Source organism: Alteromonas sp. RKMC-009, from assembly GCF_003584565.2.
Lineage (GTDB): Bacteria > Pseudomonadota > Gammaproteobacteria > Enterobacterales > Alteromonadaceae > Alteromonas.
Window position 1 is genome coordinate 1,268,773 of record NZ_CP031010.1, and the last position, 230,686, is coordinate 1,499,458.

Annotated in this window: 212 protein-coding genes and 1 tRNA gene (2 of these 213 running past the window's edge); 137 read left to right on the forward strand and 76 right to left on the reverse strand. The window is 48.0% G+C overall.

Annotation, left to right across the window (positions count from 1 at the left end; all coding sequences use genetic code 11):
• Together DS731_RS05455 and DS731_RS05460 are read right to left on the reverse strand one after the other, a co-directional pair.
• A protein-coding gene (locus DS731_RS05455; protein ID WP_119500373.1) for a MauE/DoxX family redox-associated membrane protein crosses the window boundary here: on the reverse strand, positions 1-320 show its 5' end (the start). It extends 412 nt beyond the left edge of the window; 320 of the gene's 732 nt are visible here — the first part of the coding sequence; the start codon lies at positions 318-320; its stop codon lies off the left edge, out of view.
• A gap of 1 nt (position 321) precedes the next feature.
• A complete protein-coding gene (locus tag DS731_RS05460; protein ID WP_119500374.1) occupies positions 322-843 on the reverse strand; it encodes a DUF305 domain-containing protein in 522 nt (173 codons plus the stop codon).
• 108 nt (positions 844-951) lie between these two features.
• On the opposite strand from DS731_RS05460, the gene DS731_RS05465 reads away from it, so the two are divergent.
• Positions 952-1,347 (forward strand): ion channel, encoded by a 396-nt coding sequence (locus DS731_RS05465; protein ID WP_119503314.1) that lies wholly within the window; start codon positions 952-954, stop codon positions 1,345-1,347.
• A gap of 505 nt (positions 1,348-1,852) precedes the next feature.
• Here the strand turns inward: DS731_RS05465 and DS731_RS05470 are convergent.
• Both DS731_RS05470 and DS731_RS05475 read right to left on the reverse strand, forming a co-directional pair.
• A protein-coding gene (locus DS731_RS05470; protein ID WP_119500375.1) for an IS3 family transposase occupies positions 1,853-3,003 on the reverse strand; the annotation gives its coding sequence in 2 pieces (ribosomal slippage) (positions 1,853-2,766 and positions 2,766-3,003; 1,152 coding nt in all).
• A gap of 1,100 nt (positions 3,004-4,103) precedes the next feature.
• Complete coding sequence (locus tag DS731_RS05475) at positions 4,104-5,009, reverse strand: LysR family transcriptional regulator (RefSeq protein WP_119500376.1); 906 nt, start codon at positions 5,007-5,009, stop codon at positions 4,104-4,106.
• Between the two features lie 102 nt (positions 5,010-5,111).
• Between DS731_RS05475 and DS731_RS05480 the strand changes: the two genes are divergently transcribed.
• From DS731_RS05480 to DS731_RS05515, 8 genes are all read left to right on the forward strand, one after another.
• Positions 5,112-6,230: a muconate/chloromuconate family cycloisomerase gene (locus tag DS731_RS05480; protein WP_119500377.1), complete on the forward strand. Its 1,119-nt coding sequence runs from the start codon at positions 5,112-5,114 to the stop codon at positions 6,228-6,230.
• An 85-nt stretch (positions 6,231-6,315) separates the two neighbouring features.
• Positions 6,316-7,257 (forward strand): catechol 1,2-dioxygenase, encoded by a 942-nt coding sequence (gene catA, locus DS731_RS05485; RefSeq protein WP_119500378.1) that lies wholly within the window; start codon positions 6,316-6,318, stop codon positions 7,255-7,257.
• 26 nt (positions 7,258-7,283) lie between these two features.
• The gene (locus DS731_RS05490; RefSeq protein WP_119500379.1) at positions 7,284-8,651 is read left to right on the forward strand and encodes a Rieske 2Fe-2S domain-containing protein; all 1,368 of its coding nucleotides are present in this window, start codon (positions 7,284-7,286) and stop codon (positions 8,649-8,651) included.
• A 12-nt stretch (positions 8,652-8,663) separates the two neighbouring features.
• Entirely contained in the window at positions 8,664-9,146 is a 483-nt protein-coding gene (benB, locus tag DS731_RS05495) for a benzoate 1,2-dioxygenase small subunit (RefSeq protein ID WP_119500380.1), read from the forward strand.
• 15 nt (positions 9,147-9,161) lie between these two features.
• Positions 9,162-10,184: a benzoate 1,2-dioxygenase electron transfer component BenC gene (benC, locus tag DS731_RS05500; protein WP_119500381.1), complete on the forward strand. Its 1,023-nt coding sequence runs from the start codon at positions 9,162-9,164 to the stop codon at positions 10,182-10,184.
• Positions 10,181-10,960, forward strand: coding sequence for a 1,6-dihydroxycyclohexa-2,4-diene-1-carboxylate dehydrogenase (locus tag DS731_RS05505; RefSeq protein ID WP_119500382.1), 780 nt, complete (start codon positions 10,181-10,183; stop codon positions 10,958-10,960). The genes benC and DS731_RS05505 overlap by 4 nt, the downstream gene beginning before the upstream one ends.
• A 184-nt stretch (positions 10,961-11,144) precedes the next feature.
• Entirely contained in the window at positions 11,145-12,347 is a 1,203-nt protein-coding gene (locus DS731_RS05510) for a benzoate/H(+) symporter BenE family transporter (RefSeq protein ID WP_119500383.1), read from the forward strand.
• 328 nt (positions 12,348-12,675) lie between these two features.
• Positions 12,676-14,526, forward strand: coding sequence for a tannase/feruloyl esterase family alpha/beta hydrolase (locus DS731_RS05515; RefSeq protein WP_202980708.1), 1,851 nt, complete (start codon positions 12,676-12,678; stop codon positions 14,524-14,526).
• Positions 14,527-14,624: 98 nt separating this feature from the next.
• Here the strand turns inward: DS731_RS05515 and DS731_RS05520 are convergent, their stop codons facing one another.
• The 11 genes from DS731_RS05520 to DS731_RS05570 all read right to left on the reverse strand — a co-directional run bounded on the left by DS731_RS05520 (position 14,625) and on the right by DS731_RS05570 (position 25,519).
• Positions 14,625-15,416 (reverse strand): IclR family transcriptional regulator, encoded by a 792-nt coding sequence (locus DS731_RS05520; protein WP_119500385.1) that lies wholly within the window; start codon positions 15,414-15,416, stop codon positions 14,625-14,627.
• Between the two features lie 106 nt (positions 15,417-15,522).
• Positions 15,523-16,236, reverse strand: a complete 714-nt coding sequence (locus DS731_RS05525) for an ABC transporter ATP-binding protein (RefSeq protein WP_119500386.1) — start codon at positions 16,234-16,236, stop codon at positions 15,523-15,525.
• A gap of 1 nt (position 16,237) precedes the next feature.
• On the reverse strand, positions 16,238-16,996 hold the full coding sequence (locus DS731_RS05530; RefSeq protein WP_119500387.1) for an ABC transporter ATP-binding protein: 759 nt from the start codon (positions 16,994-16,996) through the stop codon (positions 16,238-16,240).
• Positions 16,993-17,961 carry a branched-chain amino acid ABC transporter permease gene (locus DS731_RS05535; protein WP_119500388.1) on the reverse strand — a complete coding sequence of 323 codons (969 nt, stop codon included), beginning with the start codon at positions 17,959-17,961 and terminating at the stop codon, positions 16,993-16,995. Before DS731_RS05535 ends, DS731_RS05530 begins: the two co-directional genes overlap by 4 nt.
• A 9-nt stretch (positions 17,962-17,970) precedes the next feature.
• Entirely contained in the window at positions 17,971-18,834 is an 864-nt protein-coding gene (locus DS731_RS05540; protein ID WP_119500389.1) for a branched-chain amino acid ABC transporter permease, read from the reverse strand.
• A 52-nt stretch (positions 18,835-18,886) separates the two neighbouring features.
• The gene (locus DS731_RS05545) at positions 18,887-20,074 is read right to left on the reverse strand and encodes an ABC transporter substrate-binding protein (RefSeq protein ID WP_232373487.1); all 1,188 of its coding nucleotides are present in this window, start codon (positions 20,072-20,074) and stop codon (positions 18,887-18,889) included.
• 128 nt (positions 20,075-20,202) lie between these two features.
• Positions 20,203-21,372: a DcaP family trimeric outer membrane transporter gene (locus DS731_RS05550; RefSeq protein ID WP_119500390.1), complete on the reverse strand. Its 1,170-nt coding sequence runs from the start codon at positions 21,370-21,372 to the stop codon at positions 20,203-20,205.
• 524 nt (positions 21,373-21,896) lie between these two features.
• The gene (locus DS731_RS05555) at positions 21,897-22,679 is read right to left on the reverse strand and encodes an alpha/beta fold hydrolase (RefSeq protein ID WP_119500391.1); all 783 of its coding nucleotides are present in this window, start codon (positions 22,677-22,679) and stop codon (positions 21,897-21,899) included.
• Positions 22,679-23,887: a 3-oxoadipyl-CoA thiolase gene (gene pcaF / locus DS731_RS05560; protein ID WP_119500392.1), complete on the reverse strand. Its 1,209-nt coding sequence runs from the start codon at positions 23,885-23,887 to the stop codon at positions 22,679-22,681. The genes DS731_RS05555 and pcaF overlap by 1 nt, the downstream gene beginning before the upstream one ends.
• Positions 23,884-24,702, reverse strand: a complete 819-nt coding sequence (locus tag DS731_RS05565; protein ID WP_119500393.1) for a CoA-transferase subunit beta — start codon at positions 24,700-24,702, stop codon at positions 23,884-23,886. Before DS731_RS05565 ends, pcaF begins: the two co-directional genes overlap by 4 nt.
• Position 24,703: 1 nt before the next feature.
• On the reverse strand, positions 24,704-25,519 hold the full coding sequence (locus tag DS731_RS05570) for a CoA transferase subunit A (RefSeq protein WP_119500394.1): 816 nt from the start codon (positions 25,517-25,519) through the stop codon (positions 24,704-24,706).
• 270 nt (positions 25,520-25,789) lie between these two features.
• Here DS731_RS05570 and DS731_RS05575 point away from each other — a divergent pair, with 270 nt between their 5' ends.
• The 3 genes from DS731_RS05575 to DS731_RS05585 all read left to right on the forward strand — a co-directional run bounded on the left by DS731_RS05575 (position 25,790) and on the right by DS731_RS05585 (position 28,136).
• On the forward strand, positions 25,790-26,569 hold the full coding sequence (locus tag DS731_RS05575) for an IclR family transcriptional regulator domain-containing protein (RefSeq protein ID WP_119500395.1): 780 nt from the start codon (positions 25,790-25,792) through the stop codon (positions 26,567-26,569).
• Between the two features lie 153 nt (positions 26,570-26,722).
• Positions 26,723-27,838, forward strand: a complete 1,116-nt coding sequence (locus DS731_RS05580) for a muconate cycloisomerase family protein (protein WP_119500396.1) — start codon at positions 26,723-26,725, stop codon at positions 27,836-27,838.
• A 61-nt stretch (positions 27,839-27,899) separates the two neighbouring features.
• Entirely contained in the window at positions 27,900-28,136 is a 237-nt protein-coding gene (locus DS731_RS05585) for a muconolactone Delta-isomerase family protein (protein WP_442858451.1), read from the forward strand.
• A gap of 150 nt (positions 28,137-28,286) precedes the next feature.
• Here the strand turns inward: DS731_RS05585 and DS731_RS05590 are convergent, their stop codons facing one another.
• The 5 genes from DS731_RS05590 to DS731_RS05610 form a co-directional block, all read right to left on the reverse strand.
• Positions 28,287-29,741 carry an aldehyde dehydrogenase family protein gene (locus DS731_RS05590; protein ID WP_119500398.1) on the reverse strand — a complete coding sequence of 485 codons (1,455 nt, stop codon included), beginning with the start codon at positions 29,739-29,741 and terminating at the stop codon, positions 28,287-28,289.
• A gap of 11 nt (positions 29,742-29,752) precedes the next feature.
• Positions 29,753-31,300 carry an FAD-dependent oxidoreductase gene (locus tag DS731_RS05595; RefSeq protein ID WP_119500399.1) on the reverse strand — a complete coding sequence of 516 codons (1,548 nt, stop codon included), beginning with the start codon at positions 31,298-31,300 and terminating at the stop codon, positions 29,753-29,755.
• A gap of 18 nt (positions 31,301-31,318) precedes the next feature.
• Complete coding sequence (locus DS731_RS05600) at positions 31,319-31,867, reverse strand: gluconate 2-dehydrogenase subunit 3 family protein (protein ID WP_119500400.1); 549 nt, start codon at positions 31,865-31,867, stop codon at positions 31,319-31,321.
• 166 nt (positions 31,868-32,033) lie between these two features.
• Positions 32,034-33,938, reverse strand: a complete 1,905-nt coding sequence (locus DS731_RS05605; protein WP_161599103.1) for a sigma-54-dependent Fis family transcriptional regulator — start codon at positions 33,936-33,938, stop codon at positions 32,034-32,036.
• A gap of 181 nt (positions 33,939-34,119) precedes the next feature.
• Positions 34,120-35,010: a transporter gene (locus tag DS731_RS05610; RefSeq protein WP_119500402.1), complete on the reverse strand. Its 891-nt coding sequence runs from the start codon at positions 35,008-35,010 to the stop codon at positions 34,120-34,122.
• Between the two features lie 644 nt (positions 35,011-35,654).
• Here DS731_RS05610 and DS731_RS21875 point away from each other — a divergent pair.
• Positions 35,655-35,798, forward strand: a complete 144-nt coding sequence (locus DS731_RS21875) for a hypothetical protein (protein ID WP_161599104.1) — start codon at positions 35,655-35,657, stop codon at positions 35,796-35,798.
• 1,193 nt (positions 35,799-36,991) lie between these two features.
• Here DS731_RS21875 and DS731_RS05615 read toward each other — a convergent pair.
• Positions 36,992-37,930 (reverse strand): LysR family transcriptional regulator, encoded by a 939-nt coding sequence (locus DS731_RS05615; RefSeq protein ID WP_161599105.1) that lies wholly within the window; start codon positions 37,928-37,930, stop codon positions 36,992-36,994.
• Between the two features lie 127 nt (positions 37,931-38,057).
• Here DS731_RS05615 and DS731_RS05620 point away from each other — a divergent pair, with 127 nt between their 5' ends.
• The 8 genes from DS731_RS05620 to DS731_RS05655 all read left to right on the forward strand — a co-directional run bounded on the left by DS731_RS05620 (position 38,058) and on the right by DS731_RS05655 (position 46,092).
• Positions 38,058-39,629: a bifunctional 3-(3-hydroxy-phenyl)propionate/3-hydroxycinnamic acid hydroxylase gene (locus DS731_RS05620; RefSeq protein ID WP_119500404.1), complete on the forward strand. Its 1,572-nt coding sequence runs from the start codon at positions 38,058-38,060 to the stop codon at positions 39,627-39,629.
• Between the two features lie 15 nt (positions 39,630-39,644).
• The gene (locus tag DS731_RS05625) at positions 39,645-40,793 is read left to right on the forward strand and encodes a VOC family protein (RefSeq protein ID WP_119500405.1); all 1,149 of its coding nucleotides are present in this window, start codon (positions 39,645-39,647) and stop codon (positions 40,791-40,793) included.
• A complete protein-coding gene (locus tag DS731_RS05630; RefSeq protein ID WP_119500406.1) occupies positions 40,793-41,596 on the forward strand; it encodes an alpha/beta fold hydrolase in 804 nt (267 codons plus the stop codon). The genes DS731_RS05625 and DS731_RS05630 overlap by 1 nt, the downstream gene beginning before the upstream one ends.
• Complete coding sequence (locus DS731_RS05635; RefSeq protein WP_119500407.1) at positions 41,596-42,030, forward strand: GlcG/HbpS family heme-binding protein; 435 nt, start codon at positions 41,596-41,598, stop codon at positions 42,028-42,030. Before DS731_RS05630 ends, DS731_RS05635 begins: the two co-directional genes overlap by 1 nt.
• Positions 42,017-42,859, forward strand: a complete 843-nt coding sequence (locus tag DS731_RS05640) for a fumarylacetoacetate hydrolase family protein (RefSeq protein WP_119500408.1) — start codon at positions 42,017-42,019, stop codon at positions 42,857-42,859. Before DS731_RS05635 ends, DS731_RS05640 begins: the two co-directional genes overlap by 14 nt.
• The gene (gene gtdA, locus DS731_RS05645) at positions 42,849-43,913 is read left to right on the forward strand and encodes a gentisate 1,2-dioxygenase (protein WP_119500409.1); all 1,065 of its coding nucleotides are present in this window, start codon (positions 42,849-42,851) and stop codon (positions 43,911-43,913) included. Before DS731_RS05640 ends, gtdA begins: the two co-directional genes overlap by 11 nt.
• A gap of 7 nt (positions 43,914-43,920) precedes the next feature.
• Entirely contained in the window at positions 43,921-44,598 is a 678-nt protein-coding gene (locus DS731_RS05650) for a fumarylacetoacetate hydrolase family protein (protein WP_202980709.1), read from the forward strand.
• Between the two features lie 75 nt (positions 44,599-44,673).
• Positions 44,674-46,092, forward strand: coding sequence for an MFS transporter (locus DS731_RS05655; protein ID WP_232373488.1), 1,419 nt, complete (start codon positions 44,674-44,676; stop codon positions 46,090-46,092).
• On the opposite strand, the gene DS731_RS05660 is transcribed toward DS731_RS05655, so the two are convergent.
• Positions 46,061-46,807, reverse strand: a complete 747-nt coding sequence (locus DS731_RS05660; RefSeq protein WP_119500412.1) for a sulfite exporter TauE/SafE family protein — start codon at positions 46,805-46,807, stop codon at positions 46,061-46,063. The two genes, DS731_RS05655 and DS731_RS05660, sit on opposite strands and share 32 nt — an antisense overlap.
• Positions 46,808-46,833: 26 nt before the next feature.
• Positions 46,834-47,544, reverse strand: coding sequence for a 4-carboxy-4-hydroxy-2-oxoadipate aldolase/oxaloacetate decarboxylase (locus DS731_RS05665; RefSeq protein WP_119500413.1), 711 nt, complete (start codon positions 47,542-47,544; stop codon positions 46,834-46,836).
• A 353-nt stretch (positions 47,545-47,897) separates the two neighbouring features.
• Between DS731_RS05665 and DS731_RS05670 the strand changes: the two genes are divergently transcribed.
• The 6 genes from DS731_RS05670 (at position 47,898) to DS731_RS05695 (ending at position 55,218) form a co-directional block, all read left to right on the forward strand.
• Positions 47,898-50,123 carry a TonB-dependent receptor gene (locus DS731_RS05670; protein ID WP_119500414.1) on the forward strand — a complete coding sequence of 742 codons (2,226 nt, stop codon included), beginning with the start codon at positions 47,898-47,900 and terminating at the stop codon, positions 50,121-50,123.
• Between the two features lie 95 nt (positions 50,124-50,218).
• The gene (locus tag DS731_RS05675; RefSeq protein ID WP_161599106.1) at positions 50,219-51,565 is read left to right on the forward strand and encodes an MFS transporter; all 1,347 of its coding nucleotides are present in this window, start codon (positions 50,219-50,221) and stop codon (positions 51,563-51,565) included.
• Positions 51,562-51,939, forward strand: coding sequence for a C-glycoside deglycosidase beta subunit domain-containing protein (locus DS731_RS05680; RefSeq protein ID WP_119500416.1), 378 nt, complete (start codon positions 51,562-51,564; stop codon positions 51,937-51,939). Before DS731_RS05675 ends, DS731_RS05680 begins: the two co-directional genes overlap by 4 nt.
• A 9-nt stretch (positions 51,940-51,948) precedes the next feature.
• A complete protein-coding gene (locus tag DS731_RS05685) occupies positions 51,949-52,965 on the forward strand; it encodes a sugar phosphate isomerase/epimerase family protein (RefSeq protein WP_119500417.1) in 1,017 nt (338 codons plus the stop codon).
• Entirely contained in the window at positions 52,958-53,533 is a 576-nt protein-coding gene (locus DS731_RS05690; RefSeq protein ID WP_119500418.1) for a gluconate 2-dehydrogenase subunit 3 family protein, read from the forward strand. The genes DS731_RS05685 and DS731_RS05690 overlap by 8 nt, the downstream gene beginning before the upstream one ends.
• A complete protein-coding gene (locus DS731_RS05695) occupies positions 53,530-55,218 on the forward strand; it encodes a GMC oxidoreductase (RefSeq protein ID WP_232373489.1) in 1,689 nt (562 codons plus the stop codon). The genes DS731_RS05690 and DS731_RS05695 overlap by 4 nt, the downstream gene beginning before the upstream one ends.
• 838 nt (positions 55,219-56,056) lie before the next feature.
• Here DS731_RS05695 and DS731_RS05700 read toward each other — a convergent pair.
• The gene (locus DS731_RS05700) at positions 56,057-56,257 is read right to left on the reverse strand and encodes a helix-turn-helix domain-containing protein (RefSeq protein ID WP_119500419.1); all 201 of its coding nucleotides are present in this window, start codon (positions 56,255-56,257) and stop codon (positions 56,057-56,059) included.
• Positions 56,258-56,387: 130 nt separating this feature from the next.
• Between DS731_RS05700 and DS731_RS05705 the strand changes: the two genes are divergently transcribed.
• The 11 genes from DS731_RS05705 to DS731_RS05755 all read left to right on the forward strand — a co-directional run bounded on the left by DS731_RS05705 (position 56,388) and on the right by DS731_RS05755 (position 66,314).
• Complete coding sequence (locus DS731_RS05705; protein WP_161599107.1) at positions 56,388-57,254, forward strand: HD domain-containing protein; 867 nt, start codon at positions 56,388-56,390, stop codon at positions 57,252-57,254.
• A gap of 30 nt (positions 57,255-57,284) precedes the next feature.
• Positions 57,285-57,767, forward strand: a complete 483-nt coding sequence (locus DS731_RS05710; protein ID WP_150154245.1) for a hypothetical protein — start codon at positions 57,285-57,287, stop codon at positions 57,765-57,767.
• 1,085 nt (positions 57,768-58,852) lie between these two features.
• Complete coding sequence (locus tag DS731_RS05715) at positions 58,853-59,662, forward strand: MbnP family protein (RefSeq protein WP_161599108.1); 810 nt, start codon at positions 58,853-58,855, stop codon at positions 59,660-59,662.
• Positions 59,663-59,780: 118 nt separating this feature from the next.
• Positions 59,781-60,110, forward strand: coding sequence for a hypothetical protein (locus tag DS731_RS05720; RefSeq protein WP_119500423.1), 330 nt, complete (start codon positions 59,781-59,783; stop codon positions 60,108-60,110).
• Between the two features lie 218 nt (positions 60,111-60,328).
• Complete coding sequence (locus DS731_RS05725; RefSeq protein WP_119500424.1) at positions 60,329-60,715, forward strand: CidA/LrgA family protein; 387 nt, start codon at positions 60,329-60,331, stop codon at positions 60,713-60,715.
• A complete protein-coding gene (locus DS731_RS05730; protein ID WP_119500425.1) occupies positions 60,712-61,452 on the forward strand; it encodes an LrgB family protein in 741 nt (246 codons plus the stop codon). Before DS731_RS05725 ends, DS731_RS05730 begins: the two co-directional genes overlap by 4 nt.
• Before the next feature lie 209 nt (positions 61,453-61,661).
• Positions 61,662-62,654, forward strand: coding sequence for a response regulator (locus tag DS731_RS05735; RefSeq protein ID WP_119500426.1), 993 nt, complete (start codon positions 61,662-61,664; stop codon positions 62,652-62,654).
• Entirely contained in the window at positions 62,654-63,145 is a 492-nt protein-coding gene (locus DS731_RS05740; protein ID WP_119500427.1) for a PAS domain-containing protein, read from the forward strand. Before DS731_RS05735 ends, DS731_RS05740 begins: the two co-directional genes overlap by 1 nt.
• Before the next feature lie 108 nt (positions 63,146-63,253).
• Entirely contained in the window at positions 63,254-64,915 is a 1,662-nt protein-coding gene (locus tag DS731_RS05745) for an Lcl C-terminal domain-containing protein (RefSeq protein ID WP_232373490.1), read from the forward strand.
• Positions 64,916-64,917: 2 nt separating this feature from the next.
• Positions 64,918-65,424: an Lcl C-terminal domain-containing protein gene (locus tag DS731_RS05750; RefSeq protein WP_119500429.1), complete on the forward strand. Its 507-nt coding sequence runs from the start codon at positions 64,918-64,920 to the stop codon at positions 65,422-65,424.
• Between the two features lie 95 nt (positions 65,425-65,519).
• The gene (locus DS731_RS05755) at positions 65,520-66,314 is read left to right on the forward strand and encodes a DUF2884 family protein (RefSeq protein WP_232373491.1); all 795 of its coding nucleotides are present in this window, start codon (positions 65,520-65,522) and stop codon (positions 66,312-66,314) included.
• A gap of 4 nt (positions 66,315-66,318) precedes the next feature.
• Here DS731_RS05755 and hemW read toward each other — a convergent pair whose 3' ends face one another.
• The 6 genes from hemW to DS731_RS05785 form a co-directional block, all read right to left on the reverse strand.
• Entirely contained in the window at positions 66,319-67,458 is a 1,140-nt protein-coding gene (gene hemW / locus DS731_RS05760; RefSeq protein ID WP_119500431.1) for a radical SAM family heme chaperone HemW, read from the reverse strand.
• Positions 67,451-68,053, reverse strand: a complete 603-nt coding sequence (gene rdgB, locus DS731_RS05765) for an RdgB/HAM1 family non-canonical purine NTP pyrophosphatase (RefSeq protein ID WP_119500432.1) — start codon at positions 68,051-68,053, stop codon at positions 67,451-67,453. The genes hemW and rdgB overlap by 8 nt, the downstream gene beginning before the upstream one ends.
• Before the next feature lie 19 nt (positions 68,054-68,072).
• Positions 68,073-69,284 (reverse strand): ATP-dependent RNA helicase SrmB, encoded by a 1,212-nt coding sequence (gene srmB, locus DS731_RS05770; RefSeq protein WP_119500433.1) that lies wholly within the window; start codon positions 69,282-69,284, stop codon positions 68,073-68,075.
• A gap of 66 nt (positions 69,285-69,350) precedes the next feature.
• Positions 69,351-71,303, reverse strand: a complete 1,953-nt coding sequence (locus tag DS731_RS05775) for a RecQ family ATP-dependent DNA helicase (protein WP_119500434.1) — start codon at positions 71,301-71,303, stop codon at positions 69,351-69,353.
• Between the two features lie 269 nt (positions 71,304-71,572).
• Positions 71,573-71,788 (reverse strand): hypothetical protein, encoded by a 216-nt coding sequence (locus DS731_RS05780; RefSeq protein WP_119500435.1) that lies wholly within the window; start codon positions 71,786-71,788, stop codon positions 71,573-71,575.
• 198 nt (positions 71,789-71,986) lie between these two features.
• On the reverse strand, positions 71,987-73,078 hold the full coding sequence (locus tag DS731_RS05785) for a hypothetical protein (protein ID WP_119503317.1): 1,092 nt from the start codon (positions 73,076-73,078) through the stop codon (positions 71,987-71,989).
• 136 nt (positions 73,079-73,214) lie between these two features.
• On the opposite strand from DS731_RS05785, the gene DS731_RS05790 reads away from it, so the two are divergent.
• Both DS731_RS05790 and DS731_RS05795 read left to right on the forward strand, forming a co-directional pair.
• Positions 73,215-74,126 (forward strand): ExeA family protein, encoded by a 912-nt coding sequence (locus DS731_RS05790; protein ID WP_119500436.1) that lies wholly within the window; start codon positions 73,215-73,217, stop codon positions 74,124-74,126.
• Positions 74,119-75,246 (forward strand): general secretion pathway protein GspB, encoded by a 1,128-nt coding sequence (locus DS731_RS05795; protein WP_119500437.1) that lies wholly within the window; start codon positions 74,119-74,121, stop codon positions 75,244-75,246. Before DS731_RS05790 ends, DS731_RS05795 begins: the two co-directional genes overlap by 8 nt.
• A gap of 7 nt (positions 75,247-75,253) precedes the next feature.
• On the opposite strand, the gene DS731_RS05800 is transcribed toward DS731_RS05795, so the two are convergent.
• The 9 genes from DS731_RS05800 to mutS all read right to left on the reverse strand — a co-directional run bounded on the left by DS731_RS05800 (position 75,254) and on the right by mutS (position 87,920).
• The gene (locus tag DS731_RS05800; RefSeq protein WP_119500438.1) at positions 75,254-76,432 is read right to left on the reverse strand and encodes an HD-GYP domain-containing protein; all 1,179 of its coding nucleotides are present in this window, start codon (positions 76,430-76,432) and stop codon (positions 75,254-75,256) included.
• An 85-nt stretch (positions 76,433-76,517) separates the two neighbouring features.
• The gene (gene leuD, locus DS731_RS05805) at positions 76,518-77,120 is read right to left on the reverse strand and encodes a 3-isopropylmalate dehydratase small subunit (RefSeq protein ID WP_119500439.1); all 603 of its coding nucleotides are present in this window, start codon (positions 77,118-77,120) and stop codon (positions 76,518-76,520) included.
• A 3-nt stretch (positions 77,121-77,123) separates the two neighbouring features.
• Positions 77,124-78,524 (reverse strand): 3-isopropylmalate dehydratase large subunit, encoded by a 1,401-nt coding sequence (gene leuC, locus DS731_RS05810; protein WP_119500440.1) that lies wholly within the window; start codon positions 78,522-78,524, stop codon positions 77,124-77,126.
• 9 nt (positions 78,525-78,533) lie between these two features.
• Positions 78,534-79,631 (reverse strand): 3-isopropylmalate dehydrogenase, encoded by a 1,098-nt coding sequence (leuB, locus tag DS731_RS05815; RefSeq protein WP_119500441.1) that lies wholly within the window; start codon positions 79,629-79,631, stop codon positions 78,534-78,536.
• The gene (leuA, locus tag DS731_RS05820) at positions 79,632-81,191 is read right to left on the reverse strand and encodes a 2-isopropylmalate synthase (protein WP_119500442.1); all 1,560 of its coding nucleotides are present in this window, start codon (positions 81,189-81,191) and stop codon (positions 79,632-79,634) included.
• A gap of 268 nt (positions 81,192-81,459) precedes the next feature.
• Positions 81,460-82,119: a hypothetical protein gene (locus DS731_RS05825; protein WP_232373492.1), complete on the reverse strand. Its 660-nt coding sequence runs from the start codon at positions 82,117-82,119 to the stop codon at positions 81,460-81,462.
• Between the two features lie 78 nt (positions 82,120-82,197).
• Complete coding sequence (eno, locus tag DS731_RS05830) at positions 82,198-83,490, reverse strand: phosphopyruvate hydratase (protein ID WP_119500443.1); 1,293 nt, start codon at positions 83,488-83,490, stop codon at positions 82,198-82,200.
• A gap of 58 nt (positions 83,491-83,548) precedes the next feature.
• Entirely contained in the window at positions 83,549-85,180 is a 1,632-nt protein-coding gene (locus tag DS731_RS05835) for a CTP synthase (RefSeq protein ID WP_119500444.1), read from the reverse strand.
• A 166-nt stretch (positions 85,181-85,346) separates the two neighbouring features.
• Positions 85,347-87,920: a DNA mismatch repair protein MutS gene (gene mutS, locus DS731_RS05840; RefSeq protein ID WP_119500445.1), complete on the reverse strand. Its 2,574-nt coding sequence runs from the start codon at positions 87,918-87,920 to the stop codon at positions 85,347-85,349.
• A gap of 289 nt (positions 87,921-88,209) precedes the next feature.
• Between mutS and DS731_RS05845 the strand changes: the two genes are divergently transcribed.
• The 3 genes from DS731_RS05845 to DS731_RS05855 all read left to right on the forward strand — a co-directional run bounded on the left by DS731_RS05845 (position 88,210) and on the right by DS731_RS05855 (position 92,339).
• Entirely contained in the window at positions 88,210-88,725 is a 516-nt protein-coding gene (locus tag DS731_RS05845) for a CinA family protein (protein WP_119503319.1), read from the forward strand.
• 208 nt (positions 88,726-88,933) lie between these two features.
• A complete protein-coding gene (gene recA, locus DS731_RS05850) occupies positions 88,934-89,971 on the forward strand; it encodes a recombinase RecA (RefSeq protein WP_119500446.1) in 1,038 nt (345 codons plus the stop codon).
• Between the two features lie 379 nt (positions 89,972-90,350).
• The gene (locus DS731_RS05855) at positions 90,351-92,339 is read left to right on the forward strand and encodes a methyl-accepting chemotaxis protein (RefSeq protein WP_119500447.1); all 1,989 of its coding nucleotides are present in this window, start codon (positions 90,351-90,353) and stop codon (positions 92,337-92,339) included.
• Between the two features lie 53 nt (positions 92,340-92,392).
• On the opposite strand, the gene DS731_RS05860 is transcribed toward DS731_RS05855, so the two are convergent.
• The gene (locus DS731_RS05860; protein ID WP_119500448.1) at positions 92,393-92,701 is read right to left on the reverse strand and encodes an EscU/YscU/HrcU family type III secretion system export apparatus switch protein; all 309 of its coding nucleotides are present in this window, start codon (positions 92,699-92,701) and stop codon (positions 92,393-92,395) included.
• Positions 92,698-94,761, reverse strand: a complete 2,064-nt coding sequence (locus DS731_RS05865; protein WP_119500449.1) for a flagellar hook-length control protein FliK — start codon at positions 94,759-94,761, stop codon at positions 92,698-92,700. The genes DS731_RS05860 and DS731_RS05865 overlap by 4 nt, the downstream gene beginning before the upstream one ends.
• Before the next feature lie 141 nt (positions 94,762-94,902).
• On the opposite strand from DS731_RS05865, the gene ccmA reads away from it, so the two are divergent.
• The 10 genes from ccmA to DS731_RS05915 are packed head-to-tail and all read left to right on the forward strand — an operon-like array spanning position 94,903 to position 102,790.
• Positions 94,903-95,568, forward strand: a complete 666-nt coding sequence (gene ccmA / locus DS731_RS05870; protein ID WP_119500450.1) for a cytochrome c biogenesis heme-transporting ATPase CcmA — start codon at positions 94,903-94,905, stop codon at positions 95,566-95,568.
• Positions 95,565-96,233 carry a heme exporter protein CcmB gene (ccmB, locus tag DS731_RS05875; protein WP_119500451.1) on the forward strand — a complete coding sequence of 223 codons (669 nt, stop codon included), beginning with the start codon at positions 95,565-95,567 and terminating at the stop codon, positions 96,231-96,233. The genes ccmA and ccmB overlap by 4 nt, the downstream gene beginning before the upstream one ends.
• On the forward strand, positions 96,233-96,988 hold the full coding sequence (locus DS731_RS05880; protein ID WP_119500452.1) for a heme ABC transporter permease: 756 nt from the start codon (positions 96,233-96,235) through the stop codon (positions 96,986-96,988). The genes ccmB and DS731_RS05880 overlap by 1 nt, the downstream gene beginning before the upstream one ends.
• Complete coding sequence (ccmD, locus tag DS731_RS05885; protein ID WP_119500453.1) at positions 96,978-97,208, forward strand: heme exporter protein CcmD; 231 nt, start codon at positions 96,978-96,980, stop codon at positions 97,206-97,208. Before DS731_RS05880 ends, ccmD begins: the two co-directional genes overlap by 11 nt.
• A 1-nt stretch (position 97,209) precedes the next feature.
• The gene (gene ccmE / locus DS731_RS05890) at positions 97,210-97,680 is read left to right on the forward strand and encodes a cytochrome c maturation protein CcmE (protein ID WP_119500454.1); all 471 of its coding nucleotides are present in this window, start codon (positions 97,210-97,212) and stop codon (positions 97,678-97,680) included.
• Complete coding sequence (locus DS731_RS05895; protein ID WP_119500455.1) at positions 97,677-99,674, forward strand: heme lyase CcmF/NrfE family subunit; 1,998 nt, start codon at positions 97,677-97,679, stop codon at positions 99,672-99,674. Before ccmE ends, DS731_RS05895 begins: the two co-directional genes overlap by 4 nt.
• Positions 99,671-100,276, forward strand: a complete 606-nt coding sequence (locus DS731_RS05900) for a redoxin family protein (RefSeq protein ID WP_119500456.1) — start codon at positions 99,671-99,673, stop codon at positions 100,274-100,276. The genes DS731_RS05895 and DS731_RS05900 overlap by 4 nt, the downstream gene beginning before the upstream one ends.
• Complete coding sequence (locus DS731_RS05905) at positions 100,273-100,725, forward strand: cytochrome c-type biogenesis protein (RefSeq protein WP_119500457.1); 453 nt, start codon at positions 100,273-100,275, stop codon at positions 100,723-100,725. Before DS731_RS05900 ends, DS731_RS05905 begins: the two co-directional genes overlap by 4 nt.
• Positions 100,722-101,975 (forward strand): c-type cytochrome biogenesis protein CcmI, encoded by a 1,254-nt coding sequence (gene ccmI / locus DS731_RS05910; protein WP_119500458.1) that lies wholly within the window; start codon positions 100,722-100,724, stop codon positions 101,973-101,975. The genes DS731_RS05905 and ccmI overlap by 4 nt, the downstream gene beginning before the upstream one ends.
• On the forward strand, positions 101,972-102,790 hold the full coding sequence (locus tag DS731_RS05915) for an MlaA family lipoprotein (RefSeq protein ID WP_442858439.1): 819 nt from the start codon (positions 101,972-101,974) through the stop codon (positions 102,788-102,790). The genes ccmI and DS731_RS05915 overlap by 4 nt, the downstream gene beginning before the upstream one ends.
• Before the next feature lie 101 nt (positions 102,791-102,891).
• On the opposite strand, the gene galE is transcribed toward DS731_RS05915, so the two are convergent.
• From galE to DS731_RS05955, 8 genes are all read right to left on the reverse strand, one after another.
• The gene (gene galE / locus DS731_RS05920) at positions 102,892-103,911 is read right to left on the reverse strand and encodes a UDP-glucose 4-epimerase GalE (protein WP_119500459.1); all 1,020 of its coding nucleotides are present in this window, start codon (positions 103,909-103,911) and stop codon (positions 102,892-102,894) included.
• Positions 103,908-104,210: a DUF6170 family protein gene (locus tag DS731_RS22220; protein ID WP_119500460.1), complete on the reverse strand. Its 303-nt coding sequence runs from the start codon at positions 104,208-104,210 to the stop codon at positions 103,908-103,910. Before DS731_RS22220 ends, galE begins: the two co-directional genes overlap by 4 nt.
• 110 nt (positions 104,211-104,320) lie before the next feature.
• On the reverse strand, positions 104,321-105,802 hold the full coding sequence (locus tag DS731_RS05930; protein WP_119503321.1) for a peptide MFS transporter: 1,482 nt from the start codon (positions 105,800-105,802) through the stop codon (positions 104,321-104,323).
• A 199-nt stretch (positions 105,803-106,001) separates the two neighbouring features.
• Positions 106,002-107,108, reverse strand: coding sequence for a capsule biosynthesis protein (locus DS731_RS05935; RefSeq protein WP_119503322.1), 1,107 nt, complete (start codon positions 107,106-107,108; stop codon positions 106,002-106,004).
• 25 nt (positions 107,109-107,133) lie between these two features.
• Positions 107,134-107,784: an ABC transporter ATP-binding protein gene (locus DS731_RS05940; RefSeq protein WP_119500461.1), complete on the reverse strand. Its 651-nt coding sequence runs from the start codon at positions 107,782-107,784 to the stop codon at positions 107,134-107,136.
• Positions 107,781-108,563: an ABC transporter permease gene (locus DS731_RS05945; protein ID WP_119500462.1), complete on the reverse strand. Its 783-nt coding sequence runs from the start codon at positions 108,561-108,563 to the stop codon at positions 107,781-107,783. The genes DS731_RS05940 and DS731_RS05945 overlap by 4 nt, the downstream gene beginning before the upstream one ends.
• Positions 108,563-110,410: a polysaccharide biosynthesis/export family protein gene (locus DS731_RS05950; protein ID WP_181013654.1), complete on the reverse strand. Its 1,848-nt coding sequence runs from the start codon at positions 110,408-110,410 to the stop codon at positions 108,563-108,565. The genes DS731_RS05945 and DS731_RS05950 overlap by 1 nt, the downstream gene beginning before the upstream one ends.
• Positions 110,411-110,424: 14 nt before the next feature.
• Positions 110,425-110,778: a hypothetical protein gene (locus DS731_RS05955; protein WP_119500464.1), complete on the reverse strand. Its 354-nt coding sequence runs from the start codon at positions 110,776-110,778 to the stop codon at positions 110,425-110,427.
• Between the two features lie 552 nt (positions 110,779-111,330).
• Here DS731_RS05955 and wecA point away from each other — a divergent pair.
• From wecA to galU, 4 genes are all read left to right on the forward strand, one after another.
• Entirely contained in the window at positions 111,331-112,401 is a 1,071-nt protein-coding gene (gene wecA / locus DS731_RS05960) for a UDP-N-acetylglucosamine--undecaprenyl-phosphate N-acetylglucosaminephosphotransferase (protein ID WP_119500465.1), read from the forward strand.
• A gap of 94 nt (positions 112,402-112,495) precedes the next feature.
• On the forward strand, positions 112,496-113,386 hold the full coding sequence (locus DS731_RS05965) for a glycosyltransferase (RefSeq protein WP_332311124.1): 891 nt from the start codon (positions 112,496-112,498) through the stop codon (positions 113,384-113,386).
• A complete protein-coding gene (locus DS731_RS05970; protein WP_119500466.1) occupies positions 113,383-114,240 on the forward strand; it encodes a glycosyltransferase family 2 protein in 858 nt (285 codons plus the stop codon). The genes DS731_RS05965 and DS731_RS05970 overlap by 4 nt, the downstream gene beginning before the upstream one ends.
• 359 nt (positions 114,241-114,599) lie before the next feature.
• Positions 114,600-115,493 carry a UTP--glucose-1-phosphate uridylyltransferase GalU gene (gene galU, locus DS731_RS05975; RefSeq protein ID WP_119500467.1) on the forward strand — a complete coding sequence of 298 codons (894 nt, stop codon included), beginning with the start codon at positions 114,600-114,602 and terminating at the stop codon, positions 115,491-115,493.
• 58 nt (positions 115,494-115,551) lie between these two features.
• Here galU and DS731_RS05980 read toward each other — a convergent pair whose 3' ends face one another.
• From DS731_RS05980 to queF, 7 genes are all read right to left on the reverse strand, one after another.
• On the reverse strand, positions 115,552-115,875 hold the full coding sequence (locus tag DS731_RS05980; RefSeq protein ID WP_119500468.1) for a ComEA family DNA-binding protein: 324 nt from the start codon (positions 115,873-115,875) through the stop codon (positions 115,552-115,554).
• 169 nt (positions 115,876-116,044) lie between these two features.
• Entirely contained in the window at positions 116,045-117,052 is a 1,008-nt protein-coding gene (locus DS731_RS05985) for an isocitrate dehydrogenase (RefSeq protein ID WP_119500469.1), read from the reverse strand.
• A 218-nt stretch (positions 117,053-117,270) separates the two neighbouring features.
• Complete coding sequence (locus DS731_RS05990; RefSeq protein WP_119500470.1) at positions 117,271-118,884, reverse strand: HDOD domain-containing protein; 1,614 nt, start codon at positions 118,882-118,884, stop codon at positions 117,271-117,273.
• 10 nt (positions 118,885-118,894) lie between these two features.
• Complete coding sequence (locus DS731_RS05995) at positions 118,895-119,269, reverse strand: DUF3192 domain-containing protein (protein ID WP_119500471.1); 375 nt, start codon at positions 119,267-119,269, stop codon at positions 118,895-118,897.
• 91 nt (positions 119,270-119,360) lie between these two features.
• Positions 119,361-120,719, reverse strand: coding sequence for a nucleotide 5'-monophosphate nucleosidase PpnN (gene ppnN, locus DS731_RS06000; protein ID WP_119500472.1), 1,359 nt, complete (start codon positions 120,717-120,719; stop codon positions 119,361-119,363).
• Between the two features lie 9 nt (positions 120,720-120,728).
• The gene (locus DS731_RS06005) at positions 120,729-122,159 is read right to left on the reverse strand and encodes a GGDEF domain-containing protein (protein ID WP_161599109.1); all 1,431 of its coding nucleotides are present in this window, start codon (positions 122,157-122,159) and stop codon (positions 120,729-120,731) included.
• Between the two features lie 122 nt (positions 122,160-122,281).
• Positions 122,282-123,124, reverse strand: a complete 843-nt coding sequence (queF, locus tag DS731_RS06010; RefSeq protein ID WP_442858452.1) for an NADPH-dependent 7-cyano-7-deazaguanine reductase QueF — start codon at positions 123,122-123,124, stop codon at positions 122,282-122,284.
• A gap of 102 nt (positions 123,125-123,226) precedes the next feature.
• On the opposite strand from queF, the gene syd reads away from it, so the two are divergent.
• Positions 123,227-123,775, forward strand: coding sequence for a SecY-interacting protein (syd, locus tag DS731_RS06015; RefSeq protein ID WP_119500474.1), 549 nt, complete (start codon positions 123,227-123,229; stop codon positions 123,773-123,775).
• Positions 123,776-123,778: 3 nt separating this feature from the next.
• Here syd and DS731_RS06020 read toward each other — a convergent pair whose 3' ends face one another.
• Entirely contained in the window at positions 123,779-124,072 is a 294-nt protein-coding gene (locus DS731_RS06020) for a hypothetical protein (protein ID WP_232373494.1), read from the reverse strand.
• 207 nt (positions 124,073-124,279) lie between these two features.
• On the opposite strand from DS731_RS06020, the gene DS731_RS06025 reads away from it, so the two are divergent.
• Positions 124,280-124,639: a DUF3192 domain-containing protein gene (locus DS731_RS06025; RefSeq protein ID WP_119500475.1), complete on the forward strand. Its 360-nt coding sequence runs from the start codon at positions 124,280-124,282 to the stop codon at positions 124,637-124,639.
• Positions 124,640-124,774: 135 nt separating this feature from the next.
• Positions 124,775-125,422, forward strand: coding sequence for a GNAT family N-acetyltransferase (locus DS731_RS06030; RefSeq protein ID WP_119500476.1), 648 nt, complete (start codon positions 124,775-124,777; stop codon positions 125,420-125,422).
• 847 nt (positions 125,423-126,269) lie between these two features.
• Here DS731_RS06030 and DS731_RS06035 read toward each other — a convergent pair.
• Positions 126,270-126,572: a DUF3301 domain-containing protein gene (locus DS731_RS06035; protein ID WP_119500478.1), complete on the reverse strand. Its 303-nt coding sequence runs from the start codon at positions 126,570-126,572 to the stop codon at positions 126,270-126,272.
• A gap of 4 nt (positions 126,573-126,576) precedes the next feature.
• A complete protein-coding gene (locus DS731_RS06040) occupies positions 126,577-127,629 on the reverse strand; it encodes a DUF3549 family protein (protein WP_119503326.1) in 1,053 nt (350 codons plus the stop codon).
• 109 nt (positions 127,630-127,738) lie between these two features.
• Between DS731_RS06040 and DS731_RS22020 the strand changes: the two genes are divergently transcribed.
• The 3 genes from DS731_RS22020 to DS731_RS06050 are packed head-to-tail and all read left to right on the forward strand — an operon-like array spanning position 127,739 to position 129,270.
• Complete coding sequence (locus DS731_RS22020) at positions 127,739-128,050, forward strand: YqcC family protein (protein ID WP_181013655.1); 312 nt, start codon at positions 127,739-127,741, stop codon at positions 128,048-128,050.
• Positions 128,025-128,798, forward strand: coding sequence for a pseudouridine synthase (locus tag DS731_RS22025; protein WP_232373495.1), 774 nt, complete (start codon positions 128,025-128,027; stop codon positions 128,796-128,798). The genes DS731_RS22020 and DS731_RS22025 overlap by 26 nt, the downstream gene beginning before the upstream one ends.
• A 22-nt stretch (positions 128,799-128,820) precedes the next feature.
• Positions 128,821-129,270, forward strand: a complete 450-nt coding sequence (locus DS731_RS06050; protein ID WP_119500479.1) for a flavodoxin domain-containing protein — start codon at positions 128,821-128,823, stop codon at positions 129,268-129,270.
• A gap of 100 nt (positions 129,271-129,370) precedes the next feature.
• Here the strand turns inward: DS731_RS06050 and dapD are convergent, their stop codons facing one another.
• From dapD to map, 3 genes are all read right to left on the reverse strand, one after another.
• Positions 129,371-130,195, reverse strand: a complete 825-nt coding sequence (gene dapD, locus DS731_RS06055) for a 2,3,4,5-tetrahydropyridine-2,6-dicarboxylate N-succinyltransferase (protein ID WP_119500480.1) — start codon at positions 130,193-130,195, stop codon at positions 129,371-129,373.
• On the reverse strand, positions 130,192-132,843 hold the full coding sequence (gene glnD / locus DS731_RS06060) for a [protein-PII] uridylyltransferase (protein ID WP_119500481.1): 2,652 nt from the start codon (positions 132,841-132,843) through the stop codon (positions 130,192-130,194). The genes dapD and glnD overlap by 4 nt, the downstream gene beginning before the upstream one ends.
• 184 nt (positions 132,844-133,027) lie before the next feature.
• On the reverse strand, positions 133,028-133,822 hold the full coding sequence (map, locus tag DS731_RS06065) for a type I methionyl aminopeptidase (RefSeq protein ID WP_119500482.1): 795 nt from the start codon (positions 133,820-133,822) through the stop codon (positions 133,028-133,030).
• Positions 133,823-134,226: 404 nt separating this feature from the next.
• On the opposite strand from map, the gene rpsB reads away from it, so the two are divergent.
• The 17 genes from rpsB to tilS all read left to right on the forward strand — a co-directional run bounded on the left by rpsB (position 134,227) and on the right by tilS (position 153,792).
• On the forward strand, positions 134,227-134,958 hold the full coding sequence (gene rpsB / locus DS731_RS06070) for a 30S ribosomal protein S2 (RefSeq protein ID WP_119500484.1): 732 nt from the start codon (positions 134,227-134,229) through the stop codon (positions 134,956-134,958).
• A 128-nt stretch (positions 134,959-135,086) separates the two neighbouring features.
• Positions 135,087-135,959 carry a translation elongation factor Ts gene (gene tsf, locus DS731_RS06075; RefSeq protein ID WP_119500485.1) on the forward strand — a complete coding sequence of 291 codons (873 nt, stop codon included), beginning with the start codon at positions 135,087-135,089 and terminating at the stop codon, positions 135,957-135,959.
• Between the two features lie 193 nt (positions 135,960-136,152).
• On the forward strand, positions 136,153-136,893 hold the full coding sequence (pyrH, locus tag DS731_RS06080) for a UMP kinase (RefSeq protein ID WP_119500486.1): 741 nt from the start codon (positions 136,153-136,155) through the stop codon (positions 136,891-136,893).
• Positions 136,894-136,909: 16 nt separating this feature from the next.
• Entirely contained in the window at positions 136,910-137,467 is a 558-nt protein-coding gene (gene frr / locus DS731_RS06085; protein ID WP_119500487.1) for a ribosome recycling factor, read from the forward strand.
• A gap of 9 nt (positions 137,468-137,476) precedes the next feature.
• Positions 137,477-138,256, forward strand: a complete 780-nt coding sequence (uppS, locus tag DS731_RS06090) for a polyprenyl diphosphate synthase (RefSeq protein WP_119500488.1) — start codon at positions 137,477-137,479, stop codon at positions 138,254-138,256.
• Between the two features lie 53 nt (positions 138,257-138,309).
• Positions 138,310-139,173 carry a phosphatidate cytidylyltransferase gene (locus DS731_RS06095; RefSeq protein WP_119500489.1) on the forward strand — a complete coding sequence of 288 codons (864 nt, stop codon included), beginning with the start codon at positions 138,310-138,312 and terminating at the stop codon, positions 139,171-139,173.
• Positions 139,173-140,354 (forward strand): 1-deoxy-D-xylulose-5-phosphate reductoisomerase, encoded by a 1,182-nt coding sequence (gene ispC / locus DS731_RS06100; protein ID WP_119500490.1) that lies wholly within the window; start codon positions 139,173-139,175, stop codon positions 140,352-140,354. Before DS731_RS06095 ends, ispC begins: the two co-directional genes overlap by 1 nt.
• Complete coding sequence (gene rseP / locus DS731_RS06105) at positions 140,354-141,709, forward strand: sigma E protease regulator RseP (RefSeq protein ID WP_119500491.1); 1,356 nt, start codon at positions 140,354-140,356, stop codon at positions 141,707-141,709. Before ispC ends, rseP begins: the two co-directional genes overlap by 1 nt.
• A 57-nt stretch (positions 141,710-141,766) precedes the next feature.
• A complete protein-coding gene (gene bamA, locus DS731_RS06110) occupies positions 141,767-144,244 on the forward strand; it encodes an outer membrane protein assembly factor BamA (RefSeq protein WP_119500492.1) in 2,478 nt (825 codons plus the stop codon).
• A gap of 48 nt (positions 144,245-144,292) precedes the next feature.
• Entirely contained in the window at positions 144,293-144,808 is a 516-nt protein-coding gene (locus DS731_RS06115) for an OmpH family outer membrane protein (RefSeq protein ID WP_119500493.1), read from the forward strand.
• A 186-nt stretch (positions 144,809-144,994) separates the two neighbouring features.
• On the forward strand, positions 144,995-145,444 hold the full coding sequence (gene fabZ, locus DS731_RS06120; RefSeq protein WP_119500494.1) for a 3-hydroxyacyl-ACP dehydratase FabZ: 450 nt from the start codon (positions 144,995-144,997) through the stop codon (positions 145,442-145,444).
• A gap of 1 nt (position 145,445) precedes the next feature.
• Positions 145,446-146,216 carry an acyl-ACP--UDP-N-acetylglucosamine O-acyltransferase gene (lpxA, locus tag DS731_RS06125; protein ID WP_119500495.1) on the forward strand — a complete coding sequence of 257 codons (771 nt, stop codon included), beginning with the start codon at positions 145,446-145,448 and terminating at the stop codon, positions 146,214-146,216.
• Entirely contained in the window at positions 146,217-147,371 is a 1,155-nt protein-coding gene (gene lpxB / locus DS731_RS06130) for a lipid-A-disaccharide synthase (protein ID WP_119500496.1), read from the forward strand.
• On the forward strand, positions 147,364-147,939 hold the full coding sequence (gene rnhB, locus DS731_RS06135; protein ID WP_119500497.1) for a ribonuclease HII: 576 nt from the start codon (positions 147,364-147,366) through the stop codon (positions 147,937-147,939). The genes lpxB and rnhB overlap by 8 nt, the downstream gene beginning before the upstream one ends.
• A gap of 11 nt (positions 147,940-147,950) precedes the next feature.
• On the forward strand, positions 147,951-151,433 hold the full coding sequence (gene dnaE, locus DS731_RS06140) for a DNA polymerase III subunit alpha (RefSeq protein WP_119500498.1): 3,483 nt from the start codon (positions 147,951-147,953) through the stop codon (positions 151,431-151,433).
• A gap of 33 nt (positions 151,434-151,466) precedes the next feature.
• Positions 151,467-152,423 (forward strand): acetyl-CoA carboxylase carboxyl transferase subunit alpha, encoded by a 957-nt coding sequence (gene accA, locus DS731_RS06145; protein WP_119500499.1) that lies wholly within the window; start codon positions 151,467-151,469, stop codon positions 152,421-152,423.
• A 16-nt stretch (positions 152,424-152,439) separates the two neighbouring features.
• Complete coding sequence (gene tilS, locus DS731_RS06150) at positions 152,440-153,792, forward strand: tRNA lysidine(34) synthetase TilS (protein WP_119500500.1); 1,353 nt, start codon at positions 152,440-152,442, stop codon at positions 153,790-153,792.
• Positions 153,793-153,854: 62 nt separating this feature from the next.
• On the opposite strand, the gene DS731_RS06155 is transcribed toward tilS, so the two are convergent.
• The gene (locus tag DS731_RS06155; RefSeq protein WP_161599110.1) at positions 153,855-154,760 is read right to left on the reverse strand and encodes a GGDEF domain-containing protein; all 906 of its coding nucleotides are present in this window, start codon (positions 154,758-154,760) and stop codon (positions 153,855-153,857) included.
• A 174-nt stretch (positions 154,761-154,934) separates the two neighbouring features.
• Here DS731_RS06155 and DS731_RS06160 point away from each other — a divergent pair, with 174 nt between their 5' ends.
• Positions 154,935-156,872, forward strand: coding sequence for a monovalent cation:proton antiporter family protein (locus tag DS731_RS06160; RefSeq protein ID WP_119503327.1), 1,938 nt, complete (start codon positions 154,935-154,937; stop codon positions 156,870-156,872).
• 8 nt (positions 156,873-156,880) lie between these two features.
• Here DS731_RS06160 and DS731_RS06165 read toward each other — a convergent pair whose 3' ends face one another.
• Positions 156,881-157,114: a hypothetical protein gene (locus DS731_RS06165; RefSeq protein ID WP_119500502.1), complete on the reverse strand. Its 234-nt coding sequence runs from the start codon at positions 157,112-157,114 to the stop codon at positions 156,881-156,883.
• Positions 157,115-157,409: 295 nt separating this feature from the next.
• Between DS731_RS06165 and tadA the strand changes: the two genes are divergently transcribed.
• Positions 157,410-157,946, forward strand: coding sequence for a tRNA adenosine(34) deaminase TadA (gene tadA / locus DS731_RS06170; protein ID WP_119500503.1), 537 nt, complete (start codon positions 157,410-157,412; stop codon positions 157,944-157,946).
• A gap of 275 nt (positions 157,947-158,221) precedes the next feature.
• Here the strand turns inward: tadA and DS731_RS06175 are convergent, their stop codons facing one another.
• Complete coding sequence (locus tag DS731_RS06175) at positions 158,222-159,175, reverse strand: hypothetical protein (protein ID WP_150154249.1); 954 nt, start codon at positions 159,173-159,175, stop codon at positions 158,222-158,224.
• A gap of 214 nt (positions 159,176-159,389) precedes the next feature.
• Between DS731_RS06175 and purL the strand changes: the two genes are divergently transcribed.
• A complete protein-coding gene (purL, locus tag DS731_RS06180; RefSeq protein ID WP_119500505.1) occupies positions 159,390-163,286 on the forward strand; it encodes a phosphoribosylformylglycinamidine synthase in 3,897 nt (1,298 codons plus the stop codon).
• A 1,001-nt stretch (positions 163,287-164,287) separates the two neighbouring features.
• Here the strand turns inward: purL and smrA are convergent.
• From smrA to DS731_RS06195, 3 genes are all read right to left on the reverse strand, one after another.
• On the reverse strand, positions 164,288-164,875 hold the full coding sequence (gene smrA, locus DS731_RS06185; RefSeq protein ID WP_119500506.1) for a DNA endonuclease SmrA: 588 nt from the start codon (positions 164,873-164,875) through the stop codon (positions 164,288-164,290).
• Between the two features lie 39 nt (positions 164,876-164,914).
• Positions 164,915-164,989: transfer RNA gene (locus DS731_RS06190), tRNA-Arg, on the reverse strand.
• Positions 164,990-165,074: 85 nt separating this feature from the next.
• Positions 165,075-166,250, reverse strand: coding sequence for a flagellar assembly protein T N-terminal domain-containing protein (locus tag DS731_RS06195; RefSeq protein ID WP_161599111.1), 1,176 nt, complete (start codon positions 166,248-166,250; stop codon positions 165,075-165,077).
• Between the two features lie 234 nt (positions 166,251-166,484).
• On the opposite strand from DS731_RS06195, the gene DS731_RS06200 reads away from it, so the two are divergent.
• Positions 166,485-166,961 (forward strand): LPP20 family lipoprotein, encoded by a 477-nt coding sequence (locus DS731_RS06200; RefSeq protein WP_119500508.1) that lies wholly within the window; start codon positions 166,485-166,487, stop codon positions 166,959-166,961.
• A gap of 78 nt (positions 166,962-167,039) precedes the next feature.
• Here the strand turns inward: DS731_RS06200 and flgN are convergent, their stop codons facing one another.
• The 3 genes from flgN to flgA form a co-directional block, all read right to left on the reverse strand.
• A complete protein-coding gene (gene flgN, locus DS731_RS06205) occupies positions 167,040-167,471 on the reverse strand; it encodes a flagellar protein FlgN (RefSeq protein ID WP_119500509.1) in 432 nt (143 codons plus the stop codon).
• A gap of 10 nt (positions 167,472-167,481) precedes the next feature.
• Positions 167,482-167,817, reverse strand: a complete 336-nt coding sequence (gene flgM, locus DS731_RS06210) for a flagellar biosynthesis anti-sigma factor FlgM (RefSeq protein ID WP_119500510.1) — start codon at positions 167,815-167,817, stop codon at positions 167,482-167,484.
• A gap of 93 nt (positions 167,818-167,910) precedes the next feature.
• Entirely contained in the window at positions 167,911-168,645 is a 735-nt protein-coding gene (gene flgA, locus DS731_RS06215; RefSeq protein ID WP_232373496.1) for a flagellar basal body P-ring formation chaperone FlgA, read from the reverse strand.
• 165 nt (positions 168,646-168,810) lie between these two features.
• On the opposite strand from flgA, the gene DS731_RS06220 reads away from it, so the two are divergent.
• The 13 genes from DS731_RS06220 to flgL all read left to right on the forward strand — a co-directional run bounded on the left by DS731_RS06220 (position 168,811) and on the right by flgL (position 181,647).
• Positions 168,811-169,731: a chemotaxis protein CheV gene (locus tag DS731_RS06220; RefSeq protein WP_119500512.1), complete on the forward strand. Its 921-nt coding sequence runs from the start codon at positions 168,811-168,813 to the stop codon at positions 169,729-169,731.
• Positions 169,732-169,750: 19 nt separating this feature from the next.
• Positions 169,751-170,584, forward strand: a complete 834-nt coding sequence (locus DS731_RS06225; RefSeq protein WP_119500513.1) for a CheR family methyltransferase — start codon at positions 169,751-169,753, stop codon at positions 170,582-170,584.
• A 142-nt stretch (positions 170,585-170,726) separates the two neighbouring features.
• On the forward strand, positions 170,727-171,134 hold the full coding sequence (flgB, locus tag DS731_RS06230) for a flagellar basal body rod protein FlgB (RefSeq protein ID WP_119500514.1): 408 nt from the start codon (positions 170,727-170,729) through the stop codon (positions 171,132-171,134).
• On the forward strand, positions 171,134-171,556 hold the full coding sequence (gene flgC / locus DS731_RS06235; RefSeq protein ID WP_119500515.1) for a flagellar basal body rod protein FlgC: 423 nt from the start codon (positions 171,134-171,136) through the stop codon (positions 171,554-171,556). Before flgB ends, flgC begins: the two co-directional genes overlap by 1 nt.
• 24 nt (positions 171,557-171,580) lie before the next feature.
• Positions 171,581-172,270, forward strand: a complete 690-nt coding sequence (locus DS731_RS06240; RefSeq protein WP_119500516.1) for a flagellar hook assembly protein FlgD — start codon at positions 171,581-171,583, stop codon at positions 172,268-172,270.
• 14 nt (positions 172,271-172,284) lie between these two features.
• Entirely contained in the window at positions 172,285-173,670 is a 1,386-nt protein-coding gene (gene flgE / locus DS731_RS06245; protein WP_119500517.1) for a flagellar hook protein FlgE, read from the forward strand.
• 228 nt (positions 173,671-173,898) lie between these two features.
• Entirely contained in the window at positions 173,899-174,642 is a 744-nt protein-coding gene (gene flgF / locus DS731_RS06250; RefSeq protein WP_119500518.1) for a flagellar basal-body rod protein FlgF, read from the forward strand.
• Positions 174,643-174,689: 47 nt separating this feature from the next.
• Complete coding sequence (gene flgG / locus DS731_RS06255) at positions 174,690-175,478, forward strand: flagellar basal-body rod protein FlgG (protein ID WP_119500519.1); 789 nt, start codon at positions 174,690-174,692, stop codon at positions 175,476-175,478.
• A gap of 11 nt (positions 175,479-175,489) precedes the next feature.
• Entirely contained in the window at positions 175,490-176,170 is a 681-nt protein-coding gene (flgH, locus tag DS731_RS06260; RefSeq protein ID WP_119500520.1) for a flagellar basal body L-ring protein FlgH, read from the forward strand.
• Positions 176,171-176,179: 9 nt separating this feature from the next.
• Positions 176,180-177,292 carry a flagellar basal body P-ring protein FlgI gene (locus DS731_RS06265; RefSeq protein WP_119500521.1) on the forward strand — a complete coding sequence of 371 codons (1,113 nt, stop codon included), beginning with the start codon at positions 176,180-176,182 and terminating at the stop codon, positions 177,290-177,292.
• On the forward strand, positions 177,292-178,245 hold the full coding sequence (flgJ, locus tag DS731_RS06270; protein ID WP_442858440.1) for a flagellar assembly peptidoglycan hydrolase FlgJ: 954 nt from the start codon (positions 177,292-177,294) through the stop codon (positions 178,243-178,245). The genes DS731_RS06265 and flgJ overlap by 1 nt, the downstream gene beginning before the upstream one ends.
• A 49-nt stretch (positions 178,246-178,294) precedes the next feature.
• The gene (gene flgK / locus DS731_RS06275) at positions 178,295-180,412 is read left to right on the forward strand and encodes a flagellar hook-associated protein FlgK (RefSeq protein ID WP_119500522.1); all 2,118 of its coding nucleotides are present in this window, start codon (positions 178,295-178,297) and stop codon (positions 180,410-180,412) included.
• Positions 180,413-180,420: 8 nt separating this feature from the next.
• Positions 180,421-181,647, forward strand: a complete 1,227-nt coding sequence (gene flgL / locus DS731_RS06280) for a flagellar hook-associated protein FlgL (RefSeq protein ID WP_119500523.1) — start codon at positions 180,421-180,423, stop codon at positions 181,645-181,647.
• Here flgL and DS731_RS06285 read toward each other — a convergent pair.
• On the reverse strand, positions 181,615-182,598 hold the full coding sequence (locus DS731_RS06285; RefSeq protein WP_119500524.1) for a hypothetical protein: 984 nt from the start codon (positions 182,596-182,598) through the stop codon (positions 181,615-181,617). The genes flgL and DS731_RS06285 overlap by 33 nt on opposite strands.
• Positions 182,599-182,823: 225 nt before the next feature.
• Here DS731_RS06285 and DS731_RS06290 point away from each other — a divergent pair, with 225 nt between their 5' ends.
• Together DS731_RS06290 and DS731_RS06295 are read left to right on the forward strand one after the other, a co-directional pair.
• Complete coding sequence (locus tag DS731_RS06290; RefSeq protein ID WP_119500525.1) at positions 182,824-183,663, forward strand: flagellin N-terminal helical domain-containing protein; 840 nt, start codon at positions 182,824-182,826, stop codon at positions 183,661-183,663.
• Between the two features lie 753 nt (positions 183,664-184,416).
• Positions 184,417-185,250: a flagellin N-terminal helical domain-containing protein gene (locus DS731_RS06295; protein ID WP_119500526.1), complete on the forward strand. Its 834-nt coding sequence runs from the start codon at positions 184,417-184,419 to the stop codon at positions 185,248-185,250.
• A 200-nt stretch (positions 185,251-185,450) separates the two neighbouring features.
• Here DS731_RS06295 and DS731_RS21880 read toward each other — a convergent pair whose 3' ends face one another.
• The gene (locus DS731_RS21880) at positions 185,451-185,624 is read right to left on the reverse strand and encodes a hypothetical protein (protein WP_161599112.1); all 174 of its coding nucleotides are present in this window, start codon (positions 185,622-185,624) and stop codon (positions 185,451-185,453) included.
• Between the two features lie 421 nt (positions 185,625-186,045).
• On the opposite strand from DS731_RS21880, the gene DS731_RS06300 reads away from it, so the two are divergent.
• The 32 genes from DS731_RS06300 to DS731_RS06455 all read left to right on the forward strand — a co-directional run bounded on the left by DS731_RS06300 (position 186,046) and on the right by DS731_RS06455 (position 221,461).
• A complete protein-coding gene (locus tag DS731_RS06300; protein ID WP_119500527.1) occupies positions 186,046-186,870 on the forward strand; it encodes a flagellin N-terminal helical domain-containing protein in 825 nt (274 codons plus the stop codon).
• An 82-nt stretch (positions 186,871-186,952) separates the two neighbouring features.
• Complete coding sequence (locus tag DS731_RS06305) at positions 186,953-187,396, forward strand: flagellar protein FlaG (RefSeq protein WP_232373497.1); 444 nt, start codon at positions 186,953-186,955, stop codon at positions 187,394-187,396.
• A gap of 13 nt (positions 187,397-187,409) precedes the next feature.
• Positions 187,410-188,852 carry a flagellar filament capping protein FliD gene (fliD, locus tag DS731_RS06310; protein WP_119500529.1) on the forward strand — a complete coding sequence of 481 codons (1,443 nt, stop codon included), beginning with the start codon at positions 187,410-187,412 and terminating at the stop codon, positions 188,850-188,852.
• 16 nt (positions 188,853-188,868) lie between these two features.
• On the forward strand, positions 188,869-189,297 hold the full coding sequence (gene fliS / locus DS731_RS06315; protein WP_119500530.1) for a flagellar export chaperone FliS: 429 nt from the start codon (positions 188,869-188,871) through the stop codon (positions 189,295-189,297).
• A complete protein-coding gene (locus DS731_RS06320) occupies positions 189,294-189,605 on the forward strand; it encodes a hypothetical protein (RefSeq protein WP_119500531.1) in 312 nt (103 codons plus the stop codon). The genes fliS and DS731_RS06320 overlap by 4 nt, the downstream gene beginning before the upstream one ends.
• A gap of 68 nt (positions 189,606-189,673) precedes the next feature.
• Positions 189,674-190,672 carry a UDP-N-acetylglucosamine 4,6-dehydratase (inverting) gene (pseB, locus tag DS731_RS06325; RefSeq protein WP_119500532.1) on the forward strand — a complete coding sequence of 333 codons (999 nt, stop codon included), beginning with the start codon at positions 189,674-189,676 and terminating at the stop codon, positions 190,670-190,672.
• The gene (gene pseC / locus DS731_RS06330; protein WP_119500533.1) at positions 190,669-191,814 is read left to right on the forward strand and encodes a UDP-4-amino-4,6-dideoxy-N-acetyl-beta-L-altrosamine transaminase; all 1,146 of its coding nucleotides are present in this window, start codon (positions 190,669-190,671) and stop codon (positions 191,812-191,814) included. The genes pseB and pseC overlap by 4 nt, the downstream gene beginning before the upstream one ends.
• Positions 191,811-192,503, forward strand: a complete 693-nt coding sequence (pseF, locus tag DS731_RS06335) for a pseudaminic acid cytidylyltransferase (RefSeq protein ID WP_119500534.1) — start codon at positions 191,811-191,813, stop codon at positions 192,501-192,503. Before pseC ends, pseF begins: the two co-directional genes overlap by 4 nt.
• Before the next feature lie 4 nt (positions 192,504-192,507).
• Complete coding sequence (locus DS731_RS06340) at positions 192,508-193,479, forward strand: glycosyltransferase family 9 protein (RefSeq protein WP_232373498.1); 972 nt, start codon at positions 192,508-192,510, stop codon at positions 193,477-193,479.
• Entirely contained in the window at positions 193,472-194,527 is a 1,056-nt protein-coding gene (gene pseI, locus DS731_RS06345) for a pseudaminic acid synthase (protein WP_442858441.1), read from the forward strand. Before DS731_RS06340 ends, pseI begins: the two co-directional genes overlap by 8 nt.
• Positions 194,528-194,551: 24 nt before the next feature.
• Positions 194,552-195,580 carry a UDP-2,4-diacetamido-2,4,6-trideoxy-beta-L-altropyranose hydrolase gene (gene pseG / locus DS731_RS06350; protein ID WP_150154253.1) on the forward strand — a complete coding sequence of 343 codons (1,029 nt, stop codon included), beginning with the start codon at positions 194,552-194,554 and terminating at the stop codon, positions 195,578-195,580.
• Positions 195,577-196,152 carry a GNAT family N-acetyltransferase gene (locus tag DS731_RS06355; RefSeq protein WP_119500538.1) on the forward strand — a complete coding sequence of 192 codons (576 nt, stop codon included), beginning with the start codon at positions 195,577-195,579 and terminating at the stop codon, positions 196,150-196,152. The genes pseG and DS731_RS06355 overlap by 4 nt, the downstream gene beginning before the upstream one ends.
• A gap of 18 nt (positions 196,153-196,170) precedes the next feature.
• On the forward strand, positions 196,171-196,410 hold the full coding sequence (locus DS731_RS06360; protein WP_119500539.1) for an acyl carrier protein: 240 nt from the start codon (positions 196,171-196,173) through the stop codon (positions 196,408-196,410).
• Positions 196,394-197,161, forward strand: a complete 768-nt coding sequence (locus DS731_RS06365; RefSeq protein WP_119500540.1) for an SDR family NAD(P)-dependent oxidoreductase — start codon at positions 196,394-196,396, stop codon at positions 197,159-197,161. Before DS731_RS06360 ends, DS731_RS06365 begins: the two co-directional genes overlap by 17 nt.
• A complete protein-coding gene (locus DS731_RS06370; RefSeq protein ID WP_119500541.1) occupies positions 197,158-198,540 on the forward strand; it encodes an AMP-binding protein in 1,383 nt (460 codons plus the stop codon). The genes DS731_RS06365 and DS731_RS06370 overlap by 4 nt, the downstream gene beginning before the upstream one ends.
• On the forward strand, positions 198,527-199,636 hold the full coding sequence (locus DS731_RS06375; RefSeq protein ID WP_119500542.1) for a LuxE/PaaK family acyltransferase: 1,110 nt from the start codon (positions 198,527-198,529) through the stop codon (positions 199,634-199,636). The genes DS731_RS06370 and DS731_RS06375 overlap by 14 nt, the downstream gene beginning before the upstream one ends.
• Entirely contained in the window at positions 199,633-200,826 is a 1,194-nt protein-coding gene (locus DS731_RS06380) for an acyl-CoA reductase (RefSeq protein ID WP_119500543.1), read from the forward strand. Before DS731_RS06375 ends, DS731_RS06380 begins: the two co-directional genes overlap by 4 nt.
• Positions 200,823-201,776 (forward strand): glycosyltransferase family 2 protein, encoded by a 954-nt coding sequence (locus DS731_RS06385; RefSeq protein ID WP_119500544.1) that lies wholly within the window; start codon positions 200,823-200,825, stop codon positions 201,774-201,776. Before DS731_RS06380 ends, DS731_RS06385 begins: the two co-directional genes overlap by 4 nt.
• On the forward strand, positions 201,773-203,059 hold the full coding sequence (locus DS731_RS06390) for a glycosyltransferase family 2 protein (RefSeq protein ID WP_119500545.1): 1,287 nt from the start codon (positions 201,773-201,775) through the stop codon (positions 203,057-203,059). The genes DS731_RS06385 and DS731_RS06390 overlap by 4 nt, the downstream gene beginning before the upstream one ends.
• A 17-nt stretch (positions 203,060-203,076) precedes the next feature.
• Positions 203,077-205,371, forward strand: a complete 2,295-nt coding sequence (locus DS731_RS06395; protein ID WP_119500546.1) for an HAD family hydrolase — start codon at positions 203,077-203,079, stop codon at positions 205,369-205,371.
• Between the two features lie 182 nt (positions 205,372-205,553).
• Positions 205,554-209,144: a motility associated factor glycosyltransferase family protein gene (locus DS731_RS06400; protein ID WP_119500547.1), complete on the forward strand. Its 3,591-nt coding sequence runs from the start codon at positions 205,554-205,556 to the stop codon at positions 209,142-209,144.
• 180 nt (positions 209,145-209,324) lie between these two features.
• Entirely contained in the window at positions 209,325-211,553 is a 2,229-nt protein-coding gene (locus DS731_RS06405; protein WP_119500548.1) for a class I SAM-dependent methyltransferase, read from the forward strand.
• A gap of 22 nt (positions 211,554-211,575) precedes the next feature.
• Positions 211,576-212,838 (forward strand): hypothetical protein, encoded by a 1,263-nt coding sequence (locus DS731_RS06410; protein ID WP_119500549.1) that lies wholly within the window; start codon positions 211,576-211,578, stop codon positions 212,836-212,838.
• The gene (locus DS731_RS06415; RefSeq protein WP_119500550.1) at positions 212,835-213,770 is read left to right on the forward strand and encodes an NAD-dependent epimerase/dehydratase family protein; all 936 of its coding nucleotides are present in this window, start codon (positions 212,835-212,837) and stop codon (positions 213,768-213,770) included. Before DS731_RS06410 ends, DS731_RS06415 begins: the two co-directional genes overlap by 4 nt.
• Positions 213,767-214,342 carry an SIS domain-containing protein gene (locus tag DS731_RS06420; RefSeq protein WP_232373499.1) on the forward strand — a complete coding sequence of 192 codons (576 nt, stop codon included), beginning with the start codon at positions 213,767-213,769 and terminating at the stop codon, positions 214,340-214,342. The genes DS731_RS06415 and DS731_RS06420 overlap by 4 nt, the downstream gene beginning before the upstream one ends.
• Positions 214,335-215,324, forward strand: coding sequence for an NAD-dependent epimerase/dehydratase family protein (locus tag DS731_RS06425; protein ID WP_119500551.1), 990 nt, complete (start codon positions 214,335-214,337; stop codon positions 215,322-215,324). Before DS731_RS06420 ends, DS731_RS06425 begins: the two co-directional genes overlap by 8 nt.
• Positions 215,324-215,980, forward strand: coding sequence for a class I SAM-dependent methyltransferase (locus DS731_RS06430; RefSeq protein WP_202980711.1), 657 nt, complete (start codon positions 215,324-215,326; stop codon positions 215,978-215,980). The genes DS731_RS06425 and DS731_RS06430 overlap by 1 nt, the downstream gene beginning before the upstream one ends.
• Positions 215,977-216,936 (forward strand): thiamine pyrophosphate-dependent dehydrogenase E1 component subunit alpha, encoded by a 960-nt coding sequence (locus tag DS731_RS06435; protein WP_202980712.1) that lies wholly within the window; start codon positions 215,977-215,979, stop codon positions 216,934-216,936. The genes DS731_RS06430 and DS731_RS06435 overlap by 4 nt, the downstream gene beginning before the upstream one ends.
• Positions 216,926-217,981: an alpha-ketoacid dehydrogenase subunit beta gene (locus DS731_RS06440; RefSeq protein ID WP_119503331.1), complete on the forward strand. Its 1,056-nt coding sequence runs from the start codon at positions 216,926-216,928 to the stop codon at positions 217,979-217,981. Before DS731_RS06435 ends, DS731_RS06440 begins: the two co-directional genes overlap by 11 nt.
• Before the next feature lies 1 nt (position 217,982).
• Entirely contained in the window at positions 217,983-218,807 is an 825-nt protein-coding gene (locus DS731_RS06445) for an SDR family NAD(P)-dependent oxidoreductase (RefSeq protein ID WP_161599113.1), read from the forward strand.
• Entirely contained in the window at positions 218,804-220,594 is a 1,791-nt protein-coding gene (locus DS731_RS06450) for a thiamine pyrophosphate-binding protein (RefSeq protein ID WP_119500554.1), read from the forward strand. Before DS731_RS06445 ends, DS731_RS06450 begins: the two co-directional genes overlap by 4 nt.
• A gap of 12 nt (positions 220,595-220,606) precedes the next feature.
• Positions 220,607-221,461, forward strand: a complete 855-nt coding sequence (locus DS731_RS06455) for an FkbM family methyltransferase (protein ID WP_119500555.1) — start codon at positions 220,607-220,609, stop codon at positions 221,459-221,461.
• Here the strand turns inward: DS731_RS06455 and DS731_RS06460 are convergent.
• From DS731_RS06460 to DS731_RS06470, 3 genes are read right to left on the reverse strand one after another with little or no spacing between them, the layout of a single operon-like run.
• Positions 221,458-222,189 (reverse strand): nucleotidyltransferase family protein, encoded by a 732-nt coding sequence (locus DS731_RS06460; RefSeq protein ID WP_119500556.1) that lies wholly within the window; start codon positions 222,187-222,189, stop codon positions 221,458-221,460. The two genes, DS731_RS06455 and DS731_RS06460, sit on opposite strands and share 4 nt — an antisense overlap.
• Positions 222,186-223,676 carry a PfkB family carbohydrate kinase gene (locus tag DS731_RS06465; protein ID WP_119500557.1) on the reverse strand — a complete coding sequence of 497 codons (1,491 nt, stop codon included), beginning with the start codon at positions 223,674-223,676 and terminating at the stop codon, positions 222,186-222,188. Before DS731_RS06465 ends, DS731_RS06460 begins: the two co-directional genes overlap by 4 nt.
• The gene (locus DS731_RS06470) at positions 223,676-224,713 is read right to left on the reverse strand and encodes a zinc-binding dehydrogenase (RefSeq protein WP_119500558.1); all 1,038 of its coding nucleotides are present in this window, start codon (positions 224,711-224,713) and stop codon (positions 223,676-223,678) included. Before DS731_RS06470 ends, DS731_RS06465 begins: the two co-directional genes overlap by 1 nt.
• A 187-nt stretch (positions 224,714-224,900) precedes the next feature.
• On the opposite strand from DS731_RS06470, the gene DS731_RS06475 reads away from it, so the two are divergent.
• The 6 genes from DS731_RS06475 to fliF form a co-directional block, all read left to right on the forward strand.
• Positions 224,901-225,704, forward strand: a complete 804-nt coding sequence (locus DS731_RS06475) for a flagellin N-terminal helical domain-containing protein (protein WP_119500559.1) — start codon at positions 224,901-224,903, stop codon at positions 225,702-225,704.
• A 154-nt stretch (positions 225,705-225,858) separates the two neighbouring features.
• Positions 225,859-227,343, forward strand: a complete 1,485-nt coding sequence (locus DS731_RS06480; protein ID WP_119500560.1) for a sigma-54 dependent transcriptional regulator — start codon at positions 225,859-225,861, stop codon at positions 227,341-227,343.
• 117 nt (positions 227,344-227,460) lie between these two features.
• Positions 227,461-228,597, forward strand: coding sequence for a sensor histidine kinase (locus DS731_RS06485; RefSeq protein ID WP_119500561.1), 1,137 nt, complete (start codon positions 227,461-227,463; stop codon positions 228,595-228,597).
• Positions 228,594-229,940, forward strand: a complete 1,347-nt coding sequence (locus tag DS731_RS06490) for a sigma-54-dependent transcriptional regulator (protein WP_119500562.1) — start codon at positions 228,594-228,596, stop codon at positions 229,938-229,940. The genes DS731_RS06485 and DS731_RS06490 overlap by 4 nt, the downstream gene beginning before the upstream one ends.
• 236 nt (positions 229,941-230,176) lie before the next feature.
• Positions 230,177-230,512, forward strand: coding sequence for a flagellar hook-basal body complex protein FliE (gene fliE, locus DS731_RS06495; protein WP_119500563.1), 336 nt, complete (start codon positions 230,177-230,179; stop codon positions 230,510-230,512).
• 14 nt (positions 230,513-230,526) lie between these two features.
• Positions 230,527-230,686: the 5' end (the start) of a flagellar basal-body MS-ring/collar protein FliF gene (gene fliF / locus DS731_RS06500; protein WP_119500564.1), read on the forward strand. Its footprint extends 1,544 nt past the window's final position; the window shows 160 of its 1,704 coding nt (coding positions 1-160); it begins with the start codon at positions 230,527-230,529; its stop codon lies beyond the right edge, outside the window.

The window sequence follows — 230,686 nt, forward strand, 5'->3', positions numbered from 1 at the left end:
TGATATGCCAGTGATAGCAGGGCTGCCACAGAGAAAATAGCAATAACAGGGGTGTATGTTGTACCTGTCTGACCTGCCTCATCTTTACCGAAGTAGTCCCTGAGATCATCATAGCCTCCAATTCGTTTATCATTAATAAAAGTTTGAGGTGTCGTTTTGACGCTATGCTTTTGCTTGAATTTATCGGTTTCTTCACGAGAGGTGAGATGGTGATCCTCTATTGAGAACCCCTCACGTTCCAATAGATCTTTTGATCGTAAGCCGTAAGGACATATGTGTTCGTCAGTCACCATTCGATAAAGGATAGCTTTTTTATTCATTTTATTCTCCTTGATTCAGTCTGCCTTCGAACTCAGGAATGGGTCGCTGAGCAACATCAGATTGATTAGTTATCTTTCCGTTTACTGAAATGTCGTTAATCAGCCATTCCATCTCTTTTATCTCTTTTCGTTGCGCTCTAATAATACCATCTGCCAGTTCACGCACACGTACGTCCTCTATGCCGGCACGCTCACTGGTAAGAATGGCAATTGAATGGTGAGGAATCATTGCTTTCATGTAGTCCGTATCAGATATGGTGCTTTGTGAGCGAACAAGGTAGAGACAAGTAGCAAAAAGCACTGCTGCTAGTGAAAAAATGGCCACGTTTAGCTTTTTGTTGTTATACATGCCAAGCATAAATGCCAACATGATTATCGCCATGCCTGCACCCATATAAATTGCCATATAGGTTCGTGTTTCACTGAACCATACATGCGAAACTGCGTAAGTGTTCAAATACATCATGACAAACATCGCCATAGTTGAAGTGACGATCATTGCGACAAATTTGGTGTATTTCATATGTAATCCTTACTCAATAGAAATTTGATTTGTGTAATATCCTCTCGTCATGACGGGTAAGAGAAGCTCATATACGATAGTTCAAGATTTGTACCAATGGAGGGCGAAATGTTTACAGCAATAATTATCAGTGCGGTGACACTTTTAGTGAGTGTTTCTATACATCTCTTTAATATTTCTGTGTTAGCTGACAGGGTAATTGCGTATCACGATAGAGTCTGGTCAAAAACGCCTGTTTTGGTCTTCATTGCCATTTCCAGTCAGCTTTTACTCGCCGTTGTTTTCGCGGTTGCGTATAAAGCCGGTCTGTTTTTGGACTTGGGCGACTTTAAGCAGCCGGCAAGCTCAGGCGATATTTTCTATTTTTCGCTAACGACCATAACTACGCTCGGCCTTGGAAGTATTGAACCGACTGGGCATCTACGCATGCTTGCAGGAGTTGAATCGGCTACCGGATTTTTACTAATAAGTTGCTCAGCGTCGAAAGTATTTCAGACAATGTAAATTTATTTAAACAGAATTCACCTTCAGCTTTGACAGATGTTGAAATAAAGAGAAAAGATATGCTGTGACAGATAATCCTTAGACTTCTTGAAATGAAGTGTTGAAAGTAAAAACAACGTAATAGCTGGTTTGTGACTTTAATGCTTTATAAGGTCATGTTAATAAGCTTTTTTATAACGCAAAATATACATAGAAAACAGGTGGATAATATTATTCTTAGTCCCTATATACTCTGAGTAGACGCATCATTTTTCTTTGCAAACAGGTATCAAAGGATGTGGAAGCAGGCAGACTGGTCAAAGAAGTCTGTCTTGAATAGGGTATTTCAGATGCGACCTATTACATCTATGGAGCACCTCCGTATTGCAGTAACAATTTTAGTTTTTGATCCGATTGTCAACATCTATCCTGCATAATATGATTTTTCTGTTTGCCAAAATGGGAAGTGGACACATCCAGTGAGGAAAATCCGATTGTGATAAAAGGGTGGTAAGCCCCCAGTTTTCTAGACATCTTCAAGCTGCTGATAATACTGCTTTTCATATCTGACTGGAGACAGTCCACCATTTGTACCATGATTGCGTCTTGGATTGTAGAATCCTTCGATGTAATCAAATATATCGGCCCTTGCCTGAGCGCGTGTCGGGTATATTTTTCGTTTCACTCGATCTTTTTTAAGCAGAGAGAAGAAGCTTTCTGCAACTGCATTATCGTGACAGTTACCTTTTCTGCTCATACTTGCTTCCAGATTGTGTTCATTCAGGAAGGAACGCCAGTCTGAGGAGGTATACTGAATTCCCTGATCTGAGTGAACCAATACCTTCTGCTTGGGCCTGCGGCGCCAAACCGCCATGAGCAATGCATCAATGACCAAGTCCGCTTTTGGACTGCTCTTCATCGTCCAGCCTACTACTCGTCGCGAGAACAGGTCGATAACTACGGTAAGATATAACCAGCCTTCGTAGGTACGGATATATGTAAAATCTGTTACCCAGTAACTATCTGGCTTATCGACGATAAATTCGCGGTTCAGAGTATTTGGGGCAGCTATGTTAACTTTGCCGCCTTTGAACCCTGGATGGCGTTTGTAACCGCGCACTGCGCGGATACTGGCTTCTCGCATTATGCGGTGGACACGATTCTTACCGCATGTCTCACCGTCGCTTTTCAAATCGATAGTGATATTCCGGTAACCATAGGTACAACCGCTTTCAAGCCAGAACTGCTTGATTTTACCTAGTAATCGCTGATCTTCCTTGGCCCGGGCACTTAACGGCTCCTGGAGCCAAGCATAGAAGCCGCTGCGCTCGATATTGAGGATCTGGCACATAACTTTAACTGGATAGCGCGGGAGCCGCTCCCTTACGAACGTGTACTTTTCTTTGACTCCCCGGCAAAGTACACGGCGGCTTCCTTTAATATGTCTCGTTCCATCGTAACGCGTTTTAACTCAGCACGAAGACGACGGAGTTCTGCAGCCTGATCATCATCCTGCTTTCGTTGGCTAGCAGGTTTGTCGTAACGCTTCACCCAATCTGACAGGGACTTGTAACTGATACCTAGACGTTCAGCCACAGAGGACAAAGAATGACCTTGCTTCGTGACTTGCTCAACAGCCTGGATTTTAAATTCTTCGGGGTAGCGTTTTCCGCTCATTAGTAACACCTCATAGTTTATGTAATTATAAAGCTATAAAGTGTCTAGGGAGCTAGGGGCTTACCACACTCTTCCCCATCCTGAATAGTGTGCAACAAGTAAAATTATTTACCCAAAACTGAAAGAGAAAAAGAGCTTTTCTGAGTGCTCATTGAGCAAGCTGGAAAAAGAGATAACAACTCTTCTGGTATCGATAGTTTTCTAGCATCGAAAACTCTTCCTTGAATGCTATTTGTATCTTCAAATACTTGAAGGCAAATAAAATGAAAAATTGTGAGCAAATAATCTTAAGTTGGTGAGCTCGTTACTACATAGGAAACTAACTATTTTAATTCGTCTTAAGTGATACAAAGTTTAGAAGAGAATGGCGCTAGGAGTCACGGTTATGCCGAGCAATTTAACAAAAACATTGTGAAAAAATGTCTCGGGTAAGGTGCCTTTCCGGAGCGTTACCCCTAGAAAAAAATCGAGCGTTACCCCTAGAATTTTATTCTAGGAGTAACGGGGGGAGTTGTTCAAATTTAATAATATTCCTACTCTAGGGGTAACGCTATTTCCGTGGCCTGCAGAGGAATCGGGCCTGACTATTTGTGAAAATTCTATTTCTCAAAATTTTACGCGAATTCAGCCATAATTTGGCGCGAGTTTACTCGCACAGTTATCGTGTCAAAAATGCATGCGACAACTACACGCAGTTATTGAGACTAAAGAGCTTTTTTGCAGCTAAAGATTGCTTTTTTCTAAGGTGCAGGACAAGTGTATTTTCGCAAAGATATTTAGATAATCGTACTGTTTACGCGTAATAAACGTGGGTTCCTGCAGTCAGATTTTGTAGATGAATTTTGTGAAAAATTTCTGCATTCTGACAGTGATTTCTTCTATTATCAACTTAGTTAAAAAGCAAAGTATACGCAATCCAAAGCGCCAGAACGGCGGAGATCCTAGCCCTTCTTAACAACAATTTATTTACTCTTCCTTGCGATACAGTCGCATAAAATCTGCGTGCAATATGGGCTCAAAGAGGCTGTCCGAAACATCAATTTGGCACCCGGTTCCTTAACTAAAATTTCACTGTTTGAAACGAATAATTTAAAACGAATTCAGGGATATCTGCCCTGAATCCGGTTTTGCACCAATTCGTCCAGAATCCCCATCGCAGCTTTCATAATCTCATCTTCCGGCTCAACTCTTTTACTTAAAAAAACGGGAGAGGTGACATTGTGATCGGAAAGAGGAATAAAGCTCACATCATCCCGGTTGATGCGTTTGACCTGTTCCGGAACAAGGGTAAACCCCATCTCGGAAGCCACGAGGCTCAAAGCTGTCTGAACATCATTTACTTGTTGAGCTACTTTGATCCGTAAGCCACGGTTTGAAAAAAGTTGAAGGCATAAATTTGCAAAGTTGGGAGTATTTCCTGCGGGGTAAAGCACCATTGGTAACTTAGATAATTCTTCCAAGGAGAGCTGACTCTTTTCCATGGGGTGATTAACTGGTAGGGCTGCCACCAGTGGCTCATGGAATAATAGGGTCTGCGATACATCAGATTCCAGATTATTCATTACAACACGACCAAATCCAATGTCTATTCTACCTGCTCTGAGGGCCTCAATCTGCTCTGCAGTTTTTAACTCATGCAGTTCTATATCTGCACCAGTCATCGGTCTTAAGCGCCTGACTAATTGCGGTAATTGTCCATAAAATATCGATGGTACAAAACCAATTCTGAAGATCTGTTTCTTCCGCGAATCTATTCGCTTTGATTCGCTAATCACAATGTCCAGTTTTTCAAAAATTAGTTTCGCCTGCCTCCAAAAGTACTCCCCTGCAGGAGTCAGAGCTATTCCACGCGCTTGTCTCTCAAATAAAGTTACGCCAATTTCTTCTTCTAATTGCTTTATCTGTCGTGTTAAAGGCGGTTGCGCCATACAGAGTTTTTCCGCAGCTCTGGTGAGATTTTTTTCTTCTGCCACGGCGCAGTAATAACGTAGATGCCTGAGTTCCACCGATACCTCCTGAGTATTTCTTCGGACTAAATCAATATTGGTTGTAAATAATAAATATCTGTAAGTTGCATTTAGAAGGTAATTGGTAACACGAATTTAACAATGGCAACTATATCACAAATTAACTCATACATAGTCGATATTCCAACAATTCGACCTCACAAACTCTCGATGACCTCAATGGCTGTGCAATCGATGGTCATTGTGAGGATACGTGATTCAGAAGGAAGAGAGGGGATTGGCGAAGGTACCACTATAGGTGGTTTGGCTTACGGCGCTGAAAGCCCGGAGAGTATTAAAACCAATATCGACAGTTACATTACACCTTTGCTGAAAGGCAAGGGTACAGACAATCCTCAGGTTGTTATGCAAGACATTCACCGCGCAATACGCGGAAACAGCATTGCCAAATCAGCCATAGAAACCGCACTTCTGGATCTACTTGGCAAAACTTTGAATGTTCCTCTATCCACACTGTTAGGAGGAACTTTGCATTCCCACATTCCTTGTTTGTGGGTACTGGCTTCCGGCGATACTCAAAGAGATATTGACGAGGCGAAAACCATGATTGCAACTGGTCGTCACAATACGTTCAAACTCAAAATTGGCAATCGCAGTGTGCAGGATGACGTTGCTCATGTTGCAGCTATTAAATCTGCTCTGGGGAACGAAATTAGTATTCGCGTGGATGTGAATCAGGCTTGGACGGAATCAGATGCGAATTTGGGTATGGCTCTGTTGCAAGAGGCCGGAGTCGATATTGTTGAGCAACCTACTTCAGCCGGTCAGCTCGACAGCCTTGTGAGATTGGCAGATAAGTACCGCATCGGCGTTATGGCCGATGAGTCCATTTCAAATATCAATGATTGTTTCGAATTAGCGAAAAGGGGCTTCTCAGGTTCTGTCGCTTTAAAGATTGCTAAAGCCGGCGGACCGGTACAGGCGCTAAAAGTGGCAACCGTTTGTCAGGCTGCGGGAATCGATCTCTACGGAGGAACCTTACTTGAAGGTTCTATCGGAACTGCTGCTGCAATTCATGCCTGGTCAACACTCCCTGAACTTCAGGCTGACTCAGAGATGTTTGGTCCTCTTTTACAACGTGATGACATAGTCACAGCACCTCTAAATTATCACAACTTTGGCGTTGATGTGCCCCGGGGACCGGGTCTGGGACTGACGCTGGACGAAGATAAGTTGAAGGAATACGCCAGAAGTTACTGAAAGCTTTTGAAAGGTGGAAGTAAGCCGGGTGGCAGCTTCCCAACAAACAGGCAGAAAACCCGTTACAAATTATCGGAGAAAAAAGATGACAATCACCACCAATATCATGAATACCGACCACGTTAAAGAATTGCTCCATAAAGCAGCCGGACTCGATAAAGAAACAGGCAGTGCCCGAAATAAGCAGATTATGCATCGGCTACTTACAGACATTTATACGATGATCGAAGATCTGGACATCACACCGGAAGAATTTTGGCAAGGTGTGAACTACCTCAATGAACTGGGAGCTAACGGTGAAGCTGTATTGCTTGCACCGGGGCTCGGGTTTGATCATTTCCTGGATTTACGGGAAGACGCTAAAGATGCCCTGGCCGGTGAACTCGGCGGCACACCGCGTACTATTGAAGGTCCGTTGTATGTGGAAGGCGCGCCATTGAGTGATGGAGAGGCCAGAATGGACGATGGCCAATCACCCGGACAGGAAATGTGGCTTCACGGACAAGTGCTCGATGAAGCCGGCAACCCGCTTGCCGACGCGATTGTAGATATCTGGCACGCAGATAAGAAAGGGGGTTACTCTCACTTCGATCCTACCCAAAGTGAATTTAATCTTCGTCGCCGTATTAAGACCGATTCTGAAGGAAAGTATCGCGCGCGCAGCATTGTACCCAGCGGTTATGGTTGTCCTCCTGGAGGCTCTACGATGAAAGTGCTTGAAAGTCTTGGACGTCATGGCAACCGTCCGGCTCATATTCACTACTTTGTTTCAAAGCCTGGGTATAAACATCTCACAACTCAAATCAATCTTGCGGGTGATGAATATACGTACGATGACTTCGCCTTTGCCACAAGGGATGAATTGGTTGTTGAAGCTGTTGAAGTCACAGACAGCAAACGCATTACTGAAAAAGGTTTTAAAGACAACTACCTGGATGTGGAATTCAATATTTCATTGATGCAAACCAGTGACGACGAAAAGCAGAACAAACACGCTCGTGCTCGTGCGGCTGCGAGTCAGGCGTAACCACGAAATTTGCCAGGAGAAATAAGATGAAAGCAACTTTGTCACAACTTGAGCAAAGAGTTCGCGGTGCCGTCGAGGCAGATGAAAAAACCGGACATTATCGCTGTGATCGCAGTATTTTCACCGACACGGATCTGTTTGAACTCGAGCTAAAGCACATTTTTGAAGGTAACTGGGTGTTTCTTGCTCATGAAAGTCAGATTCCTGAGGTAGGGGATTATTTCACGACTACAATTGGGCGCCAACCAGTCGTTATTACCCGCAATAAAGATGGAGACTTGAATGCCATTCTGAATACCTGCTCGCACAGGGGGGCTACGCTTTGTCGCCGCAAACGTGGTAACAAAACTTCATTTACCTGTCCGTTTCATGGATGGACTTTTAACAATTCAGGCAAGTTACTAAAAGCCCGCGATCAAAAGAAAGGCGGTTACCCTGAGTCTTTCAATAAAGAGGGCTCTCATGATCTTAAGCATATTGCTCGTTTTGAATCATACAGAGGGTTTTTGTTCGGTAGCTTGAACAGCGATGTGTTGCCGTTAGAACAATACCTTGGCGAAACCACCAAAGTGCTGGACAACATTGTTGATCAGGATCCTGATGGTATCGAAATCTTGCGCGGAACGTCGACCTATACCTACGAAGGTAACTGGAAGCTCACCGCAGAGAATGGCGCTGATGGTTATCATGTAGGCACTGTGCACTGGAATTACTTGTCAACAATGGGACATCGCAATTACGAAGATGGCGGCACAGAAGCTGTCGATGCCAAGAGTTGGTCAGGCGAGGGCGGTTTTTATTCTTTCGAAAACGGCCACATGATGCTGTGGACGCGGGTAGCTAATCCGACAGCACGACCTGTTTACAGTCTGCTCGACGAACTTAAGGAAAAAGTCGGTGAGGCTCGTGCCGACACAATAGTTAATCAAACGCGTAATCTCTGCCTTTATCCAAATGTATACGTGATGGACCAGTTCTCAACGCAAATTCGCGTACTGCGCCCGATTTCAGTGAATAAAACAGAGATCAGTATCTATTGTTTTGCGCCGAAAAATGAATCTGCTGAAAGCCGACAAAAACGTCTCCGTCAGTATGAGGATTTCTTCAATGTTTCAGGAATGGGAACGCCTGATGATTTGGAAGAATTCCGCGGCTGTCAGCAAGGCTACGAAGCCCGTGATATGCGCTGGAACGACATGAGTAGAGGTGCAGCTCACTGGATGGAAGGACCTGACGATTACGCTAAATCTGTCGGAATGGATACCATCGCAACAGGTATCAAACCTGAGGATGAAGGGCTCTATGTACATCACCATAAACACTGGGTGGATGAAATGTTACAGGCTATTCAATTTGAGAAGGCCGCTCAAATCCCTGTTGTGCAGAAAGGTTAAGAGGTATCAATCATGACATATCAAGAGATTCAGGCATTTATTTTTCGCGAGGCCAGGTTGCTCGATGACCGGCAGTGGGACGACTGGCTGACTTGTTATCATCCTAAGTGCGAGTATTGGATGCCTGCATGGGATGATGACGACAAGCTGACAACTGATCCGACAAAAGAGATTTCGCTCATTTATTATCCGAATCGCAATGGCCTCGAAGACCGGGTTTATCGCATTAAGACAGAACGTTCAGGAGCCAGTATGCCTGAGCCGAGAACAACTCATCAGTGTGCCAATCTAGAAGTTCTCGAGCAAACCGAAGGCAAAGCTGAAATTCGCTATAACTTCAATACTCTCAGCCACAGGTATAAAGAAACTACGCGGTTCTTCGGTACTATCTTCTGCACACTGGACACGTCAGGAGAGCTGCCAGTGATCACGAGTAAGAAAATCGTACTTAACAATGACTATATCAATCAGGTCATTGATGTTTACCACCTTTAAGATGGAGTAGAAGTTATGTCTTTTAAAGTTGCGCTCAATTTTGAGGACGGGGTTACCCGCGTAATCGAATGCAATGATGGTGAAACAGTTCTCGATGCTGCTTATCGGGCTCATGTGAAACTGCCAATGGACTGCTCCGACGGTGTTTGCGGAACCTGTAAAGGTACGTGCAAGCAGGGAAAATACGATTTAGGTGATGAGTACATAGATGAAGCGCTGACAGATGACGAAGCTGCTGATGGTGTGGTTCTCACTTGTCAAATGGTGCCGGAATCAAATGTAGTCGTCAGTATTCCCGCAGCTTCATCACTCTGTTCATCCGGACCACAGAGCCTTACTGCTACTGTAGAGACTGTGCAGTCTTTATCGGAGACAACAATTGAACTTAATGTGACGTTGTCCGAACCACTGCAGTTTCTTCCTGGACAGTACGTCAATCTGGGGATTCCGGGGTCAGATGACAGCAGGGCATATTCTTTCAGCTCGGCACCGGGCGCACAAAAAGCCAGCTTTCTTATCAGAAACGTTCCCAACGGTAAGATGAGCTCATATCTTCGAGATAAGGCTGCGCCTGGTGACGAGCTCCCCCTTACCGGCCCATTAGGTAGCTTCTATTTGCGTGCAGTTGAAAGACCTGTGCTAATGCTTGCCGGAGGGACTGGTCTTGCACCTATTCTGTCGATGTTAGAGCTGATTGCAGAAGAGGGAGCTGAGAAACAGGTATTTTTACTTTACGGCGTAACAAATGTAGATGATTTGGTGAAGCTGGAAGCATTGAACGCGTTCGCAGAAAAAATGAGTAATTTCTCTTATGCAACCGTTGTGGTGAATCCGGATAGTAAGCATGAGAAATTAGGCTTTGTTACTGAACACATGAATGCGGTTCCATTTGCAATTGCAGACGCCGATACCTATTTGTGCGGACCACCTCCTATGGTCGATGCCGTAAGGCAATATTTCAAACAGGAAGCAACTGAGCCGGCAAGCTTCCATTATGAGAAATTCAATCCGAGCACCCCGAAAGAGAAAGCCGCATGAACCGGCGTTTTGAGGGGCAAGTTATAGTAGTGACTGGTGCCGGGCAGGGAATTGGTCTTCGGGTAGCAGAACGTGCATCAGAAGAGGGAGCTAAAGTCGTTTTGGTGGACCGTGCCAGTCATATTCACGAAATTGCTTCTTCGCTTGTGAAACAAGGCAAAGAAGCTATTGCAGTTGAGGCTGATCTTGAGACCTGGGAAGGGGCTGTTGGCGCTGTTGAGAATGCTAAGGCCCATTTCGGCCACATTGACAAGCTCATCAACAATGTGGGAGGTACGATCTGGGCCAAGCCTTATGAGCACTATCAACCTTCAGAGATAGAAAAAGAAGTACGCCGTTCTTTATTCCCTACACTCTGGTGTTGCAGGGCTGTACTTCCTGCTTTACTTGAAAATGGTCATGGCGCTATTGTGAATGTGTCTTCTGTCGCGACCCGCGGGGTAAACCGTGTGCCATATGCTGCTGCCAAAGGCGGCGTAAACGCACTAACTGTGGCGCTTGCATTTGAATATGCGGAGTATAACATCCGCGTAAATGCCACGGCACCGGGTGGCACTGACGCGCCGGCCAGAATCATCCCAAGGAATGAACAGCAGCAATCTGACGAAGAAGCAATCTGGTATCAGCAGATTGTTGATCAGACCAAAAATACTAGTTTCATGGGCCGTTACGGCACGTTGGATGAACAGGCTTCCGCAATTTTGTTTCTTGCGTCAGACGAAGCAAGCTACATAACTGGCACCATTTTACCGGTTGCCGGAGGAGATTGTGGCTGACATTCGTCGTATAACCCTTCAACCATTGCAAACATTCCGGTGACAGTTCTGTCACTGGAATGCTTGTTACCAGACTCAGTCTGCCACTCGCTATTACACACTATCCATTCTGCGAATTTATCGCTTCTCAAAGTAACCAGTCTTTTTGCCTTTTCTAAAATGTAACACATGAGGAATCTTCAATATGTCCGGACCTTCTAATTCTGTATTTTTTCCTCCATTGAAAGACTGGTCGCTGTCCGCTGCAGTTGCCGGTGTTTTGGCTTCTACAATGGGTTATGCGGGGCCGCTTGTTATTCTTTTTAAGGTTGCAGAAGCTGCGAATCTGAGCAATGAAGTACTGACATCCTGGATATGGGGGATGTCAATTGCCAGTGGTTTGTTGTGCGGCTGGTTCAGTTTGAGATACCGGATACCATTGCTGTTTGCCTGGAACGCGCCGGGCTCAGCATTACTGGTAACGCTTGTTCCGGGTATGGCGTGGAGTGAGGTGATTGGCGCTTACGTAATGGCTGGCGTAATTCTGTTGCTGCTTGGAATTTCCGGGGCTTTTGAAAAGTTAGTCAGACGACTACCGCTTTCAGTTGCGGCGGCCTTACTAGCAGGCATTCTTGTGCATTTTAGTCTGGATTTATTTTCGCAGATGTCCGGCTCGCCAATGCTTGGAATCACTATGTTCGTTGCCTATATTATTTTGAGGCAGCTTTTACCTCGTTATACCATTATGCTCACTGTGGCTATTGGTGTGTTGGTACTTCTGGCCACCTACGATTTATCTTTTTCAGATGTGCAATGGAAAGTATCTGTGCCTCAGTGGTACTGGCCAACATTTTCAATCACGTCTCTTTTCAGTATCGCCATACCTTTGGTGCTGGTTGCTGTAAGCGGTCAGTTCATTACTGGGATCGCTATCCTGCGACAGGACAAATATGATCCGCCGGCAAATTCTATTGTTGCCGGTAGCGGATTGTTAAGTATTTTGTTCGCTCCTACAGCCTGTCATGGCGTTAATCTTTCGGCTATCACAGCTGCAATTTGTACCGGTAAAGACGCTAACCCGGATCCGGGGAAGCGGTATTTCGGACCAGTAGTCGCAATGCTCTGGTATCTTATGTTTGGTCTGTTTAGTGCTGCTTTAGTCAGTATTATTCAATCATTTCCGGCCGCATTCATTGCGATGGTAGCTGGTATAGCACTATTAGGCGCCCTCGAAGGCTCGCTAAATGCCGCTATGAGCCAACCCACACAGCGAGAAGCGGCATTGTGTACATTTCTGGTAACAGCGTCTGATCTGTCATTGCTAGGGCTATCTTCTGCTTTTTGGGGGCTGATATTTGGTGGCGGGATCGTATTAGTTCAGAGTTTTTTACTTCGCAAAAATCAATAGGAAGGGTTTAATAATTAAGGTTCAAAGGCTCTTCTGACAACATACCTTCTAAGTATCACTTTTAACAAATATGGTATTTGTTAAGCAATTTTAGTTTCGTTATTTTTCAATGTGTAAACAATTGTTAAACAAAATAATAACTAACTTTTTACTTTGTGGTGTTTACGAGCGCTTGTCAGTGAACGTCTCTTTCAATTCAGATTGAAAGGCTAAGGCCAAATTCTGAAGTCTGACAGCAGTCCGGCCAGATTATGATGCAATTAAGACGTTGCTGTCTCAGTTAGCATTATTTTCAGGTCATAAAATGAAAAGTCAGTAGAGGCTTCATATGATTCGTACAAAGAAAAACACACAATTCCAAAAGCTTTTATTTAATCGAAATCTCATTTACGCAGCGTTGTTTATGCCAGTTGTTGCCCTGACGGGCTGCGGTGATGATGAACCTGATGATGGTGATATTGCCGAGCTCCCCTCAGAAACAGTTTTGAGTTGTGATGACAGTTTCATCACAAGCCTTGAAACAGACTCAGAAACCAGTGTCCTTCTGGTGCATGCATTTGCTCAGGGCGATGAGATAACTCTGGATGGATCCGAAACAAACATGACTGCAGCGGTAGACATGTGTCTTGTAAAGATACTGGTTGGGCCCGGGAATCCGGGTACTGATGGATTGCCTTCGACTTCACAAGGTATCGGGGTAGAAATATGGTTACCTGGTCCCCAAAACTGGAATGGCAGAATCCGGAACCTTGGCGGAGGTGGGTGGGCAGGTGGCTCACAAACATCACTTACAGAAATAGGTAACAGCCAGGCTTCTCTGGTAGCGGAACAGGGATTTGTGGTAGGAACTACTGATACTGGTCACACGGTAACAGGAACTGGCTCTTTCGCTATGGACGAAAACGGTTCTGTCAATGAGAGGTTATGGGAAGATTTTGCTGACCGCGCACTTGAAAAGCTCGCGGAAAAAACAAAAGACATAGTTAAGCAATACTATGGTAAAGAGGAAGATTATGCATATTGGGATGGTTGCTCTACTGGAGGTCGTCAGGGTTATAAGATGGCTCAGGAGCATCCTGAATATTACGATGGCTATTTAAATCAAGCTCCTGCAATTAATTGGACTCGTTTTATTACCAATGAGTTATATCCTCAGATAGTGATGCAACAGGAGCTGGGTGGTCCTATTGCTTCAGAAAAACTGGCGTTAGTTAGTGGAGCGGCGGTAAGTGCATGTGATGTTATCAACGACCAGCACTTAGGTTTCATCGTTGATCCTAACTCTTGTGCTTACAATCCCCTGAAAGATGAGGAAGTTCTGTGTGCAGGAGAAGTTGGTGATGGGGTTACCGGTATTAGTGAAAGCAGCGCATGTGTATCGGAGGCCGAGGCGGTAGCAATTAATAAAATTTGGTATGGTCAAACCGTTGACGGAACCGCACCAGATCCAGACGAAGATAATGCTGGAAATGCATTCCTCACAGCGGAACATAAACAATTGTGGTGGGGGTTAGACCGCGGTACTAATCTGGAGTATTTGTCTGGCAGTATTTTTGGCCCGTTCTCAATCTCTTCTGACCTGGTAGCGTTGGAATTGCAAGATCCAACAATTGCGACTCCGACTTTCAGGAATTCAACCGGGAATGGCGAAGATGGTTGGAAATTGCTAAGTTACGCTGACTTAGCGTATGCATATACTGAAGGTTTAGCGTTACAAAATTGGTTTGGTAATATAAATACTGATAATCCGGACTTATCTTCGGCTAAAGAGAGTGGAGCCCGGATCATCAGTTATCACGGTCTCGCGGACCAGTTAATTACCGCAGACGGATCAATAAACTATTTTAATCGTGTCGCAGATAAAATGGGAGGAATGGAAAATGTTCAGGATTTCAATCGTCTTTATTTAATACCTGGCTATGGACATTGTAGAGGCATAGGATCTGTAAACGGCACGGAAAGCCCGGAACTAAACGCCAATAATGTGCCTCTTCCGGCCCCTGAGCAATTCTTTAATCTACTTATGGATTGGGTAGAAAATGGCGTTGCTCCGCCCGATGATGTGATCCTCAGCTCAGCTGATGATAGTGTGACAATGCCCGTCTGTTCATATCCGAAAAAGGCAGTTTATAGCGGCACTGGATCTATTACAGATGCATCAAGTTACACGTGTGAATGAATCAAGCTGAGTCAAGAAACTTAAAGAACAGTCTCTGGCGGTGAGCACTCACTGCCAGAGAAACTCCCTTCATGCTACCCGATTCGCATCAGGCACTATCATATACCCGCTATTTTCCGGGTTGCTGCTTCACACGCGTTAATAACTGACTGAACATAAACACAGCTTTTAGTAACGGGCGTATCACTGCTTAAGCCGAGCAAACTTACCACTGAATTCACAGAGCCATCCAGGCTAAATATCGGAGCTGCGATCACATTGATGTCCGGTAAAAAATCCTCTTTAAAACAGCACAACCCTTCTCTTTTTATTTCATTCAGAAGGCTGTAAAACTGTTCTTTGTAAACAGGTTTTCCCATGTATCTGGGTAAGGGGGCGGGGGCGTTAAAATACGCTTCTACAAGTTCTCTTCGACGCGATAGTGGGAGGTTTGATAGGAAAATTCTTCCTGCAGCGGAATTAAAAGGTGAAAGTTCAGAGCCAAGGCGGATATTCACCGGAAGGAAGCGGCTTGAGTCCAGCCATTTGATAACCAGTGGTACATCTCCATTCCAGATGGTGATAGTTATTGTTTTATCGAGCTCCTGATGCAACCGGTCTGCATATTCGAAGGCGACCTGAACGGGGTTCAGGTTCCTTAACGCTGACATTCCTAATCGTACACTACTGAATGACAGGGTATATTTTGAATTTTCTAGCTGAGCCACATAACCTAATTTAGTGAAACTCACCAGGTACTTATGAAGTCTGCTTGGGCTCATATTAGAAAGTTCAGATAGTTTCGTTAGCGAAACCGGAGAACTGTGTTCGGCAATGAGTCTGAGAACTTCCATTCCCAACTCCAGTGAATTTATGCCTTGTCTCGCCGAGACGCCTTGTTTTTCTGACATGGCTCATTTCTATTTTTGGTTATAAAAAACCGGTCATCTATTGTGACCGGTTTGCTGAAGGGACATACTTCTATATATGTTTCGTCAGGAAAATATCACATTTTGGTCATACAGCAAGGGAGGACTCAATAAATGTCTTATTGGCAAGGAGGGCTTCAGAGTCGCCGCTAAACTTTATTTTACCCTTAACAATCAAAATGTGCTGATCGCATAATTCTTCCAGTACTTTGATATTTTTATCAACAATAATAGTAGAAACACCCGTTGCTTTAATTTTTCGTATAACGTCCCAGATTTCCTTGCGGATAAGGGGAGCAAGTCCTTCTGTCGCCTCATCAAGAATTAACAGGTCGGGGTTAGTCAGCAGAGCACGACCGATGGCCAGCATTTGTTGCTCACCACCAGATAACTGAGTACCCTTATTCGTGAGTCTTTCAGTGAGTCGTGGGAATACATCCAGCACTTGGTCATACGTCCAGTTCTCCTCGCCGCGGGAGTTTTTTCTTGCGGCCATCTGTAAGTGTTCTTTTACTGTGAGATTATGAAACATACCGCGGCCTTCAGGAACATAGGCAATATCGTTGCGCATGCGTTGCCATGTCGGTTGTGTATCGATATCCTCTCCCTTATAACGTATTGTGCCACTGCGGGGACGTACAATACCAAGTATGGACTTCAACGTAGTTGATTTACCCATACCATTCCGCCCCATGATACTTACGGTTTCACCTTTCTGAATACTGAAAGATATACCGTGCAGAATGTGGCTTTCGCCGTACAAGGTATGGATTCCATTTACTTCGAGAATATTGTTTTTCATCTCAGAATACCTCATCGTCATTACCCAGGTACGCTTCCTGGACCAGTGGGTTTGAACGGATATTATCGACGACATCTGTGATTAAGTGTTGACCATCCACCATCACTGTCATCAAATCTGACAGTTCAAAAACCGCGTCCATATCGTGCTCTACCAATACAATGCAATATCTTTGCTTCAGCTTTTTAAGCAGCTCAATAATAGTCTGAGACTCCTCATGACCCATGCCAGCCATTGGCTCATCCAATAACAAGACTTGCGGGGCTGTAGCGAGTACCATAGCAATCTCTAATTGCCTTTGTTCACCGTAACTGATGGCTCCGGCACGGGTATTTGCACGACGGCTAAGACCAGCCTGCTCAAGCGCGTCCAGCGCTATTTCTCTCACTTTCTTATCAGCCTGACGTGGTTGGAACAAGTTAAAGCACTTACCTATACGCTGCTGCGCGGCGATGCTGCAATTTTCTAAGCATGTAGCTTCCCTGAAAATATTCGTTTTCTGGAAACTACGTCCAATACCTTTGCGACAGAACTGGTAACTTTTCAGGTTGGTTATGTTCTCACCCTTATAGAGAATCACGCCTTTGGTAGCCGGGTATGTTCCGCAAAGAATATTCAGCATTGTGCTTTTCCCTGCGCCATTAGGACCGACTATGCCGTGTACTGATTTGTCATGAAACTTGATGTTAAATTCATTCAGAGCTTTAAGTCCGCCCCAATGTTTGGAGAGATTCTCCGCTTGTAAAATGCAATCGTTCATTTTCGTTTCCCCGTGACAAACTGTTCAACCAGACCCGCGATTCCACTTTTCAGTGTTAACACCATAATGATGATCAGTGACCCCATCCAGAACATCCAGTATTGCGTCATATGTTCAATGACATAATGAAGGCTCTCATAAACGAATACGCCAAGAATGGCACCAAAAATAGTACCTAGTCCGCCAAGAATGGCCATAACCAACGCAGATGCAGAAACCTCCCAGGACATCATCGTAGGATTTACAAACCCATATTGGAGCGAGAAAAGGTATCCGGCATAAGCAGCCAAAGACGATGACAAAACGTACGCAATCAGACGGAAATGAAAAATGTTGTAGCCGAGCGCCAATGCTCTGTCAGGATTTTCCTTTATTGCGTCAATAACCCTTCCGAAACGTGAATTGAGACTGATTTTACAAAACAGATAGCAATTGAACAGTGAAAGCAGGCAGAGGTAATAAAAGTGAATTTCATTATCCAGATCGAGAAAGTTCAACCCGAAAATACTGGTTTCGGGTTTCAGGTAGATAAACAGGCCGTCGAGACCACCATATTCGGTAGAGTCTGCGAAAAAGTAGAAGGTCATTTGTGCCAGTGCCAGTGTTATCATAATCATATAAATGCCACTTGTGCGAAGTACAATTAAACCCACTACAAACGCTATAACTGCACTGGCAGTCATTACATAAAAGGTATACAGCCAGAAATTAACCACTTCATATTCCGGAAGCATAATAGCGAACAGATAACCTCCCAGTCCGTAGAACATCGCGTGCCCTAAACTGATAAGACCGGTTCTGCCAACCAGATAATCCAGCGACATGACGAATATTGACAGGATGAGCATGCTGGAAATTTTGTTTACATAGAACGTGTTTTCATTGAAGAACAAGGGGATCCCAAGGGCAATGAAAAAGAACGCGAGAATGAATATTTTTTCAGCTTTGGTAGAAAATACAGACATCGGTATACCTTAACTTTTGAATAGCCCTTGTGGTTTGAAAATGAGGATAATTGCCATTAACAGATAAACTGTCATGCTCGACATCCCCGGTAACAAAACAGACGCGAAGGTATCTACGATGCCTACAAGCAAAGCTGCGACGAAGGCGCCTTTTATGGATCCCATTCCTCCGATGACAACCACTACAAAGCAGGATATTAAAACCCTTTCACCCATACCTGGCACCAGGCTGACAATTGGCGCTGATACGATTCCCGCCAGTGCAGATAAGGTAACGCCAACGGCAAATACAATGGTGAAAAGCTTGCCAATATTTACGCCCAGATTTTCCACCATTTCCCGGTTTGATTCTCCAGCCCGGATCATCATTCCAAGTTTTGTGTTATTGATGATGTAGTACATCGCAACGGCGATTGCTACACACAATACTGAGACGAATAAGCGGTAAACTGGATACTCAACAATGTCAGTTATTTGTATTGAGGAAGAGAGAAGTGATGGCACCTGAACGCCAAGAGGATCATTGCCCCAGATAAAGCTCTGTGCAGCATTAAAGATAAAAATCAGACCGACAGTTAACAGAACCTGATCCAGATGATCCCGTTTATATAAATGTACGATCAGAAAGCGCTCAATAACTATTCCGAGAATCATTGCGATAAGACATGCAATGATAACCGCAAATAAGAAGTTATCTGTTACCGTCGCGAAGTAATACACGAGGTAAGCGCCAATCATATACATTGAACCGTGGGCAAGGTTCAGTATTCCCATTACGCCAAAAACTAACGTAAGCCCGGATGCAATCAGAAACAGGAGAAGCCCGTATTGAACACCATTCAACAACTGCACCAGGAATAAAGACATATCCATACTATTACACCTTATAAAGGAAGCCCGCAGGCTTCCGTACAACGCTTGATGCTTATAATCTGCAACCGCGAGCAGGGTCACTCAGCTCGCTTGCGGCAGTTTTAACTACAACATTTTCTCCGTTTTCAACCTTTCTCAGGTAAATGTTCTGAATCGGGTTATGTGCTTTAGAAAAACGGAATGCACCACGGGGGCTGTCTATTTCCACCTTCTCCATCGCTTTGATCAGCGCATCTTTATCGCTTGTGTTACCCTTTGTAGCTTCGACAGCCTGAATTATTAATTGTCCGGCATCGTAACCCTGAACAGCGTATAAATCGGCAGGCTTGTTGTAGAGTGACTGGTAATGTTCACGGAAGGCTTTATTTTTCGGATTATCAAGCGTATCTGCATAGTGCAGCGTGGTGAGTAAACCTTCAGCAGAGTCACCTTGTGCTTCAATTGTTCCTTCCGTCAGGAATCCTGAACCGATAAGTGGAATTTTGCCTTTGAGGCCCAGAGCATCGTAATCTTTTACAAATTTGACTGAGCCGCCGCCAGCAAAGAATACGAAAACAGCATCTGGTTTAATTGAGGCTATTTCTGTCAGGTAAGACTGGAATTCTGTATTGGGAAACGGAACGTATATCTTTTTAACAACTTCGCCCCCTGCTTTCTCATAGGATTCTTCAAAAGCTTCTAAAGACTCCTTACCGAAACCATAATTCCAACTCATGGTTACGACCTTCTTATAGCCCATTTCAACCGCTTCGCTTCCCATAGGATATGCGGTCTGCCAGGATGAGAATGATGTCCGGAATACATTGGGCTGGCAAAAGGCGCCGGTCGCAGCATTGGCTCCCGCATTGGGAATAATCATGATGGAATCTTTATTTCGGATGGTTTTTATCATCCCCATAGCTACACCAGAGTGAACGGGTCCTACAATGAAATCGGCATCGTCTTTATCTGCCATTGCAGAGGTGAGTTCCGGCGCCCGCGCTGGTTTTGCTTCGGTATCACTGATCATGAATTCCACGGGACGACCGGCAATTTCATTACCATGTTCTTTCAACGCTTGTTTGAGGCCATTGGTTGCTGCTTCGCCCAGACCAGCATAAACGCCGCTATAAGGTAACATTACACCTATCTTAATCGGCTCCTCATCTGCATGGGCAGGAAAAGTAGCCATTAAAGTTGTGCCCATCATGCCTGTTGCCAACATGCACTGTTTAATAAATTTTTTATTCAGTTTCATCATTGTCTACTCGCATTTTTGAAAATTAAATTTCTGAACTTATGTAGTTATTTTTTAATTTGTAGAAATCTGGCTGATAATCTTGTCAGCTGGAGTACAAACCTGCCGGTTGGGCAGGTTCGGTAAAAAGCTTAGAAGTCGTATCTTGCTGAAACTTGTACCCGGCTCATGTCGCCGTCGAAACCGTTGACTGTTTCACGTTTGGCATAGGTATATTCAATACCAAGTGAGAGGGGAGCTGTTATGTGCTGGATGTAATTGATTCGGGTGCTGTAAACATCGTTAGTCAATGAACCCACCATGCCTTCAATCGTGTCGACATCCAGAGATGAGAAAATTATGTTTGACCGTGAACGCTCATTCCATGTATGGCGATACGCCAACGTAACGGCGGTAGCGTCAACAGCCTCAAACTTGCCTTCGGCATTAAGAAATGCACCATTTGCGGCGTTCACACCCACATATCTGCCAATACCAGAACCACTGGCAACCTGAATACGAATGTCATCACCATTACCAATGTTAATTCTTGAAGACAGCGAGAGCGAAACCCCAGTCTCGGTATAATCCTCTTCTGCAATTTCGTAAGCCAACTGGCGAACAAGACCACCGAATTTCACGTGGCCCCAGCCAGTTTTCATTGTGTAGGTAGCAATAAGATCCGGAACCGAGTTATCGTCTGTTGTAATCTGGGCTGTCTCGGTAGTACCGACAGTTGTTTCAGGATTTTCCAGAGCAATAGAAAATCCATTATTGGTATAGCGGATTTGAGGTTGACGGGTAAACGCAACGCCGTCGGTCGTTCCGATAAAGTCTACTGAATCGACCAGTGCACCGAGATCCATTATGGTTGACCATGTCTGGCCTACCAGCCAGTTACCATATTGCAGATATGCATGACGTAACCTTGGTACATATGAGTTACTTACTCTCTCGTCACCGCCAGAAGTCAGCAGAAAATCAAACTCCAGGACTCCTGTAACGCTGTTTTCGCCATCAACAGGTGTATTGGTTGTAAATCTGAAACGGGATTGTTTTGCATGAGCGTCAAATCGTCCGCCTAGATCATCATCTTCAGCGCCTGTCTGGACCAGAGAGGGAACGTAGATATCTCTCATCGGGCCAATACCTTCACCGTTTGAATAATCGCTGTACATTGCGTCGACCTTAATATAGCCATTAAATTTTACATCTGTACCAGCAATGTTGGCAGCGCTTGCCGTTTGGAGTTGAGTGAGTGCAGTAATTGTTGATACAGCGAGTAGGGTTTTGTTGAGCGTTTTTCGTTCTAAAGTGTTCATGGTTCTCTCCGTTGGAATTTGCAAAACACACGCTTTTATCTGAAACGTCCGAACAACACTGCTCACATCCTTGTTGTAAAATAAGTGTTATTTGATTGTTTCTTTATTTGGAGAAATTACGTTGAACTTTTTACATTATCCAATACTGAATGAGTCCCGTGGGATACCCTCTAAGTATCAGTGAAGGCTGATTTTAGTTTATGATGATAATGTTAAAAATGGTTTTAACTATTAAAATGCTGAAAAATATAGATTTGATTTTAGTTTGAACAGCGGCTGTTGAACTTTTACCTCCTGACAGAATGGGTGGCTTTTATTGATAATTGGTGAACCTATTTACTAAAAATAAATTTTCTGGAGGCTGCTCAGGAGAGTCAAAAAAGAGTTTTGATGCGCATCGATAAATGATCTCTACCGAAGCTGATAAAGAGATGTGCTACAGGCAGTGTTCAAAACGCCATATATTCAGATAAAAAGGGCGAACAAAATCAGGAAGCCCGCCCTTTGACTTACGGCGACTGGTTTCAGCGACAAGCGGTCGCCAAAAATTGTTTTACATGGTGCGTAAATTGTTCGGGTTGCTCCACTGAAGGAACGTGCCCCGTATCCGGCATTGCCAACAGTGGCGGATTCCCCAGGCTAAGCGATAATGTTGCCAGTAACGAAGGAGGGGTCGCCATGTCATCGCTTCCGGCAATCAATATTGTGGGGTGGTGTAGGGGAGTTAGTTCACCGATGAAGTTTCTTTCACCTATCCAGGCTGACAACAATCCGTAACTATGATCATCAACTTTCGAAAGTTCTTCTGTCCAGTGTACTACCTGGTCAGGCCGGGTTGCAGTAAAGACCTTACTGAACCAGCGGGAAACAAGCGTAGGGGCCATATTGCTAAGGCCTGATGATATTACGTCAGCTTGCCTGCGAAGCCAGCCTTCCCGGGTACCGATAACAAGACCAGTGTTCGTCAGCACAGCACTCAATAACCGGTCGCGATGATTAATAATCAATTGTTGTCCCAGCATTCCGCCAATAGATGTACCTACAAAATGGAACTGCTGGATCCCAGCCGAATCACATGCATTCAAAACAGCATCTACAATGCTGGTTTCATTAAGCGTGGTGATTTCTGATGCTACCGGTTTCGATTTTCCGTGGCCCGGCAAATCAAACCTGAGAATATGGAAACTATCCTTAAGGTGCTCAACTAAGTGATCCCATACATGCAAATTCATACCCAGGGGATGAGCGAGAACCAGGGCGGGATTATTTCTATCGCCAAGGGTTTCATAATTAAGTACTGGTGTCATTATGCCTCCGGATGTTCAATTAACATTGCAATTCCCTGGCCCACACCAATACACATAGTGCAAAGTGCGAGGCGTTTTCCCGTTTGCTGTAGTTGTACTGCTGCGGTGTGCACTAGGCGGGCGCCTGACATGCCCAGTGGATGTCCAAGGGCTATTGCCCCTCCATTCGGGTTTACTCTCGCGTCGTCATCTTTCAGACCTAACTCTCTCATACAGGCCAGTCCTTGCGAAGCGAATGCTTCATTCAATTCGATCACATCGACTTCTGCCAGAGAAATGCCGGTGCGTTGCAGGAGCTTTTGTACCGCTGCTACCGGGCCCATCCCCATTAGTGCAGGCTCAACACCCGCTGTTGCCATTGCTATAACGTTTGCAACAGGAAGTAGCCCGTGCTGTTTTACTGCCAGCTCACTGGCTATTAGCATGGCTGCAGCACCATCGTTTATGCCTGATGCATTGCCGGCAGTGACGGTCCCTCCTTCTCTGAAAGGTGCTCGCAACTTTGCCAGTGCTTCCAGTGTTGTCTGTGGTCTGAGATGCTCGTCAGTGTCAATTATAATGGGGTCGCCTTTGCGGGGGGTAAAGGTAACAGGTACAATTTCCTTTGCAAACCGGCCGGATTCCCTTGCTGCTAGTGCTTTTTGTTGAGAGCGCAAGGCAAATGCGTCCTGGTCCTGGCGGGAAATACCATATTTCTCAGCCACATTCTCAGCAGTTTCTGGCATCGTTTCAGTGCCATAGAGACTTTTAAGTGCGGGGTTAATAAAACGCCAGCCCATTGTCGTGTCTTCCAGTATTTGGCTACGGTCATATTCTGTTCCGGCTTTACCCATAACATACGGAGCACGTGACATCGACTCTACACCGCCAGCAAGAACAAGGTGAGATTCTCCGGCTCGTATTGCGCGGGAAGCCATTCCAATTGCATCCATTCCTGAGCCACATAAGCGGTTTATCGTTGTGGCAGACACTGATTGAGGTAAGCCTGACAGTAATACTGACATCCGCGCAACATTGCGGTTGTCTTCACCTGACTGGTTCGCGCACCCGAAAATTGCGTCATCTATAGCCGCAGGATCAAGGTCGCTTGCTTCTTTCACAGTTGCCCGGATAACCTGCGCGAGCAGATCATCGGGACGGATTGGAGCAAGGCCGCCGGCGTAGCGTCCAACCGCAGAACGTCGGGGGTGGCAAAGAGAGATTTTCATTGTGCATTCCCTCCAGCATGTTGTCTTGCTGTACGGGCTTTTAATTCGCGTAGCACTTTTAGCGATGCTTCATCGGGTACGGGTGTTTCATCGAGCTTTTCAGCGAATTTAATTTCCCAACCTGTGGCATCTTGTACTTGCTTTTGTGTCACTCCCGGATGAAGGCTTGTTACAACCAGTTCTTTGGTTTCTGGATCAGGTTTCAGAATACATAGATCAGTAATGACGACAGAGGGGCCCTTACCAATATTAGGATTATTTTCCCGGCCCTTACCATCGCGACCAAAACCCAGCGTTGTAACAAAGTCGACTTCTTTTACAAAAGTGCGGGTGGAGTGCTTTACAGTGATGAACACTTCTTTTGCATTTGTCGATATTTCAGGCGCACCGCCGCCTCCCGGCAAACGTACTTTAGGATGTGCATAACTATATGCACCATGTTTTCCGTCAGCCTGGTGCTCAGCTGCAATAACTGTGGTGTTAAGGTTTGCGAAACGATCGATTTGAGCGGTCCCCAGAAAACCTACGTCAATGTGGCCACCCTGAAGCCAGTAGCGAAACATTTCCGGTACCGAAACCGTGGTTAATGCCGATTCACACAGTTCGCCATCTCCTATCGAGAGAGGTAGCACATCAGGTTTTGTTTGAATGGTCCCTGATTCGTAAATTAAAGTTATGTCCGGCGCATGGGTAAGTCTTGCGACGTTTGCAGCTTCGCTGGGTAAACCAATACCAACAAAGCAACTGGACCCATTTGACAGAGCGCGGGCAGCAGTGATTGTCATCATTTCTGAAGGCGTATAAGACTGATTCATGTTACTGCTCTCCCTTTTTGTAAACGATGTTGTTTAGCCACACGGTGAACAGCTCACGGTCGCGGGCTATGTTGTCCCAATCTTTGTAATACTGATTGTCCCGCGGGTAATAGCCGTGAGCGTATGATGGTTTCGCGCCTCCGGGTACAACCGCAATGGTGTTTATGGTCCATGACGGAAGTACGCAGGCATTAGGACTTGCTTCTAATTCATCCACAATTTCTTCCACTGTCACAATGCTGTGTTTTGCTGAGAGCACGACTTCTTTTTGTATCCCGACAATGCCTTCAACCAGCACATTGCCCTTGCGGTCTGCTCTTTGTGCGTGAACGATTCCCACATCCGGGCGAATAGAGGGAATTGCTGCCAGTTCTTCGCCAGAAAACGGGCAAGTTATTTTTGCAATCTGACTATTCACAAGGGGTAATTCGCTACCGACATATCCACGAAACACTGCCAGCGGCAGGCCTGAAGCACCTGCTTCATAGGCGTTAGCCATTGCTGCATGACTGTGTTCTACCGTTTCCAGTGACCTGGGGAACTGGTTCTCAATAGCGTCGCGAACTCTGTGCAGAGAGCCCACACCAGGGTTGCCACCCCATGAAAATATGAGTTTTTTTACGCACCCGGCACCAACCAATTGGTCATAAATCAAGTCCGGTGTCATGCGTATAAGTGTCAGATCTCGTTTTTCCTGACGGATAATTTCATGACCTGCAGCGAAGGGAATAAGGTGGGTGAAACCTTCCATCGCAACGCTATCACCATCTTTCACCCCATCGCGAATAGCTTCTGCAAGTGAACTGAATATAGTCACAGTCTCTCCTTTGTTCGATATGCGAATTAAAATTTAATATGCGAACAAAATAAGCCATACTGTCTGTGACCGTCAAGATAAATTGTTAAAATTTTGTGCGGTCATTTGTTGTGGCATATTCAAGCTATTGATTTGTAAGCTAAGTATTCGAATACTTAAACGCGTAAAATAATTAGCTGCATGGTTAGGACGTGTTGGATAGAATTCATCCTGGGATGGCGAAGGGCTGCATACCGCAGAAATTTCAAACGACAAAGTTTTTAGGACAAGATGGAAGACGAAAGTATTACACCAGAACATCGCGATTTCGTTGGTGCGTTAGCTTCGGGTCTCGTAGTTATCCAGGCTTTTGATGCCAGTCACCGGCAAATGACTTTATCGGAAGTTGCTGAAAGAGCAGGAATGGACAGAGCAAAAGCCAGGAGGTTTCTGCTGACGCTTCATTCGCTGGGTTTTATTCGTAGAGATGGCAGGCTGTTCATGTTAACGCCGAAAGTACTTTCGCTTGGATATGCTTATAGCGCAGGCAATGATTATTTACCTGTCGTCGAACATTATCTTCATGAAGTGACTGCAGAACTTGGTGAGTCTTGTTCACTGGCTGTCCTGGACGGGCAAGACATAATCTATGTTGTACGTTCAAGTGCTGCTCACAGGTTAATGTCGATTAATCTTTCTGCGGGCATCAGATTGCCCGCTGCATACACGTCGATGGGACGGGTTTTGGCTGCCCAGTTAGGGGCTGATAGGAAGGAAGAGTGGTTGAACGGTGTGTCATTTAGTTCTTATACGAGTTTTAGTGTTAAAGACAAGGCACTATTGAGCTCTGAACTGCAGAAAGTCTCAGCTCAGGGGTACTGCATTGTTGATCAGGAATTGGAACTGGGTCTGAGATCCTTAGCAGCACCGGCTTTCAATCATAAAGGGCACTTAATAGGTGCCGTCAATATAAGTACGAATGCGCTACGGGTTTCACTGGAGGACCTGAAAGAGCGCTGTCTGCCTGTATTAATGGCAGCAATAGAAAATATCAGGGTGCATACCCGCTGAATATAAATTCAGATAGTTCTGCGATGCGAGCCACACATATTAAACAACCGCTCCATACCCTCAAGGTATAGCCTGATACCAATTCAATATTGGTCGCCACTTTTAAATCACACTAAGTTTACGTCTGTTCAACTTGGAGCTTGATTAATTAGTATGAGTTACATCGCTCACATCGAAACTTATATCGTCGATATTCCTACTATACGGCCACACAAATTGTCCGTGACATCAATGGCCGTTCAGTCGATGGTAATTGTTCGTGTCAGAGATAATGAAGGGCGTGAGGGGGTTGGCGAAGGTACGACCATTGGTGGTCTCGCATATGGACCTGAAAGTCCTGAAAGTATCAAACTTAATATTGATACATATTTCGTACAACACCTGCTCAATCAGCCTCTAAATAACATTAAAAAGTTGATGTTAGCCATAGATAAGAGTTGCAGGGGCAATGCTATTGCTAAATCTGCTATTGAAACGGCACTACTCGACCTGCAGGGAAAAATCCTGGGCGTGCCGGTTTCCACATTGTTGGGGGGAGCCTGCAATTCACACCTTCCATGCTTATGGGTACTTGCATCAGGTGATACGGAGCAAGATATTGAAGAAGCCCGGGCACTAATCGCAGAACGTAGACACAATGTTTTCAAACTAAAAATTGGTTCCCGCCACTATAAGGATGATGTTGCCCACGTTGGCAGAATAAAAGCAACTTTGGGTGATGAAATCAGTATTCGTGTAGACGTGAATCAGGCTTGGGATGAGCCTACCGCATCATTGGCGATGGCTGCATTGCAGGAAGTTGGCGTCGACCTGGTTGAACAGCCAACCCCGGCCAGAGATTTTTCCACTTTGGCTCGTCTGGCTCAAAAGTTTCACATGCCCATCCTGGCCGATGAATCCGTTCTGGATGCAACAGACGGCGTAAATCTATCTCGTGCTGGTTTCGGCGGTGCAGTGGCTCTGAAAATAGCAAAAGCCGGCGGACTTACCGGAGCACTGAATTTAGCGTCAGTGTGCCACGGGGCTGGCTTTGGTTTGTATGGCGGAACGATGCTCGAAGGAACCATTGGTACAGTGGCCTCGTTACACGCATGGGCTGCACTACCAAAAATTCAGTGGGGTACGGAAATGTTCGGGCCTCTGTTACAAAAAGACGACATCGTAAAAGTCCCGCTAACATACGCCAATAATGGAGTGGAAATTCCAACGCTGCCGGGACTGGGTGTAGAAATAGATGAAGACAAGTTTTCACAATATGTTCGCAAGTAACTAATCAGGAGATTCAAAGATGCTTTTTCAGGTAGAGATGATAGTCAACCCCCCTAAGGACATGAGCTCTGAGGAATTTGACGCTATCAAATTGACAGAGAAAGAATACTCACAGGAGTTACAAAAGAAAGGCATTTGGGTACATCTGTGGAGAGTGGCTGGGCAGTATGCAAATGTAAGTATCTTTGAGGTTGAGGATAACGCACATCTTCACGAAGTTCTGATGGGACTTCCACTTTATCCTTATATGACTTTATCCGTAACCGCTCTTTGTAAGCATCCGTCATCAATAAAGTAGCCTGACACGATTTCGGTAATTATGACCATAAAGGCTTTGTTGCTATCTGGTTCCTGAGATCACCAACGCACTACTTCAGAAATTTCAAGAGGGTAGGAGCTAGTACAACTAAGGGGGCAACACAGCCCCCTAAATAATCTTCTACATTATTCAGAAAGGATACTGAACCCCCTGATTCATCACACTAATCCACTTTGTGTGTGTGAATTCATCAAGATTTACAGGTCCGCCAATACGGCCCGAATCACCTGAGTCTTTCAACCCTCCAAAAGGAATGTGGTATTCGTTATTAACGGTCTGGTCATTAATGTGCACCATTCCGGCATTGATAAACGTCGCCAGATATTCTCCCCGCGCGCTGTCTGCCGTGTGAATTGAAGCCGACAACCCAAGGGTTGTGTCATTTGCCAACGCTATAGCCTCTTGTTCCGTTTTAAACGTTACCACGGGCGCAACCGGCCCAAAAATCTCCTGTTGAAATACTGGCATATCAGAGGACACATTTTTCAGAACTGTAGGGGACACCAGTTGGGTATCTATCGTACCGCCGGTCACGATCTCTGCCCCCATAGCGACAGATTCTTCAATGAGTGTCCTGACCTTTTCAGCCTGTTGCGCATTAATGAGCGGACCCAGATGACATTGTTCTGTAAACGGGTTACCAGTGACGAGCTGGTTGGCCCTGGCAGCCAGTGCTTCCACGTATTTATCTGCAATGCTCTCATGCACAATATGCCGGCCCGATTGCATGCAGATTTGACCCTGATGCAAAAACGAGCCCCATGCTGCGCAAGATGAGGCTGATTCTATATCGGCATCAGCCATTACGATGAACGCATTGTTTCCGCCTAATTCCAGCGATGTTTTCTTAAATGTTCCTGCACATTGCTGAGCGATAGCACGACCAACGGCCGTTGAGCCTGTAAACGCAATCATTCCTGTATCCGGGTGTTCTACAATCGTCTGGCCTGGCTCTGCGCCACCCGGAATTAGTCTGAGTACATTCTCTGGTAATCCCGCTTCAGCCATTAATTCACTTATGATGACACCGCCAGTGAAAAAACTCTGTGGATCTGGTTTCAATACCACCGTGTTTCCCAGTGCAAGGGCAGGTAGAATAGCACGTAGGGAAAGTAACAGCGGGAAGTTCCAGGGCGCAATCACCCCGACCAGACCAACCGGCACTTTCACCCGCATATTTTTCCGCCCGGGCATTGTTGACGGATACAATTCACCATTGGGGGCTTGCGCCAGGTTAGCAGCCGTATAAGCCTGCTCTATGCAAGCCTGAAGTTCCCATTCACTTTTAGGACGAATTGAACCGCACTCTCTGGCGTTCCAGGCGTGAATCATTTCGCAGTGATGCCCCAAAGCTTGTGCAAACCGACGAAGAATCGCCGCCCTGTATTCGAACGTGGTGGCAGCCCAGTCCGGCTGGGCGTGTTTACAAGAGCTAATTATCTTTTTTGTTTCCTCAATACTTGCCCCCCTTACGGTTCCGAAAATTTTGCCAGTAGCGGGTTCGCTAATATCAAAGTATTCGCCTGAGAAACCGGAATCATAATCCAGAACAAAATCATGCTCTTTTATTTCGTTATATTTCATTTTTAAAATCCTTAACCCGGGTTAGCTTCGTTAATTTGGTCTGCAATATAGCTGGCGAGGGCATACACCGTTTCGGACGGGTTATAGCCTATTGAGGTTGGCAGTAAACTGGCATCTACGACATAAAGGTTTTTTATGTCGTGAGTTTCGCCATAGGGATTCACTACTGTTTTCGACTTATCGGTACCCATGCGGCAGGTGCCCTGAGGATGGAACGAGGTGTATCTGTATCGGGCGCTCTCGTTTTCAAGCGCATCGATAACACTGTCAATTTCGTCTACAGAGTTAATTCGCTGAGTGTCATAAGTGGGTAAGTAGAGGTATTTAGCGCCGGATGCAAACAAGATCCGTGCATTCTCTTTCAGACCTTTTTTCATGGCTTCAAAATCTTCGTCGTCTACTTGATAGCGAATTTCTTTATAGCCATTTTCCATAGTGACCTCGCCGACATTCTTATCATGGATAAGTGTGATGAGACGGGTAGAATTTGGATAGTTCTGCATGTATCGCACATAGGGTTTTCCTGTACCCGGCTCAGCCATAAATGAAGCTTCCACGGGGTCCTGTACGGCATTAAGCTGGATCCAACCGCCATTTTCCGGCAGGGTATGGCGATCATCAAACAGGCTATGTGTGGCACCATGGAAGTCGTTTAGTTTCTTTTCATAAATGGCCGTTACCGACAACGACGGATGACAAGCAAAGTTCTTACCTACCTGTCCGCTGGAATTTGCCAGTCCGGATTGTTGAAGCAGAAGGGGCGAACCGGTTGGGCCTGCTGCCAGCACGACGATAGGAGCTTTTACACTTAAGCGTGTTTTCGTTACTCCGGTTTTAGGATCTATAACTTCAGCATTGACGCCTTTGGCTGTACCGTTTTCGGCGGAAATTTTCGTTACCCGGGTGTCAGCATAAATCTCTGCACCGTGGTTGCACGCCCAGGGAAGATAGGTCACCATCATTGATTGTTTACGGTCAGTTTTGCAGCCAGCGAAGCAGAAACCTGTCATCGCACAATCGCGGATATTTCGGCGAGCCAGACCTAAAGGGATATCTAGTGCTTTCAGACCTTTTTTAATTGTTTCTGCACCAGAGCTGGTTTCGTGAGGTTTTACTTCAGTTATGCCGAGATTTTTTTCAACTTTTTCGAAATAAGGCAGCATTACTTCAGGCGTCAAATTAGTAAGCCCAAACTCCTTGCCCCATTTTTTCAGATAGTAGTCCGGAGTACGGAAGCATAAAGCTGCATTTACGACAGTCGAACCTCCCACACAGCGTCCCTGAAGTACTGTAATATCGCCATCCGTATTGCTTTGCGCACCTTCTCCTTCATACATGGTGGCCATGGAGACGGCCATCATTTCGGTGAATTTCTCTGAAGGTACGTAGGGACCTGCTTCAAGGATAATGACTTTTTTCCCGGCTTTAGCAAGCTCGTAGGCGCTAATTCCTCCACCAGCGCCTGAGCCGATTATGACTACATCAGCTTCGATATTTAATTCAGTGGCGGTCATATCTTCTGAGGTTTTTACATTTAACTGATTTTTGTTCGACATCATTTTTTCTCCTGCCTGTTTTTATGCTTTTGGCTCTGGTGTGACACCGCGGTATTTAAGTTTCCACTTTTCTGAAACAGGCCCGACATAGCCTAGTGGCGTCCAGGTGTCAGGAATTGCCCAATATGCAAGAACTGTTAGCTTCTTTAAGCCCATTGCAAGTGCACGATGTGGAGCTTTTTCACTGCTGGTCCATTCGTCAACAAAGGCTGTAGCTTGTTCATCAGGGAGTTCATTAAATGATTTGCCGTACTTTTTCAGCGGCCCCTGATTGAAGTAATGAATGCCTTGATTCAGGCCCTGGCGGATGTGAGGCGGCATCCCTGCAAGGAGTGCACCTTCTATGGTGGGGATAACCGGCAAGCTTGCAGGGGGGATGAGAGGACTGCCTTCCGTAGGCAGGGAGGTGGTGAGCATTTTAGTAAAAACAGCATGCTCAGTGGCGTCCATCTTATTGTCTTCAGTAATTTTACCTGCGATTACCTGCATAGGAGAGAGGCTAGCAACGGCAACACTGATGGCGGTTGCCAGTTTCAAAAACTGCCTGCGTTGTTTATTTATATCTGACATATCTTTGCCTTTTTTCTTTGTTATCGAGATAAGAACTCACTACACATAACAACGCAGAGATTATGCCAAAAGTTAAATTCAAGTTAATTTGTTGTATTTGTTAGCTTTTTGAGGGGGCTGGTGGGGAAGGTGTTTCATAGTGAAACACCCTGTATTTTGGTGCGTCTCAGTTTAAGGCAGTAGTGTCACGTTCTTTCGCTAATTTGCGATAAAGTGTCGCCCGGGATATACCAAGCTTTTTGGCGGCCTGGCTTATGTTGCCCTTACAGTCTTCGACAACCTGGTTTATCAAATCCTGACTAGCCTGGTCTAAGAGACGCCCTGATGTTGTATGTTTTGGAGCGGACTCATGTGTCTGAACCAGAATGCCACGGCAGCTTTGATATTCTTCCGGAAGTTCGTAGGTTGCTACCTCTTTGCTTTCCTCCCCTATTGCATCAGCGTATAGAAGCACGTTACGTAATTCACGAATATTACCTGGCCAGGTGTGCCTCTCGATAAATTCAGCTACCTCCGCGCTAAGGTGCTTTTTACACTGACAGTCTTTGTTCAAGATACGGCGGGCGATGGCAAGTTTGTCGCTTCGCTCACGCAGTGGCTTAATTGGAATTTCAAATCCCTTCAGACGGAAGTAAAGATCCCGGCGAAACCTGCCTTCTTCGATTGCTACTTTAAGATCCACATTAGTTGCACAGATGAGCTGGAAGTCAACTTTATGTTCGCGGGCAGAACCTAAAGGGCTGACTTCACGGGTTTCAAGGACCCGCAACAGCCGGCTCTGCAGGGCCAAAGGCATGTCACCAATTTCATCAAGGAAAAGAGTACCTCTATCGGCTTCGGCAATGCGGCCTTTGAACCCCTTTTTGTCAGCACCGGTAAAAGCGCCCGGTTGGTAACCAAATAGTTCACTTTCAATGAGGTTTTCAGGGATCGAAGCGCAATTGATAGAAATAAACTTTCCACTGCATTGACTGGCATCATGCAGGTGCCTGGCAGTCACTTCCTTACCTACTCCAGACTCTCCGTAGAGCATTACCGGTAGTCGGTTAAGCACTTTAGCTCCTCGTGCAACAGAATTTTTCAACCCTTCATCGCCAAAGGTGGTATCCGGTTCTTTTTTACCAGAGGCGACAGGTTTAATTTTGCCTTTGCACCGCGCTAGACTTTTATCTTCGTGGGGTAAGCTAATTACCCTCGACGCGAGAGTCACGCCAGAATGTAATGTGAGAAAAAAGGGATCGCCGTTGATTGCTCTTCGTGAAGACAGGCTTTGAAAGTCGGAGCTGAATAAATCGCTAAAACAGGTTTCATAAAAACGACGTTGGTCGGTGATAAATGTTGAAGCAGCTTCATTACATCCCGTCATTTTTCCATCCGGGGTGATAGCCAATAGTAAGTTTGTAATATCACCAAATTGTCCGGAGGAGGGGATGATTTCTAAGACATAACTGTTATTGAGATCTAATATAAGTGATTTTTGGATGTTTCTGGCACATGTCTCGAGCATGTAAAATACGGCCATATCATTCAGTGAGTTTTCGTTAGTAATGTCCAGAGAGCCACATAGTCGGCCAAGATGATCAAACACAGGAGCTGCCGCGCAGTGAAATGAGTTGTGTTGTTGTTGATAATGTTCTGCACCGAAAACCCGGCTGAACTGTTTGCTGTTTAATGCACACGACATGGCAGTGGTGCCTACAGTACTTTCATTTAATATGACACCATCTCGAAAAGCAGACGCGATTCGGGTATTTCTCAGTCGACTTGCTTGCCTGACTTGTAAAGCGGTACAGTCTTTATCAGTGAGTAAAACAGACCAGCCAGCACCAGCAACAGCTTGAAATAATTGTTCAACATGCCGGTTAGAAATGTTTAGTAAACGAGAATTTTTAGATTTAAGCTCTTTAAGATTATCAGGACGAACATAGGCGTATTCAAGCTGCCCGGACATCTGAATAGTCTGGTTAGCACAACGAAGCCAAGAGTCACGAATAGCGTCAGGCAGCCTGTCGGCTACCTGAGTATCTCCCTCATCAAATCGCTGACGAATTACGCTAAGCTCGTTATTCATGACTACTGCCCTCATTATCCAGATTGAAAACTGAAATCGGTCATTTGGCGATTAGCCTTATACCTGTTCAATGGAGCTATAACTTAGCATAAAATGTAAATTAAATGTAATAAGTTTATTAGGCGAACTTTGGTTTTTATTGCGAACTTATGAGGTGTCTGTTATTCCGGCGGAAATGTAGTTAGAACACTTTAACAAAACGTAGGTTAAGTCTGTCGTTTTCGAAAAAGCCATTTTCTACAGAGATGCTGCGGCCATATTGTATTTGAACCTGAAGGTCGGGCTTGATGAAGTGCTGCAGAGTTGCCTGCCAACGATTGCTGTTCAGTTTATCCTGTTGTCGGGAACCGTTTACCTCAGTTTCCGCACCGAAATCCTGATAATAGTTAACCGACGCAGTAGTGGAGTCAGAAATGTGGTAGTTCAAATGTACCTGAAAACCGTACTGATCATCCTGCTTCCGGGTGACCCCTGAAGCGCCGAAATCGTCGTTGTCTCCAAAGAATGTATATTCACCAATCAAATGAAGAGAAAAGTGTTCAGTTAGCGGTGTTACAAATGCAGCTTGCGTGATTAATTTTGTTCTGTTTTCACCAAGGTTAACGGGTCCTTTTTCAATGTCGTAACTACCCCATGGGACTGAAACCAAACCAGTCAATCCGAAGGCTTGCTTTGTTGCCGCGTTATTGTATAACCAGATCGTTGCGCCGAGTATAGGATCACCAATACCCGATGCTTCTACTGTATTGCCGCCGGCCTCCAGTTTCAGTTGGCCGAATGGTAGAATTATTTGAGGGTCGATAATAAATCCACCGATTTCCATATAGTGGACCCAACGCAAAAGACCTATATCTGCGCCTAACGTCGGCCCATTTTCAATCTGTTTGCCATCGACATAAAACTCATCATTGTCGAAAGACTGCAGATATAGAATCCCGAGATCTATACCTGCTGGCAATGGTGAATAGTCACCCGGATCTGTAGCAACCTGAGCCGCATGAGAGATATTATTAATTGTAGAGCAGGCAAGACCAGCAGACAGAACAGCAGCTTTTAAGAATGTGTTTTTCATTTTGTTATCCTTTGTGAGTGATTACGCTGAGCAAAAGCTCTCTTAGGTCACTGGGATAAATAGCATTTAACATTCCATAAACATTTAAGTGATGTAATAACAGTTAGTTAGATATTTTTGTCCAGAAAGGTGCGCCTCATTGATGTTTTAAAAACAAACATACGCATAAGACTGCCGTCTCAAAATGAAACAGTTTTATATGAAGTCTGAGACTTTCTTTGGGTATCAGTGATCACTGATTAGCTGCAAATCTTTTTTACTCTAATTCATACGAAGAGAGCTAAGCTCACACTTCGTTAGTAAGCACATGGGTGAGTTGTCAAAGTTGGAAGGAAAATTTGCAGCAAAAAAGAAAATATTTAGGTAGGCAAACTTCCAAATGATGGAAAGCTTTATAATTGTAAATGATTAGCTGTGATGTCGCCCATCGTTGCAGTGCAAATACTTTCCAGGTCACTCTTATTTCTGCAATTTATTTTTCCACATTTTTCTTATATTTTTTTCTGACTTCAAATGGTGTTTTGAGTGGGAAGTTTTAGATGACTAACTTCAAAATTAAAGTACTTGTTAACCAACAGGAGTCTGGCTGTTTTTTCGACTTTTTATTCGCTATATGTGTGCCAATATTCTGAACGGATTTTAATGTGAGAAAAGACACGCTCAACAAAAACTTTGTGAAAAAATGTGCTGAGTCAGGTGTCTTTCCAAAGCGTTCCACCGAAAAAAAAATAAAGCGTTCTGCCGAAAGTTTTGATTTCGGAGTAACGTGGGGAGTAGGTCAAAAATGAAAAACTGTCTTCTTTCGGCAGAACGCTTTTTCCGTGGCCTGTAGAGGAATCGGGCCTGACTAATTGTGAAAATTCTATTTCTCAAAAATTTACGAGAGTTCAATTCGAAATTGGCATGACTGTACTAGCGTAGTTTTCGAGTCAAAATGCATTTACTATACGCACGTAATAAGTTAAAAGAGAGAGTTTTTTTACTGCCAAAGAGTGCTAGGTTGCACTCTTTAAAAAATTCCTCTAATGCAGTCTGTTTAGTTCAATTTACTTGATGTTTTGTTAGCAATTTTTTTGCTGATTATTCGTCACAATTTTGACAAGATTTTAAGCGGATCTATGAAAATATTTCACGACATGCAAGACACATTTGACAAAAATAATGTGAAAAAATGTACTGGCTAGGCTGCACTCCCGGAGCGTTACCCCTAGAAAAAAATCAAGCGTTACCCCTAGAATTTTATTCTAGGAGTAACGGGGGGAGTTGTTCAAATTTCATAATATTCCTACTCTAGGGGTAACGCTTTTTCCGTGGCCTGCAGAGGAATCGGGCCTGACTAATTGTAAAAATTCTATTTCTCAAAATTTTTCGCGAATTTAGCCTTAATTTGGCGCGAGTTTACTCGCACAGTTATCGTGTCAAACACGCATGCGACAACTACACGCAGTTATTGAGATTAAAGAGCTTTTTTGCAGCTAAAGATTGCTTTTTTCTAAGGTGCGGGAGAAGTGTATTTTCGCAATTTTTGCCATTCGTTCAGAGTCGATAATCGTGATGTTAAGATGAATGAAATGCCAACTCTGGGAATCCAAATTTTCACAAAGATACCCGGACAAATTGTACTGCTTAGGCGCAGTAAACGTGGGTTCCTGCAGTCATATTCTGTTCACGGGCTTTGTGAATAACTTCTAAACTCAGACACTGATTTCTTCTATTACCAACTTAGTTGAACAGTAAAATATACGCTATCTGAAGAGCCAGAACGGCGGAGGTCCTGGCTCCTCTTACCAACAACGCAATTGCTCGTTCTTGCGATAAAGACACATAAAATTTGCAGGCAATATGGGTTGGAAGTGTATGCTCAAAACATCATTCCTAAACCTTTATTACTGCCACTATTTTCATTAATGATCGAAGTATATGCATGTGAACATAATGATCCAAATGCAAGGACAAATACTCATCTAAAAGCCCGGTAAAGTTAGTCAGACATTAAATCATCGTTCATTTTTTCGATTGCATCGAAGACCTGATCTACAAACCACAGCGTAGATGCTGATGCTGAATTTCTGCGATGATAAATCAACTTGACTGAGAATTCCGGGGACTCAATGGGTAGAGGCTGCCATGTCAGCCAATTCTGTCTAAAAGCATCATTTACGAGTCGTGACGGCAATACCGCTAGCAGATCTGAGGTACGTAGCATTCTTGTTGCTACGAGAAACTGATTCACGTTCAGTTTAATGTTTCGGGCCATATTCATTTCTTTCAACGCCAGGTCTATCGGGAGTCTATATGAGCCAGTGCCTGACGGATTGATTACTAAATGTTCTGCTTCACAAAACTTTTTCAGAGATATTTTTTTCTGTAAAAAGGGATGATCTTTTCTGCCTGCTACTACATAATTTTCTTTCCAAAGTGTTCTGCATTCCAGCGTTGACATCTTCGGATCCTGCACAGAAATTGCAAAATCTATTTCGCTTCTGGAGAGTCTGCCGTCCGTCAGTTCGGAATCATCCTGTACTAAAAAAAGCTTTGTAGATGGACCATTTTTTTGCATAGATTTGTATAAAAATGGAGTAAGCAAACTCGCGGACAAGTCTGTCATTGAAACCCTAAATTCAGTCTTTGATGTATGCGGGTCGAACACATTAATCCTCATCGACTTCTTTAATTGCGCCAAGGCTGTATGAACATCTGGCCACAGTGCAGACGCTTTCGGAGTGGGTTCTACTCCCTTCGGCACTTTGACAAAAAGTGTATCTTGTAATTCATCTCTTAGTTTGACAATTGCATTACTGACAGCTGACTGTGTCAATCCAAGGCTTTCTGCTGCCCGGGTCACGTGCCGCTCAATCATCACCTGGTCGAATATCTGCAGAAGGTTAAGATCCATCCGCTCCACACGCTTTCTATCCATATTTTTTATCCCTACTAAATAAATCGTAATCATTTTTAGTGATGATATTAATAATAAGTGTTCGATTGATCAATGTTAAATGGGCGGTTATTTTCCACACATTCCTTTAACTTTTAGGACTGAATGAATGAATCAGGAATACGATTTAATTGTAATCGGGTGTGGACCTGCTGGAGAGGTTCTGGCTTCAACCGTGGGCGCTGCCGGATATAATGTGCTTGTTATTGAAAGGTGGCCTGAACCCTATCCATTACCAAGATTGACAACTTTAGACGGTGAGTGCTGCAGAGTTGTGCAGGCAACCAGCGCAGATGTAGACAAGGGCTTTGAACAGAGCACCATCCAGAATGCGTGTCATTTTGTTGACCGTGATGGCGAAGACATTATGAAGGTGCTCTATCCTGGCAAGCTGGCAGGCTGGCCTACAAGGCTCTCGATATTTCAGCCCGATTTTGAAAAGGGTATTACGGACAAACTGGAGTCGCTACCGAACGTCAGAATACTGAGAGGATTTGAAGTCCTCGATTTCTCACAAAACGAGAATTCAGTAACGGTTGAGTTCAGCCCCTTTGATGCTAACCGGATGATTGCCGTCGGAAATCCTGAAAAGGTAACCGCTAAATATATGGCCGGAACAGATGGTGCCAGAAGTTTCGTACGGTCCCATTTGGGGCTGGAACAAAAAGACTTCGATATGCACGAGCGCTGGTTAAACTTTGATGCAGAGCTAAAAAGGCCACTTCCCGAAAAATTTCACAAGCTTGCAATCTTCATGGACCCTTCCCGGCCGCATATGTACATGCCTATCGGTGAAAAATATCTGCGCCTGGAATTCAGAGTTATGGAAGGTGAAACTGACGAGGATGTTACAGATCCGTCTGTTGCCTGGGACTTTCTTACCAAGGAGCATGGGCTAGGCAGTGATGATGTGAATATTATGCGTCAAGTTGTCTATCACTATCACACACGAATAACCCAGCAGTGGAGAAAAGACAGAATTTTTATCGCAGGTGATGCGGCACATACGATGCCACCTTATATGGGGCAAGGTGGTTGTGCCGCCATTCGTGATGGCAGAAATCTGGGATGGAAGCTCATTGAGGTACTGTCTGAAAGAAGTTCAGAGAAGTTACTTGATACCTACCAATCTGAACGAATGCCTCATGCGTCAACGATAATCATGGGGTCCGATATGCTTTCAAGACAAGTGAATATCGTTGACCCGTCCGAAGCTGAGAAAAGAGATTCAGCCATGAGGGAAAGGGGCAGTTTTACGCCGCCAGATTTGCCTTCATTGTCTTCAGGTATTTTGTACTTCGAAAAGTCCTCACAAGAAACGAGTATTGCAGGAAAGATGACTCCTCAGGGAACCGTTGGAAAAAATGGAAAAGCGGGTAGAGGTGATGATTTGATTGGGAGCGGCTTCCAACTTTGGTGTGCTAAAGACCCATCCACATTCCTTAATGAAGAATCGACGAAAGTCATTACCCGGTTAGCGATTGATATTGCAGTTTTCAATGAGCCGGAGAGTCAGTATGCATATGAAGATATCGAAGGCATTTATCAAACGTTTCTAGAAAATAACGACGCTGCGTTTGTGCTTGTCAGGCCAGATTTCTACGCGTTCGGCAGCGGTTCCTTCTCACAAATTAACGATGCGTTGTTAAGCCTTAAAGCGCAACTGTTCTCTAACTATTAATAAGAGGTAATTGATATGAGTTTTAATGTGGGCGGGCTTCGCTTGAATCAGCCTTTCAAAATAGATCGACTCGGACATTTTGGTTATCACACGAATGATCTTCAGGGGACAATAAATTTTCTTACAAATGACTTGGGACTGACTCTGAGTGATGAAGATGATTTTTCTACACGGGTTCCGGGGCTTGCGCCGGAGTTTGCTAAGGGATACTTCATTCGTTGTGCCCATGATCATCATACATTAGTAATTGGGCCACAGGAACTTGTCGATACCCGCGAACCAGAACGTAAAGGTGCTTTGGTAAATCAGGTTTCGTGGCAAATAGGTTCGTTGAAGCAGGTAGTCGATGGTGTCGATTTCCTTGATAAAAATGCAAAGCTCAGGCGAATTGGCCGCGATGCGCCAGGTTCAAACTGGCACGCTTACGCTTACTGCCCGGACGGATATGTTAATGAAATCTTTTATGGGATGGAGCAAGTTGGATGGGATGGCAGAAGTAAGCCCGAATGTATGTACAACAGGGCATTTCACGATTTACCACCCTTACCACAAATTTCAGAATATCAGGAAGTTAAGGATGTTTTGGAGCAGGGGCAAAGTCTCGATGGCTACCGGTTCGAAGAAGAAAGAACTGAAACATTTGATGTTGACGGGGTCCTGCTACATCAGCCCTTCAAATTAACAAGTCTGGTCAGGGTTTTATTGCCGGTCCAGGATCCTGAAGAGAGTCTGAGCTTCTATTGTGAAACTCTGGGTATGAAAGTTTCGGAACGCACAGAGATTAACGGATGCAAGGTAATCTTCCTGCGAAATACTGCAGAGTTTAGCTCCCTGGTATTAGTACAAAAAGGGCTACTTGAAGAGTTTCATGTAGGTGCTGCCTGTACTTTCACTGTCGCATCATATCAGCAGTTTCTCGCGGCGCATAAATATCTGCAAAGCCGGGATGTGCGAATAGTAAAGTTGCCAGGTGCACTATCAAAAGGGAATTCCTACAGTTTCTGGGTGCAGGGGCCTGATAAGGTCGCGATCGAAATTGTTTTTGGAAACCTCAGACATGATGCACCGTCAATCGAATTCACTCCCAATCAGTCCTGGCCTGATGAGATTGAGAGTCTGGATGATGTTTCTGCTCAACCAACATTCATGGGACCCCTCGGATAATGCCTTATTTAAATGTTAAAAACGCGCGTGTGTACTATGACGTTTGTGGTGAAGGCCCTGAGTTGGTATTTGTTCATGGTGCCGGAGCGAACTCACTGGTGTTTTTCAGACAGGTTCAGTACTTCTCACAAAAATACCGTGTAATTTGTATGGATATGCGTGGCTTCGGTCATTCTATTTGCGAACCCGGCACATTTCATCAGCGGGATTTACCTGATGACCTCTGTCGTGTTCTGGATGCAGAAGCAACCGGGCCTGTAAATATAGTCTGTCAATCAATGGGCGCATGGGCGGGGCTTCCTCTCGCGGTAAGAGAGCCTGACAGAGTCAATGCCCTCGTGCTGTCAGGGTCTCCTACACCTGCTTATGGTCCTCATCATGCTGCTCTTCAAAACGTATCGAGAACTTTCAAAAGAGCAGGTGCAGGCGAAACTGTTGCACCAACTCAGCTTGGTTTCACAGAAGAGTTTGTCAATAAATATCCGGAACTCATTACTTTATATCAAATGCTCGCACGTCAGAATCAACAGGTTGATACATCTCATATTACAGACGAAGAATTGAGATTGATGCCTGACGATTTCTCTGAATACAGTGTTCCGACTCTGGTAATGGGAGGTATGAAAAACAAATTGTTGGGGGGGGAGACTCATAAAATAGCTGCTCAGCATATTCCGGGCGCGGAGGTCTACACGTTTCCTGAAAGTGGTCATTCTTCTTACTTTGAGGAACCTGACCATTATAACCAGGTGGTCGACGAATTTTTCGCGCGCTTTCCTCTGGGCAGGGAGGACGTCAAATAATGTTAGAGAAAAAATCACTGTCTCTGGATGATGCAAAATTTCTGGTTGAGGCTGTATGTAAGGCTTCCATGGAGCATGAAGGAAGCTTCCCGGTTTCTGTAGCCGTGGTGGATAGCTCTACCTATCTTCAGTCAATGGCGCGGATGGACGGCGCCCCTCTTTTTAGTGCACAGGGGGCCTTTGATAAAGCGAGAAGCTCAGCAGAGGGTGGTCATTCGACAACTTTCTTCGAAGAGCCGTTAAATAATGGACGCTTCTCAATGCTCAAGCTACCACACACTCCAATTGAGGGCGGTGAGCCTGTCATGATTGATGGCATATGCGTGGGTGCTGTTGGAGTGGGAGGAGCTCCCCCGCATCTCGATGCTGCTTTTGCTAAGGCTGCAATTCATGCTTTTGTAAAACAACAGGAGTCTATCAATGAAGATTGTTAGTTATATACATGATGGTGTCCAGAAATGGGGCGCAGTTACTGAAGACAACGAGGTGGTTGATTTAACCTGTAATGCGCCTACCTTAAAAGCCGCACTTGCAGGCAATGCTATACATCTGAGTCCAAATAAAGACTATGTAAAAGTAAGTCTTGAAGAAATTGAGCTGCTGCCAGTTGTGCCCAATCCGGATAAAATTTTTTGTATTGGCATTGCTTACCATGACCATCGCAAAGAAACTGGCCGGAAAAATTCTGAACATCCTACCGTATTTACCAGGTTCGCAGATTCTCAGGTTGCTCATAATAAACCGATTGTCGTGCCACTAGAGTCAGAACAACTGGATTTTGAAGGTGAGCTGGCGATTATAATCGGAAAAGGAGGGCGAAGAATTGCTGTCGAAGATGCATGGTCACATGTGGCAGGGTATGCCCCTTATTGCGATGCGACTATCCGAGACTGGCAGCATCATACATCCCAATGGACGCCGGGTAAAAATTTCCCCGCTACTGGCGCTTTTGGTCCGTGGATGGTTACACGGGATGAGATTGAGGATGGCAGACCTCTAACTCTTGTCACGCGATTAAATGGCAAGGAAGTTCAACGCGCTACCACCGATCAGCTCATTTTCAGTATTCCCGAAATCATAGCTTATTGCTCCTCATTTACTGAGTTAAAACCCGGAGACGTGATTGCCACTGGCACGCCAGGTGGCGTAGGAGGAAAAAGAACACCTCCACTCTGGATGAAAAGTGGGGATCTTTTAGAAATAGATATCGAAGCGGTCGGTGTACTGGCGAACTGCATTGAGGAGGAAATGCATGACAAATGAATTTGATGGCATGGTTGAAACCGTAAATCGGGAAGCCGAGAAAGGCCGCATGGGTTTTTACGAGCGCGCAAAAGAAGAGAATCTGGCCCCTTTATGGCGCGTTTTACATGGTCTGGTTACTGAAGAACCGAAAAAAACAGCTTTACCAGCACATTTCTCGTACGAGAAAGTTCGCCCTTACCTTATGGAGGCGTGTGACCTGATCGGAACCGAAGAATCTGAACGGCGGGTGATGGTGTTAGAAAACCCCGGATTACCCGGTCAGTCCAAGATTACCCCCAGTCTGTTTTGTGGACTGCAAATCATTAAGCCTGGCGAAATTGCGCCTGCACATAAGCATGTTGCATCTGCCTTACGGTTTGTTGTGGAAGGAAGTGGCGCTTATTCCGCTATTGCCGGTGAGAAAACAATGATGGAGGTGGGGGACTTCGTTATCACGCCAAGTATGACTTGGCATGATCATGGTAATGAGTCTGACGATCTTATGGTGTGGATTGACGGTTTGGATATGCACATGGTGAATACCTTTAGTGCATCATTCCGGGCTAACTATCCGGAAATGTCTCACCCAACGTTAAAACCCGAAGGTGCGACGATGGCCGAAGTTGGGATCAACATGTTGCCGGATGGCTATTCGCATAATTCCAAAACTTCTCCGATTTTCAATTACCCGTATGCACGTACTGTTGAAGCCTTGCATAAGCTAACGCGCTTTCGTGACCCGGACCCGTGTCACGGTTTCAAAATGAATTACATTAATCCGCTTAATGGTGAGTCTGCAATGCCCACCATTTCAACATCTATGCGTTTACTTCCCAAAGGATTCTCAACAAAGCCATTTAGATCAACTGCAGGGACGGTATTTAATGTGGTGGAAGGCGAGGGTAGCGTGACCATAGGTGAGTTAACGTTTACTTACAAACCCAAGGACATATTCGTTGTTCCAAGTTGGTACAAGATTACCCTTTCTGCAACTTCAGATTCAGTTCTCTTTGCTTATTCTGACCAGGTCGTTCAGGAAAAGTTAGATTTCTATCGCGAACTAAGAGGTTAAATTGACTATGCATATCATAAATATACCTGAAATTACTGATGTGCCGGTTCTTGGCACTGACAAACGCTTTCCTGTCAGAAGAATATATTGCGTGGGGCGAAACTATATTGAGCACATAAAAGAAATGGGAGGCGATGTTCGTAAGCCCCCATTCTTTTTTCAAAAGCCAACAGACTGCATTGTGCAGGATGGAAGTCAGGTTAAGTACCCCACACTGACTTCGGATTTTCAATTTGAAATTGAACTGGTACTGGCTATTGGTTTGGGGGGAAATAATATCAAGGTGGAAGACGCTGCCAGGCATGTTTTGGGGACGGCAGTTGGAATTGACTTCACACGACGCGACCTTCAGATTCAGGCGAGAGATGCCGGGCGCCCATGGGAAATCGGTAAGTCGTTTGACCAGTCAGCACCCATCGGGGGAATAAAGCTCCTTGAAGGTGAGTTACCTGTAACAGGTGAGATTTCACTCGAAGTAAATGGAGTAACAAAACAACGGGGTGATCTTGAGCAATTAATCTGGAACTGTGCCGAAATAATTTCAAAATTATCAGAACAATACGAGTTGCAACCAGGTGATCTCATTTATACAGGTACGCCGGCTGGAGTTGGGCCGGTAGTTCGGGGAGACCATATCACAGGGAAGGTTGAAGGCCATCCACTACTGCACATCGACATCGTTTGATCATAGTCGTTATTTATTTAAAAAGAATGCTTCTCAGGCATTCTTTTTTTTATTCAAGATAGAGGTTAATTGGATTTGAACCGTTTATTTATTCTAATTTTTGTGCTGGTAGCTATTCTCAATATAGCGGTAGAGGCTACAGTTGTCTCGACTGCTATGCCCGGAATTATAAACGACCTGAACGGTTTTGAACTTTACTCGTGGGTTTTTTCCGCATTCTTAATCGCGCAAACAACCTCAGCGGTAATTTTCGGACAACTTACGGATTTATATGGCAGAAAGTTACCTATAGTATCCGGCTTATTCATTTTTATGACTGCATCTGTCCTTTGCGGCTTTTCAGAGTCAATGATTCAACTTGTCATTTTCCGGTTTATCCAGGGCATTGGTGCCGGTGCTATTTTACCTGTCTGTATCACTATTGTAGGAGATTTGTTCGACATCAGTGAGAGAGCGAAAGCACAGGCATCTATAGCAAGTGTGTGGGCATCATCATCCATAGCCGGTCCACTGATTGGTGGATTCATTGTATCAAACTACGATTGGGCCTGGATTTTCTGGGTCAGTACACCATTAAGTGTAATTGCAATGGTTGGATTTGTTTTTTTCCTGAAAGGGGATGTTAAAAAACAAAGGTATTTTGATACTACAGGCTCAATTACATTTTCATTTTCGACGTTGACCTTCCTTTTATTCCTGTTGTCGATTGGAACTGGCGACATTTCGATATCTATTCTACTTTTCGTTTTTTGCGCACTATCGACGTTCACCTACCATTGCCACTCCAAGAAGATAGCGTTTCCTTTCATCAACTTTAAGATATGGTTCCGGCCACAAATTATATATCCAAATATGGCGACAATGTTCGGTTGTATGGCCACTGTTGGAATAAGTATTTTTATCCCTTTGTTCATTCAAAAAGTAATGAATGGTAGTCCGGTTCTGGCTGGATTTGCTGTTACAGCAGTTGCTATGGGCTGGCCTGTGGGCGCAACATATTCCGGAACACTGGTCAGGCAGCACAAGTTTAAAACGTCACTTATTGCAGGGGCCGTCGCACTGTTTACCGGAACTATCCTTTATACAACTCTTGACTCTGATTCCTTTTGGTTTTTGCCATTCATCGGCTCACTGACTTGCGGTTTTGGTATGGGCTTAATAACGAGCACATGTATGATAATCGTTCAGGAATGTGCAGATTATTCTGAGCGTGGTACGGTGTCAGGTGCGCATGTCTTCGCCAGAAATCTGGGTAATGCTATTGGAGCCGCTGTTTTGGGTATTGTGTTTAACCTGACTGGAGAAGAATGTCTGTCCTGTGTGCGTGCTGTTGAAAATTATGGTGCTGGCGAATTCGATGTAAGCACAGAAGCTATATTTATCGGTTTACACAGTACGTTTTTCGCGATGGCACTCATCGCTCTTGTTGCCGGCTTATTTCTCTATATTTCAATTAAAACGATTAACTCGCAATGGCTTCAAAGACCAACTTGAAACCTAATATAACAAGACAAAAATAAATAAAAAAATAGAATCTGTCAGGTTCTATTTTTTTTACAATTTTGGTTCCAATAAAAGTTGATAGTAATGCAAAAGGTAACAGGTAAAGTGAATAAGTAAGGTTTGTGGCGGAAAGCTGCCCCAAAGCAATAAAAGCAGGTACTTTCATTAAGTTTAACGCAGTGAAACAAATTGCTGTTGTACCAACCAGCGTGTCCCGCGGTAACTGTTTTGGCAAAACCCAAAGTTGGTATGGCGGAGCACCGGCGTGCGCGATTTGACTTGTAAAGCCAGATACAATTCCCAGAAATGCACCGATGATATTGTTACTTGGGTTGATTACATTTGAAGCTCCGATATTCAGTAATTTTTGAGTACCGAAAATAATGGAAATCACACCTACCGCACCCAGCACCAGGGTGGTGTTTACTATTTCGGCAAATGCAAATCCAGTGAGGACGCCGGCAGCCATCCCTGGCAGCATGACTTTTAAAACCGTGGCATCGAAATGACGACGGAATGCTGTGACAGCATGAAAGTCCTGTACGATTAAGATTGGTAACATAATGCCTGCAGCCATAAGAGGGTCCACCGACAATGACAGTAGTGGCATAGCAAGTACGCCGATACCGGCAAACCCACCTTTCGACAATCCAGTGATGAATACGGCTGTCAATGCGCAAACGTAATATGTTAAAGGGTCCGACAATTTACTGGTTCCACTCTTATTCTGAATCAGGAACGTTCGCTATCAAGATACTCATGCTGGCTGATGTATTTTAACCCTTTAGCTCTGAGCTTCTCGCGGAAGTTATAAATATCCAGCCCAAGTTCTCCCCGGCTCATCCGTGCTCTTTTCGATTCTTCCAAGGCCTCACGCTCAATGGACTGTTTCAAGACGGATTCGGCATTTTTCAGAGGAACGATACATACACCGTCATCATCTGCAATGACAAGATCGCCCGGATGAACAAGCTGGCCTGCGCAGATTACGGGAACATTTATATCTCCCAGAGTTTCTTTGACTGTACCTTGTGAATATATGCATTTAGACCAGACAGAAAAGCCTTGTTTGCGAAGTTCACCGGTGTCGCGAACTCCAGCGTTGATGATGAGAGCATGAACACCTCTGCTTTGAAGAGACGTTGCCAACAGGTCACCAAAATACCCTGAATCAGAGTCGGATGTAGGTGCTACTACTAATACATCGCCGGGTCTGCATTGTTCAACGGCTGCAACTATCATCCAGTTGTCGCAAGGGGGGACAGAAACAGTAACTGCGGGGCCACAAACATATGCTCCCTGCTGTATTGGCCTGATTGATGAATCAAGTAATCCCGTCCTGCCTTGTGCTTCGTGGACCGTAGCAACTCCCAGTTTCTGCGTTATATATTTTGCTGTGATGTCCGGATCAGGACGCTGAATATCTGTAACTACAATAGCCATTTCTTTTCTAATCTTGTTGGAATGAATATGAGCACGCTATTAAAACAGTGGCAAATTAGCCAGTGATTAACGTCATCATCTATTGTGATTAGCTCAGGTTGAACAGTTTCCATTTCAAGCTTTTTCTTCTTTAACTCATATTATAAATCATCACTTTTAGTGATGACACTAATCTACATGTTTATATTGATTGATGATGTGCTCTGCATTTAGTTTGTTAATAACTTTGGGCCTAATCGTTAAGTTCGTTAAATGAATGAAGGTTGAAGTTAAAGGTTTGGAGTTGATAACAAGATCTGTTTCGTGGCTTGGCATGAAGAGATTTAAGAAAACAACAACGAAGAGAAGGCAAGATGAAATCACGCATAAGTTTATCAGTCGCGTCATCACTAATTTGTATTGGTCATTATAACGTGGCGATAGCGCAGGAAGTTGATACACAAAGTACTGAAGATGTTATTAATACGCGGGAACTTGAAGTTATAACTGTTTCAGCAGAAAGAGTCACATCAGATGCTCAAAAAACTGCCACGGCGCTTAGCGTTTACAATGGTAGTGAATTAGCCTCCAAGGGGGTCACTAGTGCGGAGTCTCTGGCGACAGTTGATCCCAGTGTGAATTTTACAAAGAACAATGGTGTGCCTTATATCGCAATACGTGGTATTGCCTCCACGGACACGACAGAGATTGGTGATCCGTCAGTCCCTGTTTCTCGCGATGGTTTTTTTACTAACCGCCCATATGCCCTTCAACTTGGCATGTACGATTTAGACCGAATTGAGGTTTTAAAAGGACCGCAGGGTACTTTAAATGGTCGAAATTCTACTGGTGGATTGCTCAATGTATTTGTCAAGCGCCCCGGGTTTGAAGACGGGTATATTTCTGCAGAGATAGGAAATTATTCTGCCAAGAATGCGGAATTCGGGATTGACTGGCGTCTCACCGATACAATCCAAACACGTTTTTCTGGCACCTACAGAAAACGTGATGGTTATAGAGAGTTGACAGGGCTTGCTGAGGGGATTAATGCAGAAGACGAAAACAGACATTCTTTGAGGGGACAAGTTTTATTTACCCCTTCTGAAGATTTTAATGCATGGGCTATGTTTCAGCATGATTCAATTGACGAGACCGGATCTGCATACTGGACAACCGACTTCACGGTTAAATCTGAGCCGGAAGATGCGGATACCTGGGACGGAAAAAGTCCTCTTTTGTACAACAAGTTAAAAAATGACAAAGCGCAATGGGAATTCAATTACAGTGGGTTGCCTCTGGACGGCGTTCTCACATACTCAGGAGGTTATGAGGAGCTGGAGTATAATAATGCGTTCGAAGCATTCAATCCCGGCTATCCGTCTACACGCTCCTTCCTGCAAAACCAGTACCCTGAAACATGGAATCACGAGCTCCGGTTTGCTACTCCGATAGATAAAGAATGGTCTGCCCAGTTTGGGGTCTTTCTTTTTGATGAAAAAATGTCTTTGCGTGACTCGGGGATTTTTAATATTGAATGTATTGCCAGTCATCCGCTAGGACAGGCTTGTATTGATCGTGAACTGGATAATCAATACGGATTGCGTTTCAACTATCAGGTAGAAACAAATTCTGATGCAGTGTTTGCTCATTTCGGTTACCGACCTGCCGAAAATGTAAGGTTGACAGCCGGGGCAAGAAAAACATGGGATGAGAAATCTCGTACTGGCGGAAACTATTCTTATCTTGCTGCGCTCGCGAATCCCTTTATACCTGCACCAGCATCAGAAAATGATGCGACGGGAAGTATGAAGGATTCGCAAATTACTTATCACGTTGGTGTTGAGTACGACCTTACGGATGATAATTTTGTATATGGTAAGTTTGATACAGGATATAAGGCCGGTGGATTTAACAGCAACGCAGCCGGCGTAACATCTTATGAAAGAGAGGAGGTTAAGACATTTGAGATAGGTTCTAAAAACAGTTTACTGAACAATATGGTTCGACTGAACTTTTCCGCATTCATGTCTACTTTCAGCAATTATCAAGCTAATCAGATTGTTGATGACTTTCTGGTGGTTTTTAATACCGGAAGTGCGGATATTTTTGGCGCTGAGAGTGAACTGGTTGCACTTGTCGGAGACAACGGTAAGTTGCAATTGAGTGCCGCCTATCTTAATACGGAGTTCGATGATGGTATTTCTGTCATAGAAGGTACCTCTCAAAATCCCAATTTAAGAGAAATCAGTGGAAACTCACTCCCGAATGCCCCGTCCTTTTCCATGACCGGAGGCTACAGTCACGATTTCAATGTGAAGGAAGGCATTCTGCGAGCCAGTATCGATTTCAAATACTCCTCAAAGGTCTATTACACCGTCTTTAATGACAGTGATACTACAGGTGACGCATACACTCAAACGAATGCATCGCTGTCTTATCAGCCCGAATCGATGGAATGGGAAGCCTCTCTCTGGATTAAGAATATCACTGACGAAATGATTTTTGCTCGTGCAGTCAGAAACTATAACTCAAATGTTAACAATTTTGAGTTTGCCCCTCCGCGTACATTCGGAGTTAAAGTGAAATGGAATTTCTTTTGATTTAACGGCTATCCCTTAGCCCAGGCCGCGGATGCAGAATGTCCCTATCCAGCATCCCGGCCGTCCTTTCGTATATATATTTAACTGGAGACTCTATGTCCGCCTCTCAAAATTTGAAGTTAGGGGAAAAAGTTAGTTTCGGAGCGGGTGAAGTCGCTTCGAATCTGACATGGAACCTGGCAACAGGATTTCTGCTCCTCTATTACACCGACGTTGCCTTGTTACCGGCTGCATCTCTAGGGATCCTGATGCTTGTTACCCGTGTTTTGGATGCTGTTTTTGACCCAATCGCCGGAATAGCGGTCGACCGCACTAATTCTCTACGTGGAAAAGCGCGCCCCTATTTGCTTTATGCGCCAATTCCGTTCGCTATTTTGTATGTTGCTACTTTTTCTGTGCCAGACTGGTCTACAACAGCGAAGCTGATTTACGCCTACATTACTTTCACTCTTTTGGGGCTGGTTTATTCATTTCTCTATGTCCCTTACAGCTCTATGTTACCGATGCTTACCAAAAAAGCATCTGAGAAAAATCAGTTGGGTAGTGTCAGGGCAATGGGCTCTTCTATTGCGTCGATTATTGCATTTGGTCTTACTATGCCTCTCATCAACTATATCGGCGGGGATGACAGGCAATTAGGATTTACTGTGACTACAGGGATTATGGTACTGATTGCCGTGTTCTTGTACTGGATTTGTTTTGCCTACACGAAAGAGAGACATACACAACCGGTTTCGAAGACCCGCCCTGTTGTTGAAAGTCTTAAAACACTTATTCGAAACCCAGTTTGGCGAGCTGCCTTTTTTATAAAACTCCTGGTTTTTATCCGTATCGGTATCATGGTTTCGTGCCTGGCGTATTTTGCCAAGCAGGTCATGGGAGATATTTCACTTATATCAGTAATTTTGCCGCTGATGTCTATAGCTATTTTTGTTGGGGGAGCTTTGTCCTCAACATATATTTCGAAAATAGGCTTGGAGCGCGGAAATATTATTGCGCTTTCTATACAGAGTGCTCTTTTTCTTTCTTTATTTTTCTTCGAGGACAATAGAAGCGCATTTATCGCGATTTTTGTAATTGCAAATATTTTTAGTGGAATCGCTGCAGCATCCGGCTTCAGAGTTTCAGCTGATGCAGTGGAATGGCATGAAAAATATTTTGGTCACAGAGATGAAGGTTTAATTGCGTCTGTGCTGAGCTTTGGCTTGAAAGTCGGACTTGCAATAGGTTCTGCGCTCACGGGCTTTGTATTGGGCTGGGCAGATTATGACCCTGCTGTGGTAACTGAATTGTCTGCAAACGCACTTCGTTCTTTGCTTTATCTTGGGCCTGTATTGGCCAATTCCTTCTTAATTCTTTGCTGGGTCTCTCTCATAAATAACAGAAAGAAAGAGACCAACGGGCAACTTGTTAACTTTTCACATAGAGGTACTAACTTATGATGGATCATCGCGCCGTTAGTGATAATGGCTTAATTCTGACTACGTCAGGAGTAAAAATTGATGTCAGGCTTCCATGGTACAGAACTCTTCCCTTATCTGTCGTTGAATTTCTTGGAGTAGAAATTGATGGAAAGGCATTTGATCTGGAAAAACTAGACTTCGAATTAGAGGGCAAGTTTATGCCTCTGACATCACTCAGACCCAAAACTAATGTTTGGTGGTACGTACTGGATAGTGGATTTATTCACATAGATTCGCCTGATTTTGAAAAAGGGAAGAGCTATTCCGTTTCCGTGACCGTGTCTTTTAAACCTCCATATATTCAAGGTTTAAACCGGATAATCAAGACAACTAAATCCCTGGTAGCACATTAAGGAAAAATCATGACGTATCAACCTAAAGGCCTCGAATTAGGCACCACACTCTACAGTTTGACCACGCAGTTCCATGGTCGGGAGTACACTTTTAAGGAGCTTGTGCGGAAAGTTGCAGCTGAAGGTATAGGACCCGGACTTGAAGTTGTCGGGTTCCAAAGCATTAAAGGCTTTCCTGTTGTAAGTGACCAATTCAAAGACGAATTTCTTCAATTAATGGACGAAACAAATCTTGTGCCCTCATGCTTGGGGATCAACGCTGATATTCGGATCAATCCTGATAAACCGATGAGCGAAAATGAAAGTGTTGAATATCATATTAGACAACTTGAAGCAGCGGCCAAACTTAAGTTTCCCCTTGTTCGCTACCAATATCCAGCTGGCCCTTCTGTCATTGAGAAGCTTGTGCCAACAGCAGAAAGATTGAATGTAAAACTGGGTCTGGAAATCCACGCACCTCATCATACTCAACATCCTGATGTGATGGCCTACAGGGAGATGTACGATAGAGTAAATTCACCTATGCTGGGCTTTATTCCTGATTTCGGCTCAACAGCACGGACAGTCCCACCCAGCTTTTTCGAGGCACAAAGAATACAGGGATGTCCTGAAGACCTGATTAAGCTAGCGCAAGATATCTGGCATCAGGATGGTGATCCGTATGAGAGACGAAATATCTATATAGAACAAGCACGAAAGCGTGGTTTTGAAGATAGGCTGATCATGAGTTTAGTTATTATCTTTGGCCTGTTTAATCGTGTCGCCCCCGAAAGCTGGGCTGAAATCATGCATCAGGTAATTCATATCCACGGTAAATTTTTTGATTTTGATGATGACGGCAATGAAATTGCCGTTGACTACGAAAGGGTGTTACCAGTTTTTGTAGATGGTGGATTTAATGGATTCATGTCGAGTGAATATGAAGGGCATATGTGGAACGATGCTGACGGTTTCGACAAAATTAAAAGACACCATACATTAGCGAGAAGGATATTAACTAGTTTGAAAGGCGAGGGAAATGAATAATATTTTTCATATTTCCCGTCGCCAGTTACTTTGTATACTCGGTGCGGGCCTGGGTGCATCAGCATTTGCATCAATTTCAAATAATGCTTTGCTGTTAAAACAAGATGCAGAGTCTGCCAATGAAGAACTGAGCTTACTCGCAGAAATTTGCGATATTTTAATTCCGGATACAACATCTAAGGGGGCTGTTGCGGCAAATGTTCCGGCATTTGTCCACATGGCATTTCAGCACCAGTTGTTTGGTGGCTCAGTTGACACAGTGGTGAGCATAGGAAGCTACTTAAACTCGAAGTCACCTAGCGGTAACTTCTTGCTTGAGGATGAATTTTTCAAACGTTCAATCATTGAGTTGATTGACAAAACTACATTTTCCAAAAGCCAGGAAACGGAAATATCAGCAAATTGGAAGATAATCAAAGAAGCTGTAATCGTTGGATATTATACAAGCGAAATCGGTGGTGCTGAAGAACTCACGTATCTGCCCGTTGCCGGAAGTATGTATCGCGCAGACATTGCATTTAAAGATACTCCACATGTGTCGAATCTTTGGATGGAGAATGCATTTTGATAAATTCTGATTACGATGCAATCGTCGTTGGTTCAGGTATTTCTGGCGGTTGGGCAGCGAAAGAGCTAACTGAGAAAGGGCTTAAGGTTCTGATGATCGAGCGCGGGCCAATGATCGAACATGGCCGCGATTATAACACTGAATTCAAAGCTCCCTGGGAGATGCAGTTTCACGGAATTGGTGATGCAGAAAAATATGCCGATGAATATCCGGTTCAAAGTAAAAAAAAGATGTTCTTTAACGAGTATTCGGAGAAGCATTGGGTTAATGATAAGGAAAATCCCTACGCGACTGAAGAAGGAACTGAATTTGAGTGGTATCGCGGTTATCAGATGGGGGGAAAGTCACTGATATGGGGCAGACAGTGCTGGAGATGGTCTGATCTGGATTTCAGTGCAAATCATGAAGATGGTATAGGTGTTGACTGGCCTATCAGGTATGAAGACCTGAAACCCTGGTATGACTATGTGGAAGAATTTATCGGGGTTGCAGGGAACAATGACGGATTAGATGTACTTCCAGACGGAAAGTACCTGCCGCCCTTTGAATTAAGGGCTGCAGAAAAAAAATTCAAAGAGGTGCTTGAGTCTGATTTTCCCGGACGTACTCTCATCTCGGGGCGAACGGCAAATATTACTCAACCTCATAATGGAAGAGGGCAATGTCAAAAAAGGCTCGTGTGTAATCGCGGTTGCTCATTCGGGGCCTATTTTTCTACCCAATCTTCCACATTACCAGCAGCAAGAGCAACGGGCAACCTTACTTTATTAACTGAAACTGTTGTCGAGTCAGTTGTTTATGATGAAAAAACAGGCAGGGCCTCAGGTGTTAAAACTGTTGGTGCTAATAATGGTGTAAGGCAGGAGTTTAATGCGGATGTTATTTTTCTTAATGCAGGGACAATAAATACTGTAGGTATACTACTCCGATCTAAATCAATATCTTTTCCGAATGGCTTGGCTAACTCGAGTGGGGTGTTGGGGCACTATCTTATGGATCACGCCAGTGCGACATCAGCTGTTGCATTATTTAACGGTGTTGATGATAGAGGATACATAGGGAACCGGCCTAACACTGTAATTGTCCCGAGATACAGAAATGTGGGGAGCAGTGATGCACCGTTCAAACGAGGCTATCATTTCCAGGGAGCAGCTTCCAGACAAGGCTGGCGCAGAGGAGCAAGAACGGCCGGTGTTGGTAAACAACTAAAAGAAGCTCTGGCGAATCAGGGAAGCTGGACTTTCTTTCTGGGAGTTTTTGCTGAATGCCTCCCATACAGGGAAAATAAAATTAGTATCCATCCGACGGCAAAGGATCCTCAAGGTTTGCCGCAGATGAATATAAGTTTCAGATACGGTGAAAATGAGTACGCTGCGCTCAGAGATGCCGAAACAGAAGCCCGTAAAATGCTTGAAGCTGCGGGGGCAAAAATTATTATGAGTTCATCTGAGCCTGATCCGGGGGGAAGCTCTATTCACGAAATGGGAGGGGCAAGAATGGGACATGACAAACGAGATTCCGTTGTGAATAAGTTTAATCAGTGCCATGACGTGCCAAACATCTTTATCACTGATGGTGCTTGTATGTCCTCTACGGCGTGTCAGAATCCTTCATTGACTTATATGGCGCTTACTGCTCGAGCTGTTGACTATGCCGTCGGCAAATTGAAAGTTGGCGATCTTTAACATTTCAGATATCGGAAGTTCTACAAGCGGATGACACCTTGTTCGGTCTTTTGAAATAAGGTGTCACAATTTACTTGTATAGTCTAAGGTGAATTTTTCTTCACTTCATTAAGAATGCAAGAAGCAAAACAGTACACAAACGTAAAAAAATTCATCGTTGTTTTATAATTACTGCGACTTTTATACTGGCCTGCGCCAACTAGAGTATCCGGAAATAATGAGAAACTATAATTCCTCATTACCTCATGTGTAATCACAATTAATTTTACAGTTTGTTTTTTACAGGGGATAAAAAACATAATGAACTTATAAATTAAATACAGTGCAGAGTTTCAGCAATAAGAAGTTTGAAAAGGGAGTACACTAAAAACTAGAGAAGTATAGGGGGAATATTGAGAGGAAATGGTGGCCCCACCTGGACTCGAACCAGGGACCTAACGATTCGCTAATCCAATGCTTTCGCATCGGCCCGGACTATATCATCACCCTCGCTATCGCGGTGGGGTGTCGGACGCTAATGGTGTATTACATGACAAGAACGTGCCACTCCACCTAGTCTCTGAACCGTCCCGTGGCGCCCCCCGGGCTTGGCTGCTGATTGGCAAGTTTAGAAAAACGTAGCTTTCCAGCAATTCATCCGATTTTTCCGCGTATTATTACTAATACGGGTCACAAATATTTTATGAGTCGTGTGCTCTAACCAACTGAGCTATAGGGCCATTTCCGAATTTGTGACAGAGTCCAATTTGAATCTGAAACAAATTTGACGCGTAGTTTACTGATTAAATCTACAGATGTCACGCCGGTTATTAGGTTCTGCAAATCATTCGCTCATTTTTCATTCAGTGATTTCTAGCAACTCCCCAATTTCACACTGCAGATATCGGCAAAGAGTCTCAAGAGTTTCAAAATCTATTCGACTTGTCGTTTCGTGATATAGCCTGGTCGCGGTACTGCGGTTAATTCCGGTATCACGGACAAGATCAGAAATTTTAATTTTTCTCGCTCCAAGTAGAGCTGAAAGGTTGCATTTTATCAAGTTAAAGCACCAAAATAATTCTTTAGAGAGTCATTTTTGTTGACTTCTCATTCATGTTGATTTATTGTTTCTTTAGAGAATCAAAATGCTTCTTTTGAGTTTTTTCTTCCCTTATGGAGTAACAACCGATATGACTGAAATCCATTCGTTCCAACCACTGCTAAATAATACAACCGATTTAACTCGATTTCGAGGAACGTATTTTTTAACAGAATTTGAATCGAGAATCGGAGATGAGCATCATTACTGGAAACTGTCCCTCGCGGATTCATCCGGAGAATTGACGGTGTACTGCTATGATCCTGAATTTATTCAGGATTATATTGCAGTTGATATGTATGTACAGATTGAAGTCGTTCGAAAATCGACACGTGGTTGCGAATTTGTTCAGTGCGTACAGCTACATAGGTGGGAGCGGGAACAGGAAAAACGATTGTCTCCCATGCAATTGCCCCGGTGTATGTGCCCTAAACCGCAGGCATTGGACTGGTTTTTGGATTTCAGAAATCGAATCCGAGTACAAAATCTCAGACGATTTTTAGATAGAGTCATCATGCAACCCCACGTTTCTATGGCATTTCTCACTGCTCCAGCTTCACTCGAAACGCATTACAGCTATCCGGGCGGACTGATTGAACATTCTGTCGCGACTGCATGGTCAGTTATAGGATATCAGGATCACTCATCTGTTGAGCGCGATCTGGCTATCGTCGCCGCTCTGCTGCATGACATCGGAAAGACACAAACAATGACCAGTGATTTGGTCAAAACCCGGCTGGGACGACTGGTTAACCACAATCATCTCACACTGGAAATTTGTGCAGATGCTCTGGCGGAAATGGATCTTTTGGCGCCAGGACTGGGTGATCAACTGCGACACGCGTGGACAAGTGCTGAAACTGACAGTGAATGTTGTGAACCGGAACAATCACGGTTGGCAGAGCGGCTGGAAGAGTGCGATCTGAATTCGTTCAGTGAGCATGTTGTTTTTCCATAGCTTAGAATGTAATACATAACAGAGGTCAGCATGCTAATGGATTCTCCAATAGTCGATTTTACGAGATTGACGCCACCTGAATTAATTGATGGTGTTCCAGCGTTTTTAAAGTCAGATTCGGGTTGGTACTGGTCAACAAATAAGGCTTGGGGCACTCTTGAGCTAGAGTATCCGAGAACAGCCGTTGAGCAAGCTCTACTGCAGTCATTTACACAGTTTGGGTGTGGCGTGAGTATGTTACGATTGGGGCGGTCTTTGCTACACAGCTATCGCTATCCATCAGAAATACAATCGGACTATTTAGGTTTGCAGTATCTACTGTCGGGTATGGATGCATTCAATATAGTTTTAAGAGAAACTGCTGCTCCTCTCAGTATAAAAAAATACGTCTATACTCCTGAATTTATTGGGCTGTGTCAGTTGGCTATTCATGAAGTTGCAGATAAAAATATCAGTATCTGCCCAGAGCTAAGCGAGTTTCTCCGCAAGTCAGTGAGCCACATACAGCATTGATTTTGTTTTTTTGATGTGAGGAGAGGGAGCGAGAAGTTGCCCAGCAGTTTGGCTTTTTTGTTTGTAATGAGCCAATTGGGAATTCTAAGGCAAGTTAGGCTAGTCCGTTGCAGTCAGTAGCGGACTTCTTTGTACAGACCCTCAATTTGTACGGGAAGCAGTCATTGGCTTGTTGCAATTTTAAGGCAGCTATGAGTGAAATATAGGACATTCGTTCATGTTTCCTGTGGAAACATTGTTATTTGTCTGTTTAACACGAGTTTCTAGTAGAAACCGAATGAATGCTTGCTCTGAATCGCCACTGATTTTCTAGATGCCTTTTAGCCAGCTAACCTAACTGAAGGAGAAGTGCTTATAAGCCGTAATGGTATCCTGATGAATTTAAAACTGTAGCATTTAAACAAGTTGTTGAGCGTGGCCATTCTGTCCGCCTTTAGCTTGTAGCTGCCTTTAGAAATGCAACACGTTAATGTCCGCTTCACGTACAGAGCAGTCATTAATATCAATGTCCACAAATCCGCTCTTGATTGTCTAAGATCACCAAAACGCTGGACTTAAAATATGTACTGGACAAGGCATTTTTCGAGAGTCTGAATTTTCTACTCGGAATAGTTTTGAAAAGACTCTTCAAGGGACTCTTCACAATCAAAAAAATAAGTATGAATTTAAGTCTTTTGGCTAATTAGTTGAAAGTAAAGGGGATTTATTTTGAGGAGTGATTTCGCACTATCGATTATGAGTCGTGTGCTCTAACCAACTGAGCTATAGGGCCATTCTAACTTTAAGAAGCTTGCGTGGAGAGCCGGTGTTTGCCGCAGTACTGCGCACTGGTTTTTACAAGCGGGGCGAAGTATAAGCAGTTTTTTGTGGCTTGTCACCCTATACAGCCTGTGAATTCAATTACCTGGCGAAAAGTTGTTCAGCCTGCAGTTGTAACACCCGGCGGTTAAAGTTGTTAGTAAAAAGCGTACGGCTTCCGCGCACCTCATTCTTTGCCCCGTTAGTCTTTTGTCTGGTTGACGAAATGGTGGCTGCCCGCTCACTATGGTAGCGGTGTAAGTTTTAAATTAAGCGTAATTATGAACATGAAATGGATTTTCCTGATCCCGGCTTTTCTGATGCTGACAGGTTGCGGCGATCTGTTCGGGAGCAGCAAAGCCCCCGGAGATATCCCCGTGGAATTTACCGACCTCTCATTAGGCGAAGACTGTGCCTGGGAAGTCACGGTGGATAAAGATCTGTGGAAAATAAACTATCTGGCATTTTATCTGAGCCAACCGGAAGTAAAGGTAGAGGGCAGGTGGGTCCCGCTGAACTTCGTCAATAACGACTGGCAGTCAGATAAGGTTGCCTTTTTACAGTTTCACCATGCCTGCGATAAAAAGCTGAACAACAATCATATACTGCTGGATGCCAATGAAGCTTTGCTAAGCAGAGCTACAGAACTGCGCCTGACGATGGGGCTTAATTTTGATGAGAACCATTCATTGCCGGTGGAACAAACACCGCCGCTGGACAAACCAACGATGTACCAGTCGGTGAATGCCGGACATAACTTCTTCCGTGTAGAATTACAAAATACCCGCGAGCCGGGCGCCATCTGGTCGTTTTTACTGGCCAGCGGAGGATGCAATGGAGAGAATGCTGAAACCAAGCCTTCAGATTGCGCGTTTCCTAATCGTGTAACGGTGAAGTTACCCATGGCCCAGAACGTGTCGGACCTCAGCTTACTGGCGAAGCTGCAACAAATTCTGTTCCGCGTTGATTTAAAAGCGGTTACGGAATGTAATATGGCCGGTTCTCATGATAAGAGCTGTGAAAAAGTCATGAAAAATCTCACCGGCAGGGAATGGTTGCGTTGGGACGCGCCTGAAAAGGTATACCTGAAATCCTGAGGGTATGAACGTAAGTCGGTGGTTTAAGGCGAAATTTGCCTGTGGCGTAGTGCAAGGTTTCAGATTCTTTGCTATCTTTCCTGTACACTAATTTTAGCCAGCCAGCATGGAGATAAGAATGACTGAGAAGCCCTTCCTGGTGAGTGGCCGCAATACAATCATCCACAAAGTTCGCAAGTTTGATTTGTTGATTGTTAACGGTGACGAAAATCCGCCGGTAATCGTGACTTATAAAGGTATTAAGCGCTACGAGGGAAAAATCCCTGATAACAAGCGTGAAGCCAAAATGATGGACATGGAACTGGTTGATATTACAACCGGCGATGTTTTCGGTGACGAAAAGACACTGGTGTTCATTCAGACACTCAATGGAAAAGAATACAAGGTAGATTACAGCAAAGCTGAAACGCCTATGTTCATTAAAGTGCATCAGGACAGCGCTTTCTGATCTGCCACTGAGCCACATTTTCAGGCGCCCGGTAATCATGCCGGGCACCCTCGTTTGCTCCTCTGATCGCTATTCATTTCTCGCTATATGGCAATACAGCTTTGAGCGCCACACCTTAAGCATTCTTTTTTGTAGTTACTTTTTACTAAGACCATTGTCGGTTGTGAGACCCGGACTCTGTCAGATACACTGCCTTATCTTCATTAATACGGACGCCTATGAATAACCTGCTGCACATGCTTGCCGGTCTGGCTGCGATCTTTCTTTTTTATTTCTGCGGAGAGATGCTGGTAAGAGTATTAGCACTGCCGTTTCCGGGTACACTTGCCGGACTGTTAATGTTGCTCGCTTTTCAGTTTCTCCGCAGGAAAACCCCTGTCGTGCTGATATCGGGCGGGGCCCCGCTGTTAAAGCATATGGCGATGCTTTTTGTTCCTGCTGTGCTGGGCGTTGGCGTCTACTGGCAGCAAATCAGCGAAAACCTTTCCGGCATCGGGTTAGCCATCATTGTTTCAACCACTGTCAGCCTGGGCCTCAGCGGGTGGATAGCGCAACGTTTATTGCAATCTGTTGCTGTGGATTCAGAAGAAGATCCTGGCTTATGACTGTTGTACAGGCATTTAATGACTGGTTTGCAAGTGTCTCTAAGCTCGTTGTGCCTTCTTTTTCGGTAACGGGATTAGTCTGGATAAGTATAACCATTGTGGCCTATTTACTCGCATTATCCGTTGCTCGCAGAACCAGAGGACATCCGCTGGCGAACCCTGTTCTGGTCACTGCGGTGATCACCGGCATGGTTATTTTGATAAGCGGGCAGGGAACGGGTAATTATCAGCATGAGGCGGGCTTTATTCACTGGCTACTGGGGCCGGCCACGGTAGCGCTGGCAATCCCTATGTATGCCCAGTGGCAAAAAATTCGTGAACTGGGCTGGCGTCTGGTTCTGGCGGTATTTCTTGCCGGCGTCATCGCACCGTTAACAGCATGGCTGACAGTGTGGTTTTATGATGCACCACTGGCTATTCAGATGACCATGCTGGCGAAGTCCATTACTACGCCACTGGCAATGGAGGCGACTGCGCAAATCAATGGTATTCCTGCGCTGGCTGCTGTATTCGTTATTACTACAGGCATCGTGGGGGCGGTAATTGCGCCGGGGGTCTATCACTTGTTAAATGTCACTATGCCGCAAGCCCGTGGTGTCGCGCTGGGGGCTGTGTGTCATGCAGTGGGGACCGCTAAAGCATTGCAAATGAGTGAGCGCACCGGCGCGCTGGCAACGTTAGGGTTGTGTCTGAACGGCATCATGACGGCCATTATCCTGCCTTTATTGTTTGCGTAACAGTGTCATTAGCAGGAACCTAAGTTTAAAAAATAACCGCCGTGTTACACCAATGACGAATGGAAATTACTCAGAATCCTGCTATCAATGTATAAGGGATTCAGTTGACTGAAAACTGTTGTATGCACGGTGTACAATGTTCTTAGTCAGACAATTTCTGCAAAAGATTTCGCAATCCTGCGAAGGCTAAAGGAAGGTAATCTTTTTACATGATTTCGGTATTGGTTTGTGACGACTCGCTGGTAGCACGCAAACAGGTAGCAAAGTGCTTGCCGCCTGACTGGGATGTCGCTGTTCATTTCGCCAAAAATGGTCAGGAAGCGGTCGCCGCTTTAGAGCAGGGTAAAGGGCAACTGTTATTACTGGATTTGAATATGCCGGTGATGGACGGATACGCCACCTTGCAGGCCATTCAGGATAAAGGGCTGAAAACCAAAGTTGTTGTGATCTCCGGGGATATACAGCCCGAGGCCCACGAACGGGTAACCCGGCTGGGAGCATTGGAGTTTATTCGTAAGCCCGTGGACCCTGCAACGCTGGAAAGCGTGCTGGTTAAACATAATTTGCTGGAAAACGAGCCGGAAGTTGAAGAGTCCGTTGAACTGGATCCGGATATCCGCGACTGCTATCAGGAAATCACTAATATTGCCATGGGTCGGGCTGGTGACCACCTTGCCCGGACGATGAATGTGTTTGTTCACCTGCCTATTCCCAATGTGAATCTTATTGAAGCATCTGAAATGCGCATGATGCTGTCGGATATAGACAGCCATGAGCAGGTAACGGCGGTGTGTCAGGGCTTTATCGGCTCAGGGATCCGCGGCGAAGTCATGTGTATTCTCAGTGACTCAAGCTTTGAAGATGTGGCAAAAATTCTCGATGTGCAGGAGGATGTGGACGATCAGTTGCAACTTGAGTTGCTAATGGATGCGGCCAGTATCCTTATCGGCACCTGCCTCACGGGCCTGGCGCAACAAATGGACGTAACTTTTGCACAGGGGCAGCCCATTGTTCTGGGGCAGCACCGTGCGATTACCGATATTATTCAGACTAATCAGGTGAAGTGGAAACGTACTCTGGCGATTGAACTGAGTTACGGGCTGGAAGGCTACAATGTGAATTGTGACCTGTTAATTCTTTTCACCGAAGACTCTATGCAAACCATGAACGCCAAACTTGCTCATTTACTGGAGGATATGTAATGCAGGACAGTGAATTAGAGCAAATGCAGTCTTTCCACTGGATGATGGATATGCTGCAAAGTGTTGATGTTGGTATTATCGTTCTGGACAGAGCATTTCAGGTAAAAGTATGGAATGGCTTCATGGAAAGCCACAGCGGGCTCTTACCCAGCGAAGTGCGTGACAAAACCTTATTCAGCATTTTCCCTCACATCAATGAAAGCTGGTTTGCGAAAAAATGCAAACCTGTATTTGAGTTGAAAACCCGGGCATTCATGACCTGGGAACAGCGGCCTCATTTGTTCAAGTTTCACAATTACCGGCCGATTACAGGTAATGAGCCGTACATGTATCAGAATATCACACTGGCACCTTTAACATCGGCGAACGGGAAAACCGACCATATCAGCGTAATGATTTACGATATGACGGATATCGCGTCCGGTAAAAAGCAACTTGAAGCGTTGCAGGTGAGCAGTGAAGAACGCAGGGAAAGACGTTCACCACAATAAACTGAATACACCGGCGTTTTCTTTTTCAGAGGGTAAGACGACGTGATGTTTCGAATTTCTCCACACCTTCCGTGCCGGCACGGGTTCACCGTTTTCTTAATGAGTCTCATGCTGAGTGCATGCGGCGGAGGCGGCGGTGATGACTCCGGTGGCACGCCAACTAATCCCAATGCGATTTACGTGAATGCCGGTGCCGACATTGAAGTACTGGAGGCCACGGACGCCAGTTTGAGTGGCAGTGCTACAGGCAATACCGATGGCGCGACCTGGCGCTGGTCTGTGACGCCTTCTGCCACTATCACGCAGGATGACAATACTGTTGCAGACGCGGTTTTTACTGCTCCAGTCGTTACCACCGATACGTCGTTTGTTGTTACCCTGACTGTCACCAATAGCAGCGGTAACAGCGATTCTGATACCTTAAATATTCTGGTCAGGCCGGTAAATGTGTCACCGACAGCTGTGATCACGCCGGAGCAGGAAGCCGGTCAGCCGCAGAATACATACTCTGCCGGCAGTACCGTGGAGCTGAGCGGGTCCGCCAGTACTGACGAGGATGCTCCGGATTCAGCAAATCCCATTGCAGCCTGGGAGTGGCAACAAACTTCAGGTAACAGTGTTTTAAATGGTATCGCCACTGATCAGCCTTCGATAACGATTACTATGCCGGTGGAAACCAGTGCGCAGGCGCTGACACTGACGCTGACTGTTACTGATGCAGAAGGTGCCACAGATACCGCCACTGTTACCCTGAATACATTGTCAGAAAGCCAGACCTTACCAAAGGTCAGTGCCGGCAACGACCAGGCGGTATTCAGTGGTGAGCGGATTGTCCTCAATGGCGTAGCAACCACGACGGTATCCGCCGGTTTACCGCTACTCAGTGAATGGGAAGCGTCAGGCAGTGCCGGCATGGTCCGCGATGCAGATACGCTTTCAACGTATGCGATTGCGCCGCAGGTCGATGTAGAAACGCAAATGAGTTACACCCTTGCCGTGAGTGATGCCTTCGGTCATATCGTCTATGACGAAATTTTCGTTACCGTCCGTCCCATGCCCGTTCCTTTGTTAAACGACACCGGCGTTACAGTGCAGGCGAATAATACGGCCTACGCCAATACCCAGCAGAACGATTTTCCCGGTCAGGACGGACAGCGGGGTGGTGATGTGATCAGTGCTGCCGGTTTCCTTGAAAAGGCAGGCCGTGGTAAAGCGGGTTTTGATTTCACCAAACTTAATAGCAACGGTGATGAAGAAGACGATACGTCGCAGGCCTGGTCTTGTGTACGCGATAACATCACCGGTCTAATCTGGGAAAAGAAAACCGACGATGCCGGACTTCGTGATGCAGATAACACCTATTCCTGGTTCTTCTCTGCGCAAAACGGAGGTTATCAGGGCCCGCAAACTACGACTACCGCCAGTTGTACAATGACAAACTGTAACACCCAGGCGTATGTCAGTGCGGTAAACGCCCAGGGCCTGTGCGGGTTCTACGACTGGCGTATGCCGACACATCAGGAGCTTATGTCGATTATACATTTCGGTCAGCCCAGCGGCGTGATGCTTGATGATGACTATTTCCCTTTCGCCGGCACACTGGCGGCCGGTGAAGACAAGTTATGGTACTGGACCCGCATGCCAAGTGCTGACGGCGTGTCCGGTGATGCGGCACAGAATGCCTGGGCACTGGACTTTGCTTCCGGCCTGGATAACTTCTTAATTAAATCGAGCCCGGCGCGGGTGCGTCTGGTAAGGGCAGGGAGATAAGCATGAAACCTGTATTTGTATTGTTATGCTGGCTGTTTTCGGCGTCTTTAATGGCTCAGACCTGTCTGGGTGATGGTATTGAAACCGCCGGCGAGGACGATTTTGAAGATTTGGGTGGCGGCGAAGTGCTGCATATTGAAACTCAGCTAATCTGGCAGCGCTGCTCACTGGGGCAGACCTGGAACGGGACAACCTGTACAGGCACTGCCACTAAATATAACTGGCAGGAAGCGCTCATCGCTGCGCAGGAAGCCGATGCCGTTGACCTTGCAGGATTGCGTTTACCTAATATCAAAGAGCTGTCGACTATTACTGAACGCCTGTGTGTACGCCCTGCGATTAATGAAGCTATTTTCCCCAATACACCGCCGGATGATTTCTGGACATCAACGCCTTCACTGGAAGATCCGGTACGTTCCTGGGTAGTCGCATTTTTTAACGCCAGTCACTCAATCAAAGAAAAGGACAGATTTGTTTACGTGCGTTTAGTGCGTACACAGCTTGATTAGACGTTAACAGCTCTTATAATGCCGCGATTTATTCAACCTGAATTTTAGCAGGTTGGACTTGTCGCGGCTTTTTATTTAGGGGTAAGGCGTACACAATGCTACGCATGAGAATGCGAAAATTACTATCTGCTTTGCGAGTTCCGCTGGTGTTTTTCACCACGGTGCCTTTTTGTGCGTCAGCAGATATATCCTGTGACATCGACTTTGCCTATGGTCTGGTGGTTAACGAACATCAGTTACGGATCCTTGATAAGAGCCGTACTGTCGTTCAAATCAACGACCAGGATCAGCTGTTCGTAAAAGGTCGCTGGCAAAACCTGAGTGTACCCGAGCGCCGCTGGCTCCGTGATTATTCGCGTGGACTGCATTATGTTGTTCCCAAGATGATTATTCTGGCGACAGAAGGTGTAGACCTGGCAGCAGACACCGTGGATAACGTATATCAGGGGCTGGTGGGAACCGATCACGAAAGTTACGAAAAGCTGCAGCACGCAATGAAGCGCGTGCGTAACCGTGTTAAAGACAAGTTCCGTCATGCCAGCAACCATTACTTTATCGGCCCGGGATCACTGGAAAGTGTCGACCACTTTGTCGACAGTGAAATTGAAGCTGAATTGGAGCAGGCTATCTCTATGTCTATCGGCGGTATTCTCTCAGCCATTGGCGGCATGGATGAAAACCGGGTAGATTTAAGCAGCGAAAGGGTGGAAGAAATCACCCGTCAACTTGAGGCCGTAGGTGAGCAACTGGATTTTGAAGCCGGGCCGGCATCACTGAACAATAAAGCGCAGTGGTTCTGTGACAAACTACACCGCCTGAATAACCTGGAAGAAAAGCTGCGCAAGCATATCCCTGCGCTGAAACCTTACGACATTATTATTTCGGAATAAATCGTTAAACAAATGCTGAGAGCAGGCTGTTAAGGTATCGTCTGCCTTTTGCCGTCACCTGCCAGTGCAACTCCGTTTCTTCAATCAGTCCCTGCTCGCGGGCTTTAGAAAGCTCTGCTAATTCCTGAGAAGATAATGTCTGTCCGGTAAAATCAGTAAAATCCCGCTTGGGGCAGGGTTCGACAAGGCGGAACCGGTTCATGAAAAATTCGAAGGCCAAATCTTCTTTCTCTACCGTTGAAGAAGTATCGAGGTAGGGGCGGGCAATATCCATATAGCCTCTGGGATGCTTCACTTTTACTGTACGGACTATTTCACCGCTGTTGATATCTGTGATTTTACCGTGAGCACCACAGCCGATCCCCAGGTAATCACCGAAGCGCCAGTAATTCAGATTGTGTTGGCACTGGAAGCCGGGTTGGCTGTAACCGGAAATTTCATACTGTTCGAAGCCGGCAGCTTTGAGCCTCTTATGCCCCTGTGACTGGATCTCCCATAAAATATCATCATCGGGCAGCTCAGGAGGCTTTGAGTAAAAGGGCGTGTTGGGCTCAATGGTGAGCTGATACCAGGAAAGATGGCGTGGAGACATGGCTATGGCACGGTCTAAATCGTCCAGCGCATTGGAAATACTCTGATCCGGTAAGCCGTGCATCAAATCCACATTAAAACTGTTCAGCGGTGCGGCCTTCGCCAGAGTGATGGCCCGGCTTGCCTGGTCAGTATCGTGAATGCGGCCAAGGGCTTTAAGGTGATGGTTCTGAAAGCTCTGGATCCCCATGGAAATTCTGTTTACTCCGGCCTGAGCATAGCCGTCAAAGCGTCCCGCCTCCACGGTGCCGGGATTAGCCTCAAGAGTAATTTCAGCATGCTCAGACAACGCTACCCGTTGTTTAACGCCGTCCAGCAGGGTTGCTATGGATTCTGCGGAAAACAAGCTTGGCGTACCGCCGCCGATAAAAATACTGGTGATCTCGCGTCCTTTTATACGGGCTGCGTCAATAGCCAGATCGTCCAGCAAATGGGCGACGTATTCATTTTCAGGAAGCGATGACTTCAACCCGTGTGAGTTGAAGTCGCAGTAAGGGCATTTCTGAACACACCAGGGAATGTGGATATACAGGCCCAGTGAGGGATTACGCAAAAGTTTGTCTCATTTGTTCGAGCAGAAATGCCATGGCCTGACCACGATGGCTGATTTGATTCTTAACCTGACGGTCGAGTTCAGCGGCAGTACATTCATGGGAAGGTACATAAAACACCGGGTCATACCCGAAACCGCCGTGACCGGCCTGAGACTCCGTAATCGTGCCATGCCAGTAACCCTGACTGATAAGCGGTACCGGATCGTCTGCATGACGCATGAACACCAGCATACAGAAGAAATGTGCACGGCGGTTTGCTTTACCATCCAGCGCTGCCAGCAACTTATCAATGTTATCACTGTCGCTGGCCTGTGCGCCGGCGTAGCGGGCGGAATAGATGCCCGGCGCTCCGCCAAGTGCATTCACTACCAACCCGGAGTCGTCTGCAATCGCCGGCAAGCCGGTGACTTTCGCAGCATGACGGGCTTTGATAATGGCGTTCTCCACGAATGTGGTGCCTGTTTCCGGAACGTCTTCCACGCCGAGTTCTTTTTGCGGAACTACGGTCACGTTCAGCGCTGAAAACAGGCGGGTGAATTCCTTCACTTTGCCGGCGTTACCTGATGCCAGTACAATTTTTTCCGGAAATGACATATCAAACCGTCCTTACTGATTACTTACTTTTCTTTTTCGCTGTGGCGGCTTTTTTCTTTTTGGCCTTTTTCTTCGCGGTGTTTTTCGGAGCTTTATGCTTAGGCCGCAAATCTTTTACGAAACGGGATTTAAGCGGTTCTCCGGTGTAACGCTCAACTTTGCCTACCAAGTCGAAGTCGTGAGCTTCAATCAATGATATGGCTGTACCTTTTGCGCCTGCACGACCTGTGCGGCCAATACGGTGAACGTAAATATCGGCCTTGCGGGGCATATCGAAGTTGATGACATGACTGACGTTAGGTACGTCTATGCCACGGGCAGCCACATCGGTTGCCAGCAGTACGGGGACTTTTCCGGATTTAAACCGTAGCAGGGCGTCATTACGTTTATCCTGCGGCATTTCTCCCTGCAGCCAGCACACTTCAATTTTCTCTGACATCAGAAAATCTTTCAGTGCCTGCAGGCGCTCGCGGGTTTTTATAAACACCACCGCATTGGTAATGTCGTTTTTAAGAATATGCACCAGCATGGCCTGCTTGTGGGCCATGTCATCAGCCAGGTGATACCACTGATGAGTTTTCGCTTTTTCCTTCCGTGAAGGATTCGCTTCTACTTCAACCGGATCATTTAGAATATCGCGGGAGAAAAACTTCACTCCCGGCCCTTCCAGTGTGGCGGAGAACAGCATGTTCTGCTTACGCCAGCGGGCTTCTGCGGCAATCTGACCCACAATGGCACCAAATCCCATGTCGAGCATACGATCCGCCTCATCCAGGATAAGGCATTCTATGTTGCGACAATCCGCAGACTCTTTCTCGATATGCTCAAATAAGCGGCCCGGCGTGGCCACAAGGATATCCAGGTTCTGGCTCAGTGTTTCTCTGTCAGTACCATAGTTTATGCCGCCGGTAATTACGCCGCATACCAGTTCGGTATAACGGGTAATTGCCCGTGCCTGCTCATATACCTGTAAGGCAAGTTCACGGGTTGGCGTGAGAATAAGGATGCGTGTCGAACCGGGTTCCCGACGTGGGAAATCCAGTAAAAACTGGCACGCAGGCAGCAAAAAGGCCGCCGTTTTTCCGGTTCCGGTAGGGGCCGATGCGAGGATATCTTTGCCGTCCATCGCCGGCGGGATCACGAGAGACTGAATGGAAGTTGGGTTTTTAAATCCCATCTCCGTAACAGCCTGACAGAGGCTGTCATCAAGCTCTAATTCTTCAAAGGTCATTCGGTGTTTTTGCGTCGCGAAAATAAAGGCGTATTGTAGCACCTCACCGCTGTGTTTTGATAACTATTATCTCGAAACTGCGCCTTCAGATTCATTCACAACAGAATTGGCACAGCTGAGCAGTACGTGATAAGCCGTCTCTTCGTTTTTTCCGAACTGCGGCTGCTGCTTTGCCTTAATTTTGGTGAAAACGGGTTGGGTAAGTCCGGCCATGAAGCGACTCAGCAAGACAGGTGTCAGCATCTGTGCAGGCAGCTTTTCAGAAAGCCAGTTGTGGGCCTGTTGCATGTCAGGGGCGATATTGCCGGACTCTGTTTCTGAGTTATCACGGCTAAGACTCAGTGATTGTCCCCTGCATACTGAGCAATGCCCGCAGTGTTCAGGTGCATGCTGATCGCCGAAGTACAATGCCAGATTGTGATTCAGGCAGCGGTCGAGATTGAAAAAGCGCAGCATGGTAGCAATACGGGCAATTTCTGATCCTTCGTTCTTGCAGGCATACTGATGCAGATTGCCGGCAAGGTCGGGGGTGAATAAATCGGGATTTACCCGGTACACATCGGTGAGCTGTTTGGCTTCCAGCTCAGCCTGGCCGTTGTCAGCCAGTTGCTCCAGCAGATTCAGCACCATTCCTCTCTGGTATCCTTGCTGCTGAAGGGCGTCGAAATCAGGAACGCCCCAAATTTTCCTGAAGCGGGTGTGGCTGACAATTGAATCGAACAGTCCCTGATGTTCCTGCGGTAAGTGTTGCGCAATTTGCTCAGGAGCCGTCAGCCATTTTACCTTTACGTCTTCGTAGTAGCTGTATTCAGGTTCAACTACGCCGGCGAGTTCCAGCTGCACCAGCAGCGTCTTAAGTGGTAAAGGGCGAATATTGGTGGTTTGTGACAGCGACCAGGCTCTGGTTTCCCACTGACCATTTTGTGTGTTGGCCGTGATTTCATTAAGCAGCACGTCAATGGCGTGCTTTTCAGGTGTGTCGCCATAGACAAAGTTTTCCAGCACGTTAATGCCGTCCAGACTGGCCAGCAGTACGCACCGGCTGTTCTGTCCGTCACGTCCGGCACGGCCGATTTCCTGGCTGTAATTCTCTATGGATTTCGGGAGGTCGTAATGCACCACGAAACGGATATCTGCTTTATCGATACCCATGCCAAAGGCGATAGTTGCCACAATGATGCGTGTTTCGCCCGCCATAAAGCGATTTTGAATGGCTGCACGGTTGTCGTTACCAAGGCCCGCATGATAAGACACCGCTGAATAGCCGGCTGCCTGTAATTGGTTGGCAAGTTCGTCTGCCGTTTTTTGCTGCGTGACATACACAATGCCGGCGCCGGCCGTGTCATCAAGCACTTGCGTGAGCAACGGGAACTTGCCGGTGTCCTGTGCCGGAATCAGGTCTATGTCCAGGTTAGCCCTGTAGAATCCCGTTTGTACGATATGCTGCAGGCCGATATCGAATTTCTGCGCCATGTCTTTTTGTACCCGGCGCATCGCTGTAGCGGTGAGCAACAGCACCAGCGGAATGTTCAGTGACTGGCGGTAGCGGGGCAGTTTCAGATAATCGGGACGAAAATTGTGACCCCATTCAGAGATACAATGGGCTTCATCCACTACCAGCATGGATACAGGAATGCTGTCGATAAAGCGGCGGAAGCGCTCGTTTTTAAATCTCTCTACCGAAATCATCAGGATCTTAAGCTCACCATCACGGGCCTGCTGCATCACCTGCTGGCTGTCCTCTTTGCTCAAAGTGGAATCCAGGCTGGCAGCTGCAATACCCTTACTCCGCAGAAAGGCTAACTGATCATGCATGAGCGCAATGAGCGGCGAAATCACCAGTGTGAGATGGGGCAATTGTGTTGCGGTGAACTGATAACACAAAGACTTCCCTGAACCGGTAGGAAACACCGCCAGCGAAGAATGGCCGGCCAGAAGCTGCTCAATAGTCTGTTGCTGACCTTCGCGGAAACCGTCGAAGCCAAAACGTTCATTGAGTTTGATTTTTAGTGATTGCATTTAAAAACGGGTCTAAGGTTGCTGGATCAAATTAATGTGTCTTATGAAAACGGGAATTATTTTAGAAATATGAGCAATAGGGAGATGATTAAAGAAACTGATAATGAAACTAGTAGTATACTCTTGCGATCGCTTTTAATAACCCAGGAAGTGTTCGGACTTTTTCTCCAGTTTTCATGATTCATATGCTTATTCATGTAGTATTTCCTCAGTTGTATTTTAGCAAGTAGCTTCTCAATGAGAAGCTACTATAATTAAACGCAATTTTACTAACGCCAGTTTTCCCCATTTAACTGCTCTTCGATAAAAGCAAAGGTTGTTACAGCACTCACTCCAATCATCATTAATGGGAACCAGGCAGGAGCTGTTCCGGCGAGCGCTATACCAACACCGATACTGATGATACCCATGTTCGTTCCGACTGCGAGTTCTTGAGATACACCGCCATTTACTTCTTCGATTTCTGTTAAAGTTAACTGTTGCATTAAATTAAGTCCTTTTTTACTTGTTCTTGTTCTCAACAAGATGTGATGATTAGTTGCAACTAATCCATATTGAGTTGCAATTTTAGCATTACAGGAAATTTTACAGTCTACTGTAACTTGCTGTTCTCTAAAAAAGCTTAATGGGCTAAAGGAGAACTAAGAAACATTTTATTGAGAGATATTTGTTTTTTAACTGATTCAAAGTACAGAATTCAAGATTTCTCCGCGGGCTTTATCAATAGCGGAGCCAATAGCAGGCCCTTTTAGTCCTTGCTTGATAAAATTCGAAGCGTTGATCTTATTGGCTTCTTTCAGTGCGTATAGCAATTTTGGTGCAACTGTGTAGGATTTCTCTTTCTCATAAATCAAAGCCATAACAGATAAAAATTTTTCGAATCGCTCAGGCCGGCGCCATGCATCACAAAGATTAAATAAATTTAGCCAGTCACCTGCAGAGTCTGCGGTTTTATAAATGTTGCAGTGGCGAGAAACGAGCAGTGCAAGATCAGAGTGTTTATTCGGAGCCTTCAAACGTTGGCAAAGCGAGGATGTCTCATCAACGGATAAAAAAGCACAAACTAATGCCCATTTTTCATCCTCTTCTCCCTGCGTTAGTGAAGCTTTTTTTAAAGGATTTGAAATATTAATGAGATGCGGCTTAATTTCTTTTAACCAGGGGCTGAGTGCATCAGCGTTTTCAAGCACCTGAAAATAGACTTCAGGATTCATTTCTCCCAACGCACGGATAGTCTCCTTCCATACACGCTCAGCCGTAAGATGGGCAAGTTCGCCACTTTCAGCCATGGAACGCATGAGTGAAGCGGTTTCATCTGCAACGGTAAACCCGAGATAAGCATACCTTGCTGCAAAACGGGCAACGCGGAACACCCGCAGGGGATCCTCACTGAAGGCTTGAGACACATGTCGCAATGTGCGGGATTCGATATCTTTAACACCGTGGTAAGGGTCAATCAGGTTGCCATCTTTGTCTCTGGCGATAGCATTTACGGTGAGATCCCGACGGATCAAATCCTGCTCCAGCGTGACGTCAGGTGCAGCGTAACAAACAAACCCGGTGTAACCGCTGCCGGACTTTCTTTCCGTGCGGGCGAGGGCATATTCGTCTTTGGTTTTCGGATGCAGGAACACCGGGAAATCTTTCCCGACCTGTTCATAGCCTTTACTGAGCATCTCCTGTGGTGTGGCACCTGTAACTACCCAGTCCCGTTCTGTTACCGGGCGTCCGAGTAATTCATCCCGTACTGCGCCGCCCACTAAATAAACATCCATAAAACCATCACGCTGTTTGTTTTGTTTCATTATGCCTGAACTAAGAGGCTTTTTGTTTATCGAAAGGCTTTGATTTTGACTTATTCACCCGGGCCGGTTAGTTTAGTCGCGGTGAATTGCTAACTCTCTCAAACACATGTATCTGAATTATTTTGGACTGACGGACAACCCGTTTTCCATAGCGCCAAACCCCGATTATTTATATATGAGCCCGCGCCACAAAGAGGCACTGGCACATCTGACCTTTGGCCTGCGCGAAAGCGGCGGTTTTGTGATGCTGACCGGCGAGGTTGGCACCGGAAAGACCACGGTATCCCGGAAATTGTTGCAGCAATTACCTGACAATACACAGGTAGCAATGATTTTAAATCCCACGTTGTCTGCTCTTGAACTGCTGGCCACCGTCTGCGACGAGCTGGGCATTCCCTATGATGTGGACAAGGCCAGTCTGAAATATTTTACTGATCGTATTCTGGCAAAGCTGGCTGACAATCATCAGGCCGGCATGAATACGGTACTGATGATTGATGAAGCACAGCATCTGATGCCGGAAGTGCTGGAGCAGCTGCGTTTACTGACCAATCTGGAAACCAACCGTGAGAAACTGCTGAAGGTGGTGTTAATAGGACAGCCTGAATTACAACAGTTACTGAAGCGAAACGAACTACGGCAATTAGCTCAGCGTATTACTGCCCGTTATCATTTGTTACCGCTCACCGCACCGGAAGTTTCTTCCTACGTAGCACACCGCTTAAGTGTGGCAAAAGGGGATGTGAGCATTTTCAGCCCGTCGACGATTAAAGCCATTCACCAAATCACAGGGGGCATTCCCAGAGTAATTAACTTGCTTTGTGACCGCGCACTGACCCTGTCATTCACCAAACAGCATGCAGTAGTGAAGAAACCTGTATTCCTTGCCGCAGCAGAACAAATTCTTGGCGAAGATGTGGTGAGCCAGCGTATTCAAAGTCAGCGTAAATGGCTGATGATATTGTTGTTTGTGATTGCTCTGGTGACTGGTTTTGGCCTCGGGAGGTTGTATGTCTGACCTCATTAAAATTGCAGAGCTGAAACCCGGTATGGTGATTATTCGCATCACTGAGCAGAACGGGCCGGTTAAAATTCGCAAAAGTGGTCTGGTATCCAGTGACGCCATGGTACAGGGCCTGGCGGAAATGGGGGTGCAGGAAGTTGAAGTTGACCCTGCTCAAGCCGTTGAAATTGAAAAGCCGGTGCATCACCGCACGCAAACGCAGGCGCTGCTCAGGGGAGAACACGACACCAGCGTCAGTAAGTTTGATGCCGGGTTGTCAGATCAATTTAACCGCAGCTTGTTCCTTCCCACTGTGCAGGGAATGCCGTCGTTGTGGAAAGTGTATACCAGACAGGCAGTGTCTTTTACCGGTGTCATCCTGGCCGGACTGATTACAGGTGGTGCCATCGGCAGTTACCCTGCGTGGTGGCCTGATACGGTAAATATTGTGTCCGCCGGCGATGGGCGCGGAAACGGACAGGAGATACCGGGAACAACACCTGAAGACAGCACAAACCTGAAATCCACCGGAGAGGCTGTGGTGCCAGACGGTAATAATATTGCCGCAGTGGATAGCAGCCCGGTAAATAACACAAATGAATTAAACCCGGTTCCCGATACCACCGCCGGGAGTCAGCCTGAAATAAACGCAATCCCAAACCAGAGCGCAACCGGGCAGCAGAATACTGCGTCCGCCAATCCGGTGAACAGTGATGGCGCAGGGAATGATATTGCTACGGAGGCCTCAGATTTAGGCGGTGAAATCATCAATGCGCCGCAGGAAAGCGATGTGAATGTGTCACCGGAGCTTATGGCCCGGTTTAATAAGGCCATTGAAGATTTGGACAACAAGGCTACCGAAGATGAGCCTGAAACACAGATCACCGTGCGTGATGATTTACCCCGTGTCGATCAACTTCCTGTCAGAATGCTTACCCGTTTACCGGGTATGGCGTTTAATGCCCATATGTATGCCAGTCGTCCGTCTGACCGCTGGGTGAGAGTGAACGGCAAACAGCTCGGGGAAGGGGACTGGATTGATGACAAGGTGCAAATAGTAAAGATTGAAGCTCAGCGGGTTATTCTGAGTTTCGAAAATAAAGAGTTTTCTATGGCGGCGTTAACAGACTGGTGACCGGGTTTCAGCCCGGCACCTGGCTGATAAATACATCTTTGAAAAATTTCGGCAGATTAATGCCAAAATCATCAGGGCGGACACCTGACTCAATTTCATCGTCGACAGTAAGCAAATCAATGCGTTTGATTTCACTGAAGTGACCTCCGGTAATGCTGTAGAAAGTCATTACCACCGGTGAGGTGAGATCGTCGGGATTTTGTTTACTGATGATCCCCAGTCTCCCGCTTTTCAGTTTTACCAGCGAGCCCACGGGGTGAACACCGACACACTGCACGAACTGTTTAACTAACACGCTGTCAAGAGACGGATCTTTAGCCAGCCTTTTCAGCGCGAGCGCCGGCGTAATGCTGTCTTTGTGAGGACGGTTGGAAATCATCGCATCGTAACAGTCCACAATAGCCGCCATTTTGGACAAGGGAGAGATGGTGTCACTCTTCAGTGCGTTCGGGTAGCCGGAACCGTCTTCCCGTTCATGGTGTTGTGATATGACCGACAGTGCCAAATCTGAAATCTGTTCGCTTTGCTCTACCAGTTCCACGCCAATATCAACATGGCTTTTCACCACATCCCAGTCGGCCTGACTCAGTTTTCCGTTTTTATGCCTCAGTTCCTGTGGGATCTGCGACATACCCACGTCCATAAGCAATGCGCCCATACAAGCTTCATCAATCGTATCCCGATCATAACCAAGATGCTGGGCAAACATAGCCATCAGGATGGAACAGTTAATCGAATGTTCAAGCAGGTATTGATCTGAATTCTTTATCATTGTCAGGCAGGACATGGCATCCTGATTATCGAAAACTGCATCAATGATGCTGGATGACAGGTCTGATGCCTGCGAGAGATCATTAGGAGCGCCCTTGTTGAGCGAAGTGATGAAAGACTGCTGTAAGCTCACGGCTTCTTCATAAAGTACACTGGCGGCATTCAGAGCGTCTGAATTCGACTGTGTGGCAGATGAAGGGGCGGGCACCTGTTCACTGACCATTGCTGCTTCCGGCAACTGACTTCTGGCATAGTCGACTTCTACCAGGGTGATCCCCATTTCCTTCAGCTTGCCGATGGAGACCGGTGATTTCACCACGCCGCTGGAGCGCACGCGTAATTGTCCGGTTTGTTCTAAAACCTGATTGACGTACATACCCGGAATGAGTTCATCAATAGTCACGTTTTTTAGCATGCAATGTTACCTGAGCAGAAGCCGGGGCCGAAAAAAAGGGCGATGCTGATGCATCGCCCTTTGAGTATAGTTGATATCGAAAAAATTAAAGCCAGACTGGTTGTCTACTTTCGTATGATTCGATGGTTTCTGTCAGTTCCAGCGTCTGACCAATAGCATCTAAGCCTTTGATCAGATTGTTTTTGTGGTGTGCAAGGATATCAAAACTGAATACTGCATCGCCTGCTTTCACTGTTTGTGCCGGCAAATCGATTTCCACAGCGGTTTCCGGATTGGCTTTGACAATGGCAAACAGCTCATCCATTTGCGCTGATGTCAGCGCTACCGGCAGCAACTGGTTGTTAATGCAGTTACCATAGAAAATGTCAGCGAAGGATGTGGCGATAACGGCATCAAAACCAAAATCTGCCAGTGCCCATGGCGCGTGTTCCCGACTGGAACCACAACCAAAATTTTCCCGCGACATCAGAATACTTGCACCGGCGTGTTCCGGTTTATTTAACACGAAATCAGGATTGGGTTCTTTTTCATGCAAGTCCAGATAGCGCCAGTCGTGAAACAAATGTTTACCGTATCCGGTGCGTGTTACGCCAGTAAGGAACTGTTTCGGGATGATCTGATCCGTATCGACGTTAGCCTGATCAAGGGGGCAGGCGCGGCCGGTGTGTGTAGTAAAACCTTGACTCATGATTTACTCCTGAAATTCTCTGACATCGGCGAAACGGCCTTTCAATGCAGCGGCAGCTGCCATCGCAGGACTCACCAGGTGAGTACGGGCACCGCGGCCCTGACGGCCTTCGAAGTTACGGTTACTGGTTGAAGCACAACGGTCACCGGCCTGAAGAATGTCATCATTCATGCCCAGACACATCGAACAACCCGGCAAACGCCACTCGAAACCTGCATCGGTAAAGATTTTATCCAGACCTTCTGCTTCCGCCTGACGCTTAACTGCACCGGAGCCCGGCACAACAATCGCGGTGACGTTGTCAGCGACTTTGCCCTGTTTGGCGATGAATGCAGCAGCACGCATGTCTTCAATTCGGCCATTGGTACACGAGCCGATAAATACATGACTGATGGCCACATCTTCCAGCTTGTCGCCGGCTGATAAGCCCATGTACGACAGGGCTTTTCTCGCGCTCTCTTTCTCTACCGCATCGCTGAAGGAGTCAGCCGCAGGTACCGGTGTATCCACACCAATTACCTGACCCGGGTTAGTACCCCAGGTGACCTGTGGTGCGATATCAGCGGCATTTAATTCAACAACGCTGTCGAACTTTGCGCCATCTTCACTGTTCAGAGTTTTCCAGTATGCAACGGCGTCATCCCACGCTTCGCCGGAAGGTGCATATTCACGGCCTTTCACGTAGTTAAATGTGGTCTCATCCGGCGCGACCATTCCGGCTTTCGCACCGGCTTCAATACTCATGTTACAGATGGTCATACGCTCTTCCATGGTCAGAGAGCGGATGGCTTCACCGGCGTACTCGATAACATAACCGGTAGCGCCGGCGTGTCCGATTTTGCCGATAATGGCCAGAATGATATCTTTTGCCGTAATGCCCACCGGTAATTTACCGTGCACATTAATCAGCATGCTTTTCGCTTTGCTTTGCTTCAGAGTTTGTGTGGCCAGTACATGCTCAACCTGAGATGTACCGATACCGAATGCTAAGGCTCCGAATGCGCCGTGGGTTGCAGTGTGCGAGTCACCACATACTGCGGTAACGCCGGGCAGGATTAAACCCAGTTCAGGACCCATTACGTGAACAATACCCTGCTTCTGGTGACCTACCGGGAATAGCTTAACGCCGTGTTCTTCACAGTTTTTCGCCAGCGTTTGTAGCTGTAACGCATTTTGCGGACCGCAGGCGTCAATGGCCAGTGAGCGGGTAGAGATACTGTGGTCCATGGTGCCGAATGTACGGTCAGGTCGACGCACTTTACGGCCTTTTTCATTCAAACCTGCGAAGGCCTGAGGCGAAGTCACTTCGTGGATCAGGTGACGATCGATATACAATAAGCTGTCTTCGCCAATCTGGTCTACAACGTGTGCTTCCCAGACTTTGTCATATAAGGTCTTGGCCATGACGGTCTGTTACTCCTGATTTAAAATCTGTTTGACAATTTCATCGCCGACCTGAGCTGTGGTGGACGCTTGTGCGCGTTTGTCCTCAGGTAACAATTCTCCGGTTAATACACCGGCTTCTAACGTGGCTACAACCGCTTTTTCGATAGCGTCCGCAGCATCTTGCAAGTTTAAGCTGAAACGCAACATCATGGCTGCTGACAGCACCTGAGCGATAGGGTTAGCAATACCCCGGCCGGCAATGTCAGGTGCAGAACCACCAGCCGGCTCGTATAAGCCAAAACCTTCTTCGTTCATACTGGCTGATGCCAGCAGGCCCATAGAACCGGTCATCATGGCGCATTCGTCTGAAATGATGTCGCCGAACAAGTTAGAGCATAACATCACGTCGAACTGGGCCGGGTTTTTCATCACCTGCATGGTCGCGTTATCGATATAGATGTGCTCGAGTTCCACATCAGGATAGTCTTTGGCGACTTCTTCGGTGACTTCCCGCCACAAACGGCTGCATACCAGTACGTTGGCTTTATCTACCGAGGTAACTTTACCGCGGCGCTTCTGTGCTGCTTCAAAGGCGGATACGGCAATTCTGCGAATTTCCCGTTTGGAGTAGCGCATGGTATCAAAGGCGTATTCTTCTTCACCCTCGCCGTCACGTCCCTTAGGCTGACCGAAATAGATACCGCTGGTCAGCTCACGGACAACCAGTACATCCACACCGCTGGCAGCAATGTCTGCGCGCAGCGGGGATAAGTCCTCAAGACCCGGATAGATTTTGGCAGGACGCAGGTTACTGAATAAATCGAAATGGCTGCGCAGGGTTAACAGTGCTGCACGTTCAGGGCGTTGTTCCAGTGGCAGGGAGTCCCATTTTGGTCCACCGATTGAGCCGAATAAAATCGCGTCGGCCTGTTCACAACCTTGCAGGGTGGCTGGCGGTAATGCTTCACCTTCAGTATCAATGGCATAGCCACCAACCGGATACGCGGTCCGGTTGAAAGTCACTTTGAATTTGCTCTCAACGGCATCCAGGACCTTATTGGCTTCCTGCATGACTTCCGGGCCGATACCGTCTCCGGCGAGTACGGCAATATTGAATTCGCTCATTTATACTCCTGCAACGCGTTCTTGTTGAATCTTTTGCTGATCAATCTGGTCAGCAACATGTGTATTGTTCAGTACGAAGATAAGGGCTTTAACCCCGGCTTCGACAATGTCTGTGGCCAGGCCGATACCGTGGAAACGGCGCCCTTTGTACTCGGCGATAACACCGACCTGGGCAAGGGCGTCAGCACCTTCACCTTTCGAGTCCAGTTTGAAGTCCACCACTTCCAGGTCTTCATGACCCAGAATAGAAATAATGGCATTAAAGGCGGCATCCACCGGACCGTTACCGATGGCTGTTTTGGTAACGGTTTCGCTGCCGACCTGTAAACGAACAGTGGCACTGGGAATGATTTCCCGGCCAGAGTTGGCCTGCAGATAAGACAGCTGGTAATACGCGTCTTCGTGTTTTTGCTGATCGAAAAACAGCAAGGCTTCCAAATCGTAATCGTAAACCTGACCTTTCTTATCGGCCAGCGCAAGGAATGCGGTGTAAACCGTTTCCAGATCGTAGTCTTCCGCCTTGTAGCCCAGCTCTGTTAAACGGTGCTTAATAACGTGACGACCAGAGCGTGATGTCAGGTTCAGGTTGTTTTTATTAATACCCACACTTTCCGGTGTCATGATCTCATAGGTATTTTGCGCTTTTAATACACCGTCCTGGTGGATACCTGAGGAGTGACTGAAGGCATTCGCGCCCACAATGGCTTTGTTCGACTGAACCGGCATGTTACACAACTGGCTGACCAGTTTGGAGGTACGGAAAATTTCAGTGGAATTGATGTTGGTTTGCATGCCCAGCATGGCCTCGCGGGTTTGCAGAATCATCGCAATTTCTTCCAGTGAACAGTTTCCTGCACGTTCACCGATACCGTTAATGGTACATTCTACCTGGCGGGCACCTTGCTCAACGGCTGCCAGTGAGTTAGCAACAGCCAGACCTAAATCGTTGTGACAGTGCACGGAAATCGTGGCTTTATCGATATTCGGTACGCGGTTAAACAGGTTGCCTATGATGCCGCCGAACTCGGTGGGCGTTGTATAACCCACGGTATCCGGAATATTTACGGTAGTGGCACCGGCATTGATGGCGGCTTCGACCATACGGCAAAGATAATCGATGTGGGTACGGCCGGCGTCTTCACAGGAAAATTCCACATCGTCGGTATAGCGGCGGGCATGCTTTACTGCAGCCACTGCCATATCAACGACTTCGTCCTGAGATTTTCTGAGTTTGGCACCAACATGAATTTCAGATGTGGCGATAAAGGTATGGATACGGAATTGTTCAGCGACACTCAGCGCCTGGCCGCATGCATCGATGTCTTTTTCAAGAGCACGGGATAAACCGCAAACCACACTGTTTTTCACTTCCCGGGCAATCATCTGCACGGATTTAAAATCACCCGGCGAAGATACCGGGAAACCCGCTTCGATGATGTCTACGCCCAGACGTTCGAGGGCCAGAGCGATCTGCAATTTTTCTTTGGCACTTAAACTGGCGGGCAGTGCCTGCTCGCCGTCGCGTAACGTGGTATCAAAGATTTTTACCTGATTCGTCATGGCTTGTACTCGTGGTGATAATTAGTAAAAAAAAACCCGTGCGATGCACGGGTTTATTGTAATTCCTCTTACTGGATGCATTCTACCCGTGCAGTCTTGCTGCCATAAGGAGTAGAAGAGAAAGTAAAAAATATTGCATAATTATGCGAATTTCACGGGCATCCAATTGATAGCCGACAATGTAACCATACAGGGGCCACAGGTCAACCTTTCTTTGCCATCATGAATATAATAATTGGTTATATTTATCCTAACTCTGTTTGGTTGGTCAGGTATTTAAGGTGAATTTTTTCCACTTTACCGTGGTGGAAAGCAATAATTCTCTTAATGAGAGTGTGCGTGGGGCCAGTCTGCCTTTGTGATTCCAGCGGTGTCCGCAGCATGCGGCAGACATCACAGCTTTAGTGGGTTTCAGTAACGTATAGTCGGTGTCTGTATTGTTGGCCTGACTCACACCATCAAAAGTAAACCAGCCATATTTATTGGTGTGCACCATCTCATTCTCAGGCTGGACACGGTCAATAGAGTCCAGCTCGATATGCTCTTCATCAAAGCGAAGTAATCTTACCGGTACAGGTAAACCATAGGCTGCATGGTCTGTATACCAGGCCAGCGTGTCCTCCGGCGTAATTTTATTGGCCGGACATTTAGATGCTTGTTTACATTGCCAGGTACCGTTGTGACTGTCTACTGCAAGCGGTGTTTTGTGGTTTGCCAGATAGTGGGCTGCCCTTTGGATCCGGTGCGGAAGTGCGGCCAGTCTGCGTTGGAGGTAAGATATCTGCGCAGCGGACGCTTGTGAAAGTACCAGCAACTCGCGCTCGTACAGGGCATTACAAATTTCTGTGAAGACCGGAGAATCGTCGGTTGCGCCGGTGACAGCAAAAATATCAGTCTGACTGGACGACGTGTGAGAACCTGACGACATGGCTACAAAGGATTATGAAGAATATCAGTAAAGTAGCATTAAAAAGAACGGGTAGCCAGCGCTACCCGTTCATAGTCATTATTGACCTTTGATTGCACTGCGACCAGGATATACCGCTTTGTCGCCCAGTGCCTGCTCGATACGCAGTAACTGGTTATACTTGGCAACACGGTCAGAACGGCACAGAGAACCGGTCTTGATTTGACCCGCTGCAGTACCAACCGCCAGGTCAGCGATAGTCGCATCTTCGGTTTCGCCTGAACGGTGAGAGATAACCGCAGTGAAGCCGGCATCTTTCGCCATCTTAATTGCATTCAGGGTTTCGGTCAGTGAACCGATCTGGTTGAATTTAATCAGGATAGAGTTACCGATACCATTCTCGATACCACGGGACAGGATTTTGGTGTTAGTCACGAACAGGTCGTCACCAACCAGTTGTACTTTGTCACCAATCTTCTTAGTCAGGCTTGCCCAACCGTCCCAGTCACTCTCGTCCAGACCGTCTTCGATAGAAACGATAGGGTACTGCTCAGCCAGTTCAGCCAGGTAGTCACCAAAGGTTTCTGAGTCAAAAGACTTGTCTTCACCAGACAGCACATATTTGCCGTCTTTGTAGAATTCAGACGCCGCACAGTCCAGCGCCAGCGTGATGTCTTCGTTCATTTTGTAGCCCGCTTTTTCAACGGCTTCTACAATAACAGCCAGCGCTTCAGCGTTAGAGCTCAGGTTAGGTGCAAAACCACCTTCGTCACCCACTGCTGTGTTCAGGCCTTTAGCAGACAGTACTTTTTTCAGGTTATGGAAAATTTCCGCACCCATGCGCAGGGCTTCTTTGAAGCTCTTCGCGCCAACTGGCTGAACCATGAATTCCTGAATGTCTACGTTGTTGTCAGCGTGCTCACCACCGTTGATGATGTTCATCATAGGTACAGGCATAGAGTACTGACCTGACGTACCGTTTAAGTCAGCGATATGCTCGTAAAGTGCAACGCCTTTTTCAATCGCAGCCGCTTTGGCAACAGCCAGAGAAACCGCCAGAATCGCATTTGCGCCCAGCTTTTCTTTGTTCTCTGTACCGTCCAGCTCTAACATTTTGTTATCAACGTCAGTTTGTGCCAGTGGATCCATGCCAGCCAGCGCCGGAGCAATGATGTCGTTTACTGCAGCAACGGCTTTTTCTACGCCTTTGCCCAGGTAACGGCTTTTGTCACCGTCACGCAGTTCCAGTGCTTCACGTGAACCAGTTGATGCACCGGATGGTGCAGCGGCACGACCCATTGCGCCTGAATCAAGGTAAACGTCTGCCTCTACAGTGGGGTTACCACGAGAGTCCAGGATTTCGCGTCCTACAATGCGAGCAATCTTCGCCATTTTATTTCCTCAACGTTTGTGCAGAAGGCAACGGGAGTAAGCCTTCTGCTTTTTAGAATCAGTGATTTTCTTTCTGGTATTTCCCGGCAGCTTCTACAAATCCTTTAAACAGCGGATGGCCATCACGGGGCGTAGAAGTAAACTCCGGGTGGAACTGACCGGCAACAAACCATGGATGGTCAGGGATTTCGATCACTTCTACAAGGCGTTTGTCGGTGGACAAACCACTTACTTTCAGGCCCGCAGCTTCAATCTGGTCACGAAGGTTATTGTTTACTTCGTAACGGTGACGGTGGCGTTCGTAAATCTCTTCGCTGCCGTAGGTTTCACAGACTTTGCTGCCCGGGATCAGGTGACAAAGCTGGCTGCCTAAACGCATGGTGCCGCCTAAATCTGAAGAGGCATCACGCTGTTCGGTAGAGCCGTCTGCATCCAGCCATTCAGTGATCAGGCCAACAACCGGGAACGGTGTATTAGGATCGAATTCGGTGCTGTTTGCGTTTTCCATACCTGCTACATTGCGGGCAAATTCAATTAAAGCAACCTGCATACCCAGACAAATACCCAGATAAGGGACTTTATTCTCACGGGCATAGCGTGCTGCTGCAATTTTGCCTTCGATACCGCGTTCGCCGAAACCGCCGGGTACTAAGATAGCATCCAGGTGTTCTAAAATTTGTGTACCTTTTGTTTCAACGTCCTGAGAATCGACATAGTGAATATTCACTGTCAGGCGGTTTTTCAGACCGGCATGTTTTAATGCTTCATTGACAGATTTGTACGCGTCAGGCAGTTCAACATATTTGCCCACCATACCGATATTCACTTCTGCAGTAGGGTTAGACTCTGCATAAAGTACCTGTTCCCATTCGGTGAGATCGGCTTCTTTGCAATCTAAGCGGAAACGGTCAACAACCAGCTGGTCCATACCCTGTGCTTTAAGCGCAGCCGGGATACGGTAGATGCTGTCTACGTCTTTCAGTGAGATAACGGCTTTATCTGCCACGTTAGTGAACAGGGCAATCTTAGAACGTTCGGTAGCCGGCAGTGCGCCAACAGAACGGCAAACCAGGATGTCCGGTTGAATACCGATAGAACGCAGCTCTTTTACAGAGTGCTGAGTAGGCTTAGTTTTCACTTCGCCGGAAGCAGGCATGTAAGGTACCAGCGTCAGGTGCATGAACATGGCGCGCTCGCGGCCGACTTCTGTACCTAACTGACGAATAGCTTCCAGGAACGGTTGTGATTCAATATCACCTACTGTACCGCCTACTTCAACAATAGCTACATCGTGACCTTCTGCACCGTCGATAACGCGACGCTTAATTTCGTTGGTGATGTGCGGGATGACCTGGATGGTTGCACCTAAATAGTCACCACGTCTTTCACGGCGTAATACTTCTTCGTAAACCCGGCCAGTGGTGAAGTTATTACGCTTGGTCATACGGGTGCGGATAAAGCGCTCGTAGTGACCTAAATCTAAATCGGTTTCTGCGCCATCATCCGTGACAAACACTTCCCCGTGCTGGATTGGGCTCATTGTTCCCGGATCAACGTTGATATACGGATCCAGTTTTAACATCGTAACGGTGAGACCACGCGCTTCAAGAATAGCTGCTAACGAAGCGGCAGCAATACCTTTACCAAGCGATGATACGACACCACCGGTGACGAAAATATAATTTGTCATGCGAAACCTAAGGCGTTGGAATTTTTGGCTAATGTGCTGAGAGTTGCGAAAACCGAACTAAGCACCTGGACGGCGCAACATTATAGCGAAAGAGTAGCAGGCAAACAATCGGTTTGCCTGCCGGGCTGGCGGGTTTATTTCAGGTAAATTAATAAAGCCTTAAGTATCACGCCTGACTTAGCCGTTTTAGCGTATAGATTAAATCCAGTGCCTGCCGGGGAGAAAGTTCATCGGGAGACAAATTATTCAGTGCATCCCGCAGCGGGTCAGGCATATCGGTAAAGTGCATTTCCGATTGTCCGGCTCTGGTTGTGGGCGAACCGGAATCTGACGACGTTTTTGTTATTTTTGTGGCCGGGGCGTCTTCCTGTGGTGCCCGGTTTTCCAGTTCATGCAATTTAGCCCGGGCAGCATTGATTACCGGACGGGGAACGCCGGCAAGCTGGGCAACCTGCAAGCCATAGCTTTTGCTGGCCGCACCGGTTTCTACCGTATGCATAAAGCGAATGGTATCGTCGTGCTCTACCGCATCTAAATGTACATTGACCACGCCTTCTTCAGAATCAGCTAATTGTGTCAGTTCAAAATAATGGGTGGCAAACAAGGTATAAGCATTAATCTCCCTTGCCAGGAAGCAGGCACATGCCCAGGCGAGAGATAAGCCATCGTATGTACTGGTGCCGCGCCCGATTTCATCCATTAATACCAGCGAGTGCTCAGTGGCATTATGCAAAATATTGGCGGTCTCGGTCATTTCAACCATAAAGGTAGAACGCCCTGACGCCAGATCATCAGATGCGCCAATACGTGTGAAAATACGATCCACACGGCCGATTTTTGCATTTTCTGCAGGTACGTAACACCCAAGGTATGCCATCAGTACAATCAGAGCGGTCTGACGCATGTACGTTGATTTACCGCCCATGTTCGGACCGGTAATAACAAGCATGCGTTGTTTGGTGTCCAGGGTTACCGGGTTGGCAATAAACGGGTCGGTCATGACCTGCTCAACCACCGGATGACGACCGGCTTCGTAGGTGATTTCGCGGTTGTCTGTGAGGATAGGGCAATGTAAGTCGAGCGCGGTCGCCCGGTCGGCAAAACACTGAATCACATCCAGTTTAGCCAGTGCTTCGGCTGTGTTTATCAGCTTAGTAAGCTGAGGCTGGAAGGCATCGAATAATCCTTCATAAAGCTGCTTTTCCAGAGCCAGCGCCCGGCCCTGACTGGTCAGTACTTTATCTTCATGCTCTTTCAGCTCAGGCGTAATGTAACGCTCGGTGTTCTTCAACGTTTGACGGCGGATATAGTCTGCCGGTGCTGCGCCGCTGTTTGCGCGGCTTAATTCGATAAAAAAGCCATGCACTTTGTTATAGCCCACTTTCAGTGTAGAGACGCCGGTACGCTCCCGTTCTCTGACTTCCAGAGCATCCAGGTAGTCCGTGGCTCCCCTTGACAGCGCCCGCAATTCATCAAGCTCTTCATTAAAACCTTCAGCGATAACACCACCATCGCGGATCACAACCGGAGGGTTATCCACGATAGCCTGATTTAACAGGCTTTGTAATTCGGGGTAGGTGCTGACAGCCTTGGCTAAATCCGCACATAACGAATCCTCAAGAGAGGATAACTGGTCGAGCAGTCCGGGCAATTCGTTAAACGCATTGCGTAAACGGGAGAAATCCCTGGGACGGGCCGAACGCAGGGCTAACCGCGCCATGATGCGTTCTATGTCACCAATGCGTTTTAATGTATCGGCGATATCTTCATGACCCTGTTCAATCAGTTTTCCGATGGCCTGCTGGCGTCGGGTGAGTTCATAATGATCGGTAATGGGGGCGTGCAAATAGCGTTGAAGTAATCTGCTGCCCATGGGGGTGGCGGTAGAATCCAGCACGCTGAACAGAGTATTTTCCTGACTGCCTGATAAATTGTCGGTTAATTCCAGATTTCTTCGCGTGGCGGCATCCAGCTGAATACGTGTTTCCTGCTGTTCACGATGAATACTGCGAATATGGGGCAGGGCGGTACGTTGGGTATCTTTAACGTATTGCAGTACACAGCCGGCTGCACCGGTGGCTTTATCTAAGCCGTTGATGCCGAATCCATCCAGTGATTTGGTGCCGAATTGCTGATTGAGTTGCTCTGTTGCCGTTTGCGGATCAAACTCCCATTCGGGACGGCGACGTAAACCTTTTCGTTTTTCAATAAGAGGTAAACCTTCGAATCCTTCCGGATAAAGCAGTTCCGCAGGATTAAGGCGTTGCAATTCGGCCAGCAATTGTTCATCACTGTCACATTCAACCACCAGAAAACGTCCGCTGCTGATATCGAGGGTGGCAACGCCGTACTGCATGCTGTGACCGCACACTGCAGCAAGCAGGTTATCACGACGCTCTTCTAATAGTGCTTCATCGGTCACTGTGCCCGGCGTGACAATACGCTGAACCTGACGTTCCACCGGCCCTTTGCTGGTGGCAGGATCGCCAACCTGCTCACAAATCGCCACAGACTCGCCCATTTTTACCAGGCGCGCCAGGTAACCTTCCACTGCGTGATAAGGCACTCCCGCCATGGGAATGGGTTCACCACCGGATTTGCCTCTGGCTGTTAATGAAATATCCAGCAGGTGTGCGGCCTTTTTGGCATCGTCATAGAAGAGTTCATAAAAGTCCCCCATCCGGTAAAACAGTAAAATATTAGGATGTTGTGCTTTTATGGCCAGATACTGGCGCATCATCGGCGTATGTGATTCCAAGAAAACCTCTTTTTTTATTCTGGCGCAATGTTGCTAGTTGTGAAGGGCGCGCGGTCGGGGGGCGTAATTGCATTTGAAACCGTCTGCCGCATGGATGCGGCAGTCGAGCCCCCAGGGATGGGTTTTCGGCGTGTTTCAAATGCAGTTACGCTCCCCCTACCATCAGCGTACTTCACTACAAAGCTTTCATCAGGCCAACTTTCTGTCTTTACAGTTTGCTAAATGTGTAAAATGGTACAACGGAATTAATTCATTGGTGAGTATTATTCGTATGAGCGCAGATTTTTCAACTGTTTCACAAGACAGTGCCTTACTTAAACAGGTGGTTGCCACCGGAGATGTGCTTCGCCGGCGAAACTGGCATGTATCCTGTGCTGAGTCCTGTACCGGTGGTGGAATTGCTTACGTATTAACTTCTGTTTCCGGTAGTTCTGACTGGTTCAATCAATCCTGGGTCACTTATTCAAATGAGGCTAAGCAATCACTTACTGGGGTGAAAGCTGAAACGCTTGAAGAATTTGGAGCTGTATCGGAACAAACCGTAGCTGAAATGGTGCGGGGTGTTGTTCAGGAGAGTGGTGCGCAGGTTGGTGTGTCGGTGAGTGGTATTGCAGGGCCTGGTGGTGGTTCGGCGGAGAAGCCGGTGGGTACAGTTTGGTTTGGCTTTATGATAGACGGTGAACTGAACACGCAGCGTCACGTATTTTCAGGTGACCGGTTAGCGGTGCGGGAACAGGCCATCGCCCATGCAATTTCTTATCTGTACCAACGACTGGTTGCTGAATAAAACGGGATTTGACAGACTAATTGTGAAATCTTACTTGACTGTATGCTTATACAGTATAAAATGCACTCAACATTCGAATTACGTTTCGTGAGTTACTGAAGCGCTGACCGAATTATATTTTGCGGAAGTTAAAAAATAACAGAAGTAAAAGTGGCAGCGTAATACGACAGGGTAACTACCGGACAGTCATTATCTTGAGGATAATATCGTGGACGACAACAAAAACAAAGCTCTTTCCGCCGCTCTTGGCCAAATTGAAAAGCAATTTGGTAAAGGTGCCATTATGCGTCTGGGTGACAATCAGGCACATGATATCGAAGCCATTTCTACCGGTTCACTCAGTATCGATATTGCACTTGGAATAGGCGGTTTACCTTGCGGGCGTGTTGTTGAAATCTACGGTCCTGAGTCATCAGGTAAAACAACTCTGACACTGCAAGTTATCGCTGAAGCGCAAAAGAAAGGCAAAACCTGTGCATTCGTTGATGCGGAACACGCACTGGATCCTGTTTACGCAAGAAAGCTGGGTGTAAACATTGATGACCTGCTGGTCTCTCAGCCTGATACCGGTGAGCAGGCGCTGGAAATTTGTGACATGCTTGTTCGTTCCGGCGCTGTTGACGTAGTAATTGTTGACTCGGTAGCTGCATTAACACCGAAAGCCGAGATTGAAGGTGAGATGGGTGATTCTCACGTGGGTCTTCAGGCACGTCTGATGTCTCAGGCGCTGCGTAAGCTTACCGCTAACATCAAGAAATCGAATACGCTGTGTATCTTCATCAACCAGATCCGTATGAAGATTGGTGTTATGTTCGGTAACCCTGAAACCACTACCGGTGGTAACGCGCTGAAATTCTATGCCTCTGTGCGTCTCGATATCCGTCGTATCGGTGCGGTGAAAGAAGGTGATGAGGTTGTTGGTAACGAAACCCGTGTGAAAGTGGTGAAGAACAAAGTTGCCCCACCGTTTAAGCAGGCGGAATTCATGATTCGTTACGGCGAGGGTATCAGTAAGGAAGCTGAACTTATTGACCTTGGTGTGAAGCAGAAGCTGGTTGATAAAGCCGGTGCCTGGTATAGCTACAACGGTGACCGTATTGGTCAGGGTAAAGCGAACGTAATGGCGTTCCTGAAAGATAACCCTGATATCGCTAACGACATCGAAACCAAGCTGCGCGCAGAGTTACTGGCTCAAAAAACAGTGAAGCCTGAAGAAGCCGAAGGCGAAACAGAAGAAAAATTGTAAGATTTATGTCCGGCAGCCTGTGAAAGGCTGCGCATGAAACGACAAATCAATAGACAGTTAATCAAATGAGAAGCCAGCTGAAAAGCTGGCTTCTTTTTTTGTGTGAAAAAACCGGGTTTTAAAAAATCAATGTCCTGAAAGGCGAACCGTCCTGTAAGAAGGCCTCTGTAGACCGTTTAACTCTTTTTATTAGTGTTATCTAATAAAAAGAATAATAAAATCAGTAGGTAATGAACTGTCCAAAAGACGAGGAATGCACTTTTTTTATCGTTCAATTTACTGTAGAAGTGAAGATGACTGCCGTTAAAAATATAAACTTATAAAAAAGATTTCACCAACTCCCGAATATGGAAGGTGAAACACAAACACGGGAACGCGTATGAAATCACTCTCACTTCAGAAAAAATTTGTGCTCATTGTTGGCGGTGCTATCGCATTGTTACTGATTGTAGCAACGATTTTCCTGCTCAATATTGTTAGCGATAAAACCAGGCAGACCGTCGAGCGGGATCTTCATTTTCTTGTTACCAGTGAAGCGGAATCTGTAAAAGGTTTCTTTGCTACCTACGGAGGTGTCGCTTCTACATTTCTGAACAATCCTTTCTTCACGGACTTTTTTACTCAACACTCGCAGCGTGGCGGTACGTTAAGTGGTGAGGCTGCTGACGATATTTTTGCGTCATTCAGCGCCATCAGCAGTAATGACAAGCACATTAAGTCTGCTTTTTTCGGTACTGCCGGTACCGGAGAGTATTTTTATGAGCAGGGCCGTGTGGGTGAGGAAGATAATTACTTTGCAAATCAGCGCCCGTGGTTTTTGACCGCTGTAGAGAAAGGGGGGATCTATGTCACACCTCCGGCGACAGATTCACAGGATGGAAGCGTTTCGACGGTGGTTCAGGGGCCTGTGTACCGGGATGGTAAACTTCTGGGAGTGGGTGGCGTTGATATTCTCATCACCACAGTCGCAGATATGCTGTCAGAGATCCAATATGAGAAAGCCGGCGCTGCGTTTCTTGTCGATGACGAACAAAATATTGTGTACTTCCCGGGGAGCAGGGAAGCCCTGCCATTATCATCTCCACTGGCGTCCATTGATAAAAGCCTGAAAGGTGCTGATGGCTTTGCAGCCTTAAGCGGAGATATTGCCCGCCATCCGGAAGGTATCACGCCAGTTTCATACAACAATGAAAATTATTTTGTGGTTTATAAGCATGTCACTCTTGCTTCGCCGCAAATGAACTGGACATTGGGATTACTGGTTCCTGAGGCCGTGGTTGAAGCGCCGGTACAGGAAGCGTTACAAACTTCACTGATTGTTGCTGTGGTTGTCCTGGTTATCGCCGGAGCGGTTACCTGGTTTGCTGGTGCAGTGATCACCCGTCCAATTTTACAGCTCAAGGACGCTATGGCTGATATTGCTTCAGGAGACGGTGACTTGACCCGTCGCCTTGAGATTAAGTCGGGCGATGAAGTCGGGCAACTGGCTGAACAATTCAATGTATTTACCGGCAAAATTCATACACTACTACAGGATATTGTTCAGCATACCAGAGCGGTCGCTGAGGCCGCAGACCACTTGCGTGATGTGTCCGGCGCCAGCAGCCGCGAAATCAATCAGGAAAGAACCGAAGTAGACAGTGTGTCGACGGCAGTAACGGAAATGGCGCATACCGTACAGGAAATTTCAGCTAATGCTGCCGAATCCAGCAGAGCCGCAACCGTGGCAGAGCAGCAGGCGACAGACGGCATGTCGCAGGCACAAAACATGTTAACTGAGATCCACGCCCTCGCAGACGCAATCAGTCAGGGCGTTCAGACCGTTAGTGGTTTGAGCCAGGAGTCAGAAAATATCGGCGCGGTCGTTGATGTGATCAACAGCATAGCGGAGCAAACAAATTTACTGGCATTGAATGCGGCTATTGAGGCTGCCCGTGCCGGTGAACAGGGAAGAGGTTTTGCGGTCGTTGCCGATGAGGTGCGTTCGCTGGCTTCGCGGACTCAGGACTCCACTGATGATATCCGCAAGATGGTAGAAAAGCTTCAGAAGATGGCATCAGAAACCGACACGGCGATGAAGGCTGGTAAAGAGCGCTCGTTAAAAGGCGTAGAGAAAACCGAACTGGTGGTATCGTCCTTACGGGATATCAGTCACTCGATCAGTACTGTTCAATCGCAGAGTACGCAAATTGCCAGAGCGACTGAGCAACAAACCGTGGTGGCAACTGAAATAGATGAGGCGCTGGTTAAAATCATTAATCTGAGTGAAAAGACCAGCGAGCATTCAGAGGAACTGGCTGCCGAAGCTACCCAGCTCAGCGGTGTATCTACCGAGCTGAGAGATTTGGCTGGACAGTTTAAATTGTAACCTGGTGGTCAGGCCGTATCGGGTAAACAGGCCGGGCAGTTTTCTGTGCCGGCTTATACCCTTTGGGGAAGTTGCCCGCTGTTCTCCCAGCCTTCCGGTATTTTGCCCTGAAGCACATAGGACCAGGCGATCAATTCTGCAATCACATAATACAGAGATTCCGGGATTTCCTGCCCGAGATCTAATGTTGCCAGCAAGTCAGAAAGGTAGGGATCTTCGTGAATAAGAATGCCTGCATCTTCAGCGGCCCGAATGATTTCACCGGCCAGTTCACCGTACCCTTTTGACACGACTTTAGGTTTTGCTCCGGCTTCGCCACTGTTGTATCTCAAGCCAATCGCTTTACGTGTTTTGTCACTCATACCAGTGTCTCGAACAGTTGATAGGGCGTATCTTTGAGAGACGGCGGTATTTTTCCCCGCTGACAACTGTGCTGTTCAACCTCAAGCCCCAGGCCTTTTAAACGCTTTAACAGCCATGGCATGGTGTCCATAACCTTTATCAACAGTGTATCTGTCGATGTGTATACATTGATATGAATAACGTCCTTATCAATTTTAGTTTTTGCCAGCAGCTCTCCATACTCGCCTGCACTGAGTTTCATGGTCAGATGCCATATTCTCTGTGCGGACGACTTTGCCTGCTCTTCCCGCGCGTCCCGTTCTTCGACACGAAGAAACAGTTCGGGAGGTGGCTGCTCGTCACCGGCTACAGGCAACACATAATACAAGGTGTCCTGACCCTGCAACCGGGCTTCTGCACTTTGGAGTTTTTGTTGCTGATGATTAGCGAGCAGTGACTTAACATGATCGAGCAAATGGGTTCTGCTGTCGATTTGCGCCATATCGCCGGCAGTTTTTGATGGCGGACTACCCCCGCCGGCGGAAGCTGCACTTCTGGCTATTACCGATTCAGCTTTATCCAGCGCTTTTGCCAGATCTGGTTGGTTGCGAACTGCACGTCCTGCAAAACTGATTTGTAATAGTGTGATAAGGGCGTTCACGAAACCGGATTGTGATGGCGGATTAAGAATATTCGTTGGTGTTGTGACCAGTGCGGGCGTCTGCAACAGCTGTTTAATCGACTGCGCTGTATCCTGAGACGGAATGCCAGTCTCTGTTTGACCGGTAACGGCGTGTTGAATATTGTCAGTTCCAGCGGCAGTTTTTATAACAGGAAGCGAAGCGGCTATCTGAGTGGATAAAGCACTCATTAAATCCTTTGTGCCGGCGGCCGTTCCCTGAGGCGCTTTGGTAAGGATAGAAACCAGTTTAGTCAGTGCTTCTGATGTAGAGCCTGTTTCTGCGAGAAGTTGCCGTGAAAGCTGACGGATAGTTTCACTGACACGGCTAAGTTGTTCGGGCGGCAGGTTCAGCGAACCTGCAGAAAAGACATCTTTTATATTATTAGCTGTCGCGCCCGATACTTGCTGACCGGCAACCGGAGCCGCATGATCCGGTGGCGGTTGGATATGCAATACGGGCAACCCTTTCCGGCTTGCAATGTCTGCCAGTTTAAGAGGTACCGGTGGAAGAGCCTGCAGAGTATTGCTTGCAGATGTCGCTAAAGCAGGTGGCAAATTGACCATAGCAAGGGGGCGTGTTTGGGTGCCCGTCGCTGATAGTTGCGTTCCGCGCATGCTGACATTCAGGGTTTGTAATGTTTCTCTTCCCGTACTGCCTGATGGTCCATCGGGTAAATGCAATGAACGTTGCAGAGCCCCCTGCAATTTCCCCTCAATGCTGAGCCCTTCACTGACCAGCGCTTTTGCCAGAGCCAGTTTTACTACCGGCGCCGATGCCGGTACATTCACACTTTGAGCAGGCTGCGCAGAGCCTTTCCCTTGTGGCGTTAAGGTAATTTGCCATCCTGACTGCCTGCTGTCAGTTGAAGGCGTTATTTTTAACGAAAATTTGTCTCCGGCCTCAGTGACAGCGTGTTGGGTTGCCGGTATATCCAGTTTAATCACTGGTGCGCCGGGTAACTGTAACCTGAGTGTCAGTTGTTTGGGGGACGCCTGCTCAACTATGGCGCCCAGAGATAAGGCTGCATTATTTTTGACAAGGCTGAGTTGCTGCGACTGTGCCAGCCCTTCTGCCAGAGCTGTAACCAGTCTTTGTGTGTCAGCCTGTGTCAGTACTGCACTGTGCTTCACAGGCAGAAGTTCAAATAATGTCATCTGACTGACTGATGATCTGGCCAGGGAAACCTGCGGCTGAGATGTGCTGAGACCGGGATCTTTAACGACAAGTCCCTCCTGAGGGAGGGCGTTTCCGGTTAACTGAATAAGCGGACCGGGTAAACGGGTTATGGCTACTGCAGGTAGCTGCTGCAAGGTGTCTGAACGCAATGCACCTGCGTCGGCATTAACCGGTGCGGCAGTGGCATTCGCCGAAAACAGTTGAGCAATCTGCAAGTTCATGTCAGATTTATCGGCAACTAATTGAAAAATTCAAGCATTTTGTGCATTTCACTGTTGTCAATGGTCCTTCAGTTTGAACTAAGTCATAAAAAAGTTTAATACGCCAATGGGCGTGATGTGTTCCGTTTTGCCTATGCTAGAATGCCAGACCGGAATATACAAAGATATGTTAAAGAGGATAGCGGTTTGTCGGGACTGGTTGCCAGCAAACTAACGTGCATTAAACGGGACAGAGTACTGTTCGAAGATCTGTCTTTTCAGCTCCTGCCAGGGCAGCTGATTTATTTGCGTGGGCCTAACGGAGCCGGTAAAACCAGTTTGTTGCGTATCCTCAGTGGATTAAGTCAGCCTCAAAGCGGCTCCCTTCTCTGGCAGGGGAATCCATTGGGCGAAGACTGGTTCACCAGCCTCATCTATATAGGACACAAAGCCGGCATAAACGGCACCTTGTCGCCTTTGGAAAACCTTCAATTCTGGTGTGCGCAGCATAAAGTCAGCTTTAACGAAGAAAATCTTTATGACGTGCTGGCCCTGGTGGGGCTGGTGGGTATGGAAGATGTACCCTGCCGCACACTGTCTGCAGGGCAACTTCGCCGTGTCGCTCTGGCAAGATTATGGTTGAAGCAGGCTGACGTGTGGATCCTCGATGAACCTTTTACCGCACTGGATACCCGTGGCGTTGCCCAACTGGAAGATAAAATATGTGAACATGTAGGTAATGGCGGTGCTGTGTTGACTACTTCACATCAGACACTGAGCCATCGCGCGGGCGGGTATCAGACATTTGATTTGGAGTACCGGTTTTGAGCGGCCTGTATCAGGGGGTGTTTAAACGGGACCTGGCACTGGCATTTCGTCAGAAGGCCGAGCTGGTACAGCCGCTTATGTTCTTACTCATGGTAGTGACATTATTTCCGCTGGGAATAGGACCCGGCCCTGAAACCCTGCAACGAATAGGACCGGGCGTTATCTGGATAGCCGCTATATTGTCCTCATTGCTCGGGATGGAGCGCTTATTCCGGGACGATTTCGCAGATGGTTCACTGGAACAGCTACAATTATCCGGACAGCCCTACTATGCTGTCGCCGCCCTTAAAGTACTTTGCCACTGGCTGGTGACTTTCATTCCGCTTTTGCTGTTGTCACCTTTGCTTGCGCTGTTTCTTAATCTCACTGTTGACATGTACATAGCGCTGGTACTCACCCTGATGTTAGGAACACCGCTTTTGTCACTGGTGGGCGCAATCGGCACAGGATTAACGGTTGGGCTTCAGCGTGGTGGTGTACTCCTGGCGCTGCTTTTGATCCCGGTTTTCATTCCATTATTGATATTTGCTACCTCGGCAGTGGATGCAGCTGCGCTACAATTACCCTACAGGGCGCAAATTGCTATTATTGGCGCGATGTTGTTGCTGGCAATGGCATTAGCTCCGGCTGCCATTGCCTACTCTTTAAAAGTGAGTCAGAACTGATGTGGAAGTGGTTACATCCCTACGCCAAGCCTGAGCGGGCTTACCAGCTTTGTAATACGCTGCTCCCCTGGTTTTCAGTGGCTGCAGTAATCAACTTGTTGTGCGGTACGGTATGGGGGCTTTTATTTGCGCCTCAGGATTATCAGCAAGGTGATTCCTTCAGAATTATCTACATCCATGTACCATCTGCCATGTTGTCAATGAGTACCTATGTTGCCATGGCCGTAGCTGCACTGGTGGGAATGGTTTGGCAATGGCGGACTGCTTACATGGCCATGATTGCCATGGCCCCTGTTGGTGCAGCGATGACATTCATTGCTTTGCTTACCGGTGCGGCATGGGGGAAACCTATGTGGGGCGCATGGTGGGTGTGGGATGCACGGCTGACATCAGAACTTATTTTGCTGTTTTTGTATTTTGGCGTCATTGCCTTGTATACCGCGTTTGAAGATAAGCAGCAGGCGGGTAAAGCGGCGGGTGTTATGGCGCTGGTGGGTGTTGTGAACATCCCGGTGATCCACTATTCGGTAGAATGGTGGAATACATTGCATCAGGGTTCCACCATCACCAAATTCGACAAGCCGTCTATAGCGCCGGAGATGTTGTGGCCACTGCTGATTAATCTTGCAGGCTTTGCGCTGTTTATCGCCGCTGTTACGACCATGCGTATGAAAACTGAAATTCTGCGGCGGGAAATGCACCGGCCCTGGGTGCAGGATATCACCGGTTTGCGGGAGACGTCTGATGCAGTTTAACAGTTGGGCAGAATTTTGGGCTATGGGCGGTTACGGATTCTATGTCTGGCTGTCCTTTGGCATTGCTGCGCTGGTGATGACCGGCATTATTTGTCAAAGCTGGCTGGCGCATAAGCAACTCATCCGCCACATTGCTGCTGAGCAAAAGCGTAAAGAGCGCATCCGTATGGCTGCGCAAGCCGCTCAGGCTTCTTCCCCCAACTCTGACAGGAGCGTTTAGTATGAATCCGCGCAGAAAACAAAGGTTATTGGTTGTCACTCTGGTTGGCGCGCTGGTTACCGGTGCTGTGGGCCTGATGCTGTTCGCACTGACCGACAGTATCGATTTGTTCTACACGCCATCTCAAATCGTCGATGGCCGCGAAGGCGTGAAGCCACAGGTTGGCCAGCGACTGAAAATAGGCGGAATGGTTGTGCCCGGCACTGTCAACCGTGACAAAGAAAGTCTTGCGGTATCCTTCGATCTTGTCGATACGGGACCCGCAGTGACGGTACGTTTCAAAGGCATTCTGCCGGATCTTTTCCGTGAGGGGCAGGGAATTGTGGCTACCGGTACACTGGTGGCAGACCGTGTCATTGAAGCGCAGGAAGTGCTGGCAAAACACGACGAAGATTATATGCCGCCGGAACTGGCTGAACAGATGAAAGGCATTAAACACGTGAAGCCGGCAAATACCGGAGCCGGACAATGATCCCTGAGCTGGGTAATATTTCACTGACACTGGCACTGGTATGCGCCATTTTACTGGCTGTGTATCCGCTATGGGGCGCGCAGACAAAGCATACTTTTTTGATGGGTACTGCCAAGCCGCTGGCCTCTGGCATGTTCCTGTTTACATTGCTGGCGTTTGTTGCGCTGGTGTGGGCCTTCGTCACCGATGATTTCAGCGTCGCTTACGTAGCGCAACATTCTAACAGCAGACTGCCGGACTATTACAAAGTGACAGCCGTGTGGGGCGGACATGAAGGTTCGTTCCTGCTGTGGGTACTGATGTTATCTGTCTGGACCATGGCTGTAGCAATATTTAGCAAAGGCATTCCGGATGAAATGGTATCCCGTGTTTTGTCGGTGCTGGGCGCTGTGGGGATCGGTTTCTACCTGTTTATGCTGCTCACTTCAAACCCTTTTGACAGCATGTTGCCTTTCTTTCCCGTGGACGGGCGGGACTTAAATCCTCTTTTGCAGGATTTCGGCATGATTATCCATCCCCCCATGCTGTATATGGGATACGTGGGCTTCTCTGTTTCCTTTGCCTTTGCCATTTCCGCACTGATTTCCGGTCAGCTGGATTCAACCTGGGCACGTTGGTCACGCCCCTGGGTGATTGCTGCATGGTCGTTCCTCACCGTAGGGATCGCGCTGGGAAGCTGGTGGGCCTATTATGAGCTCGGCTGGGGCGGATGGTGGTTCTGGGATCCTGTTGAGAATGCGTCCTTCATGCCATGGCTGGTTGGCACGGCGCTGATGCATTCTCTGGCTGTGACAGAAAAGCGTAAGGTGTTTAAATCCTGGACTGTTCTGTTAGCCATCGCAGCGTTTTCATTAAGCCTGCTTGGTACTTTCCTGGTGCGCTCCGGCGTCATTGTATCGGTACACTCTTTTGCAAGTGACCCGTCAAGAGGACTTTTTATCCTCGGTATCCTGGTCGTGCTGTCCGGAACCGGTTTATTGCTGTACGCGCTGAGAGCATCACAGCTGAAATCACCAGGCCGTTATGGCCTGTTTTCCCGTGAAGTCCTGCTGATGGGGAACAATGTATTTTTGTGTGCAGCAACACTGGTGGTGCTTCTGGGCACGCTGCTGCCTCTGGTTCATAAAGAGCTTGGCCTGGGTTCTATATCCATCGGTGCGCCGTTCTTTAATCAGATGTTTACAGTCCTGATAGTACCTTTCGTGTTCTTTCTTGGCCTCGGCCCGCTGACAAGATGGAAGCACCAGGCGCCGGGGGCATTGCAGAGGCAAATCATCATTGCCGCCGGACTGAGTATCAGCGCCGGGTTACTGATTAATTTTACCTACGATTCTCCTACCTATATGGCTGCGCTGGGTCTGGTACTGGCTGCGTGGATCCTGGTGACCTCGGTGCTGGAAGTCATGCAGCGCACTGATGCAATGCCGCAGGACAGCTTGTGGCGAAAATTACGTAAGCTCACACCCAGCCACTGGGGCATGGTTCTTGGTCACCTTGGTTTTGCTGTTACGATTATTGGTATCACCCTTGTGTCAAATTACGCGCTGGAGCGTGATATCCGTATGGCGCCCGGAGAAACCGCAGAACTGGGCGGTTACACGTTTAAATTCAATGAAGTGAAACCGTTTCAGGGGCCAAATTATACCGCTGATATCGGCGTTTTTGATGTGTATGTTGATGGTGAAAAGCTAGTCCACCTGGAACCGGAAAAACGCATGTATACCGTGCAGAGAATGCCGATGACGGAAGCGGGCATTCACTCCACCGTCTTCCGTGATCTTTTTATTGCTATGGGCGAGCCCCTTGATGACGGTGCCTGGGCGGTGCGGGTGTACATCAAACCCTTTGTTACATGGATCTGGGCCGGAGCAGTTATTATGGCGCTGGGTGGGATCTGCTCTGTTTCAGACCGCCGCTACCGGATGGCAAGACTGGCAAAAGTGAAAAAAGTCTTTCGTGCTTCAACATCCCCTATGGCAGGAGAGCAGGGATGAAAAAAACAGGTTTATTTATAATTCCGCTGGTGATTTTTCTGGCACTGGTGGTGTTTCTTTTTCAGGGACTGTTTTCCGATCCCAGAGCACTGGACTCACAAGTGCAGGATAAGGTGGTGCCGGACTTCTCGTTGCCCGATCTGATGCAGCCTGATGTTGTTTACACTCCCGACGTTTTTAAAGGCAAGGTCACGATTCTGAACGTGTGGGGCGTATGGTGTGTTACCTGTGCCGTTGAAATGCCTTATCTTACGGAACTACGTCATGAGCAGCAGGTCAACTTTGTCGGTTTGTATTTTGATCAGGATCTGGATCCTGACTTCGGCACGAAAACACTGAGCCGGGTGCAGCAGGAAGTCACATCAATGCTAAGCCGCTACGGCAATCCGTATCAGTACAATATCTTTGATGTTTACCGTGACACCTCGCTGGATTTAGGTGTGACCGGTGCTCCGGAGCACTTCCTGATAGACAGCCGCGGTATTGTCAGAATGCATCACATCGGTGATATCAATCCCAGAGTCTGGGAAACCAAAGTTGGGCCTTTGTACCGTAAGCTCCTGACTGAGCAGGAAGCGCAGCAAGCCGGAGGTGCCGGATGAATACCATACGGATAGCTTTGCTTTTACTGGTTTCTTTACTGTCTGTGACCGCGATAGCGGTAGAAGATAACTATGCTTTTGACGATCCGGCACGGCGGGCACTTTTTCTCAAGCTGACCGGAGAACTGCGTTGTCCCATGTGTCAGAACCAGAATATTGCCGATTCTGACGCCATGATCGCCCATGATATGCGCAGGAAAGTATATTCACTCATGCAGCAGGGCAAGTCAGAAGATGAAATCATCGGCTACATGAAAGAACGCTACGGTGACTTTGTTTATTACAAACCGCCGGTGAACATTGCCACATTTTGGTTATGGGCTCTACCCGTGCTGTTTATTGCAGTGGTGCTGTTCTTCGTTACCCGCAAATCCGGCCAGAGTATGCCGGTGGACACGGAAGAGAAATTAAAGCGCGCAGAAGCTATGTTAAAACAGGATAAAGAATGAGCTGGACTGAATTCGGGCTGATTACCTCAGGATTGATCACTCTGGTCCTGTTGCTCGTTGCCTTCCCGTGGTTACGTCGTCGTGAAGTACGTCAGCGGGATGTCTTATCGAACATTGAAATTGTCCGTCAGCGGCTGACTGAACTGGAAAGAGAGGTCTCTGAAGGTCTCATTTCCGAAGCTGACAGGCAAAAAGCCAGTGATGAACTGAAGCTCGCTATGGTGGATGAGGCCGGTTCTGAAGCGACGGTGAAGAAACAGTCTGCACTTCTGCCTTTGCTGACCGGTGCAGTGCTGGCCATAGCTACGGGCACTATCGTTTACGCGTCGGTCAACCATCTGCAACAGGTCAGACAGGCTGAGGCGGCTATCGAGTCACTGCCGGAATTGAGTGACAAGCTGGCATCCGGTGATGCCGGTAGCTTCACTGCGCAGGATATTGCCAGCCTGACCTATGCTATCCGCCAGCGGCTGCGCAGCGAACCCGAAGATGCTACCGGATGGATGTTTTTGGGCCGGTTGTGGATGTCTGTGGGAGAAGATGAGCAGGCTTTACAATCTATTCAGCGGGCTTTGTCACTCAAACCCGGTGACATGACTATCAGGATTACGTATGCGCAAGCATTGATGGTGTCTGAAGACGCCGGAAAGCTGGCCGCCGCCCGGCGGGTTTTGCAGAGTCTGACAGAAGAAAACCCTGAGAATGATAACTTATCTTTGATGATGGCTGTGGTATCGGCAAGGCTGGGTGATCTGGCCGGCACCGAGCGGTACTTTGCGCTTATCCGCGATAAACTGACGCCGCAACATGAAACCCGTCTGGCGCTGGAAGAACGTATTGCCGGTCTTAAAAAGCAGCAACAATCTGTGCCTGTTGCAGCAGAGCAAATGGCTGCTAAAACAGGGTTTGATATTACGGTAACTATTGCTGATGAAATAAAAGATAAACTTCCTGACGATGGTTATCTGATTGTTTATGCGCAGGATGCACAGAGTGAAAACCGTATGCCGGCGGCCGTAGTTAAAATGCAGTTACAAAATTTTCCTGTATCTTTGTCGCTAAGTACGGATAATGCCATGGTGCCAACGTTCACTTTGGCATCTCTGCAGCAGGTTAAGCTTACCGCAAGAATATCGACCGGTGATGATGTTATGCCCGCTGCCGGAGACCTCAGTGGAGTACTTACGGTACCGGTGTCACCGGGCGAAGTGCTCCCGCTCCCGATACAAATCAACAAGGAATTGCAGTGATCAATACGTCTAAATCACTCTTCGCCTGCATTTTGCTGGGCATAACGTTAATGTCAGGTTGCGCCAGTCAGCGTGCTTTGGATGAGCAGGCACAGGCCAGCAACGAGATGCCGCAAGGCGACCCGCGGGATCCGCTGGAGCCACTGAACCGTGTGGCCTGGAATTTCAACTGGGAAGTACTTGACCAATACATTTTGCGCCCGGTAACAATTGGTTATGTGACTGTTATGCCGCAATTTGCCCGGACCGGACTTGTGAATGCCACCAATAACCTGGATGAGCCCGGTAATATGTTTAATAACTTTTTCCAGGGAAAAATTGACGAAGGGCTGGATAGTCTGGCCAGATTTATCATCAACTCTACCGTAGGATTGTTCGGTGCGTTTGATGTGGCCGACGCGATGGGTATCAAACGTCAGCGTGAGAATTTCGGAGAAGTGCTCGGCTACTGGGGCGTGGAAACGGGTCCTTACCTCATGTTTCCTGCACTGGGGCCAAGCGATCCGCGCTCACTGGCCGGTGATGTAGCGGATAACGTGTATTATCCGATGACTGTGCTTACCGGTAGCATGAATGTGGCCCGTTTCGCTGTCTCTATTCTGGAAGGCCGTGCAGGGCTGATCGATCAGGAGCCGCAGCTTGAGCAGGCGATTGATGACTATGCCTTCGTTAAAAACGCTTATTTCCAGAATCTGGAATTTCGTGTAACTGACGGCAAAAGTGGTGAAAAGGTGATTAAGCAGGAAGAGTTGGACGATTTCGAAGAATTTGAATCTATGCTTGATGATCTTGATTTGCCTGAAGAGCAGAACTAGCCGTCATTCAGATTGCTGCTGTAATAAAAATATGCGGAGATAGTTTCTCCGCACTCCGGTACTTATTCCGGCACACATTTCAGTGTGCCGGCGGCTCATAATCAGTCCTGATAACCTTTCGGGTTATTTGACTGCCAGTGCCACACATCTTTACACATGTCCTGCAGGTTTTTTTCAGCATGCCAGTTAAGCTCTTTTGCCGCCAGTGTAGGGTCGGCATAACAGGCTGCAACATCACCGCTGCGTCTGGGAGCTATGCGGTAGTTAACAGTTTGCCCTGATGCTTCTTCGAATGCTTTAATCATCTCCAGCACGGAATAGCCTTGTCCGGTTCCCAGATTGTACACATCCAGTCCCATGTTAAGTGCCAGGCGGTCAAGTGCTTTCAGGTGCCCATTGGCAAGGTCTTCAACGTGAATGTAGTCTCTTACGCCTGTACCATCTTCTGTATCGTAGTCATCACCGAATACGCTCAGTTGTTCCAGTTTACCTGTAGCTACCTGAGAGATGTATGGCATCAGGTTGTTCGGAATACCATTAGGATCCTCACCAATCAGGCCTGACTTATGTGCACCCACCGGATTGAAGTAACGCAACAACACGATGTTCCATTGCTCATCTGACTTGTACAAATCTGTCAGCATGTGTTCCACCATGAGTTTTGACATGCCGTAAGGGTTAGTCGGATGGCCTGTTGCCATTTTCTCATGCAATGGTAACGACACAGGATCGCCGTAGACAGTGGCTGAAGAGGAGAAAACCAGATTCATGACATTGTGCTTACGCATTGCCTTACACAGGCTCAGCGTGCCGTACATGTTGTTTTCGTAGTATTCCAGAGGCTTCTGTACAGATTCACCAACCGCCTTCAGACCGGCAAAGTGGATCACTGCATTAACCTGATGCTGGCTGAAAATGGTATCCAGTACATTGTCATCGCGGATGTCACCCTGTACGAATGTCACTTGTTTACCAGTGATTTTTTCAACACGACGAAGGGATTCGGCACTGGAATTAACCAGGTTATCGAGTACGACAACATGATACTCCTGTTCCAGCAGCTGAAGCACAGTGTGGCTGCCGATATATCCTGCACCGCCTGTTACCAGGATGGTTTTCATTGTCTCTCCTTAGATAATATTTGTGGCACATACTTGGCGCACAGTGAATATTGAATAGGTTTCACGACTAACGGATACAACAAAAATACCAGCAATGCCCACAGCAATGAGTGCCAGTTCGTAGTTGTCCGTATAATCAAGGCAAACACCGGTACGATAACCAGTAGTTTTAAAATATTGAGCAGAGTTTTTTCGGGGACAGTGAGACATTTTGCGGCACTGTCCAACACAGTCATACGCTGAGCAAGGGGAAGAGCGGACAGGCCCGGAATTTGTCTGGTAGAAAAATAAATTGCCATTACTGCTTGATGATCCTGAAAAGAAAAAACCGCTGAACCAGGAATAACGTTACAGCGGTTTATAATAGATTAATCGGTAGCGGGATCAACCCGCCTTTGGTGGAAGGTGTTTAATCTTCCTGTGGCAGCTTCTCCCAGCTACGGGTTTTCAGCGAGAATAACAGAACCAGTACACCGATGACGCCGGCAAACATGGCGATATTGCTGAACAGTGCCGACACATTATCTGACTCTGTACCAAACGCACCGGCCATTACACCTGCAATCACACTGCCGATTGAGTAAGTCAGTACGAACAGACCCATCAGCTGTCCTGAGAAGCGGCGGGGGGATAATTTACTTACCGCACTTAATGCTACCGGGCTTAAACACAGTTCACCCACAGTGTGGAGGAAGTAGGTAGCAACTAACCAGTAAGGCGCCACTTTCTGATCGCCCGCTGCATACATGGCTGCAAAAAACATTACGATGAAACCGCTGCCCATGATAAGGGTACCCAGGGCACACTTGATACCGTAGGAAGGATCCATCATTCGTTTACCTAACTGGATCCACAGGGCGGCAAAGAAAGGTGACAATACGATGATGAACAACGAATTGAGCGACTGGAACCAGGCGAAAGGAATTTCAAAGTCGCCCCACATGCGGTCAGTATCTTCGTTAGCAAACACGTTCAGTGAAGAACCTGCCTGTTCGAAACCGGCAAAGAAGCAGGAAGAGGCTACGCAGATTAAGAACAATGCAAGCATCCGCTTCTTTTCATTTTCACTTAAATCGCCGAAGAAATAGATGAAACCAAAATACAGCAGGAAAATAGCAGTAAACAGATAGGCTACCGACTCTGCGACTTCTGCAACATCAATGACCAGATAACCCATGCTCATGGCATAAGTGACGATGGACAGTGTGACCAGAAACAAAATAATGCCCGTCCAACTTTTCTTCACACCGGCTGGTGTCATGTTCACTGTAGGACTCGCTGATTCTGAAGGCAGTTTATGCTGAGTCATTTTGTATTGAACAAGACCAATACCCATACCCACTGCAGCAGCACCGAATGCCCAGTGATAACCCTGGTTAACGGCTAACCAGCCACACACCAGGTTACCGATAATTGACCCGATATTGATACCCATGTAGTACAGGGTGTAACCACTGTCACGGCGGGCATCATGTTCAGAATAAAGCTGACCGACCATTGCACTGATGTTGGGTTTCAATAAACCTGTGCCAAGTACAACCAGGATCAAGCCGATGAAGAAGGTAGAGGTGGTAGGGATGGCCAGCACGATATGGCCGCACATAATAATAATACCGCCGTACCACACTGCATTCTGGCCACCAAACAGACGGTCTGCCAGCCAGCCGCCGGAAAGGCCCATGAAATAAACAGCACCGGTATACAAACCATAAATGGCATAGGCGGTTTCTTTGTCGAATCCTAAACCTTCCTGCTGGATGGTGAGAGTCATGAAAATAACAAGCAGGGCGCGCATACCGTAGTAACTCATGCGCTCCCACATTTCAGTGAAGAACAGTGTCTGCAGGCCCCCCGGATGGCCAAAGAAACTGGAATCGTTAGATGTTTTTATTGTCACAATGTCGTTCCGTTTTGTAATGATTGTTATTGGTTTTGTAATTCATTGCCTGAGATAACGGCGGTTCTGTTTCCTTGCGGACACAGTCAGGTGAATTAATGCCTGACTCCACTATACACAAGAGAATTACAGGGTAAAACGCTTAGTCTTTAAAAGGACAACCCTGTAAGGCAGGTGTAGCCCTTTTAGCTGTTTACAACTCTTTGATAGTCGCAATGATAATACGTGCTGTGCCATACAGGATGAGTAAAATGACCCCAAAAAGCACCAGGTTATAGACTATTTTAGGATAAGCATCGTCATCCGGCAGGGTGGGTGACTCGATGGTGACCAGATATTGTAATTTCTGATAGGCCTCGACCCTGGCATTTTCCAGTGACACCAGCGAAGACGAAAAAGCCTGAATAGCCAGTTGCAGCTGGATTTGCAGGTCAGAGTACTTTGCCATCTGTTCTGTTACAGACAGCGATTCACCGGTTACCTGGTTGCTGAAGCCTTCCTTTTGAATATTAATTTGTTGTTGCAGGGCTCCAATCTGACGTTTGATGTTTTGTACCTCAGGGGCACTGGGTGACATCATCGTCTCCATGGTATTCAGCTCTGCCTTCTTTTGCGCCAGCGTGGCCTGCAAAGAGAACGCAATTTGCTGGGAAGCGGCACCTTCGGCGGTAGGGTCAAGCACGTTGTACTTAGACTGGAAGGCGAGGATGTCACGCTTTGCTGTTTGCAGTTTATCTTCTACAACCTGATGTTCGCCCTTAGCGAATTCCATTTTAGATTTGGCCAGATTGTTATTAATGTCGTTCAGAAATTGCTCGGCCTTATTCACAATGGTGCTGTTGACCTGCTGTGCAAATTCCGGCGTGTAAGCTTTTACATTCAGGGTGATAACAGAAGATGCTGAATCTACTTCCACTGAAATTTGTTGCAGGTAATACTCATAAAATTGTGTCTGGCTGTGGTCTTCCGGTAAACGGCTGAACATGTCCGCATGGTCTGCACCGTAATGGCTGCTTAAGGACAACGTTTTTTCCAGATAACGCATCATATCCTGAGATTTGATATAACTCTCAATGATCTGACTGTCGTTTGTCGACGCTACGCCGCTGATTGATGCACCCAGTAAACTGGTGGGGTCAAAGGAACTGCCGCCGTCTGTGGATTTAATAATGAGCTTACTTGTACTTTCATATTGCGGTGCTGCCCACACAATCAGGTAGAACGCATATAACAGCCAGGGCGCAAGAATGAAAACCAGCTTGTTCTTTTTCAGTTTGTTGAGGGTTGCTTTCGCTTTCATAATTTTAATATCACTTAACCTAAATTTATTCTGCCATGTAGGCACTGATGCCTTCTTCCAGGTCGCTGAAATAATTCAGCTTACCGTCTTCAATAAGAATGGCTGAAGTACAAAATTCCCTGATCTGGTCCAGTTCGTGACTGACCATGATCATACCTGCTGTCAGATTTTTCTCTTTCAGGGCATTACGGGCCTTGCGGCGAAATGTGGGGTCGCCTACAGAAGTTGCTTCGTCAATGAGATAAATATCAAAATCAATATTAATACAGCAGGCAAAAACCAGCTTGGCACGCATACCTGAGGAATACGTCTTAACCGGTAAATCAAACCGGCCACCAATCTCGGCGAATTCCTGCACTTGTTTTTCATACTGAGGCAGCGACTTCACCTGGTTGATACGGCCAATAAATCGCGTATTTTCCCTGCCGGTCATTTGCGGATGAATACCGGTGGCCAGTGCAACCGGCCAGGACATGGATTTATTTGTAAGGATCCTGCCCTTGTCCGGATATTCGCTTTTGGCCAGCATACGGAACAACGTGGATTTACCGGCACCGTTTTTACCCAATATGGCAACACTATGGTCGGTGGGGAATTCAAAGTTTAAATTTTTAAAAATGTATTGCGGCCCGAGTTTGCTCGGGTAGCTCTTAGTCAGATTTTCTATTCTAATCACCGTGACAACACCTTCTTCCAGGTTGTGTGATAGAGCGCTAATCCGGCAAACAGAGTGATGGCGGTAACTTCAACAGCAAACTGCAAAGATACACCGGTATCACCATAGGTTTCATAGCAGGCGTATCTGGCGAGTTCAATAAAGTGAACCAGTGGGTTCCAGGTTAACCAGGGCCAGACCTCAGGGGATAGATCCTGCAGACTGAAAAAGGTACAGGAAATGAAAAAGATAGGCCGGTTAAGCATATTTTTAATTTTTTTCATTTCAGGTATGAAGGCAATGAGGACACCGAATACCAGGCTGATGGAAAAGCAAAAAATCCACAGTAATGCGAAAAGTGCAATTAACAGCAGAGGGTTGTCCACGTCAAAATCAATATCCAGCAGATATACAGCACATACAACAAGGCAAACCACACCAACTTTTATCACAAATTCCATAAACGCTGAGGTGATAAGCGCAGCCATAGGCTGTACCTGCCTGAAGGCATAGAGGGGTTTTGCTTTACCGATTGATTCAGGTACCACAGACGTGCAGGTCATGAATGTTTGTACGCCCATCAGGCCCATCATCATAAATACAAATAACGGCACGGAATGAACGTCGCTGCCGCTGATAAAGCTGCGGAGATAGGACATGGCAAAAATGAACACGAAGGGTTCAATAAAGGCCCAGCCAAGTCCCAGTTTATCATTGAACTTGCTTTGCAGCTCACGGAGAAACAGGGCGAAGATCACTCTTCGCCATGCTGCAACCTGTGATTTAAAGGTAATATCCATCAGTTGGTAGCTACGTTGGCCGCCACAGCAATCTGATAAATGATTTGTGTGATATCTTTGATGGTCTGCAGAGACTTAACATCGATAGACGGTAATACCACAACCTGATCACCGGGACGGATAGTGAGCTTACCTTCGCCTTCAGACCACAAACTGCTGTGAATACTGTCGAACTCTACGATACCGTTCTGTCTGATGATAAGGATGCGCTCGTCGTCAGCGCGCTGGGTAAACCCGCCGGCCCAGGCAACATAATCAGCGGTGGTCGCATCTTTATTGAAGACAATAGCCTGAGGCATCATTACTTCGCCGCCCACATGAATGAGATCAGTGGCTTCAGGGATGACAATGGTATCATTCGGCTCCAGCAGTACATTGGCCACTTCACCGTTTTCAGCCACAATGACTTTACCCTGTGGCTCTACTTGTCTGGCACGCTCAATGAAGTCGCTGACCAGTTGCGCTTCCTGAACACGGATAGAACCTTCTCCGGTAGAACTGATTGGTGCTGTATAGATGCTGCGCTCCAGGCGCTGCAGCGACTGTTCTATGAGCTCCCGTTGACTTTGTGCCACGCTTTCGCGACGCAGATAAACATCTGACGCACTGGCGAGTGACGGGTCAACATGAATGTAATCCAGAACATCCTGCAAACGGGTGCCCCGGTCAACCATGATTTTGGAAGGACCAGTGTGACCACCTTCAATGTTTATCTGGTAAACCTTCGCGACGTGGTCATTAATGAAATTGACTTCATCACCGGACTGCAAAACAACATTGTTGAATTCATTTAGCGAAACGTACTGAGCAAACTGCTGATCGCTTCTGAGGCCGGCAACGGAAACATGACTGATAAAATCCCGTGGTCTGGCATAGTCAAGCAAAGTCTCACCCATCAACTCGTCTTTTTTGAATTCAAAGGTATAGCTGTTATTCGCACCGTCGGCGACAGTAACTCTGTCACCTACCGGATGAACAACAATGGTATCACCGTCTTTAAAAGAAACGCCGGGCAGGGTGCCTTCACGGATAAATTCATAAAGGTCTGCCGTGGCAATTACTTTTCCTTCACGGCGGATATCGATTTTACGGAAGCTGCCACGGTTGAAATCAATACCGCCGGCACGTTTAAGATAATAAAGCACGCTGTCTGATGCCAGGCCGGCATACTGGCCGGGGCGGATAACGGGGCCGGTAAGATAAACCGCTACCGGCGTAGACGTGAGCAAATTCACGTAGGTGTTAACGTCGTTGGTATAGATTCTTTTAATACTGTTAGTGACCAGTGCATTCACCGAACCGGCCGGCGTATCTGCAACATGCACAGGACCAATGTTAGGAATAAAAATATTTCCCTGGTTATCAACTGTTACCACATCGGAGAAGTTGACGGCACCCCACATCCAGATTGAAATCTTATCACCGGGCGCAATCAGGTAGTTTTCATTAAGGCCTGAGCTGCGCTCAGATTCGAAACCGCCTATGAAGAGGTTGGCAGCGAATGGCGGGCTGACAAGCGGTTCGCTGTAAGGAAATACATCTTCTACGGTTGGTTCGCCGGGCAGTGACACACCGGAGCGGGGTTCTTTATTGTACTGGCCGGTAGACGTTGACATGCTGCTGCGTGCGCCCGGCAAAGTACGGGAAGTCTGCACATTCATAGGCGACACGGCTTGAGTCTGGGCGTTCCCGGTTCCGGTGGTAGCGGAATTGCCCGAGTTTTGCTGTTGGGCCTGTTCACGTAATTGCTGAAGATCGGCCAGAGATTGTGCTGTTGCAAGAGATGAAAAACAGGCACAGGCCAACACCACCTTACCCAAGGTGGAAAGTGTACGGATTACTGACATAGATTCTGCCATGATTATTTAGCTGAGATTTGAGTAAGAAGCGGAGCAAGCATTTGCCATTGCCCGTCCCGTTCACAAATTGCACGACGGTTTGCCGGATTGGTCAGATCCCGCAATGACATACAGGTTAATCCTGATGCTGAAATATAGCGGTTGTGGATCTGATACTGTTCGTTGCCAATCTGCAACATTTCACCCGGCGACAAATTGCCTTGCGGTACCGGATATACCTGGCTGTCAGCTAGTCGCATTGAATCGCCTGAAACCAGCGGAATATTCGCATTCACCTGCGTAGGGGCTGAAGAACATCCGCTCAACAGTACGGTAAGACCTATCAGACCAGCACTTAAACTTCTGATAATACTCATGTCTTAATAATTCCTTGTCTAATCTGGCCGGATAGCATACCACATTCACCGGCTTTTGCAGTCTGCCCTTTATGCATCTGCGCTAAATCTGTAATTTGTCATGTTTAGTAACCAATTATAGTGATGGCTTGATAATTGCTTGAAAGCTACTGACATTTAAAATGGTGTTGTTACTCAGGAGTGCCTGCTGATGTTACGTATCTGCATAAGATGGTTCCCCCGGGTAATGTTAAAACTAAAAATGACGTCTGTGTGAGTCTGTGATGCTAAAAAAGTGCGCAGTATGCTTTGTAAGGCGGTGGAATGTCAGATGTGTGTCAGAAGAGGTAAAGCAGATTTAAAGATTTGAAAGAAAATTTCTCTGTTGTAATTTCAGGAGGTAGTCTTTTTGTCTTTAGTCTATTATTATATTGGCATGTTGGTGTTTGCTGATCAAAATGCTGCCCGGCATCAGGAAGTTTTAGACAAAATGGAATATCGCTATCAACACCGCTCACACATATTTCACATCTACCGGCAAGTCAGACCTATGGTTAGGGATTAGTACTTTGTATGTTTGATTATCTTCAAATTGTACCGTTGTTCACGGCATTTTTTGTCGCCCTGATTTTATTGATTGTGATGACTCCATTGGCTCATCAGTTTGGCCTGGTTGATCATCCGACTTACCGTAAACGTCACGCAGGCATGGTGCCTTTGACTGGTGGAGTTGCCATTTTCATGGCTGTGCTGGTGGCGAGTGTGGCGACTGATGTGTGGATGAAAAACAATCCTCTGTTTTTCACAGCATCAGCGTTTATTGTTTTGCTTGGCATGCTGGACGACCGCTTCCAGTTAAGTGCCAAAGGCCGTCTCCTTTGTCAGTTTGGTGTTGCTGCCATCATGGCATGGAGTGCACAGAATTATATTACTTCCCTGGGTAACATTTTCGGCTTCGGTGAAGCGTATCTGGGGATTGCCGGTTACTTCTTTACCATCGTCTGCGTTGTGGGTGTAATTAACGCTTTCAACATGATTGATGGTATAGACGGGCTCGCCGGTGGCATGAGTTTGATTGTTCTGTTGACAGTTGTCGGTATTCTGCTGGGAACAGGTAACGGTGCGGCTATCATGGAGCCGCTGATTATTGTCGCTGCTATCGTGCCGTTTCTGGCCTTCAATCTGAGCTGGAAAGGATTCAAAGGCAATAAAATTTTTATGGGTGATGCCGGCAGTATGTTTGTCGGGCTCACTATTGTGTGGTTGCTGGTGGACCACACGCAGGGCGAGGCCGCCGCTTTCAGACCTATTACCGCTGTGTGGTTGATTGGTCTTCCGCTGATGGACATGGCAGCGATCATGTACCGACGTGCACGCAAAGGGCAGTCAATGTTGCGTCCTGACCGGAAGCATTTGCACAATATCTTTATGCGCGCAGGTCTCTCCAGCAGACAAGCGCTGGCTGCGATTTTGTTCCTGGGTTTGTGTTACGCCGGTGTGGGTATTCTGGGAGAAATCCTGATGGTGCCTGAGTATGTCATGTTCTGGTCGTTCCTTGGCTTGCTGATGGTTTACAGCTATATCATTCAAAACATCTGGAAATTGATCCGTCACGTTAAACGATCATTGAAAACAAAACCTTAAAACCGTCAACTGCCCATAAATAGTGCAGACGACAGGGAATAATTTTGGTATGTTTGCAGCCAGTTAAAATAGTGATGTGTTACTGGCGGCTGCCTTGTCAAAAGCAAAAACAAAGATAATTCATCAGGGTAAAATTCCTGCCGGTACCGGGTCTCTGGTGGCAATGGCGGTGTATCATAAAGACCAGTTGAACTGGTTGAAGCAAGCTGTCAGCAGCATTACCGGTCAATCCTACTCAACGTTTATCTTCCTTATCATCAAAGACGGTCCTGTCGACAGCAATATCAGTGATTTTCTGACGCATACCGCGGCCAGTGATGAACGTATTTTTCTCGCAGAGAACAGCTCTAATATTGGTCTGGCGGCCAGTATGAACTTTGCTATAGAGTGGGGCATGGCGTTGAACTTTGATTTCTTTTTCAGAATGGATGCCGATGATATCTCATTGCCGGATCGTATCGAAAAACAGGTGACATACCTCAGTAATCATCAGAATGTGGGGATCCTTGGTACAGCACTGACTGAAATCAATGAAAGTGGTGTGGTCGTAGGAGCGAGAATTATGCCGGCATCCCACAAGCAAATCGTTAAAGTCTTACCCCGCCGCTGTTCCATAAATCATCCTACAGTCGCTTTCAGATATGAAATATTCCGGAAGGGCTTTCGCTATGATGCTGAACTGATGAATACTCAGGACTACTTCTTGTGGATCCAACTGGCAGAGGAAGGTTTCGTATTCAGAAATCTCAGTGAGCGTTTACTGGAATTCCGCCGGGTAAATAATTTCTATAAACGCCGGGGCTTTTCCAAGTCGGTCAACGAATTTCGTGCAAGGCTCTACGCTATGCGTGCCTTAAAGCGGATGACGCCCTGGAATCTGTTTTATGCCAGTTGCGTACTGCTGATGCGGATGATGCCTTCAAAGCTGGTTAAATTGGCGTATAAACTGGACCGGAAGATGCTGGAGAGAGGCGAGAAGTCATGAAAACCGGGGTTGTTATAATCCTGTTTCATCCTGATACTTCGCATCTTAGCCGGATGTTAGAAACGCTGATTGATTCGGGTTATCGGGTGGTATTGGTCGATAATTCTCCCCATGAATTGAAGCTGGCATTGCCGCAGGAAGTGGTTTATCTCCACTATCCCCAAAACATCGGGATTGCCGCTGCTCAGAATCGCGGTTTGTCTCATCTTGCCGGGCAACAGTTCAGCCATGCTGTTTTATTCGATCAGGACAGTGCTGTTACACCAGCGCTGATGGAAGGATTGTGCGCCGGTTTTGTTGAAGCGCAAGCACATTTCGGCAAGGTAGCTGCGGTAGGCCCGCAAATTATCTGCGAATTTTATAATCAGCCGGTAAAGCCAAAAGTGCAGCAGGCAGTAGATGTGCGGGACGGCCTTGCCAGTGTTAAACAAATAATTGCCTCAGGGATGATGCTCAGCCTTTCTGAGCTGGAAACCATTGGTCACAAGGAAGAGTCACTGTTCATTGACGGTGTAGACCATGAATGGTGCTGGAGAGCCAGAGACAAAGGATTCTCTGTGGTTAAGTTGACGGACGTGACCATGTTGCATAAGCAGGGTGACGGCAGACATAAGGTCCTCGGAATTACCTTTAAACGTGGTGCACCGGTAAGATTATATTATCAGGTACGTAATGTGCTTATATTAAGTCGCAGAAGTTACGTGCCGCTTTACTGGAAGCTGAGAAATATTCCGGCCATTCCGTTAAGGTGGCTCATTAACCGCTGGGTTTTCGACAACGGAAAGCAGCGGGGCCGGTATTTTGCGAAGGGATTGGTTGACGGACTCAAAGGAAAAAATGGACCGCTGGAATAGGTATCATGTTTCGTCATCAATCCGTCACGGTGGTTAAGTAAACTGTCGCGATTTTAATACATAGACGTCATGAAGAAATTGTTCTAACGGAGTGCGTCTGTGTCTATTTTAGTGCGTTCGCACTGAAATGGTGCGTAAGTGGCTGCTATTTTGTATTGGTTGTAGTAAATGCAAGTTGATTGAGCCATATTAACTCGTTTATCGTAGAAGCATGGGTAACGCATCCTGCTTATGTAAAATGATTTTATAGCTGGTGTTAATCACTGACGGCAGCTTAAGTTGTGAACCATGTTGTAGAGCGGAATGCGGATTGCATTACTACATCATCGGTTGAGGATTTTCAGTAAAAGGACACGAATATGAGTCAAGTAAAGAAAGCGGTTATTCCGGTAGCTGGTTTGGGAACACGTATGTTGCCGGCAACCAAGGCCATCCCGAAAGAGATGCTGCCAGTTGTTGATAAGCCGCTTATCCAGTATGTAGTAAACGAATGTGTTGCTGCTGGTGTGAAAGAAATTATCCTGGTTACTCACGCGAGTAAAAACAGCATTGAAAACCATTTCGATACGTCCTTCGAGCTTGAAGCGACACTGGAAAAACGTGTTAAACGTCAGTTACTCGAAGCGGTACAGTCAATCTGTCCAAAAGACGTAACTATCATGCACGTCCGTCAGGGCCATGCTGCAGGTCTGGGTCACGCAATTCTGTGTGCGCATCCGCTGGTAGGCGATGCACCGTTCGCGGTTGTTCTGCCTGACGTAATCATTGACGATGTTGCGAGTAATCCGAAGAAAGATAACCTGGCAGACATGGTTGCTAAATTTAATACCAGCCGTGTTAGTCAGGTTATGGTGGAGCAGGTGCCAAAAGAAGATATTTCTAAATTTGGTATTGCAGATCTGGAAGGCGTAGACATTAAGCCGGGTGAATCTGCGAAAATCCACAAAATGGTAGAAAAACCAGAACTGGAAGAAGCACCTTCAGATCTTGCAGTAGTCGGTCGTTATGTGTTGTCCGAGAAAATCTGGGATCTGCTGGAGTTCACACCTCCAGGTGCCGGTGGTGAAGTTCAATTAACTGACGCCATTGATTCACTGATGAAAATTGAGCAGGTTGATGCGTATTACATGAAGGGCAAGAGCCATGATTGTGGTAGTAAACTTGGCTATATGAAAGCAAATGTTGAATATGCTCTTCGTCACCCTGACCTGGGTGAAGAGTTCAAGCAGTACATTGCTTCACTGAATGGTTAATGCCGCAACGAGAATAATAATGGAGCCCGCGTTTTGCGGGCTTTTTTATGTGCGGTGATCAATGTTGAACTACTTTTACGCGGTCCCGCACCTTTGCCAGCAATTTTTCACCTATCCCTCTTACTTCGGTGAGTTGGTCCACTTCATGGAAATAACCCTTTTCATTGCGGTAGGCGATGATGGCTTCCGCCTTACTCAGCCCAATACCGGGTAAGGCAGTCAATTCTTCTGCTGTGACAGTGTTTAAATCTAATGCATCGGGCAGAGTAATTCCGGCTGCTTCAGTGACATCTGTTTCAATAGTATTGGCAAGAGTAGCGCCACTTTGACTCAAAAAGAGTGTTGCAAATAAAGCGGCCAGTGCCAGTCTGGATTTGTTCATTGTATCTTCCTTGTGTTGAATTAAGTGATTTGTGTGTACCGGTGTACATAAAAAGCTTAAATCCAAAGAAGATAAAAAGAGAGACCAGTTTTTGTACAGGTAAAGGTCAGGACAACAAAAAAGCGGACATGATGCCCGCTTTCTACAAAGTTTTTTCAACCGTTCGCTATCAGAGACGTTCCAATACCGCGTCGGTAAACTCAGTCGTTCCGGCCTGACCACCCAGATCACGGGTTGTACGGTCACCGGTTTCGATAACTTCTTTCAGTGCACTGCGGATTTTTTCTGCTTTGTCACCCATGTTGAGATATTCAAGCATCTGGATTGCAGCAAGGATCACTGATGTCGGGTTTGCCAGGTTTTTACCAGCGATATCCGGTGCAGAACCATGTACCGCTTCAAAGATGGCGCAGTCTTTACCGATGTTTGCTCCCGGAGCCATACCCAGACCACCTACCAGACCGGCGCACAAATCAGACAAAATGTCACCGAACAGGTTGGTCGTAACAATGACATCAAACTGGTGAGGGTTCATAACCAGTTGCATACAGGTATTATCAACAATCATTTCTGTTGATTCGATGTCCGGATAACGCTCACCCACTTCACGGGCCACTTTCAGGAATAAGCCGGATGTAGACTTCAGGATGTTCGCTTTATGTACTGCAGTGACTTTCTTGCGTCCTTCACGGCGGGCAAGTTCATAGGCAAACGTAACAATTTGCTCTGCACCCTGGCGGGTGATTTTACTCATCGCTTCAGCTTCCTGGCCGTCTTCAGAGACCACCTGACCAAGACCTGAGTACATACCCTGGGTGTTTTCACGTACAGTAATGATGTCGATATCTTCATAGCGGGCTTTGGTACCCTTGAAAGATAATACCGGACGTACGTTAGCATATAAAGAAAACTGCTTACGCAAGCTTACGTTGATTGATGTAAAACCTTCACCAACCGGCGTCGTCAGCGGGCCTTTCAGTGCCACTTTGTTTTTGGCGATAAGGTCGAGGGTTTCTTGTGGTAGCAGTTCGCCATGATTTTCCAGCGCTACCAGACCTGCATCAGCATAGTCATAAGCGAAGTTACATCCCACCTTGTCCAGTATTTTAATAGTGGCATCAATGATGTCCGGACCAATGCCGTCGCCGCGAATGACTGTAATGCGTTGCTGAGTCATGTTGAGGAATCCTTTGGGTTTCTGTTTTTAATTAATCGTCAGGTTGCCAGGCGCTACTGTGACAGCGTAAAGTTGTGTCACCTACGGAGAGTCGCCAAAGCCGGAAATGCGTAAAACCGTTGCCAGTGGCAAAAGTCTTAACCCTTCTATTTTATATCAAGACGACAGGGTGTAACAGAAAACTGCATGTCACTCGCCATAAATTTCATGAATGTTGGCTATGAGCGTTGGCGAAGAGGTAACCACATCAGGTAGCTGGTGACGCCGGCTATTTCTGACAAAGAGGATGGCGTAAGCTTCAGACTCTGTAACGCCTGACTTTTAAACAGCTTCGTATTCTCACATTCAGCGCCACCAAACAGCCATTTGTTAGCCAGTAATATACTGAGTCCGGCTAAAGCTGCGTCTGCCCGTACCGCTTCAGGCACATGAGCCGGTAACGTTGAACAATGGGTGATAACAGCCTGATAGCGCGCCGGCTGTTGCCACTGTTTCGCCAGCGAAGCAGACAGGGCCGGGAGGGGCTGGGTCTCCGTCTCCTGCAATGCCGTTAGTTGATACAACCGCTGCCGCTGAAGCGGCCAGTGTTTAATAACCTTTAGTGCATGCAAGGTAAACAAAGGTGCTGTTATAAAGGTGGCAATCAAAGCTGCTGTTTGCGGTGTCTGCTTAACATTACTCCTCTCAGCCAGTTCTGATGCAATCGCAGCAACAAGTTCAGCGAACCGGATACAAACAGCAAGCTGCGGGAAGTGCCGCTGGTGCAGACGCTGGTTCAGTGCCCGCATGATTAGCATATCGCCCACCCGGGTAAGGCCGTAAGTCATAATGGCTTGTTTAACGTCTTTCACAGGTAACTGAAGCCGGTTGTCCAGACTGGCCGTTTTCTTCAGATAGTCTGAAAATACCGGCATGCGTGAAAGCCTGCGCGAGAGCTTATGAATGTCGGTATTGGTATCGTGCAAACTCGTAATGATAGTCTGCAGATCACCGGGTAAACGACTCACAGGGTAGGTATCGGGTATCAGTTGTCTGACGGCAGGTTTAAAAGCCGCATCGCAGGCCTTTACTTCTGATAGCCATTCATTCAGAGACAAAGCCTGATAGCGTGTTATTTTAATCTGACGAAGGTGTTTCTCCTCCACATCCCCGGACCCTGTCAATACAGCACCTGTGGTGGACGTTAAAGTGAACAGGAAGACACCTTCACCATTAGGAAAAGACACTGCGCAGCCGGGCATAAATTCGCCGGGATACTTCAGTAAACATTCAAACCGGTGCTGTTCCCTCTCATTAGTGCGGGGAATAACCGGTTTCAACCTGCTTACCATTGAGCCCTGCTGATTTTTAATCAGTGAAATGACGGAGATAAACAGCGATTGTTCTTCGTTTAACCGGTGAGGATGCAGGAAACGGTGGGGGGCTGGTGCCTGAGCCACTTTTTGAAGTTTCAGTAAACCGGAAAAAAAAAGCAGTCGCTTCTCCCGCCAGAAAAGCTGACAACCTTCTTGTTGTTCAGCATTGTTTTTCAGGCTGCAAACGGCGAAAGTAGCGGCTACGAGGTGCTGAAGATAGTGATCATTAAGTTGAAACTTAAGGCCCAGAAAGGTCATTAAACAAGCTGCACGTTGTGGCAACAGATTGTGAGCAGAAGAGGCCTGCGGAAGCGATGTAATGGCAAGAAGCGAGTCGGGTAATGTGCGGCCGGATTTAATTAGCCGGATGGCCAGAGAGAGACTCTGCCTGGTTATTTCTGCGGGAGAACACGCCTGCGTAAACAGCAGGCCGGTTTGATGAATATGGTTTACAAGATCTTCAATGACACTATGCATTGCAGGGGAGTTATGACTTCAGATAACTCTGATAGGCACCTTCTCCCCAGGCGATTAACTGATCGCCCTCAAACAACAAAGGCGTGCACTCATCCTGAGTAGTCAGGCCATCAGCTCTGACATGTTGAGTACGGTAAAACATCACCTGAATAGTTGTGCCTGAGTCCATCTTTGCTTCGGTAATGTCCGGAGACCCGAGCAAGGCAAGTACTTCTTCACGGGTGGCACCTAACTTCAGTTTGGTGATTTGAACCTTGTTGTATTCTTCCCGATCCTGCCAGTCCATATTTTCCGGCTTGTCAGGGTAAAATGACATTACCAGAAAAACAAAGAGGGCGTAGGCGCATGCGCCCAGCAAAATCAGTTTTAAAACCTTGCCATTCATCCTTTTTCACTTTTAACTGCGAATTGCCCTCAGTGTACCTTAAAACACCGTTCAACTGTAACGACTAAATCGTAACAAGCTTTAACCGGAACTAGGCATTAATTGTATAGCAGGGAACGTAGTCCGAACCGGGCAACTTCATTCGCTGTTGTGATACAAATGACTGCAACAGCGTATCAATACGTTCCATCATGGCGGGATCGCCGGTAAGACGGAACGGCCCCTGTTCTTTAATCTGCTTTACACCGTCCGCTTTTACGTTACCGGCGACAATACCGGAAAAGGCTTGTCTCAGTACTTTCGCTATTTCTGAAACCGGTTGATCAGTATGCAGAGGAAGGGCAGCCATACTCTCGTGAGTGGGCTCGAAAGGCATCTGGAATGACTCATCGATACGCACCGACCAGTTGAAACTGAATGCATCCCCCATTGCGCGGCGGAAATTTTCTACTTTTTTCAAACCGGCGCTGAGCGTACGGGCGACTTCTGCGGCATCATCGATAATGATCTGATACTTATCCTGTGCTTCTTTACCGAGTGTTGCACCAATGAACTCGTCTATCGCTTCAAACCAGACTCTTGATTCAGCGGGACCGGTAAGAATGACAGGGAAAGGCTGCTGGGCGTTGCGGTCGTTCATCAAAATACCGAGAAGGTACAGCAATTCTTCTGCTGTACCCACGCCACCCGGGAAGATGATAATGCCGTGTGCAAGACGAACAAAAGCCTCAAGACGCTTTTCTATATCCGGCATGATAATGAGTTCATTGACGATAGCATTTGGCGGCTCGGCAGCAATAATGCCCAGCTCTGAAATGCCAATGTAACGCCCTTTGGAATAGCGCTGTTTGGCGTGGCCGATGGCAGCACCCTTCATCGGCCCTTTCATGGCGCCGGGACCACAGCCGGTACAAATATTCATTTCTCTCAGACCCAGCTGGTATCCGACTTCCTTGGTATATTTATATTCGTGCTGTCTGATGGAATGGCCACCCCAGCAGACAATGGTATTCAGTTCATCATTGCCTTCCAGTGCCTGGGCGTGACGCAGCATATCGAACACCATGTCGGTAACAGCACTGCCTTCTGTGGGCGCTTTTTCATGAACAAAAGCGTATTTATTGCCCATGAACAGTAAATCACGAAGCACCGCGAATATATGCTCATGTACGCCACGCATCAACTTGCCGTCCACAAAGGCAACCTCAGGGGGATTAATCAGCTCTATTTTGACTCCGCGCTCACGTCGTATCAGGCGAATATCAAAGTCGTCGTATGGTGCAAAGAGCAGTTCGAAATTGTCTTCGTCTACGCCGCTGTTGAGGACTGCGAGACAACATCGTTTAAAAACATCGAATAACTTGCTGTTAGTGGTGTCCTGAAGTCTGGCGACTTCATCTTGTGACAGCTGGCTCATCCAGCCTACCGGGTTCAGTTGCACTTTATTCATATCACAGTCCTATTCGACTACAACGCGATTTCTGCCGTTCTTTTTCGCCTGATAGAGTAATTCGTCGGCCCGCTCAAACATGGAATGAGGTTCATCGTTCTCACGCAGGCAGGTACCACCGAATGATGCGGTTATACTGACTTTTTCCTGTTTAAATTTGAAAGGTAAACGGGACAGAGACTCCCGCATGTCATCCAGCTTTTTCTCCAGCGCTGAGGTTTCGATAAATGGCAGGATCATCACAAACTCCTCACCACCCCAGCGGGAAATAAACTCATCACCGTGAAGCTGTTTTTTCAGGTGATGTCCCACCACCTGCAAGGTTTTATCACCGGCCTGGTGGCCGAAACGATCATTAATAGATTTGAAAAAGTCGATATCAATCACAGCGAGTGATAACGCACGGTTGTCATTCAGGGCATCCTCATACTCGCGGTTGAAGCGTTCATTGTAAGCCAGTCTGTTTGGCAGGCGGGTAAGAGGATCAGTATGACTAAATGCAGTCTGCTCAGCCAGCTTGCGACGGTAAACCTGAGTTTGACGCTGCAGGGTTTCCATTTGCGTTTGCATCGCACTCAGCAAGCCCATCAGTGCCTGCTGTTCCTTATTGTCTGCCTCTTTCCGGTTAGCCACGGCCGTAGAAATAGACGTAATGTGTGCCTGAGCCTGCGTTTTCAGTTTTTCCAGTGAATCAGAGTCCTGAACGGTCTGACCCATTTCCGTCAGCTGGCTGGCAATGTCATCCGCACTGGCGTTTCGCGCTTCAAAGGCTTTGCCCGACGAAGCCATACTGGCTTCAACACCTTCCTGAATCCCGCCTAACGCGTGATGGATACGGTAGATCATACGTCCGGACAGGGTTGCCTCATGCATGGATTCCGTAACTACCAGCCTGATAACGATAATACAGGTCTGCAGCAGCTCTTCTTCAGAAAGTTGCGATTCCAGTTTCGTGCGCAAATCAACGACCTTCGGTTCATCAGGTTGCTTTTTTGCGTAGCTGTCGATGAGCTGACTCAGTTCGTTCTGAATTTCTTCAAACAGTGAACCGCTCGTCCGTGCTTCAGGCTTTTTGTGCAATTGGGGAGATGAGCCGGCGTTTTCCTCAACGGCTTCGGCAGACACAAGAGAGAACAGTTTGATTGCTTTAAGACACAATGACTGCAGCTGAAACAGGTTATCGACGGGCTGTTGAGCGGCAATCAGTAAATGCGCACTTTGCTGACGCAATGTCTTATTCTGCTGAAATGTGCTTTGAAACTGTTTGATCGCCTTTTCAAGTTCTTTAACGGTAAGCTGGGTGTGCTGTTTCACTGATGTGTCAGCATGCTGGATATGGGTGTTCAGCTTGTTAATACTGACCGTGGCGAGAGTAAAATCAGGCTTCCCGGACAAGTGTCCCCGCAGAACCCGCAATTCTTTATCTGTTTCGGCTGACAAACCCTCATAAAAGGAACTTAACCGTATTATGAACTGTACCAGCGTCTCATTATGTGAAGCTAATGAAGATAGTTGCTTAGAATCCATCATTTTCCTTTGCATACCGGCGGAGTGACCGCCCACTATTGGCGAGCCGAACGGGTGTTTAAACCTGCAGTTTCATAATTCGACCGGAACGGATTAATATCCAGTCCTCCCCGTCGGGTATAACGGGCAAAGACAGTAAGTTTTTCCGGCTTACACTGGCTCATAATGTCGCAAAATATTCGTTCAACGCACTGTTCATGGAATTCATTGTGTTGTCTGAAACCAATTAAATATTTCAGTAACGATGCGTGATCGATTTGTTTTCCGCTGTACCTGATTTGAATACTAGCCCAATCTGGCTGATTTGTGATTAAACAATTCGATTTAAGCAGATGACTGACTACTGTTTCGGCAACATCCTGATTTTCTGTAGTTAATAACCCGCTGTCAGGAGAATATGACGTCACCGTAATATCCAGATCGTCAATCACATGCCCTGACAGTTCTTCCATTCCCAGCGCGTTGAATGCGTCTGGCAGGATAACTGTGACATCAACATTTTCTCCGGCACAGGCAGATAGATCTCTGGTCAGGGCGTCCTTTACTGCTTCTGCATCATCAAATTTCGACTGATTAAAGCTGTTAAGGTAGAGCTTGAAAGATTTAGACTCAATTAATGAAGGAGACGTGACCGGCACTCTGCATTCAAGAATCGCCACACAGGGTTTACCTTTGCTGTTCAGCCATGACAATTCATAACCGGTCCAAATATCGCAGCCCTGAAAAGGCAGGGTTTCCGCTGATAATGACAGTGTATCTCTGCTCAGGCTGCGTGGTACAGCTTGCAGCAATGAAGGATTGTAAGACGTTTCATATTCAACCGTTTTTCCAAGGGAAAGATCCGAAGGCACCTTGAAAGGCTTTGGGTTTGTCATAATGTGTGATTCAACCTTAAAATAGCGGGCAGAAAAGTCAACGGGCCCGCAATCTGATAAAACCAGAATGAAGCAGGTCCTCAGTGTAACCAAAAGGCCACCGAAATGCCCGACCAATTAACACAAAGTTTAGATGCTTTTATTCAGCAATGCCTTACCGCCGGGTCACAAAATCCCGAATTTCTGACGATTGAATTTGATAAAGACTGGCCTTCACCGTGTTATTCCCGGAATGCTGAGAATGGTGAAGTGGTAAACTGGCAACCTGTTAAGCAAACAGGCAACAATAACTTTAATGGTCTGGAAGAGGCGCTGGATATTAAATTACACGCTGATTTTGTTACCTGGTTTACCCGCTACTTCAGCTTTCATATACCGGCAAAAGCGGAGCAGGGCAACTGTGAACTGCTGCAGGTATGCAGCGATGAAGATTTCGAAAGACTTCAGGAAAATCTCATCGGGCACATTATGATGAAACGTCGCCTGAAACAGCCTGCTACGTTATTCTTCGCACTCACAGACGACGATGACTACCTGATTTCACTGGACAATAGCACCGGTGAGGTATTGCTGGAGAGAGTTGGCAAACGTGCTGAGCAGGTGCTTGCCCCTTCAATGGCTGATTTTCTGTCGGCGCTTACCCCGCGCACTTAATCTTTACGCTGTTTTATCACTCAATTGTGCGAGACGTTGTTCAAGTATCGCAATAGCCGATTCCATTTCGCTGACACGTTTTTCCAGCGCAGCGACCCGGTCGCCGGCATCTGAAGCTGGTGTTGCCGGCATTTTGCTGCTGGCATTCCAGGCTTTTATCGCATCGATAGCCTGCGTCACTGAGACTTTGAAAGGAGCCCGCGCGCGCAACAACCCTACGCCGGGCTGCAAACCTTCCTGGTGCATTTTGTGGCAAAGCATAACGAGCTGTTGTGACTGATCGGCCTGAGACATCATTTTTCCTTACTTCGGTTACTGAGAATACAGAGTTTTCGGGAATAGTATAAAGCACCAGTTAATAGTGTAATACACTAAATGTTAACCAGGCTTACTTTACTGGATTTTATAATGTTAAACAAAATCAGTGAGTTAATTTGTGGTCTGAAATTTGATTCTTAAGGTGTTAATAAAACCACTGAAATTATTTTTATAAAAAGGATTACAATGAAACATCTCATTCTGGCCGCTGCTCTTATTTCACCGTTCACACTCACCGGTTGTGTTATCTCTGTAGGCGGAGATGACGGACATTATTCTTCAGACTGGCAGGATCGTGAATACAATAACCGTAAGCATGTTTCGCAGTTAGAAACCGGTATGACCTATGAATCGGTTGTCCGCAAAATGGGTGTAGCCGACTTTAACGAAATGCACGATAAGAATGATCACGCTTACCGCGTACTGTTCTACCGTACTCAACGCACCATGGATGACGGTGTCACATCTAAAGACGAATGTACGCCTCTGGTATTCCGTGACGGTGTTCTTACGGGCTGGGGTGACGGTGCTTACAACCAGCTCTGAACCGCTGAATAGTGTGAATTAACTTTTAGTTAACAAATGAGCCGTTCTTCTGTAAAGTGATTAAAAAACAGGCTATAACTGTTTGTCAGGCGTCAGTAGTGCATCCGCCTGTTCTCATTTACAGGAGATCGTCCCATGAATACCGTTCTTGAGTCAGATGTACATATCGAAGACGTGCGTGCAGTATTCCTTACTGCCGACAATCTGAAAGTAGCCGCTTCCATTCTTTATAACGCCTATCATGATGATCCTCTGTTCATGGACATCTTTCAGGCAGAAAAAGAAGGCTATGAAGGCCGTCTGCGTAGTGCCATCAGAGAAGAGCTGGATGCCTTCTGGGATGCAGGTCAACCTATGATAGGGTTGTTCGAAGACAGTCGCTTGCTGGCTGTCACTTGTCTGACGAAACCCGGCAGCAGCTTTTCCAGCGGGCGTTTCTGGCACTGGCGATTGAAAATGCTGCTGACAGCAGGCTATTTCAGTACCCGTGCTATGGTTGAGAAAGAAGAGAAGATCCGTAGTGCAATGCCCGCTGAACATTATCATATGGTGTCTTTTATTGCCGTCCATCCGGACCATCAGCATCATGGTCTGGGTCATGTATTAATGGGGGCGATAGACAGTATCGTAAATGAAGACTCATCCAGCGAAGGGGTGGGCGTTTTTGTGAGCTTGCCCAAATACCTGAAGTTCTTCAGAAGCGGGTTCTATCAACAGATCTCGGTGATCACAGTGTCTGACGTTACCGGAGAGATCCTCTTTAAGCCGAAGCCGCTGGTCTGATCACTTAGCCTCTATCTCCCTGTTTTGAAAGCGTAACCTGATGGTTGCGCTTTTTTTCATCACTATTCTGCTACCGGTGTTTTTTCGCAGAATTCCCCCGGTAGACATTACCCAAAAGTTTGTAAGACATGTCTTACAAAAGTGTAGGACTTTGAAGTTTTTTTTATGACGTTTTTATTATACCAAAGTATAAAGTTGCTGTTTTTGTTAGACTTTTTGCTAATGCCGCTAATGACAGATTTATGACGGTGAAAATAATTGAAAAAAGCATGTAGCACAGATCTACAGGATCAGTACTATTAATCATGTCACAGGGAAACACGACGAGTCAGGGATGAACTTTACGACACTCATGGATGAACTGCGGACAACCGAAGGAACGGAATACTGACTCAGGAAGAGCCAGTTTTCAGGAGAACGGAAAAGGGATACGGTCAGGATGACCGTCAGGGACAACTTCAGGATGAAGAATACCACGGGGATTGTGGTCAAAAGGACATTGGAAGCGCGAAGGAAAGCGCATCAGGGACAACCTCAGGAACGGGGATTACCACTGCACGGATGAGTGGTTAATATGGATTAAGGGATAAGGATAGCGTTCATGATGAACGCAATGGACAACTTCAGGGATTGAAGAATGCTGCACGAAGGATGTGTAGTTACTACAGGAAAAATGGAAAGGGATCCGCTCACGGAACAGAGTGGCCTGCTCAGGATGACGCAGGAAAAGAAGGAAAGGGGCGCATACGGATTTTTACTGGACGGTGAAAGTTGCAATGGATCGCAGAGAAGGACGCTCAAAATTCAGAAAAAGCGATAGCGTCGGGCTATCGCTTTTTTTGCGTTTTTATACGCGGTAAGGCGGTAATTGCGTTCTGAGTACCCGTTTTCCCACCATTTCCATTTCTCCTGTATATCTGTCTTCTCCGTTTCCGGAAAATTCAAACTCAAATCGTGAATGCCAGTCTGGCTTAGCATATTTGAAAGTCAGTCGTGTGGAGCGACGGGCCAGTGTCAGCAACTGGAGATGATGCGTGTCGCAGTACAGGCGCGCGTGTTCGAATGCCGCCTCTGAAATGCTGCGTATCCGCCAGAACTGAAAGCCCGCAAATCCAATCAGCAGAAATAAAGTTAATTCACCTAAAGTCATTTGTTTACTGCTTCTGTGCCTGGTTAAACAACCGCCCGAAGGCCAGTTTCAGCTTTTCGCTGCACGTATCCGTTCTCAACAGGGTCAGTACCTGTAATCTGAGCACCGGTAACTGAACCAGGTCAGAGAAAAAACCGCCAAATACTGCGCCTTGCCTGTTTTCTTTATCATCCATAGCGGCAGCATTTTCAAAAAAGCGAACAAGAAGGGTTTCATCGAGCTGTGCATAGTGGCGGCCGGCAATCACGCTGAGCAGATGAATATCAGCCTGTTCCCCGTTCAGTAAATCTTTCAACAGTGCCGTGACAGTTTTATCTGCTGTTTCGCTGGCCAGTGCCCGCAATGCGGCCAGACCCGTTACCGGGTTCTCAATCAGCGTTTCCTGACAGTAAACGGCGATGGCCTGTTTCAATGTTGGTGCCAGGTCGACGGGTTCGCAACTCTCCATCAGTGTCTTGACAAAATCCTGCTGAAAAAGTGACAGGTTAGTTATTACAGCGGTGACCGCGTCATCTGATGTCAGCGTAGTAGCATAATCGGCAATGGCCTGTACAGAGAGTTCCCGCCAGTCACTGACTGCCGGGGCTTTTACATACTGCGCAACTTTATCTGTGCCCGGCGCCGCCGGCAGGCCGAGCATATTTCGGGTCAGGGCGTTGAACTGCGCCATCTGCGACTGTACCGGCACAAAAGAGTAAGGATTATCCGGCAATGTATCCTGCTTTTCATTTTCCGGACTGCTACCGAGCACATCGACAATAATTTGCAAAAAATGATTACGGGCGGCCATGACCAGTAAACCCCGCTCATCAACCGGGAACTTCAGAAACCAGATATAATGATGTTTTACCGGCTTGCCCGACCAGAAAACAATGCCAAACCAGGCGTGTTGCTGGCGTGGTCTGGGGCAGGGGCGCATGCCGCTTTCCATCTCAAGGAATTGCTGCGTGTCCAGAGGGTGTACACCGCGGCCTAAATCAAACAATTGAAAGTCCGTTCCTGCGTGAAGCAGAAATTCGCTGAGTGTTTGAATAGATTGGGCTGACTGACCGGACATACTGAACTGCTCCACCTGAAAACAAAGGCGGTATGATAACGGTGTGCCGGGGCTTTTACTACCGTAACAGTGACTCTATAATGGCCGCTTTTCATCATAAAGAGCCGTTATGTCACAGGTTGAACACATTGGTCTGTTACTGAAAGATTTGGAAACAGTCCTTAAAGCTGGTGGCTACTGGTCGTCAACAGCACCGGCGCCGGAAGCGTTGCAAAGTACGCAGCCCTTCGCCCGCGATACGCTGGCCTTTGAAGCATGGCTGCAATTTATTTTTATTCCCCGTTTTCAGCAATTAATCGCGGAAGGACAATCTTTACCCGCCAATATGGCTTTACTGCCTATAGCCCAGATTGCGTTGCCGGGCGAGTTAGATTTGCATCTGGTGCTGCAGCAACTTGACGAGGTTGTTTGTGGTGAGTGAAGCGGGATTGATAACCGGTCATCAGCCAGTGAAGATTTTATATCGGGATGATCACATTGTTGCCATGGACAAGCCTCCGGGTTTGCTGGTTCACCGCAGCCCGATAGATAAGCGGGAAACCGAATTTGCCGTTCAGAAACTACGGGATACTGTGGGGCAGCACGTTTATCCGGTTCACCGTCTGGACCGGCCTACTTCCGGTGTACTGGTATTTGCATTTAACGGACAGATCGCCAGTCAGCTGGGGCAGGCAATGATGGGCAAACAGATCCGTAAAGGCTATCTGGCCCTTGTGCGCGGATGGATGAATGGCTGTGGTTTAATCGATTATGCCCTCACATTTAAACGGGACAAGTTTGCCGATGCTCACCGGGCAGAAGACGTAGCCCCGCAGCATGCAGTAACTGAATACACGGTTATGAAAAAATTCAGTGTGCCTGTGCCGGTGGGAAGGTATGATTCTGCGCGTTATTCGCTGGTGGCGCTGAGGCCGTTTACCGGACGCAAACATCAGTTGCGCAGACACCTTGTTCATTTACGCCATCCCATCATCGGTGACACCTCACACGGTGATGGCAAACAAAATAAATTTGCACGGGAGCAGTTTGGTTTTAATCAATTAGCCCTTACGTGTACTTTAATGCAATTTTCACATCCGGTGACGGGAAAAACCGTTACCATCAATACAACGCCTCATGCGCCTTTTGCCAGTATGCTCAGCAACCTGGCCGGGTATGAGGTGACTTAATGACTGATTAAAGAGGGCTGATATGACAGCATTAACCATTCTTGCCGGCAGTGTTTACGGAAATGCGCAGCATGCCGCAGAAACGGTAGCTGAATCCCTGAGTGCGCAAGGCATCGAGTGTCAGGTGTGCAGTGATCCGCAAGTTTCAGATGTGACTAATGCCGGAGCTTTGCTGGTGATCACATCAACAACCGGACAGGGAGATGTGCCACCGAATCTGGAATTTGTATTTTCAGATTTGAAAGACCAGTTTCCGTTGCTCGACAGAAAACCTTTCGCTGTTTGTGCGTTAGGTGACAGCAGCTACGGAGATACGTATTGTGCAGCAGGACGCCAGTGGTTTGAATTGCTCAGCGAATTGCAGGGTAAAGCCGTGGCTGAGATGCTGGAGGTGGATGCTATTGAGTGCTTTGAGCCGGAAAAGCCGGTGCTGGCGTTTGTTGAATCGATCAAAGATGAACTGGTGGTGTAATCACCGTCAGTGGGTTTATAGCAGGCAGCTATAACGAAAAAAGCGCAGCCGGGTCAGTTTATACTCCCGGCTGCGCTTTTTATTTATGTGATCCGCAGAATTATTCTACGCCACGGAGCAGGGCGTTGATGCCTACTTTTGCACGGGTTTTTGCGTCCACTTTCTTCACGATGACCGCTGCATACAGGCTGTGAGAGCCATCTTTAGAAGGCAGAGAACCTGAAACCACAACTGAACCTGCCGGTACGCGACCATAAGTGATTTCGCCGGTTTCACGGTCATAAATGCGGGTGCTCTGGGAGATGTAAACGCCCATAGAAATTACCGCGCCTTCTTCAACAATCACGCCTTCAACGATTTCAGAGCGTGCACCGATAAAGCAGTTATCTTCAATAATCGTCGGGTTGGCTTGCAGTGGCTCCAGTACACCACCAATGCCTACACCGCCTGACAGGTGAACATTTTTACCGATCTGTGCACACGAGCCAACAGTTGCCCACGTATCTACCATGGTACCTTCATCAACAAATGCGCCGATGTTTACGTAAGAAGGCATCACAACCACATTCTTACCGACAAATGAACCGGTACGTACTGCAGCCGGTGGCACAACACGTACGCCTTCTGCGGCAAATTGTTCAGCAGTGTAGCCGGTGTATTTTAAAGGTACTTTATCGAAGTATGTTGTTTCAGCACCATCAATAATGTCATTGTTGTGAAGACGGAAGTACAGTAATACCGCTTTTTTCAGCCATTGATGAACAACCCACTCACCGGCAATTTTTTCCGCTACGCGGGCTTTACCGCTGTTCAGCATAGCGATAGCGTCTGCAACAGCTTGTCTTACTTCGTCCGGCGCAGAAGAGGGTGACAAAGCGTCACGGTTTTCAAACGCATCTTCAATGATGGATTTCAATTCAGTCATGATATGTTGATGTCTTCAAGTTGATCGAGTTTAAACAGGATTTGCTTTTTAAGGGCAACCTGCTGCTCCTGGGTTAATGATTTGCCAGCGTCGTTGCTGACAATAAAAATATCTTCGGCACGTTCCCCGATGGTGGCAATTTTTGCCAGTTTCAGCACCACGCTTTTATCCACGAATGCATGGCCAATTTTAGCCAGAATCCCGGGGGCGTCCAGCGCTTCCAGTTCTATCAGTGTGCTTTCATCATTTAATGTAAAAAAGCGGACTTTCGTGGGGACATCCAGCTGACGCATCTGGCGGGAAAGTTTGCGCTTGTTGTCATGGGCCCGTCCCGGCTTTTCCAGTTGAGAAAGAATGGCATTCTCCAGACTCTTCGTACGGTTTTCACCACTTAATCTGGAACCGTCATTTTCCAGCACCAGAATGCTGTCAAACACATAGCCGTCACGGGTGACTGTAATGTGGGCATCGTGAATTGAACAGTTTCTGCTGTCTATGACTGAGGCAACCTGAGCGAACAGTGCTTTCCGGTCCCGCCCGTAAATGAGAATTTCAGTGCCGCCTTTTGCGGAGTTGTCATTAGCCTTAACCACCAGAGCGTCCGGATTATCTGCCAGTACGGATTTTTCCCCGTTTAAAATCTCCAGTGTATGCCAGGCAATCTGCGCCGGCTTGAAGCGCACAAAGTAATCGTCTTCCAGACGATCCCACAGCGACTGAATATCGTTTTCCGGCACACCCTGCGCGTCCAGAATAATACGCGCTGTGTGTTTATGTTCTTTTACCCGGTCGTCCAGCGTGACCTGACATTGCAAACCATTGTCCAGTGCCTTTTGGGTCATAAGATACAACTCTCTGAGCAGCGATGATTTCCAGTCGTTCCACAGGTTATCATTGGTGGCGCGGATATCCGCCAGAGTGAGTACGTATAAAAGGTTCAGGTGGGTATGACTGCGCACGGCGGTGGCAAATTCGCTGATCACATCCGGATCATAAATATCACGACGCTGGGCAACCACTGACATTAGCAGGTGGTTTTCGACCAGCCATTCAATCAGCTCTGCATCTTTCGGCTTTATGCCATGTAATCCGGCAAATTTTGCCACATCTTCAGCGCCCAGTTCTGAGTGGTCGCCGCCACGGCCTTTTGCAATGTCGTGAAATACTGCGGCAATATAAATCAGCTCAGGTTTGTCCAGATTACGGACAATTCTGCCGCACCGGGGAAATTCAATGTTTTCCGGCTGGAAGTAATGATTCACATTTTTCACCACACGGTGGGTGTGCTCATCAACTGTGTAGGCATGGAACAAATCGAATTGCATCATGCCGACAATTTTGTCCCATTCCGGCAGGTAACATTCCAGAATGCCGTACTGATGCATGATATCCCATGCGAAATCGAAAAAGTGGGGATGGCGGAAAAGTAGCATCAGCCGTTCCCTGCAACCTTCCCGTTCCACGTAGTAGTTATTTTCAAACTTTCTGCGGACATTCCTGAGCTGGCGGATGGTATCGGTGTCCAGTCCCTGTACTGCAGGAGTGTCGGCCACGACTTTGAGAAAATCCAGCACAGCTTCCGGGCAATCAAATACACCGGAACGGGTAGGAGATATCATTCCGTCCAGGAGTTTGAAGTCTGCGTTAACCGGCGTTTCAGACTGTACACTCTGATTCAGCATATCGTAGCGGAACCGTTGCAGCAGCATTTTATTCAGTTCACTCACACGGCGGATAATGCGGAAAAAGTCCCGCATCATTTTTTCTACTGATGCTTTTCCGTCGCGGCCATATCCCAGTTTTTCTGCTACATCCGGCTGGTAATCAAACAGTAAGCGGTTTTCACTGCGTCCGGCTATAAGGTGCAGAGCAAAACGCATACGCCAGAGGTGCATGCGGCAGCTTATCAGTTCGCCATGTTCTTCTTCAGTAAAATAACCGTGTCCAACCAGATTAAAGCCGTCATATTCTTTGAAATGCTTCTTCGCGACCCAGCCGATGGACTGAATATCACGCAAACAACCCGGGTTCTCTTTAATATTAGGCTCAAGGTTGTAAGACGTGCCATTGAATTTGGCATGACGGGCCATTTGCTCGTCGTACTTGGCTTTGAAAAAGTCTTTCGATGAAAGGGATTTGCGACTGTTCAGCTTATCCCACAGTGTTTCAAACACATCCATGTCACCGGTGAGCAGGCGGCTCTCCACAAGGTTTGTGGTAATCGTGATATCTTCTTTTGCAAGTTGCAGTGTTTCTTTCACTGTCCGGACAGACTGGCCCACGTCCAGTTTGATATCCCATAACAGTGTGATGAACTGACTGATGCGCTCCTGCACATCTTTATTGAGCTTTTTGTGACTGACAATTAATAAATCAATGTCTGAATGCGGCTGCAGATGACCGCGACCATATCCCCCAACCGCACAAAGCGCCAGGCCGGATACAACATCCAGACCCATCAGTTGCCAGAGGTGGGCAAGCATGGCATCCACAAACTTCGCACGGCCGGTGACCAGTTGATCCACCGGTGTCGTATCAAACGCGCTTTCGAGCCACTGGTTAGACGCAGTAATACACGCTTTGATACCTGCGATATCTTCAGCGGAGGTGATGGTTTCGGCCTGTTCGATTAGTCTTTGTAAGCTCAAAATGTGCCTTTTATTACTTCAGAAAGGAAAAATCTGGCGAACAATAACACGAAACGTCATATTTTCGCATTATGCAAAGGTGATGAAAATGAGCTAAAAAGTGAATAATTAGTCGAAAAAGTTATAACTAAGGGAGACAGACAGGCGCCGGGACACGCCTGTCGGAAAAACTCACCGGCCGGAATTAACTGTGGCTGATGACTCTGGGCAAATCTTCTTCTTCACGCAGCGTCAGTACTTCAACACCGTCTTCAGTAACCAGCAAAGTATGCTCCCACTGGGCACTCAGGCTGCGGTCTTTAGTGACCACAGTCCATTGATCCGGCAGTACTTTTGAGTGGCGCTTACCGGCATTTACCATGGGTTCAATTGTGAAGCACATACCCGGAACCAGTTCATCACCCGTGCCCGGACGGCCGTAGTGAACAATCTGAGGTTCTTCGTGGAAACCTGCACCGATACCGTGTCCGCAGTACTCACGGACGATAGAATAATTATGCGATTCAGCATGTGTCTGGCAAAGGTGACCAATGTCCCCCAGACGCATGCCGGGCTTTACCTGTTTGATGGCGTTATATAAACACTCCTGCGTTACCCGCACCAGGCGTTCAGCCAGAATGGCGGGCTTACCGACGATAAACATCTTTGAGGTATCGCCGTGGTAACCGTCTTTTATCACGGTTACATCAATATTAATGATGTCGCCGTCTTTAAGTTTTTTATCCGACGGGATGCCATGACAAATACAATGGTTTACCGATGTACAAATAGATTTTGGAAACGGTGGATGACCATAGTTTAATGGTGCCGGAATCGCTTGTTGCTCATTGACAATATAGTCGTGGCATAAGGTATTCAGTTCGTCAGTGGTTACACCCTTTTTCACATGTGGTGTAATCATCGTCAGCACATCTGCGGCGAGTTTGCCGGCAACGCGCATTTTTTCAATTTCTTCAGCGGTTTTAATAATAGCTGCCACTGTACCCTCGATTATTGATAACAGAGAAAACGGGAATGCGCCGGGAATGTGTTTAGTCTGATGATATACCTGACTCAGGTATTTGAAGTTATCACAAATTAAAACGGCAGGCGCATGATTGCTATTATGGTAACGTCTGACAGCGCAACTGTATAGTCATCCTGCATTTTGACAGCCTCAGATGACGTTAAAACTTGAGCATGGGGGCCTGTTGTGGTATAAAGCGCCCGCGTTTTGTGAGAGTCGGAAAAACACTGTTTATCCGGACCGCAATATTCGTAAATTAACTTTTTAAATAACACACATATACCGACACTTGTCATCGGGGTGTCTGCAAGGACTTCACAGACCGCGCGGATCGATGGAAGGGGTATATGGAGGCCTAACCCCAAGAGGAAAATATCATGGCTAACGTATCAATGCGTGACATGCTGAAAGCCGGTGTGCATTTCGGTCACCAAACCCGCTACTGGAACCCTAAGATGAAGCCTTTCATCTTCGGTGCCCGTAACAAAGTTCATATCATCAACCTGGAAAAAACAGTACCTCTGTTCAACGAAGCAATGAACTACCTGTCTGGTGTTGCTTCCAAGAAAGGTAAAATCCTGTTTGTTGGTACTAAGCGTGCGGCTGGTGAAGCTGTAAAAGATGCAGCACAGAAATGTGACCAGTTCTACGTGAACAAGCGTTGGTTGGGCGGTATGCTGACTAACTGGAAAACAGTTCGCCAGTCTATCAAGCGTCTGAAAGATCTTGAGCAACAAGCACAAGACGGTACTTTCGACAAGCTGACCAAAAAAGAAGCGCTGATGCTGCAACGTGAAATGGACAAGCTGGAAAGCAGCCTTGGCGGTATCAAAGACATGGGCGGTCTGCCTGACGTGATCTTTGTTATCGACGCTGACCACGAGCACATTGCAATCACTGAAGCACGTAACCTGGGTATCCCTGTAGTTGGTGTTGTAGATACTAACTCTAACCCTGACGGTGTTGACTTTATCATCCCTGGTAACGACGACGCGATCCGTGCTATCCAGCTGTATCTTGATGCTGCTGCTGATGCAGTAAACAAAGGTCGCGAAAGCAACCTTGAAGTTCAGGCTGAGCAAGACGACTTCGTAGAAGCCGCTGAGTAATCAGACCTGACCGGTGACAGTGGTCATGGCAATGACATGCCACTGTCATCAAAAATACCGAATATCTCAAGAGGGGCACCAATAGCCCCTTTTACCTTATTAAATGTTTAATGCTGAGGAATTGAAAAATGGCAGTGACTGCAGCACTTGTTAAAGAACTGCGTGAGCGTACCGGCGCAGGTATGATGGATTGTAAAAAAGCGCTTGTTGAAACCGACGGTGACATCGAACTGGCCATCGAAAACATGCGTAAGTCTGGTCAGGCTAAAGCCGCTAAAAAAGCTGGCCGTATCGCCGCTGAAGGTGTAATCCTGACTCAGGTTGAAGGCAACCGCGCTACCATGATGGAAGTAAACTGTGAAACTGACTTCGTTGCCCGTGACGAAGGTTTCCTTGGCTTCGGTAACAAAGTTCTGGCCGTTGCACATGCCGGTAACATCAACTCTGTTGAAGAACTGAACGAAGCTGAATTAGACGGCGCGAAAGTTATCGAAGTACGTGACGCGTTAGTTGCTAAAATCGGTGAAAACATTTCTCCTCGTCGCGTTATCAACGTTGAAGGCGACAACCTGGGTGCATACGTGCACGGCGGTCGTATCGGCGTAATCGCTATCTTAAACGGTGGCGACGAAGAACTGGCTAAAGACGTAGCAATGCACGTTGCAGCGGCAAGCCCTCAGTTCGTTAAGCCTGACGACGTTCCTGCTGAAGTTGTAGAAAAAGAGAAAGAAATCCAGGTAGAACTGGCTATCCAGTCTGGTAAGCCTGCTGATATCGCTGAAAAAATGGTTGCTGGCCGTATGAAGAAATTCACCGGCGAAATCAGCCTGACAGGTCAGCCTTTCGTTAAAGATCCTTCTGTTTCTGTTGGCGAACTGCTGAAGAGCAAAGGCGCTGACGTTGTTAACTTCATCCGTTTTGAAGTGGGTGAAGGTATCGAGAAGAAAACTGAAGACTTCGCAGCTGAAGTTGCGGCTCAAATGGAAGCGGCGAAGAAATAATTCTGCGTTTCGCTTTTTCATTCGGCCAATGTCGGATACACTACAGAGCACCTCTTCGGGGGTGCTTTTTTATGAGTGAGGCAATCAACTGCCTGACAGTAAAAATATCGCTTGTAACGAGTCGGCTTGCGTCATTTCTTGTTATGTATAACGAGGCATGAGACAAGCCGAATTCATAAGGACTATTCAAACAATGAGTATCACACCAAAATCAGCCTATCGACGTATTTTGTTAAAACTCAGCGGTGAAGCGCTAATGGGTTCCGAAGGATTCGGTATAGACCCTAAAGTGCTCGATCGCATGGCTCAGGAAATTAAAGAGCTGGTTGAATTGGGTGTACAGGTTGGCTTAGTTATCGGTGGCGGTAACCTGTTCCGTGGTGAAGGCCTGGCGAAAGCCGGTATGAACCGTGTAGTGGGTGACCACATGGGTATGTTAGCCACTGTCATGAACGGTCTGGCTATGCGTGATGCATTGCACCGTGCTTTTGTAAACGCCCGCCTGATGTCTGCTATTCCTTTAAATGGTGTTTGTGACGCCTACAACTGGGCAGAAGCTATCAGCTTATTAAAATCCGGCCGCGTTGTTATCTTCTCTGCAGGTACCGGGAATCCTTTCTTCACTACCGATTCTGCTGCCTGTCTGCGCGGCATTGAAATTGAAGCTGAAGCCGTATTGAAAGCCACTAAGGTAGACGGTGTTTACAGCGACGATCCGGTAAAAAATCCTGACGCTACACTGTATGGCCAATTGTCTTATCAGGAAGTGCTGGAAAAAGAACTCAAAGTGATGGATTTATCTGCTTTCACTCTGGCACGTGATCACCGTATGCCTATCCGCGTATTCAACATGAACAAACCGGGCTGTCTGAAGCGGGTTGTCATGGGTGAGCAGGAAGGTACGTTGATCGACCATCCTGAAAATTTTAAGTAAGAAATAGGAAACAACTGTGATTGATGAAATTGAATTAGATGCGCAAGAGCGTATGGATAAAAGCATCAGTGCACTGAAAAGTCAGTTAAGCAAAATTCGTACAGGCCGTGCTCACCCGAGCCTGCTTGACGGCATCATGGTGCCTTACTACGGTGTGGATACGCCGCTGAAGCAAGTTGCGAACGTTGTCGCAGAAGACAGCCGCACGCTGGCGCTGAGTGTATTTGATAAGAGTGCTATTCAGGCTGTAGAGAAAGCTATCATGCAATCTGATCTGGGCCTCAACCCGATGAGTGCAGGGGCGTCGATTCGTATCCCGTTACCTCCGCTGACGGAAGAGCGTCGTAAAGATCTTATCCGCGTTGTACGTAACGAAGCGGAAGGTGGTCGTGTTGCTATCCGTAACATCCGCCGTGACGCAAACGGTGACATTAAAGATTTGCTGAAAGAAAAAGAAATCAGTGAAGATGAAAGCCGCGCTGCGGAAGAAAACATTCAGTCTCTGACGAATGATTTCATTAAAAAAGTGGATGCCATGCTGGCAGACAAAGAAAAAGAACTGATGGAAATTTAAAAAGTTACTATGTTAGGAATGCGGTCTAACACAGCGCCTGAAACTACTGAGACCCCGGTCAATGTACCGGGACCTCAGCATGTTGCGATCATCATGGACGGAAACGGTCGGTGGGCGCAAAAGAAAGGCAAAATCAGAACGTTTGGCCATAAAGCCGGCGTGGAATCTGTCCGGGCAGTTGTGCGTTTTGCCCGTCAGAACAGTATTCAGTCATTAACGCTTTTCGCGTTTTCCAGTGAAAACTGGAAACGTCCGGAAGAAGAAGTGTCTGTATTGATGGAGCTTTTTAATCTTGTTCTGAATAATGAAGCTAAGCGATTACATAAAAACGGTGTACGTTTAAAAGTGATCGGTGACGTTTCAGCTTTTGATGATAAATTGAAAGATAAGATCCGCAAAGCAGAAGAAATGACTGCTGACAATAAGGATCTTGTTCTCAATATTGCTGCCAATTATGGTGGCCGCTGGGATATCGTTAATGCGGCGCGGGAGTTATCTCAGGCTGTAGCAGAAGGCTCGATGACTGCGGCTGATATCACTGAAGAGGCTTTCGACGCAAAAATGTCAACAGCAGGGCTGCCGGAGTTGGATTTACTTATCCGCACAGGCGGTGAGCATCGCATCAGCAACTTTTTGCTGTGGCAATGTGCCTACGCTGAACTCTATTTTACTGACGTACTATGGCCTGATTTTTCTGAAGATGTTTTTCAGCAGGCAGTCAATGATTTCAAACAACGCCAGCGCCGTTTCGGTCTTACGGGCGAACAGGTCAGCGTTCCACGGAACTGAAGCCTGCAACTAACGGCGGTGCCGGCACCGCCATCAGGAGCACATCGCCAATTATGCTAAAACAACGAATAATAACAGCATTAATTCTGGCGCCTCTGGCGCTGATAGCCATCCTTTTCTTACCAGTCTGGCAGTTCGAAGTTGCCATTGCCGGTGTTGTCGGGTTGGGTGCTTATGAGTGGGCGAATATGTCCGGCATCACAGCACGACCCCGCAAAGCCATGTTCGCTGCTTTTGTTTTTGCGCTGTGTCTGGTGCTGTCGTCCATTGTGGATGCTCAATACATCTGGTACCAGGGACAACTCCACGGGCTTTACCATTTTATCCTTGGCGTATCCGTTATCTGGTGGATGTTCTCGCTGTGGATGATCATTTTCTATCCCCGTTATTCAGCCTTCTGGCGGAACAATAATCTGATTCGGTTAGGCTTCGGTCTGTTGACCTTAATCCCGACCTGGGTTGCCGTTATCAGTCTCAGAACCAGTCTTCATGATGTTGACACCTTATATGGCTCATCGCTGATTTTCTATGTGCTCGGTATTGTCTGGGCGGCGGATATCGGCGCATTCTTCAGCGGCGTTAAATTCGGTCGCCATAAACTGCGGCCTAATGTGTCACCCGGCAAAACGCTGGAAGGTTTAATCGGTGGAATCGGTGCGTCTTTCGCTATTATCGCTTTTGCAGCATTACATTATCAGGTAGCAACAGACCGCATCTGGCTGCACTTGCTTATCGGTGGTATTACCGTGGCGGTATCTGCGCTGGGTGATTTGAACGAAAGCATGCTGAAGCGCTGTGCAGGCATTAAGGACAGCGGCAAATTACTGCCCGGACACGGTGGTATTCTCGACCGTATCGACAGTCTCACTGCGGCCTTTCCCGTATTTGCATTTTGCTATGTTACCTGGATGGCTTGATGCAGACAGTTACCATACTTGGCGCAACCGGCTCCATCGGTTGCAGTACCCTCGACGTTATCAGCAGACACCCGGATAAATACCGGGTTTTCGCTGTTACCGGCAACAGTCAGCTTGAAAAGCTCATGCAGCAGGCAATCAGCTGCGCTGCACGTTACGTGGTAGTCGCAGATGATAATTTGTATGACGAAGCGGTGAAGCTGGCGCAGTCGATGAAAGTCAGTTCTGAAATTCTTTGTGGCCCTAAGGCGCTGGAAGAAGTTGCCAGTGCACCGGAGGTGACTTCGGTGATGGCGGCCATTGTTGGCGCAGCAGGCTTATTACCAACCCTTGCAGCGGTAAAAGCAGGTAAGCGTGTATTGCTGGCAAACAAAGAAGCGCTGGTTATGTCCGGTGCGCTTTTCATCGATGCTGCCAATCAGAGCGGGGCAGAAATTCTTCCCATAGACAGTGAACACAATGCCATATTCCAGTGTTTGCCTGATGGATTTCGCTATGGTGAATTGCAGCAGGCAGGGATCAGTCAAATTTTGCTCACCGGTTCCGGCGGACCCTTCCGTCACCGCGATATCGACACCTTTCACACCATCACTGTAGAGGAAGCCTGTCATCACCCGAACTGGTCCATGGGCCGGAAAATCACGGTGGACTCGGCGACCATGATGAATAAGGGACTGGAATTTATTGAAGCCTGCTGGTTATTCGGTGCTTCTTCAAAAGATATTACGGTGGTACTGCATCCTCAAAGTGTGATCCATTCCATGGTACAGTACACCGATGGTTCGGTGATTGCCCAGTTAGGTAACCCTGATATGCGCACGCCCATTGCTTATGGCCTCGCCTGGCCTGCACGAATTGATGCCGGCGTTGAACCGCTGGATTTTGCGAAAATGGCAAGCCTTACTTTTGAGTCACCCTGTTACACGCGGTATCCTAACCTGAAACTGGCCATTGATGCCTGTGACAGCGGTCAGGCTGCCACAACGCGGCTTAATGCGGCCAACGAAATTGCCGTTGCCGCCTTTCTGGATGGCGCCATTGGTTTTACCGATATTGCAGCAATTAACGAGGAAACGTTAAACAGAATGGAACCTGTAACGGTATCGTCACTCCAACAGATCCTTGAAGAAGACAGAATGGCGAGGGAAGTCGCCACAGAACTGGTACGGAGTAAGGTGTAGTGTTCACGTTTCTGTGGAGTTTAGGTTCATTCATAGTCGCACTGGGTATTTTAGTCGCGGTACACGAGTGGGGACATTTTATTGTTGCCCGGATGTGTGGCGTGCATGTCGAACGGTTTTCAATCGGCTTTGGTAAACCGTTCTGGACACGAAAAGATAAGAAGGGCACCGAATTTGCGGTAGCCGCTATACCGCTGGGCGGATATGTACGTATGCTCGACGAGCGCGTGGATGACGTGCCTGCGGAAAAACGTCACCTGGCGTTCAATAACAAACCTGTATTACAACGTATGGCAATTATTGCCGCTGGCCCCGGTGTAAATTTTATCTTTGCAGTGCTCGCATTGTATATGATGTTCCTGATTGGTCAGAATACAGTAAAGCCGGTGATTGGCGATATAACGCCGGATAGTTTTGCCGCGCAGGCTCAGTTAAAAGCCGGTGATGAAATTATTACTGTGGGTGGTCATGAGACGCCTGACTGGGAATCGGTAAATCTGGAATTGATATCTGCAATTGGTACACCTCAGGTGGGAATTACCGTGAAATCTGCCCAAGGTGTGACCAGTCAGACGAATTTACATATCGCCGGCTGGAACTTTGACCCGGAAAAACAGTCTGCTTTAAACAGTTTGGGCATCGTACCTTTCAGACCTGAAATCACCACCGTGGTGGCATTCATTTCTGAAGACAGTCCTGCAGAGCAGGCGGGGTTACAGGTCGATGATGAACTGATTGCGCTGAATGGCGAAAAGATAGAAAGCTGGATGTCTCTGGTTGACACTATTAAAGGGTTACCCGGTGAAACCGTCAGCATTACGTTAATGCGGGGCGGTCAGCAACAGACAGTTAGTGCTACAATAGCGCGCCGGGATACCCCTGACGGTCAGGATGGTTTCTTAGGGGTAAGCCCTAAAGCGGAGCCCTGGCCTGAAGGTTATGTCTTTACTCATCAGTACGGTCCTGTTGAAGCCGTGAGTAAAGCACTGGATAAAACCTGGCGGCTGACTGCCGTCAGCGTGGAAATGCTCGGCAAGCTGGTTACCGGCGATGTATCGCTGAATAATCTCAGCGGACCAATTTCCATTGCGCAGGGCGCAGGTGTCAGTGCCGGATACGGACTGGCATACTTTTTAAGTTTTTTAGCGTTGATCAGTGTCAGTCTCGGCATTATCAATTTGTTGCCAATTCCCATGCTGGATGGCGGTCACTTGCTGTTTTATATCATCGAGTGGGCATCAGGCAAACCTGTACCGGAGCATGTGCAGGAGTGGGGGTTTAAAATTGGCGGCGCACTGCTTTTCATGATGATGAGCATCGCCATATTTAACGATATTAGTCGCTTTGTTTCTTAGGGACAAAACGGCAGTTTTACATTAGAACAGCAAACGCGGCCAGGAATAAAAGAATAGATGAAGTTAAATCAGTTAGTAGCAGCCGGAATCATGGTTTCCAGTGCTAGCTTCGCCAATGCTGCAGCGTCTGACAGTGAATTCGTTGTTGAAGATATTAAAATTACCGGTCTGCAACGTGTGGCACTGGGTGCGGCACTGACCTATCTGCCTGTTCAGGTAGGCGACCGCCTTAACAGCTTCCGCATCACCCAGGCTATTCGCTCTCTTTATTCTTCTACTCACTTTGAGCGGGTAGAGGTATTACGCGACGGTAATACCCTTATCGTGAAAGTGTCAGAGCGTCCGACTATCAGTAACATTATCTTTGAAGGTAACGATGACATCAAAGATGAGCAGTTACAGGAGAGTCTGGATGGTAACGGGATCCGTGTGGGAGAGCCGCTGGATAAAACCGTGCTGACGTCAATTGAAAATGGCCTTAAAGACTTCTTCTACAGCATTGGTAAATACAATGCTGATGTGTCTGCTATTGTGACACCGTTGCCCCGTAATCGTGTTGATTTGAAACTGCTGTTCGAAGAAGGCGATGCCGCTGAAATCCAGCAAATTAATATCGTCGGTAACTCAGTATTTTCTGATGAAGAACTGATGCAGGACCTTGAACTGCAGTTTGACACACCCTGGTGGGATTTTCTGTCTGAAACCCGCTACCAGCAGCAAACCCTGCAAGGGGATATGGAAACGTTAAGAAGCCATTATATGGACCGTGGTTACCTGCGTTTCAATATTGATTCTACGCAAGTTTCCATGACGCCGGAAAAAGATGGCATCTACGTTGCGATGAATGTCACCGAAGGTGAGCAATACACCATCTCTGATGTGGAGCTTGTCGGTGATTTGCTGGGTAACGAAGAGTATATCGAGCGGGTGCTGCCGCTGACTGTTGGCGAGCTTTACAGTCAGGCTGAAGTTACCTATACCGAAGAATTTATCAGTAAATATCTGGGCCGTTTTGGTTACGCTTATCCTACTGTGACCACGGTGCCGGAAATTAATGACGAAGATAAAACGGTTAAACTGACCCTGTCGGTCGATCCGGGTAAACGTATCTATGTGCGTCGTATAAACTTCGAAGGTAACTCTGTTACGTCTGATAATGTATTACGTCATAACGTTAACCAGATGGAAGGCACGTGGCTGTCGAATTCACTGCTGGAAAGCTCAAAAGCGCAGCTGTCCCGTCTGACTTACATGGAAGAGGTTGAGTTCGAAACTAACCGTCTGCCTGGCATTGATGATCAGGTTGATGTGGACTTTTCAGTGAAGGAACAACCTTCAGGCTCGTTTAACGCCGGTATCGGTTACGGTGACAGAACGAAGCTGAGTCTGAATGCCGGTATTCAGCAGAATAACTTCCTGGGTACAGGTAAGCAGGTGGGTCTGAACATCAGTACGGTATCGTATCAGCGTTCAGCTCAAATTACCTATAACGACCCCTATTTCACCATCGACGGTATCAGTCTGGGTGGTAGTATCGGTTACAGCGAGTTCGACGGCTCTGACTTTAACGTTATCCAGTACAACTCTAAGCGCTGGTCAGTGGGCGCTAACGTTGGTTATCCAATCAACGAAGTTAACCGTATTAACTTTGGTATTACTTACTCCAGTGTGGAGTTATATAACACCGGTTACTACGAGCAAACTGAGCAGTTTTATAACCAGTTCCGGGATTCCGCCGATCCGGAAGCTCCTATTAACTATGACAGCTTCCAGGCGAGTGTGGCGTGGAGCCGCAGTACACTGAACCGTGGTCTGTTCCCGACAGCCGGTTCATCACAACGTGCAAGTTTCAGTATTACTACGCCGAACTCTGACGTGAATTACTTTAAAACTGTATTCGATACCAAGTTCTATTTCCCGCTGTCACGTAATCAGCGCTGGTCAGTGCTGGCACGTTTGCGTTTAGGTTACGGTAACGGTTACGGCGACATTAACGGTAACGAGCAGATCCTGCCGTTTACGGAAAACTTCACGGCCGGTGGTGCAGATACGCTGCGTGGCTTTGAAAATAACACCGTGGGCCCCCGTGGTGTGATCAGACGTAATTACAATACGGTGACTGGTCCTGACGGAGAGGTGTATCCGGGCGATTCAGCTGATGATAGTATTCAGATCTCCAGCCGGAGCCTGGGTGGTAACGCCATGGCACTGGGTGGGATCGAGTTAATCGTTCCGACACCGTTTGTGGATGTGGAATACGATAATTCAGTACGTACCAGTGTGTTCCTCGACGTAGGTAACGTGTGGGATACTGAATTCGACTACGATAAGTACAAAAACTTAGACCAGATCAACTCATCGTACGGTAAGTTGTTGGACTATTCCGACTGGACACAGTATCGTAGTTCCGCCGGTATTTCTGTACAATGGATTTCACCGATGGGACCTATGGTATTCAGCTTCTCGCGTGCTATTCAGGAACGCGATGGTGATGATGCCAAGTTCTTTACGTTTAATATCGGTCAAACATTCTAATACTAATCCGGCAGTGAACCGGGCTTAAATTTTAAAAAGGAGTTCCTTTTGAAACAGTTGGCAAGACAATTCGTAGCAACCCTGATGTTAGGTAGTGCGCTGGTAAGTGCCTCTGCAATGGCTGAACAAAAAATTGGCGTTGTAGATGTACAGGGCGTATTCCAGGCGATGCCACAGGCCGCTGAAATCTCTAATAACATTCAGGTCGAATTCAAAGCGCAAATCGACGAAGTTAACCAGCTTCAGAAAGATGGTCAGTTCTATGCTGAGCGTCTGCAGCGTGATGCCGCTACGATGAGTGAAGATGAGAAAAAAGAACTGCAACAGAAAATTCTGAGTGTTCGTGAGCAACTGGCAGAAAAAGGTCAGCCTCTGCAACAGAACATCCAGCGTCGCAGCAACGAAGAGCGCAACAAACTGTTGGGCTTGATCAAGCAGGCGATTGACTCAGTGGCTGCGAAAGAAAAATACGACCTGGTACTGAATGCCGGTGCTGTAGCATTCGCAGACGACCAGCATGATCTGTCAGAGCAAGTGCTGGAACAGGTTAAAAAAATTAAGTAATGTCCGGCCGGTTACCGGCTGAAGATTACCGGGCCTGAGCCCGCAAGCAGACTAACGTCGTGAGGCGTTGGTCTGATTTGTTTTTAGCGCATATGCGCGTATGGTTGCCGCCATTTAAAATTACAATACGGCAAACAGTCTGCTATAAGCCTATGACAGACTGGTTTTGGCATTAGGAGAGCTTTTTTGGCCAATTCACTCAACACTATTGATATTCAGGAAATCCTGGATTTATTGCCTCACCGGTATCCGTTCTTGCTTGTTGATCGCGTAACTGATTACGTGGAAGGCGAGTCTATCAAGGCATATAAAAACATCACCATGAATGAACCCTGCTTCACAGGGCACTTCCCGGGTCGTCCAATTTTCCCGGGCGTTCTAATCCTGGAAGCGATGGCACAGGCTGCCGGCGTACTGGGATTCAAGACCATGGGTAAGTCAGATAAGCTATACTTGTATGCCGGCATCGACTGCGCGCGCTTCAAGCGTCCTGTTACGCCTGGTGACAGACTGGAATTTGATGTTAGTCTGGTTAAAGAGCGCAGAGGGATTTGGAAGTTTAAGGGTACCGCCAGCGTTGATGGTGAAGAAGCTTGCAGTGCCGAATTCATGTGTGCAATGAGAGAGATGGTTTAACGTGATTCATTCTACTGCCGTGATATCTGAAAAGGCGACACTGGGAAATAATGTTTCCGTAGGTCCTTTCTGTTATGTCGGTGACGATGTGGTTATCGGTGACGATTGTGTACTTGAGTCTCATGTGGTCATCAAAGGCCCAACGACTGTGGGTAAGCGTAACCGCTTCTTTCAGTTTTGTTCTGTAGGCGAAGAATGCCAGGACAAAAAGTACGCCGGAGAAGAAACCCGTCTGGAAATCGGTGATGACAATGTGTTCCGCGAAACCTGTACAGTGCATCGTGGCACTATTCAGGATGAAGGACTGACAAAAATTGGCTCCCGCAACCTGTTTATGATCAATGCCCACGTGGCTCACGATGTGATCATCGGGGACGATTGTATTCTCGCGAATAATGTTTCACTGGCAGGACACGTTGAACTGGGTAATTTTGTTATTTTTGGTGGTGGTGCAGCTATACACCAGTTCGGTAAAGTAGGTAGCCATGCCTTCGTTGGCGCCGGCGCGATAGTCTTGCGTGATGTACCGCCCTTTGTCATGGTTAACGGCCAGAAGCACGTCGCTGCGGGCATTAACTCTGAAGGCTTACGCCGCCGTGGATTTACATCCGGTCAAATCATGGCAATAAAGCGGGCTTACCGTACCATCTACCGTGACAACAATACCATCGCTGAAGCTGTGGCTAAGCTGTCTGATGTAGCTGAAAGCGATGAAAATATCCGCTCACTGGTGTCTTTCCTTGAAAATGCCGAGCGGGGTATCATCCGCTAAATGCCCGCATCAACATTGCGAATTGGCGTTGTGGCAGGTGAGCCGTCAGGAGACGTGCTTGCCGCCGGTATGATAGCCGAACTGAAAAAGCGTTACCCCGATGCCATTATCGAAGGCATCGGCGGTGATCACATGAAAGTCGCCGGCTTTCACTCACTCTTCGATATGGAAACACTTTCTGTCATGGGACTGGTGGAAGTGTTGTCTCATCTTCCTGCTATTCTCAAACTGAAAAAGCAACTGCTGGCGCATTTTGAAGCCAATCCGCCGGATGTATTCATTGGTGTGGATGCCCCTGACTTTAATCTTCGTGTGGAAAAAGCCCTGAAAGCCAGGGGGATTAAAACTGTTCATTATGTCAGTCCTACCGTGTGGGCATGGCGTGAAAAGCGCATTCATAAGATTAAAGCCGCCACAAATCACGTGCTGGGTTTGTTTCCTTTCGAACAGCAGGTTTACGATAAGTACCATGTTCCCTATACGTTTGTCGGTCATACACTGGCTGATGCCGTGCCATTAGAACCAGATCAGTCTGCCGCCCGTGAGACACTGGGCCTGAGCAGCTCCGGTCCTGTGCTGGCCGTATTGCCCGGCAGCCGTGGCGGTGAGTTAAAGGCACTGTTACCTGTTTTTGCTGCCACCATGGAGAAAATGAAAACCCTGCTGCCCGGCATCCGCTTTGTAATTCCTGCGGCTAATCAGTATCGTTTTGATGGCATTCAGGCTTATCTGAAAGAGCATTGCAGTGCCTGGCTCAGTGACAACGACTACAAGCTGGTGAAAGGGCAGGCCAGAGACGCCATGATTGCCAGCGATGTCATTTTGCTGGCATCAGGTACGGCAACCCTGGAAGCGATGCTTTGCAAGCGCCCCATGGTGACTTGCTATAAGCTGTCACCGCTGACCTATAAAATAATGCAGCGACTCTACAAAGCGCCGTTCTTCTCCCTGCCGAATTTACTGGCCAATGAAGCGTTAATTCCTGAATTACTGCAGGACGACGTGAACCCTGACACGCTTTGCGATTACTTATTGCCCCTTTTCACGCAGGATACGACTGAACTGGTAAGCCGGTTTACCGGTTTGCACCGGTCCCTTAAACTGGATGCTGATAAAATGGCAGCAGATGCGATTGCAGAGGTTATCAATGGCTGAATATATTGCCGGTGTTGATGAAGTGGGACGCGGACCGCTGGTGGGTGATGTAGTGACCGCTGCGGTTATTCTTGACCCGGCAAATCCGGTTGCCGGACTCAACGATTCAAAGAAATTATCCGAAAAAAAACGTATCGCTTTATCAGAAGAGATTAAGCAAAAAGCCCTCTGCTGGGCAATCGGGCGGGCCACGCCGCAGGAAATCGATACGCTGAACATTCTTCATGCAACTATGCTGGCCATGAAGCGTGCCGTTGAGGGATTGTCTGTACAGCCGGATTTCGTGCGGGTAGACGGTAACCGTCTGCCGGACTGGCAGTATGCAGCAGAAGCGATCGTGAAAGGGGATGGACTGCATGCAGAAATCTCTGCAGCCTCGATCCTTGCTAAAGTTGAACGTGACAATGATATGATTGCATTGCATGCCCTTCATCCGCAGTACAACTTCGCCGGCCACAAAGGTTACCCGACGAAAGCCCATTTTGAAGCATTAGAAGCATATGGTGTCCTGCCGTGTTATCGTATGAGCTTTAAGCCCGTACAGGCGCGTCTGGCAGCACAAAAATAAGAGAAATTCACATGTCTTCGCCGTTTATTCATCTTCGCGTTCACAGCGACTTTTCAATGATGGATGGGTTAAACAAGGTTAAACCCATCCTCGCGCAGGTTGAAGCCTTTAACATGCCTGCGGTGGCTATTACAGATCAGATGAACATGTGTGGTCTGGTTAAATTCTATTCTGAAGCCCATAACCGCGGTATCAAACCCATTATCGGCACCGACTTCTGGGTGCAGAACGATGTTCTGAACGAGGAACCTTTCCGCCTCACTTTGCTGGCCATGAACAACGAGGGCTATAAAAATATTACCCTGTTGATTTCAAAAGGCTATCTGCGGGGGGCGGTGCACCATAAAACGGTGATAGACCAGGCCTGGCTGGCAGAACATGCTGAGGGCGTGATTGTGCTTTCCGGAGCACTGCACGGCGACGTCGGTATTGCTCTGACCAAGAACAACCAGAAAATGCTGGCGGACTCCCTGGCGTTTTATCAGCAGCATTTTGCCGATCGTTTTTATCTTGAGCTTATCCGCACCGGCCGTCCCGGCGAGGAAGACTACCTTCATCAGGCTGTGGCTGTAGCTGAGGAATACGGTTTGCCGGTGGTGGCTACGAATGAAGTGTGTTTCATTGAACAGGCAGGATTCGAGGCCCATGAAATCCGCGTAGCCATTCACGACGGTTACACACTGGAAGATCCCCGTCGCCCCAAACGCTACAGCGAACAGCAATATCTGCGTAGCAGCGATGAAATGGTTGAGCTGTTCAGTGATATTCCGGAAGCTATCGAAAATACCGTAGAAATTGCTACACGTTGTAATGTCACTGTAAGGCTTGGAGAGTATTTCCTGCCCCAGTTCCCTACCGGTGGTATGACAACGGAAGATTTTCTGGTTAAAAAATCAGAAGAGGGACTGGAAGAGCGTCTTGAATTCCTGTTCCCTGATGAAGCCGTCAGAGCAGAAAAGCGTCCTGAATACGACGACCGTCTGAAAGTAGAACTCGACGTAATTAACCAGATGGGGTTCCCGGGTTACTTCCTTATCGTTATGGAGTTTATCCAGTGGAGTAAGGACAACGGGATTCCGGTAGGACCGGGCCGTGGTTCCGGTGCAGGCTCATTAGTGGCTTATGCGCTGAAAATTACCGATCTGGACCCGCTGGAATTTGACCTGCTTTTCGAACGGTTCCTGAACCCCGAACGTGTATCTATGCCTGATTTCGACGTCGACTTCTGTATGGATCGCCGCGATGAGGTTATTGACCACGTGGCCGAGCTTTACGGCCGTCAGGCGGTATCACAAATTATCACCTTCGGTACGATGGCAGCTAAAGCTGTAGTGCGGGATGTGGGCCGGGTGCTTGGTCATCCCTACGGTTTCGTTGACCGGATTTCCAAGCTGATCCCGTCCGATCCCGGTATGACTCTTGGCAAAGCCTTTGAGGTAGAGCCCCGTTTACCGGAACTTTATAACGACGATGAGGAAGTCAAAGACCTTATCGACATGGCCCGTATTCTGGAAGGTGTTACCCGTAATGCCGGTAAACACGCCGGTGGTGTGGTTATTGCGCCTACCACTATCACCGACTTCGCACCGCTTTACTGTGATGATGAAGGGAAAAACCCTGTCACCCAGTTCGACAAAAATGACGTCGAAACGGCAGGTCTGGTTAAATTCGACTTCCTCGGTCTGCGTACACTGACCATTATCCAGTGGGCACTGGATATGATCAAAGAAGGTCAGGGAGTGGACGTCGATATCAGTGCCATCCCGCTGGAAGATAAAAAGAGTTTCCGTTCACTGCAGGCGGCAGAAACCACGGCAGTATTCCAGCTTGAATCCCGCGGGATGAAAGAGCTGATCAAGCGACTGAAACCGGACTGTTTCGAAGATATTATCGCACTGGTGGCCCTGTTCCGTCCGGGTCCGCTGCAATCAGGCATGGTAGACAACTTTATTGACCGTAAGCACGGTCGTGAAGAAATCTCTTATCCGGATGCTGATTATCAGCATGAGTGTCTGAAAGAAATTCTTGAGCCCACCTACGGTATCATCCTGTATCAGGAACAGGTTATGCAGATTGCCCAGGAAATGTCGGGGTACAGTCTGGGTGGCGCTGACTTGCTTCGCCGTGCGATGGGTAAGAAAAAACCTGAAGAAATGGCGAAGCAGCGCTCAACCTTCGAGGATGGCGCAAGAGACAACAACATCGACGGCGAGCTGGCGATGAAAATTTTCGATCTGGTAGAAAAATTTGCCGGATACGGATTTAACAAATCGCACTCTGCGGCCTATGCACTGGTGTCATACCAGACACTGTGGCTGAAAGTACATTACCCTGCTGAATTTATGGCGGCGGTAATGTCGGCGGATATGGACAACACCGACAAGATAGTAACGCTGGTAGATGAAGTCGACCGTATGGGGATGACCATTTTGCCGCCGGATTTGAATGTCGGACGGTATAAATTTACGGTTGATGAGCATGGCCGTATTGTTTACGGTATCGGTGCTATTAAAGGGGTAGGTGAAGGCCCCATTGAAGCCATTATTGAAGCCCGGGAACAACAAGGTAATTTTACTGATTTGTTTGATTTCTGTGCTAAAGTTGACCTCAAACGGGTGAACAAGCGGGTGCTGGAAAAGCTGGTTCTCGCCGGCGCCATGGATAATCTTGGACCGCAGGACGGCAAGGGGCCGCACCGTGCATCGATTATGGCCTCTTTACCTGAAGCTATTGCTGCTGCAGATCAACATGCAAAAGCGGAATCCTACGGACAGTCTGATATGTTCGGTTTGCTGACGACAGAGCCGGACGATGTGAAGCAAGCCTTTGCGGATGTGCCGTACTGGCCGGAAAAAGTCTGGCTTGATGGTGAAAAAGACACTCTGGGCTTGTATCTGACAGGGCATCCTATTAATCAGTATGCTGATGAAATTAAGCATTACTCTGATGGTCGCCTGGTTGACTTAAAACCAACCGGAAAAGATCAGATGTCCACCGCCGTTGGTCTGGTGCTGGGCGTCAGGGTAATGACAAACAAAAAGGGGCGTCGCTGGGCCATTGTGACTCTCGACGACAAGAGCGCGCGCATGGATGTACGTTTTTTCCCCGATATGTACGAAAAATATGAGAGTATTCTCGAAACTGACCGTATCCTGTTAATAAAAGGACAGGTCAGCTTTGATGATTTCTCCGGTGGCAATACAATCTCTGCCCGTGATGCAATGGATATTGTTCAGGCCAGAGAACAGAACGCAAAAGCACTGATGTTGGAACTCGACACCGTGCAAATTGATGAAAACAGAATATCGTCGCTACAGGCAATTCTTCAAACGTACCGGGGCGGCAGTTGTCCGGTACAAATGCGTGTAGTACACCCGGATGCGGAAGCAGTGCTGGCCTGTGGCGCACAATGGTATGTGACGCCGGAAGATCAGCTGTTGCACGAATTAAAACAGTGTCTGGGTGAGCAGTCAGTCGCCATGTGTTATCACTGACAGGCGTGAAAGGTAGTATAGATAGGACACAGAATGAGTATACAGTTTTTGGAATTTGAACAGCCGATCGCTGAACTAGAAGCAAAAATCGAAGAGCTTCGGCTGGTTAATCAGGGCGGTGAATTTGATGTTGGTATTGAAGAAGAAATCACCAAACTTCGTACTAAAAGTTCGGATTTAACCCGCAAGATTTTCTCAGATCTGGGCGCCTGGCAGATTTCCCAGCTTGCCCGTCACCCCATGCGTCCCTACACGCTGGATTATGTTGGCCGCATCTTCACTGAGTTTGATGAACTGGCCGGTGATCGTGCTTACGCTGACGACAAGGCGATTGTTGGTGGTCTGGCAAAAATTGATGATCAGCCAATCATGCTGATTGGTCATCAGAAGGGGCGTGATACACACGAAAAAATTAAGCGTAACTTTGGTATGCCAAAACCTGAAGGTTACCGTAAAGCCCTGCGTCTGATGAAAATGGCTGAGCGTTTCAATTTGCCTATCGTTACACTTATCGACACGCCGGGAGCATATCCGGGCGTAGGCGCAGAAGAACGTGGACAGAGTGAAGCCATTGCCCGCAACCTGTTTGAAATGGCTCAGCTTCGTGTGCCGATCATCTGTACCGTTATCGGTGAAGGTGGTTCCGGTGGTGCACTGGCCATAGGTGTTGGCGATCGCGTTAACATGCTGCAATATTCTACCTATTCCGTTATTTCTCCGGAAGGTTGTGCATCTATTCTGTGGAAGAGCGCGGATAAAGCGCCATTGGCTGCAGAAGCGATGGGCGTAAGCGCACCACAAATCAAAGAGCTGGGTTTAATTAACAGTATTGTTGAAGAGCCTTTAGGTGGTGCACACCGTGACCATGACGGCATGGCTGCAAACCTGAAAGCGACCATCAAACAGCAATTGAACCAGTTAAAAACACTGGATGTGGAAAACCTGATGGAAGAGCGTTACCAGAGACTGATGTCTTTCGGTTACTGCTGATCCGGAGCGGGTAACGGTGCCTGGTGAAATGGATGTCAGTACGCTGTGTTCTGACATCATCTGCACAACGGCCAGGTTGCTCGATACTGTTACCCCGGCGCCAAACTGCCTTGTGGTAGGTTTCAGTGGCGGGGTAGACTCCGGTTTATTACTCCACGCACTCTCTTCATATTCTTCTTTGCCCGTTCACGGGGTGTATATCCATCACGGTCTGAGTCCCAACGCAGACGCGTGGCAAAACCACTGCGAAACCTTTTGTCACCAGCGCAATGTTATCTTTTCTGCCTTATCCGTTAACGTGACGGTTCAGTCCCGCACCAGCCTTGAGGCAAGTGCAAGAGACGCCCGTTATGATGCATTACTGCGCTATTGCCGGCAGCACAACGGCGCGCTGGTTTTAGGCCAGCATCAGGACGACCAGCTCGAAACCTTATTGCTGGCGATAAAGCGGGGAAGCGGCCCGGCAGGTCTGGCTGGCATGCCCGGGCTGCATTACCGGCAAATCAGTGAGAGTGAGCAACCCGTTGCTATTCTGCGGCCTCTGCTTAATTTTCGCCGTGAAGATATTGAGGCTGCGGCGGATTCACTGGGGATGCCGCGGGTTGAAGATGAGTCCAATCAGGACAACCGTTTCGACCGTAATTTTCTTCGTAACCATGTACTGCCGGATATGCACAGGCGCTGGCCCGGTTTTGCAAAAGCCGCTTCACGCTCCTGTGAACTGTTACAGGAACAAAATGCATTGCTGGCAGAAGTGACCGTTGAACGGCTTAAAGACGCTGAGACCGGTAACGGAGGACTGAGCGTTCCTGCTTTGCTGCTGCAAAGCTCTGGCTGGCAGAGGGCGATTATACGTCACTGGCTGACCGGACGGGGTGCGACCTTGCCTTCTAAAGCTCAGATGGACGAGGTCCTCGCTATGTTACATGCCAGAGACGATGCCATGCCGTGCGTTAAAGCCGGCGCTGGCGTGATCCGCCGCTACAACAGCGAACTGTTATTTACTGCGGATAGCGGGAGCTGCACGGACGATATGATGCAGGAAAGCGGTGATCCGCAACGGGTAGATATAGAGCAGTGGCAGCAAGTCCCCGGGTTGCCGGTAACATTTAAAATCTCCGGCCCGGGTGACTGGCAGCGGGTGCCGGCGGTGAGTCTGGATAAAATTTATGTGAGCCGGAATCCCACAGGGAAAACAGCGCGGAAATGGTTTAAGCAGTGGAAGATACCGCCCTGGGAAAGAGAACGCATTCCTGTTTTACTATGCAATGGTGAAGCGGCAGCTTTGCTGTTGACAGACAGAGTGGTCTGGCTGGCGGCCGGCAATCAGGATCTTAACAGAATAATGTACAAAAGCAGCGGTGAATAAGATGGCAGTCTTCTGGTAAAGAGGCAAGGTTTTGCCTCTTTATTTAAAAGCCTGCGGGGAGATTATGCCGCAAGATAAGCATTCTTTCCGGCGGCTTTGACCTGGTATAACGCGTGATCAGCGCGCTCAAATAACGACTGCATGTTGTCTCCCTGGCGGTAGACCGCACCGCCGATACTGCAGGAAACTCCGTGACCTTTAAGTAACGGGTTCTTTTCGATTCGTTTGTTGAGACGGTCAGCAATGACTTTCAGCGACTCTTTTTGTTTGCAGTCCAGCAGACAACAAAACTCATCACCCCCGATGCGGAATGCCTCATCTTCATTACGCAGCACAGACGAAATCTCTGCAGCCACAGCTTGCAATACCTTGTCACCTTCCTGATGCCCATAGGTGTCATTCACTGTCTTAAAGTTGTCTAAGTCTATGACCAGTAATCCGAATTTTTCATCATGGCGATCTGCTCTGCTGGTCAGACGGCCACAGGACTCATCAAATGCGTTGCGGTTACCTAACGTGGTCAGTGCATCTTTTGTCGCCATTTTTTTCAGTCGTTCGAACTCCAGAGCATTGGCGAACTGATGGCTGAACAGCACGTGTAACTCAGCTACACACTGACGTTCTTCCCGTGATGGCATGCTGGCAAACACATAGCGGATGTATTCCGGCGCGGATGTGCTGTGACGGTTATTCATAGGCAGCATCAGAGTGTTTGTGTCATTGTCTTCCGGCTTAATGCGGCCATAACTCAGGTGACGTGAGGCATCGCTCAGGTTGAGGTGAACGAGCGCAACATGTTGTCTGAGCTGATGAAAGTATAAAGAACCCAGTGCAGAAATATCGATAGTTGACAGGATCTGCCCCAGGAAGCTGTTTTTCTGATCGGCAGTTAACCGCGGGCCGGATGAGGCCATAGGATAAAAGCTGTCAGGGTATACGTGTTCATAAACAGAAGTTGAGAATTCCAAAACAGTACTCCTCGGGAACATGGGTTATACTTAGCATTAATTGTTTACTTTTACGTCAGAAAATCGTCATCTAAGCGTGTCTGACTGAAGTCTTGCAAGTGGTGTGCCTGCTTGTAGTGCCGGATTAAAGGAGTTGCCGTGGTAGCAAGTGGATTTGGACAAATCGTAGTGTTAATGGCGCTGTCAGTGGTCAGTGTCGCGGTATTCCGCAAGCTCCATTTGCCACCTATTCTGGCCTACCTTTTTGCCGGTCTGCTTACCGGCCCTGAATTGCTGGCGTTGTTTCCTCATCCGGAAGACATGCACCTGCTGGCAGAAATCGGGATTGTATTTCTATTATTTTCTCTGGGGCTCGAGTTTTCGCTGCCCAAGCTCATGTCCATGCGCTCACTGGTTTTCGGTGTCGGATTAGGTCAAATGGTCGTTACTACGGGTGTGTTCTCAGCAATCGCACACTTTCTCGGATTTGCCTGGGGGCCGGCAGTTATCATTGGCGGCATGCTGGCACTGAGCTCCACTGCTATCGTCATTAAGCAGCTTACTGAAGCCGGAGCACTCAATCATCGTCGTACAGAAATGGCCATCAGTATTCTGCTGTTTCAGGATCTGGCAGTGGTGCCTTTCCTCATTGCCATTCCATTAATGTCATCAGAACAGAACATCAGTCTCGCCACTGCGTTAATTCAGGCACTCATAAAAGGTGTACTGGTCGTTATCCTGCTGCTTTCTGCCGGCAAGTGGGTATTGCCCTGGATATTCCGGGAGGTGGCGAAAACCAGAACTGATGAGTTGTTCGTGCTTACCACGATTCTTGTGGCTATTCTGGCCGGCGGGCTGACCTATATTTTCGGTTTGTCCATGGCGCTGGGAGCTTTTCTTGCCGGGATGATGCTGGGAGAAAGCCAGTATAAGTACCAGTTGGAAGCGGACATCCGGCCATTCAGAGATATTCTGATGGGCCTGTTTTTCGTCACTGTGGGCATGCAGCTGAACCTGCACGTACTTTACCAGGATGGTCTGTGGATATTCAGCGGTGTGGCGGTATTAATGGTACTTAAGGTGCTGATATTGCGCCTGGTTGCCAGGTTACTGAATTCAGATGCGGTGGATGCCTGGGCTACCGGCATCAAATTGTGTCAGATTGGCGAATTCAGTTTTGTTATTGCTGCACTGGCCACCGCAGAAGGAGTCATCGACAGCAGAACATCTTCTATTATCATCAGTATGGGCGTGATCAGCATGGCACTGACACCCCTGCTGGTAACCCGCAGTGTGGCCTGGGCGCAGAAACTCGAACCTGCGTCAGCGGTCAACGTGGAGCCCGACAGTGCCATTCCTGAAGCTTCAGCTTTGCAAAACCATATTGTCATCGCCGGATTTGGCAGGGTGGGGCAGTCTGTTGCCCGTTTGCTGAAACTGGAGAACATTTCCTTTATCACCATTGATGCAGACCCGGTAAGGGTGCACGAAAGCCGCAATGCCGGCGAACCGATTTTATTTGGTGATGCCAGCCAGAAGGATATTCTTGAAAATGCCGGTGTTGGCAGAGCCAGTTTACTGCTGGTCACTTTTGATCAGCCTGAGAAAGCTAAGCAGGTCATTAACGCAGCAAGGCAAATCTCGCCGGACATCAACTTAATGGTACGTACAAAACGGGACTATCAGCTGGATGCTTTGTATAAAGCCGGTGCCAGTCAGGTTGTACCGGAAATACAGGAAGGCAGTCTGATGCTGATTTCCCAGGTACTGCATTACGCCGGCGTACCCATGTCGCGGATCCTGCGAAGGGTGAGGGAGGAGCGTCAGGGGCGGTACGATCACCTGCACGGCTTTTATCCGGGGGAAACCACTGAAATCAGCTACGGCACAGAAGATAAACTGGAATTTGTACATGCTGTTGTACTGAATAACGATGCAGCCTGTTTAGGTCAGTCATTGTCAGACATCGATTTTCAAAGAATGCGGGTAAGACTGCAGGTTCTGAGAAGAAATGGCAGCGAAATTGCGCAGCCGGATGGAAATGAAGTGTTGCAAGCCGGTGATGTGCTAGTCATCGCCGGCAAGCCCAGAAGGGTAGAGCGGGCAGAACGTCGTTTTATGGACGGTGCCTGACAAAGCCGTTATGCAACTTTACCGCTCTCAAGATCTTTAAATTGCTTTTTCAGATCGTAATTTTCTTCGGTGACGATTTTTTCCAGTACTTCAACGCGCTCCCGTAGTGCCGCGATTTCGGCTTCCATGGCTTTATCACTACGGATATCTTTTTTCGATTTACTCTTGTCTTTCGCTGCAGTGACGATAGAGACCAGTGCCCAGGCACAGATTGCAACAATGACAACGGCGGTTGTATTCATTTTGTTCCCTCAACAAAGTAAAATTTTAGTGTAACGGCTTACGGGCATTTTGTCGTTAATTCAGCCTGTTTTATAACCTTTTTGTACAATTTAAATCGTAACATTGTGTTTTTCATCAGTCTGAATTTTTGCATACAGACCCGCTTTAACCGTGCTTTTGCTGTATGATAATTAAGAGTACGCAAGATTGTGACCAATTTGGTAAAACATTATATTTCAATTGGTTATGATTTTTACTATACCGTGTACTGTATTCCTTTAGTCGAAATAACCAAAAGTTTGGTCAAAATAACCAATGAGTAATGAAGAATTATTCAGTGATGAACACTGGATGCAGCAGGCGTTACTTCGTGCTGATAAAGCTGAAGCGATTAACGAAGTACCGGTGGGTGCGATAGTTGTTGCAGGCGGAAAGATCATCGGAGAAGGCTGGAATTCACCGATTACAGACCATGATCCCGCCGCTCATGCGGAAATGCTGGCTGTACGTGCAGCCGCCAGCCATATAGAAAATTACCGGGTTACCGGTGCAACCCTTTATGTCACTCTTGAGCCCTGTGCTATGTGTGCCGGAATGCTGGTGCACGCACGGATCGCCAGAGTGGTATTCGGTGCCAGTGATATAAAAACCGGTGCTGCGGGATCAGTGATGCAATTGTTGCAGCATCCTGAACTTAATCACCAGTGTGATATTACCGGAGGCGTGCTGGCTGATGTTTGCGGAGAAAAGTTGTCTGCATTTTTCCGGCGTCGCCGGGCTGAAATCAAAGCTGCTAAGTTATTGGCCAGAGCGACTCAGGCAGAAGAGTGCGGGGGAAATGGGGAGGAGTAGTCCGGAACTGCTACTGGCAGGTTGACTCCGGACTTTTCGCGAACATTTCATGAGTCATAAAATGACGGCGCCGTTGAAGGACCCGTTGATGGGCACGTTTAATCATTAATTTTCTGCGGTTATTACTTTTCAAAATTTTCTTTGCCTTTATTGCTTTTTGTCTTCTCATAAACCCTCCTCATCCTTAAATGTGTAAGGAGAACGTATTCAGGGTGGCATTGTTCTTATGCCTCATGCCGTTCTACCGGTATAACATGAAGGCTTTATGACAATTTTCAATCTTTTTCAGACAGTGTTTCCAACGTTGTTGCGTACTGCTGAATATTTTCTGTAAATCTCACGGTATCAGCACCGTCTGCGTAGCCATAATCAAGGTGACGGTAAACGTCCTTAACGGCCAGCAATGGATAGCGCTGTTTCACGTCCAGCCAGCGATCATTATTGCCGCCCTGGCGGGATGTCAGTTCCCGGCAATCCTCAAGATGTGTCAACCCCGTGCGCCACGCTGCAAGGGTCATCATCATCCTCTCCGCAGCCGGGATCCGTGACGGGATTTTCTCATGTAGTATAAGCAGTTGCTCTACTGCACCGGCAGTTTCACCGGCATCTTCCCACTGATTTAATTGCCAGGCGAAAGCTGCCAGCAAAGTCCAATTTGCATCGCTGTCGTAAGCACTGAATTGCTCTTTGAGCGCCGTTATTTTTCCGGCAGCCGCAAGAATGAATGCCGGAATATCTGCCTCTTGCAGCGGAGTCGCCGGCGTCAGCCATTCATTCTGCATTTTTGCAACCACACGTTGTTGCCTGAGCGTCGCAAAGTAATCAAAGACTGCACTGCGAAGAGAGTCATCAAGGCGGGCAGAGAATGCCCAGGCGGTGCCGGCATACGCCGGTCCGGAAACCATATCTGCTGACAATGCCTGCGATCCGGCATCACTGCTCACAATCAAATCGATATCTGAGCCGGCCAGAGCAGCGTTCAGACTGTGGTCGTCGTAATAGGGGATAAGTGCCAGTTCAACGCCAAGGTAATCAGCGAATCCGGCGATCAGTGTGTAATCAAACCCGCGGGGACCCTGCGGGCCATATTCATAACGTGAAGGTGCATACTCAATGCCTGCTGTCAGCTTACCGGCTTCCTTGACAGAACGAAGGTGATTGGGTAATTCAGGTTCGCTGCAGGCGGCAACGGTCAGAACTAACAGCAAACCGGTAACGGAACGTAACATGACTGTCAGGGGGGCAGACAGGAGAAAAGACATCTTACTCGACACGGTCAGTGGTATTACCTTTGGTTGAAAATCGAAAAAAAACTAAACTTGTTTTGAATGTAGGTTATCAAGTGGGCGGAATTCCTCTATAATCCGCGCCGAAATCCCCGTGCATCCAAGAGATAGCGTTTGAGCTGTCAGACGCTGTTTCCAAACAATCAGGTAAAACGATATGTTGGTCCTAAGAGGCGCTCCCGCACTGTCTGAATTCAGACAAACTAAACTTATTGAAAGGCTGGGTCAATCCGGTATTACTGTGAATGGCATTTACGCTGAGTTTGTTCACCTTGTGGACACAACCGGCACGTTAACTGACGATGCCCGTCAGGTACTCGATAAATTGCTGACTTACGGTCCGAAAACTCAGGCCAAAGCGCCTCAGGGAGAGTGCTTTTTTGTTACTCCCCGTCCCGGCACCATTTCTCCGTGGTCATCCAAAGCCACTAACATTGCACAAAACTGCGGCCTGACGGCTATCGAACGCATTGAGCGTGGTTGTGCGTATTATGTTGACGTAAATGGTGAGCTGACAGATGCCGATAAAGCGCTGGTGGCAGCAGAACTGCATGATCGCATGACTGAATCAGTGTTTGCTGCGCCGGAAAGTGCATCAGTATTGTTTGAACATGCCGAAGGCCAGAGCTTTGCCTCGGTGGACGTGCTGGGAAGCGGCAAACAGGCACTGGTTGATGCGAATATCAGTCTGGGTCTGGCTCTTGCCGACGATGAAATTGATTACCTGTTTGACAGTTTCACCCGTTTAGGTCGTAACCCTAACGATGTTGAGCTGTACATGTTCGCGCAGGCCAACTCTGAGCACTGCCGGCATAAGATTTTTAACGCCAGTTGGACTATTGATGGCGTAGAGCAGGACAAGTCCCTGTTCAAAATGATCAAAAACACCTTCGAAACCCACCCTGAATTTGTTCACTCTGCGTATAAAGATAACGCGGCTGTGATGGAAGGCTGGCAGGCGGGTCGTTTCTTCCCTGACCCGCAATCTCATCAGTACGAATATCATCATGAAGATATCGACATTCTGATGAAGGTGGAAACCCACAACCACCCGACGGCCATTTCGCCGTTCCCGGGTGCCGCTACCGGTTCCGGTGGTGAAATTCGTGACGAAGGTGCAACAGGCCGTGGCTCTAAGCCGAAAGCGGGTTTAGTTGGCTTTACCGTGTCTAACCTGCGCATTCCGGGGGCTGAGCAGCCATGGGAAATCAGCTATGGTAAACCACAGCGTATTGTCAGCGCGCTGGATATTATGATTGAAGGCCCGCTGGGTGGCGCGGCGTTTAACAACGAATTTGGTCGTCCTAACCTGTTAGGTTATTTCCGTACCTATGAGCAGGAAGTCTCCAGCTTTAACGGTGTGGAAGTACGTGGTTACCATAAGCCAATCATGCTGGCCGGTGGCCTGGGTAACATCCGTAAATCCCATATCGAAAAAGGCGAAATCACCGTTGGCGCGAAACTGATCGTGCTGGGTGGTCCGGCAATGAATATCGGTCTGGGTGGCGGCGCGGCGTCTTCTATGGCGTCCGGTCAGTCTAACGAAGATCTGGATTTTGCTTCTGTACAGCGTGACAATCCTGAAATGGAGCGTCGCTGTCAGGAAGTTATCGATGCCTGCTGGCAGTTAGGTGACAACAACCCGATCCAGTTTATCCATGATGTGGGCGCGGGCGGTCTGTCTAACGCATTGCCTGAACTGGTTAACGACGGTGGTCGTGGCGGTAAATTCGAACTGCGTGACGTGCTCGCCGACGAAGCGGGTATGACGCCACTGGAACTTTGGTGTAACGAATCACAGGAACGTTATGTTCTGTCTGTTGCACCTGAGAACCTGGAAAAATTTGCGGCGATTTGTGCCCGTGAGCGTGCCCCGTTTGCGGTAGTGGGTGAAGCCACTGAAGAACAACACTTGTCATTGCACGATGCTGACTTCGATAACCAGCCGATTGATATGCCACTGGATGTATTGCTAGGTAAGCCACCTAAAATGCATCGTGATGTGAAATCAGAAAGCGTTGCGCCGGAGGCGCTGAAGCGTGAAGACATCACGCTGGCTGATGCGGCTCAACGCATGCTGCGCCTGCCAACAGTCGCGGAGAAAACCTTCCTTATTACCATTGGTGACCGCTCGGTAACCGGTCTGGTCTCACGTGACCAGATGGTGGGTCCGTGGCAGGTGCCGGTGGCTGACGTGGCGGTTACCGCCAGTGCGTTTGATACCTATCACGGTGAAGCCATGTCTATGGGTGAACGTACGCCTGTAGCATTGTTGTCTCACGGCGCATCTGCCCGTCTGGCAGTGGGTGAAGCACTGACTAACATTGCTGCATCAAATATTGGTGATATCAAGCGTATCAAACTGTCTGCGAACTGGATGGCTGCTGCCGGTCACCCGGGCGAAGATGCGGGTCTTTACGAAGCCGTAAAAGCGGTAGGTGAAGAACTGTGTCCGGCGCTGGGTCTGACGATTCCGGTAGGTAAAGACTCTATGTCGATGAAAACAGCATGGCAGGACGAAGACGGCGCTGACAAGGCAGTAACGTCTCCGTTGTCGCTGGTGATCACCGCATTTGGTGCAGTAAAAGACATCCGTAAAACGCTGACGCCACAACTGCGTACCGATAAAGGCGCAACCCGCCTGATGCTGATTGACTTAGGCGCGGGTCAGAACCGTCTGGGCGCAAGCTGTCTGGCACAGGTTTATCAGCAACTGGCTGACAAACCGGCTGATGTGGACAACGCAGAAACCCTGCTGGGCTTCTTCAATGCCGTACAGGCAATGATTGAAAAAGAACTGGTTATTGCGTACCACGACCGGTCAGACGGTGGTCTGTTTACAACCATAGCGGAAATGGCTTTTGCCGGTAAGACGGGTGTGACCGTTTCTCTTGATGCTCTGGCTGACGATGACTTAGCAGTACTGTTTAACGAAGAATTAGGTGCGGTTATTCAGGTAGCTGAAAGCGACGTGGATGCGGTGACAGCGATTGCTGAAGCTCACGGTCTGGGCGCGGTGTTACACGATATTGGTACTCTGAATGCGACAGACATGGTTGAGTTTAACCGTGGTGACGTTGCTGTACTGACTGATACCCGCGTGAACCTGCGTACCATGTGGGCCGAAACTACGCACAATATGCAAAGCCTGCGTGATAACCCGAAATGTGCTGACGAAGAACATGCTGCCAAGCAGGATGCGGCAGATCCGGGTCTGAGCGCGAAGCTGAGCTATGATGTTACTGAAGACGTTGCTGCGCCTTATATTGCTAAGGGTGTTAAGCCGGAAGTGGCGATTCTGCGTGAGCAGGGCGTTAACTCTCATCTGGAAATGGCAGCAGCATTTACCCGCGCGGGTTTCACTGCTATCGACGTGCACATGAGTGACGTACTGAGCGGCCGTGTGTCCCTGGACAACTTTAAAGGTCTGGCGGCTTGTGGTGGTTTCTCTTACGGTGACGTACTGGGTGCCGGTGAAGGTTGGGCGAAGTCGATTCTGTTCAATGCCCAGGCCCGTGACCAGTTTGCCGCTTTCTTTGACCGCAACGATACGTTCAGCCTGGGTGTATGTAACGGTTGTCAGATGCTCTCTAACCTCAAATCGTTAATCCCTGGCACAGAAAACTGGCCACACTTTGTGACTAACGTGTCTGAGCGTTTTGAAGCTCGTGTTGCCATGGTAGAAGTCATGGAGTCTAACTCTGTGCTGCTGCAGGGCATGAAAGGCTCGATGATGCCTATCGCGGTATCACATGGTGAAGGTCAGGCTGAGTTTGCCTCTGCTGATGCACTGAGTGCGGTTCAGAGCGCGAATCAGGTAGCCCTGCGTTACGTGAACAACTACGGTCAGGTGGCAGATACTTATCCTGCGAACCCGAACGGTTCACCAGCAGGTATCACGGGTCTGACATCTGCTGATGGTCGGGCAACGATTATGATGCCTCACCCGGAACGTGTATTCCGTACTGTAGCGAACTCCTGGCGCCCGGACGACTGGCAGGAAGACGGTGCGTGGATGCGCATCTTCCGCAACGCCCGCGTCTTCGTGGGCTAGGTTGTAGTCGCTTCCGCATTGCGCAGCGCGACCGGGATTCAGAAACACGCATAAACCCATCCATGGGGCTCGGCTGCGGCATCCCTGCCGCAGACGGTTTCTGAACCCCGGTCGCACTCGCTGGTTGCGGAAGCTGAGATCTCCAGCCTTTTCTGGCTTCCAATTTAAGCTCGGTTGCGGCGCCCTTGCCGCAAACAGTTTTTAAAACGCAGCCCCTCTTCTTTTGTGCGAGCGCTGGTTCATCAGCCTGTTCCGACTTCGCTGGCGGTTTTTAACTTTTGCAACGGAATCCGTTCTGCGAAATCTTAGATCTTCAGCCTTTTCTGTTTTCAAACCCGGCCGCACTCGCTGTTTGCGGAAGCCGCATCTCCATACCCATTCCTGCTCAGTTGCAAAGATTTACGAAAATTGATTAATTTTTACATTTTCCGGAACAATTTTAACCGGACGTGGTCTGCATATACTGAGCGCCAAAAATAAGTTGTTTCAGTGTCAAATTTTTGAACCGATCTCTTGTGATCTGTAAATCACTGTTTTACATTAGGCGTGTCAGGAAGACTTATAAAAGGTAGCAACGGAAGCGGGTTGTTTGGTTAGGATCGTTAGGGATCCGCAGTTATTGTTAGATAATAAGAGACGAATATGTATCGTTCTGGTAAGGGGTTCGGTTTAACCGGTGTCGCTGTCGCAGTCTTGTTTATGATTCTGACCGCTGTATTCAGTTCTTCCGCAAGTTCCGCAGAATTAAAAGTGAGCGAAAAGCGCTCGCAATCAATCTGATTGCTGTTTAGTCGCAGGGTCAGTTAACAGTGCACTCTTCGCATTGCGGAGTGGGTTAGTACTGTCTTCAAAAACTTCCGGTTTAGTCAATTTCGTAAACACCAGAATGATTACCGGTGTAGACGCAATACCTGAAACACATTTCAAAACCGCCTCACATAGCATTTCAACGGCCGGTCTTTAAACATAGATCACTATCGCAATTTTTCCACATTATCTTTTTATCTTTTTCTATTTTTTTCGCGGTTTATTAACTTTTGTTGCGGATGTTTTTTCAGCAATACATAGGTTGCGCCGAAACCGCCATGACCGGGTTGTGCGGTATGCCACGCGATGACGAAATCCAGTTCGGCGAGCCAGTGATTTACGTAGCTTTTTTTCATTGCCGGAACCGGTTTACTGTTTTCGCCTTTGCCATGCTGAACAAGCAGAGCGCGTGTGCCCCGTTCATGGGCGTTTTTGAGTTGCTTGTAAAGTAAGTCTCTGGATTCCGCGAGGGTCAGGTTTTTAAGAGATATACGCTGTTCAAGTTCATACTTACCCAGCCGTAAGTTCTTAAACACACCGTCCTGAATGCCGGGTTGTTGAAAAGCAATGAAATCGTCGGGTTTGACGGGCTTCACGTTTTCCATGCTGAGGGGATTGAATATGTCCGGATTATCTTTGGCCAGTGCGGCTCTTTTGGCCTTTTTCGCAAGGCTGTCCTGTGCGTCGTGATTGAATACTTTGTCGTCTGTAGTTATCCGTTGTACATCGCCCATCTCTTCCATGAAAGAACGTAAATCATCATCGTCGAACTGGTGGTGCATGGCTGACCTCGAACACAAAGAATATGTCGCTTAACGCTATGGCGTCCCTAGCTGGAATCGAACCAACATCTAAGCCTTAGGAGGGCCTTGTTTTATCCATTAAACTATAGGGACATCCGGTCCGGAACTGCCGGAGAAACGTTATTATAGCTATCCTGAATGGAAGTTGAACCCGCAATTCTCTGATTTACCGTGTTTTCTATCGTCTGGCTACAAAATCATTGGGCTGGATATTGGCAAGAATTCCCCCGTCAACCGCTTCAACCGTAGCGCTGTCAACGGATGCGCTGGTTACCCGCACTTTCACGGGATAAAGGTTATATTGCAAAAATGTCATGCCCTGCGGATCGCGCACCTGGCTGGTTTTATAGACGGTGAGTTCGTCACCGGGTTGAATACCATGGCTGCGGCCAATGGATACCTGCAAGACATCGCCTCTGACGGCCAGTACCCGGCCGGTAGCCGGCTGACAGGTGAGCATGTCATCAATGTCTTCCACCACGCCGGTAAACAACCGGTTGACGGCTTTGCCGTATTCACTTTGCCAGAACCGGTAGCTGCTGACATCAATCTGTGAGAACTGATCGAATTCCCACACGGCTTCGGTAGCATAATTTTTCTGCATGAGTACGGCACCGTTCATACCGTCTACCAGAGAAACATCGAGGGAAAACTGACGCAATGCATCATCACTCTTCCAGAATGCCAGTGAAGAGTGAGCGGGACGCAGCATACTCAAATCTGTGATGGTTGCTGCCAGAATGTATTGTGAGCGGCTCTGTCGGGCCAGGTCAGGTGCCTGAGCCAGCACATTCGCGCGGTTCCATCTGACAGTGTAGGGCACTATTTGAGCCAGTGAAGTTAATTCAGAGCGGGCTTTAAATAATTGCTGGAGGTGTCTGGGTGCCTGTTCGGATAAATCGTGGATTTGTCCGTCCTGTGCCTGCGCCCTGTGTTCGATAGGAAACCAGGTGGTGACCAGGGTTTTTTGAAAGTCAGCAGCACTGCATGAGGCGGTTTGCGGGAAAATGTCAGCCCGTATGGTTACTGTTACATAATCGCTATGCCATTTCTCATCAATAAGCTCAAGGTTGTTCACTTCTCCGCTGGCACTGATTTGAAGCCTGTCTTCCTGCAACAGTCCGTTGGTCAGCATCTGAACACTTTGCACTGAAGCGCCGGCAAAAATCATTGCCTGTCTGATCGCCTCTTCGGTGGCCTTTGCTTTGGCGGCAATTTTATCTCCGCCCTGGATGAGTGCCTGTCCTCTGGCTTCATACCAGACGGCAGAAGTTTGCCACGACAGTAATAAAAATAGCCCTGTAAGAAACAGTTTAATCCCCGCTGGCCGGAGCAAATTGTCAATTCGAGTCATCTTTATCACCGCAATCATATTTAAAATGAAGCGGAACCGCTGGCAAAGCAGCGTTTCCGGGTTTATGTGCAAAGACAAGAGCAAAAAACGTTCCTGAAATTGCGTCTGAAAAATGGCGCAGAACATCAGGGCACGGTTATTGCTGGAAACGGGTAACAGAAACAATCTGCTGTGGATGCAGAACAATGGTGTTCAGCGACTTTCAGCAAACTGATTAAGAACTACAGGTGGGTTATGCAATCTATTATCCTGCGATCAGCAAGAGCTACAGGCGTCAGTCTGGTATTACTGCTGGGTGGTTGCTCAGGGCTTATTGATAAGCATGTTGAGTGGGAAGTGGTGGAGCCGGAAAGTTACCCCGTGCTGACAGCGATAGGATATGCACCGGTTGCGCAGCAAATGGGTCAGACGGAAAATGACCGCTCCCTGATGGCAATGAAAGCATCAAAGCTGGATGCCTACCGTGAACTGGCTGAACAAGTATATGGTCAGCGACTGAATGGTTCCCAGTCGGTGGCGAACATGGTGATGCAAGATTCACAATTAAAAGCATCCGTTGAAGGCGTGATCCGCGGCGCGAGGGTGATAAAAAGTTATCCGGTGGGCGAGGATACTTACGCTACTGAGTTAGAGCTGGACATGCGTAAGGTGTACGATATTTACCTGACAACCGCTAAGCCTAAAAGGATTAGGGACGTTACTTATTACTGAGCCGGTTTTCTGACTCAGATCTTCTGTAAAAAGCAAAAAAGCCCGTTTCCACGGGCTTTTTGGTACTTGTCACTATTATCAGGCGCTCACGCCTCTGCCTAATCCGGAGCCTTTCGGCTTTCCGCTTTTATCGTAGGTCAGAGATTCTTTGGCGCGGACTTCCAGCATTAAATTACGCAGGTGGGTCAACCTGAGCTGACCCTGTTCAACAGCTTTTTGATTAACTGATGTACGGTACTGACACTCTTCGAGAAGCTTTTTGGCCTGGGCAATCAAGGCGGTAACATCGTCTGGCGCTGTTTTTTCCGCTGTAAGTGCAGTGTACTGCTTACTGATAGCAATATCACTTTGCTGAATGGTATCGAGGGTTTGCTCTTTATCCTTGAGCAGATTCATCAATGCCTCAGCATCCCGGGAGCTGATCAGGTGCAATTCCTGTTCAAGCAAAGTTGCCAGATGCGTTAAGTTTGCGATCTGTTGCTCCAGTGCCTGTACCAGTGACTGCGACATAAATTACTCTCTACGATTTAATGCCAAAAACCTGCGCTTCTAACCGTGCGATTTTCTGCGCCAGGGAATCCGGGTCGATTTTATACTCACCACTTTGAATGGCTTTCTTCAGTTTGTCGACCTTTTCCTGATTGACCGGCGCCTCAGTGCCTTTCTTCTGCACCTGACTTAACTGCTGAGCAGACTGAGTCAGTGAGACAGAATCCTGGCGCGGAGCCGTCGTCTGTGTATTTTTCGCCGCAGCTTCCTGTTGCTGCGCCGTTTGTGTCTGTGCCTGCTGATTATTCAGCTTTGCATTGTCAATGGGCGCCTTAGGGGTTCCATTGTTAACATTGTTGATTGCCATAAATTTTTTCCACTACCAATAACACCTCATACACGTTATCGGCCTGAACTGGCGCATCTTTAACCTTTTTTCAGTGTTTTTTACTGTTTCAGGCTATAAATTCACAACCACTGTTTGCGTGCTGGCAACTTCAGCGATAAGCGTCTTTTTCGACGATGCGTTAACTACCTGAATACTATCGCCTATTACCCCGTCCTGTCTAGCGATGCCGGCCGTTTTCACCTGCATTCCCGCGGCCTGAGCACGGATAGTGATGCGATCACCTTTACAGACAAAGCATAGCATATTTGCCTGTACAGGCTGGCCGTCACGGACCCGTCTTTTCATCCTCGCACCGATAAGTTCTTTTTGCGACATGTAACTGGTGTGCCGCAGCTGGTTAATGTCTACTTCAGCCAGCTTCAGGTTTGCTGATGTCAGCACTGTGCCCGGGCTGATAAGACCGGAGGTCACCACCACCGTGCGGGTCCGCGCAACCCGAGCGTTGGTAAACAGATACCAGTCATTGTTGCCGCAACTCACTCTTACTGAAATATAGGACTGGGTGAAGGCGCTGCTGTCTGCGTGATACTGAAAAGGAGTATGGCAGACGGGGATCTGAATGCGGTCATCAACAGGCACAATACTTACCTGAATATTATCGTCGCCGTGAGCGTCACCAATTTCGCCTAACAGATAAGCCTGAGCTTCCTGCTGAATTTTTTCCCGCATCTGCGCTGAAGATTGGGCAAATGCCGGGATACTGGCTATGTTTAGCATCATCAGCAACATAACCATCAGTGGCCTGCTTAAAGATTTCTGCAATAATTTCGATAACTTTTTCTGCATGATGACTTTTTTCGTGTTCAGTTCATTGTATTTTGACTATGATTAAAAGCAGAACCCTTAGATTCGTAACGGTTAAAGTGTCACTTTTTTGGCGATTCTGTTTTTAAACATTAAGTGATATGGTGAAACGCAATGTTCGTGCCCAATTTAAATTAGAGGTGATGTATGTCAGGCATTCTTGATTCCGTTAACCAGCGCACGCAGTTAGTGGGGCAGAATAGGCTGGAGCTACTGTTATTCAGACTCAACGGCCGTCAGCGCTTTGGTATTAACGTGTTCAAAGTGCGGGAGGTACTGCAGTGCCCGCCATTGACAGCAATGCCTAAATTGAATTCACTGGTACGGGGAATCGCGCATATCCGCGGGCAAACCATTTCTGTCATAGACCTTAGCATGGCAACAGGCGGCAGACGGATTGAAAACCTCGAAACAGCATTTATCGTTATTGCCGAGTACAACCGCTCAGTACAGGGCTTTCTGGTTGGCGCGGTTGAACGCATTATCAATACGAACTGGGATGCCATTATGCCCCCGCCGCAGGGTACGGGCCGCGCCAGTTATCTCACTGCCGTTACGGAAGTGGATAAAGAGCTGGTGGAAATTCTGGACGTAGAAAAAATTCTTAACGAAATTTCTCCGCTCAAAGCCGAGGTCAGTGAAGATGTTATCGCCGGGCTGGATACCACTGCTCAGGAAGATAAGATTATATTCATTGCCGATGACTCTTCTGTTGCCCGCAGTCAGGTGAAAAAAGCGCTGACGGCACTGGGACTGAAAATGGAGCTGGCTAAGAATGGCCTGGAAGCATTGAACCGTCTCAAAGAGATTGCTGCTGAAACCGGCGACGTTACAGATAAAGTGGGCGTACTGGTTTCCGATATAGAAATGCCGGAAATGGACGGATACACACTGACGGCTGAAATTAAAAACACCCCTGAATTGCAGAAATTAAAAGTGGTTCTGCACACGTCGTTAAGCGGGGTATTCAATCAGGCGATGGTGCAAAAAGTCGGTGCCGATGATTTCATTGCAAAATTCCATCCTGATGAACTTGCTACTGCTGTAGGTAAATGGTTGTCTAACTGATTGACGGGGCCAGGGAAGCTTGAAAAATAAAGAAGTGTCTGCCGATAGTTACCGTCAGTTCGGAACTTTTCTGCAGCAACAGTGTGGCATTTCGTTAGGCGACAACAAGCAATATCTTGTTCGTAGCCGCTTGTCGTCTTTGATGTACGAATACGACTACGACAGTCTGGACGGATTGATTGCAGCAGTGGTACGCGGTGGGAACCGTAATCTGTTGCAATCCGTTCTGGATGCCATGACCACCAATGAAACCCTCTGGTTTCGTGATAATTATCCCTACGAATTACTTATCAATAATATCTTGCCGCAGTACGCCAGTGAAAATCGCCGGTTGCGGATCTGGAGTGCTGCCTGTTCCTCAGGACAGGAACCGTACTCCATCGCTATGTCAGTACTGGAATTTCAGCGGCAAAAACCCGGCGCTTTAAGAGCAGGTGTGGAAATTACCGGCACAGATTTGTCGTCGGCCATGCTGGAGAAGTGCAACAAAGGTGTGTATGACGAACTTTCTCTGGCCCGCGGGTTATCGGCAGAACGCCGACAACGCTATTTCTCTCCCAACAGTGAGGGTATGGTTCAGGTCAATGAGGAAGTACGCAGAATGGTTACTTTCAAAAGCCTGAATCTGCTGCACAGTTATACAGCCCTGGGTCGCTTCGACATCGTATTTTGCCGTAATGTACTGATTTATTTTCCGGCAGATGTGAAACAAAAGATACTGCAACAAATTGCCGCCCAGATGCAGCCCGGGGGGATTTTGTTCCTCGGCGCTTCGGAATCTATCGGTGAAGCCGGATCTCACTTTACCATGGTGAAGTGCCATCCCGGCCTTTACTATCAAAGAAATAAATAATCTCCTGACGCCCCGCCCGGGGCGTCAAAAAATACTTGGCACTTCATTTGCAAAGTTTTCAACAATAAGAAAACGACGATTCATACTCTGAATCTCTTTTTAATTCGATGTTGTAGGAATCTTTGCCTGTGGAGTGTTTTACATGGCCATCAACTTAGACAATCTGACCGGTTTCCATAAAAAAGCGCTGGATATCAGAGAGCAGAAGATGGAAGTGATTGCCGGTAATCTGGCAAACGCTAACACACCCGGCTACAAAGCCCGCGATATAGACTTTAAGCAAGCCATGGAAAGCGCCCGCAGTGAACAGCGCCAGGGCTCTTTGCAGCGCACTCATGAAAATCACATTGGTGGCGGTCTTAATATCAACAGCTTCGACATCGATTATCGAATCCCAAATCAGCCCGACACCGGGGACGGCAACACCGTTGAAGTGCAGGCTGAAAGAAATGCCTTTCTGGATAACGGAATGAGATACCAGGCAACCCTGCAATTTCTCGAAGGAAAACTGAAAGGTATGAAGAAGGCCTTAAGTGGAGGGCAAAGTTAATGAGCCTGTTTAATGTCATGTCCATTTCCGGTACCGGTATGGAAGCAGAAAGTGTCCGTCTGAACACCACCGCCAGTAACATTGCTAACGCTAACAGCGTCAGCAGCAGTTACGAAGAAACCTATAAGGCACGCTATCCGGTTTTCGCCGCAGAACTTGCCAGAGCATCTGATGAACAGAGCAAAGGCGTGGGTGTTGAGGTTAAAGGCGTAGTGGAGAGCGATGCACCTCTGCAAATTGAGTATGCACCGAACAATCCCATGGCTGATGAAAACGGTTATATCTACAAGCCCAACGTCAACATTGTCGAAGAAATGGCAAATATGATGTCCGCTTCGAAAGGCTACGAAACAAACGTTCAGGTTGCTGATACAACCAAACGTATTTTCCGTCAGGTACTGCAGCTTGGTCGCGGTCAGTAACCGCGCTGAGCAGAGGGTATTTTCGTGAGTACTATTTCAAATACGACCGGCTTAAATTCAGAGCTCTACTGGCAGGAAGAAGGTGTAGCCGTTGCCGATGGCAGCGAACAGCGCCTGACTCAGGAAGACTTTTTCTCATTGCTTACAGAGCAGCTGGCGAATCAGGATCCAACTAAACCGGTGGACAATGATCAGATGGTTGCCCAGATGACATCTTTCACGATGGCAGACGGGATCTCCCAGTTGAATGAAAAGTTCGAATCCTTTGCCGCGTCCATGACATCCAACCAGGCATTGCAGGCTTCCAGTCTGATCGGTCAGCAGGTGCTGGTGGAAGGTAATGTGGGCTACATGGCAGAAGAAGGTGCCGGCTTCAGTGGCGTACTGGTTAACGATCAGACCGTGCAGGATCTGAAGATCACCATCGAAAATCAATATGGTGAAATTGTTAAGACCATTGATGCAGGTACGCAGGCGGCAGGAAATATCCAGTTTAACTGGGACGGAACAGACACAAACGGCAATCCTATGCCGGCCGGAGAATATGTGGTTAATGCTAACGGCACCGTCGACAATGAAGGGACAACCGTTCCTACTGCTATTAACCGGCAGGTAGGCAGTGTCAGCATGACTGGCAGCAGTCAGGGCATTATTTTGAATTTGGCGGGTGATGTGAGTATCAACCTCAGCGACGTCATCCAGATAGGCAGTTAACAGGAGAAAGAGTTATGTCTTTTAATATTGCACTTAGTGGCGTTGCAGCCGCGCAGAAAGATCTCGACGTAACCGCCAATAACATCGCGAACGTCAACACGGTGGGCTTTAAAGAGTCCCGCGCAGAATTTGGTGATGTCTATGCATCGTCATTGCTGGCAGGCGGTAAAACAAAAGTCGGTGACGGTGTTTTGACACAAGATGTGGCACAGCAGTTTTCTCAGGGTAGTTTACAGTTTACTAATACTTCTCTGGATCTTGCGATCACAGGTAACGGCTTCTTTGCTACGGTGCCTGAAATCACATCACGGGACTTCTCATTTACCCGTGCCGGACAGTTCAAGCTGGATGAAGATAACTTCGTTGTGAACAGTAATGGTGACAACTTATTAGGATTTCCGGTAAATACAGATGGCACCAGTTCATCTGTAGCATTAAGTACTACCATTCCCGTACGCATTCCTGATTCATCCGGTTCGCCGCAACAAACAAGCGAAGTGGATATCCGGATGAACTTGCCGGCAGGGGATCAGGCACTGGACCCTACATTATTTAATCCGGACGATCCGCTGACTTATAACGCGGCTACATCGGTGACCGTTTATGATTCACTGGGTGACAGCCATGTAATGACTTACTATTTCATTAAAGACCCGGCGGCTACAACCACTAATGACTGGTATGTTGCTACTGCCATCGATGACAATCTCGTCGATCTGGTGAACTCTGACGGGACTAACTCAGACCCGGCAACGGCGACGAACGTGGTTGGTACTGCAAGTGGTTCAGCAGTCACCGTGGCGAAAATGTCTTTCAGTCAGGGCGGTGATTTTGTGGGCATTGAATCGCCGGATGGTGTGGCTCAGACTAACCTGAAGATTCAAACAGAAGCCTTAGGTGGAACTATTCTGTCAAACGGTTCTGATCCGTCACAACAAATTGCAATAGACTTTAACCTTGATCCGGCGGGGGCAACCACCAACGAACCGACTCAGTTTGCGTCAGCGTTTGAGGTTACTTCACTGGAGCAGGATGGTTTACCGGTAGGCCGTTTAACTGGTATCGATATCGGTGCCGACGGTCTGGTTCGGGCGACCTTCTCTAACGGAACTTCTGAGCCTATCGTACGGGTTGCGCTGGTGCGCTTTTCAAACGAGCAGGGCCTGACCCAGCAAAGCAGCACCCAGTGGAAAGAATCAATTGCTTCCGGTGAGGCACTGGCTGGTGAAGCCACAACCGGTACTTACGGTGAAATTAACTCATCAGCTCTGGAACAGGCAAACGTTAACCTGACTACCGAGCTGATTGACCTGATCATCGCTCAGCGTAACTTCCAGGCGAACTCACGGGCGCTGGAGGTCAATAACCAGCTGAACCAGACAATTCTGAATATCCGTTAATACGTCAGTGGTATAACATTCAGGCAGGCCGGTTTTCCGGCCTGTTTTATTTCCGCAGCGGGGCGTTCACTCACATTCTGCACGCTGAAATTTACCCTCCGCCCGTGTTGTCAGGCGAGGAAACTTTGTCAGCAAACCGTCAAACTTTCCCTTCTTTACGTCAATTTACTTTTGGCATTTGAATTGCAGTTGTCACTGTAAGGTTCATAAAAACGTCAAAAGTCAGTCATGGATAAATTACTCTATATTGCTGCAAGCGGCGCCAAGCAAGACCTGCTGGCCACCGGAGTGCGCGCCAATAATCTGGCTAATGCGCAAACCACCGGTTTCCGTGCGCAGCTTGAACAGGCCAGAGCTATGCCGGCATACGGCGAAGGTTTGCCGACCCGTGTATTTTCCATGACTGAAAGCCCGTCTAATAACTACGAGTCCGGTGCGATGGTGCAGACCAACCGCGATCTGGATGTTGCTATTCAGGGAGACGGCTGGTTTTCCGTTCAGGGCGCCGACGGGCAGGAAGCTTACAGCCGTGACGGCAGCTTTCAGCTTGGTGCTGACGGCATGCTCACAGACATGCACGGCAACATTGTGATGGGTGACAACGGGCCAATTTATCTGCCTGTGCCACTGGATAATCTGAATATTGCAATGGACGGCACCATTTCCACCCGCCCTGTTGGCGCACCGGAGAATGTGTCGGAAGAGGTGGGCCGGTTAAAGCTGGTTAACCCCGATTTAAATAACCTGGAAAAAGGGTATGACGGTCTGTTCAGAACCAAAGACGGCGCGGCAGTCGATGCCGATGCAAATGTTATGGTCAGAACGGGCATGCTGGAAAGTTCCAATGTGAATGCGGTTGATGAGATGGTCAATATGATCAGTCTGCAACGCCATTATGAGATGCAGGTCAAGCTGATGAAAGAAGCTGACCAGCTGTCGACTCAGGGCAATCAGCTACTTCGCATAATTTAATTTTTAACTAACGACCACATGCTGTTGCCGGTGGTCAGGAGGTCGATATGCATCCTGCGTTATGGATTAGTAAAACTGGGCTAGACGCCGCACAAACCGACGTTGCCGTGGTATCCAATAACCTGGCAAACGCCTCAACAGTAGGCTTCAAGAAAGATCGTGCGATCTTTGAAGATCTGCTGTACCAGAATATCAATCAGCCGGGCGGACGTTCGTCGGCCGACACTGAATTGCCTTCAGGCCTGATGCTGGGTTCCGGTTCAAAAGTGGTTGCTACGCAAAAAGCCCATACTCAGGGCAATATGCTGACTACCGAAAATGCACTGGATATGTCTATTCAGGGCCGCGGATATTTTGAAATTCTGCAGCCTGACGGCACCATTGCTTATACCCGTAATGGTCAGTTTACATTAAACGATCAGGGCCAGATTGTGACCTCAGGCGCCGGTTTCCTGTTACAGCCGGAAATTGCAGTTCCTGAAGATGCCCAGCAAATTACTATTTCTCAGGATGGTGAGATTTCTGCCTCGGTACGTGGTCAGGCTGAACCTCAGGTGCTGGGCCAGTTGAACGTGTCTGATTTTGTTAACCCCACCGGCTTACAACCTACCGGACAAAACCTGTTTGTGGAAACCGCATCCAGCGGGGCGCCGATTCAGGGCGTGCCGGGTTTACAGGGGCTGGGTACGATTTCTCAGGGCACGCTGGAAACCTCCAATGTGAACGTCACGGAAGAACTGGTAAACCTGATTGAAAGTCAGCGTTTATATGAGATGAACTCAAAAGTAATTTCTTCCGTTGACCAGATGCTTGGTCAGGTGATTCAGCAGCTTTAACAGGTGATGTCATGCGAATTTTTGGCTTTATCGCAATCAGTGTAATGCTGGCGGGATGTAACAGCACCCCGCAGCCACCGGCCCAGGCGAATGATCCTGCGTTTGCTCCGGTGATCCCCGATATTCCCCGGGAGCAGATCACTGAGGACGGGGCACTGTTCCGCCCGTACATGGCAAACAGTTTGTATTCTGATGTGACCGCGCGTCGGGTAGGCGACATCATTACCGTTACGCTGAGTGAAAATACCGCGGCGTCGAAAACGGCTGATACCACAACAGCGAAAAGCACCGGTGTGGATGTGCAACCAATAACCGGCCTGGGTGGCGATACCATTAATCTTGGAAGCCAGTCCATTCAGTTCGGCCTGAATTCGTCGAATGATTTTACCGGCAACGCCCAGGCGAACCAGAGCAACAGCCTTTCCGGGGCTATCTCGGTTACCGTGGTTGATGTGATGCCAAACCAGAATCTGGTGATCCGGGGAGAAAAATGGCTGACGCTGAATCAGGGGGATGAATATATCCGTCTGACCGGCATTATCCGTCCTGCGGACATCAGTCCTGAGAACGAAATTGTGTCGACAAAGATAGCCAATGCCCGCATTCAGTACAGCGGTACAGGCAGTTTTGCACGGGCACAGGAAAAGGGCTGGCTTACCCGCTTTTTCTCTTCCGACGTGTGGCCTTTCTAGGAGCGACGTATGCCAATTTTAAGATTTCTCCTTGTCGCTGCTGTGATATTTACAGCACCTCTTGCTGACGCACAACGCATTAAAGATGTGGCCAGTATCCAGGGCGTGCGGAGCAACCAGCTGGTGGGGTACGGACTGGTTGTAGGTTTGCCTGGCACCGGTGAACAAAGTCCGTTTACCGAACAAAGCTTCCGCACCATGCTCAGCAACTTCGGTATCAGTCTGGATCCTAATACTAAGCCTAAAATTAAAAACGTGGCAGCAGTTGCCGTACATGCTGAACTGCCGCCGTTTATCAAGCCCGGTCAGTCTATTGATGTGACTGTATCATCTGTGGGCGAAGCCAGCAGCCTGCAAGGCGGCACATTGTTACAAACCTTCTTAAAAGGGGTTGACGGAAAAGTCTATGCCGTTGCTCAGGGCAGTCTGGTAGTGAGTGGTTTCGGTGCCCAGGGCGGAGATGGATCACGCATTGTGGTGAATACACCTACTGTTGGCCGCATCCCGAACGGCGCGTTTGTTGAGCAAACTGTTCCTTCCGGTTTTGCTAACGGCGACACCTTAACACTGAATCTGCACTATCCGGATTTTTCTACGGCAAAGCGGCTTGCCGATACCATTAATGAACGTCTTGGTGCACAACCGGATCAGGGCTATACCATTGCCACACCTATTGATGCTGCATCTGTCCGTGTTACCGCCCCCCGTGATGTGGGTCAGCGGGTCGGTTTTCTGGCGACGGTGGAGAATTTTGATTTCGAACCTGCTGACGCTCCGGCGCGGGTGGTTATTAACAGCCGTACCGGCACCATTGTTATCGGCCAGGATGTGGTACTGCTGCCTGCAGCTATCACCCACGGCGGATTAACGGTGACGATTGCCGAGAACCAACAGGTGTCTCAGCCGAATGCCCTTGCAGACGGTAACACCGTAGTGACGACCCAGTCTATTGTGGATGTGGATCTGGCAGACAGCCGTATGTTCAAGTTTGAGCCCGGTGTAACACTTGACCAGCTCGTACGTGCCGTGAACGAAGTGGGTGCCGCTCCGGGCGATTTGATGGCTATCCTTGAAGCCCTGCGTCAGGCCGGCGCGCTTCGTGGTGAACTGGTGATTATCTGATGAATCTGCAAAACACTTCCCAAAGCCAGTTAGAAATGGCCCGTAATGCCAGTGATATCAGCGGGCTTAATAACCTGCGTGAAGCCATGGCAAGTGGTAACGGTGAAGTGTTGCAGGAAGCGGCGCAGCAGTTTGAAGCGATTTTTGTGCAAATGATGCTGAAGTCGATGCGCAAGGCCCAGGATGCTCTTGCTGATGAGGACAGTCCGTTTAACTCTGAGCAGGTTAAGTTCTACCGCGATATGCACGATCAACAGCTGGCCGTGGACTTATCCAGTAATGGCGGGCTCGGTCTGGCTGATTTAATTGTGAAGCAACTTGGTCAGCAGGACCCGGACTACCGCCCGGCAAGTACCCTCCGCTCCGATGGCAATCTGTCGTCAATCAATCGTGAAAGGGCAGAGGCAGTAAGCCGCGCTCAGGCAACAATGCTGGACTCCGCGTCTGCCGGTTCGCAATCCGCCTACAAGGCCGCAATGTTCAGTGGCCAGCAGGATTTTGTGGAAACCCTCTATCCGTACGCAGAAAAAGCCGCAGAAGCGCTGGGTACAGATGCCAGAGCTATTATTGCACAGGCTGCCGTTGAGACCGGCTGGGGCCAGTATGTTATTCACGACAAGCACGGCAACAGCACGCACAATTTGTTTGGTATCAAAGCCAACAACCAGTGGCAGGGTGACCAGGCCGTAGTTGATACGCTGGAATTCAGTAATGGTGTACCCGAACGGCGCAAAGCAGCTTTTCGTCAGTATGACTCTCTGGAGTCCGGACTGGCTGATTACGTTGATTTTATCCGTACTCAACCCCGTTATCAGCAGGCTGTGGCAAACGGTGCAGATGCATCGCAATACTTTAATGAATTACAACAGGCCGGTTACGCTACCGATCCGCAATACGCCAGTAAAGTGATGGCTGTTTACCGCAGTGACGCAGTACAGGGATATCAGCCATGAATACCGGACCTGCTCAACCTTTTGATGTTCTGTTACGGAGTGTCACACCATGATCCGCACTGACCTTTTTAATATTGCTAACAGTGGGGTTACCGCCAGCAGCAAACTGCTGAATACAACGTCGAATAACATAGCTAACGTAAACACGGAAGGCTACGTCCGCGAGCGCACGGTATTTGAAAGTACAATTTTAGGTGGTGTGGGTAAAGGCACAACGGAACGGGTTATCAGCATTTTTGCGCAAAACCAGTTGCGCCGTGATATTACCTCTGTTGGTGAGCTGGAAACCTTCGTGGAGAAAACCAACTCGCTGGATAATCTGCTGGCCAGTGAAGCCAACTCCATTGCAGACGGTCTGAGCCAGTTTTTTGCTGCTATACAAACGGCGTCTGATGATCCGACTAACCTTGCCTCCCGGGAAGCGGTGCTGGGTAAGGCTTCCGGATTGTTATCCCGCATGAGCACGTTATCTGACTTCATGGAAGCGAAAGAAGAAGAGCTGAACCTGGAATTCACCAGCCAGATTGAACGGGCGAACAGTTTGATTGCCAGTATCGGTGAATTAAATACCGCCGTTCTGACAGCCAGAGGCGGTAGCGGCGAAGAACCGGGAGCATTGCTCAACGAACGTGACAAGGCGATCAACGAACTGGCTGAACTGATGTCAGTAGAAGTGCGTGAAAATCAGTATGGCTCAGTGGTGGTAAATTTATCATCCGGAGAGTCGCTGGTACTGGAAGATGGTAGTTTTAATCTATTCGAGCTGGGCAATGATGCCGATCTGACTTTCAAGGAACTGCAACTCACCACCAATTTTGCTAATAAACAGAATACTGCCATCAACGTGAATGAAAAAGATCTTGGCGGTTCGCTGGGTGGCTTATTCCGTTTTCGCGATGAAATTCTCGGACCGGCACAACGTGATATTGGCCAGATGGCGCTGGCGATGGCTGATGCGGTGAATCAGCAAAACCGTCTTGGTATGGATTTAGACCTGCAGCTTGGCGGTGATATTTTTTCCATGCCGGAGTTTACCGGTTTACCGTTCAGCGGAACACCGGATAACTTACCCGTACGGGCACAGGTAACGGCAGGGCAGGGTAATCAGCTTACCGACGCAGATTATAAAATTACCGTGGATGCGGTAAACGGCGCAGGCTTTCCCACTTCAGTGACGGTTGAGCTGTTAAATGGTGATGGTACGCCGAAGAAAGACGCTTCCGGCGCTGATGTGGTATTTACCGGGATCTCAGTCGGAGCCGGTTTCAACGAATTGCCGGGTGGCATTGAGGTCGAGTTTCAGGCTGCTACGGGCTACAGCGTCGACAATGAATTTTTGATCCAGCCGTCTAAATATGCGGCATCCGATCTGACGCTGGCAACGGACCGGCCGGAAGATCTCGCCTTTGCTGCTCCACTGCGGGCAGAAGCCAGCTTATCTAACCTTGGTGATGCCACGGTCAGTAAAGTGTCCATAAGTAATACTACCGTTGATGCTGCCTTAGGCGCTGAGGCGTCTGCCTTTGACGGCGCCGGCGGTATACACAGTGCGGCAGCTGCACCGGGTGGTACTGTCGGTGCACCGGCGCAAATCGTATTTACCTCTGCCAGTGATTTTCAGGTGCTGGACGATGCAGGTAACGTCATAACCAACGTATCCGGTGTGACCAGTTTCGACAATTTGCTGGCACAGGCGGAAGCGAATGGCACAGGGCCCGCCTGGCCGGCCGCGTTCAGTGCGCTGGATGATTATCCCGGTTACGATGTCAGCCTGAGCGGTATTCCTGTTGCGGGAGATTCTTTTAATCTGACCTATAATACTGACGGGATTGCTGACAATACTAACGCCGAAGAAATGGCGGCGTTACAGCGCGAAAGCCTGGTACAATTAAGCAGTGACAGTTCGAATAAACAGCGTACTTTTCATGATGCTTATTCGTCGCTGGTTGGACGGGTCGGTGAGAAATCTGCTACGGCACAAATTTCTCTGGATGCCGCTGAGGCGATGAAAGTTCAGTCGGAAAACTGGTTTGATTCCACATCCGGCGTAAGTCTGGACGAAGAAGCGGCGAACCTGGTTCGCTATCAGCAATCCTACGCTGCAGCAGCCCGCATTCTCACCACGGCTCAGGAGTTGTTCGATACGATTTTATCGGCAGCGAGGTAATGTAACTTATGCGTATTTCAACTAATCAGATTTACGATCAAAATATCCGCGCCATCATGGATAACCAAAAAGGCCTGGCAGATACTCAGGAAGCACTGGCGACCGGGAAAAAACTAAATCGTCCCAGTGACGACCCTGTGGGAGCTGCAAAGGTTATCCGTATCACCGAACAACTGGATAAGCTTACTCAGTATCAGCGCAACAATGACTTGCTGACCAATGCCCTGGAACAACAGGAAGCAGTGCTGACCAATATTAATGATTCGCTGAACCGTGCACGGACTCTGGTCGTGCAGGCGGGCTCCGGCATCATGACCGACGAAGATAAACGGGCAATCGGCGTGGAACTGGAACAAATCCGTAATGAGGTGTTCGATTTGATGAACACGCAGGATGCTGCCGGCAACTATATTTTCGCCGGCTATCAGTCGCAGCAGCAGGCTTTCACCTTCAATCCCGCAGCCACCGGTAATGCTATTTTCTATACCGGCGATTCAGGGGCGACATCAGTGAAGCTTTCAGACAGTGTGACGGTGCAGCGCAGCACGTCCGGACAGGAAGTGTTTGAAAATGTGCTCAGTCGTTTTGATTTCACTGTAACCGGTTCTGCCGGCGCCACCGTGCAAACGGCGAAGGTGGGAGAGCAGGGCACGTTTGATCAGTTTTACGAAAATAACTATGACCCGGTGACAGCGGCAAATAATAATTACCAACTGACAGTACTGGGTACCGGACAGGTACAGTTAACGAATACCGGTACCGGTGCCGTGGAAGGTACAGTAGATTTCACGTCCGGAGAGCCGTTCACCATTAAAGGGATGGCATTTACCCTTGACGGAACCACCGGAGACACGGTGAATTTCTCTTTGGATACGCCGGTGAAGAAAAACGTGGCCGAAACGCTGAATGATATCGCTAATCAGCTGATTAATGATTCGTTAAGCGGCGATGCGTTAACGGATGCCCTCGGCGATGCGCTGGTGGGGCTGGACAATGGCATGGAACGTATTAATCTTGAGCGTTCATCGCTGGGGGGCCGGATGAACGTGGCGGAGTCGATATATGAAACTAATCTGGACTTAGAAATCACCGCAAAAGATGCCCGTGCACAGATTGAAGAAACTGATTATGCAGAAGCGTCAGCAGAGTTTGCTAAACAGGAAGCTGCGCTGAGCGCAGCCCTGGCAACATTCCCGAAAGTCTCAAACCTTTCCCTGTTTAATTATATCTCTTAACTTATTAACGCCTGAAACCCGTGCGAAATACACGCGGGTTTCATCGTCGGCGTGGCCTGAATAATAGCTGATAAACAGTGTGTCGTCCTGAATCACAAGGCCGGGATAGCTGTTATCTCCACCGGACGGTAAAGTGAGGCAGGGCACCAGTGAAGCCTTCGCCAAATCCAGCAACCAGATTTGTGTCACCAGTTTTTTGCCCGTCCATTGTCTTCCGGCTACCAGTGCATATCCCTCCGTCAACATTACCATGGCAGGTCCGCCAATATAGGTTTTTAAATCCCGCCAGTACCAGCGGTTATACGGTGGCTTGCTTGTGCCTAACTGCGCGGTAAAACTGTCTGCATCGCGTCTGACCAGTGCGGTAATCACACCGTCACTGCTAATGTGCATGTCACTTTCATTAGGGTACCCCAACTTATCTCTTGCCAGAGACATCGCCGGTATGGGGTGACGCTGCATATTTTTGCCGGGATGACCGGTAAATAACGTCAGTTGCTGAGGACCGCCATGGTAAGCAAGGCCCAGCGCTTTGTTGTTTTGCCATATAATCCGCCATATCCACCAGTGTTGCTCTCCGAAGAAACGGGGAGAGGACCAGCTTTTTCCGGAGCCGGAAAACCAGCTCACCATCTGAAAACGGTTTCCCCGTGTCGCCTGAGTCACCGGACGGGCAAATGCAATTAACCATAATCGCCCGTTATCATCGCGGGAAAGTTTAGGATCCCGCAAATCGTAACCCGGTAACGACAATCGCTGTCTGTCTGTCACCCGTCCGTCACCGGTCACCGACGTCACCTCAATCCTGCCATCATCACTGACATGGGTCAGTGCCTGGCGGTAACAGCAAAGAAATGTTTCACCATTTTCTATCAGTCCGGTAAAGGCAGAGTGGGCATACGGGCTGGATATGCGGCAAAGACGATCAATTTTTAAAATTTTTTCGGACATAGAAAATAGTTATAAAACCAACGTGTTAACTAAGTATAGGCGGCAAATGTCTGCCGCTCTACGGCAATTTTTGTATTTTTTTATTAAAGGGAAATCCCCCCATGTCGATAACACTACTGAGAGAGCCAGTTCATCAATTACCCCTCAGGTTTTGGTGACTACTAATTTGTAATCGCCGGTAGTTCCGGCAGCCAGCCCTGCTGGACTGAGAGTGTAGGAGAGACTATGTCTTTGTACGTTAATACAAATGCGTCTGCATTAAACGCACAGCGTCAATTATTTGATGTTGGTAATTCCCTGAGCACCTCTTTTGAGCGTCTGTCATCTGGTTTCCGGATTAACAGTGCAAAAGACGATGCCGCTGGTCTGCAAATCACAGACCGTATGACTACCCAAATTCAGGGCCTGAATCAGGCCGTACGTAATGCCAATGACGCGATTTCTCTGTCACAGACAGCAGAAGGTGCGTTAGATGAGACCACAACTGCGCTTCAGCGTATCCGCCAGCTTGCGGTTCAGTCTCAAAACGGTATCAACAGTTCTGCTGACCGTCTGGCGCTGCAAAAAGAAGTGTCTGCACTGAAAACAGAGATCACCCGTATTTCTACGGACTCTCAGTTCAACGGTGTTGATATCTTAACCGGTGGTTTCTCAGCGCAGTTCCTGGTTGGTGCGAATGCCGGTCAGACTATCTCTGTAAACCTTTCTGCTGCCAATCTGGCGGGCATAAATGGCTTCAGTGCCGGCGGCCTGGGCATGAGCGATGCGACTGTTGCTACCGTTGCCGGCGCGTCAAGCGTGCTGGACGCCGTTGACAGCGCAATCTCTGCGATTGGTGGTGTACGTGCTGACTTAGGTGCGCTGCAAAACCGTTTCCAGTCTACTATCCGTAACCTGAGCAACATTTCAGAAAACGTATCTGCAGCACGTTCACGTATCCGTGATACTGACTTCGCTTCAGAAACCGCTGACCTGACCCGTAACCAGATTATCCAGCAGGCAAGTACTACAGTATTGTCACAGGCTAATCAGCGTCCTCAGGCAGCCTTACAGTTACTGGGTTAATCACCCGTATAGCTGAAAACGCATGGGAATGAAGCCGGGAGGTAGTGACTCGTAAGGCCCTTTGCGTGAGAATACGCTCATTCTCTCCTAACGAAGAGCGGTTGGCCGGACAATTTGTCCGGCCATTTTTTCCTTTAAAATCAATCATCCTCAAAAAATCCCATCTCTTTTCTCTGCTTTTTTTAAAAAAAGGCTAAAGAAAATTTCGTCCCCGTACGATACATAAAGCAAAGGGGCACGGTACAAAAATAATAATCATCCGGCTACCTTCAGAAGAACAATAAAGTGACAAGAATAAAAACAATATTTGTCACCGCCGGGAAAGAATAAAAGCAATATATCCGGCAACAAAAATCGTTAGGAGATGACAGGTAAGTGGCAATATTTTGACAAGCCCGCTTACTCCGGCAAAACAACCGAACATTGCCGGCTATCATCAGACCAGATAATTTTCCTCAAAAATTAGAAGAATAAAGGTTAGGGAAAATTTAGATTGATAATGATAGTAAGTACTTACTAGTTGATGGGGCCGACCGGCAGGAATGAAGCCAGGAGGTAGTGAGAGGTATGAGGTCTGGAACAACATACCTGCCTGTCAGCAGAGCGTGACGCTCAACTCCCGGGAGTGACCCGGAAGTGTCAGAGAATTATCACTGACATAGCTTATCAAGCATACGCTGTGCCAGATTTTAAAAAACCGGTGTTGATAAAAAAGATAAATACAACACTTACTTAAATTGTTAGGAGAGACCCATGAGTCTGTATGTAAACACCAACGTGTCATCTTTGAATGCACAACGACAATTGTTTAACACTGGAAGTTCACTGACAACTGCGTTCGAACGCTTGTCTTCCGGTTTCCGTATCAACAGTGCCCGCGACGATGCTGCAGGTCTGCAAATCTCTGACCGTATGACGTCACAAATCATGGGTCTTGATCAGGCAGTTCGTAACGCAAATGACGGTATTTCACTTGCTCAAACCGCTGAAGGTGCGATGCAGGAAATTACCAACGCATTACAGCGTATTCGTGTACTGGCTATTCAATCCCAGAACGGTATCAACAGTTCTGCGGACCGGTTGGCACTGCAAAAAGAAGTATCTGCGCTTAAGTTTGAAATTTCCCGTATCGCACAAACTACCCAGTTTGCCGGTGTGGATATTTTGACGGGCGGCTTTTCTTCAGCCTTCCTGGTCGGAGCGAACGCCGGGCAAACAATTGGTGTGAATATTTCACGTGCCGGTGGTTATGGCTTCTCGGGACTGACCAATGGTAATAGCCAGCTTAACGTGCTTACTGAGTCTAACGCTTCGGCGACGTTGACAGCGGTGGATGCGGCTATCTCCAATATTGATGCTAAACGGGCAGATCTCGGTGCGATACAGAACCGTTTTCAGTCAACTATCCGCAACCTGAGCAACATTTCGGAAAACGTATCAGCGGCAAGATCCCGCATACGTGATACAGATTTTGCCACCGAAACGGCAGAGCTTACCCGCAATCAGATCCTGCAACAGGCAAGTACAACTATATTGTCACAGGCAAACCAGCGTCCGCAGGCAGCGTTATCTCTGCTCGGAGGTTAATAAGGAATAGAGCGCAATACCCTGCGTAATTATAAAGGGTAAAAAATGGGGGGTAGGAAATGAGAGGCCAGCCCATGAAAAACGGCCCCCGGGTGGGGGCCGTAGCAAGAAAACGCCGGCTAACAGGACTGAGAGGTAGAAGTGTTGGTTGAGAGGCCAGTTAATTCTACTAATTTTCCTGCCAGCCGACTGGAAACATTTTAAAAGTTTGCTCTATCTCCTAACGTGAGCAAATTGGCCGGAACATCTGTTCCGGCCTTTTTTATAGGATGTACCGGAACACCGTAATTTGCTTCTCTTTTTAAGAGCGAAACTTTTTCATCAAACGGCGATGATGAATCCCCCGGCATTATTTTCATACCTGAAGTCTTCATTCTAATCTTAGCATTTCCTGTGCCAACTAATTGTCAAATTGTTGGCGTTTGCATCAGTTATGTATTTTCTCTGATACACAAGTTGTGCCAGTTATACTTTTCTATTTTGCACATTTTTGCCCGTTCGCAAACTAAATATCTTTATCAATACTCCTCTAAAACTACTTTTCAGCTGTTTTTAATCATATAAAATATTTATAAATCAATGGCTTGAAATTATTTTAAATTTTTTTCGAAAAAAAGCTAAAGATCCTCAAGAAGTCGCCGATACCTATAGCTGAGGGGTAATTTAATTACTTTAATGCGATTCACCGAATGTGTTCGCTAAGAGGGGATTCAATGGGAGTAGTGACCCGGAGAATCTGAACAGGAAGGATTTGATTGTAGCATTGTATGCAACGGATCCCCAGGAGGTATTCAAATGTCTTTATACGTAAATACAAATGCTTCTGCTCTCAACGCACAGCGTCAGTTGTTCGATGTAGGCAATAAGCTAAGCACATCTTTTGAAAGACTGTCGTCAGGTTTCCGCATTAACAGTGCTGCCGATGACGCAGCCGGTCTGCAAATTTCCGATCGTCTGACTACGCAGGTTCAGGGCTTAAACCAGGCTGTGCGTAACGCAAACGATGCTATTTCATTAACGCAGACTACTGAAGGTGCGTTAGCTGAGGTAACAACCAGTCTACAGCGTATCCGTCAGCTTGCTGTTCAGTCACAAAACGGTATTAACAGCTCAGCTGACCGCGCGGCGCTGCAAAAAGAAGTAGCAGCACTGCAAACTGAAATTTCCCGTATTTCTACCGACACTCAGTTTGGTGGTGTTGACCTGCTGAAAGGCGGTTATTCTGCCGCGTTCCTGGTAGGTGCAAATGCCGGTCAGACTATCAGTGTGAACCTGTCACGCACCGGTGGTTACGGTGCTTCAGGTCTGGGCGTTGGTACATTGTCAATTGCTACTGTAGACGGTGCAACGTCCGCTTTAACGGCCATTGATAACGCTATTTCTACTATCGGTGCTGCACGGGCAGACCTGGGTGCATTGCAAAACCGCTTCCAGTCTACTATTCGTAACCTGAGCAGTATTTCTGAAAACCTGTCAACTGCACGTTCACGTATCCGTGATACTGACTTTGCGTCTGAAACTGCAGAACTGACCCGTAATCAGATCATCCAGCAGGCTTCTGTTTCTGTGCTGAGTCAGGCTAATCAGCGTCCACAAACAGCTCTGTCTCTGCTAGGATAATAGTAGAGAGCCGTACTTGAAAGGCTAAGGGGAAACAGGGAGTTCTGTTTCCCGTCTGAGCCGTTTGAGAATGGAGGTAAACGTGGAAATTGCAAATTTACAAGTTGGCCAAAATTTTGCTGCTTCAAACCTTACAGAAGTGCAGTCTCAACGTGTGCAAACACCTGCCCCTGCAAACCAGAATGCATCAGCAACCGATAAGCAACAGGAAGAGCGTAATTCTTCCCGAAATGCTCAAGGTGTGACCGATGCTGCCGATATAGTAAGCATAGAGGGTCAGGCTCAGCAAGACATCGAAGTTGCTGCGCGTGAGGTGGAAGCATTCCTACAGGTTCAGAATCGAAACCTGGCATTTTCCGTTGACGAAAATACTAATCGTTCAGTGGTTACTGTTAAAGATTCTGAGTCTGGTGATGTCATCCGGCAGATCCCTTCCGATGAAGTGTTAAAGCTCGCGGAACGGATTAAAACCTTGCAGGAAGATGTTGGCAGCAGTGTAGGAGTGCTGGTAAACAACAAAGTTTAAATGAGGTAAGCAAATGACTATTCAATCGTTAGGTGTTGGTTCCGGACTTGCGCTTGACGATCTGGTCACGCAACTGCTTGAGGCCGAAAGGACGCCGAAAGAAGAGCGCCTGAACGAGCGTGAAGATCGTATTGAAGCTGAAATTTCTGGTCTCGGGCAGGTTAAATCCTTATTGTCCGATTTTAAGGACGCAGTCGATAAACTGCGCAGCGATAACGACATCAATGGTCGTGAGCCTACTATTACCAATCCTGATGAAGATGTAGAGATCCTTTCTGCAGATGCATCAAATTCTGCCCTGCGGGGCAGCTATGAAATTGCCGTAGAGCAGCTGGCAACGGGCAGCCGTATTGTCACTGATGACGGTAATTTCTCTTCTTCTTCCGATGCTGTATTGAGCTCCGGTTCAGGTTCCCTGACGTTTAATGTAGGGGCATCCGGCGATTCCTTTACTATCAACGTGTCTGCCGGTATGACTCTGGCGCAGTTGCGGGAAGCTATTAACAACAGTGAAGATAATTTCGGTGTGAATGCCAATATTATCGACACGGGCACATCGGCCGGCCCCAAGCTGGTTTTTACATCTGATGTGACCGGAGACGGTAATGATCTGGAAATTGTCAATGACACCGGTGCGGCAGAACTCAACCGCGTGGCAACAAGCAGCTCAACCTCTGCCGGTTTAATCTCTCCGTCTAATATCACGTCTGCGACCAATGCCCGGGCTACCATCGACGGTATCGTGGTAGAGAGCAGTACCAACGAATTTGAAAACACTATCCAGAACGTTTCTTTTGAAGCGGAGCGCGTGTCACCAAAATCGGCTGATGGCCTGAGCTTTCAGACATCAACATTAGAAATTGGTTACGACCGTGACGGCCTGGATAAAAAGATCCGTGATTTTGTCGACACCTATAACAGCGTTATCAAAGAGTTGCAGAACCTTACCCGTTACGGTGAATCTGAACTGGAAGATGACGGTGATCTCGCCGGCGACTCGCTGATGCGGGGCATCATGACCGGACTGGGTTCGATTGTCGGCGGCAGTGTTTCATCCTCTGCGCTTGGCGGTTTATTCCAGTTGGGTGTAGAGCTTAATTCCGATGGTGAGCTGGAAATCGGTGACACAGATTTCGGTCTGGGCTCCGGTAATGAGCGCCTTGAAGATGCACTTGAAGATAATTTTGACGAAATAGCCAAATTATTTACTGATGAAAACGAAGGTATTGCCGTTAAACTCTATGAGTTCACTGATCAATACACGTCATACAGTGGATTAATCAGTTTAAGAGAGCGTGCAGCGAAGGATGACCGGGATCAGCTTTATGATGACCGTGAGCGTCTGGAATTAAGAATGGCAAACTACGAACAAATTTTGCGGGATAAATATCTGGCCCTCGACCAGACCGTTTCGCAATTGAATTCGACAGGCTCTGCACTGCTGGCATCTCTGTGATAAGTGAGGAATTATAATGGCACTGACAGGCATAAACGCATACCGCAAGGGTAACCTGAAACAAGATATCGCAAATGCTGATCCCCATAAGTTGACGCTTATGTTGATGCAAGGCGCACTGGACCGGTTAGCGTTTGCAAAAGGCGCAATGGAGCGTAAGGAATTTGCCGCTAAATCTGAGTTTCTTTCCCGCGTGACGGCAATTCTGATGAATCTTCGTGACACACTGGATTTGGATGTGGGCGGGGAAGTCGCAGAAAACATGTACTCACTTTATGAGTATATGATTGAGAGAACAGGGGAAGCTCACGTACGGAATGACTTGCAGATCCTGGATGAAGTGATTAGCCTGTTAACTCCCATTCGTGATGCCTGGGTACAGATTCCTCAAGCCGCTAAAGAGGAAGCGTACGAAGCACAGCGTCAAAAACGACAGGCCGTGTGAATATACAATTAAATCATGAGTTTACTCCTCAGGCGCTGGCAGACATTAATGCTGAAATCCTGCAGTGCCTGACGGACGATGACGAAGAAGCCCGCTACAATACTTTGCTGTCTTTGATGACCCGGCGTGATACGGTTATTCAATCCCACCTTAGAAATTCAGACCCAGAAACGGCAAGATCTTTTGCAGAACAGGAAGTTACCGTCAATAATATGTTAAAAGAAATGGCGCAGACTTTGCTAAAATCAGCCAAAGACGATGTCAGCCAATTTCTGAGAAGCCAGAAGGCGGTAAAAAAATACCGTTAAGTCTGGCTGTACGATGCGCTGAATCTTGACTTGCAGCCTTAGGGCTCACGCTTTGTGGGAACACGAATATGTTCAATGATAAAAATATTTTGATTACCGGTGGTACAGGCTCTTTTGGGAAAAAGTTTGTCAGTCACTTACTCAAAAATTACTCACCCCGAAAAATCATCATTTATTCCCGCGATGAATTGAAACAGTTTGAAATGCAGCAGCGCTTTAATGACAGCTGCATGCGTTACTTCATTGGTGATGTCAGAGATAAAGAACGTCTGATCACTGCCATGAGAGATGTGGATTACGTGGTCCATGCGGCAGCACTGAAGCAGGTACCGGCGGCAGAATACAATCCTAATGAGTGTATAAAGACCAATATCAACGGCGCGCAAAATGTCATCGATGCCTGCATCGCAAATAAAGTATCCTGGGTCATTGCGTTATCCACCGATAAAGCTGCCAATCCGGTTAATCTGTACGGCGCAACGAAGCTGGCTTCGGATAAACTCTTTGTGGCAGCCAACAATATTTCCGGAGCCAACGGTGCAAGATTCTCGGTAGTACGCTACGGCAATGTAGTCGGCTCCCGCGGTTCGGTAGTTCCTTTTTATCGTCAGTTGCTCAGTGAAGGGCGGGACAAGTTGCCGGTGACTCATCCGGAAATGACCCGTTTCTGGATCACTCTGGATGAAGGGGTGGAATTCGTGATTAAAAACTTCTCCCGCATGCAGGGAGGAGAAATCTTCGTTCCTAAAATACCCTCAATCCGTATCGTCGATCTGGTGGAAGCCATGAGCGGTAAACGGGAATACGAAACCATCGGAATACGCCCGGGTGAAAAACTTCACGAGGTCATGGTGCCTGAAGAAATGGCACATCATTCTATTGAGTTCGATGACCACTTTGTTATCGCACCGGCAATTACTTTTTTTGATAAGAATGTGGATTACTTCAAAAATCGCACCGGTGAGCGTGGTAAAGCCGCAGAAGAAAAGTTTGAATATCATTCCGGTAAAAATCCACATTTTTTGTCAGTGAAAGAGCTTCGTGAACTGGATAAGCTCACCTCATGATCCCTTACGGTAAACACACTATTGCTAAAGAAGATGTGGATGCCGTGGTACAGGTGCTGGAAAATGAGTTCCTGACCCAGGGCAAGCAGGTACCGGCCTTTGAGCAGGCCTTGTGTGACTATACCGGGGCAAAATACGTGGTCGCCTGTAACAGCGGCACGTCAGGACTTCATATTGCTTGTCTGGCCGCCGGCGTGGGGGCCGGAAATTTAGTATGGACAGTCCCGAACTCCTTTGCGGCTTCTGCCAATGCAGCGTTGTATTGCGGGGCTACTGTGGATTTTGTCGACATTGACCCTGTCACCCGTAATTTAAGTGTGGATGCCCTTACCGCTAAACTGGAAAAAGCGTCTGCTGCCGGTAACGTGCCTGACGTGCTTATTGCTGTGCATTTTTCTGGTAGTAGCTGTGACATGAAAGCGATTGCTGATTTATGTCGCCCGCTGAATATTACGATCATTGAAGACGCTGCCCACGCGCTGGGAGGTAAAGATGCCGGGGGAAACCGTGTCGGCTCTTGTGTTTACTCCGACATGGTCGTGACCAGTTTTCATCCGGTGAAATCAGTGACCACAGCAGAAGGCGGGGCGGTGTTGACGGGTTCCCAGCTACTGGCGGATAAACTTCGTTTGTATGCCAGTCACGGTATTACTAAAGAGCCGGCAACCATACCGGCCGGGCATGACGATGAACCCTGGTTCTACGCGCAAATACATTTAGGCTTTAACTACCGGCTGAGTGACCTGCACGCGGCGTTAGGTGTGGCACAAATGGGCAGACTGGACAGTTTTGTCGCAGAAAGACGCGCCAGAGCAGCCAGATATCATGAGGCACTGGCGTCATTGCCGGTAAAACGTCCGTTGTTCGATAACAACAGTGCGTGGCATCTCTATATGATTGAAGTGGACCCGGCGCAGCGCACAGCCATTTTTAATACCCTGAGAGCCGCTGGTATCGGCGTAAATGTTCATTACATCCCTATACATCTTCATCCTTATTATCAGGCTTTGGGGTTTGGCGCAGGTGACTTTCCTGTCAGTGAACAATATTACCGCGGGGCACTGACGTTGCCCTTATATCCTTTACTCACAGACAGCGAGCAGCAAAAGGTGATTGACTGTCTGAAAGAGGTATTACTGTGAACATTGCCATTATTCCGGCACGGGGCGGCAGCAAACGGATAAAAGGTAAAAATATCCGGAATTTTGCTGGCAAACCGCTCATTGCTTATTCTATAGAAGCGGCGCTGAAAGCCACTGTTTTCGATGATATTGTCGTATCTACCGACAGCGAAGAAATTGCCGCTATCGCAGAAAAGTACGGTGCCAGTTATGTTATCCGTCGCCCGGCGTCGCTGGCTGATGATTTCACCGGCACTGCGCCGGTAGTGTGTCATGCTATTGATACTTATCAGGACGATAAGGGGCAGGTCGACAACGTATGTTGTATCTATGCCACAGCGCCTTTTTTAAGTGCCACATACCTGAAAGAAGGGTTGTCACGGCTGAACGACAATTCTGACATGCACTTTGCTTTTTCAGTCACAACGTTTCCCTTCCCGATCCAACGGGCAATCCGGTTACATGGCAAAGGGGTGCTTCCTTTCGATGCCAGCAAAATGGCTACCCGTTCTCAGGATTTGACCGAGAGTTTTCACGATGCCGGCCAGTTTTACTGGGGGAAAGCTTCTGCCTGGCTGACAGATAAGCCTATGTTTGCGCCTACCAGTATTCCCGTGATCCTGCCCCGCCATCTGGTACAGGATATTGATACCCCGGAAGACTGGGAAAGGGCTGAACTCATGTACCGCGCGTATATTAAGACAGAATAAATTTATGCAGGAAAAAATACTCATAATCAGAATGCTGGGACTTGGCGATGTCACTTGTGTGGGGATCCCGGCTATCCGCTACGTAAAAACAAAATTCCCCGGAGCCAGTATTCACGCACTGACTTATGCCGCCGGTGAGGAGTTACTGAAGCTGGCAGAACCGGACATTACCGTTCACGCGCTGAAACAGGGAGAGTGGCCGGAAAACATCGTAGATGCCATGCAAACGTTTCTCGGGCTGGCTGAACAGATTCTGGCTGAAGAATATACTCAGATCATCAATCTCGACACCTGGTTTATGCCGTGTTTCCTCGCCCGTTTCTTAAAAGACGCCGGTGAACCAGTAATTGGTAATACCATGAGTATCAGTGTGGCTGAACTCGTTGATAAATTTCAGAAGCAAACTCTGTCACCGGATTACGTTAATTTACCTGCTCAGTATATGCAAAGCAGCTGGATGAGCATGGCACAATGGCATACAACCTGGTGGGAGTACGGGCAGGTACCTGAGCGGGGGTATCCTGAATTTTATCTCAGACGTTGTTGCGGATTCAGTACTATCGACATGGACATGACCATTGATGTGGAAGCCGACAGTCATCTTGCCGGTCTCAACCAGCCTGTGGTTGCCATGGCGACCGGCGCAAGAACTGCGGAGCGGAATTACCCTCACGGAGAGGCGCTCAAAGCGCTTCTTGAAGCACAGGGCGTTCATGTCTGGACCGGTTTTGACGGGCGTTGCTCTATGCGTCAGACGTTATCACAACTCAAAGCAAGTCAATTACTGATAACCGTGCCTTCTGCGCCGCAGTGGCTGGCAACGGCCACCGGCACGCCGTCTCTGGTTATCAGCGGCAATGTCGATCCAAGAACGCTGATGCCCGAGTATGCCACTGACATGTCAGATGTGGCTGTTGAACCTGAGCAGATCGCACAGGGCGTGATGAATATCTTAGAGGGGAATGCCGGTGCATGATGTAAAAATTGGTGACCGTTTAATCGGCCCGGATGAACCTCCGTTCATTATCGCAGAACTGAGCGGCAACCACAGTCAGGACTTTGACCTTGCCTGTGCGATGGTGGATGCTGCAGCTGAAGCCGGTGCTCATGCTATTAAATTGCAAACCTACACCGCCGACTCCATGACGCTGGACGTTGCTACCGACGATTTTGTGATTTCAGAAAAAGACAGTCTGTGGCATGGCGAATCTTTGCACGCGTTATATCAAAAAGCGGCAACGCCTTATGAGTGGCACAAACCACTGTTTGACCGGGCAAAGGCGCTGGGTATGCTCGCTTTCAGCTCTCCCTTCGATGGTGAAGCTGTGGATTTCCTCGACAGTCTGGACGTGCCGTGTTTTAAAATTGCGTCGTTCGAGCTGACTGATTTACCCCTTATCGCCAGGGCCGCGAGTAAAGGGAAGCCCCTGATCATGTCTACGGGCATGGCAAGCCTTGCTGAAATTGAGCAGGCCGTTCACTGTGCCCGCCGCAACGGGTGTGACAATATCGTACTGCTGAAGTGTACCAGTACCTATCCGGCAGACCCCGGCAATACTAATCTGAACACTATTCCCAATATGCTCAGCGCTTTTCACTGTCAGGTGGGATTGAGTGATCACACCGGCGGTATCGGGGTGGCAGTGGCTTCCGTCGCGCTGGGCACCACTGTTATTGAAAAACATTTCGTGCTGGATCGCAGCGCCGGTGGTGTGGATGCGGCTTTTTCACTGGAGCCTGCAGAACTAAAACTGCTGGTCACTGAATCTGAACGTGCCTGGCAAGGCATGGGGCAGGTTCGTTACGGAGGCAGTCAGGCTGAGGAAGCGGCAAAACAATACCGCCGCTCAATTTATATAAGCGCAGATGTGAATATTGGTGACACGCTGGATGAGTCTAACCTGAAAATTGTCCGGCCGGCTTTTGGCCTTGCGCCAAAGCACTGGCAGGAAGTCCTTGGCAGTAAAGCCCGTACCGCGTTGAAAAAAGGCACCGCGCTCAGGTGGGAACATCTGGAGAAATGAGCGCCCTGAAGTGAGAATCTTTAAGTGAGACCTATAGTATTCAGAGTCAGTGTGTCGCCCGCGATTGGAATGGGACATCTGATGCGTTCGCTGGCACTGGCTCAGGCGGCCGGAAGCTACGATATTCCCTGCCATTTTTTTACAGATAAGGGCGGCAGGGCGCTGGCTGTAGCAAGAAACGACTGGATTTATCCGGTGACGGAAGTGCCCTGTGGTAGTGATGATGACGAAAGTCGCTGGCTGACAGAACAGGCAAAGCGCATGAATGCCTCAGTTGTTGTGGTTGACGGCTACGATATTCCGGCTGCCTCATTGAGCGGACTGCGCGGGGCAGGGATCCCTGTGATGGTCATGGATGACGGACAGCTTAGCCAGGTCGCGCAGGCCTCGCTGGTGGTAAACAGCACCACTTCGTCACTGGATGCACACTATCAGGAAATTAACCCGGCAGTAAAAATTTGTTCCGGACCCGATTACCGTTTGATGAGACTTGAATTTCAACGGGGCGATAATCCGCCTCAGGACAAGCGCTTTGGCATCGCCGTTTGTATCGGCGGCAGCGATCCGAAAGGGCTGACCGTCCCGTTAATTAATGCGTTGTCTGATGTACTTAATGATGTGCCGGTGCGGGTAATTACCGGTGCGGCGTTTAATGATATCAGTGCGCTGAATGAGGCAATAAAAGCGAGTCCGCTGGCGATTCAGCATATACACAATTGTCAGGATATGGCCGATGTGTGGCGGCACAGTAAGCTTGCTGTCAGTGCCGCCGGAGGCAGTCAGTTTGAACTGGGCGTATGCGAAACACCTTCAGTACTGCTGATGGTGGCAGAAAACCAGAGAACGGCGACTGAGCAGGCTCAGCAGGAAGGCTGGTGTACCACCTTTGACTGTACCGGTGATGTGCCTTTTGATGAAATTGCCGGCACAGTGCATGCACTCTGGCAGCAACCCGGTAAGCTGGAAGCCATGCAGCAGGCAGTAAAAGGTAAGTATCACGCTGAGGGGGCGTTTAATGTCCTTAATGCTATCGCAGAGGTTATTCAGCCATGAGGCAGGAATCTCTGGTTACAGCACCACGTATTGAAGCCTGGCAGGTTACCTTAAGGCCGCTGGAAGAGGGAGATCTGGATAAATTAAGGCAGTGGCGGAATAGCGACTACGTGCGTGAGAAGATGGTGTCTACATCACTCATCACTGCGGAACAACAAGCTGCATGGTTTCAAAAAATCAGCCACGACCCGTCTCAGATGCACTGGATTATTGAATACAAAGGGCGGCCTGTTGGCTCAACCAATGTGAAAGTGCCGGTCATCGGAGAAACGGTAGTCTCCGCCCGGGTATTAGAGCCCGGTTTATATATTGGTGAACCCGATTATCAGGGTAACATTCTGGCTTTCGCTCCCACTCTGGCGATGTATGATTATTGTTTTTCCCACTTCAGCGTGACCGAATTTTCGGCGGCGGTAAAACCGGATAACGACGCCGCACTGAAATATAACCGTCAGTTGGGCTATGAAATCAGCGGTCAGGACGATTTTGTTCGCTTGCGCTTGCAAAAAGAGGTCTATGAGCGGCAAACTGTTACACTGAAATCTTTCTTGTCGCGTCCGCGCAAGTCTTAGTCAATAAAGAGGTTTTTTGTGGATAATCAGCAAAAGCTCGTACAGTCATTTGTTCAGGCTCTGGGGATCGGTGCAGAGCGGGTCACGGATGAACTGACCTACAATACTATTAAAGAGTGGGATTCTACTGCACACATGATCCTGATCTCCGAGCTGGAAAACACCTTTGATGTCATGCTCGATACCGACGACATTATTGATATGAGTTCCGTGGGCAAAGCGAAAGAGATCCTGACAAAGTATGACGTCCAATTCTGAATCTATCCTGCTTAAAGGTGGCTCGGTACTGGTAACAGGGGCTACCGGTGATATCGGCCGTGCCATTGTAAACGAGTGTGTGCAGGCCGGTGCCGCAGTATTTGCTGCCGGGCGCAATGAAGCCAAACTGGCTGCGCTGGTAAATCAGTATGAATCACGGGTGATCCCGCTGAACTATGACGTGACTGACGAAAAAGCGGTTAAAGACGCCTTTCGTCAAATTCAGAAACAACAGAATCAAAGTGATATCGGTCCGTTAACCGGCCTGGTTAATAATGCCGGCATTATGGAAGAAGCCGCTTTTACCGTAAGCGGTATGGACGCGTTAAAGTCACAGCTGAATGTGAACTTCCTTGCCCCTTATCAGCATATGCAACTGGCCAGCCGCTTAATGGCGCGCCACCGACATGGCAGTATTGTGAACATTGTGTCTCAGATTGGCGAAATGGGCGCTACAGGCATGAGTGCCTACGGTGCCAGTAAAGCTGCGCTGAGCGGAGCAACCAAATCGCTGGCGAAAGAACTGGCGGCAGTGGGGATCCGTGTGAATGCGGTATCTCCGGGCTTCATCGATACAGGACTTACCGCGCATTATGAAGAGGATGCCAGGGCTGAAGTTGAAGCCAGAATTACCATGAAAAGGGCTGGCCGTGCCGGTGATGTGGCGCGGGCTGTTGTATTTTTACTGTCCCGTCAGTCGGCTTATACGACGGGTCATACCTTGCCCGTGGACGGGTTATTTTATCCGTGAGCGTTGTGTTCCCTGAGGATGTGTTTGCCTGCAACAGTGAAAAGGCGGCACTGATCACAGACGAAGGGAGCTGCTCTTACGCTGAGCTGCAAAGGCATATTGCAGAGTGGCAGGAAAAACTCAGTAGCACCGTGGAGCGACCGTTAGTGGCACTGGCCATGTGCGGTAATGTTGATTCTGTAAGTTGCTACCTGGCCTGTCTGAAATCGGGCTTTCCTGTGGTGCTGTTTCACCCCGGTTTGTCCGCAGCGGGACAACAGGCATTAATCACCAGGCTCACCCCCAATTTGCTGGTGGCAGATAACAGCCTGACCGTAAAACACCAGCGGTGCATACCTGTGGCCGGGGAACTGGCACTTTTGCTTACCACATCGGGTTCAACCGGTGGTGGAAAGTTTGTTGCTTTATCCCGTGAAAACCTTGCTGCGAATACGGCCTCTATCTGTGGTTATCTGCCAGTTACGTCAGAAGATAAAACCCTGCTTACCATGCCCCTCTCTTATTCTTACGGGTTGTCAGTGTTAAACACCCATCTGGCAAAAGGGGCGACAGTCAGATTGACTTCACTCACGCCTATGGACCGTGCATTCTGGACGTTGCTCAAAGATGAAGGGGTGACGTCACTGTCCGGCGTACCGTCTTTTTATGAAATGCTGCTGCGCTTGCGGTTTAACCGCCAATTGTTGCCGGAACTTGCCTATTTCACACAGGCGGGTGGCAAGCTCAAAGAAGCCGGGGTTAAAACCCTCGCTGAATATGCCGATAAACACAACAAGCAATGTTTCATCATGTATGGACAAACAGAGACGACCGCGAGAATGGCATATCTCGACCCACATACCGTGTTACGCAAACCTTCAGCAGCAGGTAAAGCGATACCGGGCGGCAAATTGTCACTTTGTGATGAATATGGCCTGCTTATCAGTGAGCCCGGCGTAACGGGTGAACTGCTGTATGAAGGAAAAAATGTCATGCTGGGGTATGTGTCTGATCATACCGATCTGGCAGTGTTTTCTCCTTCCGCTGTGTTACATACCGGTGATTTAGCCTTTTTCGATGAAGACGGCGACTACACCATAACAGGCCGCCTGAAACGCATTATTAAACTGGCCGGTGAACGGGTGAATCTGGACGGACTGGAAGCGTTATTTGCAGAGCAGGGTCTGGAAGTTAAAGTGGCCGGTGAGGACAACTTTCTTGTCACAGCATGTCGTGAAAGTGAGATGTCAGAAGCTGAAAGTCGTCTTAAATCTCTGGTATCCGCGCCGCCTGCCTACTTAACGGTACGGGCATTTTCAGACTGGCCATTGCTGGGTAACGGAAAAACAGATTATCAGGCTATTTTGAAAGCAGGAAGGGATAAGCATGATAACGGCTGATACTGCGCCTTTTCCAAAGTCTTATGAAGACGCTTATAACCTGCTGCTCAGCGAACCCGTGTATGGCCTGCCTCAGGCAGAGAAAAGTCGCTTACTGTGTCATGTCACGTCATTGCTGCATCAGCATCATCTTACACATTGTGATGCATATCATCAGCTTTTCGCTTCGTCCACGGAGACCTTCCATGATTACAGCGACTTACCTTATCTGGCTGTGCGGCTTTTCAAACTGATGCATCTTAGCAGTGTGGCACCCCAAAATGTGTTTAAAACCTTGCAGTCATCCGGAACGACCGGTCAGGTGACGGCGAAGGTGACTCTGGATAAAGAAACCAGCGGCAGACAATCGAAAGCGCTGGTTACCATCATGCAGCAATTTATTGGTAAACAGCGTTTACCTATGCTGATCATTGATTCGCCGGATGTACTCAAAAGTCCTCATCTCTCAGCCCGGGGAGCCGGCGTCGGCGGCATGGCTTTTTTTGGCCGCGGACATACCTATGCACTGAACACTGATAAGACGCTGAATCATAAGGCGGTCAAGGAATTTGCAGATAAGTATGCCGGACAACCGGTGCTGGTGTTCGGCTTTACCTTTATGGTGTGGTTACACTTCGTGGAAGCGCTTAAAGCAGACGGTATTGCGCTTAATTTATCTAAAGGGATCCTTATTCACAGTGGCGGATGGAAGAAGTTGCAGGACAAACAGGTCAGTAACCGTCAGTTTAAAGACACCGTGCGTACCGTTACCGCCATCACAAAAGTGCATAACTTTTACGGCATGGCAGAGCAGGTGGGTAGTGTATTTGTGGAATGTGAAGAAGGTCACTTACATGCACCTTCGCTGGCGGATGTGGTGATCCGCGATCCCCGTACGCTGGCAACCTGCGGCCCTGACGAACCCGGTATTATTCAGGTTATATCGGCGTTGCCTCACAGTTATCCCGGTTACAGTTTACTGACTGAAGATCGTGGCAAAATTCTGGGTGAAGATGATTGTGCCTGCGGACGTAAAGGACGATATTTCGAAGTCACCGGACGGTTGCCGAAAGCAGAATTGCGGGGTTGCAGTGATACAGCCGGAGGTGCTGTGTGATTAAAGATTTAATCCGGCAGGAACCGGTATCCGCTGATGCTTTACCTGCAATCAGTGCGCAAAATTTTGCTGTCAGTGCCGCTGACGTGCTGGTATTTACTACTGCGTTGTCGCGCCAGCTCATGACATCATCAGATTGCCGCCAGTATCCTGAACTCATAGCGCTGGGTCACTGGCTCAGACAAGGTAATCTGAATGCGCTGACAGCCAATATAGCAAAGCAAAGTTACCGTCCGCTGGGACTGGTAGTGCATTACACACCGGCGAATGTGGACACCATGTTCATCTACAGCTGGATTTGCGCCTTGCTGATGGGCAACAGAAATCTGGTACGGGTATCAGGCAGAGACAGCGATGTGCAAACGGTTCTGCTGGAAAAGTTACGATACTTGCTGTTGCTACCGGAGCATGCTGCCATCCATGCCGGCAATCAGTTTATCCATTTTGAGCGGGATGACCCTGCCGGTCCGTCAGTGAGCATGCTGGCGGATGCCAGAGTGTTATGGGGCGGAGACGACAGCGTGAGGCAAATACGCGGGTTATCCTGTAAGCCAAGATGCCGGGATATCAGTTTTGCCGATCGATTTTCAGCAGCACTGATAAACGTGGATGCATTAAACAGTGACGGTGCGCAAAGTGCTGATGAAAAGGCAAAAGGCATGGCATCAGCATTGTGGCGTGAATGCGATATGTTTCAGCAACAGGCCTGTTCTTCTCCCCGTATTCTGTTCTGGACGGGAGAAAAGCAAAACTGGAACACATTGACCCGCGCCCTGTCGGGCATCGCGGTTCAGCATGCCCCTTCAATGGTGCAGCGCAACGAGCAGCTAGTGCTCGCCCAGTGGTGTATTGCTGATGGTGCGGCAAGTACAGCGGAGCAATGCGGTGATCTGTCTCTTGTACATATTAATCACTGGCACCATGCTTTGCTGGAACGCCATCAGGGGCATAGTACGCTGTTCTGTATTCATATTGATGATGTACAGGCCATTGCCGGTTACGACCACGCAGGCTGGCAGACATTGTCTTACGCCGGCTTTGAAAAAGAAGTACTTTTTAAGATTATCCGCGCGTTGCCGATACAGGGAATAGACAGGGTAGTACCTCTGGGGAATGCACTTGCTTTTTCTCCGGACTGGGACGGATATGATTTGTTTAGCCAGTTAGGCAGAAAAGTGGTGTTTGAATGAAACTGTCAGTCATTGTACCGGCTTATAATCTTGAGCGTTATATCGGGGAGTGCCTGCGTTCAGTGCTGGACCAGCATGCCGATTTCGATTATGAAGTGCTGGTGTGTGACGATGCATCCACTGACAACACCCGCGAAGAAATTGAAGCGCTGTGTCAGGAGTTCAGTCACTTAAAAGCTATCTTTAAAACGCAAAATGCGGGACTGGCTGAAAATATGAAAACCCTGCTTGGTGAAGCAGGAGGTAAGTACATTGCTTATCTGGATGGCGATGATGTTGCCTTACCGGGTAAATTGCAAAAGCAGGTGGAATATCTCGACAATCACCCTGAATGCCAGATGGTTTTTCATGAGTCTGATATGTTCGATTCGCAAACTAATGAAACCATTCGCCTGTACAGCCAGACTTTCTACAACTGGCAGTACATACCACCACAGTCAGACATCACTCACCTTATCCGCTACGGCACCTACATGCAGGCCAGCAGTGTGATGTTCCGCCGGCATAACCATCTTGCCTGCACCATTGCGACAGACTGCCGCATTATTCTGGATTATCCGTTTTATATCTTAAACGCCGGTTTCCTGAATGCCCGCATCGACTACATGCCGGACGTACTGGGGCGTTACCGTATTCATCCTGACAGCTTTGGCGCGCAAACGCAGCGTAGCGCAGAGCGCCGTGAGCAAAGCCTGCGGGATATCTGTCTTGCCTGTGAACAGGCTGCACAATTTGGTGTAGAGCCGGACATTATTCAGCAGGGTATTGCCCATCATCAGTTTGCCGCTGCTCTGTACTTTCTGTTCCGTGATAACGATGAGAAATTTGTTGAGTGGATAGAAAAATCTGCTGCCTCCGGGCATTTCTTTGATGAACGTCACCGGTTTGCGTTTGGCAACCGGGCAAACCCGTCAAAAGTGAAAGCTTTTATTCGTCAGGGGAGTGCATGATGACAGTCTCCCTGACCGCAGTGATATGCAACTTTAATAAAAAAGACTACCTGAAAGGCTGCCTCGATTCTCTGTTGGCCACACAATCTGATTCACTGAGTATCAATGTGCTCGTGGTGGACAATGCCTCCACCGACGGCAGTCAGCAGATGATTGAAAACGAGTACGGCAAACAGGTGACGCTGATTGCAAAAGCGGAAAATACCGGCGGAGCAGGGGGCTTTGCCACCGGCATGCGTGCAGCAGTGGAAACCGGGGGCGATTTTGTGGCCTTGCTGGACAACGATATTCTTCTCGACACCGACACCTTACTCAAACTGGTTGCGTACTTACAGGCACATTCTGAGGTAGGCGTTGCCGGTGCCAAAATCTGCACCATGGATAATCCGGCTATTCTGCAGGAACTCGGTGCATTTATTGACTGGGAAAACTATGGTGTGAAAACGCCATTAAAGGGCCACAAAGATGATACTTCGCTACCGGACGTTGTGGTCTGCGACTACGTACCTGCCTGTTGTCTGGTCACACGTACAGAGATCATCCGCGAAGCGGGCGTGTTCGATGAAGCCCATTTTATCTATTGGGACGATATGGACTGGTGTACCCGGGTGAAGCTGGCCGGTTATGAAGTCCACGCTATTGCCAGTGCCCGTGTTCAGCATAAGATGGGAGCAGTTCACGCCACCAATACATTCAGTAATTATTACTTTGAGCGTAACCGTTTACGCTTCTTTGCCAGCTACCTGTCAGCAGACGCATTTGCCGACTTTGTGCTGAAGCGTTGTTCCGAGTTAGCGCCACAAGCCTTCTTTGCTCATTACAAAGGGGTAACCAGTCAGGCGATCAGCGCGCAGATCGCGCTACTGGATTTTGCTGCCGGCAATTGGTTTGCTCAAAATGACGGTGTATTGCCGAAATCGCAGTATGATGTGACCGCTTATTTGCCCAAACATTACCGTTACTGTTTATGTGGCGACGATGAGATTAAAGTGGCTCAGGTTCACTGGCAGTTGATTGCCCAGGGGATGGACGCTGACATCGAAGACGCCACAGTGTCCGCACTAAACCAACAACAACTATATGTGGTGGAGCATATTCTGACGGCAACCACCCCAGCTGACGGCTGGCTGATTGACGGATACTTAAATGTCTGTGAATCCGCAAGTCATCAGGCGCTTACACAAAACTATGCGGAATTTTTAGCGGTCTTCAACAGTGTTGAAATGCCGGTATTTATACAGCAGCTGATGCAGGGATATCGGCGTTTTCATCAGCCCCAATAGTCACCCGGTAAATAATTATGACTCACTTTGAACGCATTCTGGATTACGTCCGCCAACATCATATCCGCCGGGTGTCATTTGATATTTTTGACACACTGGTATTTCGGCATGTTCATTGCCCAAGAAGCCTTTTTGAACAGGTTGTACTGGACGATGCTGGTTTAAAGGGCTTATCTGGTGGCGACTACAGCCTGATGCGCGAACAAGCGGAAAAATTGGCCAGAAAGCAGGCATCTGACCGTGAAGATATTCGCTTTGAGGAAATTTTTGCATGCCTGCCTTTTTCTGCCGAGCGTAATCAGGCGCTGCTCGACAGTGAGCTGGCCGCAGAGAAACAGTTTGGTCTGTTGAATGAAGGCGCCGTTGCGCTTATTCAAACTCTTCAGCAACAGGGTGTAGAGGTGGTACTTATTTCTGATATGTACCTGCTTAGTGAGCAAATTAGAACAACATTTTTCGGTGCTTGCCCGACGTTGTTGTCATTACCGCTGTTCGTGTCTTCAGAATTCGCCGTCACTAAACACAGTGGTAATCTGTTTGCCCTGCTGGCAAATAAGCACTGCTGGGAAATGGCCAGCTGGCTGCACGTGGGAGATAATATACTGGCTGATGTTACCGTTCCCAAAGGGCTGGGTATCCACGCTATTCACTATCATCCGTCCATCGACACCACACTGATCCGTGAAGCCGAACGTAAACAGTTTGCTTCGGCGGGGCATTCCTCGGCGGTGCGATTGTTAGCTGCATTGAGCGGCGACTCGCAATCCGCAGATGCAGCACTGGCGTTTGAATCAGGCGCATTTGTGTGGGGGCCGGTGATGGAAGCTTTTGCCGACTGGGCAATAAAGCAAAGCGACATCACTGGGTGCAAACATATTCTTTGCCTGATGCGGGAGGGCTACCTGTTCACGCCTGTTATCCGTCAGCGGTTGGCGTTACTGGGGCGGCAGGATATCCGCGTGAGTGCATTTTATGTGTCCAGAAAGTCGGCGTATTGGCCTGGCATAGATACCAGTAAGCCGCAATGGTTGGAAGATGTCATGGATACACTGATGATGTACCGTGGCTACACGTTAAAGAATTTTATTCGCGATTTTCACCTGTCTGATGCTTTACTACAGTCGCTGGACAGCCAGATTGAATTGAGAAACATAGAAGGCGTGTTTGTGGATGGTGAACCGCTTTATCAACGCCTTTGTAGGGAAGCTAAAGCCAGCCGGGCAAAACTTGAAGATAAAATAGCGACTCAGAAAAGCCTGTTGCGCACCTACCTGACGCAGGAAGCCGACGTGCCATACAACCAGTGTGCGGTAGTGGACTTTGGCAATGGCGGCACTATTCAGCACAGCCTGGAAAATGTGTTTGGCCAGCAGGCTGGGGCAAATCTGTTGTTTTACTCTTCATTACGGGTTTATCGCTTTGTCAACTCGACCATTTACCGGGCCTTCATTTCACCCGGCGTGGAAAAATTCCGCTTGTCAGAATTTCTTGCCCGCTCTCCAGAGTGTCTGGAAGCATTGCTTCTTGGCAGTGAAGGGTCGACGCTCAGCTACCGGCAACAGGGTAATACCGTGGAGCCCGAAAAGGCCCAAGGTATTCAGGCTAACAAAGTGATATGCGATGCCTTTCTTTCGGGGTGCCTTGCGTACATGGTTCATGCGGCACAATACCATCAGCCGGTTATATCCAATGACATGGCGCAATCGGTTGTTGCCCGCTACGTGCTGATGCCAACCCGCAACGAAGCGACGCTGTTCGAACGGCTTCTGCATCAGGATAATTTCGGTACTGATGGCGAGTACCCGGTTATCGATGAGCGGCAATTAGAAAGAGTCAAAACGTTAGGCCTGGCTACAACCTGGTCGGAAATGCATAACAGCACGCGCTGGGAACTGGGTCACATTCACTGGCCTGCGGCAATTATTGCCCTGATTGATGATGCGTTTATTCCGCGGGCGTTTGGCTTGATGGAGAACGATAACTGGTATCATGTGAACGTACTGGTAGCCAAACTCCTGAGTTTGGGTTGGAAGCAGGTGGACGTATACGGCGCCGGCGAGTTCTTTTTAGAAGTGTTACCGCACTTGCAGGCAAATGGAATAGAAGTCCGCAATCTGGTGGACAGACGCGCAGAAGCAGGCGAACGTTACCGAGTTGCTGGTTACGAAGTGAAAACACTAACAGAGGTGCTGACGCAGGGCGCAAACCGTTTTATCATCTCTTCTGTCGCATTTCGCGACGAAATCGCCCAACGAATCAGTTCGACTGCGCAAGCTGAAGGCACAAAGGATATTCAAATGGTCGGTGCCTGATAACCGGTCAAATTACATTCAATTAACCCCGGTAACTGCATGATAAATTAGTAAAAGTGCAGGTTATGCAATACACTTTGCTGCAGTGCTGAAACAGATTGTCGTGATGCCGGTGGTCGTTATTGCGACGCACCAAGGCGACAACGCCGTTGCATAACTGACACAGAAATACGGGAAGAATCATGCTTAAAGATGTCAGAATTCATTTAGACACTGACGAAGAGCGTCAGGGGCAACGTGAACGCGATGTTGCCGCACTGATTATGCAGAACGTCAGGCGCAATGAAGCCACCTTTAAAGCCTACATTCCCTCCTTGGTGGGTATCGTCAAAGCTGCCCGCAGTCAGCATATTTCGGTATTAATTAACCGCTTTGGCAATATGAACATTGTTGATTACAACAATGGTCGCACGTTTTATGGCTTGCATCCGAATGAAGAAATTCGTGCCCAGTATGAACTCAAAAAACAACATTGCACCTATAGCGCGCTAACTGCGCCAGTATCTGCGCAATCGACCACGCAATCATGCGCACAAACATCCACGCAGGTTGCTTCATCGTTTACGGATGTGCTGTCAGAGCAACCGGTTTATTCCAGTTTGTTAGCCCAGCCGCCGCTGCCTCAAAAAGCCGATGTTGTTGTGGTTTTAGGTGTCGGGCTTGGCGAACATATTCGCATGCTGATTGAAAATCACGATATCCGCCATTTGATCATTTACGAACCGGAAAGCCAGTATTTTCAGTGTTCGGTGCTGGCAACAGACTGGCGGCCGATATTTGATTTGGCGAAAGATAAATCGACTCAGTTGTATTTCCAGCTCGATAATAATGGCAGTACTCTGGTGGACGACATCAAAGAATTGTCGCAGCACAACCCGATAGACGGGTTCTATTTGTACCGGCACTATAATCATGCCGTGTTCAATTGTTTGGAACATTCGCTGTTAACCACCAGTTGGTCACACCTTGAGAAAAATGGTCTGGCTTCTTTCCTGACGCAATACAAAGACGCCGCGTTGCCAGCCTGGTCGCCGGTTGTAGACATCAGTCAGTATCGTTCCACGCTCACCGATGACCCGCAATTTCAACAGAATATCGACGCATTCAGCCATTACTTTCCGGCCATTGCCAAAGAATTTGAAGACTTCAAACCTGCATACTGGCTGCCTGTGGCCAACAGTGACGGACAGGTAAATATCGTTAGCAAGTTTTCGTTATCAGCATGGTTCAGTGATACCCGTGATGACGATGCCGCGCTGAACCTGGCTAATTTTGTCAGCCACCCAAATAAGGATGGCCTGGTGCTGGGTTATGAAGGAGAGAAGCTGAAGAACTATTTGCATTTCCGTTTTGTTCAGCAGGCGCAGAAAATACTTGATAGCACCAAAGAAGAAGCGGGTACGCTTCCTGATGTTATTAAGTCAATGATTCTCTTTGGCATTGGCCCGCAGTTGTCTGCGCTCAGTGAACAATTCACGATTGAAAAGCTGTTCATTTGCGAACCCGATCGCGATTTGTTCTATGCCTCACTGTTCTATATCGATTGGGCAGCTATCCTGACCAAAGTTGATACCAGCAATGGTCGCTTATATATCAACGTGGGCGACGATGGCAGCAATTTATTTAAGGACCTTATCAACCAGTTTTACTCGGTGGGCCCTTATATTCTGGCCAGTACGTATTTCTATCAGGCTTACCATAACGAAACCCTGGTACGAACCATTAGTCAGTTGCGCGAGCAGTTGCAGGTAGTGATTGCCATGGGGGAGAATTTTGATCACGCCCGCCATGGAATTGCACACACGCGGGAAACCATTATCCGCGACTATCCGCTGTTGGAAAGTAAACCGTCAGGCAAACTGTCAGCTGTAGACAAAGATGTGCCGGTATTTATTGTCGGTAACGGCCCGTCGCTGGACAGTGCTATAGCGGCCATCAAAGAATGGCGCGACCACGCCATTGTGATTTCCTGTGGAACCGCACTGATGCCGCTGTATAAAAACGGCATTGTGCCTGACTTTCATGCTGAAATTGAACAAAACCGCTCAACGTTTGACTGGTGTAGCCGCATAGGTGACTTCGAATACCTCAAGCAAATCAACCTGATTTCCTGCAATGGCATTCACCCCGACACCTGTGCGTTATTTAAAAGCACCTACATCGCCTTTAAAGAGGGTGAGTCGTCGACGGTGTCGGCACTGAATATCCTTGGTCGGGAGAACTATGAAGAACTGCAGTTTGCATTTCCCACGGTGTCTAACTTTGTCATTAATTTTATTACCCTGATTGGCTTTCAGCAGCTGTATTTGTTTGGCGTTGACCTGGGTTTCATCGACCAGAAGAAGCACCACTCGGCACAATCCGGCTATTACGATGCCACTGGCAAAGAGAAATACAACTATCAGCTTGAGAACAATACCAATCTGGTTGTGCCCGGTAATTTTGAAAAATTCGTGTTTACCAAATACGAATTCAAAGTGTCGAAAATTATCATTGAACGCTCACTGGCGCAGGTGAAAGTCGATTGTTTCAATACCAGCAACGGCGCGAAAATTGAGGGTAGTGTGCCGTTGCCGGTAGACTACATACTGATATCGTCCACGCCGGAACAGCGTCTGGCCACCCTCGACACGCTGTTTACAAAGGTATTTCGCCCCGCGGCTGCCCATGTCAATTATCAGCAAATTTTTGATAATAAATACGACAGCCAGTTGCTGACAACGGAGTTAACCGAGTTTGCTACGCTGGTTGGCAAGCCTTTTGATGACATTAACGATGTTGAGAAACTCACCGACACACAAAAGGAATTGCTGTTTAAGTCTTATGTGAATGGGCATTCGCTGCTGTTCTATTATTTGTATGGCACAGTAAATTATGCCAATTCCATGTTGAGTAAGCTCAGTTATGCGGCGCTGGAGCCTGAAAATAAGCTCGAGAAACTCAATGAGTTACGGGAACTGTGGGCGCGCACGTTAACCACCATTATCGGCGAAATTCATGATGTTCCTTACCTGTACGATCATGTGTCCAGTTTCTCCTATGAGCGTGAGGAGGTTTTCCTGCGAGAGAAAATCTTCGGCTTGCGGGTACACAGTTGTCTGTCTGAACATGACACTTACAAACTGGATATTCTTGCGCAGAAGCGCTCAGCCAGACATTTACATGAAATCAGTCGTCAGCGCCCTGCGGATGCCACGCTTGTGGTTCGCCACTATGACGCACAAGTATTCGAACAGGTTAAAGCTAATACGCAAGATATTCACAACATTATTCTTGTCAGCACGGAACACAGGTTACAGGATTTACAGGCATCAGCGGCGGGGATGAATATTACTTACGTGTTTGTGCCGCCGGAACTGAATTTGCCGGAACAACAGGAAAGCTATCTTTCGGGAGAAAGCGTGCTTTCTCACGAATACATGACTATCACCAACCTGTTGAAAGCATGTGTGTTATATCGCAATGCCGTGGCGATCCTGCCAAAAACCTACTACGTCAGTGAAGCCGGGGGCATGTCGGATGCTGTTCGTAACTACGCCGACGCTGTTTATGAGAGCATGCACGCGGCAGAGCACGTCATCGAATTTCCCAACTACTGGCTAGTGCCCGGTCAGGCACTGGACGACCGGGAAAACGTACTTGATGAGCTTGGAAACCGCGGTGTGGTGCGAGCTGCCATTCCAGATCGTCAGGCCTTATTCGTTGCCACCGTGAATCGCGCCAAAGCATTAGTACAGTTGGCGAACTATAACAAAGACTGGTGGGGCAGCTGACAATGAAGATTGGCGGGAAACCGCCCCTAAAGACGCTGCAAGGTGGTGTCTAAAGTGATTCTGAATATTGCCGATACAGTCTGTATGGCATTACGCAGATTGCGTTTCACCAACTGAGTACATGGGGCTTCTGTCCTTATTGGAAAGCTGCATTTTTTAACGTAACCTGTGGAAATCGTTATGAGTTCGTCCGTACTGTTGAACACCTTCTTAAAAAATACATCGCAAGTAGCGCCAGTTTTTGCGTTAACAGAGTACGACAGCACGGCATTCGCGAAACAAAGTGCAGAGTTGGCAGTCACGCTATTTACTCAGCCAGTCATTTCCAACGGCAGTTTTATTTGTCTGGTGAACAATCTTCCTCATTTCTTTACCGCTTTTGAAAGTAAGTATCAGTACGCGTCAGGTCAGGATATTTACGTTACCGTAGTCGCCCTAAAAAACAGTATTACCCGTCAGTATGATATTGAATCTCAAATGTATGCGCAGGGTTTTCATCTTGCCGCACAGGAGTGGCAGGTAAGACGCTATAACGATATTGATGAAAGCGACTACTTTCGCACGACCACGTTCAGAAAGGTAAGACAGTCTGGACATCCGCTCACGGTAATGGACAACTTGCTGATTGAGCGGGATTTACACATGGACATGCTGCGGGAATGCTCTGGCCGTTCCGACGCACATGTGTACCGCTATGTATTCGCCGGCGAATTGATCCGCAAAAATGACAAGGTGCTCGACTGTGCCTGTGGATTAGGTTATGGCAGTTATATTTTGTCTTCATTCAGAAATCCCGCACAGGTAACGGGTGTGGATATCTGTCCGGACAGTTCGGCGTATGCTAATGCCGTGTACGGTAACGACAAACTGTCTTACCGGACACTGGATATAGACCATTTCACCGATGCCGGTCTCGACAGCTACGATGTGATTACCTCATTTGAAACCATTGAACATGTGGTGGATTACCATGCTTTCTTTCGCATGTGTCTTGCGCATTTAAAACCAGACGGTCGGGTTATTGCCAGTGTGCCTTATCTGTGGGTGGATGAAACGGGGAAAGACCCCAACCCGTATCATTTTCATGAATTCGACTGGGCTAAATTCAAAGCACTATTCCTTGAGTATGGGTTTGTCATTGAAGGGCGCTATCATCAGACCGCTCCGGGGGGCTTCAAGTTGCCACAAGCCCGCCGGGCCTGGTCAGGCTTTAACATTGAAGCGTCTGAAAGTGAAACTGAGTGGCTGGTGGTGGTGGCGACGCCTGATTTGACCCATGCAAACTGGCAAGGCAGCGCGCAACAAGCCTATGTTAATCCTGAATACCACGGGCAACATTTGCCTCTGTATCTGAATTTTGCTGCTGGTTATGCCAATCCGTGGCTACACCGTCAGTTAGTGCAGATTGGTCAGCGCATCGACAATAATCAGGTGCGGGCAGACTATGCAGCGCGTCTTATCGCGCACTCCGGCCACGACAGCATGATGCTGAAAACCGTCGAAGGTTATGCACTGCAACAGCATACCGACTGGTTTGCGCAGGCTAAGGCATTGATAGATGCAGCCGACACAGCCAGCTTCCACCTCAACCTGTTTGATTTGCGTTGGTATGTATCGCTGACATTCTTATGGGCACGCAAGCAGTTTGAGGCTGGCAATATGGCTGCGGCTAAGCCGTACTTTGAACGACTCACCGCCACCGATTGCAATCAGTTTTGTGTGTTACTGACGATAAAGGCGGTTGAGAGTTATTACTTCCTCGCGAAAATGGCCATTATTGCTGGCGACACACCTGCCGCCATCAACCAATTGCAAGCGGGTAAGCAGGTGATTAGCGACGCGACCCGTGCTTTTCAGGCAAGCCTGGATCAGCACGAGGACGAAGTGGCAACTTTTCTGTGGCCTGAAATGGCCGACATGCTGGACGCCGGTGCATTGCTGAATAATTTGTTGATCAAAATTCGCACTGCCAACACGACAGAAGAAGTTCTGTTGGAAGCCCGCTTCCTCGAAAACAATAAACGTTTCGGCCTGATCAACTTGGTAGACAGCTTCAAGCAAACTTTCAAAGACGATGATACGCAACAGCTCAAACTGATTGGCCAGTCCTATGTGAATAGGCTGGTGGCGAAGGTTTGCACTCAGCCTACAGAGGGTGACTTGTACATTTGGGGTACGGGTGTGGTGGCCAAAAATGCGTACGTGAAATTGCAGGAAAAACGTATTCGGGTGGCAGGATTTATCGACAATAACGCTGAGTCTGGCGCGCAGTTTCTCGGTTTACCGGTCTTGACGCCGTCACCGTCATTATTTGCCACTGCACGTACTGTATGCATTACTTCGGTGGGCTCTTCTGCTGAGATTGCGTCGTCAGTGCCAAACCACGTGCAGTGCATTTATATAGCGTAGCCAGCGAGTTGTGATAACGAATATGCAAAAAATTGCGGTAATTGGTACAGGCGGCAGTGCAGATAAATACCTGAACACCTTGGGCGATGAGGCCTTGTGCCACTTCTATAATTCCCGTGGTGAAGGGCAAGTGCACGGACAAGCGGTATTACCACTGCAACAACTTACAGACAGCCACTACGACCGTATTGTTATTGCGATTTACGATTATGCCGACGTGCTGCCACTGCTTACCGTATCGGGGCAAACGCCATGGTATTGGTTCAATGGGCTAACTGGCGAACTGACATTGCTGGAAGATATCTATCAGGATAAGCAACACCTGTTTTTGTCGGGCAATGATGTTCTCACTGTAGTGTATGACTTACGTATCGCACCACCCACATTCGATTTTCTGGTGTTTATGGTGCGCTGCAAGCTGGAAGCTAACCGGCGTGGGTTGTCTTCGCTTTCTGTGGTTATCTGCCCCGGCGACAAACACGGCTTTCGTAGCAATATTGATTTTTTCAGTGTTGAAGAAATGAATTATCGGGTGATGAACCTGTTTCTGCCAATTGCCAGCATGATTGATAAAAATGCCTCGTTTTATCTGGCTCGTTCGCGACAGGAAGCCCGTGAGCGTTTTACCGCAGCGGCCCATCAGTTCCCTGAACAGCATAACTTCCTGCACCCTGTTGGCCGGCATTTCTACCATGAAATGTTTGCGTTTATTGAGCAGGGTATTGAGCATCAAATCCTCGATGCCACCGATTTTGACAAACGCAAAATCAGTGAGTGGGCTGCTAGCAGAGGCCTTGATATTGCACGTTGTATTTGTATTACCTTGCGAGAGTGTGAAGCACACCAGTCCAGAAACAGTTTGCTGGCTGAATGGAAAAACGTCGCTACACAGTTAGTGGCGCAGGGCCATGCCGTCATCGTGATCCGCGACACTGCCAAAGCTATGTCCGCGCTAAACTGGGGCTCAGGTATTTGGGAATGCCCCGAGGCCGCGTTGTCGGTGAGTTTGCGCTTGGCGTTATATCAGCAATGCAGAGTGAACCTCACCGTCAGCAATGGTACACAGGTGTTGTGTTATTTTTCCAACAGCCATTATTTGTGTTTTGGTATGGTTGATGAATCATGTACGTCGAATACGTTATCTCACCTCGCAGAAATTGGTTTTCACTATGGCAGGAACAAACTTGTCGGTGCCAAAGAGGGGCAGTATTTATGCTGGGACGCGCCGCTGGCAACTCACATTCTCGCTGCACTTTCTTACTATTTTGATAAAGGTCTTCTATGAAAATTCTTGTAACGGGAGCAACAGGCTACAAAGGGTCGGTACTGGTACCCAAGTTACTGGCAGCCGGACATCAGGTTGTTGCCTTTGATACGCAGTGGTTTGGAAACTTTCTGCCACAGCACGAACAACTGACAGTGGTAAAGGGTGATGTGCGCAATCTCGCCGAGATCCCCTTTGACGGTGTAGATGCCATTATCCATCTCGCTTCTATTGCCAATGACCCGTGTGGCGACCTGAATCCAAAACTCACCTGGGAAGTCAGCGCACTGGCTACCATGCAAATTGCAGATCATGCTGCACGCATTGGCATCAAGCATTTTATTTATGCGTCGTCTGGCAGTGTGTACGGCGTGAAAGATGAAGATCAGGTGACCGAGGATTTACCTCTGGAGCCAATCTCCGAGTACAACAAAACCAAGATGGTGTCTGAGCGGGTGCTGTTGAGCTACAGTGACAAAATGACAGTGCAAATTGTGCGTCCGGCCACCGTTTGTGGTTTGTCACCGCGTATGCGTCTGGATGTAGCAGTGAATATGTTGACGATGCAAGCCATTAAGAATGGCCGGATTACGGTATTTGGTGGCGACCAGTCGCGTCCGAATATCCACATCGATGACATTACCGACCTGTATGTATTTCTGCTGGACAACCCACAGGTAACCGGCGTTTACAATGCGGGTTTTGAGAATATTACCATTGCTGAAATTGCCGACATTCTGGCTCGCAGAACGGGGGCTGAAGTGATTACTACGCCGTCGAACGATCCGCGCTCGTACCGGGTTAATTCCGACAAACTGCTGGCAACAGGGTTTGCACCGAAGAAGTGTGTGGAAAACGCCATTGAAGAGATTATTGCTGCCTATAAAGCGAATGAACTGGAAGACAACGAGCAATGGTACAATCTGAAATGGATGGAAAAGCACGTTTTATGACGCCAATTACTTGCTCTGTATACGCTGAAAAGCTGGCTGGAATTCTTCGTTCCTACGACTGGAACACCGTAGAGGTGTTTGCTGAAAAACTGCATCAGTTATCGTTGGCGGGCGGCACGTTGTACATTTGTGGCAACGGCGGTAGTGCCGGGAATGCGATACATCTGGCCAACGACTTCCTTTACGGTATTTGTCCGTCTGCCGAGGCAACCATTAAGGTTGAAGCGTTGTCAGCTAACGCGGCGGTACTGACATGCCTGGGTAACGATACCGGATTTGAAAACATTTATGCCCATCAGGTAAAAACCAAGGGCAAGCTTGGCGACATTCTGTGGGTATTGTCTGGCAGCGGCAATTCACCCAATATCGTAAAAGCAGTGGAACAGGCGAACGCGACCGGCGTTTATACCGTCGGCACGTTGGGTTACAAAGGGGGCAAATGCCTAGAGTTAGTAAACTTGCCGATTCATTTTGCCGTGGATGACATGCAAATCGCAGAAGATCTCCAACTGGTGGTTGGACACATGTTAATGCGGCTGTTGAATACCTCGCTGGGGAACAATCATGAGTAAAGCGGTTTTTGTCATTGGTGCCAACTCCTTTTCCGGCGCGAGTTTTTGCCGCTATTTATTGGCAAAAGGCAGTGAAGTGGTGGGGATCAGTCGCTCTGAACAGCCCGTCATGGCATTAGCTCCTCAAACCTGGGGCGACACCAAGGGGTATCAGTTTCATCAACTGGACTTAAACCACGATTTGCCGCGTATCATGCAGTTGATTGATGACCGAAAGCCCGCGCATATCTACAATTTTGCTGCGCAAAGTATGGTTGGTCAGAGCTGGGAGTTTCCTGAGCACTGGTTTATGACCAATGTGGTGTCTACCGTTAAGCTGCATAACTTCCTGCGTCACAAGGATTTTCTTGACAAATATATTCATATTTCCACCCCGGAAGTGTATGGCAGTTGCAGCGGCTTTATTGATGAGAGCCATGGTTTCAATCCCAGTACACCGTATGCGGTATCCCGTGCTGCTGCGGATATGAGCCTGAAAACATTTTTCGATGTGCACCAGTTTCCAGTGGTGACGACGCGGGCAGCCAACGTTTACGGTGAAGGCCAGCCATTGTATCGGATTATTCCAAAAACCATTATGTCGGTCATGAAAGGCGAAACGCTGCCGTTACATGGTGGTGGGCACTCTGAAAGGTCGTTCATTCACATTGACGATGTGTCGGACGCAACGCTTGGCATTGGGGAACGTGGCACCATCGGTGATACCTATCATATTTCCACCAACGATACGGTAAGCATACGGAATCTGGTGGCGACGATTTGCGAGCGTTTGGGAACCACGTTAGAACAAGTGTGCCAAATTACTGAAGATCGTCCAGGTAAAGATGCCGCTTATTTGTTGAATACTGACAAGCTCCGCCGCGAACTAGGCTGGCAGGATACGATTTCGCTGGAAGACGGCATTTCCCGCACCATTGACTGGGCAAAGCAGTATTTTGATGTACTGAAAACTCTGCCAACTGAATACCAGCACAAGGCCTGATGATGGAAATTGACTTACTAAAAAATTATCCACGCACCAAGCGCGATACCAAAGCCCGGGTGGAAGCAAAAACGGAAGAAGTGCGGCGTATTGCTCGCCAGTTCGGCGAAGCTTTTTTTGACGGTGACCGTCAGTATGGCTATGGCGGCTTTCATTATAGTGCCCGTTTCTGGCAGCCTGTAATCCCTGATTTTCAGGCGCATTTTCAGTTAACTGCTCAAAGCAAAGTACTGGATGTGGGTTGCGCGAAAGGGTTTATGCTTCATGACATGCAGGAGTTGATTCCGGGCATCGATGTTAACGGCGTAGACGTTTCAGATTATGCAATTGCTAATGCTTATCCCACGGTTAAACACAAGCTTCAGCAGGCCAATGCCATGGCACTGCCGTTTGAAGACAACACGTTTGATGCGGTGATCAGTGTGAACACGGTGCACAACCTGGAACAGGACGACTGTGCAATTGCCTTGCAGGAGATCATGCGGGTAAGCAAAGGCAACGCATTTATTACCGTTGATGCTTACCGTGATGACGAAGAAAAAGAGCGTATGTATGAATGGAACCTCACCGCGAAAACCATCATGCACGTGGACGAGTGGAAAGCCTTCTTTCGCGACGTGGGTTACACCGGTGATTACTATTGGTTTATGCCGTGAAAACATTGCATCACTACTACAATGATATGCTGCGCATTCGCATGGTAGAAGAAGCGATTGCGCACCATTATTCAGAACAGAAAATGCGTTGCCCAACTCATTTGTCGATTGGTCAGGAAGCATGCGCTGTAGGCGTATCAGCCATGCTCACCAAAGACGACAAAGCGTTTAGCTCACATCGCGCACACGCCCATTATCTGGCGAAAGGCGGCGACCTGAATAAATTAATTGCAGAATTATATGGTAAGGCAACGGGCTGTACGGGTGGCCGGGGTGGCTCAATGCATTTGTCTGACCTTGACGCCGGCTTTGTGGCCAGTACCGCTATTGTGGCTAACAGTATTCCAGTGGCAACCGGGCAGGCGCTGCATCAGCAACTGCAACGACAAAACAACCTGACTGTTGCTTATTTTGGTGATGGCGCAACGGAAGAAGGGGCGTTTTACGAGTCGGTTAATTTCGCCGCGGTACGTAAACTGCCTATTTTGTATGTTTGCGAAAACAACCAGTATTCCGTTTACAGTGGCTTGCGTTGTCGCCAGCCGCAAGGGCGTTCAATCACTGGGATGAGCAAGTCTATGGGGTTGTTTGCGCTGGAAGGCGATGGTCACAACCTTGAGTCAGTATTACAGATAGCCGAACAGGCCGTTAAATGGATACGCGATGGCAACGGCCCGGCACTCATTGAATTGCATACCTACCGCTACCGCGAACATTGCGGCCCTAATTTTGATGATGATTTAGGTTATCGCCCCGCAGGTGAAATGGCCAGCTGGCAAGCGAAAGACCCGCTCTTACAACTGGAAGCCACTTTCGCGAACGAGGCCAACTGGGCGGCGACGAAAGCGGCAATGGTAAGTGAGATTGAGGCCCAAATCGAAGCTGCATTTACGGCGGCGGAACAAGCGCCGTTCCCAAACCCTGAACACAATGAGTTGTACGTTTATGCAGAATAATTCCACAACCTTTGCTCAACAGGTAAACGCCGCTCAAAAGCAAGCCATGGCCGATGATCCCGGTATGATTTGCATGGGGTTGGGCATTGACGATCCAAAAGGTATTTTTGATACCACGTCAGGTTTAGCCGAAGCCTATGGCCCTGAACGAGTGTTCGACATGCCCACCGCAGAAAACGGCATGACCGGTGTGGGAGTAGGTGCTGCGCAGGCGGGAACCCGGGTGTTAATGACTCATCAGCGGGTGGATTTTTTTCTGCTGGCGATGGATCAGCTGGTCAACAATGCCGCCAAGTGGCACTACATGTTCAATGGCCAGATGCGTGTGCCACTCACCATTCGTCTTATTGTGGGACGAGGTTGGGGGCAGGGGCCTACCCATGCACAGAATTTGCAAAACTGGTTTGCTCATATTCCGGGTTTGAAAGTGGTGATCCCCAGTAAAACCGACGCGGTTGGCCAACAGTTATATCAGGCCATTATGGATGATAATCCTACCGTGTTTATCGAGCATCGCTGGTTACACAATCAGGCTTGTGAACGGAGTCAGGTTATCCCTTTTTCTGAGCCTTTTGCGTCAGTGAGAACCCATTGCTCGGGCGAAACCGTCACCCTGGTTGCAAACAGCTACATGGTACTTGAAGCGTTGCAGGCCGCAGAGCATCTGCGTCAGCACGGGGTAACCTGTGACGTGATTGAAACAGTTGGTCTGGATAGCCGCGACTGGACACCTATATACAATGCCGTTAAGAAAACCGGACGCTTGCTGGTGTGCGACAGCGCCCACAGCAAGTTTTCTGTGGCCAGCGAAATTATTGCGTCCTGCACAGAGCAGAGTTTTGGTTCGCTAAAAGCCGCGCCAGGCAGGTTAGGTTTGCCGATGTATCCGGAACCCACAAGCTTTGGCATGACCAAGGGCTTTTACAATACTGCAGCAGATATCGTGCAGGCAGTCAGTAAAATGTGTAATACATCAATACCAGCCGTCGCACCGCGGCAGAATCCCCATGATGTGCCTGGCCATTGGTTTCAGGGGCCATTCTGATATGAAGAAAATCCTCGTCACCGGTATCAACAGCGACATTGGCGAGGCCATGGTGCAGGACATCCGTCAGCAACATGGTGAGGTGACTTTTTATGGCACCTTCCGTCAGCCGTCGGCACAGGTCGACAGATTACACGCGTGCGGCTGCACCTTGTTTCAGGTGGATATGGCTAACCAACAACAGGTTGAAGACTTCGCCAGACAAGCGGTGCAGTTGGGAGTGGATGATATCGTGTTCTTGCACGGCAGTTTATATCCGATTGGCAAATTTGGCGAGGTGTCGTTCCAGCAGTGGCAGGATAGTCAGTACCTGAATGCGTTTTCCATACTGCACCTGCTAAATGCGTTGTTGCCAGGTTTGGCTGCGGGAAGTCGCGTTATTAGTCTGGCAGGTGGCGGCGTGAATGGCGCACCATTGAATTTTAGTGCCTACACCAATGCCAAGGTTATCCTGATTAAAATGACCGAGTTGCTGGCAGCAGAATATCCTGATCTTCTGTTTTTCAATCTCGGCCCCGGTTTTGTCAAAACCAAAATTCATGTAGAAACACTCAGTGCCGGAGAGCGCGCAGGTGCGGCTTTTGCTGAAACTCAACGCAGGCTTAATGAAGATGCGTTTGTGCCAATGTTAAAAGTGACTGACGCATTGCGATTCTTGCTGTTCAGTGCACCGCTTGCATTTTCTGGTCGCAATTTTAGCGCTGCACACGACACACTGTCATCGGCGCCGTTTGCAAACTTTCTTGCGGCGGACACCAATGCTTATAAGTTAAGGCGCGCCGGGAATGACTTTGTTGCATGTGAGAACCCGGGGGAAGTGAAATGAAATTATCTGATTTTGTTGCCAGTGCGCTTGCCGTTTTTACCGACCATGTTTTTGTGGTGCAAGGCGGCGCAGCATTACATTTAATTGACTCTGTGCATCAATGCGACGGCATTGTCGATATTCCGATGCAGCACGAGCAGGCTTGCGCGATGGCGGCGGACGCCTACGCCAAAGCTCAGCACAGTATCGGTGCTACCATTGCTACTTCTGGCCCCGGCGCCACCAACCTGCTCACGGGTATTGCCTGTTCGTATTTTGATTCGGTTCCTACCGTGCATATTACCGGCAATGTGGCGTCGTTCAGGCAGTCGGGTTCCATTGGCGTGCGTCAATATGGTTTTCAGGAAACCGATATTGTGTCGATGGCCAGTCCCATTACCAAAGTGGCCTATCAGATTTCTTCCCCAGAGGACATTCTGCAGGCACTGCCACAGGCGATCTATACTGCGCTGGGCGGCAGAAAAGGGCCGGTGCTGATTGATATTCCTGATGATTTTCAGCGTGTAGTACTGGACAGTAGCCAATGCGCAAACGCGTTAGACAACTTGCGAGCCTATACGCCATCCGTATCAGTTAATGCTTTGCCATGTGCCGATGAAGTGCAGGTAAGCGAGGTGCTTGCGCAGTTTAATGCCGCTCAGCGCCCGGTGTTTATTTTTGGCGCTGGCATCAGCACTCCGTCGCTACAGGCACAGTTTGTACACATAGCTGAAAAGTTGGACGTTCCGTTTCTGGTGACCTGGCCGAACAAGAGCATGGCAGCTGGCCATCCGCTAAACGTAGGAACGTTCGGTACGCATTCGTCCAGAGGCAATAATGTGGTGTTACAGAATGCCGATTTTGTCTTTTCAGTTGGGTGCCGTATGGACTCCCGGGCAACCGGCAAGCTGGATTTATTTGCACGGGAAGCAGTAGTCGGCATGGTCGAAATTGATAAAGCCGAAATGGACAAATTTGACACTTTCGGTTTTGAGGTCGCGTATAAACTGCATTGCAGTGCACAAAGTTTTGCTGACAGGTTAATAGCGCTAACCGAAAGCAATGACGCCCATGCCAGTCTAAGTAAAGCTGCGTGGCACGATTACATCAGCAAAATGCAAAACAAGTATAACGGCCAGCCTGCGTACGCCTTACCGTTAGTGAACCCCTATGAAGCAGCCCGGCAAATGTCAGCGCATTTGCGGGAAAACGACAAAATCTGTGTTGATACCGGTACGTGTTTGCCGCTAACACTGGTGTACAGTCAGGAGAAAGCTGGCCAACAGTTTATTTCTTCCTACAACAATACACCAATGGGCTACGGGTTGCCGGCCGCCATTGGCGTGGCACTGCAAGCGAAAGCGCGCAAAACGTTTTCCATTAATGGTGACGGCGGTTTGCAAATGAATATTCAGGAACTTGCCACGGTTGCCGCGCATAACCTGAATATTCTGATCATTTTGTATAACAATCAGGGCCACGCAATGATCAAGCAAACTCAGGATGATTGGCTGGATGCTCGTTACATAGCCTCGTCATCCAATAGCGGCTTGCCAAAGCTAAATTTTGCCAACATCGCCAAGGGTTATGGGATAGAGGCTTATCAGGTGACATCCAACGCAGTCTTCGCACAGGTGCTGGAAAAAACGCTTAATGCCACCCATCCGGTGTTAATCGAATTGATGATTGATGAGGGCTTTCGCTGTGAGCCCATCATAAAATATGGCAATCCACTTGAAGCAATGAGTCCTGCTGATCTCAACATGTCGATTCGCGAAGACATGCTTGTTGCCAACGTTGAATCTTAATAAAGGTGCTACATGTCGAATTTTTTTGCAGATCTATTTACGCTACTTCAACAGAACAAAGCGCTTCATCAGCGCGACGGTGAGTTTCATCGTGTGATGTCCAGTGCCTGTGAACGTGTGTTCAGTGTTTCCCAGTTTTCCGAACATCCACGGGAAACAGTGGTGTTGGGGCCATTTGGCGAGATAGCGTTGCCTTATTACTCCATGGGCAATATTAATTCTTTGGACCTGTTTGGTTTGGATGAACTGATCCTGTTTTCTTTCTATCTTGCCAAAAAAGAGCAATACAAAAGTGTGGCGGACATGGGGGCAAACATCGGCTTGCACTCCCTCTTAATGGACAAAAATGGCTGGCAGGTGACAGCCTTTGAACCCGATCCTAATCACACGGCGAAAATTAAATATCACGCTGAGTTGAATGTTTGCGAACATATCACCGTGAAGGAATACGCTATTTCTGACCAAAAGGAATCCCTGACATTCACCCGCCTTATTGGCAATCGAACTGGCAGCCATTTAAAAGGCAAAAAAGAGCATGTGTATGGCAGCACGGAAGAGTTTACTGTCGCGTGTCTTGCGCTTAAAGATGTTCTGGCTCAGTTCGACTTCATCAAAATGGACATTGAAGGTGCAGAAGCTGATGCACTGTGTTCTACCGATAAAGCCGATTGGGCTAACACGGATATGATGCTGGAAGTTGGCTCGGCCAGCAATGCACAGCGTATCTGGCAGCATTTGCAAACCATTGGGTTACAGGCTTACAGTCAGAAAAATGGCTGGGGTTTGGTAGAATGTCTGGAGCATATGCCCACTTCCTATAAAGAAGGCAGCCTGTTCCTCACAATGTCGGGTAACGCGCCATTCTAATTGTTACGCAGCGGGCACTCCACCGGGGGGCCTGTTTCAAAGTCTTCCTGCGCTTTTGCATAACTTTCCGGCGTGCCAATATCCCGGTGATAACACGTATTCACCCACGTATTAATCTGGCCCATCAGGTGGGGAATAACTTCCGTACTGATATCTGAAAACTGATTCGAAATAATGGTGTCGATAACGTCAGCAGACATAATATACACCGCGCCATTTGCCAGGTTACCCGGTGGGTTAGCCACCTTTTCATGCATGTTCAGCACAATGCCATTTTCGTCATGTTCGATAATGCCACAGCTTTGTGGTGTATCGGTATGAAACAGCATCATGGTCATAGCAACCTTCGCGGGTCGTTGCGTGAATGCCTTTATATATGCATCGGTATCGAACACAGAAAGGTTGTCTGCATGCACGATGATCACACTGTTACCAGCCAATTCGTCAGCATGGGCGCATACGGTGCCGCCGGTTCCGAGCAGTTCAGGTTCATACCAGGTTTTAAGTTTGGGTTCATGTTGCCAGTTGGCGGTCAGGTGCTGGGAAACCTTCTCGTGCAGATAATGCAGGTTGATGTAGATATCGCTGACATCGTCACGATGCACAAACTTCTCAATCCAAAAATCCAGCAACGGCTTGCCATGAATAGGTACCAGGCATTTGGGTACGGTATCGGTTAGGGGGCGAAGCCGAGAACCTAACCCGGCGGCAAGCAACACAACTTTCATCCTACCAGCTCACCAATTTTGGCCAGTACTTTGTGTTTCGGCAGCGGCAGGTTGCCGCGGGTATTCACCTGTATAGCTGAGCTGACACTGCCTACAAAGGCGGCCTGCCAAATAGTTGCGCCAGCACACATCATCAGTGTGGTGGTGACAAACAGCGCATCGCCGGCACCTGCGGTATCTATAGCATTGTCTGCCAGTGCAGGCAGGTTGTCGGTTTGTAACACGTCATCCAGGGTATTACGGTGACGAATTAAAATTCCTTCAGCGCCCAGCGTCACGATCAGGCTGGTGGTTTTGAGTTTGTCAGCCAAATCCATCGATACCTGAATCAGGCCGCTGTCATCGTCTTGTGCGGCCAGCCGCGCCTCAATTTCCGTTGGTGTGGTCAGCATCAGATGTTTGAATTTGGTCAAATCGCCAATTTGCGAAGATGTCTGACTGTCGGCAACCATGGGAATGTTGTGTTTAAGGCATAGCGTTTGAATCTGTTTGATGAACGCAGGGCAGAGCACACCGAAACTGAAATCAGCAAATAACACCACGTCGTAATGGTGGATATTCGCTTTGAATTTTTCCAGTAACGCATTCATAACCGGCTTGTCTATGGCGTGTTTGCGGAAGCTGTTTACCCGCAATAGTGTTTTACCCTTGGCTCGATAGCGTAACTTGTGAGTAGTGGGGCGGGATGCGTCTTCTACAATATGCGCGGTAACCCCGTATTCGGTTAGTTTTGACTGGGCGAATTTACCCGCGTCATCCTTGCCTACCACGCTGAAAAAGTGGGCCTGGGCACCAAGACTTTGCGCGTGACCTGCGACAATACCAGCGCCGCCCAGGTACTGAAATGATTCTAATGGGCTGACGGCAATTGTAGGGTCCTCCTGTGACATACCGATGGCCAGGCATTCCTGATATTCATCAACAATAATATCGCCAATAACCGCGATATTAATACTGCCCACGTTGTCCATGTAGCGGTTCAGGAGTGGACTGCTGATATCATAACGCTCGTGATAGCGTTGCAGTTGTTGGGTAAGCTTTGTATTTTCAGTCAGTTGCTGTTGCAGTAGCTCCCGTGATGAAAATTGCTTTTCACCGGATGAGAACACCAACTTGCCGCCGTAGCTATCAACCAGTATTTGCTCGATATTGTCGGCGTTTTCCCATTCTTTACCTTTCACGATAACGTCTGGCTTTAACGCTGAGACAAACTCCGGCAAGGTATTATTCAACACCACCACTTCGTCAACGAAGGATAATGCGGATAATGCCGAGCTGCGTTCATCATTGGAGAAAAACGCACTGATGGATGAGGCCTTGTCGTACAGGCCAACCACCAGAATATCGGCCTGTTCTTTTGCGAACAGCAAAAAGCGCAAATGACCGGGATGGATAATATTAAAATTACCCGACACAAAACAGATGCGCTTGCCATCATGCTGGCGCGCCAGTTGCGCGGCGATAATCGTATCCTGTGAGTTATCCATCAGTGGTCAGCTACCTTAATCATGGCTCTTACCACCTTACTATCGGCCAAATCCTGCATCGCTTGATTAATATCATGTAATGCATACGGAGAAGACATCATTCTGCGCAATAGCGCATTATCAGTATGGCCGGCCTGTTGCTGTAACAGTGATTCAGGATTGGCTTTGCCGCCCCACGAGCCTTCTATGGTTTTCCCACAGATTAGTTCGAAGGGGTCAATGCTGATGGTGTGACCGTGCGCCGGGTGAGAAGCAAATACGCATTTTCCCTGACGGCTCAGCGCACTGAATGCCAGTTCGATGGTTCTGCAACTGCCGGCAGATTCAATAATATAGTCAAGATGATGACCTTCAGTTTGGGCAGCAAGTTCAGTTTGCCAGTTATCAGTACCGGTGTTGATGGCGTAGTCTGCTCCCATTTGTAACGCCAGACTGAGTTTGTTGCAGTTGTTGTCAAATACCACAACTTGCGCCGGTCGCTTTTGCAGAATGGCCATCAGAGCGCTCATGCCTATTCCGCCAAGGCCGAAAACACCAACACGACTCTCAGGTTGATAGGGCAACTGGTTTTGGACCATGCCCATGCCAGTGGGAAGTGCACAGCCGAATAATACACCCGTTTCCGGCGTCAGACTGTCGGGAAGCAGGTAACAGCGATTCTCTGATACCACAGAATATTCGCTGAATGTGGTTACTCCACCGGAATTAATGGTACCGACAGGTGATTGGTATTTAGCGCCGGCAGCATCGATGCCACTGCCTTTCAGCCACCCGAGCACTACCGTGTCACCGGCGTGAACCTTACTGACGCCGGGACCCGTGTCGATAACCTCTGCCGTAGCTTCATGTCCCAGCAAATGAGGCAACCAGCGATCTTCTCCACGTTTTCCTTGCACTTCCATAAGCTGACTGTGGCACACGCCAGTGAAGATTATCTTTACAAGCACCTGGCCTCTGGCGAGGCCGGGAACCTGAATATCAGAAATCAGCTCAAGGGGTTTTCCTGTTTGTCTTAAAACGGCACCGGTAAATCGCATAGTGAGAATATCTGGAAATCAACTTATATTTCTATTGTATCGGCAAAAATTACAAATGTATTTGAAAAGTCCGGCGAAAAATGGCTAAAGATACGAGTAACGAAAGGTATGAAAGCAGATATACACGCATGCGCTGTCATATCTTTGTTGTACATGTGCTATGCTCTAATGCAGAGAGGAGGCGTGTATGATCAATTTCAACAGCAATTCGTCATCGACAACATCATTACTTCAGCAGGTGCAGGAAAAACAAACCAGCCTGATGGAGAAACTGGCGTCGGGCAAACGCATTAACAGTGCTGCCGACGGTGCGGCTGCGCAGCAAATCATCGACCGTCTTACTTCTCAGGTAGAAGGCAACCGTCAGGCAATTAATAATGCCTATGACGGTATCTCGCTGGCGCAGGTTGCGGAAAGTGGCTTGTCCGGCATTAATGACGATGTCAACCGTATCCGCGAACTCACCTTGCAGGCCGGCAGCGGCGTACTGAATGATGCCGATCGTCAGGCGATACAGTCTGAAATTACCCAGTTGCAGGATAATATCTCGCAAACAATCGATCAGACGACCTTTGGCGGTAAGCCTCTGCTGAGTGCTGAAGGGGAAATTAATTTTCAGGTCGGGGCAAATCCTGATCAGTCCGTGGGCGTACGCACTTCTGATGTTGCCGGCAATCTGTCCGGTATTTTGAATATTGATATCACTTCCGGCGATTTGGATGCTGCGTTGCAGGCGGCTGATGAAGCCGTTGAGTCTGTGGGCGGATTCCGCGCAGATCTCGGTGCGACACAGAATGCACTGGCCAGTACGGCAAGAAACCTCAGTGAAGCTGATGTGAATGTGTCTGCAGCCCGCAGCCGTATTCAGGATCTGGACTATGCGCAGGCGGTATCAGAAAATATTTCTAACAGCGTACTGGGTCAGGCTGCTACTTCTGTGCAGGCACAGGCGAACCAACAACAAGGACAGGTTCTGGCATTGTTAAACTAGAACGGGTGTGATTACGTTTTAATCAAAAAGGCAGGTTAAACCTGCTTTTTTTGCTTCAGGAACAAGAATCAGTGTTTGCGAACTGATCTTTTACCGCTACAATCATGCAGATGCGCTAAACTGTAAATAATAAAAATGCGTTCTCGGGGAATAGATGAAGGAAATTCTGCTCGTTAGTGATGACGGCGAACTCATTCAAAAATTAGAAACCGTTATCACGTTCATGGGGGAAGCTTGCTACGGGCAATCTTTTGCGGATAGCTACGGCTATCTGAATACCCATACCGTTGAAGCGGTCATGATTGATTACGCCAGAGCTGATCAGGTTCAAAACCTGGTGGCGCAGTTTCCCCACATCCCGTTTGTCGCTATTCAGGCGCAGGATGGCCTTATTGCACCGAATTGCAATCTGGTCAGCACCGCTACACTTCCTATTACTTACCCGGTACTGACTCAGGCAATTCATCGTTGCCAGGAATATACCCGTCACCGTCCGGGCCCGGTAAAAACCGCTGGCCTGAAAACCCGTCTTTTCCGTAGCCTTGTTGGTCGCAGCCAGCAAATTCAGACTGTACGTAAACTGGTAGAGCAGGTTGCCCCGACCGACGCCACCGTGCTGATTCTGGGTGAATCCGGTACCGGTAAAGAGGTTATCGCCCGTAACGTTCACTTTATGTCTGAGCGTAAAGAAGGCCCGTTTATTCCGGTTAACTGTGGTGCCATACCCGGTGAACTGTTAGAAAGTGAATTATTCGGCCACGAGAAAGGTGCATTTACCGGTGCAATCAGTGCACGGAAAGGACGCTTTGAACTGGCAGAAGGCGGGACACTGTTTCTTGACGAAATAGGTGACATGCCGCTGCAAATGCAGGTTAAATTGCTGCGGGTATTGCAGGAACGGACATTTGAGCGTGTTGGTGGTCATACACCGATAAAAGCCAATGTACGTATTGTTGCTGCCACTCACCGTAATCTGGAAAACATGATTAAAGACGATAAGTTCCGTGAGGATCTCTATTATCGCCTGAACGTGTTTCCTATCGACAGTCCTGCACTTCGTGAACGCCGCGAAGACATCCCGTTATTACTGCAGGAATTAATCAGCCGTATTCAGGGTGACGGCGTATCGGTGGTTAAATTCACCGAAATGGCTATTTCCTCTTTAATGGAACATGACTGGGCGGGTAATGTCCGTGAGCTGTCTAATCTGGTAGAGCGGCTGAGTATACTGTTCCCTAATCAGATCGTTGATATTCAGGACTTGCCGCCTAAGTATCAGTACGGTGAAATTCAGGCTTACGAGCCGGACTATCCGGAAGAGTTGCTTGAACGCGATGCATTCAATGAATTGTTCGCCGAATCAGCTGCTTCGGAAGATTTACGTTCACCGGTTGAAGATTCGGTTTATGCTTCCCCCCGTGAAGAAGGCGCGGACTCTTCCCAGCTACCGGAAGAGGGTGTGAATCTTAAAGAGTATCTGTCGGAACTGGAAATTAACCTGATCATACAGGCTCTGGATCAGCAGGACTGGGTCGTTGCCCGCGCTGCTGATAAACTGGGCATGCGCAGAACCACTCTGGTTGAAAAGATGCGCAAGTATGAAATTCAACGGGAAGAGTCGATATCGTCAGATAATTGACTTTAACCTTCTTTACAAAACCTCTGTAACCTACTGTTTTAAATATAAAATAATACTGGCACATCAAATGCATTAACCCAGTCAGGACGTAATGTCTGCTTTTTGACGAGGGTTATCATGACATACGATGGGCATAGCTACGCAGCCGCTGCCGGCGAAGCATCCGTACATTTATCTGACTATCATTACGCGCATTCTGCACAGGCGGAAAGCAGTAGTGATGATATTGATGTGCTTAAAAAGCAGGCCAGTCGTTTATCTCATTTATTGCAGGTCATGCCTGCCGGCGTCATCGTCATTGACGGGCAGGGGATTGTGCGTCAGGCGAACGGTCAGGCTAAGTCACTGTTAGGTGAACCCCTCGAGGGCCAGCTCTGGCGAACCATCATTGCCCGTTCATTTAAACCCCGTGCGGACGACGGCCATGAAGTGTCATTAATTGACGGCCGCCGGGTAAAGCTATCCATTACACCCCTTGATAACGAGCCGGGCCAGCTTATTGTTCTGACCGATCTTACCGAAACCCGGCAATTGCAGGCCAGAGTCAGCCACATGCAGCGCTTATCAGCGCTGGGCAAAATGGTGGCGTCACTGGCGCATCAAATCCGCACGCCGCTTTCTGCTGCGATGTTGTACGCCGCTAATATGAAACGCAAAGGCCTCGGGGAAGCGGCCACAGCCGATTTTGCCGGCAAACTCACAGACCGTCTGAAAGAACTGGAGAGTCAGGTAAACGATATGCTGCTGTTCGCCAAATCCGGTGAAGATCAGGTCGTGTCCGTACTGACACCTGCACAACTCGAAGATGCCATTGTTCCTGTTGCAGAAACCATGACCCGTCAGGCCGGCGTGAATTTATCCGTCAGCGGTTTCAGTGCTGACGCCACACTTACCGGCAATCTTACAGCCCTGCAGGGAGCGTTACTTAATCTTGTACATAACGCCTGTCAGGTCAGTGAAGCCGGCGGGACGGTCTACGTCAATGCCGTTTGCAGCGGTGAACACATTGCTGTTTCTGTGATTGATGAGGGGCCGGGTGTTCCGGCAGCTGTGCGCCAGAAAATTTTTGAACCGTTTTTCACTACGAAAACCCATGGCACGGGCCTGGGACTGGCGGTAGTGAAATCTGTTGTGAATGCACACAAAGGCCGGCTTGGTGTGACTAATTTAGAGGGACAGGGAGCGTGCTTCACCATGACGCTGCCTGTTACCCGGACCACTTTATCCCCTGAGAATACAGGAGACCTTGTATGAGCCACTCTACTATTTTGATTGTTGAAGACGACGCGGGGTTGCGTGAAGCATTAAATGACACGCTGAAACTGGCTGATTACCGGGTTATTGCTGCGGCTTCTGCAGAAAATGCACTGATTCAGCTGGCTGCGGAGAAAGTTGATCTCGTCGTCAGTGACATTCAGATGGGTGACATGAACGGTCTGACCCTGCTGAAGAATATCAAAGCCCGCTATCCCCAGTTACCGGTATTGCTGATGACGGCGTATGCCACCATTGATGATGCGGTTCAGGCCATGCGTGACGGAGCGACAGATTATCTGTCCAAACCGTTTGCTCCTGAGGTACTGCTGAATCTGGTCAGCCGCTATGCACCGGCACATAAAATTGAGTCCCGTACGCCCATTGCGGCAGATCCCGGCAGTCTGAGATTGCTGGAGTTGTCACGCAAGGTTGCCGGTTCTGATGCCACAGTAATGGTGCTGGGGCCAAGCGGTTCCGGTAAAGAAGTGCTGTCCCGTTATATCCACGATCAGTCATCCCGCGCTGCAGAAGCGTTCGTGGCGATCAACTGCGCGGCCATTCCTGAAAATATGCTGGAAGCCACATTGTTTGGTTATGAAAAAGGTGCCTTTACCGGCGCGGTTCAGGCATGTCCCGGCAAATTTGAGCAGGCGCAGAACGGCACTATTCTGCTGGATGAAATTACCGAAATGGACCTGGCTCTGCAGGCGAAATTACTGCGTGTATTACAGGAAAAAGAGGTCGAGCGCCTGGGCGGACGCAAAACTATTGCGCTGGATGTCCGGGTCATTGCCACCAGTAACCGGGATTTGCGTCAGGCTGTAGAGGCGGGGGAGTTCCGCGAAGATTTATATTATCGCCTGAATGTCTTCCCGGTGGTCTGGTTGCCGCTGGCGAAAAGGCCGGGTGATATTGTTCCGCTGGCCGAACACCTGATCCAGCGTCATACCGGCGGTCAGCGTGAAAGTACGCTGCGTTTGTCCGGTGCCGCCAGAAACAAGCTGGTTCAGTATGACTGGCCGGGCAATGTGCGGGAACTGGAAAATGTTATCCAGCGCGCTTTAATCCTGTGTGACGGTGAAGTTATCGAATCCTCTGATCTGATGATTGATATGGCTGCTACACTGGCAAGCCATAGTATTCAGGCTGATGAAGTGGTAACCGACGACAGTAAGCTCGGTTCTGAGCTGCGTCATCAGGAACATCAGATAATCCTTGATACCCTGCAGTTGTGTAAAGGGAAACGTAAGGAAGTGGCTGAAAAGCTTGGTATCAGTCCCCGTACCCTGCGCTACAAACTGGCCAGAATGCGGGAAGAAGGTATCGACGTTCCTGCCTGATTAATATTGCATCAATGCATTCATTGCAAGTGTGTGTTTCACACTAAAGCCTCTTGCCACGGCAGCCGCCGTGGCTTTTTTCGTTTTTCTCTCCTGCCTGTGTCATTAATTTGGCATTCTTTCTAACTTGCTGATTAAATTGAAAAATAAAAGTTGGTATTGCTTTTGCTGTTGTCTGTTTAAGAACCAGTGTCAGACAGCTTTCTGACGATAAGCAATATAATGAGGAGTGGGGTATGGACGTTAAAGCCAACAGTTTGTATCAGGAGATGCAATCAATGATCGGCCAGACTCGTCTGCAGGCTACAGAGATGCCCGAACAGGCACTCGAAGTAAAAAATGCCTCTGCCAGCGATTTTTCAGCCATGTTGAAACAGGCCGTTGAAGGTGTGAACAACATGCAGATGGAATCAAAATCAATGCAACAACGCTTTGAGATGGGCGACCCGTCATTAAGTCTTGCCGAAGTCATGCTGACCAAAGAAAAAGCAGGCATTGCCTTTGAAGCGACCGTTCAGGTACGCAACAAGGTGCTGGAAGCTTATAAAACCATCATGAACATGCCGGTGTAGTGGAGTAGTACGTCATGGCCGAAGCAACAGGTACTAACCTGACAGTCAGCGACTCAACCGGCGAAACCGGCGGTTCAGACGCGGAGAACAAATCCGGATTCATGGACACGCTGGGCAGTGCCGACATGGTGCGCCAGATGGCACTGGTCGTTGTACTGGTGATTTGTGTGGCCA

Excerpts from the sequence above, each read along its gene's own strand:
- pcaF (WP_119500392.1), bottom strand. The coding sequence starts at position 23,887 with ATGAAAATCTCTCTTTGCCACCCCCGACGTTCTGCGGTTGGACGCTAC.
- DS731_RS05585 (WP_442858451.1), top strand. The coding sequence starts at position 27,900 with ATGAGCTCTGAGGAATTTGACGCTATCAAATTGACAGAGAAAGAATAC.
- benC (WP_119500381.1), top strand. The coding sequence starts at position 9,162 with ATGTCTTTTAAAGTTGCGCTCAATTTTGAGGACGGGGTTACCCGCGTA.
- DS731_RS05460 (WP_119500374.1), bottom strand. The coding sequence starts at position 843 with ATGAAATACACCAAATTTGTCGCAATGATCGTCACTTCAACTATGGCG.
- DS731_RS05900 (WP_119500456.1), top strand. The coding sequence starts at position 99,671 with ATGAAAAAAACAGGTTTATTTATAATTCCGCTGGTGATTTTTCTGGCA.
- DS731_RS06480 (WP_119500560.1), top strand. The coding sequence starts at position 225,859 with ATGAAGGAAATTCTGCTCGTTAGTGATGACGGCGAACTCATTCAAAAA.
- flgB (WP_119500514.1), top strand. The coding sequence starts at position 170,727 with ATGGCCATCAACTTAGACAATCTGACCGGTTTCCATAAAAAAGCGCTG.
- DS731_RS05775 (WP_119500434.1), bottom strand. The coding sequence starts at position 71,303 with ATGCAATCACTAAAAATCAAACTCAATGAACGTTTTGGCTTCGACGGT.
- DS731_RS06175 (WP_150154249.1), bottom strand. The coding sequence starts at position 159,175 with ATGTTACGTTCCGTTACCGGTTTGCTGTTAGTTCTGACCGTTGCCGCC.
- flgG (WP_119500519.1), top strand. The coding sequence starts at position 174,690 with ATGCATCCTGCGTTATGGATTAGTAAAACTGGGCTAGACGCCGCACAA.
- DS731_RS05720 (WP_119500423.1), top strand. The coding sequence starts at position 59,781 with ATGACTGAGAAGCCCTTCCTGGTGAGTGGCCGCAATACAATCATCCAC.
- flgK (WP_119500522.1), top strand. The coding sequence starts at position 178,295 with ATGATCCGCACTGACCTTTTTAATATTGCTAACAGTGGGGTTACCGCC.
- DS731_RS21880 (WP_161599112.1), bottom strand. The coding sequence starts at position 185,624 with ATGAAGACTTCAGGTATGAAAATAATGCCGGGGGATTCATCATCGCCG.
- dnaE (WP_119500498.1), top strand. The coding sequence starts at position 147,951 with ATGTCTTCGCCGTTTATTCATCTTCGCGTTCACAGCGACTTTTCAATG.
- DS731_RS06095 (WP_119500489.1), top strand. The coding sequence starts at position 138,310 with ATGCTAAAACAACGAATAATAACAGCATTAATTCTGGCGCCTCTGGCG.
- DS731_RS05535 (WP_119500388.1), bottom strand. The coding sequence starts at position 17,961 with ATGTCTGTATTTTCTACCAAAGCTGAAAAAATATTCATTCTCGCGTTC.
- DS731_RS06025 (WP_119500475.1), top strand. The coding sequence starts at position 124,280 with ATGAAACATCTCATTCTGGCCGCTGCTCTTATTTCACCGTTCACACTC.
- rpsB (WP_119500484.1), top strand. The coding sequence starts at position 134,227 with ATGGCTAACGTATCAATGCGTGACATGCTGAAAGCCGGTGTGCATTTC.
- leuA (WP_119500442.1), bottom strand. The coding sequence starts at position 81,191 with ATGACGAATCAGGTAAAAATCTTTGATACCACGTTACGCGACGGCGAG.
- DS731_RS06410 (WP_119500549.1), top strand. The coding sequence starts at position 211,576 with ATGCAAAAAATTGCGGTAATTGGTACAGGCGGCAGTGCAGATAAATAC.
- DS731_RS06160 (WP_119503327.1), top strand. The coding sequence starts at position 154,935 with ATGGCGCTGTCAGTGGTCAGTGTCGCGGTATTCCGCAAGCTCCATTTG.
- ccmE (WP_119500454.1), top strand. The coding sequence starts at position 97,210 with ATGAATCCGCGCAGAAAACAAAGGTTATTGGTTGTCACTCTGGTTGGC.
- DS731_RS06475 (WP_119500559.1), top strand. The coding sequence starts at position 224,901 with ATGATCAATTTCAACAGCAATTCGTCATCGACAACATCATTACTTCAG.
- syd (WP_119500474.1), top strand. The coding sequence starts at position 123,227 with ATGCCCGACCAATTAACACAAAGTTTAGATGCTTTTATTCAGCAATGC.
- fliE (WP_119500563.1), top strand. The coding sequence starts at position 230,177 with ATGGACGTTAAAGCCAACAGTTTGTATCAGGAGATGCAATCAATGATC.
- DS731_RS05705 (WP_161599107.1), top strand. The coding sequence starts at position 56,388 with ATGACTGAAATCCATTCGTTCCAACCACTGCTAAATAATACAACCGAT.
- DS731_RS05690 (WP_119500418.1), top strand. The coding sequence starts at position 52,958 with ATGAATAATATTTTTCATATTTCCCGTCGCCAGTTACTTTGTATACTC.
- leuC (WP_119500440.1), bottom strand. The coding sequence starts at position 78,524 with ATGGCCAAGACCTTATATGACAAAGTCTGGGAAGCACACGTTGTAGAC.
- DS731_RS05710 (WP_150154245.1), top strand. The coding sequence starts at position 57,285 with ATGCTAATGGATTCTCCAATAGTCGATTTTACGAGATTGACGCCACCT.
- DS731_RS05780 (WP_119500435.1), bottom strand. The coding sequence starts at position 71,788 with ATGCAACAGTTAACTTTAACAGAAATCGAAGAAGTAAATGGCGGTGTA.
- DS731_RS06375 (WP_119500542.1), top strand. The coding sequence starts at position 198,527 with ATGATAACGGCTGATACTGCGCCTTTTCCAAAGTCTTATGAAGACGCT.
- DS731_RS06470 (WP_119500558.1), bottom strand. The coding sequence starts at position 224,713 with ATGCGATTTACCGGTGCCGTTTTAAGACAAACAGGAAAACCCCTTGAG.
- srmB (WP_119500433.1), bottom strand. The coding sequence starts at position 69,284 with ATGACCTTTGAAGAATTAGAGCTTGATGACAGCCTCTGTCAGGCTGTT.
- DS731_RS05530 (WP_119500387.1), bottom strand. The coding sequence starts at position 16,996 with ATGAACGATTGCATTTTACAAGCGGAGAATCTCTCCAAACATTGGGGC.
- DS731_RS05795 (WP_119500437.1), top strand. The coding sequence starts at position 74,119 with ATGTCTGACCTCATTAAAATTGCAGAGCTGAAACCCGGTATGGTGATT.
- DS731_RS06460 (WP_119500556.1), bottom strand. The coding sequence starts at position 222,189 with ATGAAAGTTGTGTTGCTTGCCGCCGGGTTAGGTTCTCGGCTTCGCCCC.
- DS731_RS06030 (WP_119500476.1), top strand. The coding sequence starts at position 124,775 with ATGAATACCGTTCTTGAGTCAGATGTACATATCGAAGACGTGCGTGCA.
- DS731_RS06340 (WP_232373498.1), top strand. The coding sequence starts at position 192,508 with ATGCAGGAAAAAATACTCATAATCAGAATGCTGGGACTTGGCGATGTC.
- DS731_RS05650 (WP_202980709.1), top strand. The coding sequence starts at position 43,921 with ATGCATATCATAAATATACCTGAAATTACTGATGTGCCGGTTCTTGGC.
- DS731_RS06265 (WP_119500521.1), top strand. The coding sequence starts at position 176,180 with ATGCCAATTTTAAGATTTCTCCTTGTCGCTGCTGTGATATTTACAGCA.
- DS731_RS06490 (WP_119500562.1), top strand. The coding sequence starts at position 228,594 with ATGAGCCACTCTACTATTTTGATTGTTGAAGACGACGCGGGGTTGCGT.
- DS731_RS05790 (WP_119500436.1), top strand. The coding sequence starts at position 73,215 with ATGTATCTGAATTATTTTGGACTGACGGACAACCCGTTTTCCATAGCG.
- flgE (WP_119500517.1), top strand. The coding sequence starts at position 172,285 with ATGTCTTTTAATATTGCACTTAGTGGCGTTGCAGCCGCGCAGAAAGAT.
- DS731_RS05675 (WP_161599106.1), top strand. The coding sequence starts at position 50,219 with ATGTCCGCCTCTCAAAATTTGAAGTTAGGGGAAAAAGTTAGTTTCGGA.
- DS731_RS05860 (WP_119500448.1), bottom strand. The coding sequence starts at position 92,701 with ATGAGTGACAAAACACGTAAAGCGATTGGCTTGAGATACAACAGTGGC.
- flgM (WP_119500510.1), bottom strand. The coding sequence starts at position 167,817 with ATGGCAATCAACAATGTTAACAATGGAACCCCTAAGGCGCCCATTGAC.
- DS731_RS05515 (WP_202980708.1), top strand. The coding sequence starts at position 12,676 with ATGATTCGTACAAAGAAAAACACACAATTCCAAAAGCTTTTATTTAAT.
- DS731_RS06455 (WP_119500555.1), top strand. The coding sequence starts at position 220,607 with ATGTCGAATTTTTTTGCAGATCTATTTACGCTACTTCAACAGAACAAA.
- DS731_RS05640 (WP_119500408.1), top strand. The coding sequence starts at position 42,017 with ATGAAGATTGTTAGTTATATACATGATGGTGTCCAGAAATGGGGCGCA.
- DS731_RS05540 (WP_119500389.1), bottom strand. The coding sequence starts at position 18,834 with ATGGATATGTCTTTATTCCTGGTGCAGTTGTTGAATGGTGTTCAATAC.
- DS731_RS06465 (WP_119500557.1), bottom strand. The coding sequence starts at position 223,676 with ATGGATAACTCACAGGATACGATTATCGCCGCGCAACTGGCGCGCCAG.
- leuB (WP_119500441.1), bottom strand. The coding sequence starts at position 79,631 with ATGAGCGAATTCAATATTGCCGTACTCGCCGGAGACGGTATCGGCCCG.
- flgL (WP_119500523.1), top strand. The coding sequence starts at position 180,421 with ATGCGTATTTCAACTAATCAGATTTACGATCAAAATATCCGCGCCATC.
- smrA (WP_119500506.1), bottom strand. The coding sequence starts at position 164,875 with ATGCACCACCAGTTCGACGATGATGATTTACGTTCTTTCATGGAAGAG.
- DS731_RS06440 (WP_119503331.1), top strand. The coding sequence starts at position 216,926 with ATGCAGAATAATTCCACAACCTTTGCTCAACAGGTAAACGCCGCTCAA.
- DS731_RS05605 (WP_161599103.1), bottom strand. The coding sequence starts at position 33,938 with ATGAATAACGAGCTTAGCGTAATTCGTCAGCGATTTGATGAGGGAGAT.
- DS731_RS06040 (WP_119503326.1), bottom strand. The coding sequence starts at position 127,629 with ATGTCCGGTCAGTCAGCCCAATCTATTCAAACACTCAGCGAATTTCTG.
- DS731_RS06200 (WP_119500508.1), top strand. The coding sequence starts at position 166,485 with ATGCAATCTATTATCCTGCGATCAGCAAGAGCTACAGGCGTCAGTCTG.
- DS731_RS06195 (WP_161599111.1), bottom strand. The coding sequence starts at position 166,250 with ATGACTCGAATTGACAATTTGCTCCGGCCAGCGGGGATTAAACTGTTT.
- DS731_RS06165 (WP_119500502.1), bottom strand. The coding sequence starts at position 157,114 with ATGAATACAACCGCCGTTGTCATTGTTGCAATCTGTGCCTGGGCACTG.
- DS731_RS06365 (WP_119500540.1), top strand. The coding sequence starts at position 196,394 with ATGACGTCCAATTCTGAATCTATCCTGCTTAAAGGTGGCTCGGTACTG.
- DS731_RS05950 (WP_181013654.1), bottom strand. The coding sequence starts at position 110,410 with ATGTCAGTAATCCGTACACTTTCCACCTTGGGTAAGGTGGTGTTGGCC.
- DS731_RS05615 (WP_161599105.1), bottom strand. The coding sequence starts at position 37,930 with ATGGATAGAAAGCGTGTGGAGCGGATGGATCTTAACCTTCTGCAGATA.
- wecA (WP_119500465.1), top strand. The coding sequence starts at position 111,331 with ATGTTTGATTATCTTCAAATTGTACCGTTGTTCACGGCATTTTTTGTC.
- DS731_RS05980 (WP_119500468.1), bottom strand. The coding sequence starts at position 115,875 with ATGAACAAATCCAGACTGGCACTGGCCGCTTTATTTGCAACACTCTTT.
- DS731_RS05955 (WP_119500464.1), bottom strand. The coding sequence starts at position 110,778 with ATGAGTATTATCAGAAGTTTAAGTGCTGGTCTGATAGGTCTTACCGTA.
- DS731_RS05750 (WP_119500429.1), top strand. The coding sequence starts at position 64,918 with ATGAAACCTGTATTTGTATTGTTATGCTGGCTGTTTTCGGCGTCTTTA.
- DS731_RS05755 (WP_232373491.1), top strand. The coding sequence starts at position 65,520 with ATGCTACGCATGAGAATGCGAAAATTACTATCTGCTTTGCGAGTTCCG.
- DS731_RS05665 (WP_119500413.1), bottom strand. The coding sequence starts at position 47,544 with ATGGCTATTGTAGTTACAGATATTCAGCGTCCTGATCCGGACATCACA.
- DS731_RS05565 (WP_119500393.1), bottom strand. The coding sequence starts at position 24,702 with ATGAATCAGTCTTATACGCCTTCAGAAATGATGACAATCACTGCTGCC.
- DS731_RS05785 (WP_119503317.1), bottom strand. The coding sequence starts at position 73,078 with ATGGATGTTTATTTAGTGGGCGGCGCAGTACGGGATGAATTACTCGGA.
- DS731_RS06400 (WP_119500547.1), top strand. The coding sequence starts at position 205,554 with ATGCTTAAAGATGTCAGAATTCATTTAGACACTGACGAAGAGCGTCAG.
- lpxB (WP_119500496.1), top strand. The coding sequence starts at position 146,217 with ATGCCCGCATCAACATTGCGAATTGGCGTTGTGGCAGGTGAGCCGTCA.
- DS731_RS06395 (WP_119500546.1), top strand. The coding sequence starts at position 203,077 with ATGACTCACTTTGAACGCATTCTGGATTACGTCCGCCAACATCATATC.
- DS731_RS05550 (WP_119500390.1), bottom strand. The coding sequence starts at position 21,372 with ATGAACACTTTAGAACGAAAAACGCTCAACAAAACCCTACTCGCTGTA.
- DS731_RS05670 (WP_119500414.1), top strand. The coding sequence starts at position 47,898 with ATGAAATCACGCATAAGTTTATCAGTCGCGTCATCACTAATTTGTATT.
- DS731_RS06390 (WP_119500545.1), top strand. The coding sequence starts at position 201,773 with ATGATGACAGTCTCCCTGACCGCAGTGATATGCAACTTTAATAAAAAA.
- DS731_RS05715 (WP_161599108.1), top strand. The coding sequence starts at position 58,853 with ATGAAATGGATTTTCCTGATCCCGGCTTTTCTGATGCTGACAGGTTGC.
- DS731_RS06220 (WP_119500512.1), top strand. The coding sequence starts at position 168,811 with ATGTCAGGCATTCTTGATTCCGTTAACCAGCGCACGCAGTTAGTGGGG.
- DS731_RS05800 (WP_119500438.1), bottom strand. The coding sequence starts at position 76,432 with ATGCTAAAAAACGTGACTATTGATGAACTCATTCCGGGTATGTACGTC.
- DS731_RS05590 (WP_119500398.1), bottom strand. The coding sequence starts at position 29,741 with ATGAAATATAACGAAATAAAAGAGCATGATTTTGTTCTGGATTATGAT.
- DS731_RS05510 (WP_119500383.1), top strand. The coding sequence starts at position 11,145 with ATGTCCGGACCTTCTAATTCTGTATTTTTTCCTCCATTGAAAGACTGG.
- DS731_RS06485 (WP_119500561.1), top strand. The coding sequence starts at position 227,461 with ATGACATACGATGGGCATAGCTACGCAGCCGCTGCCGGCGAAGCATCC.
- DS731_RS05635 (WP_119500407.1), top strand. The coding sequence starts at position 41,596 with ATGTTAGAGAAAAAATCACTGTCTCTGGATGATGCAAAATTTCTGGTT.
- DS731_RS06035 (WP_119500478.1), bottom strand. The coding sequence starts at position 126,572 with ATGACTTTAGGTGAATTAACTTTATTTCTGCTGATTGGATTTGCGGGC.
- flgJ (WP_442858440.1), top strand. The coding sequence starts at position 177,292 with ATGAATCTGCAAAACACTTCCCAAAGCCAGTTAGAAATGGCCCGTAAT.
- ispC (WP_119500490.1), top strand. The coding sequence starts at position 139,173 with ATGCAGACAGTTACCATACTTGGCGCAACCGGCTCCATCGGTTGCAGT.
- eno (WP_119500443.1), bottom strand. The coding sequence starts at position 83,490 with ATGGCGAAGATTGCTCGCATTGTAGGACGCGAAATCCTGGACTCTCGT.
- DS731_RS06415 (WP_119500550.1), top strand. The coding sequence starts at position 212,835 with ATGAAAATTCTTGTAACGGGAGCAACAGGCTACAAAGGGTCGGTACTG.
- DS731_RS05735 (WP_119500426.1), top strand. The coding sequence starts at position 61,662 with ATGATTTCGGTATTGGTTTGTGACGACTCGCTGGTAGCACGCAAACAG.
- DS731_RS05625 (WP_119500405.1), top strand. The coding sequence starts at position 39,645 with ATGAGTTTTAATGTGGGCGGGCTTCGCTTGAATCAGCCTTTCAAAATA.
- DS731_RS05990 (WP_119500470.1), bottom strand. The coding sequence starts at position 118,884 with ATGCATAGTGTCATTGAAGATCTTGTAAACCATATTCATCAAACCGGC.
- gtdA (WP_119500409.1), top strand. The coding sequence starts at position 42,849 with ATGACAAATGAATTTGATGGCATGGTTGAAACCGTAAATCGGGAAGCC.
- uppS (WP_119500488.1), top strand. The coding sequence starts at position 137,477 with ATGTTAGGAATGCGGTCTAACACAGCGCCTGAAACTACTGAGACCCCG.
- DS731_RS05680 (WP_119500416.1), top strand. The coding sequence starts at position 51,562 with ATGATGGATCATCGCGCCGTTAGTGATAATGGCTTAATTCTGACTACG.
- flgN (WP_119500509.1), bottom strand. The coding sequence starts at position 167,471 with ATGTCGCAGTCACTGGTACAGGCACTGGAGCAACAGATCGCAAACTTA.
- DS731_RS05865 (WP_119500449.1), bottom strand. The coding sequence starts at position 94,761 with ATGAACTTGCAGATTGCTCAACTGTTTTCGGCGAATGCCACTGCCGCA.
- DS731_RS05880 (WP_119500452.1), top strand. The coding sequence starts at position 96,233 with ATGTGGAAGTGGTTACATCCCTACGCCAAGCCTGAGCGGGCTTACCAG.
- ppnN (WP_119500472.1), bottom strand. The coding sequence starts at position 120,719 with ATGAATAAAGTGCAACTGAACCCGGTAGGCTGGATGAGCCAGCTGTCA.
- DS731_RS05855 (WP_119500447.1), top strand. The coding sequence starts at position 90,351 with ATGAAATCACTCTCACTTCAGAAAAAATTTGTGCTCATTGTTGGCGGT.
- DS731_RS05505 (WP_119500382.1), top strand. The coding sequence starts at position 10,181 with ATGAACCGGCGTTTTGAGGGGCAAGTTATAGTAGTGACTGGTGCCGGG.
- DS731_RS05935 (WP_119503322.1), bottom strand. The coding sequence starts at position 107,108 with ATGAAAGCGAAAGCAACCCTCAACAAACTGAAAAAGAACAAGCTGGTT.
- tadA (WP_119500503.1), top strand. The coding sequence starts at position 157,410 with ATGAGTAATGAAGAATTATTCAGTGATGAACACTGGATGCAGCAGGCG.
- DS731_RS06020 (WP_232373494.1), bottom strand. The coding sequence starts at position 124,072 with ATGATGTCTCAGGCCGATCAGTCACAACAGCTCGTTATGCTTTGCCAC.
- DS731_RS06450 (WP_119500554.1), top strand. The coding sequence starts at position 218,804 with ATGAAATTATCTGATTTTGTTGCCAGTGCGCTTGCCGTTTTTACCGAC.
- DS731_RS05985 (WP_119500469.1), bottom strand. The coding sequence starts at position 117,052 with ATGACTCAGCAACGCATTACAGTCATTCGCGGCGACGGCATTGGTCCG.
- DS731_RS05545 (WP_232373487.1), bottom strand. The coding sequence starts at position 20,074 with ATGATGAAACTGAATAAAAAATTTATTAAACAGTGCATGTTGGCAACA.
- DS731_RS06300 (WP_119500527.1), top strand. The coding sequence starts at position 186,046 with ATGTCTTTATACGTAAATACAAATGCTTCTGCTCTCAACGCACAGCGT.
- pseB (WP_119500532.1), top strand. The coding sequence starts at position 189,674 with ATGTTCAATGATAAAAATATTTTGATTACCGGTGGTACAGGCTCTTTT.
- DS731_RS05995 (WP_119500471.1), bottom strand. The coding sequence starts at position 119,269 with ATGAATGGCAAGGTTTTAAAACTGATTTTGCTGGGCGCATGCGCCTAC.
- pyrH (WP_119500486.1), top strand. The coding sequence starts at position 136,153 with ATGAGTATCACACCAAAATCAGCCTATCGACGTATTTTGTTAAAACTC.
- DS731_RS05685 (WP_119500417.1), top strand. The coding sequence starts at position 51,949 with ATGACGTATCAACCTAAAGGCCTCGAATTAGGCACCACACTCTACAGT.
- DS731_RS05575 (WP_119500395.1), top strand. The coding sequence starts at position 25,790 with ATGGAAGACGAAAGTATTACACCAGAACATCGCGATTTCGTTGGTGCG.
- galU (WP_119500467.1), top strand. The coding sequence starts at position 114,600 with ATGAGTCAAGTAAAGAAAGCGGTTATTCCGGTAGCTGGTTTGGGAACA.
- fliS (WP_119500530.1), top strand. The coding sequence starts at position 188,869 with ATGGCACTGACAGGCATAAACGCATACCGCAAGGGTAACCTGAAACAA.
- DS731_RS05740 (WP_119500427.1), top strand. The coding sequence starts at position 62,654 with ATGCAGGACAGTGAATTAGAGCAAATGCAGTCTTTCCACTGGATGATG.
- fliD (WP_119500529.1), top strand. The coding sequence starts at position 187,410 with ATGACTATTCAATCGTTAGGTGTTGGTTCCGGACTTGCGCTTGACGAT.
- mutS (WP_119500445.1), bottom strand. The coding sequence starts at position 87,920 with ATGATGCGCCAGTATCTGGCCATAAAAGCACAACATCCTAATATTTTA.
- DS731_RS05630 (WP_119500406.1), top strand. The coding sequence starts at position 40,793 with ATGCCTTATTTAAATGTTAAAAACGCGCGTGTGTACTATGACGTTTGT.
- DS731_RS22220 (WP_119500460.1), bottom strand. The coding sequence starts at position 104,210 with ATGGCAATTTATTTTTCTACCAGACAAATTCCGGGCCTGTCCGCTCTT.
- dapD (WP_119500480.1), bottom strand. The coding sequence starts at position 130,195 with ATGACTGAATTGAAATCCATCATTGAAGATGCGTTTGAAAACCGTGAC.
- DS731_RS06290 (WP_119500525.1), top strand. The coding sequence starts at position 182,824 with ATGTCTTTGTACGTTAATACAAATGCGTCTGCATTAAACGCACAGCGT.
- DS731_RS06445 (WP_161599113.1), top strand. The coding sequence starts at position 217,983 with ATGAAGAAAATCCTCGTCACCGGTATCAACAGCGACATTGGCGAGGCC.
- rnhB (WP_119500497.1), top strand. The coding sequence starts at position 147,364 with ATGGCTGAATATATTGCCGGTGTTGATGAAGTGGGACGCGGACCGCTG.
- DS731_RS05480 (WP_119500377.1), top strand. The coding sequence starts at position 5,112 with ATGGCAACTATATCACAAATTAACTCATACATAGTCGATATTCCAACA.
- tsf (WP_119500485.1), top strand. The coding sequence starts at position 135,087 with ATGGCAGTGACTGCAGCACTTGTTAAAGAACTGCGTGAGCGTACCGGC.
- pseC (WP_119500533.1), top strand. The coding sequence starts at position 190,669 with ATGATCCCTTACGGTAAACACACTATTGCTAAAGAAGATGTGGATGCC.
- DS731_RS05520 (WP_119500385.1), bottom strand. The coding sequence starts at position 15,416 with ATGTCAGAAAAACAAGGCGTCTCGGCGAGACAAGGCATAAATTCACTG.
- DS731_RS05835 (WP_119500444.1), bottom strand. The coding sequence starts at position 85,180 with ATGACAAATTATATTTTCGTCACCGGTGGTGTCGTATCATCGCTTGGT.
- flgH (WP_119500520.1), top strand. The coding sequence starts at position 175,490 with ATGCGAATTTTTGGCTTTATCGCAATCAGTGTAATGCTGGCGGGATGT.
- ccmI (WP_119500458.1), top strand. The coding sequence starts at position 100,722 with ATGAGCTGGACTGAATTCGGGCTGATTACCTCAGGATTGATCACTCTG.
- DS731_RS05745 (WP_232373490.1), top strand. The coding sequence starts at position 63,254 with ATGCTGAGTGCATGCGGCGGAGGCGGCGGTGATGACTCCGGTGGCACG.
- DS731_RS06430 (WP_202980711.1), top strand. The coding sequence starts at position 215,324 with ATGATGGAAATTGACTTACTAAAAAATTATCCACGCACCAAGCGCGAT.
- DS731_RS06355 (WP_119500538.1), top strand. The coding sequence starts at position 195,577 with ATGAGGCAGGAATCTCTGGTTACAGCACCACGTATTGAAGCCTGGCAG.
- DS731_RS06050 (WP_119500479.1), top strand. The coding sequence starts at position 128,821 with ATGACAGCATTAACCATTCTTGCCGGCAGTGTTTACGGAAATGCGCAG.
- DS731_RS05465 (WP_119503314.1), top strand. The coding sequence starts at position 952 with ATGTTTACAGCAATAATTATCAGTGCGGTGACACTTTTAGTGAGTGTT.
- DS731_RS06385 (WP_119500544.1), top strand. The coding sequence starts at position 200,823 with ATGAAACTGTCAGTCATTGTACCGGCTTATAATCTTGAGCGTTATATC.
- DS731_RS06295 (WP_119500526.1), top strand. The coding sequence starts at position 184,417 with ATGAGTCTGTATGTAAACACCAACGTGTCATCTTTGAATGCACAACGA.
- benB (WP_119500380.1), top strand. The coding sequence starts at position 8,664 with ATGACATATCAAGAGATTCAGGCATTTATTTTTCGCGAGGCCAGGTTG.
- DS731_RS05730 (WP_119500425.1), top strand. The coding sequence starts at position 60,712 with ATGACTGTTGTACAGGCATTTAATGACTGGTTTGCAAGTGTCTCTAAG.
- bamA (WP_119500492.1), top strand. The coding sequence starts at position 141,767 with ATGAAGTTAAATCAGTTAGTAGCAGCCGGAATCATGGTTTCCAGTGCT.
- flgF (WP_119500518.1), top strand. The coding sequence starts at position 173,899 with ATGGATAAATTACTCTATATTGCTGCAAGCGGCGCCAAGCAAGACCTG.
- ccmA (WP_119500450.1), top strand. The coding sequence starts at position 94,903 with ATGCCAGACCGGAATATACAAAGATATGTTAAAGAGGATAGCGGTTTG.
- DS731_RS22020 (WP_181013655.1), top strand. The coding sequence starts at position 127,739 with ATGTCACAGGTTGAACACATTGGTCTGTTACTGAAAGATTTGGAAACA.
- DS731_RS05600 (WP_119500400.1), bottom strand. The coding sequence starts at position 31,867 with ATGTCAGATATAAATAAACAACGCAGGCAGTTTTTGAAACTGGCAACC.
- DS731_RS06420 (WP_232373499.1), top strand. The coding sequence starts at position 213,767 with ATGACGCCAATTACTTGCTCTGTATACGCTGAAAAGCTGGCTGGAATT.
- DS731_RS05610 (WP_119500402.1), bottom strand. The coding sequence starts at position 35,010 with ATGAAAAACACATTCTTAAAAGCTGCTGTTCTGTCTGCTGGTCTTGCC.
- DS731_RS05620 (WP_119500404.1), top strand. The coding sequence starts at position 38,058 with ATGAATCAGGAATACGATTTAATTGTAATCGGGTGTGGACCTGCTGGA.
- DS731_RS05945 (WP_119500462.1), bottom strand. The coding sequence starts at position 108,563 with ATGGATATTACCTTTAAATCACAGGTTGCAGCATGGCGAAGAGTGATC.
- catA (WP_119500378.1), top strand. The coding sequence starts at position 6,316 with ATGACAATCACCACCAATATCATGAATACCGACCACGTTAAAGAATTG.
- accA (WP_119500499.1), top strand. The coding sequence starts at position 151,467 with ATGAGTATACAGTTTTTGGAATTTGAACAGCCGATCGCTGAACTAGAA.
- DS731_RS05825 (WP_232373492.1), bottom strand. The coding sequence starts at position 82,119 with ATGTCGTCAGGTTCTCACACGTCGTCCAGTCAGACTGATATTTTTGCT.
- DS731_RS05595 (WP_119500399.1), bottom strand. The coding sequence starts at position 31,300 with ATGATGTCGAACAAAAATCAGTTAAATGTAAAAACCTCAGAAGATATG.
- flgA (WP_232373496.1), bottom strand. The coding sequence starts at position 168,645 with ATGCAGAAAAAGTTATCGAAATTATTGCAGAAATCTTTAAGCAGGCCA.
- DS731_RS06405 (WP_119500548.1), top strand. The coding sequence starts at position 209,325 with ATGAGTTCGTCCGTACTGTTGAACACCTTCTTAAAAAATACATCGCAA.
- DS731_RS05490 (WP_119500379.1), top strand. The coding sequence starts at position 7,284 with ATGAAAGCAACTTTGTCACAACTTGAGCAAAGAGTTCGCGGTGCCGTC.
- DS731_RS05845 (WP_119503319.1), top strand. The coding sequence starts at position 88,210 with ATGAGCGCAGATTTTTCAACTGTTTCACAAGACAGTGCCTTACTTAAA.
- flgC (WP_119500515.1), top strand. The coding sequence starts at position 171,134 with ATGAGCCTGTTTAATGTCATGTCCATTTCCGGTACCGGTATGGAAGCA.
- DS731_RS05580 (WP_119500396.1), top strand. The coding sequence starts at position 26,723 with ATGAGTTACATCGCTCACATCGAAACTTATATCGTCGATATTCCTACT.
- ccmD (WP_119500453.1), top strand. The coding sequence starts at position 96,978 with ATGCAGTTTAACAGTTGGGCAGAATTTTGGGCTATGGGCGGTTACGGA.
- DS731_RS05895 (WP_119500455.1), top strand. The coding sequence starts at position 97,677 with ATGATCCCTGAGCTGGGTAATATTTCACTGACACTGGCACTGGTATGC.
- galE (WP_119500459.1), bottom strand. The coding sequence starts at position 103,911 with ATGAAAACCATCCTGGTAACAGGCGGTGCAGGATATATCGGCAGCCAC.
- DS731_RS05525 (WP_119500386.1), bottom strand. The coding sequence starts at position 16,236 with ATGAAAAACAATATTCTCGAAGTAAATGGAATCCATACCTTGTACGGC.
- DS731_RS05970 (WP_119500466.1), top strand. The coding sequence starts at position 113,383 with ATGAAAACCGGGGTTGTTATAATCCTGTTTCATCCTGATACTTCGCAT.
- leuD (WP_119500439.1), bottom strand. The coding sequence starts at position 77,120 with ATGAGTCAAGGTTTTACTACACACACCGGCCGCGCCTGCCCCCTTGAT.
- DS731_RS05905 (WP_119500457.1), top strand. The coding sequence starts at position 100,273 with ATGAATACCATACGGATAGCTTTGCTTTTACTGGTTTCTTTACTGTCT.
- DS731_RS06425 (WP_119500551.1), top strand. The coding sequence starts at position 214,335 with ATGAGTAAAGCGGTTTTTGTCATTGGTGCCAACTCCTTTTCCGGCGCG.
- rdgB (WP_119500432.1), bottom strand. The coding sequence starts at position 68,053 with ATGTCATTTCCGGAAAAAATTGTACTGGCATCAGGTAACGCCGGCAAA.
- DS731_RS05555 (WP_119500391.1), bottom strand. The coding sequence starts at position 22,679 with ATGACACCAGTACTTAATTATGAAACCCTTGGCGATAGAAATAATCCC.
- DS731_RS05725 (WP_119500424.1), top strand. The coding sequence starts at position 60,329 with ATGAATAACCTGCTGCACATGCTTGCCGGTCTGGCTGCGATCTTTCTT.
- DS731_RS06285 (WP_119500524.1), bottom strand. The coding sequence starts at position 182,598 with ATGTCCGAAAAAATTTTAAAAATTGATCGTCTTTGCCGCATATCCAGC.
- purL (WP_119500505.1), top strand. The coding sequence starts at position 159,390 with ATGTTGGTCCTAAGAGGCGCTCCCGCACTGTCTGAATTCAGACAAACT.